The organism is Streptomyces sp. CA-251387 (genome assembly GCF_050936625.1).
Lineage (GTDB): Bacteria > Actinomycetota > Actinomycetes > Streptomycetales > Streptomycetaceae > Streptomyces.
The window spans coordinates 6,977,501-7,208,186 of record NZ_JBNJMJ010000001.1 but is presented as its reverse complement, the minus strand read 5'-3'; the positions used below and the strand labels follow the sequence as shown (position 1 = coordinate 7,208,186).

The 230,686-nt window shown below is 70.6% G+C and carries 185 protein-coding genes, 1 tRNA gene, 2 rRNA genes, 3 pseudogenes and 1 riboswitch (2 of these 192 cut by a window edge); of the genes and pseudogenes, 73 read left to right on the top strand and 118 right to left on the bottom strand.

Annotation, left to right across the window (positions count from 1 at the left end; all coding sequences use genetic code 11):
• The 3 genes from argG to ACQEV2_RS32255 all read left to right on the top strand — a co-directional run.
• Window positions 1–619: the 3' portion of an argininosuccinate synthase gene (gene argG, locus ACQEV2_RS32265; protein ID WP_433049347.1), read on the top strand. It extends 836 nt beyond the left edge of the window; only the last 619 of its 1,455 coding nucleotides appear in the window; its start codon lies off the left edge, out of view; it ends in the stop codon at window positions 617–619.
• 312 nt (window positions 620–931) lie between these two features.
• The gene (locus ACQEV2_RS32260; RefSeq protein ID WP_186281836.1) at window positions 932–1,129 is read left to right on the top strand and encodes a DUF4236 domain-containing protein; all 198 of its coding nucleotides are present in this window, start codon (window positions 932–934) and stop codon (window positions 1,127–1,129) included.
• 64 nt (window positions 1,130–1,193) lie between these two features.
• Window positions 1,194–2,723 carry a helix-turn-helix domain-containing protein gene (locus ACQEV2_RS32255; protein ID WP_433049343.1) on the top strand — a complete coding sequence of 510 codons (1,530 nt, stop codon included), beginning with the start codon at window positions 1,194–1,196 and terminating at the stop codon, window positions 2,721–2,723.
• Between the two features lie 60 nt (window positions 2,724–2,783).
• Here the strand turns inward: ACQEV2_RS32255 and ACQEV2_RS32250 are convergent, their stop codons facing one another.
• Window positions 2,784–3,476, bottom strand: a complete 693-nt coding sequence (locus ACQEV2_RS32250) for a M24 family metallopeptidase (protein ID WP_433049340.1) — start codon at window positions 3,474–3,476, stop codon at window positions 2,784–2,786.
• A gap of 213 nt (window positions 3,477–3,689) precedes the next feature.
• On the opposite strand from ACQEV2_RS32250, the gene modA reads away from it, so the two are divergent.
• The 3 genes from modA to ACQEV2_RS32235 are packed head-to-tail and all read left to right on the top strand — an operon-like array spanning window position 3,690 to window position 6,534.
• Window positions 3,690–4,532, top strand: coding sequence for a molybdate ABC transporter substrate-binding protein (gene modA, locus ACQEV2_RS32245; protein WP_433054928.1), 843 nt, complete (start codon window positions 3,690–3,692; stop codon window positions 4,530–4,532).
• Entirely contained in the window at window positions 4,529–5,398 is an 870-nt protein-coding gene (locus ACQEV2_RS32240; protein ID WP_433049337.1) for an ABC transporter permease, read from the top strand. Before modA ends, ACQEV2_RS32240 begins: the two co-directional genes overlap by 4 nt.
• Window positions 5,395–6,534: an ABC transporter ATP-binding protein gene (locus tag ACQEV2_RS32235; protein WP_433049334.1), complete on the top strand. Its 1,140-nt coding sequence runs from the start codon at window positions 5,395–5,397 to the stop codon at window positions 6,532–6,534. Before ACQEV2_RS32240 ends, ACQEV2_RS32235 begins: the two co-directional genes overlap by 4 nt.
• A 35-nt stretch (window positions 6,535–6,569) precedes the next feature.
• Here ACQEV2_RS32235 and ACQEV2_RS32230 read toward each other — a convergent pair whose 3' ends face one another.
• A complete protein-coding gene (locus tag ACQEV2_RS32230) occupies window positions 6,570–7,166 on the bottom strand; it encodes a TetR/AcrR family transcriptional regulator (protein ID WP_433049331.1) in 597 nt (198 codons plus the stop codon).
• Between the two features lie 191 nt (window positions 7,167–7,357).
• On the opposite strand from ACQEV2_RS32230, the gene ACQEV2_RS32225 reads away from it, so the two are divergent.
• Both ACQEV2_RS32225 and ACQEV2_RS32220 read left to right on the top strand, forming a co-directional pair.
• Window positions 7,358–8,311 (top strand): NAD(P)-dependent oxidoreductase, encoded by a 954-nt coding sequence (locus tag ACQEV2_RS32225; protein WP_433049328.1) that lies wholly within the window; start codon window positions 7,358–7,360, stop codon window positions 8,309–8,311.
• The gene (locus tag ACQEV2_RS32220; protein WP_433049325.1) at window positions 8,305–8,784 is read left to right on the top strand and encodes an enoyl-CoA hydratase/isomerase family protein; all 480 of its coding nucleotides are present in this window, start codon (window positions 8,305–8,307) and stop codon (window positions 8,782–8,784) included. Before ACQEV2_RS32225 ends, ACQEV2_RS32220 begins: the two co-directional genes overlap by 7 nt.
• A gap of 74 nt (window positions 8,785–8,858) precedes the next feature.
• Here ACQEV2_RS32220 and ACQEV2_RS32215 read toward each other — a convergent pair whose 3' ends face one another.
• Window positions 8,859–9,302, bottom strand: a complete 444-nt coding sequence (locus ACQEV2_RS32215; RefSeq protein ID WP_433049322.1) for a DUF6299 family protein — start codon at window positions 9,300–9,302, stop codon at window positions 8,859–8,861.
• A gap of 238 nt (window positions 9,303–9,540) precedes the next feature.
• Here ACQEV2_RS32215 and ACQEV2_RS32210 point away from each other — a divergent pair, with 238 nt between their 5' ends.
• Window positions 9,541–9,735, top strand: coding sequence for a DUF5999 family protein (locus ACQEV2_RS32210; RefSeq protein ID WP_433049319.1), 195 nt, complete (start codon window positions 9,541–9,543; stop codon window positions 9,733–9,735).
• Window positions 9,736–9,810: 75 nt separating this feature from the next.
• Here the strand turns inward: ACQEV2_RS32210 and ACQEV2_RS32205 are convergent, their stop codons facing one another.
• Complete coding sequence (locus tag ACQEV2_RS32205; RefSeq protein ID WP_433049316.1) at window positions 9,811–10,209, bottom strand: RidA family protein; 399 nt, start codon at window positions 10,207–10,209, stop codon at window positions 9,811–9,813.
• On the bottom strand, window positions 10,206–11,396 hold the full coding sequence (locus ACQEV2_RS32200) for an acyl-CoA dehydrogenase family protein (protein WP_433049313.1): 1,191 nt from the start codon (window positions 11,394–11,396) through the stop codon (window positions 10,206–10,208). The genes ACQEV2_RS32205 and ACQEV2_RS32200 overlap by 4 nt, the downstream gene beginning before the upstream one ends.
• 199 nt (window positions 11,397–11,595) lie before the next feature.
• Here ACQEV2_RS32200 and ACQEV2_RS32195 point away from each other — a divergent pair, with 199 nt between their 5' ends.
• Both ACQEV2_RS32195 and ACQEV2_RS32190 read left to right on the top strand, forming a co-directional pair.
• On the top strand, window positions 11,596–13,209 hold the full coding sequence (locus tag ACQEV2_RS32195) for an AMP-binding protein (RefSeq protein WP_433049310.1): 1,614 nt from the start codon (window positions 11,596–11,598) through the stop codon (window positions 13,207–13,209).
• Between the two features lie 15 nt (window positions 13,210–13,224).
• On the top strand, window positions 13,225–14,037 hold the full coding sequence (locus ACQEV2_RS32190) for a PaaX family transcriptional regulator (protein ID WP_433049307.1): 813 nt from the start codon (window positions 13,225–13,227) through the stop codon (window positions 14,035–14,037).
• Between the two features lie 86 nt (window positions 14,038–14,123).
• Here the strand turns inward: ACQEV2_RS32190 and ACQEV2_RS32185 are convergent, their stop codons facing one another.
• The gene (locus tag ACQEV2_RS32185; RefSeq protein WP_433049304.1) at window positions 14,124–16,490 is read right to left on the bottom strand and encodes a bifunctional salicylyl-CoA 5-hydroxylase/oxidoreductase; all 2,367 of its coding nucleotides are present in this window, start codon (window positions 16,488–16,490) and stop codon (window positions 14,124–14,126) included.
• A 2-nt stretch (window positions 16,491–16,492) separates the two neighbouring features.
• Window positions 16,493–17,320 (bottom strand): enoyl-CoA hydratase family protein, encoded by an 828-nt coding sequence (locus ACQEV2_RS32180; protein WP_433049301.1) that lies wholly within the window; start codon window positions 17,318–17,320, stop codon window positions 16,493–16,495.
• 315 nt (window positions 17,321–17,635) lie between these two features.
• On the opposite strand from ACQEV2_RS32180, the gene ACQEV2_RS32175 reads away from it, so the two are divergent.
• Window positions 17,636–18,088, top strand: a complete 453-nt coding sequence (locus tag ACQEV2_RS32175) for an ATP-binding protein (protein ID WP_433049298.1) — start codon at window positions 17,636–17,638, stop codon at window positions 18,086–18,088.
• Between the two features lie 113 nt (window positions 18,089–18,201).
• Here the strand turns inward: ACQEV2_RS32175 and argF are convergent, their stop codons facing one another.
• The 4 genes from argF to ACQEV2_RS32155 all read right to left on the bottom strand — a co-directional run bounded on the left by argF (window position 18,202) and on the right by ACQEV2_RS32155 (window position 24,704).
• On the bottom strand, window positions 18,202–19,209 hold the full coding sequence (argF, locus tag ACQEV2_RS32170) for an ornithine carbamoyltransferase (protein ID WP_433049295.1): 1,008 nt from the start codon (window positions 19,207–19,209) through the stop codon (window positions 18,202–18,204).
• 59 nt (window positions 19,210–19,268) lie between these two features.
• A complete protein-coding gene (locus ACQEV2_RS32165) occupies window positions 19,269–20,492 on the bottom strand; it encodes an arginine deiminase (RefSeq protein WP_433049292.1) in 1,224 nt (407 codons plus the stop codon).
• 160 nt (window positions 20,493–20,652) lie between these two features.
• The gene (locus ACQEV2_RS32160; protein WP_433049289.1) at window positions 20,653–23,220 is read right to left on the bottom strand and encodes a polynucleotide kinase-phosphatase; all 2,568 of its coding nucleotides are present in this window, start codon (window positions 23,218–23,220) and stop codon (window positions 20,653–20,655) included.
• Window positions 23,217–24,704: a 3' terminal RNA ribose 2'-O-methyltransferase Hen1 gene (locus ACQEV2_RS32155; protein ID WP_433049286.1), complete on the bottom strand. Its 1,488-nt coding sequence runs from the start codon at window positions 24,702–24,704 to the stop codon at window positions 23,217–23,219. Before ACQEV2_RS32155 ends, ACQEV2_RS32160 begins: the two co-directional genes overlap by 4 nt.
• A gap of 140 nt (window positions 24,705–24,844) precedes the next feature.
• On the opposite strand from ACQEV2_RS32155, the gene ACQEV2_RS32150 reads away from it, so the two are divergent.
• The gene (locus ACQEV2_RS32150) at window positions 24,845–27,019 is read left to right on the top strand and encodes a hypothetical protein (protein WP_433049283.1); all 2,175 of its coding nucleotides are present in this window, start codon (window positions 24,845–24,847) and stop codon (window positions 27,017–27,019) included.
• A gap of 91 nt (window positions 27,020–27,110) precedes the next feature.
• Window positions 27,111–28,109, top strand: a complete 999-nt coding sequence (locus tag ACQEV2_RS32145; RefSeq protein WP_433049280.1) for a nucleotidyl transferase AbiEii/AbiGii toxin family protein — start codon at window positions 27,111–27,113, stop codon at window positions 28,107–28,109.
• Between the two features lie 113 nt (window positions 28,110–28,222).
• On the opposite strand, the gene ACQEV2_RS32140 is transcribed toward ACQEV2_RS32145, so the two are convergent.
• The 5 genes from ACQEV2_RS32140 to ACQEV2_RS32120 all read right to left on the bottom strand — a co-directional run bounded on the left by ACQEV2_RS32140 (window position 28,223) and on the right by ACQEV2_RS32120 (window position 33,069).
• On the bottom strand, window positions 28,223–29,146 hold the full coding sequence (locus ACQEV2_RS32140) for an LLM class F420-dependent oxidoreductase (RefSeq protein WP_433049277.1): 924 nt from the start codon (window positions 29,144–29,146) through the stop codon (window positions 28,223–28,225).
• Window positions 29,147–30,237: 1,091 nt separating this feature from the next.
• On the bottom strand, window positions 30,238–30,708 hold the full coding sequence (locus ACQEV2_RS32135) for a DUF6099 family protein (protein WP_433054925.1): 471 nt from the start codon (window positions 30,706–30,708) through the stop codon (window positions 30,238–30,240).
• Between the two features lie 184 nt (window positions 30,709–30,892).
• Window positions 30,893–31,219, bottom strand: coding sequence for a nucleotide pyrophosphohydrolase (locus tag ACQEV2_RS32130; protein ID WP_399110248.1), 327 nt, complete (start codon window positions 31,217–31,219; stop codon window positions 30,893–30,895).
• The gene (locus tag ACQEV2_RS32125) at window positions 31,216–32,589 is read right to left on the bottom strand and encodes an AAA family ATPase (protein ID WP_433049274.1); all 1,374 of its coding nucleotides are present in this window, start codon (window positions 32,587–32,589) and stop codon (window positions 31,216–31,218) included. The genes ACQEV2_RS32130 and ACQEV2_RS32125 overlap by 4 nt, the downstream gene beginning before the upstream one ends.
• 90 nt (window positions 32,590–32,679) lie before the next feature.
• Window positions 32,680–33,069 carry a cell division protein SepF gene (locus ACQEV2_RS32120; protein WP_433049271.1) on the bottom strand — a complete coding sequence of 130 codons (390 nt, stop codon included), beginning with the start codon at window positions 33,067–33,069 and terminating at the stop codon, window positions 32,680–32,682.
• A gap of 378 nt (window positions 33,070–33,447) precedes the next feature.
• Between ACQEV2_RS32120 and ACQEV2_RS32115 the strand changes: the two genes are divergently transcribed.
• Together ACQEV2_RS32115 and ACQEV2_RS32110 are read left to right on the top strand one after the other, a co-directional pair.
• The gene (locus ACQEV2_RS32115; RefSeq protein ID WP_433054922.1) at window positions 33,448–37,377 is read left to right on the top strand and encodes a molybdopterin-dependent oxidoreductase; all 3,930 of its coding nucleotides are present in this window, start codon (window positions 33,448–33,450) and stop codon (window positions 37,375–37,377) included.
• Window positions 37,378–37,502: 125 nt separating this feature from the next.
• Window positions 37,503–39,206 (top strand): hypothetical protein, encoded by a 1,704-nt coding sequence (locus ACQEV2_RS32110; protein WP_433054919.1) that lies wholly within the window; start codon window positions 37,503–37,505, stop codon window positions 39,204–39,206.
• On the opposite strand, the gene ACQEV2_RS32105 is transcribed toward ACQEV2_RS32110, so the two are convergent.
• Complete coding sequence (locus ACQEV2_RS32105; RefSeq protein WP_433049268.1) at window positions 39,184–39,702, bottom strand: YceI family protein; 519 nt, start codon at window positions 39,700–39,702, stop codon at window positions 39,184–39,186. The two genes, ACQEV2_RS32110 and ACQEV2_RS32105, sit on opposite strands and share 23 nt — an antisense overlap.
• A 125-nt stretch (window positions 39,703–39,827) precedes the next feature.
• Between ACQEV2_RS32105 and ACQEV2_RS32100 the strand changes: the two genes are divergently transcribed.
• Together ACQEV2_RS32100 and ACQEV2_RS32095 are read left to right on the top strand one after the other, a co-directional pair.
• Window positions 39,828–40,310 (top strand): MarR family winged helix-turn-helix transcriptional regulator, encoded by a 483-nt coding sequence (locus ACQEV2_RS32100; protein ID WP_433049265.1) that lies wholly within the window; start codon window positions 39,828–39,830, stop codon window positions 40,308–40,310.
• 58 nt (window positions 40,311–40,368) lie between these two features.
• Window positions 40,369–43,506 (top strand): FAD-binding and (Fe-S)-binding domain-containing protein, encoded by a 3,138-nt coding sequence (locus ACQEV2_RS32095; RefSeq protein ID WP_433049262.1) that lies wholly within the window; start codon window positions 40,369–40,371, stop codon window positions 43,504–43,506.
• Window positions 43,507–43,585: 79 nt separating this feature from the next.
• On the opposite strand, the gene ACQEV2_RS32090 is transcribed toward ACQEV2_RS32095, so the two are convergent.
• Window positions 43,586–44,359: a carbonic anhydrase gene (locus ACQEV2_RS32090; RefSeq protein ID WP_433049259.1), complete on the bottom strand. Its 774-nt coding sequence runs from the start codon at window positions 44,357–44,359 to the stop codon at window positions 43,586–43,588.
• A 130-nt stretch (window positions 44,360–44,489) separates the two neighbouring features.
• Here ACQEV2_RS32090 and ACQEV2_RS32085 point away from each other — a divergent pair, with 130 nt between their 5' ends.
• The 3 genes from ACQEV2_RS32085 to ACQEV2_RS32075 all read left to right on the top strand — a co-directional run bounded on the left by ACQEV2_RS32085 (window position 44,490) and on the right by ACQEV2_RS32075 (window position 47,711).
• A complete protein-coding gene (locus ACQEV2_RS32085) occupies window positions 44,490–45,017 on the top strand; it encodes a DUF6174 domain-containing protein (protein ID WP_433049256.1) in 528 nt (175 codons plus the stop codon).
• Between the two features lie 170 nt (window positions 45,018–45,187).
• Window positions 45,188–46,438: an ATP-grasp domain-containing protein gene (locus ACQEV2_RS32080; RefSeq protein WP_433049253.1), complete on the top strand. Its 1,251-nt coding sequence runs from the start codon at window positions 45,188–45,190 to the stop codon at window positions 46,436–46,438.
• 4 nt (window positions 46,439–46,442) lie between these two features.
• Entirely contained in the window at window positions 46,443–47,711 is a 1,269-nt protein-coding gene (locus ACQEV2_RS32075) for an ATP-grasp domain-containing protein (RefSeq protein WP_433049250.1), read from the top strand.
• 101 nt (window positions 47,712–47,812) lie between these two features.
• Here ACQEV2_RS32075 and ACQEV2_RS32070 read toward each other — a convergent pair whose 3' ends face one another.
• Window positions 47,813–48,109 (bottom strand): hypothetical protein, encoded by a 297-nt coding sequence (locus ACQEV2_RS32070; protein ID WP_433049247.1) that lies wholly within the window; start codon window positions 48,107–48,109, stop codon window positions 47,813–47,815.
• Window positions 48,110–48,392: 283 nt separating this feature from the next.
• On the opposite strand from ACQEV2_RS32070, the gene ACQEV2_RS32065 reads away from it, so the two are divergent.
• Window positions 48,393–50,066 carry an allantoin permease gene (locus ACQEV2_RS32065; RefSeq protein ID WP_433049244.1) on the top strand — a complete coding sequence of 558 codons (1,674 nt, stop codon included), beginning with the start codon at window positions 48,393–48,395 and terminating at the stop codon, window positions 50,064–50,066.
• Window positions 50,067–50,203: 137 nt separating this feature from the next.
• Here ACQEV2_RS32065 and ACQEV2_RS32060 read toward each other — a convergent pair whose 3' ends face one another.
• Both ACQEV2_RS32060 and ACQEV2_RS32055 read right to left on the bottom strand, forming a co-directional pair.
• Window positions 50,204–50,845 (bottom strand): superoxide dismutase, encoded by a 642-nt coding sequence (locus ACQEV2_RS32060; RefSeq protein WP_003996563.1) that lies wholly within the window; start codon window positions 50,843–50,845, stop codon window positions 50,204–50,206.
• 84 nt (window positions 50,846–50,929) lie between these two features.
• Window positions 50,930–51,703, bottom strand: a complete 774-nt coding sequence (locus ACQEV2_RS32055; protein WP_433049240.1) for a sulfite exporter TauE/SafE family protein — start codon at window positions 51,701–51,703, stop codon at window positions 50,930–50,932.
• Window positions 51,704–51,844: 141 nt separating this feature from the next.
• Here ACQEV2_RS32055 and ACQEV2_RS32050 point away from each other — a divergent pair, with 141 nt between their 5' ends.
• Window positions 51,845–54,193, top strand: a complete 2,349-nt coding sequence (locus ACQEV2_RS32050) for a helix-turn-helix domain-containing protein (protein ID WP_433049237.1) — start codon at window positions 51,845–51,847, stop codon at window positions 54,191–54,193.
• Window positions 54,194–54,206: 13 nt separating this feature from the next.
• On the opposite strand, the gene ACQEV2_RS32045 is transcribed toward ACQEV2_RS32050, so the two are convergent.
• The 3 genes from ACQEV2_RS32045 to ACQEV2_RS32035 all read right to left on the bottom strand — a co-directional run bounded on the left by ACQEV2_RS32045 (window position 54,207) and on the right by ACQEV2_RS32035 (window position 57,099).
• On the bottom strand, window positions 54,207–55,178 hold the full coding sequence (locus ACQEV2_RS32045) for a helix-turn-helix domain-containing protein (RefSeq protein ID WP_433049234.1): 972 nt from the start codon (window positions 55,176–55,178) through the stop codon (window positions 54,207–54,209).
• Between the two features lie 203 nt (window positions 55,179–55,381).
• On the bottom strand, window positions 55,382–56,107 hold the full coding sequence (locus tag ACQEV2_RS32040; RefSeq protein WP_433049231.1) for an alpha/beta fold hydrolase: 726 nt from the start codon (window positions 56,105–56,107) through the stop codon (window positions 55,382–55,384).
• A 20-nt stretch (window positions 56,108–56,127) separates the two neighbouring features.
• Window positions 56,128–57,099 carry an alpha/beta hydrolase gene (locus ACQEV2_RS32035; RefSeq protein WP_433049228.1) on the bottom strand — a complete coding sequence of 324 codons (972 nt, stop codon included), beginning with the start codon at window positions 57,097–57,099 and terminating at the stop codon, window positions 56,128–56,130.
• Between the two features lie 1,062 nt (window positions 57,100–58,161).
• Here ACQEV2_RS32035 and ACQEV2_RS32030 point away from each other — a divergent pair.
• Entirely contained in the window at window positions 58,162–58,788 is a 627-nt protein-coding gene (locus ACQEV2_RS32030) for an NAD(P)-dependent oxidoreductase (protein WP_433049225.1), read from the top strand.
• Window positions 58,789–58,865: 77 nt separating this feature from the next.
• Here ACQEV2_RS32030 and ACQEV2_RS32025 read toward each other — a convergent pair whose 3' ends face one another.
• Together ACQEV2_RS32025 and ACQEV2_RS32020 are read right to left on the bottom strand one after the other, a co-directional pair.
• Complete coding sequence (locus tag ACQEV2_RS32025; protein ID WP_433049222.1) at window positions 58,866–60,194, bottom strand: class I SAM-dependent RNA methyltransferase; 1,329 nt, start codon at window positions 60,192–60,194, stop codon at window positions 58,866–58,868.
• Between the two features lie 117 nt (window positions 60,195–60,311).
• Entirely contained in the window at window positions 60,312–62,360 is a 2,049-nt protein-coding gene (locus ACQEV2_RS32020) for an APC family permease (protein WP_433049219.1), read from the bottom strand.
• Window positions 62,361–62,865: 505 nt separating this feature from the next.
• Here ACQEV2_RS32020 and ACQEV2_RS32015 point away from each other — a divergent pair.
• Together ACQEV2_RS32015 and ACQEV2_RS32010 are read left to right on the top strand one after the other, a co-directional pair.
• Window positions 62,866–63,537, top strand: a complete 672-nt coding sequence (locus ACQEV2_RS32015; RefSeq protein WP_433049216.1) for a potassium channel family protein — start codon at window positions 62,866–62,868, stop codon at window positions 63,535–63,537.
• Window positions 63,537–64,214, top strand: a complete 678-nt coding sequence (locus ACQEV2_RS32010; protein WP_433049213.1) for a potassium channel family protein — start codon at window positions 63,537–63,539, stop codon at window positions 64,212–64,214. The genes ACQEV2_RS32015 and ACQEV2_RS32010 overlap by 1 nt, the downstream gene beginning before the upstream one ends.
• A gap of 153 nt (window positions 64,215–64,367) precedes the next feature.
• On the opposite strand, the gene ACQEV2_RS32005 is transcribed toward ACQEV2_RS32010, so the two are convergent.
• From ACQEV2_RS32005 to ACQEV2_RS31970, 8 genes are all read right to left on the bottom strand, one after another.
• The gene (locus tag ACQEV2_RS32005; RefSeq protein ID WP_433049210.1) at window positions 64,368–65,099 is read right to left on the bottom strand and encodes a DUF3159 domain-containing protein; all 732 of its coding nucleotides are present in this window, start codon (window positions 65,097–65,099) and stop codon (window positions 64,368–64,370) included.
• A gap of 3 nt (window positions 65,100–65,102) precedes the next feature.
• Window positions 65,103–65,501, bottom strand: a complete 399-nt coding sequence (locus ACQEV2_RS32000) for an OB-fold nucleic acid binding domain-containing protein (protein ID WP_125525889.1) — start codon at window positions 65,499–65,501, stop codon at window positions 65,103–65,105.
• Between the two features lie 107 nt (window positions 65,502–65,608).
• Window positions 65,609–66,325: a response regulator gene (locus ACQEV2_RS31995; protein ID WP_433049206.1), complete on the bottom strand. Its 717-nt coding sequence runs from the start codon at window positions 66,323–66,325 to the stop codon at window positions 65,609–65,611.
• On the bottom strand, window positions 66,319–68,892 hold the full coding sequence (locus tag ACQEV2_RS31990; protein WP_433049203.1) for a DUF4118 domain-containing protein: 2,574 nt from the start codon (window positions 68,890–68,892) through the stop codon (window positions 66,319–66,321). The genes ACQEV2_RS31995 and ACQEV2_RS31990 overlap by 7 nt, the downstream gene beginning before the upstream one ends.
• Before the next feature lie 134 nt (window positions 68,893–69,026).
• Window positions 69,027–70,193 (bottom strand): alginate lyase family protein, encoded by a 1,167-nt coding sequence (locus tag ACQEV2_RS31985; RefSeq protein ID WP_433049200.1) that lies wholly within the window; start codon window positions 70,191–70,193, stop codon window positions 69,027–69,029.
• Window positions 70,194–70,374: 181 nt separating this feature from the next.
• On the bottom strand, window positions 70,375–71,133 hold the full coding sequence (locus ACQEV2_RS31980) for a DUF3710 domain-containing protein (RefSeq protein WP_398816584.1): 759 nt from the start codon (window positions 71,131–71,133) through the stop codon (window positions 70,375–70,377).
• Window position 71,134: 1 nt separating this feature from the next.
• Window positions 71,135–71,695 (bottom strand): dUTP diphosphatase, encoded by a 561-nt coding sequence (dut, locus tag ACQEV2_RS31975; protein WP_433049198.1) that lies wholly within the window; start codon window positions 71,693–71,695, stop codon window positions 71,135–71,137.
• Window positions 71,692–72,276, bottom strand: a complete 585-nt coding sequence (locus ACQEV2_RS31970; protein ID WP_433049195.1) for a PaaI family thioesterase — start codon at window positions 72,274–72,276, stop codon at window positions 71,692–71,694. The genes dut and ACQEV2_RS31970 overlap by 4 nt, the downstream gene beginning before the upstream one ends.
• A gap of 58 nt (window positions 72,277–72,334) precedes the next feature.
• On the opposite strand from ACQEV2_RS31970, the gene ACQEV2_RS31965 reads away from it, so the two are divergent.
• The gene (locus tag ACQEV2_RS31965) at window positions 72,335–72,796 is read left to right on the top strand and encodes a DUF3093 domain-containing protein (RefSeq protein ID WP_433049193.1); all 462 of its coding nucleotides are present in this window, start codon (window positions 72,335–72,337) and stop codon (window positions 72,794–72,796) included.
• 67 nt (window positions 72,797–72,863) lie between these two features.
• On the opposite strand, the gene ACQEV2_RS31960 is transcribed toward ACQEV2_RS31965, so the two are convergent.
• From ACQEV2_RS31960 to ACQEV2_RS31945, 4 genes are all read right to left on the bottom strand, one after another.
• Entirely contained in the window at window positions 72,864–73,790 is a 927-nt protein-coding gene (locus tag ACQEV2_RS31960) for a hypothetical protein (RefSeq protein ID WP_433049190.1), read from the bottom strand.
• A gap of 13 nt (window positions 73,791–73,803) precedes the next feature.
• On the bottom strand, window positions 73,804–74,100 hold the full coding sequence (locus ACQEV2_RS31955) for a DUF4193 domain-containing protein (protein ID WP_003997302.1): 297 nt from the start codon (window positions 74,098–74,100) through the stop codon (window positions 73,804–73,806).
• Between the two features lie 405 nt (window positions 74,101–74,505).
• Entirely contained in the window at window positions 74,506–75,738 is a 1,233-nt protein-coding gene (locus ACQEV2_RS31950; protein WP_433049187.1) for a sensor histidine kinase, read from the bottom strand.
• A 6-nt stretch (window positions 75,739–75,744) separates the two neighbouring features.
• Window positions 75,745–76,398, bottom strand: coding sequence for a response regulator transcription factor (locus tag ACQEV2_RS31945; protein ID WP_393456645.1), 654 nt, complete (start codon window positions 76,396–76,398; stop codon window positions 75,745–75,747).
• A 418-nt stretch (window positions 76,399–76,816) separates the two neighbouring features.
• Between ACQEV2_RS31945 and ACQEV2_RS31940 the strand changes: the two genes are divergently transcribed.
• A complete protein-coding gene (locus ACQEV2_RS31940; RefSeq protein ID WP_433049183.1) occupies window positions 76,817–76,990 on the top strand; it encodes a hypothetical protein in 174 nt (57 codons plus the stop codon).
• A gap of 203 nt (window positions 76,991–77,193) precedes the next feature.
• On the opposite strand, the gene ACQEV2_RS31935 is transcribed toward ACQEV2_RS31940, so the two are convergent.
• Together ACQEV2_RS31935 and ACQEV2_RS31930 are read right to left on the bottom strand one after the other, a co-directional pair.
• A complete protein-coding gene (locus tag ACQEV2_RS31935) occupies window positions 77,194–78,030 on the bottom strand; it encodes an inositol monophosphatase family protein (protein WP_433049180.1) in 837 nt (278 codons plus the stop codon).
• The gene (locus tag ACQEV2_RS31930) at window positions 78,027–79,154 is read right to left on the bottom strand and encodes a ferrochelatase (RefSeq protein ID WP_433049177.1); all 1,128 of its coding nucleotides are present in this window, start codon (window positions 79,152–79,154) and stop codon (window positions 78,027–78,029) included. The genes ACQEV2_RS31935 and ACQEV2_RS31930 overlap by 4 nt, the downstream gene beginning before the upstream one ends.
• A gap of 204 nt (window positions 79,155–79,358) precedes the next feature.
• Here ACQEV2_RS31930 and ACQEV2_RS31925 point away from each other — a divergent pair, with 204 nt between their 5' ends.
• From ACQEV2_RS31925 to sepH, 3 genes are all read left to right on the top strand, one after another.
• Entirely contained in the window at window positions 79,359–80,597 is a 1,239-nt protein-coding gene (locus tag ACQEV2_RS31925) for an MFS transporter (protein ID WP_433049175.1), read from the top strand.
• Complete coding sequence (locus tag ACQEV2_RS31920) at window positions 80,557–81,876, top strand: D-arabinono-1,4-lactone oxidase (RefSeq protein WP_433049172.1); 1,320 nt, start codon at window positions 80,557–80,559, stop codon at window positions 81,874–81,876. Before ACQEV2_RS31925 ends, ACQEV2_RS31920 begins: the two co-directional genes overlap by 41 nt.
• Before the next feature lie 474 nt (window positions 81,877–82,350).
• Window positions 82,351–83,400, top strand: coding sequence for a septation protein SepH (sepH, locus tag ACQEV2_RS31915; RefSeq protein WP_433049169.1), 1,050 nt, complete (start codon window positions 82,351–82,353; stop codon window positions 83,398–83,400).
• Window positions 83,401–83,691: 291 nt separating this feature from the next.
• On the opposite strand, the gene ACQEV2_RS31910 is transcribed toward sepH, so the two are convergent.
• A complete protein-coding gene (locus ACQEV2_RS31910; RefSeq protein WP_433049166.1) occupies window positions 83,692–84,543 on the bottom strand; it encodes a sulfurtransferase in 852 nt (283 codons plus the stop codon).
• A gap of 296 nt (window positions 84,544–84,839) precedes the next feature.
• On the opposite strand from ACQEV2_RS31910, the gene ACQEV2_RS31905 reads away from it, so the two are divergent.
• Entirely contained in the window at window positions 84,840–85,643 is an 804-nt protein-coding gene (locus ACQEV2_RS31905) for a VOC family protein (RefSeq protein ID WP_433049163.1), read from the top strand.
• A gap of 39 nt (window positions 85,644–85,682) precedes the next feature.
• On the opposite strand, the gene ACQEV2_RS31900 is transcribed toward ACQEV2_RS31905, so the two are convergent.
• The 4 genes from ACQEV2_RS31900 to ACQEV2_RS31885 form a co-directional block, all read right to left on the bottom strand.
• Window positions 85,683–86,330 carry a thymidine kinase gene (locus ACQEV2_RS31900; RefSeq protein WP_433049160.1) on the bottom strand — a complete coding sequence of 216 codons (648 nt, stop codon included), beginning with the start codon at window positions 86,328–86,330 and terminating at the stop codon, window positions 85,683–85,685.
• A gap of 68 nt (window positions 86,331–86,398) precedes the next feature.
• Entirely contained in the window at window positions 86,399–87,592 is a 1,194-nt protein-coding gene (locus ACQEV2_RS31895) for an alkaline phosphatase family protein (protein WP_433049157.1), read from the bottom strand.
• Window positions 87,592–88,179, bottom strand: a complete 588-nt coding sequence (locus ACQEV2_RS31890; RefSeq protein ID WP_433049154.1) for a DUF5998 family protein — start codon at window positions 88,177–88,179, stop codon at window positions 87,592–87,594. The genes ACQEV2_RS31895 and ACQEV2_RS31890 overlap by 1 nt, the downstream gene beginning before the upstream one ends.
• Before the next feature lie 52 nt (window positions 88,180–88,231).
• Window positions 88,232–91,078 carry a GNAT family N-acetyltransferase gene (locus ACQEV2_RS31885; RefSeq protein ID WP_433049151.1) on the bottom strand — a complete coding sequence of 949 codons (2,847 nt, stop codon included), beginning with the start codon at window positions 91,076–91,078 and terminating at the stop codon, window positions 88,232–88,234.
• Window positions 91,079–91,256: 178 nt separating this feature from the next.
• Between ACQEV2_RS31885 and ACQEV2_RS31880 the strand changes: the two genes are divergently transcribed.
• Window positions 91,257–91,538 carry an HPr family phosphocarrier protein gene (locus ACQEV2_RS31880; protein ID WP_016432192.1) on the top strand — a complete coding sequence of 94 codons (282 nt, stop codon included), beginning with the start codon at window positions 91,257–91,259 and terminating at the stop codon, window positions 91,536–91,538.
• A gap of 170 nt (window positions 91,539–91,708) precedes the next feature.
• On the opposite strand, the gene ACQEV2_RS31875 is transcribed toward ACQEV2_RS31880, so the two are convergent.
• The 4 genes from ACQEV2_RS31875 to ACQEV2_RS31860 all read right to left on the bottom strand — a co-directional run bounded on the left by ACQEV2_RS31875 (window position 91,709) and on the right by ACQEV2_RS31860 (window position 96,601).
• On the bottom strand, window positions 91,709–92,404 hold the full coding sequence (locus ACQEV2_RS31875; protein WP_433049147.1) for a GntR family transcriptional regulator: 696 nt from the start codon (window positions 92,402–92,404) through the stop codon (window positions 91,709–91,711).
• Between the two features lie 246 nt (window positions 92,405–92,650).
• On the bottom strand, window positions 92,651–93,448 hold the full coding sequence (locus tag ACQEV2_RS31870) for a M23 family metallopeptidase (RefSeq protein WP_433049145.1): 798 nt from the start codon (window positions 93,446–93,448) through the stop codon (window positions 92,651–92,653).
• A gap of 12 nt (window positions 93,449–93,460) precedes the next feature.
• A riboswitch (cyclic di-AMP (ydaO/yuaA leader) is annotated at window positions 93,461–93,624 on the bottom strand.
• Between the two features lie 212 nt (window positions 93,625–93,836).
• Window positions 93,837–95,225 (bottom strand): M16 family metallopeptidase, encoded by a 1,389-nt coding sequence (locus tag ACQEV2_RS31865; protein ID WP_433049142.1) that lies wholly within the window; start codon window positions 95,223–95,225, stop codon window positions 93,837–93,839.
• Window positions 95,222–96,601 (bottom strand): M16 family metallopeptidase, encoded by a 1,380-nt coding sequence (locus ACQEV2_RS31860; protein ID WP_433049139.1) that lies wholly within the window; start codon window positions 96,599–96,601, stop codon window positions 95,222–95,224. The genes ACQEV2_RS31865 and ACQEV2_RS31860 overlap by 4 nt, the downstream gene beginning before the upstream one ends.
• Window positions 96,602–97,092: 491 nt before the next feature.
• On the opposite strand from ACQEV2_RS31860, the gene ACQEV2_RS31855 reads away from it, so the two are divergent.
• Window positions 97,093–99,549: a DNA gyrase/topoisomerase IV subunit A gene (locus ACQEV2_RS31855; RefSeq protein WP_433049136.1), complete on the top strand. Its 2,457-nt coding sequence runs from the start codon at window positions 97,093–97,095 to the stop codon at window positions 99,547–99,549.
• On the opposite strand, the gene ACQEV2_RS31850 is transcribed toward ACQEV2_RS31855, so the two are convergent.
• Window positions 99,546–100,655: a CobW family GTP-binding protein gene (locus ACQEV2_RS31850; RefSeq protein WP_433049133.1), complete on the bottom strand. Its 1,110-nt coding sequence runs from the start codon at window positions 100,653–100,655 to the stop codon at window positions 99,546–99,548. The genes ACQEV2_RS31855 and ACQEV2_RS31850 overlap by 4 nt on opposite strands.
• Before the next feature lie 374 nt (window positions 100,656–101,029).
• Here ACQEV2_RS31850 and ACQEV2_RS31845 point away from each other — a divergent pair, with 374 nt between their 5' ends.
• Window positions 101,030–101,527 carry a DUF6082 family protein gene (locus ACQEV2_RS31845; protein ID WP_433049130.1) on the top strand — a complete coding sequence of 166 codons (498 nt, stop codon included), beginning with the start codon at window positions 101,030–101,032 and terminating at the stop codon, window positions 101,525–101,527.
• Between the two features lie 222 nt (window positions 101,528–101,749).
• Here the strand turns inward: ACQEV2_RS31845 and ACQEV2_RS31840 are convergent, their stop codons facing one another.
• Window positions 101,750–101,986, bottom strand: coding sequence for a hypothetical protein (locus ACQEV2_RS31840; protein WP_031486357.1), 237 nt, complete (start codon window positions 101,984–101,986; stop codon window positions 101,750–101,752).
• A 55-nt stretch (window positions 101,987–102,041) separates the two neighbouring features.
• Complete coding sequence (locus ACQEV2_RS31835; protein WP_433049127.1) at window positions 102,042–103,280, bottom strand: citrate synthase/methylcitrate synthase; 1,239 nt, start codon at window positions 103,278–103,280, stop codon at window positions 102,042–102,044.
• Window positions 103,281–103,389: 109 nt separating this feature from the next.
• On the opposite strand from ACQEV2_RS31835, the gene ACQEV2_RS31830 reads away from it, so the two are divergent.
• The 4 genes from ACQEV2_RS31830 (at window position 103,390) to ACQEV2_RS31815 (ending at window position 108,267) form a co-directional block, all read left to right on the top strand.
• Window positions 103,390–104,640: a citrate synthase gene (locus tag ACQEV2_RS31830; RefSeq protein ID WP_433049124.1), complete on the top strand. Its 1,251-nt coding sequence runs from the start codon at window positions 103,390–103,392 to the stop codon at window positions 104,638–104,640.
• Between the two features lie 177 nt (window positions 104,641–104,817).
• On the top strand, window positions 104,818–105,762 hold the full coding sequence (locus tag ACQEV2_RS31825) for a sucrase ferredoxin (protein WP_433049121.1): 945 nt from the start codon (window positions 104,818–104,820) through the stop codon (window positions 105,760–105,762).
• A 151-nt stretch (window positions 105,763–105,913) separates the two neighbouring features.
• Window positions 105,914–107,590: an ATP-binding protein gene (locus ACQEV2_RS31820; protein WP_433049118.1), complete on the top strand. Its 1,677-nt coding sequence runs from the start codon at window positions 105,914–105,916 to the stop codon at window positions 107,588–107,590.
• Entirely contained in the window at window positions 107,587–108,267 is a 681-nt protein-coding gene (locus tag ACQEV2_RS31815; protein ID WP_433049115.1) for a response regulator, read from the top strand. The genes ACQEV2_RS31820 and ACQEV2_RS31815 overlap by 4 nt, the downstream gene beginning before the upstream one ends.
• A gap of 113 nt (window positions 108,268–108,380) precedes the next feature.
• On the opposite strand, the gene ACQEV2_RS31810 is transcribed toward ACQEV2_RS31815, so the two are convergent.
• From ACQEV2_RS31810 to ACQEV2_RS31800, 3 genes are all read right to left on the bottom strand, one after another.
• Window positions 108,381–109,973, bottom strand: a complete 1,593-nt coding sequence (locus tag ACQEV2_RS31810; protein ID WP_433049112.1) for a solute symporter family protein — start codon at window positions 109,971–109,973, stop codon at window positions 108,381–108,383.
• A complete protein-coding gene (locus ACQEV2_RS31805; protein ID WP_433049109.1) occupies window positions 109,970–110,392 on the bottom strand; it encodes a DUF485 domain-containing protein in 423 nt (140 codons plus the stop codon). Before ACQEV2_RS31805 ends, ACQEV2_RS31810 begins: the two co-directional genes overlap by 4 nt.
• Before the next feature lie 280 nt (window positions 110,393–110,672).
• On the bottom strand, window positions 110,673–112,796 hold the full coding sequence (locus ACQEV2_RS31800; protein ID WP_433049106.1) for a DNA gyrase/topoisomerase IV subunit B: 2,124 nt from the start codon (window positions 112,794–112,796) through the stop codon (window positions 110,673–110,675).
• A 445-nt stretch (window positions 112,797–113,241) separates the two neighbouring features.
• On the opposite strand from ACQEV2_RS31800, the gene ACQEV2_RS31795 reads away from it, so the two are divergent.
• A complete protein-coding gene (locus tag ACQEV2_RS31795; protein WP_030945102.1) occupies window positions 113,242–113,472 on the top strand; it encodes a DUF7455 domain-containing protein in 231 nt (76 codons plus the stop codon).
• Window positions 113,473–113,569: 97 nt separating this feature from the next.
• Here the strand turns inward: ACQEV2_RS31795 and ACQEV2_RS31790 are convergent, their stop codons facing one another.
• The 10 genes and pseudogenes from ACQEV2_RS31790 to ACQEV2_RS31745 form a co-directional block, all read right to left on the bottom strand.
• Window positions 113,570–114,424, bottom strand: coding sequence for a serine protease (locus ACQEV2_RS31790; RefSeq protein WP_433049102.1), 855 nt, complete (start codon window positions 114,422–114,424; stop codon window positions 113,570–113,572).
• 133 nt (window positions 114,425–114,557) lie between these two features.
• Window positions 114,558–116,087 (bottom strand): RNA polymerase sigma factor, encoded by a 1,530-nt coding sequence (locus ACQEV2_RS31785; RefSeq protein ID WP_433049099.1) that lies wholly within the window; start codon window positions 116,085–116,087, stop codon window positions 114,558–114,560.
• 425 nt (window positions 116,088–116,512) lie between these two features.
• On the bottom strand, window positions 116,513–117,400 hold the full coding sequence (locus tag ACQEV2_RS31780) for a FadR/GntR family transcriptional regulator (protein ID WP_433049096.1): 888 nt from the start codon (window positions 117,398–117,400) through the stop codon (window positions 116,513–116,515).
• Window positions 117,401–117,563: 163 nt separating this feature from the next.
• Window positions 117,564–119,624: an ATP-binding cassette domain-containing protein gene (locus ACQEV2_RS31775; protein ID WP_433049093.1), complete on the bottom strand. Its 2,061-nt coding sequence runs from the start codon at window positions 119,622–119,624 to the stop codon at window positions 117,564–117,566.
• A gap of 176 nt (window positions 119,625–119,800) precedes the next feature.
• A pseudogene (locus tag ACQEV2_RS31770) lies at window positions 119,801–120,558 on the bottom strand (NUDIX hydrolase).
• 131 nt (window positions 120,559–120,689) lie between these two features.
• Window positions 120,690–122,609 carry a glycogen debranching N-terminal domain-containing protein gene (locus ACQEV2_RS31765; protein WP_433049090.1) on the bottom strand — a complete coding sequence of 640 codons (1,920 nt, stop codon included), beginning with the start codon at window positions 122,607–122,609 and terminating at the stop codon, window positions 120,690–120,692.
• Window positions 122,610–123,257: 648 nt separating this feature from the next.
• Window positions 123,258–124,889 carry a DUF4192 domain-containing protein gene (locus ACQEV2_RS31760; protein ID WP_433049087.1) on the bottom strand — a complete coding sequence of 544 codons (1,632 nt, stop codon included), beginning with the start codon at window positions 124,887–124,889 and terminating at the stop codon, window positions 123,258–123,260.
• 137 nt (window positions 124,890–125,026) lie between these two features.
• Complete coding sequence (locus tag ACQEV2_RS31755; RefSeq protein ID WP_433049084.1) at window positions 125,027–125,236, bottom strand: NDP-hexose 2,3-dehydratase family protein; 210 nt, start codon at window positions 125,234–125,236, stop codon at window positions 125,027–125,029.
• Between the two features lie 382 nt (window positions 125,237–125,618).
• Entirely contained in the window at window positions 125,619–126,506 is an 888-nt protein-coding gene (gene mca, locus ACQEV2_RS31750; RefSeq protein WP_433049081.1) for a mycothiol conjugate amidase Mca, read from the bottom strand.
• 135 nt (window positions 126,507–126,641) lie between these two features.
• Complete coding sequence (locus ACQEV2_RS31745) at window positions 126,642–127,994, bottom strand: MDR family MFS transporter (RefSeq protein WP_433049079.1); 1,353 nt, start codon at window positions 127,992–127,994, stop codon at window positions 126,642–126,644.
• Between the two features lie 187 nt (window positions 127,995–128,181).
• On the opposite strand from ACQEV2_RS31745, the gene ACQEV2_RS31740 reads away from it, so the two are divergent.
• On the top strand, window positions 128,182–128,835 hold the full coding sequence (locus tag ACQEV2_RS31740) for a TetR/AcrR family transcriptional regulator (RefSeq protein WP_433049077.1): 654 nt from the start codon (window positions 128,182–128,184) through the stop codon (window positions 128,833–128,835).
• Window positions 128,836–129,003: 168 nt separating this feature from the next.
• Window positions 129,004–129,066, top strand: a pseudogene (locus tag ACQEV2_RS31735) (adenosylhomocysteinase); the annotation flags it as partial.
• A gap of 131 nt (window positions 129,067–129,197) precedes the next feature.
• Here ACQEV2_RS31735 and ACQEV2_RS31730 read toward each other — a convergent pair.
• Entirely contained in the window at window positions 129,198–131,357 is a 2,160-nt protein-coding gene (locus tag ACQEV2_RS31730; protein WP_433049074.1) for a RecQ family ATP-dependent DNA helicase, read from the bottom strand.
• Window positions 131,358–131,807: 450 nt separating this feature from the next.
• Between ACQEV2_RS31730 and ACQEV2_RS31725 the strand changes: the two genes are divergently transcribed.
• Window positions 131,808–132,443 (top strand): hypothetical protein, encoded by a 636-nt coding sequence (locus ACQEV2_RS31725; protein ID WP_433049071.1) that lies wholly within the window; start codon window positions 131,808–131,810, stop codon window positions 132,441–132,443.
• 294 nt (window positions 132,444–132,737) lie between these two features.
• On the opposite strand, the gene ACQEV2_RS31720 is transcribed toward ACQEV2_RS31725, so the two are convergent.
• The 3 genes from ACQEV2_RS31720 to ACQEV2_RS31710 form a co-directional block, all read right to left on the bottom strand.
• Entirely contained in the window at window positions 132,738–133,193 is a 456-nt protein-coding gene (locus ACQEV2_RS31720; RefSeq protein WP_433049068.1) for a hypothetical protein, read from the bottom strand.
• Between the two features lie 253 nt (window positions 133,194–133,446).
• Entirely contained in the window at window positions 133,447–134,148 is a 702-nt protein-coding gene (locus ACQEV2_RS31715) for a ribonuclease HII (RefSeq protein ID WP_433049065.1), read from the bottom strand.
• Window positions 134,149–134,230: 82 nt separating this feature from the next.
• Complete coding sequence (locus ACQEV2_RS31710) at window positions 134,231–134,854, bottom strand: TetR/AcrR family transcriptional regulator (RefSeq protein WP_433049062.1); 624 nt, start codon at window positions 134,852–134,854, stop codon at window positions 134,231–134,233.
• 185 nt (window positions 134,855–135,039) lie between these two features.
• Between ACQEV2_RS31710 and ACQEV2_RS31705 the strand changes: the two genes are divergently transcribed.
• Window positions 135,040–136,587 carry an MFS transporter gene (locus tag ACQEV2_RS31705; RefSeq protein ID WP_433054916.1) on the top strand — a complete coding sequence of 516 codons (1,548 nt, stop codon included), beginning with the start codon at window positions 135,040–135,042 and terminating at the stop codon, window positions 136,585–136,587.
• 373 nt (window positions 136,588–136,960) lie between these two features.
• Here the strand turns inward: ACQEV2_RS31705 and ACQEV2_RS31700 are convergent, their stop codons facing one another.
• The 3 genes from ACQEV2_RS31700 to ACQEV2_RS31690 all read right to left on the bottom strand — a co-directional run bounded on the left by ACQEV2_RS31700 (window position 136,961) and on the right by ACQEV2_RS31690 (window position 139,263).
• Window positions 136,961–137,866 carry an ADP-ribosylglycohydrolase family protein gene (locus ACQEV2_RS31700; RefSeq protein ID WP_433049059.1) on the bottom strand — a complete coding sequence of 302 codons (906 nt, stop codon included), beginning with the start codon at window positions 137,864–137,866 and terminating at the stop codon, window positions 136,961–136,963.
• Between the two features lie 12 nt (window positions 137,867–137,878).
• Window positions 137,879–138,538, bottom strand: coding sequence for a histidine phosphatase family protein (locus ACQEV2_RS31695; RefSeq protein WP_433049057.1), 660 nt, complete (start codon window positions 138,536–138,538; stop codon window positions 137,879–137,881).
• A gap of 119 nt (window positions 138,539–138,657) precedes the next feature.
• Window positions 138,658–139,263 carry a YdbC family protein gene (locus tag ACQEV2_RS31690; RefSeq protein WP_433049054.1) on the bottom strand — a complete coding sequence of 202 codons (606 nt, stop codon included), beginning with the start codon at window positions 139,261–139,263 and terminating at the stop codon, window positions 138,658–138,660.
• A gap of 156 nt (window positions 139,264–139,419) precedes the next feature.
• On the opposite strand from ACQEV2_RS31690, the gene ACQEV2_RS31685 reads away from it, so the two are divergent.
• Entirely contained in the window at window positions 139,420–139,953 is a 534-nt protein-coding gene (locus ACQEV2_RS31685) for a TerD family protein (RefSeq protein ID WP_433049051.1), read from the top strand.
• A 159-nt stretch (window positions 139,954–140,112) separates the two neighbouring features.
• Here the strand turns inward: ACQEV2_RS31685 and ACQEV2_RS31680 are convergent, their stop codons facing one another.
• Both ACQEV2_RS31680 and nrdR read right to left on the bottom strand, forming a co-directional pair.
• A complete protein-coding gene (locus ACQEV2_RS31680; RefSeq protein WP_433049048.1) occupies window positions 140,113–143,007 on the bottom strand; it encodes a vitamin B12-dependent ribonucleotide reductase in 2,895 nt (964 codons plus the stop codon).
• A 164-nt stretch (window positions 143,008–143,171) separates the two neighbouring features.
• On the bottom strand, window positions 143,172–143,741 hold the full coding sequence (gene nrdR / locus ACQEV2_RS31675; RefSeq protein ID WP_433049045.1) for a transcriptional regulator NrdR: 570 nt from the start codon (window positions 143,739–143,741) through the stop codon (window positions 143,172–143,174).
• A gap of 562 nt (window positions 143,742–144,303) precedes the next feature.
• On the opposite strand from nrdR, the gene lexA reads away from it, so the two are divergent.
• Window positions 144,304–145,083 (top strand): transcriptional repressor LexA, encoded by a 780-nt coding sequence (gene lexA, locus ACQEV2_RS31670; protein ID WP_093911680.1) that lies wholly within the window; start codon window positions 144,304–144,306, stop codon window positions 145,081–145,083.
• 195 nt (window positions 145,084–145,278) lie between these two features.
• On the opposite strand, the gene ACQEV2_RS31665 is transcribed toward lexA, so the two are convergent.
• The 6 genes from ACQEV2_RS31665 to ACQEV2_RS31640 all read right to left on the bottom strand — a co-directional run bounded on the left by ACQEV2_RS31665 (window position 145,279) and on the right by ACQEV2_RS31640 (window position 154,365).
• Window positions 145,279–147,261 carry an ATP-dependent DNA helicase gene (locus ACQEV2_RS31665; protein WP_433049042.1) on the bottom strand — a complete coding sequence of 661 codons (1,983 nt, stop codon included), beginning with the start codon at window positions 147,259–147,261 and terminating at the stop codon, window positions 145,279–145,281.
• A 450-nt stretch (window positions 147,262–147,711) separates the two neighbouring features.
• A complete protein-coding gene (locus ACQEV2_RS31660; protein WP_433049039.1) occupies window positions 147,712–148,548 on the bottom strand; it encodes a GNAT family N-acetyltransferase in 837 nt (278 codons plus the stop codon).
• Between the two features lie 84 nt (window positions 148,549–148,632).
• On the bottom strand, window positions 148,633–150,651 hold the full coding sequence (locus ACQEV2_RS31655; protein ID WP_433049036.1) for an IucA/IucC family protein: 2,019 nt from the start codon (window positions 150,649–150,651) through the stop codon (window positions 148,633–148,635).
• Window positions 150,652–151,026: 375 nt separating this feature from the next.
• Window positions 151,027–152,736: a diaminobutyrate--2-oxoglutarate transaminase family protein gene (locus ACQEV2_RS31650; protein ID WP_433049033.1), complete on the bottom strand. Its 1,710-nt coding sequence runs from the start codon at window positions 152,734–152,736 to the stop codon at window positions 151,027–151,029.
• Between the two features lie 308 nt (window positions 152,737–153,044).
• Window positions 153,045–153,347, bottom strand: coding sequence for a putative quinol monooxygenase (locus ACQEV2_RS31645; RefSeq protein WP_433049030.1), 303 nt, complete (start codon window positions 153,345–153,347; stop codon window positions 153,045–153,047).
• 55 nt (window positions 153,348–153,402) lie between these two features.
• On the bottom strand, window positions 153,403–154,365 hold the full coding sequence (locus ACQEV2_RS31640; RefSeq protein ID WP_433049027.1) for a carbohydrate kinase family protein: 963 nt from the start codon (window positions 154,363–154,365) through the stop codon (window positions 153,403–153,405).
• Window positions 154,366–154,614: 249 nt separating this feature from the next.
• Between ACQEV2_RS31640 and ACQEV2_RS31635 the strand changes: the two genes are divergently transcribed.
• From ACQEV2_RS31635 to ACQEV2_RS31610, 6 genes are all read left to right on the top strand, one after another.
• Complete coding sequence (locus tag ACQEV2_RS31635) at window positions 154,615–155,631, top strand: sugar ABC transporter substrate-binding protein (protein ID WP_433049024.1); 1,017 nt, start codon at window positions 154,615–154,617, stop codon at window positions 155,629–155,631.
• Window positions 155,632–155,812: 181 nt separating this feature from the next.
• On the top strand, window positions 155,813–156,808 hold the full coding sequence (locus tag ACQEV2_RS31630) for an ABC transporter permease (protein ID WP_433049021.1): 996 nt from the start codon (window positions 155,813–155,815) through the stop codon (window positions 156,806–156,808).
• Complete coding sequence (locus tag ACQEV2_RS31625) at window positions 156,805–157,641, top strand: ATP-binding cassette domain-containing protein (RefSeq protein ID WP_433049018.1); 837 nt, start codon at window positions 156,805–156,807, stop codon at window positions 157,639–157,641. The genes ACQEV2_RS31630 and ACQEV2_RS31625 overlap by 4 nt, the downstream gene beginning before the upstream one ends.
• A gap of 63 nt (window positions 157,642–157,704) precedes the next feature.
• A complete protein-coding gene (locus ACQEV2_RS31620) occupies window positions 157,705–158,727 on the top strand; it encodes a LacI family DNA-binding transcriptional regulator (protein WP_433049015.1) in 1,023 nt (340 codons plus the stop codon).
• 252 nt (window positions 158,728–158,979) lie between these two features.
• A complete protein-coding gene (locus ACQEV2_RS31615; protein ID WP_433049012.1) occupies window positions 158,980–160,200 on the top strand; it encodes a trypsin-like serine peptidase in 1,221 nt (406 codons plus the stop codon).
• Window positions 160,201–160,373: 173 nt separating this feature from the next.
• A complete protein-coding gene (locus ACQEV2_RS31610) occupies window positions 160,374–161,582 on the top strand; it encodes a trypsin-like serine peptidase (RefSeq protein WP_433049009.1) in 1,209 nt (402 codons plus the stop codon).
• Window positions 161,583–161,684: 102 nt separating this feature from the next.
• On the opposite strand, the gene hflX is transcribed toward ACQEV2_RS31610, so the two are convergent.
• The 6 genes from hflX to miaA form a co-directional block, all read right to left on the bottom strand.
• Window positions 161,685–163,178 carry a GTPase HflX gene (gene hflX / locus ACQEV2_RS31605; RefSeq protein WP_433049006.1) on the bottom strand — a complete coding sequence of 498 codons (1,494 nt, stop codon included), beginning with the start codon at window positions 163,176–163,178 and terminating at the stop codon, window positions 161,685–161,687.
• 148 nt (window positions 163,179–163,326) lie between these two features.
• On the bottom strand, window positions 163,327–164,913 hold the full coding sequence (locus ACQEV2_RS31600) for a M1 family metallopeptidase (RefSeq protein WP_433049003.1): 1,587 nt from the start codon (window positions 164,911–164,913) through the stop codon (window positions 163,327–163,329).
• Window positions 164,914–165,107: 194 nt separating this feature from the next.
• Window positions 165,108–167,327, bottom strand: a complete 2,220-nt coding sequence (locus ACQEV2_RS31595; protein ID WP_433049000.1) for a RelA/SpoT family protein — start codon at window positions 167,325–167,327, stop codon at window positions 165,108–165,110.
• 299 nt (window positions 167,328–167,626) lie between these two features.
• Entirely contained in the window at window positions 167,627–168,496 is an 870-nt protein-coding gene (gene dapF, locus ACQEV2_RS31590) for a diaminopimelate epimerase (protein ID WP_433048997.1), read from the bottom strand.
• A 74-nt stretch (window positions 168,497–168,570) separates the two neighbouring features.
• Window positions 168,571–169,074 carry a hypothetical protein gene (locus tag ACQEV2_RS31585; protein WP_433054913.1) on the bottom strand — a complete coding sequence of 168 codons (504 nt, stop codon included), beginning with the start codon at window positions 169,072–169,074 and terminating at the stop codon, window positions 168,571–168,573.
• A gap of 108 nt (window positions 169,075–169,182) precedes the next feature.
• Window positions 169,183–170,121, bottom strand: a complete 939-nt coding sequence (miaA, locus tag ACQEV2_RS31580; protein WP_433048994.1) for a tRNA (adenosine(37)-N6)-dimethylallyltransferase MiaA — start codon at window positions 170,119–170,121, stop codon at window positions 169,183–169,185.
• A gap of 182 nt (window positions 170,122–170,303) precedes the next feature.
• Between miaA and ACQEV2_RS31575 the strand changes: the two genes are divergently transcribed.
• Entirely contained in the window at window positions 170,304–170,585 is a 282-nt protein-coding gene (locus ACQEV2_RS31575; RefSeq protein ID WP_433048991.1) for a hypothetical protein, read from the top strand.
• Between the two features lie 24 nt (window positions 170,586–170,609).
• Window positions 170,610–170,879, top strand: a complete 270-nt coding sequence (locus ACQEV2_RS31570) for an antitoxin (protein ID WP_433048989.1) — start codon at window positions 170,610–170,612, stop codon at window positions 170,877–170,879.
• Between the two features lie 81 nt (window positions 170,880–170,960).
• On the opposite strand, the gene ACQEV2_RS31565 is transcribed toward ACQEV2_RS31570, so the two are convergent.
• The 6 genes from ACQEV2_RS31565 to ACQEV2_RS31540 all read right to left on the bottom strand — a co-directional run bounded on the left by ACQEV2_RS31565 (window position 170,961) and on the right by ACQEV2_RS31540 (window position 177,367).
• Window positions 170,961–171,689 carry a class III extradiol dioxygenase subunit B-like domain-containing protein gene (locus tag ACQEV2_RS31565; protein WP_433048986.1) on the bottom strand — a complete coding sequence of 243 codons (729 nt, stop codon included), beginning with the start codon at window positions 171,687–171,689 and terminating at the stop codon, window positions 170,961–170,963.
• A 105-nt stretch (window positions 171,690–171,794) separates the two neighbouring features.
• Window positions 171,795–173,321, bottom strand: a complete 1,527-nt coding sequence (gene miaB, locus ACQEV2_RS31560) for a tRNA (N6-isopentenyl adenosine(37)-C2)-methylthiotransferase MiaB (protein ID WP_433048983.1) — start codon at window positions 173,319–173,321, stop codon at window positions 171,795–171,797.
• Between the two features lie 65 nt (window positions 173,322–173,386).
• Entirely contained in the window at window positions 173,387–174,295 is a 909-nt protein-coding gene (locus ACQEV2_RS31555) for an SDR family oxidoreductase (RefSeq protein ID WP_433048980.1), read from the bottom strand.
• A gap of 534 nt (window positions 174,296–174,829) precedes the next feature.
• Window positions 174,830–175,309 carry a MarR family winged helix-turn-helix transcriptional regulator gene (locus ACQEV2_RS31550; RefSeq protein ID WP_433048977.1) on the bottom strand — a complete coding sequence of 160 codons (480 nt, stop codon included), beginning with the start codon at window positions 175,307–175,309 and terminating at the stop codon, window positions 174,830–174,832.
• 11 nt (window positions 175,310–175,320) lie between these two features.
• Complete coding sequence (locus tag ACQEV2_RS31545; protein ID WP_433048974.1) at window positions 175,321–176,382, bottom strand: alkene reductase; 1,062 nt, start codon at window positions 176,380–176,382, stop codon at window positions 175,321–175,323.
• Between the two features lie 79 nt (window positions 176,383–176,461).
• Window positions 176,462–177,367 (bottom strand): NADP-dependent oxidoreductase, encoded by a 906-nt coding sequence (locus ACQEV2_RS31540; RefSeq protein ID WP_433048971.1) that lies wholly within the window; start codon window positions 177,365–177,367, stop codon window positions 176,462–176,464.
• Between the two features lie 732 nt (window positions 177,368–178,099).
• On the opposite strand from ACQEV2_RS31540, the gene ACQEV2_RS31535 reads away from it, so the two are divergent.
• Window positions 178,100–179,134 carry an alpha/beta fold hydrolase gene (locus ACQEV2_RS31535; RefSeq protein WP_433048968.1) on the top strand — a complete coding sequence of 345 codons (1,035 nt, stop codon included), beginning with the start codon at window positions 178,100–178,102 and terminating at the stop codon, window positions 179,132–179,134.
• A gap of 226 nt (window positions 179,135–179,360) precedes the next feature.
• Here the strand turns inward: ACQEV2_RS31535 and ACQEV2_RS31530 are convergent, their stop codons facing one another.
• The gene (locus ACQEV2_RS31530) at window positions 179,361–180,413 is read right to left on the bottom strand and encodes a hypothetical protein (protein WP_433048965.1); all 1,053 of its coding nucleotides are present in this window, start codon (window positions 180,411–180,413) and stop codon (window positions 179,361–179,363) included.
• Window positions 180,414–180,618: 205 nt separating this feature from the next.
• Window positions 180,619–181,038 carry a hypothetical protein gene (locus ACQEV2_RS31525; RefSeq protein WP_433048962.1) on the bottom strand — a complete coding sequence of 140 codons (420 nt, stop codon included), beginning with the start codon at window positions 181,036–181,038 and terminating at the stop codon, window positions 180,619–180,621.
• 113 nt (window positions 181,039–181,151) lie between these two features.
• On the opposite strand from ACQEV2_RS31525, the gene ACQEV2_RS31520 reads away from it, so the two are divergent.
• Entirely contained in the window at window positions 181,152–181,292 is a 141-nt protein-coding gene (locus ACQEV2_RS31520) for a hypothetical protein (protein WP_433048959.1), read from the top strand.
• Between the two features lie 68 nt (window positions 181,293–181,360).
• Here the strand turns inward: ACQEV2_RS31520 and ACQEV2_RS31515 are convergent, their stop codons facing one another.
• A complete protein-coding gene (locus tag ACQEV2_RS31515; protein WP_433048956.1) occupies window positions 181,361–181,789 on the bottom strand; it encodes an Hsp20/alpha crystallin family protein in 429 nt (142 codons plus the stop codon).
• Between the two features lie 198 nt (window positions 181,790–181,987).
• Between ACQEV2_RS31515 and ACQEV2_RS31510 the strand changes: the two genes are divergently transcribed.
• From ACQEV2_RS31510 to grpE, 3 genes are all read left to right on the top strand, one after another.
• Window positions 181,988–182,383 (top strand): J domain-containing protein, encoded by a 396-nt coding sequence (locus tag ACQEV2_RS31510; RefSeq protein WP_433048953.1) that lies wholly within the window; start codon window positions 181,988–181,990, stop codon window positions 182,381–182,383.
• Between the two features lie 133 nt (window positions 182,384–182,516).
• On the top strand, window positions 182,517–184,370 hold the full coding sequence (dnaK, locus tag ACQEV2_RS31505) for a molecular chaperone DnaK (protein WP_433048950.1): 1,854 nt from the start codon (window positions 182,517–182,519) through the stop codon (window positions 184,368–184,370).
• A gap of 14 nt (window positions 184,371–184,384) precedes the next feature.
• A complete protein-coding gene (gene grpE, locus ACQEV2_RS31500; protein ID WP_433048947.1) occupies window positions 184,385–184,960 on the top strand; it encodes a nucleotide exchange factor GrpE in 576 nt (191 codons plus the stop codon).
• On the opposite strand, the gene ACQEV2_RS31495 is transcribed toward grpE, so the two are convergent.
• Window positions 184,884–185,288: a MazG nucleotide pyrophosphohydrolase domain-containing protein gene (locus ACQEV2_RS31495; protein WP_433048944.1), complete on the bottom strand. Its 405-nt coding sequence runs from the start codon at window positions 185,286–185,288 to the stop codon at window positions 184,884–184,886. The two genes, grpE and ACQEV2_RS31495, sit on opposite strands and share 77 nt — an antisense overlap.
• 266 nt (window positions 185,289–185,554) lie before the next feature.
• On the opposite strand from ACQEV2_RS31495, the gene ACQEV2_RS31490 reads away from it, so the two are divergent.
• Window positions 185,555–186,550 (top strand): TAXI family TRAP transporter solute-binding subunit, encoded by a 996-nt coding sequence (locus tag ACQEV2_RS31490; RefSeq protein ID WP_433048942.1) that lies wholly within the window; start codon window positions 185,555–185,557, stop codon window positions 186,548–186,550.
• Between the two features lie 173 nt (window positions 186,551–186,723).
• Here ACQEV2_RS31490 and ACQEV2_RS31485 read toward each other — a convergent pair whose 3' ends face one another.
• Window positions 186,724–188,115 carry an ATP-binding protein gene (locus ACQEV2_RS31485; RefSeq protein ID WP_433048940.1) on the bottom strand — a complete coding sequence of 464 codons (1,392 nt, stop codon included), beginning with the start codon at window positions 188,113–188,115 and terminating at the stop codon, window positions 186,724–186,726.
• Window positions 188,116–188,124: 9 nt separating this feature from the next.
• Window positions 188,125–188,811 carry a response regulator transcription factor gene (locus tag ACQEV2_RS31480; protein ID WP_433048937.1) on the bottom strand — a complete coding sequence of 229 codons (687 nt, stop codon included), beginning with the start codon at window positions 188,809–188,811 and terminating at the stop codon, window positions 188,125–188,127.
• A 288-nt stretch (window positions 188,812–189,099) separates the two neighbouring features.
• Here ACQEV2_RS31480 and ACQEV2_RS31475 point away from each other — a divergent pair, with 288 nt between their 5' ends.
• From ACQEV2_RS31475 to ACQEV2_RS31440, 8 genes are all read left to right on the top strand, one after another.
• Entirely contained in the window at window positions 189,100–189,876 is a 777-nt protein-coding gene (locus ACQEV2_RS31475) for an amino acid ABC transporter ATP-binding protein (RefSeq protein WP_433048934.1), read from the top strand.
• Window positions 189,877–189,973: 97 nt separating this feature from the next.
• Entirely contained in the window at window positions 189,974–190,819 is an 846-nt protein-coding gene (locus tag ACQEV2_RS31470) for a glutamate ABC transporter substrate-binding protein (RefSeq protein WP_433048931.1), read from the top strand.
• A gap of 96 nt (window positions 190,820–190,915) precedes the next feature.
• The gene (locus ACQEV2_RS31465) at window positions 190,916–191,590 is read left to right on the top strand and encodes an amino acid ABC transporter permease (RefSeq protein WP_433048928.1); all 675 of its coding nucleotides are present in this window, start codon (window positions 190,916–190,918) and stop codon (window positions 191,588–191,590) included.
• The gene (locus tag ACQEV2_RS31460) at window positions 191,587–192,519 is read left to right on the top strand and encodes an amino acid ABC transporter permease (RefSeq protein ID WP_433048925.1); all 933 of its coding nucleotides are present in this window, start codon (window positions 191,587–191,589) and stop codon (window positions 192,517–192,519) included. The genes ACQEV2_RS31465 and ACQEV2_RS31460 overlap by 4 nt, the downstream gene beginning before the upstream one ends.
• 177 nt (window positions 192,520–192,696) lie before the next feature.
• Entirely contained in the window at window positions 192,697–194,340 is a 1,644-nt protein-coding gene (locus ACQEV2_RS31455; RefSeq protein ID WP_433048922.1) for an FAD-dependent monooxygenase, read from the top strand.
• 232 nt (window positions 194,341–194,572) lie between these two features.
• Window positions 194,573–194,659, top strand: a complete 87-nt coding sequence (locus ACQEV2_RS31450; RefSeq protein ID WP_313960178.1) for a putative leader peptide — start codon at window positions 194,573–194,575, stop codon at window positions 194,657–194,659.
• Window positions 194,660–194,745: 86 nt separating this feature from the next.
• A complete protein-coding gene (locus tag ACQEV2_RS31445; RefSeq protein ID WP_433048919.1) occupies window positions 194,746–195,294 on the top strand; it encodes a cysteine dioxygenase in 549 nt (182 codons plus the stop codon).
• A 185-nt stretch (window positions 195,295–195,479) separates the two neighbouring features.
• Window positions 195,480–195,911 (top strand): rhodanese-like domain-containing protein, encoded by a 432-nt coding sequence (locus tag ACQEV2_RS31440; protein ID WP_433054910.1) that lies wholly within the window; start codon window positions 195,480–195,482, stop codon window positions 195,909–195,911.
• Window positions 195,912–196,241: 330 nt separating this feature from the next.
• On the opposite strand, the gene recX is transcribed toward ACQEV2_RS31440, so the two are convergent.
• The 4 genes from recX to ACQEV2_RS31420 form a co-directional block, all read right to left on the bottom strand.
• Entirely contained in the window at window positions 196,242–197,276 is a 1,035-nt protein-coding gene (recX, locus tag ACQEV2_RS31435) for a recombination regulator RecX (protein ID WP_433048916.1), read from the bottom strand.
• A gap of 4 nt (window positions 197,277–197,280) precedes the next feature.
• Entirely contained in the window at window positions 197,281–198,408 is a 1,128-nt protein-coding gene (gene recA / locus ACQEV2_RS31430) for a recombinase RecA (RefSeq protein ID WP_433048913.1), read from the bottom strand.
• Between the two features lie 290 nt (window positions 198,409–198,698).
• The gene (locus ACQEV2_RS31425; RefSeq protein WP_433048910.1) at window positions 198,699–199,970 is read right to left on the bottom strand and encodes an AI-2E family transporter; all 1,272 of its coding nucleotides are present in this window, start codon (window positions 199,968–199,970) and stop codon (window positions 198,699–198,701) included.
• Window positions 199,971–200,030: 60 nt separating this feature from the next.
• Window positions 200,031–200,225 carry a DUF3046 domain-containing protein gene (locus tag ACQEV2_RS31420; RefSeq protein WP_433048907.1) on the bottom strand — a complete coding sequence of 65 codons (195 nt, stop codon included), beginning with the start codon at window positions 200,223–200,225 and terminating at the stop codon, window positions 200,031–200,033.
• An 80-nt stretch (window positions 200,226–200,305) separates the two neighbouring features.
• Between ACQEV2_RS31420 and ACQEV2_RS31415 the strand changes: the two genes are divergently transcribed.
• On the top strand, window positions 200,306–201,250 hold the full coding sequence (locus tag ACQEV2_RS31415; protein WP_433048904.1) for a hypothetical protein: 945 nt from the start codon (window positions 200,306–200,308) through the stop codon (window positions 201,248–201,250).
• 6 nt (window positions 201,251–201,256) lie between these two features.
• Here ACQEV2_RS31415 and ACQEV2_RS31410 read toward each other — a convergent pair whose 3' ends face one another.
• The 3 genes and pseudogenes from ACQEV2_RS31410 to ACQEV2_RS31400 form a co-directional block, all read right to left on the bottom strand.
• Complete coding sequence (locus tag ACQEV2_RS31410) at window positions 201,257–201,565, bottom strand: AzlD domain-containing protein (protein ID WP_433048901.1); 309 nt, start codon at window positions 201,563–201,565, stop codon at window positions 201,257–201,259.
• Window positions 201,562–202,293, bottom strand: a complete 732-nt coding sequence (locus ACQEV2_RS31405; protein ID WP_433048898.1) for an AzlC family ABC transporter permease — start codon at window positions 202,291–202,293, stop codon at window positions 201,562–201,564. The genes ACQEV2_RS31410 and ACQEV2_RS31405 overlap by 4 nt, the downstream gene beginning before the upstream one ends.
• Window positions 202,200–203,155: pseudogene (locus ACQEV2_RS31400) on the bottom strand (AraC family transcriptional regulator); the annotation flags it as partial. The pseudogene ACQEV2_RS31400 and the gene ACQEV2_RS31405, both read right to left, overlap by 94 nt.
• A 332-nt stretch (window positions 203,156–203,487) precedes the next feature.
• Here ACQEV2_RS31400 and ACQEV2_RS31395 point away from each other — a divergent pair.
• The 3 genes from ACQEV2_RS31395 (at window position 203,488) to ACQEV2_RS31385 (ending at window position 210,480) form a co-directional block, all read left to right on the top strand.
• Window positions 203,488–208,506, top strand: a complete 5,019-nt coding sequence (locus ACQEV2_RS31395; protein WP_433048895.1) for an ATP-dependent helicase — start codon at window positions 203,488–203,490, stop codon at window positions 208,504–208,506.
• Window positions 208,507–208,780: 274 nt separating this feature from the next.
• Window positions 208,781–209,686 (top strand): DNA-formamidopyrimidine glycosylase family protein, encoded by a 906-nt coding sequence (locus ACQEV2_RS31390; protein ID WP_433048892.1) that lies wholly within the window; start codon window positions 208,781–208,783, stop codon window positions 209,684–209,686.
• Window positions 209,687–209,718: 32 nt separating this feature from the next.
• A complete protein-coding gene (locus ACQEV2_RS31385) occupies window positions 209,719–210,480 on the top strand; it encodes an SDR family NAD(P)-dependent oxidoreductase (RefSeq protein WP_433048889.1) in 762 nt (253 codons plus the stop codon).
• On the opposite strand, the gene ACQEV2_RS31380 is transcribed toward ACQEV2_RS31385, so the two are convergent.
• The 9 genes from ACQEV2_RS31380 to ACQEV2_RS31340 all read right to left on the bottom strand — a co-directional run bounded on the left by ACQEV2_RS31380 (window position 210,428) and on the right by ACQEV2_RS31340 (window position 224,805).
• Entirely contained in the window at window positions 210,428–210,706 is a 279-nt protein-coding gene (locus ACQEV2_RS31380; protein WP_433048886.1) for a hypothetical protein, read from the bottom strand. The two genes, ACQEV2_RS31385 and ACQEV2_RS31380, sit on opposite strands and share 53 nt — an antisense overlap.
• Window positions 210,707–210,983: 277 nt before the next feature.
• Window positions 210,984–211,364, bottom strand: a complete 381-nt coding sequence (locus ACQEV2_RS31375) for a helix-turn-helix domain-containing protein (protein WP_019756312.1) — start codon at window positions 211,362–211,364, stop codon at window positions 210,984–210,986.
• Between the two features lie 109 nt (window positions 211,365–211,473).
• Entirely contained in the window at window positions 211,474–212,019 is a 546-nt protein-coding gene (locus ACQEV2_RS31370; RefSeq protein WP_433048882.1) for a CinA family protein, read from the bottom strand.
• Complete coding sequence (gene pgsA, locus ACQEV2_RS31365; RefSeq protein WP_433048879.1) at window positions 212,016–212,795, bottom strand: CDP-diacylglycerol--glycerol-3-phosphate 3-phosphatidyltransferase; 780 nt, start codon at window positions 212,793–212,795, stop codon at window positions 212,016–212,018. The genes ACQEV2_RS31370 and pgsA overlap by 4 nt, the downstream gene beginning before the upstream one ends.
• Window positions 212,792–214,273 carry a 30S ribosomal protein S12 methylthiotransferase RimO gene (rimO, locus tag ACQEV2_RS31360; RefSeq protein WP_433048876.1) on the bottom strand — a complete coding sequence of 494 codons (1,482 nt, stop codon included), beginning with the start codon at window positions 214,271–214,273 and terminating at the stop codon, window positions 212,792–212,794. Before rimO ends, pgsA begins: the two co-directional genes overlap by 4 nt.
• Window positions 214,274–214,367: 94 nt before the next feature.
• Window positions 214,368–215,198, bottom strand: coding sequence for a helix-turn-helix domain-containing protein (locus tag ACQEV2_RS31355; RefSeq protein ID WP_433048873.1), 831 nt, complete (start codon window positions 215,196–215,198; stop codon window positions 214,368–214,370).
• 278 nt (window positions 215,199–215,476) lie between these two features.
• Window positions 215,477–218,218 carry a DNA translocase FtsK gene (locus ACQEV2_RS31350; RefSeq protein WP_433048870.1) on the bottom strand — a complete coding sequence of 914 codons (2,742 nt, stop codon included), beginning with the start codon at window positions 218,216–218,218 and terminating at the stop codon, window positions 215,477–215,479.
• A 187-nt stretch (window positions 218,219–218,405) separates the two neighbouring features.
• Window positions 218,406–219,086: a response regulator gene (locus ACQEV2_RS31345; protein WP_433048867.1), complete on the bottom strand. Its 681-nt coding sequence runs from the start codon at window positions 219,084–219,086 to the stop codon at window positions 218,406–218,408.
• A gap of 244 nt (window positions 219,087–219,330) precedes the next feature.
• Window positions 219,331–224,805 (bottom strand): HAMP domain-containing protein, encoded by a 5,475-nt coding sequence (locus tag ACQEV2_RS31340; RefSeq protein ID WP_433048864.1) that lies wholly within the window; start codon window positions 224,803–224,805, stop codon window positions 219,331–219,333.
• Between the two features lie 378 nt (window positions 224,806–225,183).
• Between ACQEV2_RS31340 and ACQEV2_RS31335 the strand changes: the two genes are divergently transcribed.
• The gene (locus ACQEV2_RS31335) at window positions 225,184–227,934 is read left to right on the top strand and encodes a SpoIIE family protein phosphatase (RefSeq protein ID WP_433048861.1); all 2,751 of its coding nucleotides are present in this window, start codon (window positions 225,184–225,186) and stop codon (window positions 227,932–227,934) included.
• Window positions 227,935–227,994: 60 nt separating this feature from the next.
• Here the strand turns inward: ACQEV2_RS31335 and ACQEV2_RS31330 are convergent.
• From ACQEV2_RS31330 to ACQEV2_RS31315, 4 genes are all read right to left on the bottom strand, one after another.
• Window positions 227,995–228,070 (bottom strand) — tRNA-Thr (locus ACQEV2_RS31330).
• A gap of 77 nt (window positions 228,071–228,147) precedes the next feature.
• Window positions 228,148–228,810: a DegT/DnrJ/EryC1/StrS family aminotransferase gene (locus tag ACQEV2_RS31325; RefSeq protein WP_433054907.1), complete on the bottom strand. Its 663-nt coding sequence runs from the start codon at window positions 228,808–228,810 to the stop codon at window positions 228,148–228,150.
• A 113-nt stretch (window positions 228,811–228,923) separates the two neighbouring features.
• Window positions 228,924–229,040, bottom strand: a 5S ribosomal RNA gene (rrf, locus tag ACQEV2_RS31320).
• A gap of 69 nt (window positions 229,041–229,109) precedes the next feature.
• Window positions 229,110–230,686: ribosomal RNA gene (locus tag ACQEV2_RS31315) — 23S ribosomal RNA — on the bottom strand (it continues 1,544 nt past the right edge of the window).

The following is a 230,686-nucleotide window of genomic DNA, read 5'->3' as shown; positions in this document are numbered from 1 at the left end:
CGAGAACCGGATCATCGAGGCCAAGAGCCGCGGCATCTACGAAGCCCCGGGCATGGCCCTGCTGCACACGGCCTATGAGCGCCTCGTGAACGCCATCCACAACGAGGACACCCTCGCCCAGTACCACAACGAGGGCCGGCGCCTCGGCCGGCTCATGTACGAGGGCCGCTGGCTGGACCCGCAGGCGCTGATGATCCGTGAGTCGCTGCAGCGCTGGGTCGGCGCGGCGATCACCGGCGAGGTCACCCTCCGCCTGCGGCGCGGCGAGGACTACTCGATCCTCGACACGACGGGCCCGGCGTTCTCGTACCACCCGGACAAGCTGTCCATGGAGCGCACCGAGGACTCGGCCTTCGGCCCGGTGGACCGGATCGGCCAGCTCACCATGCGCAACCTCGACATCGCCGACTCCCGCGCCAAGCTGGAGCAGTACGCGGGCCTCGGCCTGATCGGCACCGGCAGCCCCACCATCGGCGCCTCCCAGGCCGCCGCCACCGGCCTGATCGGCACCATGCCGGAACTCCCCGAGGGCGGCGCCGAGGCCATCGCCTCCCGCGGCGAGGTCTCCGAGGAGGACGCCCTCCTGGACCGCGCCGCCATGGAGTCCGGCACGGACTGATCGACCGGGAGGGGACGGACCACCGGAAAGGGCCGGCTCGACGCGTCATGGACGCCGAGCCGGCCCTTTCATGTCCTGGCCCGCCTGCCCGTCGGCTCACACGACGATCTTCGACACGGCGCAACTGCCGGTCTGTGCCGGCGGCGTGCCGGTCGCCCCGCAGACGGTCCTCGCACCCGCGGTCACCCAGTGCTTGCCAATGGCGGCTCGTCGCCGACGCCGTCTCCGCGGCCTTCGCGTGACGAGGTGCCATCAATCGGTCAAGTCGGGGTAACCGAAGGGGACGTACCGCAACCTCGGAGGGAGGCGTTCATGCCCCTCACGTTTCGTAAGAGTTTTCGGATCCTGCCGGGAGTTCGGCTGAACATCAACCGGCGCTCCTGGTCCCTCACCACCGGCGGCCGGCATGGGCCCCGACGCACCCACAGCAGTACCGGACGTCGTACGACATCGGTGGATTTGCCCGGACCTTTCGGGTGGCGTCGTACCCGTACCGCCAGGCGACGTTGACGGGACGTCACCCGAATGGACCCCCAGGGGTGTGTCATCTCATATCTGAGATAACCTCAACCTCATGGCAGACGACTACCTCGTACGCATCGGCAAGCTCATCCGTGATGCCCGGCAACACCGCGGCTGGACGCAGACGCAGCTCGCCGAGGCGCTCGGTACCTCTCAGAGCGCCGTGAATCGCATCGAGCGCGGCAACCAGAACATCAGCCTTGAGATGATCGCCCGAATCGGTGAGGCCCTGGACAGCGAAATCGTGTCCCTGGGATACGCCGGTCCGATGCATCTGAGGGTCGTCGGCGGACGTCGGCTGTCCGGGTCCATCGACGTCAAGACCAGCAAGAACGCCTGCGTGGCCCTGCTGTGCGCCTCGCTGCTCAACAAGGGGCGCACGGTGCTGCGCCGGGTCGCCCGCATCGAGGAGGTCTACCGCCTTCTCGAGGTGCTCAACTCCATCGGCGTACGCACACGTTGGATCAACGACGGCACCGACCTGGAGATCGTGCCGCCGGCCGAGCTGAACATGGCGGCGATCGACGCCGAGGCGGCCGTACGCACGCGGTCCATCATCATGTTCCTCGGCCCGCTGCTGCACCGTATGGACCGCTTCAAGCTGCCGTACGCCGGCGGCTGCGACCTCGGTACGCGGACCATCGAGCCGCACATGATCGCGCTGCGCCGGTTCGGTCTTGACGTCGCGGCGACCGAGGGCCAGTACCACGCCACGGTCGACCGGTCCGTCCGCGTCGACCGTCCGATCGTGCTGACCGAGCGCGGCGACACGGTGACCGAGAACGCGCTGCTGGCCGCCGCTCGGCACGACGGCGTCACGGTCATCCGCAACGCCTCCTCCAACTACATGGTCCAGGACCTGTGTTTCTTCCTGGAGGCGCTCGGCGTCCGGGTCGAGGGCATCGGCACCACCACCCTCACCGTGCACGGCGTGCCGACCATCGACGTCGACGTCGACTACTCGCCGTCCGAGGACCCGGTGGAGGCGATGAGCCTGCTGGCCGCAGCCGTCGTCACCGAGTCGGAGCTGACGGTGTGTCGGGTACCGATCGAGTTCCTGGAGATCGAGCTGGCGGTCCTGGAGGAGATGGGCCTCGACCACGACCGTACGCCCGAGTACTTCGCGGACAACGGCCGTACGCGACTCGTCGACCTCACCGTCCGGCCCTCCAAGCTGGAGGCGCCGATCGACAAGATCCACCCGATGCCGTTCCCGGGCCTGAACATCGACAACGTCCCGTTCTTCGCGGCCATCGCGGCCGTCGCGTCCGGCAAGACACTGATCCACGACTGGGTCTACGACAACCGCGCGATCTATCTGACGGACCTCAACCGCCTCGGCGGAAGGCTCCAGTTGCTGGACCCCCACCGGGTGCTGGTCGAGGGCCCGACCCGCTGGCGCGCCGCCGAGATGATGTGCCCGCCCGCGCTGCGGCCCGCCGTGGTCGTCCTGCTGGCGATGATGGCGGCGGAGGGCACGTCCGTACTGCGGAACGTGTACGTCATCAACCGCGGTTACGAGGACCTCGCCGAGCGCCTGAACTCCGTCGGGGCGCAGATCGAGATCTTCCGGGACATCTGACTCCCCGCACCGCACGACGACAGCCACACCGGTCCGGCTCTCACGACGCCGGGTGACGGTTCAGCCGAGAGTGAGCAGTTCCTCGTAGAAGCCGCCGAACTGCCGCTCCCGGTCGACGAGATGGATCTCCAGGATCCAGTGGCAGCGGCGCCCGGCCTTGTCGGTGCGCCGCAGCGGGGTGTCGTTGGCGGGCGCGATGTACGACTCGACGTCGGCGCCGTCGATCCACTCGTGCGGGAACTCACCCACCAGGTGCCCGGCGTGCCAGCCGCCGAGCTCCCACCCGGCGTCGGCGGCCAGCCGCTCGGCCTCGGCATAGAGCCGCTTGCCGGTGATGTCGGGGTCGCTCTCGAAGAACCGCCTGCCGGCGTCGAAGATCTTCGGCAGGTCGTCCCGCAGCCGGTGCTTGACCGGGTCGCCGCCGAGGACGAAGGTCCGGCCGAAGTCGGCCTCGTACTCCTCGAAGATCGGCCCGAAGTCGGCGAACACGATGTCGTCCGCGCCGATCACCCGGTCCGGCGGGTTCTCCCGGTACGGCATCAGCGTGTTCGGCCCCGAGCGCACGATCCGCTTGTGCCAGTGCCGGGTGGTGCCGAACAGCTCGTTCGCCAGGTCCCGGACCCGGTCGCTGACCGCCCGCTCCCCCTCCCCCGGCGCGACGAGCCCGCGCTCCTCGATCTCCGCGAAGAGCCGCTCGGCCTTCGCCTGGGCATCCAACAGCCGTGCCGCGCGCGTGGGTTCGTCGTCCGCCATGGGCCCGAAGGTAGGTCGCTAGATCGTTTCACGGCAACCGAAATATGGACGGGGCCTTCTGTAGGAACGCATATACCAGCCTTCACAGCTCATAGGCGGGCTCATGCGAAGCGACAAGGGACTCTGACCTTGCATATGCGGCAGTATGCTCGGCGTATGCGTCCATGAGCGTGTGCGTCCATGAGAGGGAGTAGATCCGTGACGATCCGTTCCATGCGCTGGACCAGCCGGACCCGCCGCATCCGCCGCCCCCGCCGCATGCTCCAGGTGACCGGCGCGAGCGCCGCCGCGCTGCTGGCCCTGAGCGCCTGCTCCTCCTCCGACGACTCCTCGCCCGCCGCATCCGGCTCCTCCGCATCGGCGTCCGCGTCCCCGAAGCTGTCCGGCACGGTCACCGTCTTCGCCGCCGCCTCGCTGAAGGAGAGCTTCGAGAAGCTGGGCAAGCAGTTCGAGCAGGAGCATCCGGGCACGAAGGTGACCTTCAGCTTCGGCGGCAGCGACTCGCTGGCCGCGAGCATCACCGGCGGGGCCCCGGCGGACGTGTTCGCCTCCGCCAGCCCCAAGACGATGAAGATCGTCACCGACGCCGGGGACGCCTCCGGCACGCCCGCCACCTTCGTCCGCAACCGGCTGGAGATCGCCACCCTGCCGGGCAACCCGGACAAGATCTCCTCCCTGAAGGACCTCACCGAGTCCGGCCTGAAGGTCGTCCTGTGCGACAAGGAGGTGCCGTGCGGCGCCGCCGCCCAGAAGGCCCTCGATGCCGGCAAGCTGAAGCTCACGCCGGTCTCGTACGAGCAGGACGTCAAGGCCGCCCTGACCAAGGTCGAGCTGAAGGAGGCGGACGCCGCGGTCGTCTACCAGACCGATGTGCGGGCCGCGGGTGACAAGGTGGAGGGCGTGGAGTTCCCCGAGTCCGCCGACGCCGTCAACGACTACCCGATCACCCTGCTCAAGGACGCGGCCAACGCGGAGGCCGCCCAGGCGTTCATCGCGCTGGTGCGGTCCGCCGAGGGCCAGCAGGTCCTGACCGAGGCCGGGTTCCTCAAGCCGTGACCCCGCTCGACAAGTCCGGTGCCGTGGCCGACACCCTGACGGGCGGGCCGCGGCGCCGGCGCGGCCGGGCGGCCCTGTCGCGTCGGCGCAGCCCCGTTCCCGTGCCGCTGCTCCTGCCCGCACTCGTGGGCCTGGCGTTCCTGATCGTGCCGCTGATCGCCCTGCTCGTCCGCACCCCCTGGCACAGCCTGCCGGACCAGCTGACCAGCCCCGAGGTGTGGCAGGCCCTGCGGCTGTCCCTGTTGTGCGCGACGGCGGCCACCGCGGTGAGCCTGGTGATCGGCGTGCCCCTGGCCTGGCTGCTGGCCCGCGTCGAGTTCCCCGGACGCGGGCTCGTCCGGGCCCTGGTCACGCTGCCGCTCGTGCTGCCTCCGGTGGTCGGGGGCGTGGCGCTGCTGATGGCGCTCGGCCGCAACGGGGTCGTCGGGAAGTGGCTGGACGCGTGGTTCGGGGTCACCCTGCCGTTCACCACCGCAGGGGTCGTGGTCGCGGAGGCGTTCGTCGCCATGCCGTTCCTCGTCATCAGCGTCGAGGGCACCCTGCGGGCCGCCGACCCGCGGTACGAGGAGGCCGCGACGACGCTGGGCGCCTCCCGCTTCACCGCGTTCCGCCGGGTCACGCTGCCGCTGATCGCGCCGGGCGTCGCGGCGGGCGCGGTCCTCGCCTGGGCACGGGCGCTCGGCGAGTTCGGCGCGACGATCACCTTCGCGGGCAACTTCCCCGGCCGTACACAGACCATGCCCCTCTCCGTCTACCTCGCCCTGCAGAGCGACCCGGAGGCGGCCATCGCCCTCAGCCTCGTCCTGCTGGCCGTCTCGATCGCGGTCCTCGCCGGGCTGCGCGACCGCTGGATGACCGCGTCATGACCGATATGGGCAAGATCGACAAGAGCCTGCACGACGCCGAGGCCGATACCGACGCCGACGCCGGCGCCTGGGCCGACGCCGCCTCCCGCTCCGCCGGCGAGGGGTTGGATGCCCGTCTCGTGGTCGACCGGGGACGTTTCCGCCTCGACGTGGAGCTGAAGGCCGCCCCCGGTGACGTCGTCGCGCTGCTCGGCCCCAACGGTGCCGGCAAGACCACGGCCCTGCGCGCGCTGGCCGGGCTCGTCCCGCTGACGGACGGCCATCTGCGGCTGGACGGCGCCGAGTTGGACCGTACGCCACCGGAGTCGCGCCCGGTCGGCGTGGTCTTCCAGGACTATCTGCTCTTCCCCCACCTCACCGCCCTCGACAACGTCGCCTTCGGCCCCCGCTGCCACGGGGCCGGCAAGGCGCAGGCGCGGGCGCAGGCAGCCGAGTGGCTGCGGCGGATGGACATCGCCGAACACGCCGACGCCAAGCCCCGCCGCCTCTCCGGCGGCCAGGCCCAGCGCGTCGCCCTCGCCCGCGCCCTGGCCACCCAACCGCGGCTGCTGCTCCTCGACGAGCCCCTGGCCGCGCTGGACGCGCGCACCCGCCTCGACGTCCGTGCCCAACTCCGGCGTCATCTCGCCGACTTCGAGGCGGTGGCGGTGCTCGTCACGCACGACCCGCTGGACGCCATGGTGCTGGCCGACCGCCTGGTCGTCATCGAGGACGGCCATGTGGTGCAGGAGGGCACACCGGCCCACATCGCCCGCCACCCGCGGACGGACTACATCGCCCATCTCGTCGGCCTGAACCTCTACAAGGGCGAGGCCGAAGGGCACACCGTACGACTCGACACGGGCCCCGCGATCACCACCACCGAGGACCTCACCGGACCGGTCTTCGTCACCTTCCCCCCGTCCGCGGTGACCCTGTACCGCGACCGCCCGACGGGCGCCAGCGCCCGCAACCTCTGGCGCTGCGAGGTGGCCGGCCTGGAATCCCACGGCGACCAGATCCGCGCGGCCCTCACCGGCGAGTTCCCGCTCACCGCCGACCTCACCACCGTCGCCGCCGCCGAGCTCGGACTCCATCCCGGCGCTGTCGTCTGGGCGGCGGTGAAGGCGGCACAGACGCACGCGTATCCGGCCTGACGCGGGGCGGGACCGAACCTGCGGGGCGTAGCAGGTCAGCCGTCCTTGTTCACCGCCGCGTCGAGGAGCGGCCCCAGCTCCCGGCCCACGGTCGTCAGGGCACGGACGTCACGCTCGGCGCGGGCGATCAGTATGGCTCCTTCCAAGGTGCTGATCATGAGCGTGGCCAGGGCGCCGGCCCGTTCCTCGGGCACGCCCATGCCGGTCAGGGCGTCCGCCACCGGGCCGGCCCAGGTGGCGAACGCGGCCGCCGCGGCCTCCCGCGTGGAGGCGGTGGACTCCGCCCAGTCCACGGTGGCGGCGGCCACCGGGCAGCCGCCCGCGAACCCGGCGGCCTCGTACTCGTCGGTCCACTGGCGCACCATCTGGGCGAACAGCCCACTGGGCGTCGGCTCGGGCAACGCGGCGAGGAAGCGGGCGACACGGTTGCCCGCGTACCGCCCCGCCCAGCCCACCGCCTCGTTGACCAGCTGCTCCTTGCCGCCGGGGAAGTAGTGCTGGAGCGAACCGCGCGGCGCGCCGGCGTGGGCGGCGACCTCGCGCATCCCGGTGGAGGCGACTCCGTCGCGCCGGATGAGCTGGGCCGCGCTGAAGACCATGCGCTCGCGCGGCCCGCGTTCGGACACCGCCATCCCCGATCTCTCCCTTGTCGTGGGTCTTCCCGTTGTGGGGGTCTTCCGGAATCCACCCTATGACCGCTGTCATAGCGAGGACTACTATGACCGCTGTCATAGTCGGGACAGCGGCTCGGAAGCGGTGGTGGTGCCTCATGTCCGAGGGTTCAGCGGTGCCTCATGCATGCGGGTTCGTAGGCCTCGGAGTCATGGGGCAGCCCATGGCGCTCAACCTCGCCCGCGCCGGGACGCCGCTCGTCGTGTGGAACCGCACCCCCGGCCGGTGCGCGCCTCTGCGTGCCGCCGGAGCCGAGGTCGCGGCGAGCGCCGCCGAGGTCTTCGAACGGGCCGGCACCGTGATCCTCATGCTGGCCGACGAGGCCGCCATCGATGCGGTGCTGCGGCGCGGCACCCCGGACTTCGCCGCGCGCGTCGCCGGTCACACCGTCGTCCACATGGGCACGACCTCGGCCGAGTACTCGGGCAGCCTGCAGGAGGACATCCGGGCGGCGGGCGGGAGTTACGTCGAGGCCCCGGTCTCCGGCTCGCGCGTCCCGGCCGAGCAGGGCCAACTGGTGGGGATGCTGGCGGGTGACGACGACGCCGTGGCGGCCGTACGGCCCCTGCTCGCGCCCATGTGCCGGGAGACGTTCGGCTGCGGTCCGGTGCCGGGCGCGCTGCTGATGAAGTTCTCGGTGAACCTGTTCCTGATCACCCTGGTCACCGGACTGGCCGAGGCCTTCCACTTCGCCGACCGGCACGGACTCGACCAGCGGCTGCTCAGCGATGTCCTGGACGCGGGCCCGATGGCGAGCGCCGTCTCCCGCATGAAGGGACCCAAACTGCTGGCCCGCGACTTCGGCGTCCAGGCGGCCGCCACCGACGTACTGAAGAACAACCGGCTGATCGCCGAGGCCGCCCGCACGGCCGGTCTGGCCTCCCCGCTCCTCGACGTCTGCCACAGTCTCTTCCAGGAGACCGTGGAGCAGGGTCACGGCGGCGAGGACATGGTGGCCGTACTGCGGGCGCTGGAAGCCCGGACCGACGGCGATCCCGTACCTGTACGACCGTCTGCGCCCGTACTACCGTCCGCGCCAACCCGGTCAACGCACAGAACCGCGCCTTCTTCGCCGACCTGCATGCCGACTCCCCCGGCGTGCTGACCGGCACCGGTGCCCGTTTCTCCGCCGGCCTCGACCTCGGCGAGGCCTTCCCGCTCTTAGCGGGCGATCCGGCGGCCGTCGCGTCCTGGTTCCAGGAGTACCGGGCCACGAACATGCGGCTGTTCACCTACCCGCGCCCGACCGAGGTGCCCATCGGCGTTCCCATGCCCGCCGTGTACGCCCGTATGCTCGCCCACTCCTGGGGTGAGCCGGTCGCCTCCCGCGCCTGCCTGCGCAGGGAGATCTTCACCCCGGACCAGGCACACGCGCTGGGCATGGTGCACGAGCTGGCGGCGGCCGAGGACCTGCTGGACCAGGCCGTCGCCGTCGCCGGGCAGACCCCGGAGGACTGCATGGAGCAGTACGCCTTCACCAAGCGTGCCTGCCGGGCGGCCGCGCTGCGCGACATCGCCGAACTCGCCGAGCCGCCGGACGAGGAGCAGCAGCTCAAGGGGCGCCCCGCGCCGTGGTGAGCCGGACAATCGGCCGTGCTCCCTCCCGATCGGAAGGGAGCACGGTTTCCGCGTCGCGCGGTGGCGGGTTGCCGTCACGCCTTGGACAGGGTGATGTCCTCCTTCAGCAGCGCGTGGAAGCGGGGCAGGGGCAGGATGCCGACGGGGTGGAGCTCCACGATGGTGGCCTCCACGTCCGCCTTGCCGTGCTTGAGGGTGGTCGGGGAGGGCCTGCTCGTGTTCTCCCAGCGGTGCAGCTTGCCGTCGCACACGGCAGGGGTGCCGCCGATGGAGTACCGGTAGTTCTCGGACCGCTGGCCGATGGAGGAGCTCACGAACACCGGTCCCACGCTGTCGACGCAGCGGTAGGTGCCGGACAGGGTGACGGTGCCGTCCGCGGCCATACGGCCCACGGAGTCGATGGTCACGGTCTCCTTGGGGTCGGCGGGCGCCGAGGAGTCGGCGGGGGCCGAGGGCGCGGCGACCAGCAGGAGCAGGGCGGCGAAGGCCGCGGTGGCGAGAGCGGGGCGTAGGGGCATGGGATGACCTCCCGAGTGAGCGGAGTGGGGCCTTCCACTCGTACCCGGCGGGTGTGCCGACGGACGTGACCGTCACCCACTCGGTGGCGAGTCCGCTCCGACCTTCGTGGATCGGTCAGCGTGTTGTCCGCGTGTTGTCACGGTTCACAGCTTGCTGTTCCGATGAGTTCGCCGCCGGAGCATGGTCTACCCATATGGACGAACCACACGGCTCGTCCGCCCGATGTGGAGGTGCGCCATGTGTTCCCACCAGCCTTCGTGCCCTTCCTCCGACAGCCACGCCCCCCATGTGGTGTCCGCACACCCCGAGCAGGGCTGGAGCCTGCTCTGCAACGGCGCCATCGTCTTCGACGACAGCGGTGAGCTGCTGCCCGACGGCCGCGTCGTCGCACCGCACCGGGTGCCGGTGGCGCGGCTCGCGATGGCGGCGTGAGCGTGACCTGCGTATGAGCAATCCCTGCGCATGAGCCGGCCCTGCGCATGAGCCGGCCCTGCGCATGAGCGGGCTCTACGGCAGTACGGCGAACCCGTCGAGCTCCACCATCGCCTGTTCGTCCCAGAGGCGTACGACTTCGACGACCGCCATCGCCGGGTAGTCACGCCCCGCCAACTGCCGCCACAGACGGCCGAGTTCGGCCGCCTGGGCGCGGTACGCGGCGACGTCGGTGGCGTAGACGGTGAGCCGGGCGAGGTGGGCGGGGGTGCCCCCGGCGGCGGCGAGTGCGGCCAGCAGGTTGGCCAGGGCCCGCTCGAACTGCTCGGGCAGGGTGTCACCGGTGACCTTGCCGTCCGCGTCCAGGGCGGTCTGCCCGGCCAGGAAGACGATCCTCGAGCCGGTGGCGACGACCGCGTGGGAGAAGCCGGTGGGCGGGGACAGGTCGGGCGGGTTGACGCGCTCGGTGCTCACTGACCGGCCTCCATGGTCGCGTACAACTCCTTGGCGATGATGCCGCGTTGGACCTCGCTGGCGCCCTCGTAGACGCGCGGGGCGCGGACCTCGCGGTAGAGGTGTTCGAGCAGGTGGCCGCGGCGCAGGGCACGGGCACCGTGCAACTGGACCGCCGTGTCGACCACGTACTGCGCGGTCTCGGTGGCGAGCAGTTTCGCCATCGCGGCGCGCTTCGGGACGTCCGGGGCGCCTTCGTCGTACGCCGTCGCCGCCGCGTACACCATGAGACGGGCCGCCTCCATCCGCAGGGCCATCTCGGCGACCTGGTGCGCGACCGTCTGGAGGTCCTTCAACTTGCCGCCGAAAGCGTCCCGTTCGCCCGTGTGGGCGAGGGTGGCGTCCAGGGCCGCCTGTGCCATGCCGACGGCGAAGGCGCCGACGCTGGGCCGGAAGAGGTTCAGCGTGCCCATCGCGACCCGGAAGCCGCGGTCGGGCTCGCCGAGCAGGTCGTCGGCGGTGACGGGGACGGCGTCGAAGGCGAGGGTGCCGATGGGGTGCGGGGACAGCATGTCGAGGCCCGCTCCGGTGAGGCCGGGGCGGTCGGCCGGGACCAGGAAGGCGGTGACGCCGCGGGCGCCGGCGCCGGGGGTGGTGCGGGCGAAGACGGTGTAGAAGTCGGCCTCGGGAGCGTTGGAGATCCAGCACTTCTCCCCGGTGAGCCGCCAGCGGGCGGGGCCGTCGCTCTCGGCGGCGAGTGAGGCGGCCGGCGCCTCCGCCGGCCCTCCCGGCCGCGAGGCCTCCCGTTCCGCCCGCAACTCCAGCGCCGCCGCGTCCGACCCGGCCCCCGGCTCGCTCAGCGCGAAGGCAGCCACCGCACTGCCCTCGGCCACCCTGGGCAGCCAGCGCTCGCGCTGGGCCGGGGTGCCGTACGCATGGACGGGATGCGCGCCCAGGCCCTGGAGGGCCAGCGCGGTCTCCGCCTCCGTGCAGGCGTACGCGAGGGACTCCCGCATCAGACACAGGTCGACCGCTCCCGAGGTGAACAGCCGCTCCAGCAGGCCCAGTTGACCGAGTTCGGCCAGCAGCGCGCGGTTGACGTGCCCGGGTTCGCCCTTCTCCGCGAGCGGGCGCAGGCGTTCGGCGGCCAGGGTGCGCAGCTCTGCACACCAGGCGGTTTGCGGCGGATCAAGTGAGAATGCGGGCATTGCCGACCTCCCAGCGGAGCCGTCAACGACGGCCCCTTCGACGAGCCCTGTGACGGACCCCTTCAACGAGCCCTGTCCGACGATATCGCGCACCATTGACTGTCGTCACCAACACGATACGCTCCCTGTGCGAGCCCACCACCACGCCCAGAAGCACGACGCCCACAAGGCAGCCCACACGGCAAGGGGGCGAACCGCCATGGCCGGTCTGCACCGCTCCGCCCACGTCGACACCTTCGCCCGCGAGCATCTGCCGCCGCCCGACCAGTGGCCCGAGCTCCGCTTCGACCTGCCGGGGCTGCGCTACCCCGAACGGCTCAACGCCGCTGCCGAGCTGCTCGACGGCCCTGACGACGAGCGGCCCGCGTTCCACACCCCGTCCGGCGCCACATGGACGTACGGCACACTGCGCGCCCGCGTCGACCGGCTCGCACATGTGCTCACCGACCACCTCGGCGTCGTCCCGGGCAACCGGGTGCTGCTGCGCGGCCCGACCACGCCGTGGCTGGCCGCCTCCTGGCTGGCGGTGCTGAAGGCGGGCGCGGTCGCCGTCACCGTGCTGGCCCAGCAGCGCCCGCACGAGCTGCGGACCATGTGCGAGATCGCCCAGGTGCGGCACGCGCTGTGCGACATCCGGACCGTCGACGACCTCGCCAAGGCCGAGATACCCGGGCTGCGCATCACCACGTACGGCGGCGACGCCCCCGACGACCTGCTGCGCCGCCCGGCGCCCGACACGCCGTACACCGCCGCCGACACGTCCGCTGACGACGTCGCCCTCATCGCCTTCACCTCCGGCACCACCGGACGGCCCAAGGGCTGTATGCACTTCCACCGGGATGTGCTCGCGATAGCAGACACCTTCTCGGAACATGTGCTGCGACCACATGTGGGCGATGTCTTCGCCGGCAGTCCCCCGCTCGGCTTCACCTTCGGACTCGGCGGGCTCGTCATCTTCCCGATGCGGGCCGGCGCCAGCGCCCTGCTCCTCGAACAGGCCGGACCCAAGCAGTTGCTGCCCGCGATCGCCGCACACCGGGTGTCCGTGCTGTTCACCGCGCCGACGGCCTACCGCACGATGCTCGACGAACTCGACTCGCACGACATCAGCTCCCTGCGCCGCTGCGTCTCCGCGGGTGAGAACCTGCCCGCCGCCACCTGGCAGGCCTGGCACGAGCGGACCGGGCTGCGCATCATCAACGGCATCGGCGCCACCGAGCTGCTGCACATCTTCATCTCCGCGGCCGACGAGCACATCCGGCCCGGGACGACCGGGGTGCCGGTACCGGGGTGGCACGCGCGCGTGGTCGACGACGACGGCCGGGAGAAGCCCGACGGGGAACCGGGGCTGCTGGCCGTGCGCGGGCCGGTCGGCTGCCGCTATCTCGCCGATCCCCGGCAGCGCGAGTACGTGCGCGACGGCTGGAACATCACCGGCGACACCTACGTCCGGGAGAGTGACGGCTACTTCCGCTATGTCGCTCGCGCGGACGACATGATCATCTCGGCCGGTTACAACATCGCGGGCCCGGAGGTCGAGGAGGCGCTGCTGCGCCATCCGGACGTGCTGGAGACGGCCGTGGTGGGGCGGCCCGACGAGGCGCGCGGACAGGTCGTGGTGGCATACGCGGTGCTCAGGGAGGGTGCGCGACGGGACGCGGAGGCGCTGCGCGCCTTCGTCAAGGCGGAGCTGGCGCCGTACAAGTGCCCGCGCGAGATCGTCTTCCTGGACGCGCTGCCGCGCACCGCGACCGGCAAGCTCCAGCGGTTCCGACTGCGCGCCGGCGGGCACCCGCTGGGTGACCAGCAGTGATCCGTACGACCTAAGATGATCAACGTGTCCGACCAGCATGCACCACGGTCTCTCATCGTCACGCTCTACGGCGCCTACGGCCGCCACATGCCCGGCCCGGTGCCGGTCGCCGAGCTGATCAGACTGCTGGCCGCGGTCGGCGTGGACGCCCCCTCCGTACGGTCGTCGGTGTCCAGGCTGAAGCGGCGCGGGCTGCTGCTTCCGGCCCGTACGGCACAGGGCGCGGCCGGATACGAACTGTCGCCGGACGCCCGGCAGTTGCTCGACGACGGCGACCGGCGCATCTACACCACCGCGCCGCCCGAGGACGAGGGCTGGGTGCTCGCGGTGTTCTCGGTGCCGGAGCCGGAACGGCAGAAGCGGCATGTGCTGCGCTCCCGGCTGGCCGGACTCGGCTTCGGCACGGCGGCCCCCGGCGTGTGGATCGCGCCGGCGCGGTTCTACGAGGAGGCCCGGCACACGCTGCAACGGCTGCGGCTGGACGAGTACGTCGACTTCTTCCGCGGCGAGCACCTCGGCTTCGCACCGACCGCCGAGGCCGTCACCCGCTGGTGGGACCTGGCCGCGATCGCCAAGGAGCACGAGGCGTTCCTCGACCGGCACGCGCGCGTGCTGCACGACTGGGAGCGACGGGAGGACACCCCGCCCGAGGAGGCGTACCGCGACTACCTCCTCGCCCTGGACTCCTGGCGCCACCTCCCGTACACCGACCCCGGCCTGCCCCCCCGGCTGCTGCCCGAGGACTGGCCGGGGGCACGCTCGGCGGCCGTCTTCCGGGGACTGCACGCACGCCTGCGGGACGCGGGGGCCGTGTTCGTGGGCCTGTGAGCCAGGCACACCCAGGACCCCCAACGCGGTGCAGGTGGAGCGGGGACTGCTGTGAGCGTGGTGACCGCGGCGACGACGGCCACGCCTCACCCGCCGAGCGTCAAGCGGGGCTTGGGTGCGTCCGTGCGGCCGGTCTGCGGGCGGCGGCTGCCCGCCCGGTACGGGGCCGGCCAGACGACGCCCGGCCCCTCGTAGCCCTGCTCGGCCGCCGCGTGCAGCGTCCAGTGGGGATCGTAGAGGTGGGGACGGGCGAGGGCACACAGGTCCGTACGGCCCGCCAGGATCAGGGAGTTGACGTCGTCCCAGGAGGAGATCGCGCCGACGGCGATCACCGGCAGGCCGGTGGTGTGACGGATCCGGTCCGCGTACGGCGTCTGGTACGACCGCCCGAACACCGGCTGCTCGTCGGCCACCACCTGCCCGGTCGACACGTCGATCGCGTCGGCGCCGTGCGCGGCGAAGGCGCGGGCGATCTCGACGGCGTCCTCGGCCGTCGTGCCACCCTCGGCCCAGTCGGTGGCGGAGATACGGACGGTCATGGGCCGTTCCTCGGGCCATACGCCGCGTACGGCGTCGAAGACCTCCAGCGGGAAGCGGAGCCGTTTGCCGAGGGAGCCGCCGTAGGCGTCCGTGCGGAGGTTGGTGAGCGGCGAGAGGAAGCTGGAGAGCAGGTAGCCGTGCGCGCAGTGCAGTTCGAGGAGGTCGAAGCCGGCGCGGGCGGCGCGCCAGGCGGCTGCCGTGTACTGCTCGCGGATGTCGGTGAGTTGGGCGCGGGTCAGCTCGCGCGGAGTCTGGCTGTACGGCTTGTAGGGGATCGGGGACGGGGCCACGAGCGGCCAGTTGCCCTCGTCCAGGGGCTCGTCGATGCCCTCCCACATCAGCTTGGTCGAGCCCTTGCGCCCGCTGTGGCCGAGCTGCACGCCGATCGCGGTGCCGGGTGCCTGGGTGTGCACGAACTGGACGATCCGCTTCCAGGCCTCGGCCTGCCTGCCGGTGTAGAGGCCGGCACAACCGGGGGTGATCCGCCCCTCCGGGCTGACGCAGACCATCTCGGTCATCACGAGGCCGGCGCCGCCGAGCGCGCGGGCGCCGAGGTGGACGAGGTGGAAGTCGCCGGGGACGCCGTCCGTGGCCGAGTACATGTCCATCGGGGACACGACGACGCGGTTGCGCAACGTCAGACCGCGCAGCCGGAACGGGGTGAACATCGGCGGCGTTCCGGGCGGGCAGCCGAAGGCGCGCTCCACGGTCTCGGTGAAGTGGGCGTCGCGCAGGCGCAGGTTGTCGTGGGTGACGCGACGGCTGCGGGTGAGCAGGTTGAAGGCGAACTGGCGGGGCGGCTGGTCGAGGTAGAGACCGAGGTTCTCGAACCACTCCAGGCTCGCGCGGGCGGCGCGCTGCGTGGAGGCGACGACCGGCTTGCGCTCCTCCTCGTACGCCCGCAAGGCGCTTGCGAGGTCCGGCTGTTCCTCCAGGCAGGCGGCGAGCGTGAGGGCGTCCTCGACGGCGAGCTTGGTGCCGGAGCCGATGGAGAAGTGGGCGGTGTGGGCGGCGTCGCCGAGCAGGACGATGTTGTCGTGCGACCAGCGTTCGTTGACGACGGTGCGGAAGGTGGTCCAGGCCGACTTGTTGGACTTGAGGGGCCGTCCGCGGAGCGCTTCCGCGAAGATCTTGGCACAGCGCTCGACCGACTCCTGCGGGGTGACTTCGTCGAACCCGGCCGCGTGCCACACCTCCTCGCGCATTTCGATGATGACGGTGGAGGCGTCGGCCGCATAGGGGTAGCCGTGCAGTTGCATCACGCCGTGCTCGGTCTCGGCGATCTCGAAACGGAAGGCGTCGAAGGCGAAGTCGGCGGCGAGCCAGATGTAGCGGCAGTGGTGGGTGGCCACATGGGGGCGGAACACATGGGCGTAGGCCTCACGGGTAGTGCTGTTCACACCGTCCGCGGCGATGACGAGGTCGTATGTTTCCGCCAGCCAGGCGGGGTAGGGGGCTTCGGATCGGAAGCGGAGTTCTACGCCGAGGTCGCGGCACCGGTCGTGGAGGATTTCCAGGAGCCGTTTCCTGCCTAGTGCGGCAAAGCCGTGTCCTGAGGAGGTTTGGCGGGTGCTTCGGTGGACGATGTCGATGTCGTCCCAGCGGGTGAAGTGCTGTTGCAGGGCCTCGTAGACGACTGGGTCGGCGTGTTCGATGCCGCCGAGGGTTTCGTCGGAGAGGACTACTCCGAAGCCGAAGGTGTCGTCGGGGGCGTTGCGTTCCCAGACGGTGACTTCGCGGGAGGGGTCGAGGCGTTTGAGCAGGGCGGCGGCGTAGAGGCCGCCGGGGCCGCCGCCGATGATTGCGACTCGTAGGGGGTGGTCGGTGTCGTTGGGCGGCTGCGGCTGCGTTGTGGCTGGTCGCGCAGTTCCCCGCGCCCCTTTGGTTGGCACAGCCCCGTCAGCCGGAAACATCCCTACCTCCCCTGCCACTTCGGTGGACGCTTCTCTGTGAAGGCCGCGTGGAACTCTGCGTAGTCCTCGCCGTTCATCAAGAGGGCCTGCGTGGCCGCGTCCATCTCCACCGCAGCCGCCAGCGGCATGTCCAGCTCGGCCGTCAGCAATGCCTTCGTCTGGGCGTACGCCAGGGCCGGGCCGTCGGCCAGGCGGCGGGCGAGGGCTTGGGCTGCCGCATCCGCCTGGCCCTCTTCCGTCAGTTCACTGATCAGGCCAACACGCTCGGCCTCCGGGGCGCGGACCTGTTCGCCCAGCATCAGCAGCCGGGTCGCGTGACCGAGACCCACCACCCTCGGCAGGAGATACGCCGCGCCCATGTCGCCGCCCGACAGGCCGACCCGCGTGAAGAGGAAGGCGAAGCGGGCGGTGGGGTCGGCGATCCGGAAGTCGGCCGCGAGGGCCAGTACCGCCCCCGCCCCCGCCGCCACCCCGTGCACGGCCGCGATCACCGGGAACGGGCACTCCCGTACGGCCCGCACGACCTGCCCGGTCATCCGGTTGAAGTCGAGGAGCTGGGCGGTGTCCATGGACATGGTCGCGCCGATGATCTCGTCGACGTCGCCGCCGGAGCAGAAGCCGCGCCCCTCACCGGCCAGCACCAGGGCCCGTACCGCCTTCTCCCGGGACAGCTCGGCGAGCAGATCGCGCAGGTCGGCGTAGGCGCCGAAGGTGAGCGCGTTGAGTTTCTCGGGGCGGGCGAGGGTGACGGTGGCGACCCCGTCGGCGTGCTCGACCCGCAGATGCTTCCAGTCGGAAGTGCGGGCGGCGGAGCCGGTGAAGGGACTCATGACGTGCGGCCTCCTCGGGCGGACGGCGGGCACTGGCTCACTGAGCTCTACCCTTCGAGCTCTACCCCTCGAAGTTATCACCCAACTTTGACTGTCGTCACGGCTACGCAATAAGCCATCCGGGTGACCCGGCCCCGTCACATCCGTCACGGCTCGTCGACACCCCCGTAACGGCGGGATCAGCCGTGCGAGGCCGACCGTTCACCCGGGTAAGCCGCCCAGCAGTCGGGGCCGAAGGTCCCGAACGGCGCCCGCCGGACGTCTCTGCAGGGTGGCGCCGTACCATTCATAGGTTGAAAGCAGGACAGCCTGCGCATGAACGGACCCGCCTTGCACGATCGCTCCGCCGCCTCCGCCTCCTGGCGCATCGCGCTGCCGCACACCGCCGCGGCCGTGCCCGTCGCACGCGCTCTGGTCCGTACGGCGCTGGCCGAGCTGGAGCACGCCGCCGACAGCGACACCGCGGAGCTGCTGACGGCGGAACTGGTCGCGAACGCCGTGGAGCACACCGCGGGGGACGGCCCGATAGAGCTGGTGGTGGAGCTACTGCCGTCCGGCTGCCAGGTCGAGGTCCACGACCCGGACCCGGCGCCGCCGGGCAATCTCACCCGGCCGGCCGAGGGTGAGCCCGACCCTTGGCAAGAGCACGGGCGCGGCCTGCTCCTGATCCGCACCCTGAGCTCGTCCTGCGGCCACCGTCCGACCGGGTCGGGCAAGGCGGTGTGGTTCAAACTGCCGACCGTACCGGCTCAACGCCGCCCGTCGTGACGCGCCCCTGAGGGGCGCGCGGCTGTGTTGAATCTGCGGCTTCCGCCGCGTGGGAGCGACCAGCCACATCGGACCGGCAGTCGGCAGGCGGCCCGCACCCTACGGCGCAGCCCCTAGCCCAGCGTCGCCACCAGCACGGCCTTGATCGTGTGCATCCGATTCTCCGCCTCGTCGAAGACCACCGAGTGCACCGACTCAAACACCTCGTCGGTCACCTCGAGCGACTCCAGACCGTGGCTCTCATAGATCTCACGCCCGACCTTCGTGCCGAGATCATGAAAGGCCGGCAGGCAGTGCAGGAACTTGACGTCCGGGTTCCCGGTGGCGCGCAGCACGTCCATGGTCACGGCATAAGAGCCGAGCGCGGCGATCCGCTCGTCCCAGACCTCCTTCGGCTCCCCCATGGAGACCCACACGTCGGTGGCGACGAAGTCGGCGCCCGCGACGCCCTCCTCGACGGCCTCCGTGAGGGTGATGCGCGCCCCGCTGGTCTCGGCGAGTTCGCGGGCCCGGTCGACGATCTCCTGGGCGGGCCAGTAGGTCTTCGGGGCGACGATCCGTACATCCATGCCGAGCAGGGCGCCGGTGACCAGGTAGGAGTTGCCCATGTTGAAGCGGGCGTCGCCCAGGTAGGCGAAGGCGATCTCCTTGAGCGGCTTGGCGCTGTGCTCGGTCATCGTCAGCACGTCGGCCAGCATCTGGGTGGGGTGCCAGTCGTCGGTCAGGCCGTTGTAGACGGGCACGCCCGCGTACTCCGCCAGCTCCTCCACCTTCTGCTGGCTGTCCCCGCGGTACTCGATCCCGTCGTACATCCGCCCGAGCACGCGCGCGGTGTCCTTCACGGACTCCTTGTGTCCGATCTGCGAGCCCGAGGGGTCCAGGTACGTCGTCGAGGCGCCCTGGTCGGCGGCCGCGACCTCGAACGCGCAGCGCGTACGCGTCGAGGTCTTCTCGAAGATCAGCGCGATGTTCTTCCCCCGCAGGTACTGCGTCTCGGTCCCGGCCTTCTTGGCGGCCTTCAGCTCCGCGGCCAGCTCGACCAGCCCGCGGAACTCCTGCTCGGTGAAGTCGAGCTCCTTGAGGAAGTGGCGGCCGGCGAGGGCGGTCGGGACAGTCGCCATGGGGGCGCTCCAGAGGTACGAGAACAGGACGCTGGAAGTCTATACGACCTTCGGCATTTCTATACGGCCACCCGTTCGACCGGACAGCTCATGCACCGCGGACCGCCCCTCCCCCGCCCCAGCTCGCTGCCCGGAATCTCGATCACCTCGATGCCCTGCTTGCGCAGATGCGTGTTGGTGGTGGAGTTCCGCTCGTAGGCGACGACGACACCCGGCTCGACGGCCAGCACATTGCAGCCGTCGTCCCACTGCTCACGCTCGGCCGAGTGGACATCCTGGGTCGCGGTCAGGACGCGGATCTCGCTGAGGCCGAGGGCGGCGGCGATCGCGCGGTGCATGTGCTCCGGCGGATGGTCGGTGACCTTCAGCTCCTTGTCGCCGGCGCCCGGTTCGATGGTGTATGAGCGGAGCATGCCGAGCCCGGCGTACTGGGTGAAGACATCGCCGTCGACCATCGTCATCACGGTGTCCAGGTGCATCAGGGCACGCCGTTTGGGCATGTCGAGGGCCACGATCGTCTCCGCGGACCCCGCGGCGAACAGCTTGTGGGCGAGCATCTCGACGGCCTGGGGGGTCGTCCGCTCGCTCATGCCGATCAGAACCGCCCCGTTGCCGATCACCAGGACATCGCCGCCCTCGATGGTGGAGGGATAGTCCGCCTGCCCCTCGGACCAGAAGTGGAACGTTTCCTCGCGGAACAGCGGATGGTGCCGGTAGATCGCCTCGAAGTGCACGGTCTCACGCTGCCTGGCCGGCCAGCGCATCGCGTTGACCGAGACGCCGTCGTAGATCCAGGCGGAGGTGTCACGGGTGAAGAGGTGGTTGGGCAGGGGCGCGAGGAGGAAGTCGTCGAGCTCCATGACATGGAAGCGCACGGAGGTCGGCTCGGGATGCGCCTCCAGGAACTCCCGCTTGGTCATGCCGCCGACGAGCGCCTCGGCCAGCTCGCGCGCGGGCAGGCCTTCGAAGGCGGCACGGAGGTGGTCGGTGGCGAGCACCCCGTACTCCTTCTCGTCGAAGACCCGGTCCAGGACGAGCTTCCTGGCCGCCGGGATCTCCAGGGCCTCGGTGAGCAGGTCGCCGAAGAGGTGGACGGCGACACCACGGTCGCGCAGCACATCGGCGAACCCGTCGTGCTCGGCGCGCGCCCGGCGCACCCACAGCACGTCGTCGAAGAGCAGCGCGTCCTTGTTGCTGGGGGTGAGCCTTTTGAGCTCGAGATCCGGCCGGTGCAGGATGACGCGGCGCAGCCGCCCGGCCTCGGAGTCGACATGGAATCCCATGCCTCCATCCTGACCATCGAGGGCCGTATTCACCCCCCACTTGCCCCTTTCTTGTTTTCGTCCCCTTGACGACAAGCGGGCCGAGCGATTATCGTCTGAGTGACGAGAAACGTGGAGGGGATTCGCGTACGGCACGCGCGACGCGTTCTCGCGGAGGGGATCACATGGCCGACATCACCCGGCGCCTGGGTTGGCGCCATCTGCGGGGCGCGCCCACGGCACACATCCGCCACCACCGCGGCGGAAAGCTGCTGCACGACGGCCCCGGGCTCAGCTTCTGGTTCCGGGCGCTGACCGCCGCGCTCTCCGAAGTGCCGGTCGACGACCGGGAGTTGGCGATGACCTTCCATGCCCGTACGTCCGACTTCCAGGACGTGGCCGTCCAGGCGACGGTCATGATCCGCAGGTACTCCCGGCCCCGGCACTTGATGCCCGGCTGGACCAGACGGCCTTCCCCACTTCGCACCACCGCCCCGAGCGGCTTGACGACCATGCCCTCACCGCCGCGGCCCGTCATCTCCAGCCACCAGTCGACGCCGGCCTGCACCGACTCCGGGTCGCCGGTGTCGACGTACAGGCGCCGGGTGGTCTGGAGCAGACCGGTGCTGTCGTGCTCCACCAGCCGGTCGAGGAGCGCGAGCTGCTCGTCGTGCGGCAGGGCGGCGAGGCTGCGGCCCTGGACCGCCAGGATCTGGAAGGGGGCCAGGCGTACGCCGTCCAGGCCGTCCGTCGTCCAGCAGTAGCGGCGGTACGCCTCCGTGAACGCGGCCGCGTCCGAGGCCCGTTCGCGCTGGCGCGCCAACAGGTCGGTCACGTCGATGCCGCGTGATGCCGCGCCCTCCAGCGCGGCCAGCGCGCCCGGGAACGCCGCTCCGGAAGCGGCGCCGACCGCCGCGTACTGCGAGCGCAGCAGTCCCGACGCCTTCAGCGACCACGGCATGAGCTCGGCGTCGAGCAGCAGCCAGTCGGTCTGGAGGTCGTCCCAGAGGCCGGCCTCACCGACCGCCGTACGGACCCGCTCCAGGATCGTCTCCGTCACCGACTCGTCGTCGAAGAACGGGCGGCCGGTGCGGGTGTACAGCGACCCGGTGGGACCGTCCACGCCGAAGCGCTTGCGTGCGGCCTCCGCGTCCCGGCACACCAGCGCCACCGCCCGCGACCCCATGTGCTTCTCCTCGCACACGACCCGCTCGACGCCGTCCTCCTTGTACTGCGCGAAGGCCTCCGCCGGGTGCTCCAGATAGCCGTCGATGTGCGAGGTCGCCGTGGGCGCCATGGTCGGCGGGAGGTACGGCAGCAGGCGCGGGTCGATCGCGAAGCGGCTCATGACCTCAAGGGCCGCCGCCGCGTTCTCCTCACGGATCGAGACGCGGCCCTGGTGCCGGGTCTCCACTACCCTGCGCCCGTGCACGTCCGCCAGGTCGAGCGGCCGCCCGTCGTGCCCGCCGGGTGCCTCGGTCCGCAGCGGCTTGGCCGGCTCGTACCAGACCTGCTCGGCCGGTACGTCGACCAGCTCCCGTTCCGGCCAGCGCAGCGCGGTGAGCTTGCCGCCGAAGACGGCGCCGGTGTCCAGGCAGATGGTGTTGTTCAGCCATGTGGCCTCCGGCACGGGAGTGTGGCCGTACACCACGGCCGCCCGGCCTCGGTAGTCCTCGGCCCACGGGTAGCGCACCGGCAGCCCGAACTCGTCGGTCTCCCCGGTGGTGTCGCCGTACAGCGCGTGCGAGCGGACCCGCCCCGACGTACGGCCGTGGTACTTCTCCGGCAGACCGGCGTGGCAGACGACCAGTCGGCCGCCGTCGAGGACGTAGTGGCTGACCAGCCCGTCGATGAACTCCCGTACCTCCGCCCGGAACTCCTCGCTCTCGGTCTCCATCTGCTCGATGGTCTCGGCGAGTCCGTGCGTGTGCTGGACCTTGCGGCCCTTGAGGTAGCGCCCGTACTTGTTCTCGTGGTTGCCGGGCACGCACAGCGCGTTGCCCGACTTGACCATCGCCATCACACGGCGCAGCACGCCCGGGCTGTCCGGGCCGCGGTCGACGAGGTCGCCGACGAAGACGGCGGTACGGCCCTCGGGGTGGACGCCGTCGACGTAACCCAGCTTGCCCAGCAGTGTCTCCAGTTCAGTGGAGCAGCCGTGGATGTCGCCGATGATGTCGAAGGGACCGGTGAGGTGGGTCAGGTCGTTGAAGCGCTTCTCGGTGACGACGGTGGCGTTCTCGATGTCCGCCACGCCCCGCAGGACGTGCACCTTGCGGAAGCCCTCGCGTTCCAGGTGGCGCAGGGACCGTCGCAGTTCACGCGTGTGCCGTTGGATGACGCGGCGCGGCATGTCGGCGCGGTCGGTGCGGGCCGCGTTGCGCTCGGCGCAGACGTCCTCCGGCACGTCGAGCACGATGGCTATCGGCAGCACGTCGTACCGCTTGGCCAGGTCGATCAGCTGCCGCCGGGCGTCCTGCTGCACGCTGGTGGCGTCGACGACGGTACGGCGGCCGGCGGCCAGGCGCTTGCCCGCGATGTAGTGCAGGACGTCGAAGGCGTCCTTCGTCGCGCTCTGGTCGTTCTCGTCGTCGGAGACCAGGCCGCGGCAGAAGTCGGAGGAGATGACCTCGGTGGGCTTGAAGTGCCTTCGCGCGAAGGTGGACTTGCCGGAGCCGGAGGCGCCGATGAGCACGACGAGGGAGAGGTCGGTGACGGGCAGGACACGCCCGTTCGCTGCCTGAGTCATGCGGCCTTCGCCTCCTTCTTCTCGTCGTTGACGTTCGTCGTGGCTGTGTTCATCTCGAACACGGCCATCTGTGTGGGTGGCCCCACCTCGGGGTCGTCGGGCCCGACGGGCACGAACTCCACGGCGTACCCATGCCGTTCGGCCACGGCGTGTGCCCACGTGCGGAACTCCTCGCGCGTCCACTCGAACCGGTGGTCGCCGTGCCGGACGTGGCCGGCCGGGAGGCTCTCCCAGCGGACGTTGTACTCGACGTTCGGGGTCGTCACGAGGACGGTCCTCGGGCGGGCGGAGCCGAACACCGCGTACTCCAGGGCGGGCAGCCGGGGCAGGTCGAGGTGCTCGATGACCTCGCTGAGCACGGCGGCGTCGTAGCCCTTGAGCCGGCTGTCGGTGTAGGCGAGGGAGCCCTGGAAGAGCTTCACGCGCGAGGCCTGCCGCTCCCCCATCCGGTCCAGCTTGAGCCGTCGACCGGCAATCGTCAGCGCCCGCATCGACACGTCCACACCGACGATCTCGGTGAACGCCGGGTCCTTGAGCAGCGCCTGCACCAACTGGCCCTGCCCGCACCCGAGATCGAGCACGCGGGCGGCACCGGACGCCTTGAGCGCGGCGGTGATCGCGTCCCGGCGCTGCACGGCGAGCGGCGTCGGCTTCTCCTCGGCCTCGCTCTCGGCCTCGACGGCGTTGTCGATGTCCTCGACCTCGCTGTCGTCGGCCTCCGCGAGCCGCACCAGCTCCAGCCGCTCCATGGCCTCGCGGGTCAGCGACCAGCGGCGCGACAGATACCGGCTGGTGATCAGCTTCTGCTCCGGGTGGTCCGGCAGCCAGCCCTCACCGGCACGCAGCAGCTTGTCGACCTCGTCGGAGGAGACCCAGTAGTGCTTGGCGTCGTCGAGGACGGGGAGGAGGACGTAGAGGTGGCGCAGGGCCTCGGCGAGGGTCAGCGCCTCCGACTCCAGGACGAGACGGACGTAGCGCGAGTCGCCCCACTCGGGGAACTGCACGTCCAGCGGCACGGGTTCGGCGGTCACCGCCCAGCCGAGCGGCTCGAACAGCCGTCGTACAAGCTCCGGACCGCCCCGGGCGGGCAGCGCGGGCACCTCGATGCGCAGGGGCAGCGGCTGGGCGGCGCGCTCCGGGCGGGCGTTGCACACGCCCCGCATCGCACTGGAGAAGACGCCGCTGAGGGCTACCGCGAGCAGCGACGAGGCCGCGTACGGGCGGTCGTTGACGTACTGCGCGAGCGCCGCGTCGGGCGCGCCGCCCCGGCCCTTGCCCTTGCCACGCCGGACCAGTGCCACCGCGTCGACCTCCAGCAGCAGCGCCGCCGTGCAGCGCTCGGCGTCCGCCTCGGGGTAGAGGACGTGCGCCGTGCCGTAGGAGGTGGAGAACGCCTGCGCCTTCCCGGGGTGCTTGTGCAGCAGGAAGCCGAGATCGGTGGCGGGGCGGTCCGGGGTGCCGGTGGTAGTGATCGTCAGGAACACGGTGGGTTGGCCTTTGGATAGGGTCTGAGCTGCGCATGTGCGCCGCCTGTACAACGTACAGAGCGTGCGTGGGAACCACCCGGGGTTTTTCGCCCCGGCCCGCGAACCGCGTTGTCAGTGCCCTCTGTCAAGATCCGGCCATGGATCTCGCGGATGCCCTCACCGGGCTCGACGACCGGCCCTGGGCCGCCCTGCAGCACGCGTACGGCAGTGCGGAGGACGTGCCTGCCGTGCTGCGTGCGCTGACCGACGACGACGCCGAGGCGGCCGGGGCGGCTCTGCATGAGCTCTACGGCAACATCTGGCACCAGGGGACGGTGTATGCGGCCACGGTGGAGGCGGTGCCGTTCCTGGCGCGGCTGGCGGCGGCCGGGTGCCGGAGCGCCGATGTGCTGGCCCTGCTCGGCTCCATAGCCGAGAGCGACGACGAGCACGAGGTGGCCCGCGGCGCGTGCCGCGGCGCCGTCGCCGCCCAGCTTCCCCTCCTGCTCCCGCTGATGGACGCCGAGGACGCGCAGGTGCGGCAGGCGGCGGCGTGGATGTCCGGGCACACCGCCGCGCGGGACCGGGCGTGGCCGGCGCTGGAGCGACGGTGGGCCGTGGAGCGGGAGCCGGTCGTCCGGGCGGAGTTGCTGACCGCCATGACGCGGCTGGGCCCCGAGGCGAGTGCGGATACGGCCGTGGCGGCACTGGATCCGGCGGGTCCGCCGGAGCTGCGCATCGCCGGCGTGCTGGCCTGTCTGGATGCGGGTCTGCCCTGGGACGCGGCCCTCCTCGACGCGACCCTCTCGGTGCTCCCCGCCGACGACCTGGTCTCGGAGCGGTTGGACGAGGATCGGCGTGAGCCGCTGCGGGCGGTGGTCGACGCCCTGCTGCGCCGGGGCACGGAGGAGGACCGGGAGGGCGCGTTCGTGCTGCTGGAGGCCGCTTTGGCGATTCCGGGGCCCGAGGTGCGCGCGGAGGCGGTGTGGGCCGCCGACCGCGCCTGCATGATCTCGCGGGCCGCCCCGGCGCGGCTGCTCCCCCGCCTGGTGTCCCTTCTCGACGACCCGTCGTCCGCGCCGGACGTTCTGAGGCTGCTGCACAAGGTCGCGGACCTGGCGACGGGTTCGGGGGCGGACGCTCTCGCCGAAGCCCTGGCCCGCCTCGCCACCGGTCCCGAGGCCGACGACCTGGCGGACAGCGCACTGGCGGCCCTCGTGACCGCCGCTCCCGCACGCGCCGCGCGGCTGCTCGCCGCCGACCTGCCCCGGCGCCCTCGCGCGCTCGCCGTGGCGTCCGGGTCCCGCGGCATCGGTACGGCGGACGAGGCGACGATGCCCTTCGAGCCCCTGCTCCTCGACGCGGTCCGCCGCCGCCTCGCCGACCCGGAGGTGCGCGGCAACGAGCCGATCCACCTCGCCCTGCTGCTGGCCTCCTGGGGCGCGCAGGCCTCCGCCGCGGTGCCCGAACTGCTGGACGCGCTGCCCCGCGTTCCGCTCGCCGGGCCGAAGGCGCTGGTGGCCGTGTGCCCCGCCGAGGGCCCGGTGCGGGTGCGCGTCGAGGACCGGCTGCGCGAGGCTGCGGACAAGGGGCCCGAGGAGGGCCGCCTCGCCGCGGCGCACGCCCTGTACGAAATGACCGGCGACACGTCCGCGCTCCGTACGGCCATACGCTCCCGGCTCGCCGGCCATTCCTACGATGTCCGCAACGCCGCCGGGCACGCCGCCGAACTGGGGGCGGCCGCCCCGGAGTTGGTGCCCGACCTGCGCGCCGCGCTCAGCGACCCCGGAGAGCGGCGGGGCACCCCGCAGTTGGACGCCGACGTGCGGCTCGCCGAGGCACTGTGGCGGATCACCGGCGATGCCTCAGAGGCCGTAGGGATCCTCGGCACGGTGCTCGCGGAGTCCGACGGGCCCTGGTTCACCTGGACGGGAGTCCGGGCCGCACGGCTGGCGGCACGGCTCGGTCCCGCCGCGCGCCCCCTGCGCCCGGCACTGGAGCGCATACTCACCACGCCCCTGCACGCACCCGCCGGCGCACTGGCCCTGCTCGCGATCGGCGTCGAGGAGGAACTGCGCCGGACGCTGGCCGATCCGGTGCTGGTCGCGGCGGAGCACAACGCCGACCCGGACACGGCATTCGAGGCGCTCCTGTCGCTGGGCAGGCGTCACCTCACGGACGACCACCTGAACCGGCTGGGCGCCCTGGCCGACGGTGATCGACGGGTGGTGAACTCCGGACTGGAGGACCAGATCATCCACGCCGACGAACGGCTGCGTACCCGGGCCCGTGACACGCTCTCGGCGCTGGACGGCCGGGCGGAGCCGAAGTGAAGGAGTGCGCGGGGGAGTTCGTCGTCCACGACGACGGCCCGGACCTGGACCGAGGCTGGATCGACGAGAGCACGGGCAGGGGCTGAGCACCGTGACGGACCGGCCGACCGACATGGCCGCCGGCACCTCCGCCCGCCTGCGGTGGCGCCGGGCCCGCCGCGCGGCACTCGACCACCTGCTCCGACTGGTCGCGGAGTCCTCGCTGGCCGACCGGTTGGTGCTGCGGGGCAGCATGGTGATGCCGGCTTGGGTGGGGGCCGGGGCGCGGGAGCCGGGGGACCTCGACTGGATCGTCCCGCCCCCGCTGATCGTGCCGATCGACCCCTTGGACCCGTATCCCTACGTGGACGACCTGGCGGTGGTCCAGCAGTGGCCGGAGGCCGCCGACGGTGCCGGCGCGTACGAGATGTGGAAGCAGGAGGAGCACGACACCCGGGGACTGCGAGCCGTGCAGCCCCCGGAGGGCCTGTACTGGATCCACCGACCCGAGCCCGAATCCGAAACCGTGCCGCCGCACAGGGAGTTGCTCGACCTCGTACGGCAACGGCCGATCGCCGCTCCGGGCGTCGTCCTCGACCCGGACGCGGCCCGCGACGACGGCACCTGGACCTACTCCGAGTACGACACCCCGGGTGTCCGCGTGACGGTGCCCTGGCGCGCCGACGGCCTGCCGCCCGGCGAGGCCCGCATGGACTTCGCCCGCGACGAACGGCTTCCGCAGGCGCCCGTGTGCACGGCGGTGCCCCGCGCAGACGGCGGCGCGCCCGCCGTGGTGCGGACCGCGAGCCGAGAGCTGTCCCTGGCCTGGAAGCTGCTGTGGCTGCACACGGACGCCGCGACCGAGGGAGGGGCGCAGGGCAAGGACCTGTACGACGCCGTCCTGCTCGCCGAGTCACGGGGCATGCGGCTGCCCGCGCGGCTGCTGCGCACGGTGTTTCCGCCGGGGATGGCGCCGCCCACCGGGGACCTGGTGCGGTCGTGGTCCGTGGAGTGGGAGTCCTTTCGCGCGGAGCACCCAGCGGTGCAAGGGTCCGCCGAGGAGTGGCTGGACCGGCTGTGCCGTGCGCTGACCTCGGTGACCGCGCCGTAGCGAACGGCGGCACGGCCCAACGGCCACGCGACCGGCCACGGCGGGGCGTACGCGCCACGGCCCCCGGGCCACGTGGTCCCGAGGGCCGCGAACGGAGGCATCCGTAAGGGGAATTACGACAGCTGCGACTGAACCTGCGAGGAGATGAGCTCCAGGTGGTCCAGATCGTCGAGGTCGAGGACCTGGAGGTAGATCCGCCGCGAGCCGATCTCCTGATACCGGCCGATCTTGTCGACGACCTCGTCCGGGGATCCGGCGAGCCCGTTGAGCTTCAGCTCGTCGACCTCACGCCCGATCGCGGCGGCGCGCCGGGCGACCTCCTGGTCGTCCTTGCCCACGCACACGACGAGGGCATTGGAGTAGACGAGGTCGTCCCCCTTGCGGCCGACCTCCTCGGCGGCGGCCCGCACTCGCCCGAACTGCCGCTCGCTGTCCTCGATCGAGGCGAACGGCATGTTGAACTCGTCGGCGTACTTTCCGGCCAGCCGCGGGGTACGGCTGGCGCCATGACCGCCGATCAGGACGGGGATCCTGTCCTGGGCCGGCTTGGGCAGGGCGGGCGAGCCGGTGAGGTCGTAATAGGCCCCGTGGAAGTCGAAGGTCTCACCGACCTTGGTCGCCCACAGTCCCGTGACGATGGCGAGCTGCTCCTCCAGCCGCCCGAACTTCTCCTTCGGGAACGGGATGCCGTACGCCTTGTGCTCCTCCTCGAACCACCCTGCGCCCAGGCCGAGTTCGACGCGGCCGCCGGACATCTGGTCGACCTGGGCGACCTGGATGGCGAGGACGCCGGGCAGGCGGAACGTGCCGGCGGTCATCAGGGTGCCGAGGCGGATCCGCTTGGTCTCCCGTGCGAGGCCCGCGAGGGTGATCCAGGCGTCGGTAGGGCCGGGAAGCCCGTCCACTGAGCCCATCTTCAAGTAGTGGTCCGACCGGAAGAACGCGTCGAAGCCAAGGTCTTCGGTGGCCTTCGCCACGGTGAGGAGGGTGTCGTAGGTGGCCCCCTGCTGGGGCTCGGTGAAGATGCGAAGATCCATACCTCCATCCTGCACGCCGCGGCACCGGTCGGCCTCACGGGTCCCCCCGGCCCTCGCCTCCCCGGTCGGGTGAATTCCGTCAACGCCCTTGCCGGCCGCCGGCCCGGGCCAGTGACCGGCCCCGACGGTGATCGTTGGCTCGGTCGGAGCCGGACCGCCCGGCGCCCGCGCCGGCCGGTGACCGCCGGAGCGTCAACGTGTCGGCCCACGCTCTGTCCGGGCCGGAGGCCGAGGAGGCCGTCATGTCCGAGGAATCCACACCGCAGCAGGCCGGTGGCGCCGGTCAGCCGAAGGGGCTGCTGCAGCAGATGGAGGAGCTGATGGCAGCGCTGAACGCGGACCTGTCGGCCCTGGATGCGGATCTGCAGTCGACCGGGGGCTTGGGCGCGGGAAGCAGCAGGACGGGGAGGCCTGCTGAGGTTCCGTGGCCGGGGCTGGGGTCGGGGGCCGGGGCCGGGGGCTGGGGCCGGGGCCGGGGGCTGGGGCTAGGGCTGGGGGCTGGGGCTAGGGCTGGGGGCTGGGCGGCGTCGGTGCTTGGGGTGCCGCCGTGCCGCCCGCGACTTCCTCGCCCCCGCCGCCCCTACCCGTCCCATCCTCCAGGGGCGCCGCCCCTTCGACCCCGGTCCCTGGGGGCCTGCGGCCCCCAGACCCCCGCTTCGGCCCTGAAGGGGCCTCGTCCTCAAACGCCGGACGGGCTGAGAGATACGGGCCGGCGAGGAGAAGTGGCGGCCCCCTGCGGGTAGGTGGGGGCCAGGAACGGTTGCGGTCTCGTCCTCGAACGCCGGGCGGGCTGAGAGATACGGACGGCGAGGAGAAGTGGCGGCCCCCTGGGGGTGGGAGGGGGCCAGTGACGGTGCGACCTCGTCCTCGACGCCAGGCGGACACCTCCCGACACGACCCCGAACCACCCACCGACCCGTAGGCGTTGCGCGCACCCCCACCTCACCCGCGCAGGCCGCCGCAGGCACCCCCCGCCCAACCGCCGGAGACCCGCCGCAGGCACCCCCGCCCAACCGCCGGAGACCGCCGCAGGCACCCCCGCCCAACCGCCGGAGACCGCCGCAGGCACCCCCGTCCAACCGCCGGACCCCCTATCCCGCCTCCCTCTCCGCCAGCACCTGATCCCGATCCGCCAGTCTGCGGAGCATCTCCCGCACCCGATCCCGCGACTCGTCCGCCGCGTCGATCGCCTCCATGCACTGCCAGTACGTCGCCTCGTCATCCGCCCCGCTGGCCACACCGACCAGGGCGATCCCCACCTCCCCCAGCAGGCTCCCCAAATGCATCAGCGCCTGCCGCGCATCCCCCAGCTCCGTGAGCTGCGCGGCGCGTAAGTCCCCCTCCGTCAGATCCGGCGCGTCCAGGACCCCGCAGCCACGCCCTGCCAGTTCCGTCAACCCGAATGCCTCACCCCGCAGTTCGGGTGGACCGAAGACCGCAAGCCGACTCCCTATCGCCTGAGCCAGGGCCTGCGCCTGCCACACCTCGGTCATGATCTCCGGCGCGCCCCGACTACCGGCCAACGCACGTCTGCTCGTCACGATGAGCCGCACCGCGTCCATCCGCTGTCCCCGTCCGTCCCGACGCGCTGCCCACGCGTCCACCCGAACTCCCGAACTCCCTTGTCCACTACCCAGAGTGAAGGCCCTTGAGACGAAAAGCCAGAGGAAGACGGAAATCTGCGGACAACTTTTCAGTTACGCACCACGAAACGAACACGGAGAGTGAAAGCGGACTCCACTCCTCCTACGGCGCCGGAAACCTCCGCTCGTTCCGGTCGATCTTCGCGTCCAGCGCCGCCAGCGGATCGATCCCGAGCACCTCACACAGCTGCAACAGATACGCCAGCACATCCGCGACCTCGTCCGTCACGCGCTCCGCGGTCTCCGCGTCGTCCATGACCCGCGCCGACTCCTCCGGGGTCAACCACTGGAAGATCTCCACCAGTTCGGACGCCTCCACGCTCAGCGCCGCGACGAGGTTCTTGGGCGTGTGGTACGGCTGCCAGTTGCGCGCGGCGGCAAACTCGGCCAGCCTGCGCTGCAGCTTGGCGACATCAAGAGGTTCGGTCACGGCTCAAGGTGTACCACCGTCACCCCACCGACTCCCGCCGTCCCACCGGCCCCCGTCACCCCACCGTCTCCCGCCGTCCCACCGACTCCCGGCACCCCCGACACGTCACTCACCGCCCCGACCACCCGGATATGCCCCCGCTCACACATCCGCGCCGCCAACCCGACCAACTCCCCCCGCTGCACCGGATCCAGCCCCCGATCGAGCCCGTCCGCCAGCACGGTCAGCGCCTGCATGGCCTCCGGCACCTCACCCACCGGATCCACCTCCAGCACCCCTGGCCCGGTCAGCAGCACCAGTACCAGCGCGAGATACCGCAGCTCACCATCGCCCAGCCGGCCGAGCTCCGTCCGCACCCCGTCCCCCCGGTCGAGCACCGCCCGCACCGTCCCGTCCCCGAGCACCTCCGCGACCACATCGGCCACCGCCCCGGCACACCCCGCCCGCACCGCACCCACGAGCTGCGCATACCGCCGCCCGCACTCGGCCCGGGTCCGCCACAGCACATCGGCGAGGTTGTCGCAGCCGCCGAGCAGACGCCCGGTCCCGACCGGCACGGGCCTCCGCATCCCTTCGGGCCGAGGATCGCAGGCGAAGACCGACCGCAGGGCCACCACCATCTGCTCCGCGGCGGCGAGCACCCGCCGCTGCCCGTCCGTCCTGCCCGCCACGCGCAGCGGCAGCAGCGCGGTACCGAGCCGGTCGTCGGGCAACGGCGCCCGCGTCACCGGCGACTGACCGGCCGTGTACCAGGCGGCCTGCACACAGGGCCGGCTCGGATCCCGCAGGGCCGTCTCCAGCAGAACCACACCGCCCGCGCTCAACCGCTCCCCCACGATGCGCAGTTCGGGCTCGGCCTGTACGGCGACGTCGAGCCGGACCGGCCCCTCGGGACCGTCGACCGTGCAGCCGATACGGAAGCCGCGCCGCCGCTGCGCATCAGGGCGGGCCCGCTCCGGCACACAGGCCACCGGGTCGGGGAACACCTCACCGACAGCGGCACCACCACCGAGCCGCGCCAGCGCCTCGTACGCCCGTAACGCACTCGACTTCCCACACCCGCTCGGCCCGGCGAAGAGCGTGAACGCCCCGAGCGGAAACACGGCCCGCCGATGCCGGGCGAACGCGGACAGCCGCAGCTCGGTGAGGCGAGGCCGGTCGGGGTGTGTCACCCCACCCGCGGGGCGCGCCAGAGACAGCTCATCCCCATGGCGGACCGACGACGACTGGGAAACGACACCGCGCACACCGGGCACACCGGGCACGCCCGGCCCGCCAGCCGCGCCGGATACAGCAGATACAGCAGACCCACCGGACACGCCGGATACAGCGGATGCACCGGACACCCCGAACACAGACGAACCACCCATGTCCGGACCGTAGGACCCCGGCCTTCAGGCGAACCGTTCCACCCCGGGGCCCTTCCTACGATCGAGCGACCGCCCCGCCCAGCGGCCGCCTCACGTGCCCGGAACCCCGGCCCCCTCCATCAACCCGCTCACCTCGGTCCCCGGCGGTGTCAGCAGAAACACATTCCGGTCCACCCGGTGCATCCCGCTCGCCAACCCGAAGACGACACCCGTGCTGAAGTCGAGGACCCGCTTGGCGACCTCGGTCTCCGCCCCGGTCAGATCCAGCAGCACCGGAATCCCCGCCATCAGTGTTTCGGCGACGTCGCGGGCGTCCGCGAACACATTGACCCGCAGCACGACGAACCGGCGTCGCGGCTCCGTCTCCGCTTCAGGGTGCACTCGGTGGTCCACCGCGGACGGCCAGGCGTCTCGGCCGCGCAACGGCACGACCTGGGCGAGCCCTTCCCACTGTTCATCGGTGACGTCGTGGCTGTTCACCGGCTCCCCCCGCCTTGACTCGCCTTCATTGCCTGCACCAGCCAATTCTTACGCCAAGTCACCCGTTCGGCCCAACAGCGACACGGACCGCGACCGCCCCACACTCCTCACATCGCGCCACGGCCCGCGATCGTCACCCCTCACATTGGGCCTCAAGCGGCTGTGTGGCCGACGTAACTCCTCATGATCAAGGGATGTGACATCGACGTAACGGGCAATTCGTACGCTCTCTGTACGACCCGACACCCCTCGACCCCCCACACACCACCCCCGACCGCCGGAGAAGGGCAGCGCGTGATCTCGACCACCTCCACGACTCAGGTCCGGACGGTCTGCACGTACTGCGGGGTCGGCTGCGGAATCCTGCTGGACGTCGGGATGGGGGCCGATGGGCGGCGTGCGGTCCTGAAGGCGTCCGGCGACAAGGCGCATCCCGCGAACGCGGGCCGGCTGTGCACCAAGGGCGCGACGACGGCCGAGATGCTCGCGGCGCCCGGGCGGCTGACCACCGCGCTGGTCAGGGACGACCGGGGCGAGGAGCCGGTGCCCTCCCCCATGGCCGACGCGATCGCCGAGACGGCCCGGCGGCTGCGTGCGATCATCGACACGCACGGGCCGGACGCGGTCGCTCTCTATGTCTCCGGGCAGATGAGCCTGGAGGCCCAGTACCTGGCGAACAAGCTGGCCAAGGGGTTCATCCGCACCAACCAGATCGAGTCGAACTCGCGGCTCTGCATGGCCAGCGCCGGCATGGGTTACAAGCTGTCGCTCGGCGCCGACGGGCCGCCGGGGTCGTACGAGGACTTCGACGACGCCGACGTCTTCCTCGTCATCGGCTCGAACATGGCCGACTGCCACCCCATCCTCTTCCTGCGGATGATGGAGCGGGTCAAAGCGGGCGCGAAGCTGATAGTCGTCGATCCACGACGCACCGCCACCGCCGCCAAGGCTGATCTGTTCCTGCAGGTCAAACCGGGCACGGACCTCGCTCTCCTCAACGGCCTCCTGCACCTGCTCGTCGAGAACGGCCACACCGACCCCGACTTCATCGCCGCCCACACCGAGGGCTGGGAGGCGATGTCCGAGTTCCTCGCCGACTACACGCCGGCCGCCGTCGCGGAGATCACGGGCATCGACGAGGACGACCTCCGCACCGCCGCCCGGCTGATCGGCGAGGCGGGCGAGTGGATGAGCTGCTGGACCATGGGGCTCAACCAGTCCACGCACGGCACCTGGAACACGAACGCCCTGGTCAACCTGCATCTGGCGACCGGCGCCATCTGCCGCCCGGGCTCCGGCCCCTTCTCCCTCACCGGTCAGCCGAACGCCATGGGCGGGCGGGAGATGGGGTACATGGGGCCGGGGCTGCCGGGGCAGCGGTCCGTCGCCGTGGACGCCGAGCGGGCCTTCGTCGAGGAGCTGTGGGAGCTGGCGCCGGGCACCCTGCGTGCCGACGGGCTCGGCAAGGGCACCGTCGAGATGTTCCAGAAGATGGCCGCCGGGGAGATCAAGGCCTGCTGGATCATCTGCACCAATCCGGTCGCCTCGGTCGCCAATCGCCGTACGGTCATCGAGGGGCTGGAGGCCGCCGAGTTCGTCGTCACGCAGGACGTGTTCGGCGAGACAGAGACCAACGCGTACGCCGACGTCGTATTGCCCGGCGCGCTGTGGACCGAGGGCGAGGGCGTCTTCGTCAACAGTGAGCGCAATCTCACGCTGACCAGCCCCGTGGCCGACCCGCCGGGCGAGGCGATGGCGGACTGGCGGATCATCGCGGCCGTCGCGTGTGCGATGGGGTACGAGAAGGGGTTCTCGTACGACAGTGCCGAGGACGTCTTCGAGGAGATACGGCGGGCCTGGAACCCGGTGACCGGCTGGGATCTGCGCGGGGTGACCTACGAGCGGCTGCGGGACACGCCCGTGCAGTGGCCTGCCGCCGATGTGGACGGGCCCGAGCGCAATCCGATCCGGTACGTCGACGCCGACGGCGGGCTGCGGTTCCCGACCGCGAGCGGGCGGGGTGTCTTCCATGCGCGGCCGCACATGCCGCCCGCCGAGATGCCGGACGACGACTACCCCTTCGTACTGAACACCGGGCGGGTGCAGCACCAGTGGCACACGCTGACCAAGACCGGGAAGGTCGCCAAGCTCAACAAGCTGAACCCTGGGCCGTTCGTGGAAGTGCATCCGCAGGACGCGCGTGCGCTGGGGATCGCCGACGGGGACCGGGTGGAGGTCGCCTCGCGGCGGGGGCGGGCCGTGCTGCCGGCGGTGGTGACGGATCGGGTGCGGCCCGGGGGGTGTTTTGCTCCGTTCCACTGGAACGATCTGTTCGGGGAGTATCTGAGCGTCAACGCGGTGACGAGCGACGCGGTGGATCCGATCTCCTTCCAGCCCGAGTTCAAGGTGTGCGCCGTGTCCCTGACGAAGGTGGCGGCTCCCGTGCCGGACCGGCCGGCCGAGGCGCTGACACCGACGTCCGTCACCCCCGGCACGGCTGATCCCTTCGGGCTCGAACCCGCGCCGCCGCCCGTCCTGTCCGCACAGGAACGCCTCTACCTCACCGGATTCCTCGCGGGGATCGGCTCCGGTGCGCCGGGCGTCCCCGTGCTCCCGCCGGACGCGCCCTTCAGCCCCGAGCACGCGCTGTGGGTGAACGGCGTCCTGGCCGGCATGTACTCGCGCACCGCCGCGCAGCCGCGTACGCAGCACGGCCGTGAGGTCGTCGTGCTGTGGGCATCGCAGACCGGCAACGCCGAGGAGTTCGCCACCGCCACCGCCGAGCGGCTGAGCGCGGCCGGGCACCGGGCCACCCTGGTGGGCATGGACGACGCCGACGTCCGCGCCCTCGCCCGCACGGCCGACCTGCTCTTCATCACCAGCACGTTCGGCGACGGCGACGCGCCCGACAACGGCTCCGGCTTCTGGGACACGCTCTCCGAGGAGGGGGCTCCACGGCTGGACGGAGTGCGGTACGCCGTGCTCGCCTTCGGTGACTCGTCGTACGACGACTTCTGCGGGCACGGGCGTCGACTCGACGCACGGCTGGACGAACTGGGTGCGGTTCGCCTGGCTCCCCGTACGGACTGCGAACCGGACTACGAGCCGTCCGCCGGGGCGTGGCTCGACCAGGTCCTCACGGTGCTGGGCGGCGCGGACGCCCCCGCCGTCGAGAAGCCGAAGGCCAAGCCCAAGCCCGCCCCGACCACCGCCCGCCTCGTCGGCAACCGGCTGCTCAGCCTGCCCGGCGCGGGCAAGGAGGTGCGGCGCTTCACGTTCGACACGAGCGGGACCTCGCTGACGTACGAGGCGGGCGACGCGCTCGGCGTACGGCCGGTCAACTCGCCCGCGCTGGTGGAGGAATGGCTCGCGGTGACCGGCGTGGACGGGGCGGCCGCCGTCGAGGTGGACGGCGTGGGCGCGGTGCCCTTCGCCGAGGCCCTGCACCGGCATCTCGACATCACGAGGATCACCCCGGACCTGCTGCGCTTCGTCGCCGAACGCGTCCGCGACGACCGGGAGTTGCGCCGGTTGCTGCGGCCCGACAACAAGGACGGTCTGGCGCAGTGGAGTTGGGGGCGGCAGGCCGTGGACGTCATCGCCGAGCACCCCGTGCGGGCGGGCGCCGAGGAGTGGGCCGGGGTGCTGAAGAAGCTCCAGCCGCGGCTGTACTCCATATCGTCCAGCCCGCTCGTCGACCCGCACAGCGTCTCGCTGACGGTCTCCGTCGTCCGGTACGAGAACCTGCACGGCCGGGCGCGCGGCGGGGTCTGCTCGCCGTTCCTCGCCGACGCCGAGCCGGACACGGAGGTGCCGGTCTTCGTGCAGCGCTCCCCGCACTTCCGGCCGCCCGCGGACGCCTCGACGCCGATGGTGATGGTCGGCCCCGGCACGGGAGTCGCGCCCTTCGTCGGCTTCCTCCAGGAGCGGCGCGCCCTCGGGCACAAGGCGCCCAACTGGCTGTTCTTCGGCGAACAGCACCGGGCCAGCGACTTCTACTACGAGGACGAGCTGACCGCGCTGCTCGACGAGGGCACCCTCGCCCGGCTCGACACCGCCTTCTCCCGCGACCAGCGCAACAAGGTGTACGTCCAGGACCGGATGCGCGAGCACGGCCCTGAGCTGTGGCGCTGGTTGCAGGACGGCGCCCACTTCTACGTCTGCGGCGACGCCTCGCGCATGGCCAAGGACGTGGATCAGGCCCTCAGGGACATCGCGGTCGCGCACGGCGGGCTGGAGGAGGCCGAGGCGTCGGCGTACGTGAAGCAGCTGGCGGCGGCGAAGCGTTACGTCCGGGACGTCTACTGACCGATCACGGGGATCGCACAGAGTTCTTCTCACCTGCCTCACACCGGACTCTTCACCTCCCTCGGCACCCCGCTCACCAGCCCTGATTACGGTCCGGTGGCGTGCAGTCGGCAGAACAGCAGCTGGTGACGACACCCGGCCGGCGGACGCGGTCACCGGTGCCCGCCGTCCCGGAACCGGAACCCCCCGCCCAGTGGCACCGCGTCCTGACGCTCCTCGCGGACATCAGCCTCTTCATCGGCACGCGCGCGATCTGGACGCAGGCGGCGAGCCACCGGCTCGCCGTGGCCGCCGCCATCTCGGTGTGCTACGCCTCGATCCTGGTCTGCGGCGTGCTGGCGCTGGTCGTGCGGCGGGTGAGGGCGCTGGCGCGGCTGGATCTGTGCGTCCTGGTGACCGCGGTGACGCTGACGCTCTGCGCGTGGGCGATGAACCACGCGGGCAGCGACGAGGCGATCCTCACCACCCAGGCCGCCCGCGAGCTGGTCGCCGGGCACCCCGTCTACGGGCAGCCGTGGCCCTGGCTCTTCGGCCACGGCGTCGCGCTCACCCCGACCGTGACGGGCGGCTACGACTTCACGTACGGCTATCCGCCGCTGGCACCGCTGCTGACCGCGCCGCTGCTGTGGCTGGGGCACGGGGGCACGCCGGCGACGGCGGTGAGCACGGCCGCGCTCCTCGCCGGCACGGTCGCGCTGTGGCGGATGCTGCCCGCGCCGTGGCGGTCGGCGGCGACCATGGCGTGCCTCGGCTTCGGGTTCCTGCCGTCCTACGGCCGCCTCGGCTATCCGGCGATCGTGGCGCTGGCCCTGCTGGTGCCGGTGGTGGTGCGGTGGCCGCGGATCGGGCGGGGCGGGCGGCTCGGGGCCGGCGGGCTGGCGCGGGCGGCGTGTCTGGGGGCGGCGTGCGCGGCGCAGCAACTGCCGTGGTTCGTGGCGCCGTTCCTGCTGGCCGGGATCTATGCCGTGCGGCGCGGGGAACTGGGAGCGCGGGCGGCGGCGCTGGTGGTGGCGCGGATCGCCGGAGCCTCCGGGGTCGTATGGCTGCTGGTCAACACGTACTTCATCGTCAGTGAGCCGGGCACCTGGAGCCGGGGCATCGCGCTGCCGCTGACACAGGGCGCGGTGATCCACGGGCAGGGCGTGGTCGGCGTCTCGCTGTACTTCACCGACGGCAGCGACCGGCTCGACTGGTACTCGCACGCGAGCATGCTGCTGGCGGCGGGGCTGCTCGCGCTGTTCGTGCTGTTCGTGCGGCGGCTGGGGCCCGCGGCGACCGTGCTGCCGTGGTGCGCGTTCTTTCTGGCGACCCGGTCGCAGGACGGCTACTACCTGATGATGACGCCGCTGTGGCTGGCGGCGGCGGTCACCGCGCCGACGTCGGAGTTCGCCACCGCCTGGCAGCCGCGCCCGGGCGTCCTGGTCCGGCGCCCGGCGCGGATCGCGGCGGCGGCGCTGCTGCTCACCCCGGCCCTGGCGAGCGCGGCATGGGCGGCGGCCGGGACGCCTCCGCTGGGCATGCGGGTGACGGCGGTGCGGTGGGCGACGCCGACCGCCGTGTCCGGTCTCGATGTCGAGGTCGCCAACACGGACGCCGCCGCCCTCACGCCCCACTTCACGCTCACCACGGGCCAGGGCATGGATCCGTACTGGACGGTCGTACGGGGCCCGGCCGCCCTGCCCGCCCACACGACGGCGCGCTATGAACTCCGGCCGCCCGCAGGGCGGTTCCCTCTCCCCCGTCCCGGCACCCGGATCCGGCTGCGGGCCTTCACGGCCGTACCGCAGACGCTGTCGAGCGCCGACGTCAGGCTGCCGCGGTCCGGGTGAAGCGGAGCGTGGCGGCGACCGTGGTCAGGCCGCGGATCATGCCGAGCTGGTTCCAGCCCATGCCGAACTGGTCGCGGTCCACGCTGAACTCGGCGTCCAGGGTGAGCGCGTCGGCGTCCGCGCCGACGAGGCGGGCGACGAAGGACTTGGGGCGGCTGACGCCACGGGCGGTGAGCTGACCGACGATGTGGACGGTGTCGTCGGCGCGGAGTTCGGCGCTGCGCACGGCGAAGGTGAGCTCGGGGTGGTTGGCGACGTCGAAGAAGTCGGCTGAGCGCAGGTGGTCGTCGCGCTTGGCGCTCTTGGTGTCGAGGGAGGCGGCGTCCAGGGTGATGGTGCCGACGGCGGAGCCGTCGGGCCGGACCTCGCCGTTGCCGGTGACGGCGGCGAAGGTGCCCTTGACGGTGACCAGGCCCCACATCGTCCTGTGCCGGATGGTGACGGTGGAGGCGGCGGGGTCGAGCTGCCAGGTTCCGGTTTCGACGGCGACGGTCATGATCTTTCACTCCTGGTCATCGGGGATCGTCGGAGATCCTCGGGGGCTGTAGTCCAAATTTGGATGATGCGCGTGCGCCACGCTAGCCGATACTCCAAATTTGAACAACAGCTACACTCGAATTCATGGCCGATCTCTCCGACTGCCCCTCCGCCTCCGGCGACGGACTCCTGCCCGTCGAGCTCCACGCCTGGATGCTGATGCTGGCCGCGACGGGAGCCGTGGAGCAGGAGCTGCGCACCGTCGTCAAGGACCGGCTGGACGTCTCGCACGACGAGTTCCTGGTCCTGTGCCTGCTCGCCGCGGATCCCGGCGAGGCCCTGCGCATGACGCGGATCGCCGAGCTGCTGGGCCGCCCCAAGACCCGCCTCACCTACCAGATCGCCTGCCTCCAGCACGCCGGCCTGGTCACCCGCAAGTCGGTCTGCGGCGACAAGCGCGGCGTCGAGGTCGCCCTCACCGAGAAGGCCCGGGGTCTGATCGAGGAGGCCTCCGGGGTCCTCGCGGAGACGGTCAAGGAGGCGCTGGCGCGGTTCATGGGTCCCACCCAGCGCGAGGCGATGTGCGCGCTGATGCCCGACTTCGCCGGGGAGGCGACGCCCGAGTAGTCCCCGGTGCGGTTGCGGGTACCCGGGCGGTGCCCGCACCGACACCGAGGAGGGGTTCATGGGCACCTTGGACCTGCCCGCTCCCGTCGTCCGCCGCGAGGCGGCGCCCCCGCCCGACCCGGCCGCCCTGGAGGCCGCGCTGCGTGAACGCGTCGACGGCGAGGTCCGCTTCGACGCGGGGAGCCGGGCCGCGTACTCCACCGACGCCTCGAACTTCCGCCAGACGCCGATCGGCGTGGTCGTGCCGCACACCCTCGAGGCGGCCGCGGAGGCGGTGGCGGTGGCCCGGGAGCACGACGCGCCCGTGCTGTCGCGGGGCGGCGGGACGTCGCTGGCCGGGCAGTGCACCAACACGGCCGTCGTCATCGACTGGTCGAAGTACTGCACGGGCCTGGAGTCGGTCGACGTGGACGCCCGTACGTGTGTCGTCCAGCCGGGGATCGTCCTCGACGAGCTCAACCGCCAACTCGCCCCGACCGGGCTGCGCTTCGGCCCCGAGCCCGCCACCCACGCCAACTGCACGATCGGCGGCATGATCGGCAACAACTCCTGCGGCGCCACCGCGCAGGCGACCGGCAAGGTCGTCGACAACATCGCCCGCCTGGAGGTGCTCCTCTACGACGGCACCCGCTTCTGGTGCGGGGAGACGAGCGACGAGGAGTACGCCGAGATCGAGCGGCACGGTGATCTGCGGGCCGCCGTGTACCGGCGGTTGCGCGCCCTGCGCGACTCCTACGCCGACGAGATCCGCCGCCGCTTCCCGCGCATCCCCCGCCGGGTCTCCGGCTACAACCTGGACTCGCTCCTGCCCGAGCACGGCTTCGACGTCGCCGGGCTGCTCGTCGGCAGCGAGTCGACGCTGGTCACTGTGTTGCGGGCAGAGCTGGAGCTGGTGCCGGTGGTGAAGGAACGCTCGCTGGTGGTGCTGGGGTTCCCGGACATCATGCGCGCCGCGGACGCCGTACCGGCGATCCTGCCGTACGAGCCGATCGCGCTGGAGGGCGTCGACCGCCATCTGGTGTACGACGAGCGGCTCAAGCACCTCAACGAGCAGGCGATCTCCCAACTGCCCGAAGGCAACGCCTTCTTGATGGTGCAGTTCGGCGGCGAGACCCTCCAGGAGGCCGACGAGCGGGCGCACCGGATGCTGGACGGGCTGCACGAGTCGGAGCACGACGCCGAGGTCGCCTTCCTGGACGACCCCTCCCACGAGGAGCAGCTCTGGCAGGTCCGCGAGGCCGGTCTCGGCGCCACCGCGCACATCCCCGGCCACCCCGACACGTGGGAGGGCTGGGAGGACTCGGCGGTGCCGCCGGAGCGGCTCGGCGACTATCTGCGCCGGCTGCGCGGCCTGTTCGAGGAGTTCGGGTACCAGAGCGACACCGGGCCCAGCCTCTACGGCCACTTCGGGCAGGGGTGCGTGCACACGCGGATCCCCTTCGATCTGTACAGCGCCGAGGGGGTGGCCGACTACCGGCGGTTCATGGAGCGGGCGGCCGATCTGGTGATCGAGTTCGGCGGCTCCTTCTCCGGCGAACACGGGGACGGGCAGAGCCGGGGCGAGCTGCTGCCGCGGATGTTCGGAGAGGAGCTGGTGGAGGCGTTCGGCCGGCTCAAGGGCATCTTCGACCCGGCCGACCGGATGAACCCGGGGAAGGTCGTGGCGCCGTACCGGCTCGACGAGAACCTGCGCATCGGCGGCGACTGGGCCCCGTACGACCCCCGCGACCTGCACTTCCGTTTCCCCCACGACGGCGGGTCGTTCGCCGAGGCCGCCAACCGGTGCGTGGGCGTGGGCAAGTGCCGCAGGCTGGAGACCGAGGGCGACGCGGTGATGTGCCCGTCCTACCAGGTCACGCTGGAGGAGGAGCACTCCACGCGGGGCCGGGCCCGGCTGCTGTTCGAGATGCTCGACGGGCACGGCGACAGCGCGATCCGCGACGGCTGGCGTTCGCAGGCGGTGAAGGACGCCCTCGATCTGTGCCTCGCCTGCAAGGGCTGCAAGAGCGACTGCCCGGCCGACGTCGACATGGCCACGTACAAGGCGGAGTTCCTCTCGCACCACTACGCGGGCCGGCCCTGGCGCAGGCCCCGCTCGGACCTGTCGATGGGCTGGCTGCCGGTGGTCGCACAGGCCGTGGGGCGGGGTGGGCTCGGCCCGTTGGTCAACGCGTTCACCCACACTCCGCCGCTGTCCCGGGCGGCGGTCGCGGTGGCCGGGGTCGAGGACCGGGAAGTGCCGCTGTTCGCACGGCAGTCGCTGCAGCGGTGGTTCGCCCGCCGTGCGCCGGACGGCCGCTACGGCGACGGGGCGCGGGGATCGGTGCTGCTGTGGCCGGACACCTTCAGCAACTTCTTCCATCCGCATGTCGGACAGGCGGCGGTGGAGCTGCTGGCGCACGCGGGCTGGCGTGTGACCATGCCCACCGAGCCGCTGTGCTGCGGGCTGACGTGGATCTCCACCGGCCAGCTCGGCGTCGCCGAACGCGTCCTGACCCGGACCGTCCGCCACCTGGCCGGTCATCTCCGGGAGGGCGGGCTGGTGGTCGGGCTGGAGCCGAGCTGCACGGCCGTGTTCCGGTCGGACGCGGGCGAGCTGTTCCCCGGCGACCGGGATGTGCGCAGGCTGGAGGAACAGACGGTGACGCTGGCCGAGTTGCTCACCGAGCACAGCCCGGGATACGAGCCGCCGCAGGTGCCCGACCGTAGCGCCCGCGCGCTCGCCCAGGTGCACTGCCACCAGCACGCCGTACTGGGCTGGGACGCCGACGTCGAGCTGCTGCGCCGCGCCGGGGTCGACGCCGAGCGGCTGGAGTCCGGGTGCTGCGGTCTGGCCGGCAACTTCGGCTTCGAGCAAGGCCACTTGGAGGTCAGCCGGGCCTGCGCGGAGCGCGTCCTGCTGCCGCGGCTGCGCGAGGAGGACGCCGGGACTGTGGTCCTCGCCGACGGCTTCAGCTGCCGTACGCAGATCCACGAGTTCGACAGCGGCGGTCACGAGGCCGTCCACCTGGCGGAACTGCTGGCCTCGGCACTGCCGGTGTCCGAGGTGGCGCCGAGTGCGTACGGGGTTGCTCCGGGGGCGCGGCCGGCCCCTCCGGGGCGCCGGGCACGGGCTCTTGCGCTCGCTTCGGCGGGCTTGGCCGTGGGTGGGGTGGCCGCGGGGATGGCTCGTGTGGTTCGGGAGTTGCGGGGGTGAGCGGGAGTCCGGCCGTGGGCGCGCGGACCGGGACGGATGACGACCGGCCGCCCCCCAACGGCGGCCGGTCATCCCCCCGTCAGGCGGCGGGCCGCCCGGAGAGGACCTCTACCCGGCCGGTGTCGAGCGAGTAGTAGGCGCTGACAACTGCGAGCTCGCCCTTCTTCACGAGCGGCGCGAGACTGGCGTTACGCCGCAGGTCGGCGGCGGTCTGCTGGGCGTGGACGCGGATCATGGCGTCGACGGGGTCGGCGTGCTTCTCCTTGGATATCGCCTCGTACGCCGGGCGGAGGGCCTCGACGATCGACTGCAGGGTGCCGCCCAGTGGCTTGCCCTCCTGCAGCGCCTTGTACGACGCCTTGACCGCACCGCAGCGCTGGTGCCCGAGGACGACGATCAGCGGGCTTCCCGCGGTCAGCGGCCCGTACTCGACGGAGCCGGTGACCACCGGGGCGACCACCTGGCCACCTGTGCGTATCACGAACAGGTCGCCGATGCCGGTGTCGAAGGTCAGCTCCGGGTCCACCCGGGAGTCGATGCAGGAGACGACGACGCCGTACGGGTCCTGCTCCTCGGCGACGGCCTTGAGCCGGGCGAGGTCCTGGTGGGGGCGCTGGAGCGCTCCGGCAACCCACCGCTCGTTGCCCTCCATCAGCCGGTCGAACGCCGCCCGAGGCGTGGCGGGGGGTGCGCTCGCGGACGACGAGGGAGCCGCCGCGGCTGCCGCGGGCGACGCCTTCGGAGCCGCTGTGCGGGCGTCCGCCGTCGACGAACACCCGGTGATCGCGGCCGCGGTGGCCACGAGCCCTCCGGTGAGAACGGCTCTGCGCTGCGGAAGCGAGACACTGCCCATGGCACTCATCCCTTCTGGTGTTTTCCCTGGTGGGGCGGGTGATGCCACTGTTGCGAAAGGGCAGTTAAGGCCCGTACAGGGCTGATCAAGCGCAGGAGAAGGGCGCGTCCAAATCACGGAGGGTGGCCGGGTGAACGTTCCCCGGGCGACCGGCGTCATAGCGGTAGTCGTCGTCGAAGGGACTGCCGCCATGACCGCCGCCGTATCTCTCACCCGCCGTGCCGTGGGCCGGGCCGCGCTGATCGGAGGGCTGCTCTGCGCGGTCGCCGCCTGCGGCAACGGGACGGAAAAGGCGGGGACTCAGAGCCGGACCCCGTGGCAGGAGCCCGCCTCGTACAGCTACACGCTCCGATCGAGCGAAGGGGAGCGGGCGTTGCTCGGCTCCTTCCGGATCACGGTCCGCGACGGCGACGTGATCAAGGCGCAGGGCCTCGACGACAGCGGCCGACGGCTGGTCGAGGACGCGCCCGACTCGGTGCCCACCCTGCGGGAACTCCTCGCCGAGCTCGAACAGGCACGGCGGGACGACGCGGACACGGCCGAGGCACAGTACGCAGCCGACGGGCATCCCGTGAGCATCTCCCTCGACTGGGAGAAGAACGCGATCGACGACGAGGCCCGCTACGACATCAGCGCCTACGAGCCGGGCGACCGCTAGGTGAGTCCGCGGGGGGCCCTGTCACCCCGCTCCCGCGTGGTGCACCAACTCCCCTGCGCCTACAGGGTGTAATCGTTGTGGCTTCGACCAACTCGGACTTCTCATCAGGGAGTTGCTTTCAGAGAACAGCCCGATGGACGGTGCACCGCCGCGACCGATCCACTGGGCGCGTGGACAGCAGCGACGAGCCGGACGTGACCGGCGTGATGGTGATCGAGCCCCTGGGCAACGCGGCACCCTTCCTTGTGCGGGCCGCCGCCCGGTTGGGCATACGGCTGTACGCGGCCACCGACGAGCGGGTTCACGCCGGTTACGAGCCGTGGCTGACCCGCAGCCTCGCCGGGGTGTGCCTGACCGAACTCGCCGACACCGCACGCGCATTGGACGACATGGAGGCGTTCTGCCGCACGCGTCGCATCGCGGGTGTCGCCGTCTGCTGGGAGTTGCTGACCCCTCTCGCGGCCCTGCTCGCCGCGCGCCTCGGGCTGCCGGGCAACGACCCGCTGCGCGCCAAGGCCGCTCGCAACAAGATCGCCATGGCGGAGGCATTCCGTGCGGCGGGTGTGGCGGCCCCTGCGGACGCGGTGGTCGCCACCGCCGAGCAGGCCCATCAGGTCGCCGCTTCCGGCCGGCTGGGGTGGCCGCTCGTCGTCAAGCCCGCCGAGCAGGGCGGCTCCTGGGGTGTGAGCGTCGTGGCCGGGCCGGACGGACTCGATGCCGCCGTGGCCGCCGCCGGGCGGTTCACTCGCGCCGAACCGCACGGTCTGCCGCTGGACTCGCGCGTGCTGCTGCAGAGCTATGTGCCCGGCGAGGAGTTCTCCGCCGACACGGTCGTGCACGACGGGGTGCCGTACCCGCTGCCCGTGGTCCGCAAGGACACCACGGCGGGCAGGTACCGGGTGGAGACCGGGCACTCCTGCCCCGCCGGGCTCGACGCGCGCACGGTGCGGGCGATCCAGGACGCCGCGGCGCGTGCCGCGCTCGCCGTCGGGGTCCGCAACGGCATAGCCCACACCGAGGTGAAGATCCTTCCCGGCGGCGAGCCGGTCGTCATCGAGACCGGGGCCCGGCTGCCCGGGGACAACATCTGCGAGATCGTCGAGGCCGCGACCGGCGTCAGCGAGGCCGCCGCCTATCTGCAGGCCGTGACCGGGCAGGTGCCCCACACCGCGCCGACCCGTGACGCGGCGGCCGCGGTGCGCTTTCTGCTGCCCGAGCGGGCGGGGGTGCTGGAGGACGTCGTCATCCCCGACGTGCCCGGCACCCACAGCCGGATCCATATCCGTCCCGGGCAACGGGTGCCCGAACCGGCCGACAGTTCCGGCCGGGTCGGGCACGTCGTGGCGCGCGCCGCGTCCGTCGACGAGGCCCGTCGCCTCGCCGCCCGGGTGATCACCGACACCCGAGTGAAAGTGAGCTGATCCCGTGCGCAAGCCCGTGCAGAAGACGCAGAGGATCGCCTTTCTACGGTCCGTGGAGATCCGACGCGCCGACCCGTACATCCAGCGCTGCGTCCGCGACCTCGCCCGGCTCGGCATCGAGAGCTGCCTGTTCCACACCCACGGCACGGCGGACGACGGGGACTTCCCCGGCACGCGCCGCCGCCTCGACCCCGCCGTCACCCCCGCCGAACTCGCCCGGGAGGTGGCGGACTGGGGCGCGGACGCCGCCGTGTCCATCTCACTGCCGTGCGAGAACGCCCTGCGGGACGCCACCGTCAAGGAGCTCCTCGACGCCCGGGGCATCCCCACCGTCATGACCCCGCTGGCGTCGGCCCTGGCCCTGTGCGACAAGTGGGAGACCAAGCAACTCCTCCTCCGCGCGGGCCTGGACAACCCGCGCGGCGTCAAGGCCGACTCCGATCTGCTCGCCGGGCGCGGGGTACGGGTTCCCGCCTACGCGGACGCCCTGCGCGAGGCCGCCGCCGGCATCGGGTATCCGCTGCTGTCCAAGCCGTTGTGGGACTCCACCAGCATGGGGATCAGGGCCCTGCCCGACGCCGCGGCCCTGGACGCCTACCTGGCCGATCCGCCCGAGGCGTCGGCGGTGATCGAGGAATGCGTCACCGGCGCACTGTGCTCGGTGGACATCGTGGGCGAGCCCGGCGCGTACCGCGTCCTGCCGCTGTGCTGGACCGGCACGGCGGGCCCCGAGCCCGTGTTCACCTTCGCCGACCTGCGCTGGTGCGGCCCCCGACCGCAGGCCGACGCCGACTTCGAACCCGTCGCGGCGAAGCTGGTCGCCCTGTGCGAGGACCTCAAGGTCCAGGGTTCCGTCAATGTGGACATGATCTACACGGGTTCACGGTACGTCGTCCTGGAGATCAACCCGCGGATCGGCGGCGCCACCACCCTGTCCTGTGCCGCCTCCGGCACCAACACCTTCACCGCCTTGGCCGACATGGCCCGCGGCGCGTACACGCCGGCCGCTGTGCGCCGTACGGGGTGGGCCATCGAGTTCCTCTCCCCCGAGCGGCTGCCGGAGTCGGTCCGCGCGGAACTGAGGGATGGTCTGGCGCTCGTCAGCGCCCACGAGTTGGTCATCGACGACACCAGCCATGGCGACATCGTGGTGTTCACCCTCGCCGAGGGGGACGAGCAACAGACCGTCAAGCAACTGGAGGAGCTGCACCGGACGACGGGCTGGCCCCGCCAGGAGATCCTGGACAAGACGCGGGCCCTGCTCACCCCATGAGGTGCTCCTGCCGGGCATGACCGGTCAGGGCCTGCTCCATGTACGCGGACCAGGCCCTGACCGGCTTTCCGAGGTTCCGTACTCCACCGAAGGGTCTCGGCCTAGAAAGCGCCGTTGTTGCAGCCCATGCCGGAGCCCAGGTGCGTGTCGTCCTGCCCACCCGAGTTGCCCTCGCCGCCGAGCGCGTTGCCCAGCGCTCCGTTGAGCACGCCGACCTGGCCGAGGACGTCGACATTGAGGTCGTGCGACTTGCAGCTGGAGCTCTGCAGGACGCTGACCTTGTCCCCGCCCTTGCCGCCGCCACCGTCGAGGCCCTGCGCGGTGGCCGTGCCGGCGCTCAGGAGTCCGACGCTGCCAAGGGCGGCGACCAGGACGGCAGCCTTGCGAAGCTTGTGCATGTCATCTCCGATGGAGTGAGGTGGGTTGCGATCCGTGAGGGATCGACTTCGTACAGTGAGAAGAGATTAAAAGGAAAAATCCCAATATATTCCCACGGCACGCCGAGGCTGGCGATCTCGGAACCGCCAACCGTGCCTCTGCCGATGCCCGCTGAGTCATCGTCAGACAGCCGTTCGGAAACACTTCCTTCATCCAGGAAGTATTTAGGTGTAACGACTCCTGCCTAGCGTCCCTCCCCATGGCCACGACTGCAGTCCCCCACCCGCAGCAAGGAGGCGAGGCGTGAGCACCGAGCCACGACTGGCAGAAGTCACCGAGCCGGGACCCGCGCAGCAGGCGGCGCGCGGTACCGATCAGGCGGTCAAGGAGACCCTGGAGGACTACACCCTCCGCTTCGCGCCCCGCAGTTACCGCCGCTGGACCCCGATGGTCGTGGCCACCACGGCACTCGGCGGCATCGCCTACATGGCCGACTTCTCCATCGGCGCCGGCATCGGCCTGGCCCACGGCACCGGCAACGCGCTCGTGGCGATCGCGGCCGCCGCCGTCGTCATCTTCGTCACCGGCTTCCCGCTCGCCTACTACGGCGCCCGCTACAACATCGACCTCGACCTGATCACCCGCGGCTCCGGCTTCGGCTATTACGGCTCCGTACTCACCAGCGTCATCTTCGCCAGCTTCACCTTCATCTTCTTCGCCCTCGAAGGCTCGATCATGGCCCAGGGCCTGAAGCTCGGCCTCGGAATGCCGCTGTGGCTGGGCTACTTGGTGTCCACGCTGATGGTGATCCCGCTGGTCGTCTACGGTATGAAGGCGCTGAGCAAGCTCCAGGTGTGGACCACCCCGGTCTGGCTGCTGCTGATGGTCGCCCCGCTGGTCTACCTGATCTCCACCGACCCCGGCACCGTCGACCGCTTCCTCTCCTACGCCGGCACCGACGGCGACGGCGGCGTCAACACCGCCTCCGTGCTGCTGGGCGCGGGCGTGTGCCTCTCCCTCATCGCGCAGATCGGCGAGCAGATCGACTACCTGCGCTTTATGCCGCCCAAGACCGAGGCGAACAAGCGCACTTGGTGGACCGCGGTGGTCATGGCCGGCCCCGGTTGGGTGGTGCTCGGCGCGCTGAAGCAGGCCATCGGTGTCTTCCTCGCCGTCTACATCCTCGCCAAGGTCGGCCCGGCCGCCGCCCCCGAGCCGATCCAGCAGTTCCGCGGCGCCTTCGACGCGATGATGCCGTCCTGGATGGTCGTCCCGCTGGCCGTGGCCCTCGTCGTGATCAGCCAGATCAAGATCAACGTGACGAACGCGTACTCGGGCTCGCTCGCCTGGACCAACTCCTTCACCCGCGTCACCAGGCGCTACCCCGGCCGCATGGTCTTCGTCCTGGTCAACCTGGGCTTCGCGCTGGCCCTGATGGAGGCCGACATGTTCAGCTTCCTCAACAGCATCCTGGGCTTCTACTCGAACTGCGCCATCGCCTGGGTCGTCACCGTCGCCACCGACATCGGCATCAACAAGTACGTGCTGAAGCTGTCCCCGCTCCAGCCGGAGTTCCGCCGGGGCATGCTGTACGCGGCCAACCCGGTCGGCGTGGTGGCCTTCGTCGCCTCCTCCGGTCTGTCGATCGCGATGTACTTCCACGTGCTGGGCGACACCTTGCAGCCGTACTCCCCGGTCGCCGCGGCCGTGATCGCGTTCGTCCTCACCCCGCTCATGGCCGTCGTCACCAAGGGCAAGTACTACCTGCGCCGCACCGGCGACGGTATCGACGAGCCGCTGCTGGACGTGGAAGGCAACCCGAGTGCGACGACGTACGACTGCCATGTCTGCCTCCAGCCATACGAGCGCCCGGACCTGACGGCCTGCCAGACGCACGGCGCCGTCGTCTGCTCGCTGTGCCTGAGCACGGACAGGGTCGGCGACCACGTACTGCCGGCCGCGCCCGCCCACCCCTGACGCCCGATCCACTCCCTCCAGCACCCGAAGGGCTCCCGCACATCACGTCCGTGCGGGAGCCCTTCGTCGTGCCGCCTGCTGGTGAAGGCCGAGAAGACGATCACGAGCAGGACGTCTGTACGGGTGCGGTCACCGCGTCACGGCGCGAGCAGCAGGCTGTCACCGCGCTCCTTGGCGGCGGCGTAGCGCTTGGCCACGTCCTGCCAGTTGACGACCTGCCACATGGCCTCGATGAAGTCGACCTTCTGGTTGCGGTACTGCAGATAGAAGGCGTGCTCCCAGGCGTCGAAGACCAGGATCGGGGTCGAGCCCTGGCCGACGTTGCCCTGGTGGTCGTAGACCTGCTCGACGATGAGGCGACCGCTCAGCGGCTCGTACGCCAGCACGCCCCAGCCCGAACCCTGGGTCGTGGCCGACGCCTTGGACAGCTGTGCCTTGAAGTGGGCGAAGGACCCGAAGGACTCGGCGATCGCGTCCGCCAGCTCTCCCACGCCGTCCTTCTCCAGTGGCTCGCCGCCGCCGTCGCCGGTCATGTTGTGCCAGTAGATCGAGTGCAGGATGTGGCCGGAAAGATGGAAGGCCAGGTTCTTCTCCAGGCCGTTGATCGAGCCCCACGACTCCTTGTCCCGCGCCTCGGCGAGCTGCTCCAGCGTGTCGTTCGCGCCCTTCACGTATGCCGCGTGGTGCTTGTCGTGATGCAGCTCGATGATCTCCGGGCTGATGACCGGGGCGAGCGCCGAGTAGTCGTACGGAAGTTCCGGGAGCGTGTAAACCGCCATGTCCAACGTCCTCCGACGTTATTGCGAATGATGTGCAGCTGCACGCTAACAGCAAGAGCGGTGCTTTTCGATCAGGCCGTGGACCTAGGACCCCACGTAGAGGGCGCCGACCGCGGCGGCGAGGGTGCCCAGCAGGAGGCGGAGAAACCTTTCCGGCAGGCGGGGTTGAAGGCGAGCACCCAGGTAGCCGCCCGTCAGACCGCCCAGTCCGCAGGCCAGTCCGAGGAGCCAGTCGGGGGCGATGTGGTCGCCCCCGGTGAGGGACAGCAGTCCATAGGTGCCGGCGCCGACCAGTGAGGTCAGGAAGGTGGAGGCGAGCGCGGCGGGGGCGACCTGGGCGACGGGCATGCCTCGGCCGACCAGGACGGGCCCGAGGATGGAGCCACCGCCGATGCCGTAGATTCCGCCGACGGTGCCGACCGCCACCGCCAGCAAGGTGACCGTGCGCGGCGACGGCTCCGCCGGTGCGCGGGTGGTGGCCGGGCGCAGGGTGCGGGCGACGAGCCACAGGCCGAGGGGCAGCAGCAGGGCGGCGACCAGGAGCCGGAAGACGGCCGGCCCGGGAAGGGCGAAGACGCGGATGAGCGCGCCGAGAACGACTCCGGGAAGGGTGCCGGCGATCAGGCGGCGGGCCAGCGGGCCGCGCAGGAGACCGGCGCGGCGGTAGCGCAGCAGGGCGCCGGGGCCGGCGACGACGTTGTAGAGCAGGTTCGTCGGGGTGACGGAGGGACTGGGCACGCCGAGCAGGCTCAGCTGGACCGGCAGCAGGAACACGGCGCCGGAGACTCCGACCGGTGCGGTGACGAGCGCGATCAGCACGCCCGCGCCGAATCCGAGAGTCCCCGTCGACCAGTCCACCAGCCCCACTGCTCCCCCACCCGAGCCTCCCGTCCGTTCAGTATCCGCCCGGGTCCGGCGCTGCGTGGCCCCGGGCTGGAGCGGCGTCACTGCCGTCTCTCGTCCGGGCCGCCGGATTGTTGAGCCGCGTATCATCGCGCGGTGAGCAGTGAGGGTGGGGGCGCGTCACCGTTCGGCCGGCGGTTGCGCGCGTTACGGCAGGAACGCCGTCTGACGATCGAGGAGTTGGCCGAGGCGTCCGGTGTGTCGGGGCGCGCCATAGGTGACATGGAGCGCGGCCGGAGTCTGCGTCCGCATCGGGGAACCATCACCGCGCTCGCCCAGGGGCTGGCACTGGACGAGGCTGCGCATGCGGATCTGCTGGCCGCCGCCCGCGCCGCCCGCCCGGGCGCGCAGGCCCGCGACCTCGGCAAGGCCTCGGCCCACCCGCTGCCGAGGGGGGTACGTGACTTCGTCGGCCGGTACAAGGAACTGACCGCACTGCGCGCCCTCGCACAGGAGGTCGCCGAGGAAGGGCGTGCCGAGGGCCCGGAGATGCGTTCCGTGACGCCCCCGGCGGCAGTGGTGTCCGGCCCTCCGGGCAGCGGCAAGACCACGCTGGCGGTGCGGCTCGCCGAGGAACTCGCTCCGTCCTGCCCCGACGGAACGTTCTTCCTGGACATGCGGGGCCTCGACGCGCAGCCGCTCTCGACGGAGGAGGCCGTGCTGCGCCTGCTGAGCTCATGGGGCGTCGAGGACGGCGAGTTGGCCCAGCACGGTGCGGAGGGCCGTCTCACCCGCTACCACGCCGTCGCAGCCGGTTTCCGCGCGGTTCTGGTGCTGGACAACGCCGCCGACGAGGCCCAGGTCAGGCCCCTGCTGCCGCGCGAGGGGCGACTTCTCGTGCTGGTGACGAGTCGCCGTACCCTGGCCGGCCTGGAGGGAGTCCGGCGCGTCGAGCTCGGTGCGCTGACCCGGCAGGAGTCCGCTTCCTTGCTGCGTGCCGTCCTCGGCGCCGGGCGCGTGGACGCAGAGCCGGCGGCCGCGAACGCCGTGACCGCGTTGTGCGGTCATCTCCCGCTGGCCCTGCGCGTCGCCGCGAACTGGGCCGCCACCCGCACCAACTGGAGTCTGCGACGGCTCGCCGACCGGCTGGCCGACGAGGACCGCAGGCTGGACGCGCTGAGCGCGGGCGATCTGCGGGTCAGCGCCGCCTTCGCGCTGTCGTACTCCCGTCTCGCTCCGGAGACCGCCCGGATGTTCCGGCTCCTGTCGCTCGTACCGGGCCAGGACTTCGGCCTGGCGCCGGCCGCCGTACTCGCGGACGCGCCCTTGCCCGACGCCGAGGACCTCCTGGAGGAACTGCTGGAGGCGGGGCTGCTGATGACCTCCCGCGAGGACCGCTACCGCGTCCACGACCTGCTGCGCCTGTACGCCGGCTCCCGCCACCGCGCCGAGGACGGTGCGCAGGTGTCGTCGGCCGCGCGTTCCCGGCTGCGGTCGTGGCTGCTGGACACCGCAGTCCTCGCCGGCCGCTGGCACGAGCCCGGCTACGGCGCGCCGCCGCCGGATCCCGGCCGGCTGGTCGCTCTGGACGACCGTGAGCAGGCGATGCGCTGGATCAAGGCGGAGAGCGACAACTGGCTCGCGGCGTTCCGTGAAGCCGCGGAGAACGGCGAGCACACGAGGGTCGTCGACGTCGCGGAGGCCATGCACTGGTTCTCCGACCACTGGGTGTCCTCGGGTCACTGGGTCGAGGTCTACGAGCGCGCCGCCGCGGCCGGAGCGGCGCTGGGCGACGCCGCGCTGGAGGCGACCCACCGCAACTACCTCGCCTGGGCCTACCAAGCCTGCGAAGGCCGCTATGCGGAGGCGGTCGCGTCGGCCACGTGCGCACTCGGCCTCGCCGAGACGGCCGGGAACATCGTCCAGCAGGCATGGGCGCACAACTACCTCAGCTGGCTGTACGAGCCGAACGGCGACTTCGCCTCCGCCGCCGACCACAACCACCGCGCCATGGAGCTGTTCACCGAGGCGCACGACATCAACGGATACCTGCAGGTGGCCTGCGGGACGATCAGGGTGCTGCGTGGGGCCGGCCGCCCGCACGAGGCCGTCGAGGCCTACGAGGAGGTCAGGGAAGCGCTCGCCGATCCCCGCAACCGCGACCGGATCCCGCCCAACGTCCGGGAATTCACTGTCCTGTCCGCCGTCTACGCGGTGTCGTTCGTCCATCTCGAGCTCGGCCGCTGGCAGAACGCGGTCGACGTGCTGGCCACCATACGCGGGCAGTTCGAGGTCCGCGGCTGGCACCGGCAGGCGGGCAAGGTCCACCTCCACCTGGCCCACGCGCTCGCCCGGCTCGGCCGGCACACCGAGGCCGGTGCCGAGTACCGCGCCGTCCTCGCGCTGGAGGGCCGTATCCCGTCGGAGATGCCGGCTCAGGCCCGAGCGGGCCTTGACGCCCTGTCCGTCGGCCGGGCGGTGCCACCCCTCCTGTTCGTACGGTGACCGGCGCACCGTCTCAGCGCTGCGCCGCTTCCCCGGCCGGACCGTGCATCTGCCACTCCCGAGGCGTGACCCCGTAAGCCGCGCGGAAGGCACGGCTGAAGTGACTGGGACTCACAAACCCCCAGCTCCGGGCGACGGCCGCCACCCCGAGGCCCAGGGCCGGGGAGCGCAGAAGATCGCGGCGGCACCGTTCCAGTCGCTGCGTCCGGATCCACCCCCCGACCGTGGTCCCCTCCAGCTGGAACATCCTGTGCAGATAGCGAACCGACATGTGGTGTGCCGCAGCGATGGCGGGCGGGGACAGGTCGGGGTCGCAGAGGTTCCGCAGGATGTGGTCCTTGACCCGTACGAGGGTGGCCGCGGCGGTCTCCGGAGCCTGGGGAGCGAAGCGGCCGCACCGCTCGTTGATCAGCAGCGCCAGCAGGTCGATGGCGGTCGCGGCCATCTGCCGGCCTACCGAGTCGTCGAGGCTCGCGGCCTCGCGCGCCATGCTCGCGAAACAGCTCGCCACCACGGCGGAAGTGCCCTCGCGACCGGAGAACGCGGTCGCGGTCATCGCCCGCAGGTCCCCGTCCCGCACCCGAAGATCCCGGCGCGGGAACTGGAAGGAGACGAAACGGAATTCGCCCTCCACCTTCTTTCTCAGCAGCCGGGACGAGTCGGAGATGGAGAACTCGCCCGGTCTGATCAGGGACTCCCGCCCGTCCTGCTCCTTGATGGCGGTGCCGCTGCGCTGAAGCGTGAGGATGAGGAACTCCTTCCCGTCCTGCGCGATCAGACGCTTGCTGCGCCGCACCACTTGCGGCCCCGCCTGGACGTGCGCCACCCGCATCGCACCCAGCCGATCGCTGACGATCCTTCCCGGTGACGGATCTTCCTCGAGGAGATCGACATCGAGCGGTACGAAGGCGCGCGACACCGCCTCGCGCCAGCGCTCCACCCGGTCCGCCGCGGACAGCGACGCGGTGGAAACAACGACGGACACCTGGCCCCCCTGGCATCGTGATCGGCCGACGGTTCGGATCCCGTGGCCGACCTGACGATGTCACTCCCGGCCGGGGACGGACCAGGAAGAACCGGAGGAAGAAATCGGGGGAAGAAATCGGTGGAAGAGATCAGGGGAAGAGATCGGTGGAAGCACAGCTGCGCGGACGAAACGAGTTCGTCCGCGCAGTGGGTTGCCCCTTGTCAGCCGGTCGCCCGCACCGCGTCGCGGATCAGCTCGGCCACCTCTGTCGGCCGGGCGACGGCGACCGCGTGCGACGCCCCCGCGATCTCGACGACGGTCGCCCCGGCGCGCTTGGCCCCGAACCGCTGGACCTCGGGATTGATCGCCTCGTCCGCTCCGGCCACCAGGGCCCAGGACGGCTTGGTCTGCCACGCGGCCGCGGCGGCCCTCTCCTCGAAGGCCGAGGCGGCCAGCGGCCGTTGGGCCACGGCCAGGACCTTGGTGACGTCGGTCGGCACATCTGCGGCGAAGACCGATGGGAAGGCGTCCTCGGCGATGGTGACCTCGACGGCCGGGTCGCCGCCGGGGACGGGGTACGTCCACTGCTTGAGGTTGCTCACCAGCGGCGAGGCGGGGAAGCGTCCCTGCAGCTCGCCGAGGCTCTCGCCCTCCTCGGGGACGTACGCCGCCACGTAGACGAGCCCGACGACGTTCTCCGTGGTGCCGGCCACGGTGATGAGCGCACCGCCGTAGGAGTGACCGACCAGGATGACGGGGCCGTCGGTCTGGGCGGCCACGGAGGCGATGTAGGCGGCGTCGGCGGCAAGTCCCCGCAGCGGGTTGGGCGGGGCGATCACCGGGATGCCGTGACGCTGCAGTTCGGCGATGACCTCGGACCAGCTTGCCGCGTCGGCGAACGCGCCGTGGACGAGGACGACGGTGGGTGTGGCGGTGGAGGTGGTCATGGAGGGGTGTCTCCTCGCTCTCAGGCGTGGTGCAGGGCGGTGCGCAGGGTGCCGGCGGCCAGCGTGATGGCGGCCTCGGCGGCGTGGGTCTCTCGCAGGGCGTTGAGCATCACGAAGTCGTGGATGATGCCCTGGAAGCGCACCGCGGTGACCGGGACGCCCGCCTCGCGGAGCTTGTTGGCGTAGGCCTCGCCCTCGTCGCGCAGCACGTCGGCCTCGCCGGTGATGACCAGGGCCGGGGGCAGGCCGGTGAGCTGCTCGGTGGTGGCGCGCAGCGGGGAGGCGGTGATCTGGGCGCGGTCGGCCTCGTCGGTCGTGTACTGGTCCCAGAACCACTGCATGCCGTCGCGGCGCAGGAAGTAGCCGGTGGCGAACTGGTGGTAGGAGCCGGTGTCGAAGTTCGCGTCGGTGACCGGGTAGAACAGCACCTGCTGCACCAGCGGGATGCCGCCGCGCTCCTTGGCCATCAGCGTCAGCGCGGCGGTCATGTTGCCGCCGACCGAGTCACCGGCGACCGCGATGCGAGTGGCGTCCAGCCCCTTCGTCGCGCCCTGCTGGACGACCCACTGGGCGACCGCGAAGTTCTGCTCGATGGCGACCGGGTACCGGGCCTCGGGCGAGAGGTCGTACTCGGGGAAGACCACGGCGGCGCCCGCACCGACGGCGAGTTCCCGCACCAGACGGTCATGGGTGTGGGCGTTGCCGAAGACCCAGCCCGCCCCATGGATGTAGATGATCACCGGGAGGGTGCCCTCGGCCCCGGCGGGCTTGACGATCCGCACGCGGACGCTGCCCGTCGGGCCGCCCGAGACGGTGGTCCACTCCTCGTCGACCGCGGGCTTGTCGATCTCGCCGGACTGCACCTCGTCGACGGCCTTGCGCCCTTCCGCGGGGGGCAGTTCGAACAGGTAGGGCGGATTGGCGGTGGCCTCCGCGAAGGCGGCGGCCGCGGGTTCCAGGACCGGCTGAACCGGCTCGACGGCATCGGACATGGGAATCTCCCGAGGGTGTACGTGAGATGCCGGCCCTTCCGGCATTACGGCCCGGATACCGCGCGGGGCGTCCGGGGCCACTCCCTGCCACGCTAAAACCGCCGATCGCGCGGCAATTGCCCACGGGCGCACTACTACTGTCCTCACGGTGCACGGGTATCCGCGGGGGTTGGGGTCTGGCATGGCGATTCAGCGCGGGGTGTGGCAGTGCAGGGTGTGACGGTGCGGGGTGAGGCAAGTTCCTGTACGCCGGCTCATCCCGTGCCGTGTCGATCAGCTGCGGGTCAGGCCCAGCTCCCCCCACGTACTCCGGCTTGGAAACGCGATGCCGCGTTCAGGCCGGCGAGCAGTTCCGCGACCCGGCGGCGGTAGGTGCGCAGCGACATGCCCAGTTCCCGTGCGGCTGCCTCGTCGGTGGCGCCGGAGCACAGGGCATGCAGGACCTTGGCGGTCTGCTCATCGATGCGGGGCCGTCTCGGATCGAGGAACGTCGCCAGGTCGGCTGCGCTGTCCCAAGCGGCTTCGAACAGCGCATACGCTCGCCGATCAGGGCCGGCGAGGCACTCATGGTGTAGGTGCGCGGGCCCCGAGCAGCCGGGGCGGAGGGCGCCGGATCGGTGAGGATCATGGTGCGCCGGTCGATGATGACGGTTCCCTGCGGCAGCGGCGCAGTGGCGATCCGCACCTGGAAGCCATGGGCAGCCATCTCCCGCAGAGCCTCCCGGTCGCGCTCGTCGGCGAGAACCGCGGGGCTGTACAGCTTGCGTGCCCGGGGCGCCCTGCCGCGGCGCGCGTGGCGGCGGGCAGCCTCACGGGCTCCGGGCCAGGTGTCGAGATCGTGGGCGATATGGACCCATTCCACCTCGTCCGACTCCGTCAAGGGCTTGATCCGGGCCCAGAACTCGACATCACCGCGGAGCTCCATGACCTGTGGCATACGTCCAATGTGCCGATGGCAGCGAGCTGTCACAGGTGTGCCGTTGGCAACAAGCTGCCACAGGCTCGCCCCAGCGCGTACGTGCGTCGGCTCATCCCCTTTTCCAAACGAAGGATGCAAACCCCATGAAACTCTTGATCCTCGGTGCGACCGGCCCCACCGGTCGCCACGTCGTCGACCTGGCCCTCGATGGCGGCGACACGGTCACCGTCCTGGCCCGCAGGCCGGAGGCGCTGGCCGATCTGGCGGACCAGGTCGACGTGGCCACCGGAGACGCCACCTCACACCACGATGTCGCAAAGGCCATGGCCGGACAGGACGTCGTCATCTCGGCTCTCGGCAGGAGCACATCCGTGCGCGCCGACGACCTGTTCACCCGCGCCGCGGCGGCCGTGATCGGCGCGGCCGAGGAACAGGGCGTGTCCCGCCTGGTATGGCTGTCCTCGTTCGGCGTGGGCGACACCTACCGGTCGGCGAGTGCCATGCAGAAGGTCATGTACAGCACGTTCCTGCGGAACCTCTACGCGAACAAGGAGACCTCCGAGAAGGCGATCCGCTCCAGCGGCCTGGACTGGACGCTGGTCTACCCGACCATGCTGACCAAGGGCCCCGCCAAGGGCAGTTACCTCGTCGGCGAGCGTCTCCCGATGAAGGGCAACCCGACGATCAGCCGCGCGGACGTGGCCGACTTCATGTACAAGGCGGCCCACAGCCCCGAGTGGATTCACCGCGACGCCGTCATCACGGACTGACGAGTCCGGATCCCCCACCTCGCACGACTTCCTGCGCGGCGGCGCCCCACCGATCAGCGCACCCGCAAAGCCGCATCTCAGGATCCCTTGGCCACCGGCTCAAGGATGGCGACGCACTCCACATGATGCGTCATCGGAAACAGATCAAACGCCCGCAACATCCGCACCCGATACCCCCCATCCCGGAAGTACCCCAAGTCCCGCGCCAGCGCAGCCGGATCGCACGCGACGTACGCGATCCGCCGTGCCCCCAGCGACGCCAGATGCGCGACCGTCTTCCGGCCCGCCCCTGCCCGCGGCGGGTCCAGGACGATCAGGTCCACCTCGGTGATCCCGGTACGCGGCAGCACCGTCTCGACCCTGCCCTGCTCGATCCGCACCCGGTCGAAGCCGGCCAGGTTGTGCCGGGCGTCCTCCACCGCGCGCTTGCCGGACTCGATGCCGAGGACGGCGCCCTTCTCGCCGAGCCGGTCGGCCAGGGCCCCCGCGAACAGCCCGACACCGCAGTACAGGTCGAGCGCCATGTCGCCCTTGCGCGGCAGCAGGCCCTGCATGACCGCCGTCACCAGGGTGTCCGCGGCCTTCGGGTGGACCTGCCAGAAGCCGCCGCTGCCGACGCGGTACGTACGGCCGTCCGCGCGCTCGCGGACGAAGGGGCGGCCGTGGACGCGGTGGATCCCGCCGTCCTTCTCGCCGACCCGCATCACCGACACCGGCTTGTCCAACTCCACCAGCGGCAGCCGCGCCCCCGGCTTCGGCGTCAGGATCACCTGGCGGTCCTGCGATCCCGTCGCCGCGATCGCCTCCACCCCGGCCATGCCCGTCCAGTCGCGCTTCTCGATACCCAGCTCGCTGACGCCCTCGGCGGCGATCATGCAGTGGTCGATCGGCTCGACCTCGTGCGAGCGGTGCCGGCGCAGTCCGGCATGGCCGTCGGCGTCGACCGCGTACTGCACGCGCGTCCGCCACTGCGGCACCTGTCCGGCCGGCAGCTTGTCGCCCTCCGCCGGCATGACCGTGCCGTCCCAGCCGACGTCCTCCGGCGTCAGTCCCGCGAGCCGCTCCAGCTGCTCGGCGATGACCTCGCCCTTCATCCGGCGCTGCGCCCCCGGCTTGGCGTGCTGCCAGTCGCAGCCGCCGCAGCGGCCGGGGCCGGCGAAGGGGCAGGGCGCCTCGATGCGGTCCTTGGAGGCGGACAGCACCTCGACCGCGTCGGCGCGCAGGAAGCGGTCGCCCTCCTCGCCCTCGGTCACCCGGGCCACGACCCGCTCGCCGGGCAGCGTGTGCCGGACGAACAGCACCTGGCCGGCGTCGGTGCGGGCGATGCAGTGCCCGCCGTGGGCGACGGGGCCGATCTCGACCTCGTACTCCTCCCCCACCAGCGACTTCTTCGGTTCTGCCTGCATGGTGGGGTGACTCCAGATCGAGAAAGGGATACGGCCCTCGACAGTGGTCTCCGGAGGGCCCGACAACAGCCCACCAGTCTACGTGCTCCCCGCCGCGCCGCTGCGCCCCTGCCCGCGTCAGCGCTGGGCGTCCGGCTCCTTCGCCCGCTCCTGGGCCGGCCCCCGCCGCACCGAACCCGGCGCGTTCCACTCTTGCCGCTTGCGGGCCCTGGCCTTCGCCAGCTCGGAGGACTGGAGCTGGTACGGCACCGAGGTCACCATGATGCCCGGCGTGAACAGCAGCCGGCCCTTCAGCCGGAGCGCGCTCTGGTTGTGCAGCAGATGCTCGTACCAGTGGCCGACGACGTACTCGGGGATGATGACCGACACGGCGTCGCGCGGGGACTCCTTGCGCAGGCTCTTCACGTAGTCGATGACCGGGCGCGTGATCTCGCGGTACGGCGAGTCGAGCACCTTCAGCGGTACGTCGATGCCGCGCCGCTCCCACTCCGCGCGCAGCGCCTTGGTCTCCGCCGGGTCCACGTTGACGCTGAGCGCCTCCAGGGTGTCCGAGCGCAGCAGCTTGGCGTAGGCCAGGGCGCGCAGGGCCGGGCGGTGGATCTTGGAGACCAGGACGACGGAGTGCACGCGGGACGGCCGTACGCTGTCGTCGCTCGGGCCCTCGGGGGCGGCGAGTTCCTCGGAGACGTGGTCGTAGTGGCGGCGGATGGCCGTCATCGTCACGTAGAAGATCACCATGCCGAGCAGGGCGACCCAGGCGCCGTGCGTGAACTTGGTGACGAGGACGACGACCAGGACCAGTCCGGTGAAGAAGGCGCCGAAGGTGTTGATCGCGCGGGAGCGGACCATGTGGCGGCGCTTGGCCGGGTCCTTCTCCGTGGCCAGGAGGCGGTTCCAGTGGCGGACCATGCCGGTCTGGCTGAGCGTGAAGGACACGAACACACCGACGATGTACAGCTGGATCAGGCGCGTGGAGTCGGCGCCGTAGACCCATACCAGCAGCGCGGCCGCGCCCGCCAGGAGCACGATGCCGTTGGAGAAGGCGAGCCGGTCGCCGCGGGTGTGCAGCTGGCGCGGCAGGTAGCGGTCCTGGGCGAGGATCGAGCCGAGCACCGGGAAGCCGTTGTAGGCGGTGTTGGCCGCGAGGAACAGCACCAGGGCGGTGGCCGCGGCGAGCACGATGAACAGGAAGCTGCCCTTGCCGAAGACGGCCTCCGCGACCTGGGTGATCACCGGGTTCTGGACGTAGCCGGTGCCGACCGCGACACCGTCCTTCAGCAGGTCGACGGCCGGGTTCTCGGCCATCCGGACCTTGGTCACCATGGCGAGCCCGATGATGCCGCAGAACATGGTGACGGCCAGCAGGCCCATCATCGCGAGCGTGGTCGCCGCGTTCTTCGACTTGGGCTTGCGGAACGCCGGGACACCGTTGGAGATGGCCTCGACACCGGTGAGCGCGGCACAGCCGGAGGAGAAGGCGCGCAGCAGCAGGAAGACGAGCGCGAAGCCCGCCAGGCCCTCGTGCTCCGGCTTGATCTCGTACGACGCCGTGGGCGCCCGCATGGTGTCGTCCAGGACGAGCCCGCGGAACGCGCCCCACGCGATCATGATGAAGACGCCCGCGACGAAGACGTACGTCGGGATCGCGAAGAGGCTGCCGGACTCCCTGACACCGCGCAGGTTCATCAGCGTCAGCAACAGGATGACGGCGGCCGCGCATTCGACCTTGTGCTCGACGACGAACGGGACGGCGGAGCCCAGGTTCTCGATGCCGGAGGAGATGGAGACGGCGACGGTCAGGACGTAGTCGACGAGCAGGGCGCTCGCGACCGTCAGCCCGGCCCTGGGGCCGAGGTTGGTGGTCGCCACCTCGTAGTCGCCGCCGCCGCTGGGGTAGGCGTGCACGTTCTGCCGGTAGGAGGCGACCACCGTGAACATCAGCACGACGACCGCGACCGCGATCCAGGGGCTGAAGTGGTAGGCCGACACGCCCGCGATGGAGAGGACCAGCAGCACTTCTCCGGGCGCGTACGCCACGGACGACAGCGGGTCGGAGGCGAATACGGGCAGGGCGATGCGCTTCGGCAGGAGCGTTTCCGCCAGCCGATCGCTGCGCAGCGCGCGCCCGATCAGAATCCGTTTGGGCACGTCGGTCAGTTTGGACACAACAGAGAATCGTAGGCCCCCTGCCTGGGACGGAGCACATCCGGGTGAAATCACGCGCGGCGCGGGGGTGAATTCGGTCCTCCGCTCGCGCCGGGCCCCGGCCCGGAAGACGTCCGCGTGCCTCCATGACCTGCGTCGGTACGCTCATCACATCCGGGAGACCTCATGTCGCAGGCGACTGCTCAGCTCGTCGGTGCCCTCGTCGCGCTCGCCGGACTCGCGGCCCTGGCCCTGGCCAGCCTCCGCAGCTTCAACCGCCGTTGAGGGGGCCGGTCGTCGCGTGAGATGGTGCCTGGTCGGTGTGTCCGACCCTGACGTTACGGTGGACTGGGGCACAGGCAGGCCCACCATCCGTACCGCGAGGGATCATCGCCGGTAATCCCCGGCATGATGTTGCCCAGCGGTCCGCGACCGGCCCGCGCCTGTTGCCCGGCGAACCGAGAGAAGGTTATGAGCACCACGTTCACGCAAGTCAGACGCCTAACGAGGAGTGCGGGGTAAGACCGTGCACATCGTCATCATGGGTTGCGGAAGGGTGGGCTCCGCTCTTGCCCAGACCCTGGAGCAACAAGGGCACACGGTCGCCGTGATCGACCAGGACCCCACCGCGTTCCGCCGGCTCGGCCCCGGCTTCGGTGGCCGCCGGGTCACCGGCATCGGCTTCGACCAGGACACTCTGCGCGAGGCGGGCATCGAGGAGGCGGGCGCGTTCGCCGCCGTCTCCAGCGGTGACAACTCCAACATCATCTCCGCGCGCGTGGCCCGCGAGATGTTCGGCGTGGAGAACGTCGCGGCCCGGATCTACGACCCCCGTCGCGCCGAGGTCTACCAGCGCCTGGGCATCCCCACCGTCGCCACGGTCCGCTGGACGGCCGACCAGATGCTGCGCCGTCTGCTGCCCTCGGGCGCCGAGCCGCTGTGGCGGGACCCCACCGGTGGCGTCCAGCTCGCCGAGGTGCACGCGTCCGCCGCCTGGGTGGGCCACAAGATCAGCACGCTGCAGGAGGAGACCGGCGTCCGCGTCGCGTTCCTCACCCGCCTCGGTGAGGCGATCCTGCCCACCTCGCAGACGGTGCTGCAGGAGGGCGACCTGGTGCACGTGATGATGCGCACCGACGAGGTCGACAAGGTCGAGGCGTCCTTCGCCAAGGGTCCCGAAGAGGAGGGCGGTCACTGATGAGGGTCGCCATTGCCGGTGCCGGCGCGGTGGGCCGCTCGATCGCGGGCGAGCTGCTGGAGAACGGCCACGAGGTCCTGCTCGTCGACAAGGCGCCGACCGCCATCTCGGTCGAGCGCGTGCCGCAGGCGGAGTGGCTGCTGGCCGACGCCTGCGAGATCACGTCGCTGGACGAGGCGGCGCTGCAGCGCTGCAACGTGGTGATCGCCGCGACGGGCGACGACAAGGTCAACCTGGTCGTCTCCCTCCTGGCGAAGACGGAGTACGGCGTCCCGCGCGTCGTGGCCCGCGTGAACAACCCCAAGAACGAGTGGCTGTTCAACGAGGCCTGGGGCGTGGACGTAGCGGTCTCCACCCCGCGTCTGATGTCGGCCCTGGTCGAGGAAGCGGTGTCGGTCGGCGACCTGGTCCGCCTCCTCCGCTTCAGCCACGGCGACGCCAACCTCGTCGAACTGACCCTCCCGGAGGAGTCGGCCCTGGCCGGCACCCAGGTCGGCGACGTGGAGTGGCCGGAGGACACGTCCCTGGTCACGATCATCCGCGGCACCCGCGTCCTCACCCCGTCCCGCGAGGACTCCCTGGAGGCAGGCGACGAACTCCTCTTCGTGGCCGCGCAGGCACGGGAGGAGCAGCTGGAGGATCTGCTGTCGGTACGACGCGAGGACACGGCGGACTAGCCGCTTCGCGCGATACGACAGGAAGGGCGCCCCGAAAATTCGGGGCGCCCTTCCCTACCAGCCCGTCCGGCGTTTGAGGACGAGGCCGTTCAGGCCGAAGCGGGGGTCTGAGGGCGGCAGTCCCCAGTGACGGCCACGCTCAACGCCCGGTACCTATTCGGCCGAGCCGGCGGCAGCCTTCCGCTCCCGCTCGGCCTTCTCCTCCGCCTCCATCTCAGCGAAGACGTCGATCGGCGCCGGCGCCTTCGCCAGGAACACCCACGTCAGCCACACGGCCAGCAGGAACGGCGGGATCTTCAGCGCGACCAGCACCCACCCCAGCTGCGTCGTGTCCGCCCACCAGTACAGCGGGAAGAGAATCGCGCACTTGGCGAGCAGGATCAGCCCCCACGCCCAACTGGCCTTCGCATACGCCTTCTTGCGCCCAGGGTTCCGCTTGCGCCAGGAGAGGTTCTCCTTGAACACCGGCCCGAGGATCAGCCCGATCAGCGGCACCCCGCACAGCGTGGTGATGATGTACGCGAGCCCCAGCCCCAGCGTGTACAGCATGCCGGGCAGATAGAAGTCCTTCGCGTTGCCGGTCATCATCGCGAACACGACACCGAAGGCGACGCCGAAGACACCGCTGAAGGCGTGCTTGACGGTGTCCCGCATCACCAGGCGCACCACCACGAGCAGCAAAGACACCCCGAGCGCGGCGATGGCCGACAGGTGCAGGTCCTTGTTGATCGTGTAGATGGTGACGAAGAGCAGACCGGGCAGCACCGTCTCGATCATGCCGCGCATGCCGCCGAAGGCCTCGAACAGCGCGGCCTCGGTCACCGCCCGGGCGTCCTGCTCGGCGTCTGCGGTGGTGTCTTCAGTCGGCTTGTCGAGCGACGTCACCGGCTACTCCCGTCCGAGGGGTCTCAGTTCGTATTTCGGGTTGAACAGCACCCGGCGGCCTCGGCTCATGGAGATCCGGCCCGATGCGATCAGCCGGCGCCCAGGCTCTATGCCGACTATGGAGCGCCTGCCGAGCCACACCACGTCCAGGGCGGCGGAGCCGTCGAACAGCTCGGCCTCCAGGGCCGGGACTCCCGCACGCGGCCGCAGGGTGACCGTGCGCAAGGTACCAGTAACCGTCACGATCTGGCGGTCACGGCAGTCACCGATCCTGGTGCATCCGGCCGTCTCGGCGTCCTCACGCAGCTCCTCGGACTCCAGGTCCTCCTGCGACGAGGAGAGCCGGTCGAGCATGCGCCGGAACCGGCCAACCGACTTTTCGGAACGAGGAACAGCACTCATGAATTGAAGCCTACCGGGGTGCACCGACACCTTCGTACCCGTGGGGCCCTCCCTCGAACCGACCCTCTTTGACCGGCTCTTTTCTCGAACCGACCGGTCTCGACCGGTCACTTCTCGAACCGGTACCCCATCCCCGGCTCCGTGATGAAGTGCTTGGGGTGCGACGGGTCCGCCTCCAGCTTCCGCCGCAGCTGTGCCATGTACACCCGCAGATAGTTCGTCTCCGTCCCGTACGACGGCCCCCACACCTCCTGCAACAGCTGCTTCTGGCCGACGAGGCGCCCCGTGTTGCGTACCAGCACCTCCAGCAGATGCCACTCCGTCGGGGTCAGCCGTACGTCCTTCCCGCCCCGGTTGACCTTCTTCGCGGCCAGATCGACGGTGAACTCCTCGGTCTCCACGATCACGTCGTCCTCGCCGCCCCCGGTGGGTTCGGCCCGGCGGACGGCGGCCCGCAGCCGGGCCAGCAGCTCGTCCATGCCGAAGGGCTTGGTGACGTAGTCGTCGGCGCCCGCGTCCAGCGCCTCGACCTTCTCGTCGGAGGAGTGCCGGGCGGACAGCACCAGGATCGGCACCCGGGTCCAGCCGCGCAGGCCGCGGATCACCTCGACGCCGTCCATGTCGGGCAGACCGAGGTCGAGGACGACCACGTCGGGGTGGCGGGTGGCGGCGAGTTCGAGGGCGGTGGTCCCGTCGTGGGCCGCGTCGACCTCGTACTTCCGGGCCTTGAGGTTGATCACGAGGGCGCGCACGATCTGCGGCTCGTCGTCGATCACCAGAACCCTCGTGCGGGCCTGGGGCGTCCCCCCAGCCGGGCTCAGCATGTGGTCTGCCTTTCCGGTCGTACGGAGTGAAGGGGCTCGTCGGAGCCAGCCGGTCCCCCGCCGCGCGCTCCCGCCGCCCGCAGGGTGAGCACCATGGTGAGGCCGCCGCCGGGCGTGTCCTCGGCGTCGAGCGTGCCGCCCATGGCTTCGGCGAAGCCGCGGGCGACCGCGAGGCCGAGACCCACGCCGGCTCCGCGCGGGGCGTCGCCGTAGCGCTGGAAGGGCGCGAAGATGCGCTCCTTGGCCTCGTCGGGGACGCCCGGCCCCCGGTCGACCACCCGTACCTCGACCCGGTCCGCAAGGGCGCTCGCGGAGACGAGGACCGTGCCGGCGTCCGGGCTGTACTTGACGGCGTTCTCGACCAGGTTGGCCACCGACCGCTCCAGCAGCCCCGGGTCCACGGCGACCATGGGCAGCGTCTCCGGGATGTCCAGCTCCACGCGGTTCTCCGGCACCCCGCCCAGCGCCATCGGCACCACCTCGTCGAGGTCGATGTCGCGGATGAGGGGGGTGACCGTGCCGGTCTGCAGCCGGGACATGTCGAGGAGGTTCCCCACGAGGTGGTCGAGCCGGTCGGCGCCCTCCTCGATGCCCTGCAGCAGCTCGGCCTCGTCCTCCTCGGACCACGCCACGTCGTCGGACCGCAGCGAGGAGACCGCCGCCTTGATGCCGGCGAGAGGGGTACGGAGGTCATGGCTGACGGCGGCCAGCAGCGCCGTACGGATGCGGTTGCCCTCGGCCAGCTCCTTGGCCTGGTCGGCCTCGCTCTGGAGGCGCCGGCGGTCGAGGACGACGGCGGACTGCGCGGCGAAGGCGGCGAGCACCCGGCGGTCCTCGGCAGGCAGCACCCGCCCGGTCAGCGCGAGCGCCATGTGGTCGCCCACGGGAACGTCGACATCCGCGTCCTCGGGTCGCGCCGGCGCCCGCCCCAGGCCCACCCGGCCCGCACAGGTCCAGGGGTCGACGTCGCTCTGCCGCTCCAGCAGGGCCGCCGACTCCATGCCGAAGGTCTCGCGAACCCGCTCCAGCAGCTCCTCCAGGCCGGTCTCACCGCGCAGCACGTTCCCGGCGAGGAAGGACAGGATCTCCGACTCGGCGCGCAGCCGGGCCGCCTGGTGGGTGCGGCGGGCGGCGAGATCGACCACGGAGGCCACCGACACCCCCACGAACACGAAGATCAGGAGCGCGAGCAGGTTCTTCGGATCGGCGATGGTGAGGTGGTGCACCGGCTCCGTGAAGAACCAGTTCAGCAGCAGGGAGCCGACCGCCGCCGAGGCCAGTGCGGGGAGGAGCCCGCCGAGCAGGGCCGCCGCCACCGTCAGGGTCAGGAACAGCAGCATGTCGTTGGCGAGACCGAGATCGGCGTCCACGTGGGTCAGCAGCAGGGTGAGCAGCGCGGGGCCGCCGATGCCGACGAGCCAGCCCCACAGGATCCGGGAACGGCCGAGGCGTGCCCGCCGGGCCGCGGGCAGTGCGCGCCCCTTGGCGACCTCGTCGTGCGTGACGATGTGCACGTCGAGGTCGGGGCCCGAGTCCCGGGCGACCGTGGCGCCCACGCCCGGCCCGAAGACGTACTGCCAGCTCTTGCGCCGTGAGGAGCCGAGCACTATCTGGGTGGCGTTCGCCCCCCGTGCGAAGGCCAGCAGCGCCGCGGGGATGTCGTCGCCCACGACGTGGTGGAAGGTGCCGCCGAGGTCCTCGACGAGGGTGCGCTGGACGGCGAGTTCCTTGGGTGAGGCGGAGGTGAGGCCGTCGCTGCGGGCGATGTGGGCGGCCAGCACCTCGCCGCCGGCGCCTTTCTCCGCGAGGCGGGCGGCCCGCCGGATCAGGGTCCGCCCTTCCGGGCCTCCGGTCAGTCCGACGACGATCCGCTCGCGCGAACCCCAGATCTTCGACACCTGGTGATCGCTGCGGTACTGCTTCAGGTACTCGTCGACCCGGTCCGCCACCCACAGCAGGGCCAGTTCGCGCAGTGCGGTGAGATTGCCGGGGCGGAAGTAGTTCGACAGCGCCGCGTCGACCTTGTCCGGCTGGTAGATGTTGCCGTGCGCCATCCGCCGCCGCAGCGCCTCCGGCGACATGTCGACCAGCTCGATCTGGTCGGCCCGGCGCACCACCTCGTCCGGCACGGTCTCCTGCTGCCGGATGCCGGTGATCGACTCGACGACGTCGCCCAGGGACTCCAGGTGCTGGATGTTGACGGTCGATATGACGTCGATGCCCGCGGCGAGCAGCTCCTCGACGTCCTGCCAGCGCTTGGCGTTGCGCGAACCGGGGACGTTGGTGTGGGCGAGCTCGTCGACGAGCGCCACCTGCGGGCGCCGCGCCAGCACGCCGTCGACGTCCATCTCGGTGAAGGCGCTCCCGCGGTACTCCAGTTCCCTGCGCCTCACCTGCTCCAGCCCGTGGAGCATCACCTCGGTGCGCGGGCGGTCGTAGTGCTCGACGAAGGCGACCACACAGTCGGTGCCGCGCTCGGCACGGCGGTGGGCCTCGGACAGCATCGCGTACGTCTTGCCGACGCCCGGTGCCGCACCGAGGTAGATCCGAAGCTTGCCGCGTCCCATGGTCCTCATTGTGTTCCGGCCGTTACTGCCCACGCAGCGTCGACCTTACGGCCAATAATCGCGACAAAGAGGACCGGGTGCGGTGGCGGGAGCGTCTTTGACGCAACTCTGACGCTCCCGCCACCCCAGGCGTCTCAGCTGGGATTGTCGCTGTGAGTGAGGGTCTCCCAGGCGACGAAGAGGTTGTTGCTGCCCGCCGGGCGGCCCCGCTCGGTGAGCGTCTCGGTGTTGGTCATGGCGTGGCCGAGACGATTGGCCAGGGCGTTGTGCCCGACCTCGGTGACCGGGCCGAGCCCGAGCTTCAGCGAGCCGCGGCACAGCCAGCTGGGCACGGCCGCACCGAGCTCGTACTTGGCCTGGAACCCGAGCGCGTGCCGCAGCCGCTCGCCGACGTCGGTGCCGTACAGGTCCTGGCCCTGGATCCGGCTGGTCTCCGCGACGTGCGAGATCGCGGAGATGCCGTACCCGGTGTGCGTGAAGTCGCGACAGGTCTCCTGGGTGAGGCCGGTGACGAAGGTGGACTGCCCCTGCCAGTAGTTGACGATCTTCTCCCGGGTGTCGAGGTTCTGGCTCGGCACCGTCTTCGGCAGGTCGCCGTCGGAGGACAGGTAGACATAGGCGGCGGTGCGGGTGCGGAACTTCGCCATGGCCTTGTCGTACGACGCCTTGTCCTCGAGGAAGACCGAGATGCCGACGGCGGCCTCCATCATCGACAGCTCCCAGTTGCCGTTGGAGTTCGAGCCGTTGATGATCTCGGGCAGATAGACGCTGCGGAGCATGGTGGCGAACCGGCCGGAGTTCGGCCAGCTCCCGGCGTACGTGTACTTGATGATCTCGGCGGCCCTGGGCCAGGAGGAACCGGCCCAGCCCGTCTGCAGGGGCGCGTTGCTGTTGGTGTGGTCCTTGATCACCGCGGACCAGGCGTCCATCAGCTCGATGGCCTTCTTGGCGTACCGCTCGTCGCGGGTGACGTACCAGGCGAGGGCCTGGGTGTAGGCGGCTATCGCGTCCTCGCGCTCGTCGGTGCAGCCGTGGTTGGGGTTCGAGTACGAACCGCACTCGACGACCGCGCGGGGCTTGGGGGTGCGGTTCAGATCGGCGTACTTGCTCGCCATCATCCGGTCGAAGGCGCCCTTCCAGGGCTGGGCGCCGGCGTTCACCTGGGAGCGGGCGAAGTCCAACTGGCCCTTGGAGACGGTGACTCCGGGGTGGACGAAGGTGGTGGGCGCGGCGTCGGCGGGCCAGGCGAGGACACCGGCGACGAGGGCGGCGGCGGCCGCGAGGAGAGCGGTTCTGCGCATACGTGGGGGGCCTTCCGTTCTCGTATATGAACGCGAAGCGCCTTTATGAACGGGCGCGTTGGCCGGAGACGGTAGGTACAGACCAATAGGCCGTCAAGGGTTCACGCACGAGAAAGGGCCGCACCCCCGTGAGGGGATGCGGCCCTGGTGTCTTTTACGCCGGCCGCTGTCTCTACGGCGCTCAGCGCACCTCGGTGATCTCGGGTCCGCGCTGCAGCTGGCCCATGCCGCCGGAGAAGCGCGAACCGGCCTCCTCCTGCTGGACGCCCTCGGGAACCATCTGGGCGTCGTTCGGCAGCTTCAGGACGATCGGGTCGCGGGGCGCCATCGGGCCCTCGCCGCGGACCACGACCGTGTCCCGGAAGATCTGCTCGAGCAGCCCGGCCGCCTGCGGCTGCACCGCACCCTGACCGGAGATCACACCGCGCAGGAACCAGCGGGGACCGTCCACGCCGACGAACCGCACGACCTGGAAACCACCCGTGCCGTCCGGCAGCTGCACCGGCACCTGGGCCCGCAGCTCCCAGCCCAGCGGGCCCTCGACCTCGTCGATGATGCCACCCTGCTGGGTGATGCCGGAGCCGATCTCCTCGCGCACCTCGCCCCAGATGCCCTCGCGCTTGGGCGCGGCGAAGGCCTGCAGCTGGATGGCGCTGTCACGCAGCACGACGGTCGCCGCGACGATCGCGTCACCGGCGACCTCGACGCGCAGCTCCATGCCGTCCACACCCGGCACGAACAGGCCGCCCAGGTCCACCCGGCCCTCGCCGGGGTCACGGACCTCGGAGCTGTCCCAGGGCCCGTCGGGCCGCGGTTCCGGTTCGAGCCGTACGCGCTCGCGCGTGCCGTCGTCGTCCGCCTCAGTGTCGATGTCGACGACCTGCTCGGGCTCGCCGGCCGCGTCCTCGGCGGCACCCTTCTTCTTGCGACGTCCGAACACGTCACTGTCCTTCCCGGTCGGATACGACCGAAGCGTATCGATTCCCACCCGTAGCGCCGCCATCGGCGGCCTCAACGCTTGTCTCGCTTGTGCCGCTTGCGCCGTCCACCGCGGCATGGCCGCCGGTGGACCCGAAGCCCCCCTCGGCCCGCGCCGAATCGGGAAGCTCCGCGACCTCCTGGAAGCGAACCCTCTCGACCTGCTGGACGACCAATTGGGCAATCCGGTCGAAGCGCTCGAACCGCACGGGCTCATGCGGGTCGAGATTCACCACGATCACCTTGATCTCCCCACGGTACCCGGCATCAACCGTCCCCGGGGCATTCACGAGGGCGACACCGAGGCGGGCGGCCAGGCCGGAACGGGGGTGCACGAAGGCCGCGTACCCCTCCGGCAGGGCCACAGACACCCCGGTGGGCAGCACCGCCCGCTCCCCCGGCTTCAGCTCACAGGCCTCGGTGGTGCGCAGATCGGCTCCCGCGTCACCGGGGTGTGCGTACGTCGGAAGCGGTACGTCGGGGTCGACGCGCCGGATCAGCACGTTCAGGGGGTCACGGCTCACGGGTTCACCTCGAAGGCACGGGCACGCCGGACCTGGTCCGGGTCGTTCATGGCGGCCCGGATCTCCTGCGGGCGGCCGTTGTCGATGAAGTGGTCGACCTTCACCTCGATGAAGAGCGCGTCGGCACGGACGGCGACGGGCCCCTCGGGGCCGCCGATCCGTCCGGTGGCGGTGGAGTAAATCTTGCGGCCCGCCACCGCCGTCACCTCGGCCTCCAGATACAGCACCGTGCCCACCGGAACCGGCCGCACGAAGTCGGTCTCCAGCCGACCGGTGACGGCGATCGTGCGCAGCAGCCAGTTGAGGGAGCCGAGGGTCTCGTCCAGAGCGGTCGCGAGCACACCGCCGTGCGCGAGCCCCGGCGCGCCCTGATGGGCGGGCTGCACGGTGAACTCCGCGGTGATGCTGACGCCGTCCCCGGCCCGCGCCTCCAGATGCAGCCCGTGGGCCTGCTCACCGCCACACCCGAAACACTGGCTGTAGTGCGCACCGAGGAGCTCACCGGGCGCGGGAGCATCAGGGTGACGGGCCGGTTTCACGGCGTCGGCCGGGGGCTTGAGAGCCGCTGAAATACCACTCACAGCCGCAGACCTTACCCGCGCGTCGGCAAGTTCCGGACACCGTGCCAAGCTTGGCTCCATGCAGCTCTCCGCCACCCCGTACGAAGAACGTCTCACCGCCCCCCGCTCCTGGTGGCTGATCTCGTTCCTGGCCGGGGTCTCCCTGGCTCTGATCGTCCTGCCCTTCGGCACGCTGCCCATGCTCGCCGCCCTGGTCGGCGGCACCGCCGCGGCGGCCGTCGTGGCCAGTTCGTACGGCTCGGTCCGCATCCGTGTGGTGGGCGACTCGCTGATCGCGGGCGAGGCGAAGGTCCCGGTGCGGGCCCTGGGCGAGGCGCACGTCATGGATGCGGAGGAGGCCCGCGCCTGGCGCACCCACAAGGCCGACACCCGGGCCTTCCTGCTGCTGCGCGCCTACATCCCCACGGCCCTGCGCGTGGAGGTCACGGACCCCGAGGACCCGACCCCGTACCTGTATCTGTCGACCCGCGAGCCGGAGCGTCTGGCAGAGGCGATCAAGGCGGCCAAGGCCTCGGAGTAGCACACCCGAGCGGGCCGTCACCGGCCTGGTCAAGACTTGTTCAGCCGGGCGCAAAGGCTTCCCGGCTTCAGCCGCCTCCGAGCTCCTTGCGCCCACGCGGCCGTGCGATGTCCCCCATCTCCAGCGGTTGCGCCGGACGCTCCAGCGGGGGCAGCTCCGGCAACTCGTCCCAGGGCACCTGCATCTTCCTCAGGTCCGCCCGGATCCGCGCCGCGAGTTTCTTGGTGTCCCGGCGGTTCATGACCGCACCCACGGCGGCACCCACCAGGAAGGGCATCAGGTTCGGCAGATTCCGGACCATCCGCTTCATGATCTGCTGACGCAGCTCCCGCTTCATCTGCCCACCGAGCGCGGCGTTGACGGTCGCCGGCTTCATCGGGTCGATGCCGCGTTCCTCGGACCACGAGGACAGATACGCGGTGCTGCGGTCCTTGAGACCGCCGGGCGGGCGTACGCCGTACACCTCGTACAGCTCGGCGATCAGCTTCAGCTCGATCGCGGCCACACCGGTGATCTCGGCGGCCAGCTCCGTCGGCATCGCGGGCGGTACCGGCAGCATCGCCGCCGCGCCGACTCCCGCACCGACCGTCGAGCTCGCGTTCGCGGCGCCCGCCACGAGCTTGTCCGCGAGTTGCTCGGGTCCGAGGCCCGGGAACTGCCGCCGAAGCGTCGCGAGGTCCCGTACGGGGATCCGCGGGGCGTTCTCGATGATCCGGTCGGCGAGGTACCCGATGCCCGCCCTGGCGCGGCTGCCGCCCTTACGGACGCCTTCCCGGGCCCTTTCCCGGATGACCGCGCCCCTCCGCCGGGTGACGGGCGCGGGAACCTCCGCCGGGGCCGGGAGGTCGGCCCGGCCGGACGTGGGTTCGAGCGAGGCTCCCGCATCGGGTGAGCCCCGCTCGTCGTCACGCGCGCCATGCGGGCCGTCGGGCGGCCCTTGGTCCGCTCCCCGTCGAGAGAAGCGGCGCTTCCGAGGAGGGGTCGAGCCAGTCACGGCCGACCCAGCCTCAGTCGCAGTCGCGGCAGATCGGCTGACCGTTCTTCTCCCGGGCCAGCTGGCTGCGGTGGTGCACCAGGAAGCAGCTCATGCACGTGAACTCGTCCTGCTGCTTCGGCAGCACCCGGACGGCCAGCTCCTCATTGGAGAGGTCGGCGCCGGGCAGCTCAAGCCCCTCCGCGGCCTCGAACTCGTCGACGTCCACAGAGGAAGTCGACTTGTCGTTCCGCCGGGCCTTGAGCTCTTCAAGGCTGTCCGAGTCGACGTCGTCGTCGGTCTTGCGTGGGGTGTCGTAATCCGTTGCCATGTCGCTCTCCCCCTCTGGGTGTCTGCGGTGTCTCCAGCGCACGTAACGCGTGAGAGGCCGGACTTGTGCCCGACCCGAGGCGGAGATTTTGCCTCACATCAAGGTCTGTTACTCAATCGACACCCAACCGGACTCCTCAAGAGTGATCGGCTTGGATGGCGAACGGGACCGTACACGGTCCTAATGCCGCAGTTCAAAGGCGTCTCACCGTGTACTTCCCGTGATCAGGACCCCCGAAAACCCGGATTTTCCCGGCTTTCCGGCAGGTCGCATGATCACGGAGAGTAGATGGCCGGAAAACCGCCCTTGTGATCGATCACACACGGGCCTGCTCGCCGAGTGCCCAGAAAATTCCGCGCAAAGCGAACATCCCCGCGTACCGGCCCTGCGTCGGCGCACATGATCTCAGATCGGCAGGGCGACTCGCATGACGAGTCCTCCGCCCTCGCGCGGCTGCGCCGAGATGTGCCCGCCGTGCGCCCGGGCCACGGACCGCACGATGGACAGCCCCAGGCCGACGCCCTTGTCGCTGCCCGTGCGTTCCGTGCGCAGCCGTCTGAACGGCTCGAAGAGATTGTCGATCTCGTACGCCGGCACCACCGGCCCGGTGTTCGCGACGACCAGGACCGCCTGCCCGTGCTGAACCTCGGTGGTGACCTCGACCCAGCCGCCCTCCGGGATGTTGTAGCGGACCGCGTTCTGCACCAGGTTGAGCGCGATCCGCTCCAGCAGCACGCCGTTGCCCTGCACGACCGCGGGCTTCTGTTCGCTGCGGATCACCACGCCCTTGGCCTCCGCCTCCGCGTGCACCTGGTCGACGGCCTGCTCGGCCACCTCCGCGAGGTCGACCGGCTTGCGCTCGACGATCTGGTTGTCGCTGCGGGCGAGCAGCAGGAGGCCCTCGACGAGCTGCTCGCTGCGTTCGTTGGTGGCCAGCAGCGTCTTGCCGAGCTGCTGCAGCTCCACCGGCGCGTTCGGGTCGGACAGGTGCACCTCGAGAAGCGTGCGGTTGATCGCGAGCGGGGTGCGCAGCTCGTGCGAGGCATTGCCGACGAAGCGCTGCTGGGCGGTGAAGGCCCGCTGCAGCCGCTCCAGCATGTCGTCGAAGGTGTCGGCCAGCTCCTTGAGCTCGTCGTCCGGTCCGTCCAGCTCGATACGGCGGGACAGGTCCGAGCCCGCCACGGAGCGCGCGGTGCGCAGAATCCGGCCGAGCGGGGCCAGGACGCGGCCCGCCATGGCGTAGCCGAAGGCGAAGGCGATCACGGCGAGACCGAGCAGGGCCAGCAGGGAGCGGCTGAGCAGGTCGTCCAGGGCGTGCTCGCGCTGCTGGTTGGCGCACTCGGCCATCGCGCGGTTGAGTTCGGTCGCCGTCGGCTCGCTCGGGAAGTTGCAGCTCTCGCTGGCCACCTGCCCCGAGAGGATCTTGAAGGGCAGTTCACTGCCCACGTTCAGCGCGTTGGCGGCGAACAGATAGATGATCGACAGCAGCAGGATGCCGGCGATCAGGAACATGCCGCCGTACAGCAGGGTGAGCCGTATCCGGATGGTGGGGCGCAGCCACGGGAAGGTGGGCTCCGGCCTGCGGGGGTCCCACGTGGGCTTCGGGGGCGCCTGGGGAGGCGCGGGTGTCGCGGCCATGGGGAATCAGATCCGGTAGCCGGAACCGGGCACCGTGACGATGACCGGCGGCTCGCCCAGCTTGCGCCGCAGCGTCATGACGGTCACCCGCACCACGTTCGTGAACGGGTCGGTGTTCTCGTCCCAGGCCTTCTCCAGCAACTGCTCGGCCGAGACGACCGCGCCCTCGCTGCGCATCAGCACCTCCAGGACGGCGAACTCCTTCGGCGCGAGCTGCACCTCCTTGCCGTCGCGGAAGACCTCGCGGCGGTTGGGGTCCAGCTTGATGCCGGCTCGCTCCAGCACGGGCGGCAGCGGGATGCTCGTACGGCGGCCGAGGGCACGCACGCGTGCCGTCAGCTCGCTGAAGGCGAAGGGCTTGGGGAGATAGTCGTCGGCGCCGATCTCGAGCCCCTCGACACGGTCGCTGACGTCGCCCGAGGCCGTGAGCATCAGCACGCGCGTGGGCATGCCGAGTTCGACGATCTTGCGGCAGACGTCGTCGCCGTGCACCAGCGGGAGGTCGCGGTCGAGGACGACCACGTCGTAGTCGTTGACGCCGATGCGCTCCAGGGCGGCCGCACCGTCGTACACGACGTCGACGGCCATGGCCTCCCGGCGCAGTCCGGTGGCCACCGCATCGGCGAGCAGTTGCTCGTCCTCGACGACGAGTACGCGCACGTCGCTTGTCCTTCCTGTGTCCACCCGCGTAGCGCTTGTCCGGCGCACGGGCAGGGTCTTGTTGATGGGGTGTCTTGGCCTCCATCCTGCCCTTTTCCGCCATAAGTCGGCGGTAAGACGGGTGAGCGGGCCGAAGGACGGGTGTGAAGCCCGGGAATGCGAGATTTTCTCTTCCGGTTGAGGTTTCCGCGGAAGGGAGCGGGGGGAGGACGGCTTGTACACCCCGCGATCACGCTCTGCTTGTGCCGCACCACCATGCGGTACGAGGCGATCCGCTTTCCGCAGAGCGGGTGTGGGTGTCCGGCACCGTCGCCGCCCAGCATGGGCAGCGCTGGGCATCTACCGGAGACGTGATCGCCCCTTCCGAACGGCACACCCCCGTGCCACCGACCCACGACCCAGGACGAGGGGGCGCAGCATGGACGCATTCACCGCAGGACTTCTGCAGCGCATAAAGGCGACCGAGTCCGACCTGACGCGGGCTCGTGACGAGGGCGACGACTTCCTCGTCGAGGTGGAGCAGGGCGAGCTCGACGACCTGCGCCGCCTCGCTGCCGAGCATGGTGTGGAAGTCAGCGCGTCTAGCGTCTGATCAGCTCGTGAGCACGACAACAGGCCCCCGGCGAATCCAGCGCCGGGGGCCTGTTTCTTGCCCAAACTCACGGCAAGTGCCCACCAACCTCACTGGGCCGACGACACCGGCCGCGAGGGAGCCGTAGGGGCGCGCCGAAGGCGACCGAGCCAGACATTCGGCACACCAGCTGCAGGACTGACCCCTGCAACGCCGGACCCCCGTCAGTCGTGCCAGGCCCCAAAGTCCTCCAGCAGTCGCTGAAGCGGCTCGAACACCCCCGGCGTAGCGGCGACCGCCAGATCGCGTGACGGCCGCTCTCCGGGCCGCCCACCGGTCAACGCGCCCGCCTCCTGGGCGATCAGGTCCCCCGCGGCCAGGTCCCAGGCGTTCAGGCCGCGCTCGTAGTAGCCGTCCAGACGGCCTGCCGCCAGGTCGCACAGGTCGATCGCGGCCGAGCCTCCGCGTCGGATGTCGCGGAGCAGAGGGATCAGTTTCTGGGCGACGTCGGCCTGATGAGTGCGGACCTCGGTGACGTAGTTGAACCCCGTCGAGACCAACGCCTGGTCCAGCGGCGCCGCGGGCCGGCAGCCGAGCCTCCGCTCGCCGTCCCACGCTCCCGTGGCCCACGCACCGCGCCCACGCACCGCGTGGTACGTCTCCCCCCGCATCGGGGCCGCCACGACGCCGACGACCGCCTCGCCGTCCTGCTCGGCGGCGATGGAGACGGCCCAGGTCGGCAGGCCGTACAGGTAGTTGACGGTGCCGTCGAGCGGGTCGATCACCCAGCGGACGCCGCTCGTGCCCTCGGTGGAGGCGCCCTCCTCGCCGAGGAAGCCGTCGTCGGGGCGGTGCTCGGAGATCAGGTTCGTGATCAGCTTCTCGGCCGCGATGTCCATCTCGGTGACGACGTCGATCGGGCTCGACTTGGTCGCGGCGACCGCGAGGTCGGCCGGGCGGCCGTCGCGCAGCAGCTCGCCTGCGCGACGGGCGGCCTCCTGGGCCAGGGAGAGAAGTTCCGTGTGCAGAGGGTCGAGGGGGTCGGTCACGAGGCTCCTCATGCGTAGGGGCTGTCGGCGCCCGCCGCGGCGGGCTTGGGCGCGCGGGACGGGCAGCAGCCCACCGGGCAGAGGTTGTGGCTCGCACCGAGCGCGCCGAGGGCGCAGGGGGTGACCTCTTCCGCACGCTCCACGGCGGCGCGTTCCAGGACGAGGTCGCGGATCGCGGCGGCGAAGCGCGGGTCGTCGCCGACGGTGGCGGAGCGGCGCATCGGCAGGCCCAGTTCCTCGGCCTTGGCCTTGGCCTCGGTGTCGAGGTCGTAGAGGACCTCCATGTGGTCGGAGACGAAGCCGATGGGGGCGATCACGACCGCGGGGACGCCGGCCGCGTGGCGCTCCTCCAGGTGGTCGCAGATGTCGGGCTCCAGCCACGGGATGTGCGGGGCGCCGGAGCGGGACTGGTAGACGAGCTGCCAGGGGTGGTCGACGCCGGTGCGCTCGCGGACGGCCTCGGCGATCAGCCGGGCGACGTCCAGGTGCTGGGCGACGTACGCGCCGCCGTCGCCGTGGTCCTCCACCGGGCCGGAGGTGTCGGCGGCCGCGGTCGGGATGGAGTGGGTCGAGAATGCGATGTGCGCGCCGTCGCGGACGTCCTCGGGGAGGTCGGCGAGGGACTCCATGACGCCGTCGATCATCGGCTCCAGGAAGCCGGGGTGGTTGAAGTAGTGCCGCAGCTTGTCGATCTTCGGCAGCTCCAGGCCCTCGGCCTCCAGGGCGGCGAGCGAGTCGGCGAGGTTCTCGCGGTACTGGCGGCAGCCCGAGTAGGAGGCGTAGGCGCTGGTGGCGAGGACGAGGACGCGGCGGCGGCCGTCGGCGACCATCTCGCGCAGGGTGTCCGTCAGGTACGGCGCCCAGTTGCGGTTGCCCCAGTAGATCGGCAGGTCCAGACCGTGCTCGGCGAAGTCCTTGCGGAGGGCGTCGAGCAGGGCGCGGTTCTGGTCGTTGATGGGGCTGACTCCGCCGAACTGGAAGTAGTGTTCGCCGACTTCCTTCAGGCGTTCCTTGGGGATGCCCCGCCCACGGGTCACGTTCTCCAGGAACGGGATCACGTCGTCCGGGCCCTCGGGGCCGCCGAAGGAGAGCAGCAGCAGGGCGTCGTAGGGGCTGGCATCGCGCGCGTCTGGCATGGGTCGATCCTGTCATCCGGTACTGACAGCCGGGAAACGGCGGGGTGACCACCCGGGTTCCCGGTTCGTCCGGCAGGGTGCGTTAGGGTCACCTAACTCGTAAGCTGTCTCGGTCATCCACGCGCCTTACTGAGTCGCCCTGAGCTTCCTGAGCCTTCCCGAGCCGCCGCAGTCCGCGCTGCTCCCGCCCGACCGGAGACCCCCGTGCCCAGCCCTTACCGCGCCCTGTTCACCGCCCCCGGCACCAAGGGCTTCACCGCCGCGGGCTTCCTCGGCCGGATGCCGCTGTCGATGATGGGCATCGGCGTGGTGACGATGGTGTCGCAGTTGACGGGGCGGTACGGCCTCGCCGGCGCTCTGTCGGCCACCATCGCGCTCGCCGCGGCGGTGGCGGGGCCGCAGGTCTCACGGCTGGTCGACCAGTACGGGCAGCGGAGGGTGCTGCGTCCGGCGACGCTGGTCTCGCTCGCGGCGGGGGCCTTGCTGCTGTTCGCCGCGCACTACGGGTGGCCGGACTGGGTGCTGTTCGCGGCCTGCGCCGGCATCGGGTGCGTGCCCAGTGTCGGGGCCATGACCCGGGCCCGCTGGGCCGCGCTGTACCGGGGGACGCCGCAGCTGCACACCGCGTACTCCTTCGAGTCCGTGGTGGACGAGGTGTGCTTCATCTTCGGGCCGATCATCTCCATCGGCCTGTCCACCGTGTGGTTCCCGGAGGCGGGGCCGCTGCTCGCCGGCTGTTTCCTGGCGGTCGGCGTGTTCTGGCTGACCGCGCAGCGGGCCACCGAGCCCGCGCCGCATCCGCGCGAGCGCCACGGCGGCGGCTCGGCGCTGCTCTCTCCCGGACTGCAGGTTCTGGTGGCCACGTTCGTGGCGACCGGAACGATCTTCGGGGCCGTCGACGTGGTCACCGTGGCCTTCGCCGACGAGCAGGGGCACAAGGGCGCCGCGAGCGTGGTCCTCGCGCTGTACGCCGTGGGCTCCTGCGGGGCGGGCGCCGTGTTCGGGCTGCTGCGCTTCAAGGGGGCGCCCGAACCTCGCTGGCTGCTGGGCATATGCGCGATGGCCGTGAGTATGATCCCCCTCCTACTGGTCGGAAACTTGCCGTTTCTGGCCGTGGCGCTGTTCGTTGCGGGCATGGCCGTCGCTCCCACGATGATCACCACCATGTCCCTGATCGAAGAGCACGTACCACGCGCGCAACTGACCGAGGGCATGACCTGGGTGAGCACCGGGCTCGCGGTCGGGGTCGCGCTCGGCTCCTCCGCGGCCGGCTGGGTGATCGACGCGGCCGGTGCGGACGCCGGGTACGGGGTTCCGGCGGTGGCCGGGGCCGTCGCGGTCGCGGTCGGTTTCCTGGGGTACCGCCGGCTCAGCAGGCCGGCTCCGCGTCGGGGAGGCACCGTTGAGCAGCACAGCGAGCGGCAGGAACGGCACGTGGCGTAACTGGGGCGGCAATGTCGCCGCCCGCCCCGCGCGGGAGGTCACTCCGGCCTCCGTGGAGGAGCTGTCCGCGGCGATACGCCGGGCCGCCGAGGACGGCCTGAAGGTGAAGGCGGTCGGCAGCGGACATTCCTTCACGTCCATAGCCGCCACCGACGGTGTGTTGATCCGCCCTCAACTGTTGACCGGCATCCGCAACATCGACCGTGACGCCATGACCGTCACGGTCGAGGCCGGCACCCCGCTCAAGAGACTCAACATGGCCCTGGCGCGCGAGGGCCTGTCGCTCACGAACATGGGCGACATCATGGAGCAGACGGTCTCCGGCGCCACCAGCACCGGCACGCACGGCACGGGCCGTGACTCCGGCTCGATCGCCGCCCAGATCAAGGGGCTGGAGCTGGTCACGGCCGACGGCTCGGTGCTCAGCTGTTCGGAGAAGGAGAACCCTGAGGTCTTCGCGGCCGCCCGCATCGGCCTGGGCGCGCTCGGCATCGTCACCGCGATCACGTTCGCCGTGGAGCCGATCTTCCTGCTCTCCGCGCGCGAGGAGCCGATGCCGTTCGACAAGGTCCTCGCGGACTTCGACGAACTGTGGGCGGAGAACGAGCACTTCGAGTTCTACTGGTTCCCGCACACCGGCAGCACCAACACCAAGCGCAACAACCGCAGCGCGGGCCCGGAGAAGCCGGTGGGGCAGGTCGCGGGCTGGTTCGAGGACGAGTTCCTCTCCAACGGCGTGTTCCAGGTGGCCCAGTGGGTCGGCCGCGCGGTGCCGTCCGCGATCCCGGCGATCGCCCAGATCTCCAGCAAGGCGCTGTCCGCGCGGACTTACACCGACATCCCCTACAAAGTCTTCACATCACCGCGCCGGGTGCGGTTCGTTGAGATGGAGTACGCCGTTCCGCGCGAGGCCGTCGTGGAGACGCTGCGCGAACTGAGGGCCATGGTCGAGCGCTCCGGCCTCAAGGTCAGCTTCCCCGTCGAGGTGCGTACCGCCCCGGCCGACGACATCACGCTGTCCACCGCCTCGGGCCGCGACAGCGCCTACATCGCCGTCCACATGGCCAAGGGCGCCCCGTACCAGCGGTACTTCACCGCTGCCGAGCGGATCTTCACCGCGCACGAGGGGCGGCCGCACTGGGGCAAGGTGCACACGCGGGATGCCGAGTACTTCGCCCGGGTCTATCCGCGTTTCGGCGAGTTCACGGCGCTGCGGGACCGGCTCGACCCCGACCGCCGGTTCCAGAACGACTACTTGCGGCGGGTGTTGGGGGCGTAGCGCTCGATCGGCCCGCCCACCGGATCGGTCAACTCGGTCGACCACCTGCGCGACAACGGGACGCATGGCCGAAAGCATTAGTTCCGTTTCTGACATTTGCGTGAAGTACGCCACGTTCAAGGTCGGAAACAGCCCAACCCACGGCCGAGTCACGCTTCTTGCCAGAACTTCGGCGGCGTGCCAATCCACGCACGTGGCCCAAATGGAGTACTGTTGCGAGCCCTGGGTCCGGTCTCCCGCCAGGGCGTCCGTGGCCTTCAAGGACCGCCGGGAGGGGGCTAGTTGCACAGGGTGACGGAGTTGGTCACTTAGCGTTGCGCATAGGTAACCGTGCCATAACGGCGATCCAGGGCCCGTGCCCGACACGCCGGGCAACTCGGCAAGGTTGTGGCAGGCTGCACCCGGGCAGGCCACACTCGACTAGCGGAAGCAGCGACGCACGTGACGTCGGCAGGCACCACCCGGGAGGTCCCCATGCCCGAACTGCGTGTCGTGGCCGTCTCGAATGACGGCACACGGCTGGTGCTGAAGGCTGCCGACTCTACGGAGTACACGCTTCCGATCGACGAGCGCCTGCGCGCCGCCGTGCGCGGCGACCGCCCCCGCCTCGGCCAGATCGAGATCGAGGTCGAGAGCCATCTCCGCCCCCGCGACATCCAGGCGCGTATACGCGCTGGTGCCACCGCGGAAGAGGTCGCCCAACTCGCCGGCATCCCCGTCGACCGCGTACGGCGCTTCGAGGGCCCCGTGCTCGCCGAGCGCGCCTTCATGGCCGAACGAGCCCGCAAGACTCCCGTCCGCCGTCCCGGCGAGAACGCCGCCGGGCCGCAGCTCGGCGAGGCCGTGCAGGAGCGGCTGCTGCTGCGCGGTGCCGAGAAGGACACCGTGCAGTGGGACTCCTGGCGCCGGGACGACGGCACCTGGGAGGTGCTGCTGGTCTACCGGGTGGCGGGCGAACCGCACTCGGCGAGCTGGACATACGACCCGCCCCGGCGGCTCGTCCAGGCCGTCGACGAGGAGGCGCGCTCGCTGATCGGTGAGTCCGACGACCTCGCCGCGCCGGAGCCCAGCTTCCCGTTCGTGCCGCGTATCGCCCGGCTCCCTCGGGACCGCGAGCGTTCGATGGACCGTGCCCTCGAAAGCGCGCGGCCGAGCCTGCCGGCCCAGGCGTCCGAACCTGCCGAGGAGACCACGGAGGAACGGGACTCGCTGACCAGCCTGCTGGAGGCGGTGCCCAGCTTCCGCGGCGACCTGGTGGTACCGGAGCGCCCGTCGGAGCCGGACACGGAGGAGCCTCCCGCCGAGCCGGCCGAGGAGGAACCTCCCGCCCCCGCGGCCTCGGCCGGTGCCGGTTCCGCCTACGCGGACGTCCTCATGCCCCGCTCCGTCGGCAGCCACCGTGACCGCCTCATCGGCGCCACGGACCGCCAGGCCGAAGCGGACGGCGTCCGCCCGGGCCGCCGGGCCGCCGTCCCGAGCTGGGACGAGATCGTGTTCGGAACGCGCAGGAAGAAGCAGGAGTAGTCGGTCGTACGGCTGCGGAGGCGGCCGTACGGAGATGAGGGCCGCGCTGCCTCGCAGCGCGGCCCTCGTGCTGTGCGGAGCGGGTGCGTGGAGGCGTCCCTCGGTGCCATGCGCGGCTGCCGGGCGCGTGGGTGCTTGGCGTCGGACGGGATTGGCCGGGCGCCTGGGACGTGCGTCGGGGGCCTCGGGCCGGGGTCGGATGTTCCGGCCTGGGCGGTCTTGGGTCCGGCGAGTGGGACGCCCGCCGGAGCGGGCGAGCGTCCCAAGCTCTTACAGCGGCCCCACGGTTCGCTACTGCGGCTCCGGCCCCACAGCCACCGGCCGCGACGGATCCGACGACCACTCCGACCACGAACCGACGTACAACGCCGCCGGAATGCCCGCTACCGCCAGTGCCAGCACCTCGTGTGCGCCGGAGACGCCCGAGCCGCAGTACACGCCGACTTCCGTGCCCTCGGAGGCGCCCAGCGTCTTGAAGCGCGCCTCGAGTTCCGCGGGGGACAGGAAGCGGCCGTCGTCGCCGACGTTCTTGTTCGTGGGCGCGGACACGGCGCCCGGGATGTGGCCGCCGCGCGGATCGATCGGCTCGACCTCGCCGCGGTACCGCTCCCCCGCACGGGCGTCCAGCAGCACCCCGGACCGGGCGAGCGCCGCGGCGCCGTCGGCGTCGAGCAGCCCCGTCGCCCCCGGCGCCGGCTCGAAGTCGCCCTCCGCCGGAGTCGGTACGGACGTCTCCAGCGGGCCCTCCCAGGTCGGCAGCCCGCCGTCGAGGACCCGCACGTCCGGGTGACCCGTCCAGCGCAGCAGCCACCATGCGCGGGCAGCTGCCCAGCCCTGCCCGCCGTCGTACACGACCACCGGCGTCCGGGACGACACGCCCGACCGGCGCATCGCCGCGCCGAATTCGGCCAAGTCCGGCAACGGGTGACGGCCGCGCGGACCGGGCGCGGAGGCCAGCTCCCGGTCCAGGTCGACGTAGACCGCGCCCGGGATGTGCCCGGCCTCGTACGCGGCGCGGCCGTCGAACGGCGGCTGACCGGCCGCTTTGGCCAGGCTGAGCTGCCAGCGGACGTCGAGCAGCACCGGCGGGTTCTCGCCCGCCAGTTCGCTCGCGAGTTCGGATGCGGAGATGATGGCGTTCATGGCCACCATCCTTGCGCACGGGGTGGCCGCATCGCCCCGCTCCGGTTACTCTGCCCGCCGGACAGGCCCGATCACGAGGCGTACGGGATCAGGCACATGCTGTACAGCCGATCGACATCCGTCGGCAATCGCACGGAAAACGGGCGGTAAATCGCACACCGGGCATCCTCCGGGCACCGGCCGTCGTGCGGCGGCGCGCCCGCAGCGCGCGCGGCCACGGGTGGTGCAGCATCGGCTCGGGGGTCCGGACAGCGGAAGCGACGCGGCCACCGCGAGGGGCCGAGGAGAGAGTGACGATGACCGAGGCACGGGGGTCGGCCGGCCCGAACGGCGAGACGCACGCTCGGCACGCGCCCGGCACGCCCTGCTGGGTGAGTCTGATGGTGCACGGGCTGGCCGCGACCCAGGAGTTCTACGGAGCGCTGTTCGGCTGGGAGTTCCAGCCGGGCCCCCAGCAACTCGGCCCCTATGTGCGGGCCCTGCTCGACGGCCGTGAGGTGGCCGGCATCGGCCAGCTGCCGCCCGACCGCCACCTCCCCATCGCCTGGACTCCCTACTTCGCCTCGAACGACGTGGACCTGACCGCCGACACGGTACGGCTGTGCGGCGGCACCGTCGGCGTGGGCCCGCTGGACGCCGCCGAGGCCGGCCGGCTGGCGATCTGCTCCGACCCCGCCGGCGCCGTCTTCGGCGTATGGCAGACGGCGGCCCTCCGCGGCACCGACGTCACCGGCGTGCCCGGTACCCCCGCCTGGAACGAGCTGCTGACCTTCGAGACCGTGAACGTCGCCAAGTTCTACGAGACCGTGTTCGCCTACGAGGAGGAGCCGGTGGTCTCCGCCGACCTGGACTACGTGACGCTGCACATCGACGGCCGCCCGGTCGCCGGCATCCACGGCGTCGGCCACGCCCTGCCCCGCGACCGGGGCCCGCACTGGATGACGTATTTCGAAGTCGCCGACACGGACGAGACGCTGGCCCGGGTCGTCGAGCTCGGCGGCCACGTCCTCGGACCGGCCCACGACAGCGCCCACGGCCGCGTGGCGACGGTGTCGGACCCGGAGGGGGCGCGGTTCTCGCTCATCGAGAATCCGCACTGACGGCGCCCGGGAGCCGGGCTGTTGAAACGGAACGGCCGATCAGACCGGCTGCACCGGCAGGACGTCGGGTGACAGTGCCGCGGCCCGTGCGCTTGCCGCCGTCATACGGCGGCGGTGGTGGCGGCGGCACAGCACCTCGTAGCCGACGGCGTCCGCCTGGTTGACGTCGCCGACGACCACCTGGGCGCCCTCGACGACCATCTCGCCGCCTATCGTGCGGGCGTTGTGCGTGGCGCGGGCGCCGCACCAGCACAGGGCCTCGACCTGGAGCACCTCGACCCGGTCGGCGAGTTCCACCAGGCGCTGGGAGCCGGGGAACAGCTTGCTGCGGAAGTCGGTCGTGATGCCGAAGGCGTAGACGTCGAGGCCCAGGTCGTCGACCACGCGCGCGAGTTGGTCGATCTGCTCCGGAGCGAGGAACTGGGCCTCGTCGGCGATGACGTAGTCCGCGCGGCCGCCCTGGGAGAGATGGTCGACGAGGTAGGCGTACAGGTCCATGCCGTCCTCGACCTCCACCGCGTCCGTGACCAGGCCGAGCCGGGAGGACAGCTTGCCCTCGCCCGCGCGGTCGTCACGGGTGAAGATCACGCCCTGCAGGCCACGCGCCGAACGGTTGTGCTCGATCTGGAGGGCCAGCGTCGACTTCCCGCAGTCCATCGTTCCGGAGAAGAACACCAGCTCGGGCATGTCGAGTTGAGCACCTTTCGGCGTATGGATCGGGTGAAGCGAACGGACTGGCGGTGACGGTCAGGGCGTCAGGAGCGTACTTCGAGCAGGGGGACCAGCTGCTCGGCGGGGGTCATCGAACCGTGGTTGCCGACCATCGCCGACTCCTTCGGCTCCCGCTCGGACGCGATGATCAGGACGTCGTCCCGCGCGGCGGCGATCACATCGCCGAGACGGTCGTACACCCGTTCGTCGATCCGTGGCCCGAACCAGCCCGCCGCGATCGCCTCGTCCCGGGAGGCCACCCAGAACTGCTCGCCGAGCACCTCGCGCCAGCAGGTCAGGACGTCCTGCTCGGCGCCCGGCACCGCGTACACGTGCCGCGCCCGGCCCTCGCCGCCGAGGAGGGCGACGCCGGCGCGCAGCTCCCAGTCCTCGTCGAAGTCGATGCGGTGCTGCTCGTCGAAGGGCACGTCGATCATGCCGTGGTCGGCGGTGACGTAGAGCGCGGTGCGCGGCGGCAGCTGCTCGGTGAGGCGCTGGACCAGGCGGTCGACGTACATGAGCTGGCCGCGCCAGGTGTCGGAGTCGACGCCGAAGCGGTGACCGGCGCCGTCCAGCTCGGCGTAGTACGTGTAGACCAAGGAGCGGTCGCCGGCGGCCAGTTGCTCGGCGGCGAGGTCCATGCGGTCCTCGCCGGTCAGGCATCCGACGAACGTTCCGCCGCTGAGCGCGACCTTGGTCAGCGGGGTGTTCTCGAAGGTGGGCGAGGACACCTGGGCCGCGTGCACGCCCGCGCGGTGCGCCAGCTCGAAGACGGTGGGGTACGGCTGCCAGACGCTCGGCGACGTCCACGGCTGCCAGCGCAGCTGGTTCATCAGCTCGCCGGTCTCCGGGTTGCGCACGGTGTACCCGGGCAGGCCGTGTGCGCCGGGCGGCAGGCCGGTGCCGATGGAGGCGAGGGAGGTCGCGGTGGTCGCCGGGTAGCCGGCGGTGATCGGGCGTCCGGTGCCGCCGCGCGAGCTGCCGAGCAGGGAGCTCATGAAGGGGGCGTCTTCCGGGTGCGCCTTCAGCTGCTCCCAGCCGAGGCCGTCGATCAGGAACACGCAGTTCCGGTCGGCGGGGTTCAGCTCGGGAATCGCGGCGGTCATGTCCGGTACGGCCATGCCGGCGGCCAGCGTGGGCAGCAGATCGGCGAGCGAGCCGCTGCCGTAGTCGGGGGGCGGCGCGGAGGTGACAGCGAGGGGTTCCGGATGGGGATCCCAGGCGGTGTGCTGGACCATCAGTGAGCGACGTCCGCGGTCGCCTCGGAGAGGGCCTGCGCGAAGGCGAGTGCCTGGCGCACCGTCTCCGGGCCGTCACCGGCCTCGCTGACACGGAGGCTGAGGTCGTCCGCCGTCGAGCTGCCCGTGTAGCCGTGATCGGCCTCGCAGTTGGGGTCGCCGCAGGCGGCGGGCTCCAGGTCGATACGGGAGACGGCGCCCCAGCCGATGGTCAGCACGACCTCGCGGGGCAGGGTGCCCGGCGTGTACTGCTCCGGGTTGGCGACGACGCGGCTGACGACGACCGACGAGATCCGGCCGAGCTTCACGGACTCCGTGGACGTCGTGGCGTACGGCGTCGGGGAGGTGTTGTCCGCGGCCTGCTCGTCGGTGTGGCTGACGATGAAGCGGTTGCCGGTGAGGACGAGCACGGTCACGTGCCGCCGCACCTCGTTCTGGTCGAACGTCGTCTCCTGATGGACCAGGTACGACCGGATGGGCTCGCCGCCCACAGCGGCCTCCACCGCCTCGGCCACGAGGGCCGGGTAGTAGCCGCTGCGCTCGATCGCCGCACGCAGCCCCTGGGTCGTCGTACTGGTCTTGGCCATGACGCCCATCCTACGGGGGACCACTGACTGCGAGGGACCGCTCACGGCGGTCTCAGTACGCCGGGAGGGTCCGCGGCCCGAGGTCGTCGCGGGCGGGGGGTGGCGCGAGGCGGACGGAGGCGCCGAGCACGCTCAGGCCGTGGGTGGCGACGACGACCGGCTCCAGGGTGACCGCGACGACCTCCGGGTGGTCGTCGACCAGCCTCGACACCCGCAGCAGCAGTTCCTCCAGGGCAGGGGTGTCGACGGGCGCGGAGCCGCGCCAGCCGAAGAGGAGCGGGGCCGTCCGGATCGACCGGACGATCGAGGTCGCCTCCCGGTCGGTGACCGGGATCAGCCGGTGCGCCATGTCCCCGAGCAGCTGGGAGGCGGCTCCGGCGAGGCCGAAGGACAGCACGGCGCCGGCCGCCGGGTCGATCACGGCCCGTACGACGGTGTCGACGCCGCGCGGTGCCATGCTCTGCACGACCGGCCGCAGCTCCTCGGGCTTGCCGAACAGCGCGGTCAACTCAGCGTACGCCCGCCGCAGTTGTTCCTCGTCCGCGAGATCGAGCCGTACGCCGCCGAGGTCGGCTCGGTGGCGCAGGTGGGGTGCGGTGGCCTTGAGGGCGACGGGGTAGCCGAGGGTGCGGGCGGCGTCGGCGGCGGCGTCCGGCGTGGGTGCGTGCAGGGCGCGGTGCACCTGGATGCCGTACTTCCCGAGCAGGTCACAGGTCTCGTCCGTGCCGAGCGTGAGCCCTTGCCCGCGCGCGAGCAGCCCGTCGATCAGCCGCGCTGCTCCCTTCTCGTCGATGTCCTCGTACTCGGGCACCTTGCCGGGGTCGGCGGCCTCGCGCCGCCACTGGGAGTACTTGACGGCTTCGGCGAGGGCACGGACGGCGCGTTCGGCGGCGGGATAGGCGGGGATCAGGCGCGGGGCGTTCTCATCGGTGTCCGGCTGTTCGGGCTGCGGGTCGGCCAGGAAGTCCAGTGGGCGGAAGGGGTGGGCACGGCTCGCCGTACCTGGCGCCTTCGTGCTCGCCTGTGGGGCGGTGCTCGCCGCGGCCGACAGTGCCTCCGCGAGGCCGCCGAGCTCCACGTGCACGACCAGCACCGGCTTGCCCGGCACACGCTCGGCCGCCGACCTCAGGGCCTGAGCCAGCTCCGCGTCACCGGTCGACGCGTCCCCGATCGCCGGGATGGCGGTGACGACGACCGCGTCGCACGTCTCGTCGGCCAACGCGCGCGACAACGCCGCGTGGAAGTCCGCCGCCGACGCCCCCGTCGTCAGATCCAGCGGCGGCAAGGGCCGCAGCCCTTCGGACAGGCACGCGTCGTACGTCAGCAGCCCCAGCGACTCGGAGTTCCCCAGGATCGCCACGCGCGGCCCGGCCGGCAGCGGCTGGCGCGCGAGGAGCAGCCCCGCGTCGACCAGCTCGGTGATCGTGTCCACGCGGATGACCCCGGCCTGCCGCAGCAGCGCGGACACCGTGGCGTGCGGCAACCGCGTCGCCCGTACCGCGTGCCCCTGCGGCGCCGCGCCTCCGTGCCGCGCCCCCTGCACCACGACCAACGGCTTCGCGGCCGCCGTACGCCGGGCGAGGCGGGTGAACTTGCGGGGGTTGCCGATGGACTCCAGGTACATGAGGACGACATCGGTGTCGGGGTCGTCGTACCAGTACTGCAGGACGTCGTTGCCGGACACGTCGGCCCGGTTGCCGGACGAGACGAAGGTCGACACACCGGTGACGCCGGTCACCCCGCCGCCGCGGCGGTGCAGCCGGGACAGCAGCGCGATCCCGATCGCACCGGACTGCGCGAACAGCCCGATCCGGCCCGGGCGGGGCATCTGGGGCGCCAGTGAGGCGTTCAGGCGGACGCTCGCCGAGGTGTTGATGACCCCGAAGGCGTTCGGCCCGATGATGCGCATGCCGTACGCGCGCGCGTGCCGGACGAGTGCACGCTGGCGCTCGCGGCCGTCGGGTCCGCTCTCGGCGTACCCGGCGGAGACCACGACCAGCCCCTGCACGCCGTGGTCGCCGCACTCGGCGACCACCTCGGGGACGTGCTCGGCGGGCACGGCGACCACCGCGAGGTCGACCGGCCCGTCGATGTCCCGCACGGAGCGGTGGGCCGGCACCCCGTCGAACTCCTTGAGGTCCTCCGGGAACGCCTTGTTCACGGCGTACAGCCGCCCCGTGAACCCGGCGTCCCTGATGTTGCCCAGGACGCTGCGACCCACCCCGCCCGGCGTGCGGCCGACGCCGATGACGGCGACGGAGCCGGGCACCAGCAGCCGCTGCACGGACCGCGCCTCGGCGCGCTGCTCGCGCGCGTACTGCACGGCGAGCGAGCGGTCCGTCGGCTCCAGGTCGAACTCCAGGCGTACGACGCCGTCCTCGAAGCTGCGCTTCTGGGTGTACCCGGCGTCCGTGAACACCTTGATCATCTTGTTGTTGGCGGGCAGCACCTCGGCGGCGAAGCGGCGGATGTCGCGCTCGCGGGCGACGGCGGCGATGTGCTCCAGGAGGGCGGAGGCGACGCCGCGGCCCTGGTGGGCGTCCTGGACGAGGAAGGCGACCTCGGCTTCGTCGGCGGGTGCCGACGCGGGCGTTCCGTCGGGGCCGATCCGGTCGTAGCGTACGGTTGCGATGAACTCGCCGCCCACCGTGGCCGCGAGTCCCACCCGGTCCACAAAGTCGTGGTGCGTGAAGCGGTGGACGTCCTTCGCGGACAGACGCGGGTAGGGCGCGAAGAAGCGGTAGTACTTCGACTCGTCCGACACCTGCTCGTAGAAGCTGACCAGACGGTCTGCGTCATCAACGGTGATGGGGCGGATGCGTGCGGTGCCGCCGTCGCGCAGCACCACGTCGGCTTCCCAGTGGGCGGGGTACTCGTGCCGGTCCGAGGCGCTCTGCATGGGGCCCAGAGTACGGCTCGCGTCCGACAACGGCGCGAGGCAGTCTGTGGAGGACGTATGACGGGTCGAGGCCGCGACCCGACGGTCACCTGAGGAGGGGCGTTTTGTCCCTCCCGGCATGCTTCACGCGTGTGGGAAACTGGTCTAGACAACCCTGAACACCGAAGGGCAGCATCACATGGCTGAGCGCCGCGTCAACGTCGGCTGGGCCGAGGGCCTTCACGCCCGCCCCGCTTCCATCTTCGTCCGGGCCGCCACGGCCGCAGGTATCCCGGTGACGATCGCCAAGGCCGACGGCAACCCCGTCAACGCGGCCTCCATGCTGGCTGTCCTGGGCCTGGGCGCCCAGGGCGGCGAGGAGATCGTCCTCGCCTCCGACGCCGAGGGTGCGGACGCCGCCCTCGACCGTCTGGCGAAGCTGGTCTCCGAGGGTCTCGAGGAGCTGCCCGAGACGGTCTGAATGACCTGAGCGGATCTCCGCGGCAAGCGGTGAAGCCGCGTCGGCCTTTCCGGTCGACGCGGCTTCGCTGTTTTCGAGCAGGCGGCCACGGGAAATTCACTGCGGACCCGAAAAAGGGCAGCGGAAATTCTCCGCCGCCGAATATCCCCTCTTTGTATACGGCGCCCGTGTTAATGCCGCAGGCTCGGCATGTTTACTGGATGTTGCGAATTCCTCACACGCTCCGCGCGATCACCGACGGAGCCGAACCGCAGCCGGTGCGCGGAGATCGCGCGCTCGGTGTGCTGCGCCGTGATCGCCCGGGCGCGCTCACTGTCTCCGCGCGCCACCGCGTCCACGATCGCGCCGTGCTCGGTCCAGGACTCCACGGGATTGGCCGGCGACTCCACGGCGTACATCCAGGCGATCTTGTGGCGCAGCTGGGTCAGCATCGAGGTCAGGGCGGGGCTGCCGGAGGCCTGGGCCAGCGTCTCGTGGAACCAGCCGCCCAGGGAGCGCAGGTCGTCGCTGTTTCCCCTCCTGGCCCGCTCCTGGCCGAGCCTGACGAGGCCGCGCAGCACCTTCAGATGGGCCTCGGTGCGCCGCTGGGCGGCCCGGGAGGCGCCGAGCGGCTCCAGGAGGCCGCGCATCTCCAGCAGGTCGGAGGCCTCCTGCTCGGTCGGTTCGGCGACGCACGCGCCCGCGTGCCGCCGGGTCACCACGAAGCCCTCCGCCTCCAGGGTGCGCAGGGCCTCCCGCACGGGGACGCGGGAGACGCCGTAGCGGCGCGCGAGGAGTTCCTCGGTGAGCCGGCTGCCACGCTCGTAGACACCGGCGACGATGTCGTCCCGGATCGCCGTGCATACCGAGTGCGCCGGAATACGCATGACCGACCTCCGCTTTAATCCCCGTGAAACGTCGACGAATGACGTGTGTTGAGTGACTCTATGGCAACCGGCCGGAATTTCCGACGGCGGGCCGGAATCCATGGATATTTTTTGGACAGCGGATCGTCTCAGAAACGCCGAAAGCCCCGGCTCGGGGAGGCGGGGCTTCGGGGTTGCGGTGCTTCGAGTTGGGGCTTCGTGAGCGGGCCTCGTGAGGCGGGCCTCGGTGAGACGCGGAGTGAGGCGTCAGACGTTCACGCCGTGCGAGCGGAGGTAGGCGACGGGGTCGATGTCGGAGCCGTACTCCGGCGTCGTGCGGGCCTCGAAGTGCAGATGCGGGCCGGTGACGTTGCCGGTGGCGCCGGACAGGCCTATCTGCTGGCCGGGGGTGACGGTCTGGCCCACCGAGACGCCGATGGACGACAGGTGGCCGTACTGGGTGTACGTGCCGTCGTTCATCTTGATCACGACCTGGTTGCCGTACGACCCGCCCCAGCCGGCCTCCACGACGGTGCCGGCGCCGACCGCGTGGACGGAGGTGCCGCTGGCGGCGTGGAAGTCGACGCCGGTGTGGCTGCCGGAGGACCAGACGGCGCCGCCGGCCTTGTAGCCGGTGGAGATGTACGAGCCGGCGATGGGGGCGGCGTAGGACAGCAGGCGCTTGCGCTCGGCCTCGCGGGCGGCGCGCTCCTTGGCCTCGCGCTCCTTCTTGGCCTTCTCGGCCGCCTTCTTGCGCGCGGCCTCCTGGGCGGCCTTCTTGAGGGCCGCGGCCTCCTTGGCGGCCTGCTCCTGTGCGGCGGCCTGGGCGTCGATCTGGTCGGCGATCGAGTTGTCGACGGTGATGACGGGGATGAGGCCCGTCTGCTCCGCGGCCGGTTCGGCGGCGAGCGCCGGGGCGGCCAGGGTGCCCATGACGCCGGTGGCGGTGAGCGCGGCGACGCCGGCCGCGCGGGCCGTGGTGCGCTCGAACCGGCTGGGCCGGCGGTGCTTCCCGGTGGGACGCTTCTTCTCGGTGAGCTTCCCGGTGGCGCAAGTGAACGCCATGAAGTGGCTGGTCCTTTCCTTCCCTCTCGCCTACCGGGTTAGCTGACGGGTTCGGAGCAGGAAGGTCTCCTACGGACCCCCTCGCCTGCGCGTGGGCGTCCGATTCACCCCAGGGACTACGGTGGGTCCCCGGCTCCCCTGGCTCGCGCCGTACGGGGACTCGGCGATGGCTGTCCGGTGCCGCGGGTGCGGCGCACTGCCTGACGGACAGCCCGGAAGACGCTAAACGGGGCAACTTTCAATCCCCAAACGGATCACGGCTTTTGTAGCGCATCCCACAGGCCAGACAGGCAACCTCTCCCTCAATTCGGGCATAAAGGGGCCCTGGTGACTCTTCCGTCACCAGGGCCCCTACACGCGTGCCGTCGCGCGGCGCTGCGCCTGTCCGCTACTCGGCTGCCACGACGGTGACTTCGCCGATGCCGAGCGCCTCGACGGGCTCCCGGATCTCGGCCGCGTCGCCGACGAGGATGGTCACCAGACGGTCCACCGGGAACGCGCTCACGGCCGCGGCGGTGGCCTCGACGGTGCCCGTCGCGGCGAGCTGCTGGTACAGCGTCGCCTGGTAGTCGTCGGGCAGGTGCTGCTCGACCTGGTCGGCCAGCGTGTTCGCCACGGAGGCGGCCGTCTCGTACTTCAGCGGTGCCACCCCGACGAGGTTCTGCACGGCGAAGTCCCGCTCGGCGTCGGTGAGCCCTTCGGCGGCGACGCCGCGCAGCACCGTCCACAGGTCCTGCAGCGCGGGACCTGTGTTCGGGGTGTCGACGGAGCCGCTGATGGCGAGCATGGCGGCGCCCGTGCCGTCCGGGGCGGAGCGCAGGACCTGCCCGAACGCGCGCACGCCGTAGGTGTAGCCCTTCTCCTCGCGCAGGACCTTGTCCAGCCGGGAGGTGAGGGTGCCGCCGAGGCAGTACGTGCCGAGCACCTGCGCGGGCCACACGCGGTCGTGCCGGTCGGGGCCGATGCGGCCGATCAGCAGCTGCGTCTGGACGGCGCCGGGACGGTCCACGATGACCACGCGGCCGGTGTCGTCGGCGGTCACCGGCGGGACGGGCCGCGGCTCGGCCGCGGAACCGGTCCAGGTGCCGAGACTGTCGCCGAGCAGGGCGTCGAGGTCGACGCCGGTGAGGTCGCCGACGACCACCACGGTGGAGGTGGCGGGGCGCACGTGCCGCTCGTAGAAGGCGCGTACGGCCGCGGAGTCGATGCCCGCGACCGTGTCCTCGGTGCCCTGGCGCGGGCGGGACATGCGCGAGGTCGCCGGGAACAGCTCCTTGGAGAGCTCCTTGGCGGCGCGGCGCGAGGGGTTGGCCAGCTCGTGCGGGATCTCGTCGAGCCGGTTGCGTACCAGGCGCTCGACCTCGGCGTCGTGGAAGGCGGGCGCCCTGAGGGCGTCGGCGAGCAGGTCGAGCGCCTTCGGCAGACGGGAGACGGGCACCTCGAGGCTGACGCGGACGCCGGGGTGGTCGGCGTAGGCGTCGAGGGTGGCGCCGCAGCGCTCCAGCTCGGCGGCGAACTCCTCGGCGGTGTGCTTGTCGGTGCCCTCGGACAGGGCGCGCGCCATGATCGTGGCGATGCCGTCGAGGCCCTTCGGCTCGGCGTCCAGGGGGGTGTCCAGGAGCACCTCGACGGCGATGACCTGCTGGCCGGGGCGGTGGCAGCGCAGGACCGTCAGGCCGTTGTCCAGCTTGCCGCGCTCGGGCGCCGGGAACGCCCAGGGCCGGGCCTCGCCGGCCTGGGGCTGCGGGTGGAACTCCATGCTGGCGAGCTCGGTCACTGCGCCGACTCCTCGTTCTCGTCGGTGGTCCCGGCGGGGGCGGCCCCGTCGGCGGCGGCTTGAAGGTCCTCGGCCTCGCCGGCGACCGGCTCGTACACGAGCACCGCGCGGTTGTCGGGGCGCAGGCGGGCCTTGGCGACGGCCTTCACCTCCTCGGCGGTGACCTCGAGGACGCGCTGTACGGCCGTGAACGCGAGCTGCGGGTCGCCGAACAGGACGGCGTACCGGCACAGTTCGTCGGCGCGGCCCGCGACCGTGCCGAGCCGGTCCAGCCACTCGCGCTCCAGCTGGGCCTGGGCGCGCTCCATCTCCTCGGCGGTCGGGCCCTCCGCGGCGAAGCGGGCGAGCTCCTCGTCGACGGCCGCCTCGATGACGGGCACCTCGACGTCGCCGGAGGTCTTCACGTCCAGCCAGCCCAGGGAGGGCGCACCGGCCAGGCGCAGCAGGCCGAACCCGGCCGCGACGGCCGTACGGTCGCGCCGTACGAGCCGGTTGTAGAGGCGGGAGGACTCGCCGCCGCCGAGGACGGTCAGCGCCAGGTCGGCCGCGTCGCACTCGCGCGTGCCGTCCTTGGGGAGCCGGTAGGCGGCCATCATCGCGCGCGCGGGGACGTTCTCCTCGACGACCTCGCGCAGCTGCTCGCCGATGATGTCGGGCAGCGAGCCGTCGCGCGGCTCGGGCTTGCCGTCGTGGGCCGGGATGGAGCCGAAGTACTTCTCGACCCAGGCGAGCGTCTGCTCCGGGTCGATGTCGCCGACGATCGACAGGACGGCGTTGTTGGGCGCGTAGTAGGTGCGGAAGAACGCGCGGGCGTCCTCCAGACTGGCCGCGTCCAGGTCGGCCATCGAGCCGATCGGCGTGTGGTGGTACGGGTGTCCGTCGGGGTACGACAGGGCGGTCAGCTTCTCGAACGCCGTGCCGTAGGGGACGTTGTCGTAGCGCTGGCGGCGCTCGTTCTTCACGACGTCGCGCTGGTTGTCCAGGTTCTCCTGGTCGAGCGCCACCAGGAGGCTGCCCATGCGGTCGGCCTCCAGCCACAGCGCGAGCTCCAGCTGGTGGGCGGGCATGGTCTCGAAGTAGTTGGTGCGCTCGAAGCTGGTGGTGCCGTTCGGCGAGCCGCCCGCGCCCTGGACGAGCTCGAAGTGACCCGTGCCCTTCACGCTTCCCGAGCCCTGGAACATCAGGTGCTCGAAGAGGTGGGCGAGTCCGGTACGGCCCTTGACCTCGTGGCGGGAGCCGACGTCGTACCAGAGGCAGACCGCCGCGACCGGCGTGAGGTGGTCCTCGGAGAGCACTACCCGCAGGCCGTTGGCCAGGCGGTGCTCCGTCGCGGTGAGGCCGCCGGATTGTGCCTCCGGTGTGGCCGTGTGACCCATGGGCAAGGTGTCCTTCCGGTCAAGTGCACTGCGTTGTGTCGAGCAGTTCGTGCTCAGCTCCTGCCACTGTATGCAGCGTCCGAAGGGTCGGCGAAGTTCCCGGTCACAACGCCGTGCCGGTACGCCCTCCTCGGCGGCCCCGGGCCCGGTACCCGGCGATCACTCCGGGGAGTGAACGGTCACGCGGCGCGGACTTGCCTCCGCCGGGTCCGAACGCACGGATGCGGTCGGCCCCCGAAGCCGAAGATCGGCACCGGTGCCCTTTACGCAAGCTGTCCTGCCGGTGCCAAGCGCCATGATGGTGGGGATGGTTGATGGCGAATCCTCCCGGTTCTGCGCGGGAGGACAGGGCCGTGAGCGACACTTCTCGCACGCCGGGCGGGACCCCAACATCGGATCCTGGTCGGTGGTTGTCAGTGCCGCGGTCCACAATGGTCCGCGTCAGACCCGTCAAACGCTCGAGCGACCAGAAACTTAAGGAGCCGGCAGCGATGGCCCGCCGCAGCACGAAGACCCCGCCGCCCGACGACTCGTACGAGGAGAGGATCCTCGACATCGACGTCGTCGACGAGATGCAGGGCTCCTTCCTCGAGTACGCGTACTCGGTCATCTACTCCCGCGCCCTGCCGGACGCCCGCGACGGTCTCAAGCCGGTGCACCGTCGCATCGTCTACCAGATGAACGAGATGGGCCTGCGCCCCGACCGCGGCTATGTGAAGTGCGCCCGCCTCGTCGGCGAGGTCATGGGTAAGTTGCACCCGCACGGCGACGCGTCGATCTACGACGCCCTGGTGCGCATGGCCCAGCCCTTCTCGATGCGCGTCCCGCTGGTCGACGGCCACGGCAACTTCGGCTCGCTGGGCAACGACGACCCGCCGGCCGCCATGCGGTACACCGAGTGCCGGCAGGCCGCGGCGACGAGTCTGATGACCGAGTCGATCGACGAGGACACCGTCGACTTCGTCCCCAACTACGACGGCCAGGAGCGGGAGCCGGTGGCCCTGCCCGCCGCCTTCCCGAACCTGCTGGTCAACGGCGCCTCCGGCATCGCGGTCGGCATGGCCACGAACATGCCGCCGCACAACCTCGCCGAGGTCATCGCGGCCGCCCGCCACCTGATCCGCCACCCGAACGCGGATCTGGACGCCCTGATGAAGTACGTCCCCGGCCCCGACCTGCCCACGGGCGGCCGGATCGTCGGCCTCTCCGGCATCCGGGACGCGTACGAGACGGGCCGCGGCACGTTCAAGATCCGCGCCACGGTGTCCGTGGAGAACGTGACGGCGCGCCGCAAGGGCCTCGTCGTCACCGAGCTGCCTTTCACGGTCGGCCCGGAGAAGGTGATCGCCAAGATCAAGGACCTGGTCGGCTCGAAGAAGCTGCAGGGCATCGCCGACGTCAAGGACCTCACCGACCGCGCGCACGGCCTGCGCCTGGTCATCGAGATCAAGAACGGCTTCGTGCCGGAGGCGGTCCTGGAGCAGCTGTACAAGCTGACGCCGATGGAGGAGTCCTTCGGTATCAACAACGTCGCGCTGGTCGACGGCCAGCCCCTCACCCTGGGCCTCAAGGAGCTCCTGGAGGTCTACCTCGACCACCGCTTCGAGGTCGTACGGCGCCGCAGCGAGTTCCGACGCAGCAAGCGGCGCGACCGCCTGCACCTGGTCGAGGGCCTGCTCACGGCGCTCGTCGACATCGACGAGGTCATCCGCCTGATCCGCTCCAGCGAGAACAGCGCGCAGGCGAAGGAACGCCTGATGGAGCGCTTCTCCCTGTCCGAGGTGCAGACCCAGTACATCCTCGACACGCCGCTGCGCCGTCTCACCAAGTACGACCGCATCGAGCTGGAGGCGGAGAAGGACCGGCTCAACCAGGAGATCGCCGAGCTGACCCGGATCCTGGAGTCGGACGCGGAGCTGCGCAAGCTGGTCTCCTCCGAACTGGCCGCGGTGGCCAAGAAGTTCGGCACCGAGCGGCGTACGGTCCTGCTGGAGTCGGCGGGCGCCCCGGCCGCGACCGTACCGCTGCAGGTGGCGGACGACCCGTGCCGGGTGCTGCTGTCCTCGACGGGTCTGCTGGCCCGTACGGCGAACGGTGACCCCTTCGCGGAGGCCGAGGACGCCAAGCGCACCAAGCACGACGTGATCGTCTCGGCGGTGCCGGCCACGGCCCGCGGTGAGGTGGGCGCGGTGACGTCCGCGGGCCGTCTGCTGCGGATCAACGTCGTCGATCTGCCGCAGCTGCCGGAGACCGCGTCGAGACCGAACCTCTCGGGCGGCGCGCCGCTGTCGGAGTTCGTCTCCCTGGAGGACGGCGAGACCGTGGTCTGCCTGACCACGCTCGACGAGTCCTCCCCGGGTCTGGCGCTCGGCACGGAACAGGGCGTCGTCAAGCGCGTGGTGCCCGACTACCCGTCCAACAAGGAGGAGTTGGAGGTCATCACCCTCAAGGAGGGCGACCGGATCGTCGGCGCGGTCGAGCTGCGCACCGGTGAGGAGGACCTGGTCTTCATCACGGACGACGCGCAGCTGCTGCGCTACCAGGCCTCGCAGGTCCGCCCGCAGGGCCGTCCCGCCGGTGGCATGGCGGGCATCAAGCTCGCCGAGGGTGCGAAGGTCATCTCCTTCACCGCGGTGGACCCGGCGGCGGACGCGGTGGTCTTCACCGTCGCGGGTTCGCGCGGCACGCTGGACGACTCCGTCCAGACGACCGCCAAGCTGACCCCGTTCGACCAGTACCCCCGCAAGGGCCGCGCCACCGGAGGCGTCCGCTGCCAGCGGTTCCTGAAGGGCGAGGACTGCCTGTCCGTGGCCTGGGCGGGCCCCGCCCCGGCACGGGCCGCGCAGAAGAACGGCTCCCCGGCCGACCTCCCCGACATCGACCCGCGCCGCGACGGCTCCGGCGTGTCGCTACCGAAGACGGTGGCGGTGGTGGCCGGACCGGTCTAGGCCTCCTGGAAGGCCCCTTCCTCCGGGTCCTGTACGTAGTCCTCCGCGTCCTGGCCCTCCGGGTCCTGTACGTAGCGCAGTACGCCCCACATGCCCTGCTCGTCGGCGTGTGGGGCGTCGCTCTTGCATGCCTGAAGTTCCTTGCCGAGAGCGGCCGCGTCGATGCCGGAGCCGATGAGCACGAGCTGGGTGAGGCGGGCGTCGGCGGGCGCCCACGGCTGCGGGTAGAAGCGGAGGAACCGGCCGACGGCGTGGACGGCGTAGCGGTTCTGTACGTCGCAGGGCCCGAAGTCGACGTACCCCTTGATCCGGTACAGCCCCTCGGGCCTGGTGTCGAGGAACGCGATCAACCGGCGTGGGTCGAGGGGGACTTCGGAGGTGAAGGACAGGCTGTCGTAGCCGGTGTGCAGATGGCCGGTGTGGTCCTCGTCGTGCTCGTGCCGATCGTTGCGCTCGTGCAGGTCGTCGAAGGACAGCTGCCCGATGCGCTCCTCGCTGGGCCGGCAGTCGAAGAGGAACGCGGGGTCGATACGGCCGTAGGTGGCGGGGACGACGGCGGCGCGGTCGGTGAGCTCACGGACCAGTCCGAGGACGCGCTCACCGTCCGGCGCCCGGTCGAGCTTGTTGACCACGACGAGGTCGGCGAGGGCGAGGTGCCGGTCGATCTCGGGGTGCTTCGCGCGGGTGTCGTCGAACTCGGCGGCGTCGACGACCTCGACGAGCCCGCCGTACACGATGCCCGGATGCTCACTGGCGAGCACCATGCGCACGAGTTCCTGGGGCTCGGCGAGTCCGCTGGCCTCGATGACGATGACATCGATGCCGGTGGCGGGGCGGGCGAGCCGCTCCAGGTACACGTCCAGCTCACCGGCATCCACCGCGCAGCACAGACAGCCGTTCCCGAGGGAGACGGTGGAGTCGCCGAGTGCGCCGGCGACGGCCATGGCGTCGATCTCGATGGCGCCGAAGTCATTGACGATGGCGCCGATACGGGTGCCTCCACTGCGATGGAGGAGGTGGTTGAGCAGAGTCGTCTTGCCGGAACCGAGGAATCCGGCGAGTACGACGACCGGAATCTGCTGCGGACCGGGGCTCGGCTGACTCAACGTGCGACCTTTCTCACGCCGACGGGTGCACCGGCTCGCGGCTCGGCGCGCATACGAAGGTTGAATGCCGCCCCAGGATACGAGCCGCAAGAAACGCCGCGAAGTGAACGATTGTTAGCAGCACTTGCCGGGCAGACGTTGGGCAAGGCGCCGGAGCGTGCGACCCTCGCTTCCCTCCGTGCGCCTCCTCTCCGCCTCCCCGCCGATCAGAGCCGCTCGGCACTCTGGGAGACGGCAAGCGCCGCCCACCGCTCGCCGGTCCCCTCCAGTCGACCCGCACCCCGACGACCGGCGGACGGCCGCCTGAATCGGGGATTGACATGGCCACACGGAAGCGATGTGCACGGAGGCTGGGTTCCGCCACGCTCACTCTCTTGGCTGCCACCAGCACTGTGGCACTGGCAGCGCATCATTGGCGGTCGGAGAAGGCACGTCTGCACGAGAGGCAGCTGGAGCTAGAGGAGCTGGCCATTCGGCGGACGGCCCTGGCCCATCAACAGCGCATGCACTGGGAGTTGCTGGTGAGGGCGATCGACGATCCCTCCCTCGCCGCGGTGATCGACACATACGACCAGAACATCCCGGCGGAGAGGCGTCGCCAGTTCTTCTATGCCAACGCTTGGTACGTCCACCTCTACCACCTCTACCAGGCAGAACTCCTGGATCGGGAGGAGCTGTACACGCGGCTGCGGGAGTTCTTCCAGAGTCCGGTCTTCCGCGAGTACTGGGAGGCGTCGCGGCATATGCGCGCCAGCCTGGACGAGTCGTCCGTGGAGGCCCAGCTGGGGCACATGGTGGATGGCCTCGTCCGGGATCTCGACGAATCCGACACCGACGAGTGGTGGGTCGTCGGCGATCCGCCGACAAACTGACCGGAAGGCCCGGACCAGTACGCCCGCGACGGTCTGAGAAACGCTTGTGACCTGCGAAACTCGTGTGGCCTGGTGCTTCTGGCGCCAGGCCTTATCGGTGGAGAGCGAGCAGTGACGGGGTGCCGGCTGCCCGCCGGGGGCGGCCCGGCTCGCTACGGTTGCGCGCGGCCGGGGCGGGCGGATGGTACGGGTCTGAGGTGGACCCGTGCTCGTGCGGTGGTCTCAGGCGTCGGGGATGTCTGCCTTGGCGCGGATGAGAGTCTCCCGGCTGACGATGACGATGCGCTCGTAGTCGGCGCGGGCGGCATCGGCGGGCAGTTCCGGCTCAAGCGCCTCGGTGGCCTCGGTGCCGATGACAGCGAAGTTGCCGTCGCTGAGTTCGAACACGTCCGGGCAGGTAGCTCCTGAACTACTGCCTCGGGCGCTTGGAGGCACACCGATGCGGCGCACGATCTTCAAAGGGGGTCCTTAGGAGGCTGGGCATACTAGTGGGGAGCAGGTTAATGACTGGTCCTCAGGAGTTCATTGTTTTTGGAGAAAAGTCACCCAGTCGCGCCCTCATCGCGTTGTCGTGGACCTCTCGGTGGCCTCCCGCCTCCGGCACCTTCACCGGCGCCCCCGGCCCCACATACCGCGCCACCGGCCTGATGATTTTCGAGTCCTGTGCCTGTTCCAGGATGTTGGCGCTCCAGCCCACGACCCGCGCCGCGGCGAACGTCGGGGTGAACATCTCGCGCGGCAGACCACACAGCTCCATGACGACGCCCGCGTAGAACTCGACGTTCGTATGGAGTTCGCGGCCGGGCTTCAGCTCGGCGAGGATCGCCTCCACGCGCCGTTCGACCTCCACGGCGAAGTCGACTCGCGGGCCGCCGAAGTTCTGGGCGATCTCGCGGAGCATCCGGGAACGGGGGTCCTCGGTGCGGTAGACGGGGTGGCCGAAGCCCATGATGCGGCCGCCGGCGAGAACCCGTTCGCGTATCCAGGTGTCGATACGGTCGGGAGTGCCGATCGCGTCCAGCGTGTCCAGCGCGCGACTGGGGGCGCCGCCGTGCAGCGGCCCCGACAGCGCGCCCACGGCTCCGGCCAGGCAGGCAGCGACGTCCGCGCCCGTGGAGGTGATGACGCGGGCCGTGAAGGTTGACGCATTGAATCCATGGTCGATGGTCGAGATCAAGTATTGCTCGACCGCCCGCGCCCGCCTCGGGTCGGGCTCCGATCCCGTCAACATGTACAGGTAGTTCGCCGCGTACGACAGATCCTCACGGGGCTCAACAGGATCAAGTCCGCTGCCCAGCCGGTGCAGTGCGGTGAGCAGCGTCGGTACGGCCGCGGCCGCGACGAGGGTGTCCCGGCGGCGCTCGTCGGCGTCGATGTCGTACACCGGCCGGAAGCCTTTCGCCGCGCCCAGCAGGGACAGCGCGGTGCGCAGGCCGGCCAGCGGGCCGGAGCGTCCGCTCGCCGCCACGATCGCGGGCAGGGCCGCCCGCACCTCGTCGGGGAGCCGCCTCAGCGCGGCGGTCTCGGCGGCGAAGGCGGCTGCGCGTTCGGCGTCCGGCAGCTCACCGTGGACGAGGAGGTGCCAGACGTCCTCGAAGGGGCGGGTCTGCGCGAGTTCGACGGCCGAGTACTGGCGGTAGTGGTAGAAGCCCTCGAGCCCCCGGACGTCGCCGACCTCGGTGTCGGTGACGACGACGCCCGCGAGTCCACGTGGCACGTCGACGAGCGCGGCTGCTGACCTGTTGACGGACATGATTTCCTCCCTGGACTTGATTCGACTGTCCATGCTTGACTGTTTCTCTGTCAATATTGATTAAATCAATATAAGGATCAATGTTCTGCGGCCTGGATACGGTGACCCCATGCGCGATCAAGAACCCGGCCCGGCGGGGCGGCGGCTGACCACCCAGGAGGCCGCCGAGCTGCTCGGCGTGAAGCCCGAGACCGTGTACGCGTACGTGAGCCGCGGTCACCTCAGCAGCCGCCGCGTGCCCGGCGGGCGGGGCAGCACCTTCGACGCGAAGGAGGTCGAGACGCTCGCCCGGCGCAACAAGCGGGAGAGCGCGGCCGGTTCGGGCTCCGGCGGCGAGCTGTCGGTGCGGACCGGCCTCACCTTCATCGACACCGACCGCTACTACTTCAGGGGCGTGGACGCCACCGAACTGGCCGCCCGGTACTCCTACGAAGAGGTCGCCGAGTGGCTCTGGACCGGCCGGTTGCGCCGCGGCGTGACCTTCGCCGCCCCCGAGGCCTCCGTCACCGCCGCCCGGCGCGCCGTCGAGGCCCTGCCCGAACACGCGGGCCCCACCGACCGGTTGCGGGTCGCGGCGATCGCCGCCGCGGCGGTGGACCCGCTGCGCTTCGACCTGTCCGAGGAGGCCGTGCTCGGCACCGCCCGCATCCTCATCCCCACCCTGGTCGCCGCCCTCACACGCCCGGGGTACCCCTATCGCGACGAGGGCTCTCTCACGCACCGTCTGTGGAGCCGACTGAGCGGGCAGACCGCCGACGAGGCCGGACTGCGCGTCCTGGACACGGCACTCGCCCTGCTCGTCGACCACGACCTGGCCGCCTCGACGCTCGCCGTGCGCGTCGCCGCGTCGGCCCGCGCGCACGCCTATGCGGCCGTCTCCGCCGGGCTCGGCGTGATCGAGGGCCCTCTGCACGGCGCGGCCAGCGGCCTCGCCCACAAGCTGATCATGGAGGTGCTCGACCAGGGCGACGCGGGGCCCGTGATCGCCGAGGAGCTGCGGGCCGGCCGGCGCATTCCGGGGCTCGGTCACCGGCTCTATCCCGGCAAGGACCCACGCGCGCGTGTCCTGTTCGAGCTCCTGGAGGAGATCCCCCGCGCCGAGCCCGCCCTCGCCGCGGCCCGCGACATCGTCGCCACGGCCGCCCGCCACGCCCCGCTGCACGCCAACGTCGACCTGGCCCTGGCCGTGTTCACGGCGTCCTCCGCGATGCCCTTCACGGCAGGCGAAACGATCTTCGCCGTGGCCCGCACGGCAGGCTGGGTCGCCCACGCCCTGGAGGAGTACGGGGAGCGCCCGCTGCGGATGCGGCCGAGCGGGCACTACACAGGCCCGAAGCCGCCTCAGCCCCTCCCGGAGTAGGACCCACCGCCGGTATAGGACCCACCGCCGAAGCAGGACACCACCGCCTGAGCAGGACACCACCTGCTGGAGTAGGACCCGCCGAACACTCCCCCAGTACCGCCGAACACTCCCGTCGGCACGACAAAAGCACCCTCGGGAAGCCGCCCGGACTCAAGTCAGGTTAGGCTCACCTCTGTGAGTACGTGCTCAACCGTCTCGCAGGACCTCGACGAGCCCATCGCGGGGACCGCGGCGACCGCGACGACCTGGCTGCTCGTGGAACAGCCCGGTCCGTGGGGTGCCAAGGCGCTCACCCAGAGCCACCTGGACCCCGCGCTCGGCCGCGCCCTGGAGGCGGCCACGAAGGGCACGGGCGTGCGCGTCGCGCTGATTCGCCGCCCCGGGCGGCATGCAGACTGCGGGACCCCGGCCAAGCGCCAGATCTACGCGGCCCACACCGTGCCCGGCAACGTATGGCTGCACGCGGCCACGACCCGCGACCCGCAGCAGCTGCTCGACCTGGACTTCGCCGCCCTCGGCAGGGGAGACCACCACGCCTTCGACTCGGTGCTCCAGGGGCGGCCCCACACCGGCGATCCGCTCGCCCTCGTCTGCACCAACGGCAAGCGGGACCGCTGCTGCGCACTTCTCGGCCGCCCTCTCGCGGCCGAGCTCACCGCCTCCGGCGTGGACGGCGTCTGGGAGGTCACCCATCTGGGTGGACACCGGTTCTCACCGACGCTGCTCGTGCTGCCGTACGGCTACGCGTACGGCCGGGCGCAGGCCCACGCCGTCAAGGAGGTTCTGCACAGCGTCCAGGAGGGCCGGATCGTCGTCGAGGGCTGCCGCGGGAACTCGGCCTGGGAGCGGCCGGGTCAGGCCGCCGAGCTGGCCGTTCGCACGGCCACGGGCGAGGCTGCCGCGGAGGCGCTGAGCGTCGTACGGACGGACGGCGCGGCCCCGCGCTGGGAGGTGACGGTTGCCCACGTGGACGGACGCCACTGGCGGGTCGTGGTGGCCCAGGGCGCCTCCGGGCCGCCCCGCCCCGAGAGCTGTGGGGCGTCGGTGCTGGGCTCGCCCGCGCGGATGGACGTGGTGGCGGTGCGCGAACTCACGATGACGGCGGCGCTCGCGAGCTGACGGGGCGTACCGGGTCGCCCGAAGGTGGACAGGCTGCCCGACATTGATCACGACGTAGATCGACCGCCCGACATTGATCAGCACATTGATCAAGAGATCCACACCACATCCCTCTACGGGACTTCCCGCACGCCCACGTACCGTCGTGGGTATGAGCCCCACTCCCCCCGCACGTCGCCTGCGCCTCGGTCTGCCCCGGCGGATGTTCGCACAGGTGCTGCTGATGCAGGTGGCGATCGCCGCGGGAGTCGCGGTGCTCGCGACCGGCCTGTTCCTCGCTCCGCTCAGCGACCAGCTGGACGACCAGGCGATGCGCCGCGCGCTGTCGATCGCGCAGACCACCGCGGTCCAGCCGCAGATTGCCGAGGACCTGGTGAGCACGCCCGCGACGGCCGGCGGCCCGGTCCAGCGGGAGGCGGAGCGGATCCGTAAGGCCACCAAGGCCGAGTACATCGTCGTGATGGACCGGCGCGGGGTGCGCTGGTCCCATCCCACCCCTAGCGAGATCGGCAGGACCGTCTCGACCGACCCGGGCCAGGCCCTCGCCGGCCACGAGGTCATGCAGATCGACGACGGCACCCTCGGCCGCACGGCCCGCGGCAAGGTCCCGCTGCGCGACAGCGACGGCCGGATCGTCGGGGCGGTCTCGGTCGGTATCGCCTATGACAGCGTGCGAGCCCGGCTGCTGCACGCGATCCCCGGGCTGTTCGCATACGCGGGCGGCGCCCTGGCGGTCGGCGCGCTGGCGGCCTGGCTCATCTCCCGCCGGGTCCAGCGGCAGACCCGGGACCTGGCCTTCTCCGACATCTCGGCACTGCTCGCGGAGCGCGAGGCGATGCTGCACGGCATCCGGGAGGGCGTCGTCGCCCTGGACCGCGGCGGCCGTATCCGGCTCCTCAACGATGAGGCGCAGCGCCTGCTGGGCATCGGGGACGAGGCCGTCGGCCGCTCCCTCGACGAGGCGCTCGGTGAAGGCCGTACGACCGATGTGCTGGCCGGCCGGGTGACAGGCACCGATCTGCTCACGGTCCGCGGTCAGCGCGTCCTGGTCGCCAACCGCATGCCCACCGACGACGGTGGCGCCGTCGCCACCCTGCGCGACCGCACCGAGCTGGAGCAGCTCGGCCGCGAACTCGACTCCACGCGCGGCCTGATCGACGCCCTGCGCGCCCAGGATCATGAACACGCGAACCGGATGCACACGCTCCTGGGGCTGCTCGAACTGGAGATGTACGACGACGCCGTGGAGTTCGTCGGCGAGGTGGTCGGCGACCACCGGGACACCGCGGAGCAGGTCGCCGAGAAGATCCAGGACCCGCTGCTCGCCGCCCTGCTGGTCGGCAAGGCGACGGTGGCGGCCGAGCGCGGCGTCGCGCTGCGCCTCTCGGACCGGACGGGGCTCCCGAACCGGCTGATCGACCCCCGAGGGCTGGTCACGATCGTCGGCAACCTGGTGGACAACGCACTCGACGCCGTCGCGGGCACAGCGCACGCGCGCGTGGAGGTCGAATTGCGTGCCGAGGGCCGTACCGCGACCCTCAGGGTGCGCGACACCGGGCCCGGCATCCCCGAGGAGCACCGTGAGGCGGTCTTCACCGAGGGGTGGTCCACCAAGAAGCGCCCGGCCCACCGCGAGCGTGGCATCGGGCTCTCCCTCGTGCGCAGGCTCGCCGAACGACAGGGCGGCAGCGCGACGGTGGGCGAGGCGGCCGGCGGAGGCGCGGAGTTCACCGTCGTACTGCCCGAGGCGCTGGCCGAGCCGGACCTGGAACCGGCCCTCACCGTGCCGTCGGATCCGCAGACCGTCGCCGAGGAGGAGTCGCGATGATCGAGGTCCTGGTCGTGGACGACGACACGCGCGTGGCGCGGGTCAACGCCGCCTACGTCGAGAAGGTGCCGGGCTTCCATGTGGCGGGCGAGGCGCACAGCGCGGCCGAGGCGCTGCGCCAGGTGGAGGAGCTGCCGCGGCTGGACCTGGTCCTCATGGATCACTACCTGCCCGACGAGACGGGGCTGTCGGTCGTCCAGGAGATGCGGCGGCGCGGCCACCAGACCGACGTGATCATGGTGACGGCGGCCCGGGACGTGTCGACGGTGCAGGCGGCGATGCGGCACGGCGCGCTCCAGTACCTGGTGAAGCCCTTCGCCTTCGCGGGCCTGCGCGCCAAGCTGGAGGCGTACGCGGAGCTGCGGCGCACCCTCGACGGCGGCGGCGAGGCGGAACAGGCCGAGGTGGACCGCATCTTCGGCGCCCTGTCCACGCCCTCGGAGCCCGACCTGCCCAAGGGCCACTCCCCCACCACCGCGGAGCTCGTACGCCGCTCCCTGATGAACGCCGAAGGCCCTCTGTCGGCCCAGGAGATCGCCGAGCGGACGGGGGTGAGCCGCCAGACCGCCCAGCGCTATCTCAAGCTCCTGGAGCGCACGGGACGGGCCCGCCTCACCCTCAAATACGGCGACGCGGGTCGCCCGGAACACCGTTACGTGTGGGCGACCCGCGCCTGAGGCACGGCCCGTGGGGGCGGGGGAAGGGACCGTGCCCACCCCTTGTACGGATTCCGGCCGCCCAAATATCAGCCGGCCGACGATGAAGGTGCCGCCCCGACCGGCCGCCACCCCTAGACGGCTCCCGCCCCGGTCAACGACCGCACCTCGGTCTCCGCGTGTTTGGCCTCGTCGGGGACCTCCGCCGAGGTGACCGTGCCGAGCCAGCCCGCGACGAAGCCCAGCGGGATCGAGACGAGGCCGGGGTTCTGCAGGGGGAAGTACTGGAAGTCGACGCCGGGGAACAGCGATTCGGGGCTGCCCGACACCACCGGCGACAGCACCACGAGCACCACGGCCGGGAACAGGCCGCCGTGCACGGCCCATACGGCACCTCGCGTGGTGAAGTCCCGCCAGAACAGCGAGTACAGCAGCACCGGCAGATTGGCGGACGCGGCGACGGCGAAGGCCAGGCCCACCAGGAAGGCGACGTTGAGATCGCGGGCCAGCAGTCCGAGGGCGATCGCGATCACGCCGATGCCGACCGCGGCTACGCGCGCCACGGCCACCTCGCTGCGGGGCTTCGCGTGCCTGCGCCGCAGCGAGGCGTACAGGTCGTGGGCAACGGAGGCCGAGGAGGACAGGGTGATTCCGGCGACCACCGCGAGGATCGTCGCGAAGGCGATGGCGGCGACGACGGCGAAGAGAACCGTTCCTCCGGTGGAATCCGCGCCGCCGCCCAGATCGAGGGCGAGCAGCGGAACCGCCGTGTTCCCGGCCGCGTTCGAGCCGCGCACGGCCTCGGGACCGACGATCGCGGCCGCCCCGAAGCCCAGGACGATGGTCATCAGATAGAAGCCGCCGATGAGTCCGATCGCCCACACCACGGAGCGCCGTGCCGCGCGGGCGGTGGGCACGGTGAAGAAGCGGGACAGGATGTGCGGCAGCCCGGCGGTGCCCAGCACCAGCGCGAGGCCCAGGCTGATGAAGTCGAGCCGCGCCGTCCAGTCCCCGCCGTACTTCAGACCGGGCGCCAGGAAGGCGGCACCGTGACCACTGCGCTCGGCCGCCGTGAGCAGCAGTCGGTCGAAGTCGCCGTCGAAGCGCAGCAGGACGAGCACGGTCAACGCGACAGTCCCGCCGAGCAGCAGGACGGACTTGACGATCTGGATCCAGGTGGTGGCCCGCATCCCTCCCAACGACACGTAGATCACCATGAGCGCGCCGACGCCGATGACGGTCCAGGCCTGCGCCGCCTCGCCCTTGCCGCCGAGCAGCAGCGCGACCAGGGTGCCCGCGCCCACCATCTGCGCCACCAGATACAGAACGGACACGGTGACCGAGGAAGTTCCCGTGGCGATCCGCACGGGGCGCTCCCTCATCCGCGCGGCGACCACGTCGGCGAGTGTGAACCGGCCGCAGTTGCGCACCAGTTCGGCGACCAGGAACAGCACGACCAGCCAGGCCACGAGGAAGCCCACCGAGTACAGCAGCCCGTCGTAGCCGAAGAGGGCGATGAGACCGGAGATGCCGAGGAAGGAGGCGGCGGACATGTAGTCACCGGCGATGGCAAAACCATTCTCCATGGGCGAGAAGAGCCGACCGCCCGCATAGAACTCCTCCGCCGAACCACGCCGCTTGCGGCTCACCCACGTCGTGATCGCCAGGGTGATCGCGACGAACACGCTGAACAGCAGTAGTGCCAGGGTCTGGTGATCACCCGTCACGAGGCACCACCCCGTGTGACGCGCGTCAACTCCTGGGTGTCCCAGCGAAGTTCGAGTGCCGCGCGGTCCCGGCGCAGCCGCGCGTGGCGGGCGTAGGCCCAGGTGAGCAGGAAGGTGGTGAGGAACTGTCCGAGCCCCGCCACCATCGCGACGTTCACGGCACCCGCCACGGGCCGGGCCATCAGCCCCGGCGCGGCCGTGGCGGTCACGACGTACGCCGCGTACCAGGAGAGGAACAGGACGACCGCCGGCACCACGAACCTGCGATACCGCCTGCGCACCTCCTGGAAGGCCGCACTGCGCTGCACCTCGAGGTACACGTCGGCCGCGACCGGCGCAGCGGCGTCAGGAGCGCCCGTGACGTCCGACTCACCCCATCCGGAGGCGAGGGCGTCGTACCAGGGATCGTCGTACCGCATACTTCTGGCGTCGCGGGGACGACCGTCGCTTGAGTACATGCCCAAGCATGGACAGAACGGAAAGATCCCCGACTCTGCTTCTCCGCGCGCTTCACCCCATCAGGTGATACACGTGCCTGAAGCCGCATATTGCGGACGAGCCGCAAGCCGCCGACGGCGCTCAGCCCCACAGGGGCCACCCGCACCCGACGACGAAAGCGTCACGGACGGTGCGGGTGGGAACCCAAAGCAGGCCGAAGGCGAAGCCGAGGCAGAAAACCGGCCCAAGCCCAGCGCAGCGCTACGCGTCGATACGCGACCGGTCCAACGTCGCCGCCGAGCTGGAGATGAACTCCTTGCGGGGCGCCACGTCGTTGCCCATCAGCAGATCGAAGACCCGCTCGGCCGCCTCCAGATCGGTGAGGCTGATCCGGCGCAGCGTGCGGTGGCGCGGGTCCATCGTCGTCTCGGCCAACTGGTCGGCGTCCATCTCGCCGAGACCCTTGTACCGCTGGATGGAGTCCTTGTACCGGATGCCCTTGCTCTCGAACTCCATGAGCTTGTCGCGCAGCTCCCGGTCCGAGTACGTGTACACGTACTTGTCCTGCCCCTTCTTGGGCTGGACGAGCTCGATCCGGTGCAGCGGAGGCACCGCGGCGAACACCCGGCCCGCCTCGATCATCGGCCGCATGTAGCGCTGGAACAGCGTCAGCAGCAGGGTGCGGATGTGGGAGCCGTCCACATCGGCGTCGGTCATCATGATGATCTTGCCGTAGCGGGCCGCGTCGATGTCGAAGGTCCGGCCGGACCCCGCCCCTATGACCTGGATGATCGCGCCGCACTCGGCGTTCTTGAGCATGTCGGTCACGGACGACTTCTGGACGTTGAGAATCTTGCCGCGGATCGGCAGCAGCGCCTGGAACTCGGAGTTCCGGGCGAGCTTGGCGGTGCCGAGCGCGGAGTCTCCCTCGACGATGAACAGCTCGCTGCGGTCCACGTCGTCGCTGCGGCAGTCGGCGAGCTTGGCGGGCAGCGACGAGGACTCCAGGGCCGTCTTCCGGCGCTGCGCGTCCTTGTGCTGGCGGGCCGCGATACGCGTACGGGCGGCTGCGACGGCCTTCTCGAGGACCACGCGTGCCTGCGCGGCGGCGTCCCGCTTGGTGGACGTCAGGAACGCCTTGAGTTCCTTGGAGATCACGGTGTTCACGATGCGACGGGCCGCCGAGGTGCCGAGGACCTCCTTGGTTTGACCCTCGAACTGCGGCTCGGCGAGGCGCACGGTGACGACCGCGGTGAGGCCCTCCAGGGCGTCGTCCTTGACGATGTCGTCCTCGGCGACGCGCAGCAGCTTCTTGGCTCGCAGCACCTCGTTGATCGTGCTGGTCACGGCCGTCTCGAAGCCGGCGACGTGGGTGCCGCCCTTGGGGGTGGCGATGATGTTCACGAACGACTTCAGGGTCGTGTCGTATCCCGTGCCCCAGCGCATCGCGACGTCGACGTCGAGCTCTCGGGTGACCTGGGTGGGGGTCATCTGACCGTGCTCGTCCAGCACCGGGACGGTCTCCTTGAAGGTGCCCTGCCCGGAGAAGCGGAGGACATCGCAGACCGGCTTGTCGGTGGCCAGGTACTCGCAGAACTCGCTGATACCGCCGTCGAAGCGGAAGGACTCCTCGCCCTTGCTGCCGCCCTCGCCGAGGCCGAACTCGTCGCGCACGACGATGGTCAGGCCGGGCACCAGGAACGCGGTCTGGCGGGCGCGCTGGTGCAGGTTCTCCAGGGAGAGCTTGGCGTCCTTGAGGAAGATCTGGCGGTCCGCCCAGTAGCGCACGCGCGTGCCGGTGCGGGTCTTGGGGATCTTCTTGGCCTTGCGCAGGCCGCTCTTGGCGTCGAACTTGGCGTTCGGACCGTCGGCGGCGAAGGCGCCGGGAACGCCGCGCCGGAAGCTGATGGCGTGCGTGTGGCCGGCACGGTCGACCTCGACGTCCAGCCGCGCGGACAGGGCGTTCACCACGGAGGCGCCCACGCCGTGCAGACCGCCGGAGGCGGCGTACGAGCCGCCGCCGAACTTGCCGCCGGCGTGCAGCTTGGTCATGACGACCTCGACCCCGGACAGGCCGGTCTTGGGCTCCACGTCGACCGGGATGCCCCGGCCGTTGTCCCGGACCTCCACGGAACCGTCGTCGTGGAGGATCACCTCGATGTGGTCGCAGTAACCACCGAGGGCTTCGTCGACGGAGTTGTCGATGATCTCCCACAGGCAGTGCATCAGACCGCGACTGTCGGTCGATCCGATGTACATGCCCGGGCGCTTGCGCACGGCCTCGAGGCCCTCGAGGACGAGGAGGTGCCGCGCGGTGTAGTTGGAACCGTCCCGGTCTGCTCCTGCCAGCAGCGCTGTGGACGGCACGGACGTCTCGGCGGTCACGCGGTTCGCTCCTCGCTGAATTTCAGGTGGCGCCCTGATGGGTAAGGGCGCGGCTTCGGTCGCCGTCAAGAGGGTACCGAGGCCTGGTAGAGCCGTTGTAACGCCACCCTCGTGCGAAACACAGACTAGTCCAGGCTCGTATGCCTGTTCGATCCCTCGATGGGGTGAAGTACATATCACGTTCCCTTCCAGGCATGAACCATTTAGGCTCCGGGCACGTCCTCATGAACAAACCGGCAACCCGGCCGGGAGGATCTGACCTTGACCGACAGCGCGAAACCGTAAGCAAGACAGAGACGCGATACGGCACATTCGCCGCCAAGCCGGCAGCAGCCAGCCCCCTCGGAAAAATTTCACTGAGGGAGAAGCCACGAGCGGGAACGTTTTGGGGCTGGTTGGATGTTGACCCTGGTACGACAGCTCGTCGAGCTAGAGAAGAGGCGACGTGACTACTGTTCTGACCCCCGCGAGCCCGCTGACGGCCGCTGACCGCTGCGACCGCTGCGGCGCACAGGCGTACGTGCGCGTCGTCCTGCTCAGCGGCGGAGAGCTGCTCTTCTGCGCCCACCACGGTCGCAAGTTCGAGCCGGAACTCAAGAAGATCGCCGCTGAGATACAGGACGAGACGGAGCGGCTGACGTCCGTTCCCGCATCGGCGTCCGAAGAAGAGCGCTGACACCTCGCATCACGACGAGCCAGCTCCGGCACAGGCCGGTTGACGGGCGGCCGCCCCTGAGAGCAGGGGCGGCCGCCCGCGCTCATACCGCGCGAGCTCAGGCCCTGTCAGCCACTCGCGTCCGCGCGCTCCACCGCAGAGCCCGTACGACCTCGGACACCCGCGTGTAGACGCCGGGACTGCCCGCGCGACCGCAGCCGGTGCCCCAGGACACAAGCCCGATCAGCTTCCCCTGAGCGACCAGCGGCCCTCCGCTGTCCCCCTGACAGGCGTCCCGGCCTCCCTGCACCTCCCCGGCGCAGACCATGCTGTCGGCCAGATACCTGCCGTCACTGCCGCCCGGATACGCCTTCCGGCACAGGGCGTCGGGCAGGACATGCACGCGCGCTGCCCGCAGACCGCGCGCGTAGTCGCCCGCGCCCGTGATGTCCCCCCACCCGTAGACCAGGGCCGACGTCCCCGGTACATACGCGGGATCGCCGGCGCCTGCCATCCCGATCACCGAGCTCGCCGGAAGGGGCTGAGCGAGGGTGATGACGGCGAAGTCCCCCGCGTTGGTGGCACTGTCGTAGGCCGGGTTCACCCAGGTGTGGCGGACGCGGATCTCCTGGCCCCGGTTCGACAGCAGGTCCGTACGGCCGGTGATGACACTGAAATCGCGCAGCTGATCCGGTGCGACCCCCAGGACCTCCTCGCTCACGCAGTGGGCCGCGGTGAGCACGGTGGACCGGCCGACCGCCACACCGACGCAGAACTGACCGGCCCGCGTACCTCCGAACCGGTCACGGCTGGACAGCGCCACCGTCCACGGACTCTCGGACACATCGACCGGGAACCCACCGACGACGACACTGTCGGCGGCCGCGGGAGCAGGGGACGCCAACGGTATGGCGGCCGCCGCGGCGGCAAGGGCCAGCGGCCCGGTCAGCGCCCGGGTCAAGAGACGACGCATGCACGCTCCTCACTCACTGGTGGTCGTGGAACACCCAGAGTGATTCAGCACACGGCACCCCGCACCCGCGGGCCAGCCGGAAGGCCCGGTCCCCCCTCGGGAGACCGGGCCTTCGGCGTCGTACGACTGACGACTAGTCGAGGTAGTCGCGCAGCACCTGCGACCGCGACGGGTGGCGCAGCTTCGACATCGTCTTGGACTCGATCTGGCGGATGCGCTCACGCGTCACGCCGTACACCTTGCCGATCTCGTCGAGGGTCTTCGGCTGACCGTCGGTGAGACCGAAGCGCATCGAGACCACGCCCGCCTCGCGCTCGGACAGGGTGTCGAGGACGGAGTGCAGCTGCTCCTGCAGGAGCGTGAAGCTGACGGCGTCGGCCGGGACGACGGCCTCGGAGTCCTCGATGAGGTCACCGAACTCGCTGTCGCCGTCCTCGCCGAGCGGGGTGTGCAGCGAGATGGGCTCGCGGCCGTACTTCTGGACCTCGATGACCTTCTCCGGGGTCATGTCGAGTTCCTTGGCCAGCTCCTCCGGGGTGGGCTCGCGGCCCAGGTCCTGGAGCATCTGGCGCTGCACGCGTGCGAGCTTGTTGATGACCTCGACCATGTGCACCGGGATACGGATGGTGCGGGCCTGGTCGGCCATGGCGCGGGTGATCGCCTGGCGGATCCACCAGGTGGCGTACGTGGAGAACTTGTAGCCCTTGGTGTAGTCGAACTTCTCGACCGCGCGGATCAGACCGAGGTTGCCCTCCTGGATGAGGTCCAGGAAGAGCATGCCGCGGCCGGTGTAGCGCTTGGCCAGGGAGACCACCAGACGGAGGTTGGCCTCCAGGAGATGGTTCTTCGCGCGGCGGCCGTCCTCGGCGATGATCTCCAGCTCGCGCTTGAGCTTGGGGGCGAGCTTGTCGGCGTTGGCCAGCTTGTCCTCGGCGAACAGGCCCGCCTCGATGCGCTTGGCGAGCTCGACCTCCTGCTCGGCGTTGAGCAGGGGGACCTTGCCGATCTGCTTGAGGTAGTCCTTGACCGGGTCGGCGGTGGCGCCGGCCGCGGCGACCTGCTGCGCGGGCGCGTCGTCCTCGTCCTCGTCCGAGAGTACGAAGCCGGCGCTCTCGGTGCCTTCGGGCTCCTCGCCGGGCTTGGCGTCCTCGAGGACCTCGTCCTCGATCAGCTCGACGTCGTCCTTCTTGGCGGTGGTCTTCTTGGCCGCCGTCTTCTTGGCGACGGTCTTCTTCGCGGCCGCCTTCTTGGCGGTCGTCTTCTTGGCAGCGGCCTTCTTTGCGGGGGCCTCGTCCTCGACGGCCGGGTCGGCGGCGGGCGCCGCCGGGGTGGCGGTGGCGGTGGCCTTCTTGGTGGTCACCGTCTTCGCCGCGACCGTCTTGGTGGCGGTGCGCTTGGCCGGACTCTTCGCTGCGACGCTCTTTCGGGTGCGCTTGGGCTCCGCGGCACTGACCATCAGCGTCACACCCTCTTCCTCGAGGATCTGGTTGAGGCTGCGCAGTACGTTCTTCCACTGAGTGGCCGGAATCTGGTCAGCTTCGAAGGCCCGACGCACATCGTCGCCGGCGATCTGCCCCTCAGCCTTTCCCCGCTCAATCAGAGCCATGACAGAGACGGACTCGGCGATCTCCGGCGGGAGCGTACGGGATGTGCTGGCCGACACGAACAACCTCTCGGAACGTTGGAAAACGGCTTCCGGCCCCGTCCACGGCGGACAGGAGCCGACCACCGGCCTGGGGATTGGGCCGACGGTGCGGGCGGGGGCCGGGAAGATGCACAGCGCCGTAAGCGGCGTCCGTATTCCCTCCTCGGCTGTCACCTCTTAGGTCATCGCGTTGTTCCCCCGAGCGTTACGCCCAATCTGCGTGGCCCGAGTCACATCCCGTAACCGATCAAAAACGGATAGACGCGGACAGAAGAGGTCGCCCACGGCCTGAACCATCGACTGTACGACGATTCCACCCCTCATCGCACCGTCGGACCCGCAGGATCCGTAGCGGATCCTGCGGGTCCGACGGGAGAGGGTGCGCAGACCGAGAGATGCCACAGGAGGGGGAGGCACTCCCGGCCGCGCCACCCAGAGGGTGGTCAGTGCTCGCGGGGTGCGGGCACCACGCGCTCGACCTCGGGATGGACGGTGAGCAGTTGACGCATGGCCGCCTCGGCGCCCGCGCCGTCGCCGGTGGCGAGGGCGTCGACGATCCTGCTGTGCTGTGCGAGCGACGTCTCGTTCGGCCGGTCGCAGCCGGTCACCGGGCCACCCGAGACCTGGAGGGCGGCCGAGACGATCCCGGAGAGGTGCTCCAGCATGCGGTTGCCCGCGACCTGGATGAGCAGGTTGTGGAACTCGCTGTCGGCGCGGGAGAAGGTGAGGACGTCACCCTGCCCCATGGCGTGGCCCATGATCTCGACCATGTCGGCGAGCCGCTGCTGGACGTCCTCGCGCCCGTGCCCGGCCGCGAGCCGGGCGGCGAGGGGCTCGATCGTCCAGCGCAGCTCGCTCAGCTCCCGGCGCTGATCGTCGCGCTGCGGCCCGAAGGCCCGCCACTCGATGATGTCCGGGTCGAGGAGGTTCCAGTCGCTGACGGGGCGCACGCGCGTGCCGACGTTCGGGCGGGCGCTGACCAGGCCCTTGGCCTCCAGGACGCGGAGCGACTCGCGGACGACGGTGCGGGAGACCTCGAATCGCTGGCCGATCTCCTCGGGCACGAGCGGACGGTCGGCCCCCAGGTCACCGGAGACGATCATCTGGCCGAGCTGCTGGACGAGTTGGCCGTGCAGCCCGCGGCCGCGGCTGCCCGCGGCGCGCCGGCCGACACGGCCCAGGTCCGGGTCCGCGCCCTCCCAGGCGGGGGATCCGACGCGGTCGGCGACGGGGGCCTCGGCGTAGGGGTAGCGGTCGAGATCGCCCGGGCCGGCGAGGCCGGAGTCTGCGGAACGGGCGGCGGTCATCATGGTGTGCGCAAGGGTACTCACGGATCCTTTGTCGGCGCCGTCCCCAACTCCCTTGAGGTCTTTGGTGAAAAGCACACGAAAGGGTGATCGCTCACCCCGTCGCAATTGACGCCTTATCGGAAAGAAATGGGCTTTCCCCGGGGAGTTGTGCGCACGACGGGGCCGGGAAGAGCACGGATGGTCGTCATCGGACCCTGCTGCGCACGGTCGTGAGGAGATAGGCGGCCAGCAGCGCGGCCAGCGACAACGTCAGTGCGCCGCCGACGGGTTGGGCGACCACGCGCGCGACAGCGGCCAGATAGCGCTCTCCCCCGAACGGCCACTGCGACAGGAGCACCTCCCGCAGCCGCAGGGGAAAACCGGCCGCAGTGCGCACCGAAGGCCCTTCCATGACCTTCCGCACGAGCGGTACGAGGAGGATGGGTACGGCGACGACCGCCGCGAGTCCGGCCGTGGTGGACCGGAAGAGCCCCGCGGCCAGTACGCCGGCCCAAGCACAGCCGACCACGAGCCCGATCCAACTCGCGCTCAGCCAAAGCCAGTCGGCGGGAACTTCCGCGAGCTCCCGTCCGTAGACGAGATAGAGCACTTCGATGTCGCAGCCGACGGTGAGGACGGCCAGCACCAGCGCGGTGGCGGAGGCGACGAGGAGCTTCGCGGCCAGCAGCCCCAGCCGGCGGGGGACGGTGCCGCGATCCGCGGCCAGGGCGGGGTGGCGGAACTCGTCGCCGAACGCGATCGCACCGAGCAGCCCGGCCCCGAGCGCCGCGGGCGGCAGCGGGAGCTCCCGCGGCCACGCGACCAGCAGGCGATGATGCGGAGTGTGCCCGATGCGGGCGAGCAGTACGGCGGTGAGGGCGGACACCATGAGCACCGCGGCGGAGGTGAGGAATCCGGTGCCGACTCCGGCGGCGCGACGGAGTTCGTAGCGGAGGGGGCGCAGGGGGCTGGGGGCGGGGCGGACGGAGATGGGGGGTGGGAGATCGGGAAGGGCGTCGACGGAGGAGGCAGGCGGGCGCGGCCCGGCGGATCGCGAGGAGGGCCCTTCACCCGCGGTGGACCCTTCACCCTCGGTAGGCCCTTCATCCTTGGTGGGCCCGTCACCCTCGGTGGGTGCGTCGGCCGGTCGGGGCTCACTCGTGCGTGCCTGTGGCGTGTACGGCTTGCCGCCCGGCGTCGGCGGCGCGTCCGGCAGCGCGGTGAGATCGCCGGCCGTGTCCACCGCTTTGCCCGGCGCGGGCACGAGCGCCGGCGACGCCGTGGTCTCACGCCCGCGATCACGAGTGGTGATCGCTTCACCGACCGGCGCCGACTGCGCCGCGCCGATCTGGGACTCCGTCACGAGGTGCGATACGTCGGTCGCGGCGCCGGGCCCCATGTCCCCGATCTCGTCGGCGAGTTGGTGCACGAGGATGCCGTGGCGGTACGCGGTCTCGCCGACAGCGGCGCATGTACTGCCGTACACGGAGAGGCGGTTGCCGCCCTCGCGCACGACCTCGACGGAGCGCTGTGCGGTGCGCGCCTCCTTGGTGAGCAGAGCGGCGAGGCGGGAGGCGTGGGGGCTGCGGACGGCGACGCGGGGGCGCAGCCGAGTGCGGGAGAAGTCGGCGGCCTCCTGGTCGGCGACGAGTCTGCCCCGCTCCAGGGTGACGACCCGGTCGGCGGTGCGTGCGGCCTCCTTGGGGTCGGCCGTGGTCAGCAGGACCGTGCCGCCCTGGGCGGCGTGCGCGCGCAGCATGCCGTACAGCCACCGGCTCTCGCGGGTCGAGAGCCCGTCCGCGGGTTCGTCGAGCACGAGGGTGTGCGGGTCGGCCAGCAGCGCGCAGGCCAGACCGAGGCGCCGGTCCATGCCGCGCGAGAGGGTGCCCAGGCGTTCGTCGCGCAGGCTGACGAGGCCGACCACTTCCAGGACTTCGTCGGCGCGCCGTGCCGGGACGCCCGCGGCGGCGCAGAGCATGCGCAGATGGCCGCGGACGGTGCGGGCCGGGTGCCCGGGGACCTCCCCCATAAGCACGCCGACTTCGCGCGACGGATGGGCGATGCGGTGCAGGGGGCGGCCTCTGAAGTAGGTGATGCCACGGCCGCGTTGGAGTTCGAGCATGAGTCTGAGCGCCGTCGTCTTGCCCGCTCCCGACGCCCCGAGCAGCGCGGTGACACGGCCCGCGCACGCCTCGAAGGAGACGTCGTCGACTGCGGGAGGAAGCTGCTTGCGAGGGTCGCTGGTCAGTCCGATGGCCTGGATCACCCTCAGCAAGATAGCGCGTTATGTCCGTTTTTCCGGGCAGCGCAAGGCCTTCTGCCTGTGCGGCAGTCGGCCGGATCGGATCCCTGTTCGCCTCTCCCGGCCCTGTTTTCCTGTCATCCCCGCGCCCGGATCGACCTCGTACGGGCCGAGCCAGGCGTCCCGCACCGGCTCTCGCGTCAGACCTCGGGGCGCAGCATCGGAGGGTTGAGCAGTGTGGCTCCGCCGGCCCGGAAGAGCTGGGCGGGGCGCCCGCCCTGGCGTGTGGTGGTGCCGCCGGTGGGGACGAGGAAGCCCGGCGTGCCCGTCACCTTGCGGTGGAAGTTGCGGGGGTCAAGCGCCACGCCCCACACCGCCTCGTAGACGCGGCGCAGCTCTCCGACGGTGAACTCGGTGGGGCAGAACGCCGTGGCCAGCGACGAGTACTCGATCTTGGAGCGGGCGCGCTCCACGCCGTCGGCCAGGATCTGCGCATGGTCGAAGGCGAGCGGCGCCACCGGCTCGCCGTCACGGCCGTACCCGCCCTGCTGCAGCAGTTCGTCGACCGGCGCCCAGCGGGCGTTGCTGGCGTCACCGCCCGCGCGGGGGCGGGCAGGTCGGGGGCCAGCGCGAGGTGGGCGACGCTGACGACGCGCATCCGGGGGTCCCGCTTGGGGTCGCCATATGTCGCGAGCTGCTCCAGGTGGGCGCCGTTGTCCTGCGCGGGGACGGACGGGTCGTGCGCGCGCAGCCCGGTCTCCTCGGCCAGCTCGCGCGCCGCGGCCTGCGCCAGGTCCTCGTCAGCCCGCACGAACCCGCCGGGCAGGGCCCAGCGCCCCTGGAACGGCGGCTCACCCCTGCGCACCGCCAGCGCGCACAGGGCATGGCGGCGCACGGTCAGCACGACCAGGTCCACGGTGACGGCAAAGGGCGGAAAGGCTGACGGGTCGTAGGGCATGCGGCGATCATAGTCGTCTGCTTGACGATAAACACTCCCTTCGCCGACCTCGTCGACGGCTGATCCAATTCGGACCGGAATCAGCCGCACCTTGCTCCCCCGCAGGTCGCGCCGTGTGACGTCGTACGAGGTCACGCTCGCAGTTGGAGCCCGTCGGCCGCCTCCTCGACCATGGCGAGGCCCAGCCTGTTGACCCGTATGGAGAAGGGGGCGCCGACGACGCGCAGGCCGGTCAGGACGATCTCGCCCAGCGGCGCGCTGCGCATGGGGCGCAACGTGATCGTTCGCCCGGGCGCGTCCGGGCGGATGCCCGCGAGCGTGGTCAGCAGGAGCACCCCGGCTGCCGCCGACGTGGCCGCGGGGCGGCAGGCGGCGGGGTGCGGGAGAGGAGCGCTGCCGTCGGTGCGCCGCTCCCCCGCGTACATCTCGGGCAGCCGGTGGCCGAACGCCTCCGCCGCGGCCAGTACGCCCCGCAGCAGCGCACTGGCCTCCTTCTCGTAGTCGGCCGCGGCCAGGCCCGCGACGGCAAGCGCGGTCGCGTGGACCCGCACGGCACCGCTGCGGTGACCGAACGGGTTGTGTCCCGCCTCCCTCGCGCCCAGTCCGCGAAGGCCCCAGCCGGAGTCCATGGCCGGAGCGCCGAGCAGCCGGGCGAGCTGTTCGGTCTGCACCTTGTCGAGCAGACCGGGGGCCGGTTCTCCGCCGCCGAGCAGGCCGGTGTCGAGGAGATGGACGGCGGCGGCGCCGAGATGCGGCACGAGGCGTCCGTCCGGGGTCCGGGCCGCGGCGGGTCGGCCGCCGCCCACGTCGTCGATCCAGAGGTCCGCGCGGAACGCCGTCCGCAGCGTCCCGGCCCACTGCCGCAGCTCTGTCCCGCCAGGTCTGCCGCAGGCGTCGAGGAGATCGGCGCCGAGCAGTGCCGCACGATGGGCGTGGGCCTGGGTCTCGCAGCGGACGGGGCCGCCGGGGTGCGGGTCGCGCAGGTATGTGCCGTCACCCGCGGCGGTCCGCAGCCAGGTCAGACACCGCTCGGCCGCCGGGAGGAGCTCCTCGGTCTCCGGCTCGGGCAGCCCCCAGCGTCGGGCCTCCGCGAGCAGCGCGGGGAAGAGCAGCGTGGCCTTCGTACCGGTGCAGCTCGGCGGCAGATATGTGCCCGCGTCCCGTATCGGCCCGGGAATCATGCCGAACTGCGCGTCCTGGCGCAGGAGTTGGGTGCGGGCGAGCGTGCGCAGCGTGCCCGCGGCGAGCCGGGTCCCCAGGGGCAGGGTCATCCGGGCCGCGGCAAGGGCGTCGGCCGGGGCCAGGCCGCAGCGCCAGGGCACACCGGCTGCCAGGTGTGTGTCGGACGGGTGGTCGGGGTCGCGCAGCAGGAGGGCCTGGAGGTCCTCGATGCTCGTCCGCAGCAGGGCCTCCACCCTTGGGTCGTCGCCGGCCGCCCGCGCCGGGGCGAGCGGGCTGGTCGCCGCGCGGCCCACGGCCCGCACGGGGCCCGCTCGGTCCGGACGCACCCGCAGCTCGATGCTCGCACTGCCGCCTGCGGGCAGCGCCAACTCCCAGCGCAGCAGCCCTGCGGAGGCCAGCGCGTCGGCGGGCGGCGGGTCGGCCGTCACTGCCGAGTTCCCCCTGGCGGACGACCAGCGCAAGCCGGAGGCGTGGACGCTGGCGGGCAGTTCCGGGCCCGCGTTGCCGCACGCGATCGCACCGAGATCGGCCAGGTCAGTGCCCAGGGCGACCTCGACCGGCACACGCAGGGGGCGGGCGGCCGCACTGTGCAGCGTGATGCGCTCGGTGCCGTCCGCGTGACGGGTCCGCTCGACGACGATGTCCGGGTCGGGGCCCGCCTGCGGGGAGGCGCGCAGCGTACTCACGAAGCGGGCACAGTCGGCCCCGGTCATCCGGGCCTGGACCACCAGCGGTTCGCGTCCGGCCACCCGGACCTGGCAACGCGAGAGCAAGCGCCGACCCGCGCGGTAGAAGCCCTCGAGTCCCTGGCCGTTCAGCTGCCCCTGGTCCGTGGAGATGGCGAGGCCCGGGAGGGCGACGCAGATCATGGCGTCATGGGTGGGAGGCAGGTCGGCCGACCGACGCGCGGTCGGTGGCTGAGCCGGAGAGGGGCTGCCTTGAGGCGGGGATGCGCGCCCCCCGCTGCCGTTCTCGCCTGGCAGCGGCCGCCGGACAAGAGGTGGGCTCTCGTCCGCCGGTCGGGCAGGGGGTGGCCCCGGGGCCGGCCCGGCCTGCTGCCTCTGGGACGGCACCGGTCCACCAGCCGTGGCGCGATGGTCCGTGGCCGCGGAGGTCGAAGTCGGCTGTGGCATGGGGCGGCTCCTCTGCGCTCTGTGCGCCTCGTGCGTGTGCGGCGCCGACTGGGGGTCAGGAGTGACAGGGGCGGTGCGGCGGCGCGGTGGTCCGGGCGTTCCGCCACTCAGGTGAACGGGGAGGGATCCCTCCAGGTCACGGCCGTTATGGGTGACCCCGCCAAAGGGCCACGACATGCCCCGAGTTCACCAGCCGGACAGCAGCGTCGTCTTCATCGCATCTGCCAGCCTGACCGCATCCGCCACCTCACCGCACCGGCGCCCTCCACCGCATCCACGCCCTCCACCCCATCCGTGCCCTCCACCGCACCAGCCCTACACACCGCACCCGTCACGGCCGCCGTCCCCTCCCCGCCACCGCTCAAAGCCCTGCCCCACAGCCGCTCACGCGTCCTCCACGGCGCCGCCCCCTCCAGGACGCGCGCCGTCCGGGCGGGGCCGACTCCTGTGTCCGGCTCCCTTCTTCGAGGCACGCGGAGCCGGACTCTTCGAGGTGCGTGCAGCCCTGCCGGCCGGCCGCGGTGCATCGGGATGCGCACCCGTCGGCGTACGCGGCCGTGAGGCGCCTGTCTTCCGCTCCCGCCCGGCGGTCCTCGCGGAGCGGGGGAGGCTCCCGCCTGAACCCGCCGTAGGCCGAGACCGGTGACGAACACCCGCCTCAGATGTCGACTGCGGCTCAACCGCCTCGCACTTCTCCACCTCGCGCTCGTCCCCCTCGCGTTCGTCCGCCTCGCGCTCCTCCCCCTCGCGCTCAACCACCTCACCCCGTACCGGCTCTCCCACGTCCCCCGGCTTGTCGTGCCGCACCGCGCCCGTCCGCTCACGGCCCATGCGTTCCGCACGCAGGCAGCGGCGGATCGACTCGGGGTCCAGCCCCTCGTTGCAGGCCTGGTGGAGCAGGCGGGCGAAGAGGTAGTCGGGGTCGGCGCCGAGTGCCATGGCGAGGGCTTCCCGGGCCTCCAGCTCATCGCCGGTGGACCAGGCGACCCAGCCGGCGAGGGTGAGGGGCGCCGCGGCGTGCTCGCCGTACGGTCCGACACAGCGGCGGGCCAGCGCTCGCCAGAGCCGGAGGGCGGGACCGGCCTCGTCGCCCTCCATCCACTCGGCCGCGCGGTCGCGCGTCGCGCGGTCCTGCAGGCCGAGAATGAGCCTCGCGGCTTCGTCGTGTCCGAGGAGTTCGTCGTCGCGGAGATCCCCGGTGAGCGTCCCGGACACGGGCGGGGCCGCGGCGAACCGGCTCATGAGCCGCTCGGCCAGGTGCAGCGTCTCCTCCGACACACCCGCTCGAGTCGCGGCGTCGAGGATCCTGGGGACCAGCGCCATGCCGACGGTGTCCAGGGCGATCTCCTGCTGCAGCGCGGCGGCGGTCTCCCAGGGCAGCAGCCTGGCCCGCAGCTCGCGCAGCGTGCCGCGCACCTGCACTCCGGCATACGTGGCCGCGGCCGCCAGCACCGACGTCCCGGGCAGTCCCATCGGCCGGCCCTCGGGCGGGCAGCACTCCTCCTTGTCGCAGCAGTAACTCCAGAAGCGGCCGTCCGAGATGCACAGGGCCTCGATCACCGGCACGTCCAGGCTGCCGCACGCGAGACGCGTCTTCTGGGCCAGTGGCCGCAGCCTTTCCATGACCTGCCGGCCCGTCTCGCCCTCTGCCGGTTCCTGGCAGAGGAAGGCGACCATCTGTTCCGGCCGGGCTCCCCTGCGCTCGCCGCCCCTCACCAGTCCGTGGGCCAGCTGCCCGGCCGCGGAGTCCCAGTCGTCCGCACTGGCGGGAATGCCGAGCCGCGCCCGCCCCCCGAACCGGCCGCGGCCGTCCCGGTCGTGCAGGGCGACGAGCACGATGCTGTCCTCGGGGCGGTATCCGAGGAGATATGGAAGGGCGTCGGCCAGTTCGGCCGGGGTGCGCAGGGTGACCTGGTTCTCAGGCAGGTGCCCGTCGTACGCGGTGCCGAGGTGCTGGTCGCTGTCCGAGGTGTCGTTGGCCTCGGGAGATCCCGTCGTTTCGCTGTGGTTCGTCATGCGCAGACGATCTCGCGGATGCCGAGGCTCCGCTTTGCCCTGTGGATAAGTCGGACCAGGGACACGACAAGACGGGGCTCCGTAAGACCGGAGCACCGTCAGCCCTCGCGGCGAGCTGCCCCGCTGCGTGGGCGCGCTCAGCGACGTATCTCGTCGAGCAGCGCGGCCTGACCCAGGCAGTGGCCGTCGGGCGGAGCCCCCTGCCGCACCGGGCGCTCCTCCTGGGCGAGATATGCGTAGTTGCCCGGCCTGTACTGCACGGTCGGCCCGAGTTCGCCCGTGTAGAGGAAGCCCGCCTCGACACGGGCGTGCGCCAGGACGTGAGGGACACTTCCGATCCGTCGCATGAGGCAGGCGGTGATGCCCCGTCCGTGCCGCTCGAACAGCGGTTGTGTCCGACACCGATCCAGAGGTGTACTCGGTGAGGATGTCGCTGTTGGACGGATCGGCGACCACCCTGTGCGGCTGGTCCAAGTAGGCAGGGTGCCGGGTGACGTTGCCGGCGAACAGCCGGCGCGTGCCGATCTTCCGGTCTTCGAGGAAGTCGACCAGTTCCGCCCCGCCGAAGGGTGCTTCGGGGTCGACCGTGAGGGCGAAGCCGAACCAGCTCGGATCGCTGCGCGGGGTCGCCTCCGGCAGCACGAGGTGCGGCTGCCCCTCCCGTGCGGCCAGACTCGCTGCGGAACGGCGCGGCCGACCGTCGAGTCCGCCTGGAGCCCGGGTGAACGGTCAGTGCGCGTCGGCGGACACCCCCGCGAAGAGGTCGTCCTCCGGCACTGAGGAAGAGACGTGGGAAGCGGCCAGGTGGTAGTCCTCCGTGGGCCAGGCCTCGGCCTCCAGGTCCAGCGGACAGGACAGTTCGGGGCCGTCCGGGTCGACCTGCGTCTCATGGGCGAGCAGTGCCGCACGACGGACGGGGAAGTACTCGGCGCACTCGATCCGGGTGGTCGCCTCCCAGGTCGGCCAGGCGTCGGGCCAGTTGTCCAGGACGGCGCGGGCCGGCGAGTCGAGTCCGGCCCCGCTCATGGCGGCGTCGATCGCCTCGAAGTACTCCTTGTTGAACGCACAGGTGTAGTACAGCTTCTGCGGCTGCCACGGCTCGCCCGTGCCTGGATAGCGGCCGGGGTCGCCGGCGGCTTCGAAAGCCTCCACCGCCACCTGGTTGGTCTTGATGTGGTCGGGGTGGGGGTAGCCGCCGTTCTCGTCGTAGGTGACGAGGACATGCGGCCTGAAGGCGCGCACGGCCTCCACCAGGGGGCGGGCGGCGGTCTCCAGGGGCTGCAGGGCGAAACACCCCTCGGGGAGATCCTCACCGTCCTTGGGCAGACCCGAGTCGGTGAACCCGAGGAACCGCTGGTCCACGCCGAGGATTTCGCGGGCGCGGGCCATCTCGCGGCGGCGTCGCTCGGGGAGTTCGGCCCACACCTCGGGCCGGTCGAGGCTGGGGTTGAGCACGTCGCCGCGCTCACCGCCGGTCACGGTGCACACCAGGACGCCGGCGCCGTCACGGGCGTACTTGACGAGTGTGGCGGCGCCCTTGCTCGACTCGTCGTCCGGGTGGGCGTGCACGGTCATCAGGCGCAGTCCCCTGCGGGTCGGTCGAACGGTGGTGGTCATTGCTTCTCCTGTCGTGCGAAGTGCCGTGCCGGGGGCGTCGGGTTCGGGACTCGGGGCTCGGGACTCGGGACTCGGGGGCTCGGGGGCTCGGGGGCTCGGGGGCTCGGGACTCGTGGGAGCGGTACGGCCCCTCCGTCAGCCCTTGCCCGGAGCGTGCCGGGGGTACAGCGCGGCCGGGACGAGCGTGAGGGTGCTGAGGGCGAGGGCCCACAAGAAGGTCTGGGCGTAGGCGTCGGGCACGCCCTGCGTTCCGTCGGCGGCGCCGGCCAGGGCAGTCTGCAGGATCACGGCGAGCACGGCGGTGCCGAGCGAGCCGCCGACGCGGTTCAGGACGGTGCGGGCGCTGGTGGCGGCCGGGATCTGACCGCGCGTCACGGAGGTGTACGTGACCGCGACGTTCGGTGGGGTGATCGCACCGAGCCCGACTCTCCTGACGAACAGCGCGACGGCGAGGACGGCGATGCCGGGTCCGGTCCCGGTGAGGACGAAGGGCACGGTGCCCGCGACGGTGAGCAGGGTGCCGGTGATCGCCACGGCGCGCGGCTCGTAGGTGTCGGTGACCCGGCCCGCGTACGGGGTGATCACGGCGGTGCCGAGCGCCTGCGGGGCCAGCATCAGCGCCGCCTCCAGCACGCTCATTCCGCGTACCTGCACGAAGTACAGCGGCAGGAGCAGCATCGAGCTGTAGAGGGCGGCGCCGAGCAGGAGCGTGTTGACGGCTGCGAGGGTGAAGCCGCGTCCGGCGAAGAGCCGGAGGTCGACCAGCGGGGTGTTGCGGGTGCGCAGCGCGTGGACGATGTAGCCGGCGAGCAGGGCGACGCCCGCGACGAGCAGTGCGCCGTCCAGCGGCCGGAGGCCGCCTCCGTCCACCTGCGCGAGGGCGTAGACGAACAGGGCGAGCCCCGGCGGGAGCAGGGACAGACCCACGCCGTCGGGCCGCAGGCCCCCGACACGTTCGTCGTCGTCACCGGGCACGATGCGGACGGCGAGGGCGAGCGTGACCAGCCCGACGGGCACGTTGACATAGAACAGCCAGCGCCATTCGACGCTGTGCACGATCAGGCCGCCGATGACCGGCCCGAGGATCGGCGCCAGGGCGACCGGTGCGGTGATGACGCCGATCAGCCTGCCTATGCGCTGCGGTCCGGCGATCCGGGCGATGACGGACTGCGCGATGGGCTGCATGAGCCCTCCGCCCAGCCCCTGCAGCACGCGGAAGGCGATCAGGGAGCCGGGCGACCAGGCCGCCCCGCACAGCGCGGAGGCCACGACGAACAGAGCCACCGACAGCAGCCAGGTCCGTTTGCCGCCGAATCGGTCCACGAGCCATCCGGACAGCGGCGCCACGAGGGCGACGGCGAGCAGGTAGCCGGTGCTGACCCACTGGATGGCGGTCAGCGACGCGTCCAGCCCATCGGCCATGGAGCCCACACCGACGTTGACGATCGTGGTGTCGAGCTGCGCGAGGACGGCGCCGAGAACCAGCACCGCACCGATCCGCAGCAGGGACGGGGTCGAGGCGGTCCTCGGTCTCGGACGGAGCGACGGGACGGGGAGCGATCGAGCGCTTCAAGAACCCTCCGGGGCGGGTGAGTCGAGGCTGGACACGGAGAACTTAGGTCGGACCATGACTTATGTCAAACCTAAAATTCGCCTGAACCAAAGGATGGCTACCATGGGCAGCATGCAGGGATCGGGAACGGGGCTGCGCGAGCGCAAGAAGCAGCAGACACGGGAGCGGCTGGCCCATGTGGCGACGCTGCTGTTCATCGAGAAGGGCTTCGACAACGTGACGATCAGCGACATCGCCGAGGCCGTCGGGGTGTCGAAGATGACCGTCACGAACTACTTCCCGCTCAAGGAGGACCTCGTCTTCGACGCCCATGACCTCGCCGTCGACAGCCTCGCGCGGACGGTGCGCGAGCGGGTGACGGGCGAGTCCGCCTGCCATGCGCTGCACCGGGCATACGTCGCCGGGCTGGGCGGCGCCGACCCGGTGCTGACCGGGCACGCGTCGCCCGGCTTCGCCCGGCTGGTGCACGACAGCGCCCGGCTGCGGGCCCGTGAGCGCGAGATCGACGAGCAGCGCGAGCAGGCGCTCGCCGAGGCCCTCGCCACCGCCACGGGCGCCGCCGGCCACGACCTCACGCCCTGTCTCGCCGCCGCCCAACTGGCCGCCGCCCACCGGGTCGTCTTCCGGCTGGTCCGCCGCCTGGTACGCAGCGAGACGCCCGCCGCGGAAGTGGACGGCGCCGCCGCCGTGGCCGCCCGCGAGGCCTTCGCCCTGCTGGAGCCGGTGCTCGGCCGCTACGCGGTGCGGGAGGCCTGAGCCTCCGTCAGCCGGCCCGGCGCCCGGTCGACGGCGGCCGGCGGCTGATAGCGGCGGAGGACGGCCCTTTCCCTGCGCGTCGAGGACGCCCGCGAGCCGCTCGTGGACGTCGGCCGCGCTCGCCCCAGGCACCACGGCATGCGCCGTCGCCCCCACGGTGCGGGCAGCCCCGAGCAGGCCGCGTACATCGGCGTCGAGGTCGAGGGCCCGTACAAGCCGGACCACTACCGCACTGAGCCTCCCGGAACCAGCGCCTCCCGATACTGGCGCCTCCCGGAAACGCCCCGCCCACGGCGCACCCCGGCCGAAAACCCCATCCCAGCCGGGAACCCCCCGGCCGGAATCTCACCCGGCCGGAAAGCTCAGCCTGCCGCAGCGAGGACCAGCGGAAGCACCTTCTCGGTGCCGGCCTGCCGCAGCAGGCGGGCGGCCACCGCGAGGGTCCAGCCGGTCTCGGTGTAGTCGTCCACGAGCAGGACGGGGCCTGCAGAGCCGGCCAGGGCGCCGGCGAGCTCCCCGGAGACGGTGAAGGCGCCGGACAGCGCCCGGAGGCGTTGAGCGGAGTTGCTGCGACGTGCTGCGTGCGCTCCGCTCGGACCGGTGTAAGTCAAAGTGCCCAGAAAGGGGAGGCGGCCGACGGCCGCGATTCCCTGAGCGAGCGAACCGACCAGCTGCGGACGCGTCACGGACGGTACGGCCACGACGCCCACCGGTCGTGCGGAGGCGTCCGGGACATCGGGCGCCCAGCCGCCCGGGGAGCGCGCCCAGTCGGCGAGGACCGCCACCGCGGCCCGCAGGACATCGTCGGGGACCGGACCGTCGGGCGCGTTCTCCGCCAGCAGCGGGCGCAGCCGGTTGCCCCAGCCGATGTCCGAGAGCCGCCCCAGGGCCCGGCCGGTGGAGCACTGCTCCTTGGCCGGGATGCGTCCCTTGAGGTCGACGCCCAGCGCGGGCATCCCGGTCGGCCACATGCGGCGTGGCTCGATCTCCACTCCCGGGCGGTCCAGTTCCTTCGCCGCCCCCGTCAACGCCTCCGTCGACACACCGGAATCGACCCAGGCGCCCGCGCAGTTGTCGCAACGGCCGCACGGGGCTGCCCCGTCGTCGTCCAGCTGCCGGCGCAGGAACTCCATCCGGCACTGGGACGTGCTCACATAGTCACGCATGGCCTGCTGCTCGGCGGCCCGCTGCCGAGCGACCCAGGCGTACCGCTCGGCGTCGTAGACCCACTGCTCTCCCGTGGAGATCCAGCCGCCCTTCACCCGCTTGACGGCTCCGTCCACGTCGAGCACCTTGAGCATGGTTTCCAGCCGGGTGCGCCGGAGGTCGACCACGGCCTCCAGGGCCGGCGCGGACAGCGGCCGTCCAGCATCGGCGAGTGCCGACAGCGTCTGGCGTACCTGCGCCTCGGGCGGGAAGGCCGTATCGGCGAAGTAGCGCCAGATGGCCTCGTCCTCCTTGCCCGGCAGCAACAGCACATCGGCGTGCTCCACGCCTCGCCCGGCGCGCCCGACCTGCTGGTAGTAGGCGATCGGCGAGGACGGCGAGCCGAGGTGGACCACGAAGCCCAGGTCCGGCTTGTCGAAGCCCATGCCCAGCGCCGAGGTCGCGACCAGCGCCTTGACACGGTTCTCCTGCAGATCGGACTCGGCCTGCAGCCGGTCGGCGTTCTCGGTGCGCCCCGTGTAGGAAGCCACCGGGAAGCCGCGCTGGCGCAGAAAGGCAGTGGCCTCCTCGGCCGCGGCCACCGTGAGCGTGTAGATGATCCCCGAACCCGTCAGTTCGTCCAGGTGCTCGGCGAGCCAGGCCAGGCGATGCGCGGCATCCGGCAGCTGGACGACGCCCAGCCGCAGGCTTTGCCTGTCCAACGGACCGCGCAGCACCAGGGCCTCGCCGCCACCGGTGCCCAGCTGCTCGGCCACGTCCGCGGTGACCCGCGCGTTGGCGGTCGCGGTGGTGGCCAGGACCGGCACACCGGCGGGCAGCTCGGCGAGCATCGCCCGCAGCCGCCGGTAGTCCGGGCGGAAGTCGTGGCCCCAGTCGGAGATGCAGTGCGCTTCGTCGACCACCAGAAGACCGGTCGTGGCCGCGAGCTTGGGCAGGACCTGCTCGCGGAAGTCCACGGAATTGAGACGTTCCGGACTGACGAGGAGAACATCGGTCTCGCCGCGCTCGACCTCCCCGTAAATGATCTCCCATTCCTCCGGGTTGGCCGAGTTGATCGTGCGGGCCCGGATACCCGCCCGCTCGGCCGCCTCGACCTGGTTGCGCATCAGCGCCAGCAGCGGCGAGACGATCACCGTAGGGCCGGAGCCACGTCGGCGCAGCAGTGCGGTGGCCACGAAGTACACCGCCGACTTTCCCCAGCCGGTGCGCTGCACCACCAGGGCACGCCGACGCTCCTCCACGAGAGCCGCCACCGCCTGCCACTGATCCTCTCGCAGGCGCGCCGATCCCCCGGGGGCACCGACCAGCTCGGCGAGGATGGCATCGGCTTCAGCGCGCAGCTCCAGAACGTCCATGCCCCCATGCAACCCGACGGCACTGACAATCGGCCACTTCACCCTGTGCACAGGGGGTGGCGCCGTCGATCCTGGATGTGCAAGGTTGATGGCGCCCAGGGCAGGCCTCGCTGCGCGCGCCGCACGAGACACTTGGTCGCAACGTCGGCGCCGCACGCGTACCAGCCCACCCGACGCGCCGCGGATCCTCACACGTCAACGGCGTACGACCTGGTTGTGCGGGGTTGCCCTGGCGTCGCACAGCGACCAACCGGGTAGGGATATAACCCACAGACCATCAGATATGGGGCGGTGCCCCCAATTGCTCGTTGCCGCATCCCGGTTCGCCAGGAAGAATTGAGGTCCGCTCCCCGCACGGCTCGTCCGTGGTCCGGTAGGGCTCTGCTGCGGTGCGCGCTCCCCCGATTCCGACCCCGCCCCCAGTGTGGGCGCGTAGCCGAAGGGAGGACCGTGACCTTCGGATTCGCTCCGTCCTCGGCGGCATCCATGTCGACGTCAGCCGACCTGTCCGCCGCATCCGCCAACCCCCTGGCCCGCATGCTCGAACCCGCGGAGTGGGCTGCCGCGGGAATCCCGCTGCTGCGCAACCCTCGGGAGGTCGTCAGCGGTCTGCACTCACGGCACCGCCCCGGGCCGGCCACCGCGATCGTGGCCGTACTCGACGCGGACGAGCGGCTGCGGGCGAGTGCTTCGTTCACCCGCCGCCCGGCCCCGGCCGACGGCTGGATGTTCCGCAACGCCCTGCTCGCCCAGCTGCGCCGCGTCATCCCGCACGACCTGCGCCGCCGCACCCCGGTACGTACGGCGGTGCTGCTCTACTGCCGTGAGGGCGACGCCCGTTGGACGGAGGAGGACGGCGCCTGGATGTGGGGCCTGCGGGACGCCTGCACCCTGCACGGCCTGCGCTGCGGCGCCTACATCACACTGACCCGGGACGGCTGGCAGGTCCTCGGCGAGGGCCGCGGCGGCCGCCGCCCCAACGCCGACTCGGCGCCGGAGCCCTTCGCCACGTCCGAGGCACCGCTCCCGGCGCCCCGCACCGGCGGCGCGGCCTCGGAAGTCCTGCGGCGGGCGGCGGCTCGCTGAGGACACCGACGAGGGCCTGTGCGGACGGCAGGATCACGCCGTGCTGGGCATGCGACGCGTCGACCTGCGACGGCCTGACGTGTGACGCCCGCGGCCGACGCACGCCCGAACACCCGCGCCGACCCATCCGTACGGCATGCAGTCACATCCTGGGCCGACGGGCCCGCGCACGGCGAGCTCCGCACACGTCCCCCACGTCCGAGCACGCCAAAGGCCTCGCCTTGCAGACGACGCCTCATTGCGCGCTGTCCCTCGGTTGCCCGCGGAGTGTCCCCCGGACGAGCCGGAACCGGCTCAGACGCCGGCGCCCAGCACCGAGTTGATCCGCTGCGGGTCACCGCAGACGATCAGCAGGGCACTCGCCCGGCCGAGGGCCAAGGGCAGCGCGGTGGCGGCAGCGGTGTCGGGACCGCCGTTGACGGCGACCACGACCACGGGACGGGACGCGGCACGGCCGGCGCCGGAAGCGTCGGCGTAGAAGACGTCGTCGCCCGCGTCGTGCTGCGCCCAGTAGGAGGCTTCCCCGAAGGACAGCTCGTGAGCGGCCCACGGGTGCTGTTCGCCCGTGGTGATCACCAGCACGTCGCCGGGGGCCCGACCCGACTCCAGGAGCAGGTCGACGGCCTCCTCGGCAGCGTCGAGCGCGCCCTCGGGCGAGGCCGGGATCAGCTGGATCTGCGGGGTGGCCGCGGCTTGGGCGGAGGCGGCAGGGGCAGCCGGGCCCGACGGTCCGGGCTTGGCCACGGCCACGTCACGCGGCGTACGTTGCACCGGCGGCGCGGGCCGCGGGGGCCCGGGTCGACCGGGACGCGAGGCCCCGCGGGGCGGGGGCCGGGTACGGGGCGGGGGGTCGGCGCGGTGCGGCCGCTGGCCGGAGTGGCGCGGGGACCCTGGGCACTCTCGTGAATCTGAGGCTCCTCGGGAATGAGAGGCATGAGCTGATGTTTATCAAACGCTGGTGCGGCTCGCGCGGGCGGGTGGCACACAAGTGCGAGCGGAATCGTCAGAAATCGAAGCCGAGCTGCCCCTCGATCGCCGGAACGCTTCCTTCCACCCAGCTGCGGACCTTCTTAAGGTGCCGCCACTGGGGCAGCGCATCAAGATACGCCCACGTCAACCGGTGGTGCGGGGTGGGCCCCCGCTCCGCCAGTGCGGCCTTGTGCACGGGCGACGGGTACCCGGCGTTGTCCGCAAAACCGAAGTCTGCATGGTCGATACCCAGTTCGGCCATCATTTTGTCGCGCTGAACCTTGGCGATCACCGAGGCCGCCGCGACCGCCACGCACGACTGATCGCCCTTGATCACCGTACGGACCCTCCAGGGAGCCCCGAGATAGTCGTGCTTCCCGTCGAGGATCACCGCGTCGGGGCGGACCGGCAGGGCATCCAGGGCGCGTACCGCGGCGAGCCGCAACGAGGCCGTCATCCCCAGGTCGTCGATCTCCTCCGGAGAGGCGTGCCCCAGGGCGTACGACGTCACCCACGTCCGCAGTTCCGCGGCGAGTTCGGTACGCCGCTTGACGGTGAGCAGCTTCGAGTCGGTGAGGCCTTGCGGGGGTCGGCGCAGTCCGGTGATGGCCGCGCAGACGGTGACGGGCCCTGCCCAGGCACCGCGCCCCACCTCGTCGACACCGGCAATGATCTTCGCTCCGGTCGTGGCTCGAAGGGAGCGCTCGACGGTGTGAGTAGGCGGTTCGTACGGCATGGCGCCCTTAGCGTACGCCGCCCGGAACCGGCTTCGACACCCTGGTTCGCCGAAGCAGCCCCCAGGCCGGCCAAGCGTTCGCTCAGAGCTCTGCCGGGCGGAGCAGAGGAACCATCAGCTGGTCGATCATCTCCTCGATGTCCCGATCGCTCCATTCGCTACCGCACATCTTCGACCGATACATCATCATCGCCGGCATGGCATCGAAGACATAGCCGTTCGCCGCGTCGGCCCGCACCTCCCCCCGCTCAATTCCGCGGGTGATGACCTCTCGGAGCAACCTGATCGTGGGCTCCACGACCCCGTCGAAGATCACACCATGAAAGCGTTCCGCCTGGAGACTGTCGCATTCGTGAATCACAGAGCGGAGCGCGAAACCGGGGCGCGAGAACATCGCCTCTCGCGCCTGCCGGCACAGTTCGAGCAGATCCTCGCGGACGCTCCCCAGGTCGGGAGCCGACTCGAAACGCGGCAGCCCGGCCCGCAGCGCATCGGCGACGAGGTCCTCCTTGGACGGCCAGCGCCGATAGACGGCGGCCTTGCCGGTCTGGGCGCCGGCGGCGACACCCTCCATGGTGAGGCCGTTCCAGCCGACCGTACTGAGCTGTTCCAGCGCGGCATCGAGGATCGCGCGTTCGAGCACGGCGCCGCGCCGGCGGAGGGAGGCCGTCTGAGCGGTGGCGGCCGTCCAGCGCGAGGTAACCATCTGAGCGTCTCCAACGAACAAGGGAAGCGGAATTACGGGGACATGGGCGCATCACGCGGGAACTACGGGGGAAACGCCGCGCGATGACGACTTCAGTGAACGCTTGCGTTCACTACCGAGGACTCACTACGGTTGACGCGACAGTGAACGCGAGCGTTCACTAAGGCATTTGTGGGGGACCCATGGTGACAACCTCTCAGTTGATCAAGGATCAGAAACCAGGTGCGGCCCGCCGGGAGGGGCATCCCGGCATCGCGCTCACCGTCATCGCGGCCTGCCAACTCATGGTGGTACTCGACGCGACGATTGTGAACATCGCACTCCCGCACATTCAAGACGCGCTCAAGTTCAGCACCACCGACCTCACGTGGGTCGTCAGCGCCTACACGCTCACCTTCGGTGGCCTGCTGCTTCTCGGCGGCCGCGCCGGTGACATCCTGGGCCGCCGCCGGGTCTTCATGACCGGCATCCTGCTGTTCACCCTTGCCTCTCTGCTCGGCGGACTCGCCCAGGAACCCTGGCAATTGCTGGCCGCACGCGTGCTCCAGGGCGTGGGTGGCGCGATCGCGTCGCCCACGTCGCTGGCGCTCATCACCACCACGTTTCCCGAAGGCCCCGAACGCAACCGGGCGTTCGGCGTCTTCGCCGCCGTCTCCGCAGGCGGTGGCGCCATCGGCCTGCTCGCGGGCGGCATGCTCACCGAGTGGCTCGACTGGCGGTGGGTGCTCTTCGTCAACGTGCCGATCGGCATTGTGATCGCCCTGCTCACGCCGCTGTACATCAGCGAGTCCGAACGGCACACCGGCCGCTTCGACATAGCGGGCGCACTGACCTCGACCGCGGGCATGGCGTCCCTGGTCTACGGTTTCATCCGCGCGGCGGACGAGGGCTGGCGGGACAGCCTGACCATCGGATCCTTCGGCGCCGCCGTGGTCCTGTTGCTGGCCTTCGCGTTCATCGAGTCGCGGGCCAAGGAGCCCATCACCCCGCTCAGGATGTTCGCCGACCGCAACCGCTCGGGCACGTATGTGATCATGCTCAGCCTGGCCGCGGCGATGTTCGGCATGTTCTTCTACATCGTGCTGTTCGTGCAGAACGTGCTGCTGTACAGCCCGATCGAGGCCGGTCTCGCCTTCCTGCCCGTGACGGTCGTGATCGTGCTGGGCGCGGGCCTGTCGCAGCGTTTCCTGCCGGTGCTCGGCCCCAAGCCGTTCATGCTCGTCGGCTCGGCACTCGTGGCGATCGGGCTTGCCTGGCAAACCCTCATCACCGCCGACAGCTCCTATGTCGGTGGAGTCCTCGGGCCGATGCTCCTGTTCGGCTTCGGCATGGGTCTGAACTTCGTGACCTTGACCATCACCGCGGTCTCCGGTGTCGCCCAGCACGAGGCTGGTGCCGCGTCCGGTCTTCTCAACGTGACGCAGCAGGTGGGCGGTTCGCTCGGCCTGTCCATCCTGACGACGGTGTTCGGCACGGCCAGCAAGGACGAGGCGGAGAAGCAGCTCCCGAAGTTCATGGCGGAGGGATCGGCCGAGCAGAAGGCGGAGTTCGCCAAGACGCACCAGCTTCCCGGCTCGTGGGGCCATGAAGTGCTCACGCAGGGCATCGCGACGGGCTTCGTGGCAGCCGCCGCGATGGCGGTACTCGCCCTGGCCACCGCATGGTTCGTGATCCGGGTCCGCAAGAGCGACCTGGAAGCCCTCGCCGGTACCGCGGGCCCGATGGCCGGCTGACCCGGCCGGGCCCGCGAAGGGCCGCGGATGGCCGGATCGCGTCCGGGGGACCGACGGCGATGACGACGAGCCGGCCATCCGCACCACCCGCACAGCGACAGATGTCGGACCGGCGCCGGCGGCACAGAAAAGCCGAAACCCGCCCGACGCGACAGCCGCCACGACGAACAGCACGGCCAGCACCGACATGAGCCCCATGGCTGCACCCCCTGCCCCTCGAGTGTCACTGCAGGTGCGGCCCCAGCGACCGCACACCAACTGCCCCCACAACGGGCCAGCGGTCACGCAGAGTTCCCGACGGGCACAGAAAGTTATCGACGATCCCGGCCCAGGCGAGGATCCGGCAGCTCGGACAGCAGGTCAGGGCGCTGCTCTACGCCGACGTCGGCACCCATTCAGGGAGTGCCTCGGTCCGCTCCACCCACTCGGTCGGCACCGACCCTGCCTTCCCGGAGCCGATCACCCCGCCCACGATGGCGCACGTGGTGTCCACGTCCCCCCCGACCTGCGCGGTCGTCCAGAAAGCCCGCTCGTAGTCCCCGAGAGCCCGCGCCGCCGACCACAGCGCGAAGGGCACGGTGTCATGAGCCGTCGTACGCCGCCCGCAGCCCAGGACCGCCGCGACGGTGGCCGCGTCGTCGTAGTCGAGCATGTCCCGGGCGCGTCGCAGACCCTGGCCGACCGCGCTCTTCGGAACGAGAGCGATGACATCGTCGAGGAGCGATTCCGGGCTGGGCGGGCCGCCGGGGGCGGCGGCCAGCGCTGCAGCCGCGGCGACGGCCATGGCGCCGACGACGGCCTCGCGGTGCTGATGCGTGGGATAGGCAGAGATCTCGGCCTGGTGGGTCGCCTGCTCCGGGTCGTCCGCATACCAGGCGCCGAGAGGCGCGATGCGCATCGCGGCGCCGTTGCCCCAGGACCCCTGTCCGTTGAAGAGCGCGGCCGAGAGCTCGCGCCAGTCCTCACCCTCCCGGACCAGGCGCAGCAGCCGGTTGACCGCAGGGCCGTAGCCCCGGTCGAAGTCGTGGTGCTCGGCGAAGGAGCGGGCCAGAGCGTCCTGGTCGATGCGGTGGTGGACGGCCAGGACGGCAACCACGGAGCAGGCCATCTCGGTGTCGTCCGTCCACTGCCAGGGACCGGGCGGCAGCCCCCGGCGCTTCAGCAGCGGATAGTTCACCGGCACGAAGAACTGTGAGCCCAGCGCGTCCCCCACCGCGAGTCCGCGCAGGCTGGCGAGGGCGCGGTCCAGGCGCCTTTCGGGAGAGGAGTCAGCGGTCATCGCCCTGCCACTCTATCCGGTGATCCCGTACGGTTCCGGATCCCGCCAGCGTTCGAAAGGCCGGTCAAGCGAGTACTTGCCGTCGTCCCCGAGAACGAGCATCCGCATCTCCGCGTTCCCCGGATTCGACAGCGACTCGAACTCCGCGACCGTCCAGTGGAACCAGCGCATGCAGAACAGCCGCATGGCCAGGCCGTGGGTCACGAGCAGCACGTTGGGCGGATGGTCGGGGGCCTCGAAACTGCGGTACAGGCTCTCCAGGAAGTTGCCGACCCGGTCGTACACGTCGGCGCCGGACTCGCCTTGGGCGAAGCGGTAGAAGAAGTGCCCGTAGGCGTCCCGGTAGGCCTTCTGGAGTCGTACGTCGTCGCGGTCCTGCCAGTTCCCCCAGTCCTGCTCGCGCAGCCGGGGCTCCTCGCGCACCCGTATGAGCTCGGGATCAAGGTGGAAGGCGCGCAGGGTCTCGTGCGTACGTCGGTAGGGCGAGACGTACACGCTGACCCGCTCATGGCCGAACAGCTCACGCAGCCGTTTGCCCGTCTCCTCGGCCTGCCGCCAGCCCCGCTCGGTCAGCGCCAGCGCATGATCGGGCTCACGCTCGTACACGGTGTCATCAACATTGCCCGTTGACTCGCCGTGCCGGACAAGGACGATGCGCCGTGGTCGTGCCATGCCAAAACCCTAGATCGAGTGACGGTCGATCGAGGACTCTTAGGGGCCCCATACGGCGTAGGTCACACACTTCCTGCACCACAGGTCACATCCGGCCGCACGTTTAACAGGTTCGGAATTCAAACGGTCCAGGTCGGTTCGAGCTCCACGATGTCACCCGTGAGGGCCGCGACGTCCGCCTCCGTCTGGGCTCTCAGCGCCAGTCGCTCCACGCGCTCCGTGCGGTACTTGCCATGCTCCGCCGCCGACCGCCACATCGACAGCACGAGGAACTCATGGCCCGGCGCCTCACCGAACAGCCCGCGGATCATGCCGGGCGACCCGGCCATCGCGGGGTTCCAGACCTTCTCCTGCATGAGCGTGAAGTGCTCGGCGCGGTCCTCATGGACACGGCAGTGGGCCACCCTGACGAGGTCCGCGTCGGTGAAGCGCGGCTCGAAGCCGGTCTTCACATCGAAGCGGTAGTCGAAGAGTTTGACCTGCATGTCCTTGTAGGTGCCCGACTGGGCCGCCGCCAGCCTGTCGTGGGAGCGGGCCATGAAGGAGTCGTAGAAGGAACGGCTCTCCCAGAACGAGAAGATGTGCACCACCCCCTGCCGCCCCCGACTCCACCCACCACCCTGCCCCCGAAATCCCGGCTCCCCCAGAAGCCCCGCCCATTTTCGCTGCCCCCGCTCGAACCCGCGGCGGTCCACCACGGTGCAGCGAATCCACTTGACCAGCACCGCGCCATGGTAAGGCCACGGAGCGTGGCGCCGGTCACGCTCGACCGGAGAGCTCTCCGGCGTACGATCCGGCGTGCGTGGCAGGATGGACAACCGGCCTTTTCTGCCGGGCAGTTCAGGCTGAGGGCATACGCGGAACGGGGAAGGGGAAGCCTGATGAGCGCCATCAACAAGGGGATCCGGAAGGCCGAGATCTCAGTCAAGTGGGACCCGAGTCCGGCCGGTCAGCCTCCCACCGACCTGGACATAGTCGCCGCGACCTACCTGGCGGGCGACCCGCACGGCGATCCCGCCTACGTGGTGCACTTCGACAGCCGCTCTCCCGACGGCACCATCTATCTCAACCGGGACAGCAAGGACGGCAAGGGGTTCGGCTGGGACGAGGTCCTGACCGTGGAGCTGGACCGGCTCGACAGCCGGTACGCGCGCGTGGTGGTCGGAGTCGTGATCCAGCAACGCCCCGCGCAGCGCACCTTCGTCAGCGTCATCAAGCCGGCCCTGCGGATACGCGAGGGCTACACCGTGCTGGCCGAGGACGACTTCGGAGGCGTCCTGGGCTCGACGGCGGCGACGGTCGCGGAGTTCGTACGCCAGGAGTCGGGCACGTGGGACTTCCGCCCCGGCGTCCGCGGATTCGACGACGATCCAGCGACGTTCACGGCGACCATGGGCAGGGCTCGCCGGCCCTGAGAGCCCCTGCCACGCGCGCGTGGGCCAACGCGGGCTCCACGCGCGCGTGGACATACGCGAAGAGGGGCGCCGACATGTGATCGGCGCCCCTCCCGAGGGACCTTCCGTCAGGACGCCTCAAGGGCTACCCGACGATCGGGGCCGTGCCCCTGCCCGGCGTCAGCTGCAGCCGCTGGTCGAACCGCAGCCCTCGCAGATGTAGCAGGAACCGGCGCGCTGCATCTTCGTACCGCAGGAGAAGCACAGCGGAGCGTCGGCCTGGATGCCCAGCTGCATCTCCACCAGCTCGGCGCTGGTGTGGGCCTGCTGCGGGGCAGGCTTGGCCGCTGAGGCCTCGGCCTTCGGGGTGGCGACGGCCTTCAGCTCCTGGGCGCGCGGCGCCGACTGAGCAAGGCCCTCGACGTCGACCTCGTCCTCGGCCGGCTCGTACGAACCGGTCTCCAGGTGACGCTGACGCTCCTCGGCGGAGTGGATGCCGAGCGCGGAGCGCGTCTCGAAGGGCAGGAAGTCCAGCGCCAGGCGGCGGAAGATGTAGTCGACGATCGACTGAGCCATCCGCACGTCCGGGTCGTCCGTCATGCCGGCCGGCTCGAAGCGCATGTTGGTGAACTTCGAGACGTACGTCTCCAGCGGCACGCCGTACTGCAGGCCGACCGAGACCGCGATGGAGAAGGCGTCCATCATGCCCGCGAGCGTCGAGCCCTGCTTGGACATCTTCAGGAAGACCTCGCCGAGACCGTCGTCCGGGTAGGAGTTGGCGGTCATGTAGCCCTCGGCGCCGCCGACCGTGAAGGACGTCGTGATGCCGGGACGGCCCTTGGGGAGGCGCTTGCGGACCGGGCGGTACTCGACGACCTTCTCGACCGTCTCACGGATGGTGGCCTCGGCCTTCTCCGTGATCTCGGCCTTCTCCTTCTCCTTGGTCTTCGCGGAGAGCGGCTGGCCGACCTTGCAGTTGTCGCGGTAGATGGCGAGCGCCTTGACGCCCATCTTCCAGGCCTCGAAGTAGACCTCTTCGACGTCCTCGACGGTCGCCGACTCCGGCAGGTTGACCGTCTTGGAGAGCGCGCCGGAGATCCACGGCTGGATCGCGGCCATCATGCGGACATGGCCCATCGCGGAGATGGAGCGCTCGCCCATGGCGCAGTCGAAGACCTCGTAGTGCTCGTGCTTCAGACCGGGGGCGTCGATCACATTGCCGTGCTCGGCGATGTGGGCGACGATCGCCTCGATCTGCTCCTCCTGGTAGCCCAGGCGGCGCAGGGCCTGCGGGACGGTGCCGTTGACGATCTGCATCGAGCCGCCGCCGACCAGCTTCTTGAACTTGACCAGCGCGAGGTCGGGCTCCAGGCCGGTGGTGTCGCAGGACATCGCCAGACCGATGGTGCCGGTCGGGGCGATGACGGACGCCTGGGAGTTACGGAAACCGTTCTTCTCACCGAGACGCAGCACGTCCTGCCAGGCCTCCGTGGCGGCGGCCCAGATCGGCGTGTCCAGGTCGTCCATGCGGACGGCCTCGGCGTTGGCGTCGGCGTGCTGCTTCATGACGCGCAGGTGCGGCTGCGCATTGCGGGCGTAGCCGTCGTACGGGCCGACGACCGCGGCGAGTTCGGCGGAGCGGCGGTACGAAGTGCCGGTCATCAGGGAGGTGATGGCGCCGGCGAGGGCGCGGCCGCCGTCCGAGTCGTACGCGTGGCCGGTCGCCATCAGCAGGGCGCCGAGGTTGGCGTAGCCGATGCCGAGCTGGCGGAACGCGCGCGTGTTCTCACCGATCTTCTGGGTCGGGAAGTCGGCGAAGCAGATGGAGATGTCCATCGCGGTGATGACGAGCTCGACGACCTTCGCGAAGCGCTCGACGTCGAAGGACTGGTTGCCCTTGCCGTCGTCCTTCAGGAACTTCATCAGGTTCAGCGAGGCGAGGTTGCAGGACGTGTTGTCCAGGTGCATGTACTCGCTGCAGGGGTTCGAGCCGTTGATACGGCCGGACTCCGGGCAGGTGTGCCAGTGGTTGATGGTGTCGTCGTACTGGATGCCCGGGTCGGCGCAGGCCCAGGCGGCCTCGGCCATCTTGCGGAACAGCGCCTTGGCGTCGACCTCTTCGATGACCTCGCCGGTCATCCGCGCGCGCAGACCGAACTTGCCGCCCTGCTCGACCGCCTTCATGAACTCGTCGTTCACACGGACCGAGTTGTTGGCGTTCTGGTACTGGACGGAGGTGATGTCCTCGCCGCCGAGGTCCATGTCGAAGCCCGCGTCACGCAGGGCGCGGATCTTCTCCTCTTCCTTCACCTTGGTCTCGATGAAGTCCTCGATGTCGGGGTGGTCGACGTCGAGGATGACCATCTTGGCGGCGCGGCGGGTGGCACCGCCCGACTTGATCGTTCCTGCGGAGGCGTCGGCACCGCGCATGAAGGAGACGGGGCCGGAGGCGTTGCCACCGGAGGACAGCAGCTCCTTGGAGGAGCGGATGCGGGAGAGGTTCAGGCCGGCGCCGGAGCCGCCCTTGAAGATCATGCCCTCTTCCTTGTACCAGTCGAGGATCGACTCCATGGAGTCGTCGACGGACAGGATGAAGCAGGCGGAGACCTGCTGGGGCTGCGGGGTACCGACGTTGAACCAGACGGGGCTGTTGAAGCTGAAGATCTGGTGCAGGAGGGCGTACGCCAGCTCGTGCTCGAAGATCTCGGCGTCGGCGGGCGAGGCGAAGTACTTGTAGTCCTCGCCGGCCTTCCGGTACGTCTTCACGATGCGGTCGATGAGCTGCTTCAGGCTCACCTCGCGCTGCGGGGTGCCGACGGCACCGCGGAAGTACTTGCTGGTGACGATGTTGACCGCGTTCACCGACCAGAAGTCGGGGAACTCGACGCCGCGCTGCTCGAAGTTGACCGAGCCGTCGCGCCAGTTGGTCATGACGACGTCACGGCGCTCCCAGGCCACCTCGTCGTACGGGTGCACGCCGGGGGTGGTGTGGATGCGCTCGATACGCAGTCCCTTGGCCGCCTTGGTGCCCTTGGCGCGGGAACTCCGTGCCGGACCGCTCGCCGTCTCTGTCATGCCGCCTCCCTGTACGGGCTAAAACGCCCTGAAGTGCCCCGATGTTCCCCGTGGCACGGTGTTCTGTCTGGTGCTGCGGGCACCCTCTGATCGCCACCCGCAGCAGGTCTTCTGTAGCCGCCTCAGGCCGGATCCGGAGTCCGAGGACCGGAACCGGCCTGCCCTCAGTCGGCGGCGTTGGCGGGCACGGGGACTTGTGCAGTCCCTCCGGACCCGCGATCGTCTTCCCGGCCCCCCGTGACTGCGCCTGCATCGTCTTCGCGGTCGTCGTCGTCCGCGGCGGGGCGTCCCGTCGCCTCCCTCAGTTCCGCGATCGCGGCCTCGAAGTCCTCGAGCGAGTCGAACGCCCGGTAGACGGAGGCGAATCGCAGATAGGCGACGAGGTCGAGCTCCTGCAACGGGCCGAGTATGGCCAGCCCCACGTCGTGGGTGGTCAGCTCGGCGCTTCCGGTGGCCCGCACAGCCTCTTCGACCCGCTGGCCGAGCTGGGCGAGCGCGTCCTCGGTGACAGGTCGTCCCTGGCATGCCTTGCGCACGCCGTTGATGACCTTGGTACGGCTGAACGGCTCGGTGACGCCGGACCGCTTGATCACCATCAGCGAGCACGTCTCCACGGTCGTGAAACGACGGGAGCAGTCAGGACACTGGCGGCGCCTGCGGATCGACGTGCCGTCGTCGGTCGTACGGCTGTCGACGACACGGCTGTCGGGGTGCCTGCAGAAGGGGCAGTGCATAACTCCAACCCTCCTCACAGCAGACTCAATAGCCTCGCTGGGCCACATGGGCCCCTCGAAGCAGCCCCAAGCATAGGCGATCTCCGACCGTCCGAAGACCGGGGGGACCACAACTTCTGGGCTGCTGCTGCAATCCAACCACTAGATGTGGGGATTGGCTCATACATGCACGCCATGCGCGCGTGTCGCGTCCGCACAGGCATGTGCCGTACGGCAGTGACGACTCGCCGCGCACAGGCATGCACAGCCGTATCGCTGCAGCACATACGGAGATACCGTGAGCGCCACACGGAGGGGACGTGCGACTCCCGCACAGATGGGGGTCAGTCCACGGTTGATCCGATGCCGGATGGCAGACTGGGGCAACAACCCACGAGGTCGTACGCCGACGGTGAAGAGTACAACAATGGGCCCTTTTGTCCGCCGGACAGCGCGTTAGCCATACACCCAGACACATGATCGCGTCAGGCAATCCGCGATTTTTCACTCGAACGTGTGTTTGGCGCAACCTTTCGAAAGCAACTACCGTTGTGCAGCAGGGAGACCATCGAGAGGGGCCGACGTGACCACCACCGCAGACAGTGCCACCATCACTGCCCAGGACCGCTCCCAGGGCCGACTCGAGCCGGTGCATGCGATGAACGAAGCCATGAATCCCGAGGGACACAAGCGCTCCCTCCCAGGCCGACCTCCTGGCATCCGGGCGGACAGCTCGGGGCTCACGGACCGGCAGCGCCGCGTGATCGAGGTCATCCGGGATTCCGTGCAGCGGCGTGGCTACCCGCCGTCGATGCGGGAGATCGGCCAGGCGGTCGGCCTGTCGAGCACGTCCTCGGTCGCACACCAGCTGATGGCACTGGAGCGCAAGGGCTTCCTCCGCCGTGACCCGCACCGCCCGCGCGCGTACGAGGTACGCGGCTCCGACCAGGCCGCCTCGGTGCAGCCGACGGACACCGCCGGCAAGCCCGCCGCGTCGTACGTGCCGCTGGTCGGCCGGATCGCCGCCGGTGGCCCGATCCTCGCGGAGGAGTCGGTCGAGGACGTCTTCCCTCTCCCCCGGCAGCTGGTCGGCGACGGCGAGCTGTTCGTGCTGAAGGTCGTCGGCGACTCGATGATCGAGGCCGCGATCTGCGACGGCGACTGGGTCACCGTCCGGCGCCAGCCGGTCGCGGAGAACGGCGACATCGTGGCCGCGATGCTCGACGGCGAGGCCACGGTCAAGCGCTTCAAGCGCGAGGACGGCCACGTCTGGCTCCTCCCGCACAACTCGGCGTACGAGCCGATCCCCGGCGACGACGCGACCATCCTGGGCAAGGTGGTGGCAGTGCTGCGCCGCGTGTGACGGCCGCAGCGGGCGAAGCCGACGGCGTCGCCCCCTGACCGGGCCCCGGGACCCCTGCGCCGGTTCCGGGGCCCTGTGCTGTTGCGGGCTCGCTGATGAGGCGGCTCGTGACCGCGCTCATGCTGTCCGACCACCGACGTCAGCACATCACGGACCGTCGGCCTGTCACGGCGCCGTGACAGGCCGACCCCAGCGCTAGGGCTGGTCCGCCTCCGCCTGCTTCGCCGCCGCATCGATCGCGGCCAGCGACTTTCGGACCTGATTACGGTCCGTGGTGTACCAGAAGTCGGGCAGTGACGCCTTCAGATAGCTTCCGTACCGGGCCGTGGCCAGCCGCTGGTCCAGTACGGCTACCACGCCACGGTCCCCCGACGCCCGTACGAGGCGGCCGGCGCCCTGGGCCATGAGCAGCGCGGCATGGGTGGCGGCAACCGCCATGAAGCCGTTGCCGCCGGCCTCCTCCACCGCCTTCTGGCGGGCGCTCATCAGCGGGTCGTCCGGGCGCGGGAACGGGATCTTGTCCATGACGACCAGCTGGCAGCTGGGGCCGGGGACGTCGACGCCCTGCCAGAGGGACAGCGTGCCGAAGAGGCAGGTCTTGGGATCGGCCGCGAAGTTCTTGATCAGCTCGCCGAGCGTCTCCTCGCCCTGAAGGAGGATCGGGAACTCGGGGATGCGGGAGCGAAGCTCCTCTGCGGCCAGCTGGGCGGCTCGCATTGAGGAGAACAGGCCGAGTGTGCGACCGCCGGCGGCCTGGATCAGTTCGGTCAGCTCATCGAGCATGTCCGCGCGATCGCCGTCCCGCGCGGGGCGGGACAGGTGCTTGGCGACGTACAGGATGCCCTGCTTGCGGTACTCGAAGGGCGAGCCGACGTCCACGCCCTTCCACTGCGGGAGGTCGTCGCCCTCCGTGCCCTCGGGGGCGAGGCCCAGGGACGCGCCGACTCCGTTGAAGTCGCCGCCCAGCTTCAAGGTCGCGGAGGTCAGCACAACGGAGCGGTCTGCGAACAGCTTCTCCCTCAGCAGTCCCGACACCGACATGGGAGCCACGCGCAAGGACGCTCCGAAGCGGTCGTGACGCTCGTACCAGACGACGTCCCACTCGGAGCCGTTGGTGATCCGCTCCGCCACGTCGTGCACGGTTTCGACCGAGGCCAGCGCCTGCTTGCGGACCGCGTCCTCGTCCTGCACGGACTTGTCGCGAGTGGCGCCGATCGCGGAGATGACGGTGCGGCAGGCATCGCGCAGCGCCATGAGCGCGTAGGCGAGGTCCTCGGGGATCTCCTCCAGGCGGCCCGGCAGGGCCAGCTCCATCAGCCGTTCGAAGCCCTCGGCGGCGGTCTGGAGCTGGTCGGCGGCCTTCTCGTTGACGAGCTTCGCGGCGCGGCGCACCGCGCGGTTGACCTGGCCGGGAGTGAGTTCGCCGGTGGCGACTCCGGTGACCCGGGAGACCAGTTCGTGCGCCTCGTCGACGATCAGGACCTCGTGCTGCGGGAGAACGGGGGCGCCCTCGATGGCGTCGATCGCGAGCAGCGCATGGTTGGTGACGACGACCTCGGCGAGCTTGGCACGCTCACGGGCCATCTCGGCGAAGCACTCGGCGCCGTAGGCGCACTTCGAAGCGCCGAGACACTCCCGCGACGACACCGACACCTGGCCCCAAGCCCGGTCGGACACGCCGGGCGTCAGGTTGTCGCGATCGCCCGTCTCCGTCTCGTCCGCCCAGTCACGCAGCCTCAGCAGGTCCTGCCCCAGCTTGCTGGTGGGTGCGGCCGCCTCGAACTGGTCGAAGAGGCCTTCTTCCTCGTCCTGGGGAATGCCCTCGTGCAGGCGGTGCAGACACAGGTAGTTCGACCGGCCCTTGAGCATCGCGAACTCGGGGCGACGGCGCAGCAGCGGGTGCAGTGCCTCGACGGTGCGCGGCAGGTCCCGCTCCACGAGCTGACGCTGCAGGGCCAGGGTGGCCGTCGCCACGACGACGCGCTCCCCGTGCGCGAGCGCGGGCACGAGGTAGCCCAGCGACTTTCCGGTGCCGGTGCCGGCCTGGACCAGCAGATGGGAACCGCCGTCGATCGCCTCCGCGACGGATTCGGCCATGGTCACCTGGCCGGGGCGCTCCGTACCGCCGACGGCAGTGACGGCAGCATGCAGGAGTTCGGGGAGTGAGGGCTCTGTCATAGCGCGACCACCCTACGGCCCGGCACTGACAAACGGGCGATCACGGTGGGGACGAGGGGCTGGATCAAGACCGGGGGTTCCTCGGGTGGGGATCGGGTCGGTTCGGGTGCGTGCGAGGTCGGTTCGATCGAGGTCAGGAGTGGTTCGAGTGTGATCGAAGTCGGTTCGGAGCTGTCCGTGGCGAATCCGGCCGGTCAGGGTCGGGGGCACGGTGTCCAGGCCGGGCGCTTCGTGAGGTTGATCGGCCTGGGTTGTGGTGGGTGGGTTGTGGTGGGACGGCAATTCCGACCCTGCTCGCCACGCGCCTCGGGGAATCGACCTGGCCCTGGAGGGATCGGTTCGGCCGGCAATCGGGGCGGCGGGTCGGCAGGTCCTCAAATCGGTTGGTCGGGAGTGGGAACCGGATCGGCGCGAGCGGTGTACCAAAAGTGACGACGCTGCGACATGGCGTCACAACAGTTGGCGCAGGCTCCGGTCTCTGACCATGAGGGCGGCCCGCTTGGCGGGCAGTTCGATCTCGGCGAAGAACCGGAAGCCGGCGCTCAGGAAAGCAGCGACAGAAGGGGTGTTGCGGATGTCGGGTTCGGCGACGACGCGAGCGCAGGCCGGCCGCTTGTCGAGGGCGAGGTCGGCGACGGCTCGGAGAAGGTTTCCACCAAGTCCTCGTCCGCGGTCGCCGACGGCACCGATGAGGAGATGGACTCCGGTGTCATGGGGCCGAGCGGGGTAGTGCCGGGCCAGCGGGTCGAGGTCGGCTCGGTAGACCTCCCAGTAGCTCATCGGCGTGCCGTCCAGCATGCCCAGGCAGGGAACGCTGCGCCCGTCACCGGAGAGCTGCGACCACAGATGCTCCTCAGCCGCGTTCTGAGGTCCGGCGAGCCCCCAGAATGCCGCGACGGCAGGGTCGTTCATCCACCGGCTGATGAGCGGAAGGTCTCGCTCGACGCGTACGGGGACGAGGTGCAGCACACCTGCTGGCGTGCTGATGGGCCCCCAGTCGGCGACGTGGTCGAGTAGATCATCGGCGATCGGATGTACGGAGGCGGGTGGTGCGGCCGTTCCGGCACCGCGCGAGTTCCGTGTGCCATCCACATCGGTGTCCTCCGCGAAGAGCGCCAGGAATTCGTCGGGCAGGCGCAGGTCCAGCGTGTCCTCGCCGTCTGCACTGTCTGCGCCCCCGCCGCCGGCCTTGTGGACCGGGCTCTCACGACTACCCGGGCTCATGGCGATGCCGATATCCGTGAAGGGGGCGGGACCGGCGTTGGCACTCGCGTCGGTGGGAGGCACGACGACGCTCCTCTCAGGAGGCGGGGTGGGTCATGTTCCCCAGGCGTGCAGGAAGTTGGTGACAGCCAGATGCATAGGTGCTGTTCAGGAATGCAGGGGGTTGGCAATGGTGACGTAGACGGACTGGGTGTCGACCGGGCCGACGAGTTCATCGAGGCCGTGCAGCCGGGTCAGCAGGTTGGCCTTGCAGCGCAGAACCGGTGAGTCGAGCAGGTGCGCAGGCAGTGGTGTGCGCAGCCTGGCGGGACCGGAGGCGACATCGCCCAGGAAGCGGCGGAAGGCAGCGAGCAGCAACTGTTCGTCGGCGAGACGCTGCGAGCCGAAGGCTCCGATGAGACCGAGGACGTTGTTGATCGCGAGGTAGTACGCGAAGCGCTCGTCGGTGACCTCGTCCGAGACGAAGGTGTCGCTGTGCTCGCCGATGCCGGGCAGTCGGGCGTCGAGATCCGCGTGCCGGGACTCACGGAAGTAGTAGCCCTGGTTGTCGCGGTAACGGCCGCCCGAAGGCCAGCCGTCGCCGTCCAAAAGGAGCAGCGTGTTCTGCTGGTGTGCCTCCAGGGCGATTCCGGCCTCGGAGTCCAGCCACAACACCGGTCGGACGACCTGTTCGAGATAGCGAAGGAACCACTCGGCAGCCACGGCCCCGCGGGGACGGCCCGTCTGGGCGGAGAGACGCATGATCACGTCGGCAAGACGGGACTGCAGGGGCTGCCTGTCGGGACCGGGTCGACTCATGGCGGTGTCTGTCCCTACCAGAGGGCAGGGCGACACGAGTCCGGCTACACAGGACACGTCGTCGGAAGGCGTGAACGGGTTGTGCCGGATCATCACGTCGAGGCCTGCCACGGGGCCACCGTCCGGCGCGTCGACAGCGAGCCAGGCCGGGTCACGCACGATGTCGAAGCCGGGGTGGACGGCCTGCCACTGCATCGAGAGGCCGCTGCGCAGAAGCCGATGGACCTCGACGCCGCGGTGCAGTTCCTTGCGGAGGTTCTCACGCCGGGAGTTGGTGATGCGCAGGCCCAGCGACAGCTTGAGCATGGCTGTGGCGTCGGATCGGTGGACGGTTCGGACGGAGGAGGTGGGATGCCACGGTGCGCCGTGGGCGCCGAGGTCCCGGAGCAGTCCTGCATCGAGCAGGGCCGCGATCTCGGGACGATGCCGGGCCTCGCGCACCTGCCAGGGATGCAGAGGCAGGGCCGCGTAACCGTCGGGCAACGGCACCCCAGAGCCGGCCAGGCGGGCCGTGAGCTGGGCCGCGGGCACAACACGGCCGCGCTCGGTCCATGCCGAGTCGGTGGCGAGAAGGGAGGGAGCTACCGCCAGCCAGTTCAAGGGGAAGGAACCGCGCAACTCGGGTGAGTACAGCCGTGCTTCGGACTCGGAGAGACCCTCGCGACTCTTCGGCGTCGGGTGGAGCGGGTGTCCGAGCATGAGTGCCTGCTCGGCCGTGAGGAAGAGGTCGGAGCCTTTGGCTGGCTTGTCCCGGCGTTCGCTGATGAATGTGACGGTTCGTCGGACGGAGTCGGCGACGCGTCCGACGAGGTCGGTGGTAGCGGAAGCGGTCTCTGCTCCACCGGGCGTCTCCCGCGTGAGCAGTGCGGCAAGGGTGACGGCGTCGGTCGGTGGGGAGTGGTCGGGTGCGTCGGCCAGGCGTGGGGCGCCGAAGCGGTGCCACCCCGTCGCGGACCAGTAGCGGACCGGGATCAGCAGGGCCGTACCGGTGGCGGGCAGGGGGATGCGGAGGATTCCGTTGTCGGGAGCCGGGATGTTGGTCTCGCGTACCCAGCAGCGGAGCAGGTTCTCCACGGCGGCGGCCTGGGCTGCGGTATGCGGGTCGGGATGCTCCAGGAGGTCGGCGTCGGCTCCGTGCAGCTGCTCGGTGTGCGGTGCGCCTGCGTGCACCGGCGCCCGCACCGGCACTGGCGTACCGGCACCTCGCTGCCCCGATGCGCGTTCCTGCGGCGCGCCGCCCTCCAGCGCGGGTGGGCCTCCTTGTGCGAGGGCGCCTACCCGAGCGGGCGTACACGACTGTGCGGGCGTACATGGCGGTGCGGGCGTATCCGCCTGTGCGTATGTACGTGCCGCTCCGGATGTAGCCATCGGTGCGGGAGCGCGCCCCTGCCCGCGAGGAGGCGGCGGGGTCGTCGATGCGGGCGGCTCCTGCTGGGAGAGGTGTGCGTCGGAGGAGCCTCGCGCTCGGGTGTCGGCATGGCCGTCGGATGCAGGGGTGGTGATCAAGGCTGGTCCTCTTGAGGTGGTTCTGGCCCGTACGGCGACGGCCGACGTTCTGCGATGAGGGTGGGCGTGGGCTTGAGGGGCCGCGTTCCCAAGGCGCGATTGAAGGGGGTTTGTCAGGTGGAGGCGAGGTTCGGAGGGGAGGCGATGGGGCGCTGGGGAGTGAGTCGTGGCCCCGGAGGGGGTGGGTCGCCGGACGCCGACGTGAGCGCACGGAGCGGAGTGCGCGTCGGCACGCCCTCAGCGGCTGCCGCGCCACCCCGCCCGATCGGCACGGTCGTCGTGCCGTCGGTGCCGTGGGTTCGGCTGGTGCGTACGGTCGTGACCGGTGTGGGCTCGGGACACCGCGTCCACCGCGTCGGCGAGCCGGTCCAGTACCGCGGTTGCCTGTTCGTCGCTGATGGTCAGGGGTGGAAGCAACCGTACGACGCTGGAGTGGCGGCCGCCGAGTTCGACGATCAGGCCGCGACGCAGACACTCCTGCTGGATGGCGGCCGCAAGTTCGGGGGCGGCGGGGCGAGGGTGGCGATCCCGGTCCTGCACTGCCGCTGCCCCGGCGCTCCGGCCGCTGGAAGCGAGGCCCCCCGAGGAGCCGGGGGCATGTCCGGCGGGGTCGAGCCCTACCGGACCGCCCCTGCCACCTCCAGCCCGACCGAGATCAGCCGCGGCGCCCCCTTCGGCCTGGAGGGGAACGCCTCCGTTCCCTTCGAGAGCAGCCAAGAGGTCCAGCCCGTGCCCGCCTCCCGCCCCTTCAATCCCCGCCAGGTTCGTGGGGCGACCCTCTCCCCGCCGGGAATCGTTCTCTGGCTCCACCACCTCGACCCCGATCATCAAGCCCCTCCCCCGCACATCACCGATGCACGCGAACTGCTCTGCAAGGGCTTGCAGTTGGTTCAGCATCCGCGTGCCCAGTTCAGCCGCCCGCTCGGCGAGCCGGTTCTCGCGGACGTAGGCGAGAGTGGCCGTACCGGCGGCCATGGCGAGCTGGTTGCCGCGGAACGTGCCGGCGTGGGCGCCCGGTTGCCAGGCGTCGAGGTCGTCGCGGTAGACGATGACGGCCAGCGGAAGGCTGCCCCCGATGGCCTTCGAGAGGACCATCACATCGGGGGTGACGCCGCTGTGCTCCACCGCCCAGAAGGAACCGGTGCGCCCGACCCCTGTCTGGACCTCGTCGGCGATCAGTGGAATGGCTCGGTCGGCCGTGATCTGCCGCATGCGCTGCATCCAGGCGTCCGGGGCGGGGATCACTCCGCCCTCTCCCTGGACGGGCTCGAGGATCATCCCGGCGGGACGCGGCACGCCCGACTTGGGGTCGTCCAGAACGGACTCGGTCCAGCGGGCGGCGAGTTCGGCGCCGTGTTCGCCGCCGACGCCGAAGGGGCAGCGGTAGTCCTGTGGGTAGGGCAGGCGTGCGACCCGTACGTCGTAGGCGCCGCCGGATGCTTCGAGCGCTCCGGCGGTCATCCCGTGGTAGGCGCCGCTGAAGGCGAGGATTCCGGTGCGGCCGGTCGCAGTCCGGACGAGTTTGAAGGCGGCCTCCACCGCGTCGGTGCCGGCCGGCCCGCAGAACTGCACACGCGCGTGGCCGGCGAGACCGGGCGGCAGGGTGTGGAACAGCTCGGTGATGAAGGCGTCCTTGACGGGGGTCGCCAGGTCGAGGACGTGCAGCGGCGCGCCCGAGTCGAGGACCTTGCGGATGGCCTCCAGGACGACCGGGTGATTGTGTCCGAGCGCCAACGTCCCGGCGCCCGAGAGGCAGTCCAGGTAGCGGCGGCCGTCTGCGCCCTCGATGGTCAGCCCCCGCGCTCGTACCGGCACGATCGGCAGGGCACGGGCGTAGGTGCGGGCCGCCGACTCGCGCGCCGACTGCCGCCGCAGGATCCCCTCGTGCACGGCGCGCGCCCCCGCCGACTCGGATGTCTCCCCGCGCAAAGATTCGGTCACGGCCATGGCTCCCTGTCCTCCCGCTGTCCAGGGGCGAGCAGGTCTCTCGCGTCCTCGCCCGACCCGACATACGAAGCCCCGCGAGCGTCCACTCGAAACTCCGGGGAACTGGGCACTGGGGACCACATCCACTTGGCAGCGGGCCCCAACCGCTACCAACCCCCGACCGTGCACCGGGTTACGGGTTGCTTCAAGATCCTTGCCATAGCGAAACCGTTGCTGGTCCAACAGAGGCCTAGGCGCGGCAGGACAGGGCTGTTCAGCGAAGCAGAGCGGGTGAGCCGGTCCGCCGCGACTGCTCGGTTCAGTGCTCGTTACGGATGCGTGGCCAGCGGATCGAGGAACGTCAGTACCGAGGCGGCCTCTTCGATCAGCGGTGTGAGGGCGGCGTTGAACGGTGCACCGTACGGGGCCTCCAGGTGTGCCTTGAAGGCGTCCTCGTCCCGGTAGACCTCGAAGACCCAGTAGGCGCGCGGGTCGGCCGCCTTGGTGTAGACGTCGAAGGCCAGGTTGCCTTCCTCCTCGCGCACCTTCAGGGCGTAGTCCCGGATCAGGCGGGCAACCTCGTCCTCCGCTCCCTCGCGGGCGGTGAATTCGGCGAGCAGGGTTTTCGTCATGGTGTCGTGTCCTTGTCGGTGGGTGGAGTGGAGGTGGCGGACGACGTACGGTCCGTCACGCGTCGCCGGCGGTCGCGAGCAGTGCCAGCTGGTCGCGCCATGGCGGGTTGGGGCCGGTGACAGAGCACGTCAGGGCGGCGACCCGGGTGGCGAACCGGCAGGCTTCCGCGACATCGTCGAGACCGAGATCGGCCAGCCGGCCGCCGAGGCTGCCGCGGGCCGCGAGGTGGTGCAGCAGCCCGGCGGTGAAGGAGTCCCCCGCCCCCACCGTGTCGGCCACCCGTGTCGTCACCGCGGGCACCCGCAGCCGTTCGCCGTCGAGTGAGGCCAAGGCGCCGTCGGCGCCGAGCGTGATCACGACGAGCCGTGCCCCCGCGGCGTGCCAGGTGTCGCATGCCTGCTCCGGCGGGGTGCCCGGCAGGAGCAGCTCCAGGTCGTCCTCGCTCAGCCGCAGGATGTCGGCGAGGCCGCACCAGTGCGCCAGCCTGGCTCGGTACACGTCGGGGTGCACCAGCAGCGGCCGGACGTTGGGATCGATGCTGATGGTGGTCCGGCGAGATGCCGTTGCCAGAAACTCCTCCACCACCACCGCACCGGGCTCACGGACCAGGGCCAGCGACCCGGTGTGCACACAGGCCGTTCCGGACAGGTCCACCTCCGCCAGCTCCCCCGAGGTCCACTGCCAGTCGGCCGTGTTCTGCGCATGGAAGGAGAACGCGGCCTGCCCCTGGGCGTCCAGCTCCGCCACGGCCAGCGTGCTGGGCTCGGCGGCCTCGACGGCGTACGAGAGGTCCACGCCGGATGCCTCCAGGTGGGCGCGGAAGAGGCGGCCGAACACGTCGTCGGACAGACGCGCGAGGAAGCGGGCCGGCGTGCCCAGCCTGGCCAGGGACACGGCCGTGTTCGCAGGTCCGCCGCCTGGCAGCACCCGCAGGGCGAGTTCGTTCCGGGTGCCTGTGGGTTCGGTGAACGCATCGGCGACGCACTCTCCCAGGACGGTGATCCGAGGCGGGGTCATGGGCTGCTCCTCTCTTGGCACGCGCGGTCCCGAAACGGGCACGTCGCGGGCAGTCGCCGAGCGGGCTTCGGGCGGGCGACGGCCACGGGCGTTGCCGATTTGTGACGGGTGCAAGGCATTGACGTTGCCTGGAGGCGGAGTCCATCATCCTCGCCAAGCAGTGTCAACGATGACATAAGTCAACGATGACACCTCCGGGACGGCATGCCCCATGCCGGCCGCTCGCCCGCAATCCCGCAGGAGTTCTTCATGTCCCGCATCTCTCGTCTGCCCTCCTCCTTGCTCAGAGCCGCTGCCTGCGCAGGTGTCGCGGCCCTCACCCTGACCGCCTGCGGATCCGGATCCGGATCGGGCACCGCGAACGCCGGATCGGGCAGCGTCAAGGTCGGTCTGATCACCAAGACCGACACCAACCCGTTCTTCGTGAAGATGAAGGAGGGCGCGGAGAAGGCCGCCAAGGAGAACGGCGTCGAACTGTCCACCGCGGCGGGCAAGTTCGACGGGGACAACGCCGGTCAGGTCACCGCCATCGAGAACATGGTCGCCGCCGGGGTGAAGGGCATCCTGATCACGCCGAGCGACTCCAAGGCGATCGTGCCGGCGATCGAGAAGGCCAAGGCGAAGGGAGTCCTGGTCATCGCCCTGGACACCCCGACCGACCCGGAAAGCGCGGTCGACGCCCTCTTCGCCACCGACAACCTCAAGGCCGGCGAGCTGATCGGCGAGTACGCCAAGGCCGCCATGAAGGGCAAGACGGCGAAGATAGCCACCCTCGACCTCGCGCCGGGTGTCTCCGTCGGTGTCCAGCGGCACAACGGCTTCCTGAAGGGCTTCGGCGCCACGGACAAGGACGTCGTCTGCGCCCAGGACACGGGTGGCGACCAGGCCAAGGGCCAGACCGCGATGGAGAACTGCCTGCAGAAGTCGCCCGACATCAACGTCGTCTACACCATCAACGAGCCGGCCGCGCTGGGCGCGTACACCGCGCTCAAGGCCAAGGGCCGGGAGAAGGACGTGCTGATCGTCTCCGTGGACGGCGGCTGCACCGGCACCCAGGCGGTCAAGGACGGCAAGATCGCCGCGACTTCGCAGCAGTACCCGCTGAAGATGGCCGCCGAGGGCGTCAAGGCCGTCGCGGCGTACGCCAAGGACGGCAAGAAGGCGTCCGGTTACACCGACACCGGCGTCACGCTGATCACCGACAAGGCGCAGGACGGTGTCACGTCCAAGGACACCGCCTACGGCCTGGAGAACTGCTGGGGCTGAGCCGCCGACCCCAGCTGCCGCCGTAGTCGGCGCCGTAGCTGCGCCGCTGTAGCTGCCGCCGTTCGAAACCCCTCAGCGGGGCGGCCGGCCCCTCCTCCCCGACCGGGGACAGCCGCCCCCTCGTCCTCTTGCCGTCCGACCAGGACCGACAAGGACTTCTGTCTTCCGACAAGGACCTCGCATGACTGCCACGTCCACGCCGTACGCCGAGCTCAAAGCACCGACAACGGTCCGCAGACTGCTCACGCAACCGACCACCGGCCCCCTGGTCGCCCTCCTCCTGGCGTGCGTCTTCTTCTCCGTCTCGACCGACCAGTTCCTCACCGGCGGGAACTTCTCGCTGATCGTGCAGCAGGTCATGGTCGTCGGCACACTGGCCATCGGCCAGACCCTGATCATCCTCACCGCGGGCATCGACCTGTCGTGCGGTGCCGTGATGGCGTTCGGCAGCATCGTGATCGCCAGGATGGCGGCCGAGGGCTCGCTGCCTCCGCTGGTCGCCATCGCTCTGGGCCTGGTCGTCTGCGGCGGCTTCGGCCTGCTCAACGGGGCACTGGTCCAGAAGATCCCGCTGCCGCCGTTCATCGTCACCCTCGGCATGCTCAACGTGGCGTTCGCGCTGACCCACATCTACTCCGAGGAGCAAACGGTCACCAACCTGCCCGGCCCGCTGACGGCCCTCGGGCAGACCTTCCCGCTCGGCAAGACCGACATCACCTACGGCTCCCTGGTCACCATCGCCCTGTTCCTGGCCTTCGCCTACGCGCTGAGCAGCACCAGCTGGGGCCGGCACGTCTACGCCCTGGGCAACAGCCCGGAAGCGGCCCGGCTGAACGGCATCCGCACCTCCCGGCTGACCATCGGCGTCTACACCGTGGCCGGCCTGCTGTACGGCATCGCCGCCCTGCTCCTCATCTCCCGCACCGGAGTCGGCGACCCCCAGGCGGGGCAGACCGACAACCTCGACAGCATCACCGCCGTGGTCCTCGGCGGGACCAGCCTCTTCGGCGGACGCGGCTCGGTCCTGGGCACGTTCATCGGCGTCCTCATCGTCGGCGTCTTCCGCAACGGCCTGCAGCTGATGGGCGTCGCCTCCATTTACCAGACCCTCATCACCGGCGTCCTGGTGATCCTCGCCGTGACCGTCGACCAGATCTCCCGGAAGAAGGCCCGATGACCATCACCGGCTCCCCCACTCCTGTCCTGCAAGCCCGCGGTCTGGTCAAGCGCTACGGCCACGTCACCGCCATCGACGGTGCCGACTTCGATCTGCTGCCCGGCGAGGTCCTCGCCGTCATCGGCGACAACGGCGCCGGGAAGACCAGCCTGATCAAGGCCCTCACCGGCGCGGTGGTCCCCGACGCGGGCGAGATACGCCTCAACGGCGAACCCATCACCTTCTCCGGCCCGGAGAGCGCCCGCGCCCACGGCATCGAAACCGTCTACCAGGACCTCGCCGTCGCGGCCTCCATGGACATCGCCTCCAACATGTTCCTCGGCCGCGAACTACGTCGCCCCGGCATCCTCGGCAGCGCCTTCCGCATGCTCGACAAGAAGCGCATGCGCCAGGAGGCCGCCGAGCACATGGCCGACCTGAAGATCGGCCTGCGCTCGCTGACCCAGTCGGTCGAGACCCTCTCCGGCGGACAGCGGCAGGCCGTGGCGGTCGCCCGCGCCGTCGCCTGGGCCCGCAGCGTCGTCGTCATGGACGAACCCACCGCCGCCCTCGGCGTCAAGGAGTCCGGACAGGTCCTCGACCTCATCCGCCGCGTCCGCGACAAGGGCATGCCGGTCGTCCTGATCAGCCACAACATGCCGCACGTCTTCGAGATCGCCGACCGGATCCACGTCCACCGGCTGGGCCGGCGCGCCGCCGTGATCAAGCCCTCGGACTACTCCATGGCCGAGGTCGTCGCCATCATGACCGGCGCACTCAGCGTCGACGAGGCCGGCGGTACTGTCGTAACGGATTCCGAGGCCGCGAAGGCCGCGGGAGTTCAGGCCAACTGAAGCACTCACAGGTTCCGGCCGAGGCCGCAGCCGGAACCGACGAGACAGGAGACCGTTTCCTCCATGGCAGCGAACCGCCGCCCGACCATGGCAGACGTCGCCCGAGAAGTGGGCGTCAGCGCCAAGACCGTCTCCCGGGTCCTCAACGAGGACGGATACGCCTCGGAACAGACCAGGAAACAGGTTCTCGCCGCCGTGGCCAAGCTCGGCTTCCAGCCGAACCTCATGGCACGCAACATCCGCGTCGGCGGTCCGGACACCACCGTCGGACTGGTCATTCCCGACCTCGGCAACCCCTTCTTCGGAGCCGTGGCCCGCGGCATCGAGGACACCGTCCGCGAACGCGGACTGACCCTGCTCATGGGCTCCTCCGCGGACGACCCCGACCGCGAACGCGCCCTGACGGACAAGTTCCTCGCCCGCCGCGTCAGCATCCTGATCGTCGTTCCGTCCGTCGGCGCCGACCACGCCCACCTCAAGTCCCACCGCACGGCGGGACTGCCCGTGATCTTCCTCGACCGCCCCGGAGTCGGCCTGTCCACGGACAGCATCGTCAGCTCCAACCGTGCCGGAGCCCACGACGGCGTCGCCCACCTGATCGCCCACGGCCACCGCCGCATCGGATTCGTCGGCGACCTGCCCGTCAAGCTGTACACCCGCCGCGAACGCCTCGCCGGATACCGCGCGGCCCTGCAGGAAGCCGACATCCCCTACGACCGCTCGCTGGTCGCCAGCGCACACGATCAGCAGGGGGCGGAGGCCGCGACCTCTCAACTCCTCGAACTGGCCGATCCCCCCACGGCCCTGTTCGCCGGAAACAACATCATGGCGCTCGGTATCGTCGCCGAACTCGCCCGCAGCAAGCGCAAGGACGTGGCCGTCGTCGCCTTCGACGACGTCTCGCTCGCCGAGGCACTGGAACCGGCCCTGACCGTCGTCGCGCAGGACCCCGAAGAAATCGGCCGCAGCGCCGCGGCCACCGCCCTGGCCCGGCTCGACGGCGACCGCTCCCGGGCCCGCACCATCACCGTTCCCACCCGGCTGATCGTCCGCGGATCGGGCGAGCAGCCCGCGCCCAAGCCGTAGGCGGCTCGCCCTGGAAGGGCCTCAAAGCCCAGCAGCGGCGGCAGGAGCCCGCGCAGCATCAGTCCCTGACGAATGGCCAGGTCAGCAAGCCCGTAGCGAAACCGTTGCCGTTCCGTCGGAACTCCCCCACGGCGACCGCATAGTGTGTGATGCCGTTCCAACGCGCCGTGACATCCACGCGAAACCGGCAGGTGATCAGCGGGAGTTCACGGCTGCGGCGCCTAGTTCCGTCATCTCACGGGGAGTCAGATCATGCGATCCATACGGCCGTCGTTCACCGCTCGCGGGGGAAGGCGCGCGCGCCGCAGAACTTCCCCGCTGCCCGTGGTCGCGCTCGCCGCGGCCCTGGCCTTCACCGTCACGGCCTGTGAGTCGGGCGATGCCGACGCGGGCGGCGAGGCCACCGCGTCCGCGGCGGCCGGAGGTGAGGGCGAGATCACGATCCCGGACGACATCAAGGACAGGCTCAAAGAGCACGGGATCGACATCGACAAGTGGAAGGACGGCGCCTGGAAGAAGTGGGACAAGGACGACTGGCTGCGCGAGGCCAAGGACTACATCAACCCCATCATCGAGGGACTGTGGGACCCGGACCGCATGCGGGAGGCCGAGGACCCGGACCGCGGTGTCGACGACAGCGACCTCTCCGGTGACCAGGGTGTGACCGACCCGGCCCCGGAGCCGGTGAACGCGCAGGCCGTGCCGCCCGCGTACCACGCCAACGCTCCCGAGGCGGGCAAGGTGTTCTTCGACTCCCCCGAAGGCACGATGGTCTGCTCGGCGACGGTCGTGGAGGACCCGGCCAACCCCGGCAAGTCGAACATGGTGTGGACCGCGGGCCACTGTGTGCATGCGGGCAAGAGCGGCGGCTGGTACCGCAACATCGCGTTCGTGCCCTCGTACAACAACGCCGGCATGACAACAGCGCAGTTGGAGGGCGCCACCCGGGAGGAGGTCGCTCCGTACGGCGTCTGGTGGGCCGACTGGGCGCAGACCTCGGACCAGTGGATCGCGCAGGGCGGACCGACGGGCGGGGACGGCGCCTCGTACGACTTCGCCGTGCTGCATGTGAAGCCGGAAGCGGGCAGCAACGGCAAGTCCCTTCAGGAAACGGTGGGTTCGGCCCTTCCGGTGGACTTCAACGCCCCGGCCGTGCCCGACGTGGACAGCATCAAGGCGATCGGTTACCCGGCCGCGGCGCCGTTCGACGGACAGAAGCTGTACCAGTGCCAGGACGAGCCGGGTCGGCTGTCGCTCAACGCGTCGGACCCGACGATGTACCGCATCGGCTGCACCATGACCGGCGGTTCGTCCGGCGGCGGCTGGGTCACGACGGGCTCGGACGGCAAGCCGGCGCTGGTGTCCAACACCTCGATCGGGCCGGTGCAATCGGGTTGGCTCGCCGGCCCGCGGCTGGGCAAGGAAGCGAAGACCATCTTCGACTCGGTGAGTGAGAAGTTCACCGGTCAGTGATGTTCGCGGGACGCCGGTCAGTGACGGCACCGTAGGCACCGGCGGCGGGGCGGTGGGGAGAAACCTTCACCGCCTCACCGCCGTTCGCCCTCAACTCCACCGGCATAGTGGGGTGTCGCGCACCGGACATCAGGCCCAACAGCAGAGCACGTTCCAACGGGGGTTATCGCACCATGCGTTCCACACGTACGCCCGCAGCGCCACGGCGCAGGCAGCACTCCCTCCTCACCGCCACCGGCCTCGTCGCCGCCCTGGCGCTCACCGCGACCGCCTGTGGCGGCTCGGCGCAGGACGCGGCGAGCGACAAGGCCGCGGCGGCCGCATCCCAGGCCGCCGACAGTGGCGACGGAAAGATCCAGATCCCGGCCGACCTCGCCGACAAGCTCAAGGAGCACGGCATCGATGTCGACAAGTGGACCGACGGCGGCTGGAAGAACTGGGACAAGGACAAGTGGCTCAGCGAGGCCAAGGACTTCGTCAACCCGGTGATCGAGGGCCTCTGGAAGCCCGAGCGGATGCAGTCCGCGAAGGAGGCCAACAAGACGATCACCACGCAGGACGCCTCGGCCGACCAGGGCGTCAGCGACCCTGAGCCGGCGCCCGTCGAGGCCACGGCCGAGAAGACGCCGTACCACGAGAACGCGGCCCCTGTCGGCAAGGTCTTCTTCGACTCCCCCGACGGCCCCGCCGTCTGCTCCGGCACGGTCGTCAAGGACGTCAACCATCCCGGCAAGTCCAACCTCGTCTGGACGGCCGGCCACTGCGTGCACGCCGGTGGCAAGGGCGGCTGGTACCGCAACATCGTCTTCGTGCCGGCGTACAACGACCTGGGCAAGCCCGAGGCGCAGTTGAACAACGCCGCCGCCTCGGAGATCGCTCCCTACGGCAACTGGTGGGCCGACTGGGTGTCGACGTCGAACGAGTGGATCCAGGGCGGCTCGGAGACGGGCGGCGCGGGTGCCGCGTACGACTACGCCGTCCTGCACGTCAAGCCGGAGCAGGGCAGCAAGTCGCTCGAGGAGACGGTCGGCGCCGCCCTCGACGTGGACTTCTCGGCGCCGTCGGCGGCCGACGTCGCCACGATGGGCGCCTGGGGCTACCCGGCGGCGCCGCCGTACAACGGGCTGCAGATGTTCAAGTGCCTCGACCTGCCGGGCCGCCTCTCGCTGAGCCCGACGCTGCCCACGATGTACCGCATCGGCTGCACCATGACCGGCGGTTCGTCCGGCGGCGGCTGGTTCCGCGTGGTGGGCGGCGAGACGAAGCTGGTGTCGAACACGTCGATCGGCCCGGAGGACAACACCTGGCTCGCGGGCCCGCAGTTGGGGACGAACGCCGAGGCGCTGTACCAGAACATGAGCAAGACGTACGGCGGTCGGTGACCCGCACGGACGAACACGCCCGGACGGACACGTGCTGAAGGCCCGCTCCCCTGCGTCAGGGGAGCGGGCCTTCGGCGATCTGCCTTCGGGCTCTACGGCAGCTCAGGCGGTCGGTGCCGGAACGTACGGCGCGAGATCCGCCGCCAGCTCCTCGTGCACCCGCACCTTGAGCAGTGTGCCGTCCGGGGTGTGCTCCTCGGAGATCACCTCGCCCTCGGTGTGGGCGCGGGCGACCAGCTTGCCGTGCGTGTACGGCACGAGCGCCTCGATCTCGACCGAGGGGCGCGGCAGCTCGTTGTCGATCAGCGCGAGCAGCTTGTCGATGCCCTGGCCGGTACGGGCCGAGACCGCGATGGAGCGCTTCTCGATCCGCAGCAGCCGCTGGAGCGTCAGCGGGTCGGCCGCGTCGGCCTTGTTGATCACGACGATCTCCGGTACGTCGGTGGCGCCGACGTCCCTGATCACCTCGCGCACGGCGGCCAGCTGCTCGTCCGGGTTCGGGTGCGAGCCGTCCACCACGTGCAGGATCAGGTCGGAGTCGCCGACCTCCTCCATCGTGGAGCGGAACGCCTCGACCAGGTGGTGCGGCAGGTGGCGTACGAAGCCGACGGTGTCCGCCAGCGTGTAATGCCGTCCACCCGGCGTCTCGGCCCGGCGCACGGTCGGGTCGAGGGTCGCGAACAGGGCGTTCTCGACCAGGACGCCCGCGCCCGTGAGGCGGTTGAGCAGGGAGGACTTGCCGGCGTTGGTGTAGCCCGCGATGGCGACCGACGGCACCTTGTTGCGCCGGCGCGTCTGGCGCTGGATGTCGCGGCCGGTCTTCATCTCCGCGATCTCCCGGCGCATCTTCGCCATCTTCTCGCGGATCCGTCGCCGGTCCGTCTCGATCTTGGTCTCACCGGGACCACGGGTGGCGAGGCCGCCGCCCTTGCCGCCGCCCATCTGCCGGGACAGCGACTGACCCCAGCCTCGCAGCCTCGGCAGCATGTACTGCATCTGCGCGAGCGCGACCTGCGCCTTGCCCTCTCGGGACTTGGCGTGCTGGGCGAAGATGTCGAGGATCAGGGCCGTACGGTCGATGACCTTGACCTTGACGACGTCTTCGAGGTGGATGAGCTGGCCCGGGCTGAGCTCACCGTCGCAGATGACGGTGTCGGCGCCGGTCTCCAGCACGATGTCCCGCAGCTCCTCGGCCTTGCCGGAGCCGATGTAGGTGGCCGCGTCGGGCTTGTCGCGGCGCTGGATCACGCCGTCGAGCACGAGCGCGCCCGCGGTCTCCGCGAGGGCGGCGAGCTCCGCGAGGAAGTTCTCCGCGTCCTGCACGGTCCCCGAGGTCCAGACTCCGACGAGCACGACCCGCTCCAGACGGAGCTGGCGGTACTCGACCTCGGTGACGTCCTCGAGCTCGGTGGAGAGGCCCGCCACACGGCGCAGAGCCGCGCGGTCGGAGCGGTCGAACTGGTCGCCGTCCCGCTCTCCGTCGATCTCGTGGCTCCAGGCGACGTCCTCTTCCATCAGGGCATCGGCCCGAAGACCTTCGGGATGGCTGTGCGCCAAGCGCTGAGTGTCCTGGGAAAAGGAAGAAGAGGAGGTCATTGGGTCCTTACGTCGATGGGGAATCCGTTTGGGGCGACGGAACTGATCCGTCACTGCTCACAACGCACGAGTACCCGGGGAGATTCCCGTGTGCCGTGCCGTGCCGACCCGAAGATGGTCGCACGGCACGGGACGTCTCGTCACCGCCTTATTTCGCGGTCCCCGCGGTCTTCCCGGTCTTCCCGGTCTTCCCGGTCTTCGCAGTCTTCCCGGTCTTCGCGGGCGTCTTCTCCGGGTCCGCGGCCTTCCACTCCGGCTGACCGGGCATCGGCGGGGTCTTCTCGCCGTACAGCCAGGCATGCATGAACCCGTCGAGGTGGCGTCCGGAGATCTCCTCCGCGAGCGCGACGAAGTCCGCGGTCGAGGCGGCTCCGTGCTGGTGGCGGCTCACCCAGGCGCGTTCCAGGAGCTCGAAGGCCGGGGCGCCGATCTCCTGCCGGAGGGCGTACAGGACCAGGGCCGCGCCGTCGTAGACGTTGGGCCGGAAGATGCCGTTCTTCTTGCCGGGCTCGGCCGCCTTGGGGGCCGCGGGTGGTCCGCCGGCCGCACGCCAGCGGTCGGAGGCGGCGTACGCGGCCTTCATCCGTGCCTCCAGCGGCCTGCCCGCCTTCTCCGCCGCGTACAGGGCCTCGTACCAGGTGGCGTGCCCCTCGCTGAGCCACAGGTCGGACCAGCTGCGCGGGCTGACGCTGTCGCCGAACCACTGGTGCGCCAGCTCGTGCACCATGATCGACTCGATGTACCACTTGGGGAAGGCGGACTCGGTGAAGAGCCCTCTCTCGAAGAGAGAGAGGGTCTGGGTCTCCAGCTCGAAGCCGGTGTCGGCCTCGGCCAGGAGGAGGCCGTACGTCTCGAAGGGGTAGCGGCCGACCTTGCTCTCCATCCAGGAGATCTGGCCGGGGGTCTTCTTCAGCCACGGTTCGAGCCGCTCACGCTGCCCGGTGGGTACGACGTCCCGCAGGGGCAGTCCGTGCGGGCCGGTGCGGCGCAGCACCGTGGAGCGGCCGATGGACACCTGGGCGAGCTCGGTGGCCATGGGATGCCGGGTGCGGTACGTCCATGTCGTCGCCTTGCCCGCGCGGTCCACGTCGGTCCGCAGACCGTTGGCGACGGCGGTGTAGCCGTTGGGCGCGGTGACCCGGATGGTGAACATCGCCTTGTCGGAGGGGTGGTCGTTGCACGGGAACACGAGGTGGGCGGCGTCGGCCTGGTTGGCCATGGCGAGGCCGTCAGCCGTCCGCACCCAGCCGCCCTCCCGGTCCGCTCCGTACTTGGGGTCGCTGGTGTGCCGCACGGTGACCTGCATCCAGCTGCCCTCGGGCAACGGCTCCTCGGGCGTGATCACGAGGTCCTCACCGGCACTGCTGAACGACGCCGGCTCCCCGTCGACCTCCACCGACTCGACCTTGCCGTGGGCGAAGTCCAGGTTGAGGCGTTCGAGCTCCGCGGTCGTCCAGGCATCGATCCTGGTGACGGCCTGGAGGGGCTTGCTGTTGGTGCCCGGATAGGTGAAGGAGAGGTCGTACGACGCCACGTCGTAGCCGGGGTTGCCCAGGTACGGGTAGAGGCGGTCGCCGACACCCAGGGGCGTGGCGGGGGCGCTCGCGGCGATGAGGCAGGTGGAGACCGCCAGGGCGAGCAGTGCGGGCTTCTTGAGCCGCCGGGCAGGTCGGGGACGAGGGCGAGGGGCGCCAGGGACTGGTCGCTGAGCCTCGGTGCGGGGGGTGAGCAGCATGCACCACCGCTATCAGCGCGCGCGTGCCGCGCGTGGACGACTCGCGACCGGCACACTCGAACGGGCGTGTCGGGTTGGTTCAGGGGTCGGGCAGCGCCCGCCGAACCTCAAGCACCGGTGCTCCCCCGCATGCACCCGGCTCCGCACCGACACCCCCAGCCCCGCACCAATCCGCCCGGCGCGAGCCCGCGCCCTCACGCCCCCTGCGCCTGCGGCTGTGCCCTCCGCACGTCGTACACGCCCGCCACGTTCCGCATGGCCCGCATCAGCCCCGGGAGCTGCGCCGCGTCCGGGAGTTGGACCGTGTAGGTGTGGCGGACGCGCTGCTGGGTCGGGGGCTCGACCGTCGCCGAGACGATTTCCGCGCCCTCCAGGGCCATCGCCTCCGTGAGGTCCGCCAGCAGATGCGGGCGAACGAACGATTCGGCGACCAGCGTGACCCGGCACTCGGTGGTGTCACCCCAGCGCACGCCGACCTCCGCGCGCCCCGCGTTCTTCATCCGCGCCACCGCGGCGCACTCGACGCGATGGACGGTCACCACTCCTCCGCGCACGGAGAATCCGGTGACCTCGTCGGGCGGTACGGGCGTACAGCAGCCGGCGAGGCGTACGGTCGCGCCGGGCCGGTCGACGACGACGCTGGCGGTCGTGGAGCGACCGGCCGGCGCGGCGGCCGGGCGGAATTCCGGCCCCTCGGCAGCCGGGCGGGCGGGCGGCTCCTCCCAGGCAGCCTCCTGGTTCGCTGATCCGTCCGCTGCGGGTGGGACAGCCACCGCCCCGGGCTCCTCGTCTCCGGAAGCGTCACCCCGCGGCGGATGGGCGGCCAGCCACCGCTGGATGGCGATCCGGGCGGCGGCTGTGTGGGCGTGCTCCAGCCACTCCCTGGACGGCTCCGAGGCCGGGTCCTGGCCCATGAGGAGCTGGACGGTGTCGCCGTCCCGCAGAACCGTGCTGAGCGTCGCCAGGCGACCGTTGACGCGGGCGCCGATGCACGCGTGCGCGTCCTCGCCGTACTGCGCGTACGCGGCGTCCACACAGGTCGCGCCCTCGGGCAGGCCCAGGGTGCCGCCGTCGGGCCGGAAGACGGTGATCTCTCGGTCCTGGGCGAGGTCCTCGCGCAGGGTCGACCAGAAGGTGTCCGGGTCGGGTGCGCCCTCCTGCCAGTCGAGGAGGCGGGACAGCCAGCCGGGGCGCGTGGGGTCCGCGCGCTCGCCGTCGCTCGAAGCGGCCTGCTCCTCCGAAGGAGGAGCGTAGGGATTGCCGAGCGCGACGACGCCGGCCTCGGCGACCTTGTGCATCTGGTGGGTGCGGATGAGGACTTCGGCGACCTGACCGTCCGCCCGGGCGACGGCGGTGTGCAGCGACTGGTACAGGTTGAACTTGGGGACGGCGATGAAGTCCTTGAACTCCGAGACGACGGGCGTCATACAGGTGTGCAGTTCACCCAGGACGCCGTAACAGTCCGCGTCCTCGTTCACGAGCACCAGCAGCCGTCCGAAGTCGGCGCCGCGCAGCCGCCCCCGTTTGCGGGCCACCCGGTGCACGGAGACGAAGTGGCGTGGCCGGATGAGGACTTCGGCCTGGATGCCGGCCTCGCGCAGGACCGTGCGCATCTCGTCGGCCATCTCGGCGAGCGGGTCGTCCGCGCGGGAGGCGTTGTCGACGATCAACTCGCGTGTGTACTCGTACTCGTCGGGGTGCAGGATCGCGAAGACCAGGTCTTCCAGTTCGGTCTTGAGTGCCTGGACGCCGAGCCGTTCGGCGAGCGGGATGAGGACGTCGCGGGTCACCTTGGCGATGCGGGCCTGCTTCTCGGGGCGCATCACGCCGAGGGTGCGCATGTTGTGCAGCCGGTCGGCGAGTTTGATCGACATCACGCGGACGTCGTTGCCGGTGGCGACGAGCATCTTGCGGAAGGTCTCGGGCTCGGCCGCGGCGCCGTAGTCGACCTTCTCCAGCTTCGTCACACCGTCGACCAGGAAGCGCACCTCCTCGCCGAACTGCTCGCGGACCTGATCGAGTGTCACGTCGGTGTCCTCGACGGTGTCGTGCAGCAGAGAGGCCGTCAAGGTCGTGGTCTCGGCGCCGAGTTCGGCGAGGATGAGCGTCACGGCGAGCGGGTGCGTGATGTACGGCTCGCCGCTCTTGCGCATCTGGCCGCGGTGCGAGGACTCGGCCAGCACATAGGCGCGGCGCAGCGGTTCGAGGTCGGCGTCGGGATGGTGGGCGCGGTGGGCGTCCACGACATGGCTGATCGCGTCGGGCAGCCGGTCGCGGGATGCGGGGCCGAGCAGCGCGGCCCGGCCGAGGCGGCGCAGATCGAGCCGGGCGCGGGCCTTCCTGCGGGGCACGGCAGGCGTCGCAGGGCCTGCTACCGGGCCTGGCGTCGCGGGGTTCGTGGCCTCCGCACTCATGGGCACCTCCGGCTGCGTGGACCGGCGGACGGGGTGCCCCATGGCGGACACGGCTCAGGGGATGGCGACTTCTCCCCCGTCCGGGCCGGTGCTTGATGCTACCGAGCCCATCACGTGCGGCTGACCGCCTCTCGCCGAGCGTGAAACGGATCACCCATTCGAGCGAGGGTTTACGGGTTTACGGTTTCGCGCCATACACCGAACCGGAGTTCGCGATTCCGAAGCATGTCCGTGGAGCCCACGGCCCGGCTCTCAGGCCGTGACCCGTCCACAGCTCTGATACCAAGTCACGGAACCGCTCAGCGACCGAGCGTTTCCAGCCACTCCGCGTCGATCTCACCCTCGGCCACGATCACCGCGGGGCCGGTCATCTCGATCTCGCCGTCGGGCCGCTCGGTGATCACCAGGGTGCCGCCGGGCACGTCGACGGTGTACGTCACGGGGGCGCCGGTGACCGCCGGGTCGGCCCCGTCCCGCCGCGCGGCGGCCACGGCGACGGCGCACGCGCCCGTGCCGCACGACCGGGTCTCGCCGGAACCGCGCTCGTGCACACGCAGCGCGACATGCCGGGGGCCCCGGTCGACCACGAACTCGACGTTGACCCCGTCCGGGTAGGCCGAGGCCGGGCTGAACGGCGGCGGGGAGTACAGGTCGCCGGCGTGCGCGAGGTCGCCCACGAAGGCGACGGCATGCGGGTTGCCCATGTTCACGTTGCGCGCGGGCCAGCTGCGCTCGCCGACGCTGACCGTGACGTCCCCCTCGGGGAGCCGCGCCCTGCCCATACCGACCGTGACGTCACCGTCCTTGGCGATGTGCACCGTCTTCACGCCCCCGCGCGTGGCGACGGCGAGGTCGCCCTCGGTGACGTGTCCGGCGCGCTGGAGGTAGCGCGCGAACACGCGCACGCCGTTGCCGCACATCTCCGCGACGGAGCCGTCGCCGTTGCGGTAGTCCATGAACCACTCGGCCTCGGTCGCCATGTCCTTGGCCTCGGAGTGCGCCGCGGACCTGACCACGTGCAGCAGTCCGTCACCGCCGATGCCCGCGCGGCGGTCGCACAGGGCGGCGACGGCGGCCGGGGGCAGGTCGATGGCGTTCTCCGGGTCCGGGACGATCACGAAGTCGTTCTCGGTGCCGTGACCCTTGAGGAAGGCGATCCGCGTGCTCATTCCTCGATCGTACGGCGTCGGTACGACAACCCCTCCGCGTGTAGGCGCTACGACGGCCCACGCGCGCGTGCAGGTCAGCGCAGCCGGGCCACGCGCCACACGGCGAGCACGACCACCGCGGCGACGACAAGGACGTATGCCAGCACCACGCGCCAGTCCGGCCGGCGCCCGGAGCCGCGCTGCGGCAGTCCGGGCCAGGTGTAGCCCACCCGGCGGGCGGCCATCATGCCCCAGCCGGCCGCGCAGGAGCAGATCAGCAGTCCCAGCATGGCGATCACGGCCCCGCTGTCGCCGAAGTCGAAGGCCAGCGGGAAGGCGAACATCAGGGAGCCGACCGCGGCCAGGGACACGATGGGTGCGAGCTGCCAGATGCGCAGTCGGCGCTGCGGGCGCAGCTCGACCTCGACCTCCGGGCCGCTCGCGTACATCTCCTCGGGCTCGGGGCCGTCGTCGGTGACGCCGCCCTCCGTCTCGTCGAGCCCGTCGGGGATCGGACGGCCGCCGTCCTGTTCCCGTTCGCCCCCGTCGGTGGTGACGTTCTCGGTGCCTTGTGCGGTGTCGCGAGGGCCGGCCTCCATCGCCACGCGCCCTCCCAACTCGGACTCCACTTGGTCGATCGAAGCTCGATGATGGCATGGCGCCGGAGGCCCGGATGGCGGCCGGAGCGTCCCGATGCCATCACGTGATCAGGCTGTAACCGGTCGTTCGACCAACGCCAATGCCAGCTGCGGAAGTTCTGTGAGATCCGCCGCAGCCCCACTGAGCCAGTGCACCCGTGGATCGCGCCTGAACCATGAATCCTGGCGGCGCGCGAAGCGCTTGGTGGCACGTACGGTCTCGGCCCGCGCCTCTTCGAGGGTGCACTCCCCCGCGAGCGCCGCGAGCACCTGCTGATAGCCGAGCGCGCGCGAGGCCGTACGCCCCTCGCGCAACCCCTGCGCCTCCAGCGCGCGCACCTCGTCCACGAGTCCGGCGTCCCACATCCGGTCGACCCGGCGCGCGATGCGCTCGTCGAGCTCCGGGCGTGCCACGTCGACGCCGATCTGGATCGTGTCGTACACCGAGTCGTGGCCGGGGAGGTTGGCGGTGAAAGGCTGCCCGGTGATCTCGATCACTTCGAGAGCCCGGACGATACGGCGCCCGTTGCTGGGCAGGATCGCCTGCGCGGCCTCGGGGTCGGCGGCGGCCAGGCGGGCGTGCAGCGCCCCGGAGCCGCGCAGCGCGAGCTCCTCCTCCAGCCGGGCCCTGACCTCGGGGTCGGTGCCGGGGAACTCGAGGTTGTCGACGGCGCCGCGGACGTACAGACCCGAGCCGCCGACGAGAATCGGCCAGCGCCCCTCGGCGAGCAGTGCGTCGATCCGCTCCCGCGCGAGTCGCTGGTACTCGGCGACCGACGCCGTGACCGTCACGTCCCAGATGTCCAGCAGGTGGTGCGGGATGCCGGCGCGTTCCTCGGGCGTCAGCTTGGCGGTGCCGATGTCCATCCCTCGGTAGAGCTGCATGGAGTCGGCGTTGACGACCTCGCCGCCGAGCTGCCGGGCCAGGAAAACGCCCAGATCGGACTTTCCGGCCGCGGTGGGTCCGACGACGGCGATGACGCGGGGGGCGGGGGGTGCACTGCTCACCGACCCAGTCTCGCAAACCTCATGGGGTGGACTCGAACGAGTTACGTGACGGCACGCGCGCGGGGTCGTTGCCAGTTGCGAGGTTCTCGCCGCCGGTTTCGCGGAGGCGGCGACCGGGCGGCGCAAACGGACGCACCGGACGACGCGGGATTTCGCCCGCACGAGTAACGTATGGAGTGGATATGGGCGTTTTTGCACGGCTTCTCCGGAGGTCGAAGGCTACGGAGGAGACGTCAACCGCCGCGGCGCCGGCCGACACACCAACGGCCGAACCCGCGGCGGACGAGGCTGCGGAGGCGAAGGAGACGGCCGAGGCGAAGGCCGAGGAGGCGGACGGGTCGGCGGCACAGCCGACGGCAGCGGAGTCCGTCGAGGCCGACACCGACGACGGCGTCGAGATCCCCAAGCAGCAGTCCGCCGACGAGGTGGCCGACAGTGAGGCCGGCGAGGGCGCCCGCACGTAACTGCCCCGCGCGGGAAGGTGAAGCATGGGTCTGATGGACAATTTGAAAGCCAAACTCGCCCCGGCCAAGGACAAGGTCTCCGACTTCGCGCAGCGGCACGAGGACAAGGTCCAGCACGGCATCGACAGGGCCGCGAGGGTCGTCGACGAGAAGACCAAGGGCAAGTACAGCAACAAGATCCAGTCGGGTACGGGCAAGGCCAAGGGGGCCATGGACCGACTCGCGCACAAGGGCGACGACACGGCGACCGGCACGAGCACGCGGCCGCCGGACGCGCCACCGCCGACCACCTGAACGGCATATCGACGGACGGCCGCGGAGCTTGACGGCTCCCGGCCGTCCGTCGTTTTCGGGTGGGCTGGACCGCCGCCCGCCCTACGACCAGGTCGCGACCAGGTACCCCACCCCGTACGGCGCCTCGTCGTACAGCAAGGTGCCCGAGAGGCCCGCCCCCTCGGCTGCGCCCGCAAGGACCTGCCAGGGGACTCTGCCCGAGGCCTTCAGCTCGCGGGCGAGCTCGATGTCCAGCCCCTTCAGCGCCGACACGTCCGCCTTGCCCAGCGCACGCGCGACGGACGCGTCGAAGGGCGCCGCCCGCTCGTCGAGGTAGCCGGGGGCCTTGAGCGTGCGGCAGGCACTGGCGTCGCCCATCACCAGCAGCGTCACCCGCTCGGCCCGGGCGGCGATGTCCCTTCCGATATCGGTACACCGCTCGGCCGTCAGAGGTTCCCCCACGCCGAGTCCCTCGATCGGGGCATCCGACCACCCGGTCCGCTCCAGCAGCCAAGCGGCCACGGCCAGCGAGGACGGAAGCCGGCGTTCCGTCAGCGCCGGGGCGTCCGCGTCGCCCTCGGCCCGGCCCAGCCGTACGTCGATGTCCACGCCGAAGCCGCGGAAGGTACTCCGCGTCCCTTGCGGATACGCCGCGTGCCCGCTCCCCTCGCCGGGTCCCACGACCACGAGCAGGTCCGGGCGGGCGGCCGCGAGTACGCCGAGCGCGTCCGTGCAGGCGGCACGCGCGGCGTCCAGCTCGGGTGCGGCGCCCGCGGCGAGCTCGGGCACGAGGAGCGGCGGGCAGGGGCAGACTGCGGCGGCGACAAGCATGATCGGCAGCCTACTGCGACGCTCCGAGGTCACCCGGGATGCGTCTCCCCCGCCCGACTTCGTCCCCCGCCCGACACGGCGGCCGTCGTGGTCCGGGCGGCCCGGTCAGTCGACGGCGCAGCCGCCGGTGACCACCGGCAGCGGCTCCGGCACCCCGATCTTCGGCAGGCCCAGCATCACGCCCGCCGGCTTGGCGGCCTCGGCGGCGTTGCGCTTCTCCCAGGCGTCGCCCGCGCGCGTGGGGCGCACGTCGAGGACGGGGCCCTCGGCGAGGAGGTGGTGCGGGGCGGCGTACGTGATCTCGACGGTTACCACGTCGCCGGGGCGGACCTCCTGCTCCGGCTTGGTGAAGTGGACCAGGCGGTTGTCGGGGGCGCGGCCGGACAGGCGGTGGGTGGTGCCGTCCTTGCGGCCCTCGCCCTCGGCGACCATCAGCTCCAGCTTGCGGCCGACCTGCTTCTTGTTCTCCTCCCAGGAGATCTCCTCCTGGAGGGCGACAAGACGCTCGTAGCGCGCCTGCACGACCTGCTTGGGGATCTGGTTCTCCATGGTGGCCGCCGGGGTGCCGGGGCGCTTGGAGTACTGGAAGGTGAACGCCTGGGCGAAGCGTGCCTCGCGCACGACGTGCAGCGTCTGCTCGAAGTCCTCCTCGGTCTCGCCGGGGAAGCCCACGATGATGTCGGTGGTGATCGCGGCGTGCGGGATGGCGGCGCGGACCTTCTCGATGATCCCGAGGTAGCGCTCCTGGCGGTAGGAGCGGCGCATCGCCTTCAGGACCGTGTCCGAGCCGGACTGCAGCGGCATGTGCAGCTGCGGCATCACGTTCGGCGTCTCGGCCATGGCGGCGATGACGTCGTCGGTGAAGTCGCGCGGGTGCGGGGAGGTGAAGCGGACGCGCTCCAGGCCGTCGATCTTGCCGCAGGCCCGCAGCAGCTTGCTGAACGCCTCACGGTCGCCGATGTCGGAGCCATACGCGTTGACGTTCTGACCCAGCAGCGTGATCTCGGAGACGCCCTCGGCGACCAGGGCCTCGACCTCGGCGAGGATGTCGCCGGGGCGGCGGTCCTTCTCCTTGCCGCGCAGCGCCGGGACGATGCAGAAGGTGCAGGTGTTGTTGCAGCCGACGGAGATCGACACCCAGGCCGCGTACGCGCTCTCGCGCCGAGTCGGCAGCGTCGACGGGAACGCCTCCAGCGACTCGGCGATCTCGACCTGCGCCTCCTCCTGCACGCGCGCGCGTTCCAGCAGCACCGGGAGCTTGCCGATGTTGTGCGTACCGAAGACGACGTCCACCCAGGGGGCCCGCTTCACGATGGTGTCGCGGTCCTTCTGGGCCAGACAGCCCCCGACCGCGATCTGCATGCCGGGCCGCTTGGCCTTCATCGGGGCGAGGTGGCCGAGGTTGCCGTACAGCTTGTTGTCGGCGTTCTCACGGACCGCGCAGGTGTTGAAGACGACGACGTCCGCGTCGCCGTCCGAGCCCGCGGGCGCGCGTACGTAACCCGCCTCTTCGAGCAGCCCCGACAATCGCTCGGAATCGTGGACGTTCATCTGGCACCCGTAGGTGCGAATTTCATAGGTCTTAGATGATCGAACGTCCACTGCCGGGCTCCGGTCGCTGCTGCTGGTCATGGCTCAAGGGTAGGCGGTCACGGGAACCCCCTTTATCCGGACGGCGGGACCGGCATGCGTGCCCGTCACCGGTGCTGCGCCGTGGCCAGCTCGTCGGTGTACCGGTCGAGGGCGTCCTCGGCCGCGGGGACTGGGCCGAAGAGTTGCTCCTGGCGGCGGGGGTCGGCGACGTAGCGGCCGCTGTCGAACCAGCCGAACATCGCGGTCATGTCCTTGACCAGGGGCATGAAGCGGCCGGCGACGGTTCCTGCGGCGCGGGCGACGGCGGAAGGGACGGCCCACACCTTGATCTTCTTTCCGGCCCGGTTGCCCATCAGGTCGGCCACCTCGCGCATGCTGACCGGACGGTCCCAGCCGATGTCGATGCGCTCACCGTCGTCGGCCTCGGCGTCTACGGCGGCCGCCAGGTACGCCGCGAGGTCGGAGGTGTGGACGAAGGTCAGCGGGACGGTGGTCTTGCCGATCCACATCAGGCGGCCCTTGTCGATCGGGTTGCCCGCCGCGCTCGCGATCTGGTCGAGGAAGGCCCCCGGCCGCAGTGCGACGAACGGGACGCCGAGTTGTTCGAGCTTGTCCTCGGCGATCTTCTTGTACCAGAAGTGCGGGACATGGGGCGTCTGGTCGCTGGTGAGGATGCTGGTCAGGACGAACCTCCGGATGCCGGTGCGATGGGCGGCCTCGGCGAGGTCGGCGTTGCCGACGGTGTCGATGTCGTGCGCGTTCTTGCCGCCGCGGGTGTAACCGGCAGCGGTAGTGATGACGACATCGGCGCCGTTCATGGCGGCGAGGAGCGAGTCGAGGTCGAGCATGTCGCCGCGGGCGATCTCGACACCCCGGCTTTCGAGCCTGCTCGCGTCGGTGGTCGGCCGGACCAGGGCGCGGACGTTCTTACCGCGCTCGAGGAGTTCGTCGACGACCTTGCCGCCGAGGGAGCCGGTCGCGCCGACGACCAGGACGGGGAGGGTGGTGGTCATGGGGGTCTCACTTCCATCAGGTCAGTGGGGGGATTGGGGGGCGGGGCGGTGGTGGCCGCGGATGTGGGGGCGCCGTCGGCCCGGGTCGCTCAGGGGGCCGGACTGTGATGGGCGGATCCGCGGCGCGGGTCACCGCCGGCCTGGGGGAGCTTGCGGGGGTCGAAGGTGACCCGGACGCGGGTGGTGCGGCAGTCCTCGATGTGCGGCCGGCCACGGGGAAGGGCTCGCCGGCCCCTCGGGGGTGTTTGCCCTGCCCTCGAGTGAGTTCCGTCCTGCTTGCACCGGGACAGCTCGCGCTTGCCCCGGACGCTGGGGCCGCGCTCACCCCGTTCTCCCTGAGGTCAGGGGGGCAGCGGGCGGGTTCCGCCACATCCGTCGGCTCGGCTCACCGGGCTTCTTCCGACAGTCGGGGCGCCTGACTCCGTTCAGCACGGGCCGTCGTGCAGCTGAGTGCGCTGCGGCGCAGGCCACTTCGCAGGAACGCCGGAAACGGTTCGCACTCCAGGCCGAAGCCGGGGTGCAAGCCGAGGGAAGTTACTCGGACTCTTCCCGCGGAAGAGCGCGGCTGTTGATCGCGTCGGCGATGGCGTAGGCGGTGCGGACGAAGGACTCTGCCTGCTGCGCCGACAGGTTCCTCGCGGAGGTCTCCTCCAGGGCCCGCCACATGGCCGCCAGGGGTTCGCGCATGGCACGGCCCTTGTCGGTGAGGTGGACGACCATGACACGCCGGTCGTGTTCGGCCGGCTCGCGGATGAGCAGGCCGGCGTCCTGCATGCGGCGCAGGGACTTGGAGACGGTGGAGTGGTCCAGGCCCACGCTTTCGAGCAGCTCGGACTGGGTCTGGCCGTCCCGGTCCAGGAGTTGCATCAGCAGCAGTTCCTGTCCGGGATGCAGGTCCATCTCGCGGAGCATGGCGGCGGCGCGGGCGCGGTGGGCGCGGGCGAGCTGGAAGATCGCGTAGCTCATCGGCCCCTCGCCGGCCGTGCTGGGGATGCGGGGTGTGGGGGCGGGCATGGTTCGGTTCCTCAGACGGTGTAGGTGGGGTAGTCGGTGTAGCCGGCCACTCCGCCGCCGTAGAAGGTCGCCGGGTCGGGGGTGTTCAGCGGCGCGTCAGAGCGTAGCCGCTCGACCAGGTCCGGGTTGGCGAGCGCGAGGGCGCCGACGGAGACGAGGTCGGCCGTGCCGCGGTCGATGTCCTTGGCGCGGGTGGGCAGGTCGGTGCCGGCCCGGTTGAGGATCAGCGTGGTCGGCCACAGCGCGCGCAGGGTGCCCAGCAGCTCCTCGTCGCCCGCGTGGAGGACGTGGAGGTAGGCGAGGCCGAGCGGGCTGAGGGCGCGTATGAGCGCCGGATACAGCTCGGCGGTGTCGGACTCTGCGATGTCGTTGTAGGGGTTGCCGGGGGAGATGCGCAGGCCGGTGCGGTCGGCGCCGATCTCGTCGGCCACGGCAGCGGCGACCTCGACGGCGAAGCGGATGCGGTTGCCGAGGGAACCGCCGTAGCGGTCGGTGCGCTGGTTGGTGTTGTCGGACAAGAACTGGTGCACCAGGTAGCCGTTGGCGCCGTGGATCTCCACGCCGTCGGCGCCTGCCGCGACGGCTGCCGCTGCGGCGCGGCGGAAGTCGTCGACGGTCGCCGCGACCTCCTGCGTCGACAGAGCACGGGGTGTCGGCATCTCCTGGGGCCCGGACGCGGTGAACATCGCGCCCTGCGGCCGGATCGCCGAAGGGGCGACCGGCCGGCGCCCGTGGGGGGTGTTGTCGGGGTGGGCGATGCGTCCGGTGTGCATCAGCTGGATGACGATCCGGCCGTCGGCCGCGTGCACGGCGTCGGTGACCTTGCGCCACCCGGCGATCTGCTCGTCATTGTGGATGCCGGGGGTGAGGAGGTAGCCCTGGCCGTCGGCGGAGGGCTGGGTTCCCTCGGTGATGATGAGCGCGTGCGAGGCCCGCTGGGCGTAGTACTCGGCGTTCAGCTCGGTCGGGACGCCTTCAGGGGTGGAGCGGTCACGGGTCATGGGGGCCATGACCAGGCGGTGCGGGAGGGAGATGTCACCGACGGTGGTCGGTGTCCACAGGGAGTTCAGCATGAGTGGTCCTTCGGTGCGGTGATGAACAGGTGGTCATGGGGAAGGCGGGAGGGCGTGGCGGATGGAGTGGCGGGCGTGATCAGTCGAGGGTGAGGACGAGCTTGCCCCGGACATGCCCGGCGTCGCTGACCTGCTGGGCCGTGGCGGCCTGGGCGAGCGGGTAGGCGGTGACGGTGGTGACGATCTTGCCGTTCGCGGCGTCCTGCGCCAGGGCGGCCAAGCGGGCGGCCGAGCGTTCCTGGGGGCCGTTGGCGAAGGTGATGCCGAGCTGGTGCGCGCGGAAGTCGGCGATGGTGACGATGCGCTCGGTGCCGCCCCGCAGCGTGATGGAGTCCTCGAGGGCTCCCTTCCCGGCCAGGTCGAACACCGCGTCCACGCCGTCGGGGGCGAGCGCCCGGACCCGCTCGACCAGGCCCTCGCCGTAGAGGGTCGCGGTGGCGCCGAGCGAGGCGAGGTAGTCCTGGTTGGCGGGGCCGGCGGTGGCGATGACACGCGCTCCGCGGGCCGTGGCGAGCTGGACCGCCAGGGTTCCGACCGCTCCTGCCGCGCCGTGCATCAGCACGGTCTCCCCGGCGGCGACGCCGAGAAGGTTCAGGACCCGCTCGGACGTCTCCCCCGCCACCGGCAGCGCGGCCGCGTACTGCCAGTCGAGGCCGGCGGGCTTGGGGGCCACGACGGTGGCCAGCGCGAACTCGGCGTACGAGCCGGTGTCCGACCAGCCCAGGACCTCGTCGCCCACCTGCACGTCCCGCACGCCCTCACCGAGGTCGTCCACCACGCCGGCGAGCTCGCCACCGGGGACGGAGGGGAACGGCGTGGGGAACAGCGCCTCCAGTGCCCCGGAGCGGATCTTGCCGTCCAGCGCGTTCAGCCCCGCCGCCTTGACGCGGACGCGGACCTGCCCGGGACCGGGCTGCGGGACCTCGATGTCCGCCTCGCGCAGCACTTCCGTGCCTCCGAAACGGTCGAACAGGATGGCTTTCATGACGACTCCTCTCGCGCCACCACCCATTTAGGTGGCTGGCCACATAATCACCGTAACAGCAAACGTGTGGCTAGCCAAGTAATTACTGCCGCTGGGCTTGCGCAAGATCGGTCGCGGCCGGGTCGGGGTGTCTCGGGACGGCGGTCGAGGCGGGAGGCGCCCGCCGTAGCGCGCCTTGCGCGGCCGAGTGCTACCGCGACTGGAAGCCGGGCGACCCAGGTGGCCAGGCCTTGGCGGTGCACGGCTCCCTTCTGGTTCAGGGCCGGTGCACGGCTCCCTTCTGATCCACGGCCCGGGTCAGCTCGCGGTTGGCCGCCCGGGCAGCCTCAAGCTCCGCGTCCCTCTCCTCCAGCCGCGCCGGCCTCAACACCGGCCTCCCAGGCCTGGTCCATTGCGCGGCTCCAACCAGATCACCCTCCGGCTGTACGTGTTCGCTGCCGCTGCGAGCCGGGCCCCGACGTTGGGTGGCGCTGCCTCGCCTCGCCCACCCTGGGGCGGTTCACCTGCGCGGCCCCGAACGCATCGCAGCTGGTCAGCTGTCCACAGGCCGAGTGTCGCCCCGTGGCATCCACCAAGGCCTCAACCTACGAGCGGGGCGGACGAGGGGGCGGACGAGGGTTTCTCCGATCGTCCGTCAGGAATGTGAAGGATCAGCGCTTTGTTCCCGTGATGAGAGTTACTTGAGCTTCGTCCTGTGACGGAGTGAGTCACGGGCGTGTGAGGTGGTCAGCGATGGCCTGGATGTCGGCGCTCGTTTCAGCGGCCGGCCGCGGCGGTGGTCGCGTCGGCCGGGTCGCAGCAGGTCTGTGGGGCCTCCTGCCCGGCGGACCGCCGCTGTTGCGGCCGTCGGCGGCGGGAGCCGACGGTGCGTGCGGACACGTGGTCGTCGGGCCGCGGGCGGCTTGGTTCGTGCAGGGGCAGGCCGCGGACCTGGGGCCCGTCACGGTGGCGTACGAGCGGCAGGGGGCCGGCGAACCCGTGGTCCTGCTGCACGGGCTCGGCTCTCACCGGCTGGTCTGGGATCCGGTCCTGCCGCTGCTGACCGAGGAGCGGGAGATCATCGCGATGGACCTGCCGGGGTTCGGCCAGTCTCCGGACCTGGATCCCGGTGTCCCACGCGACCTGGACACGGCCGTGCTGTGGCTGGGTTCGGTGTTCGCGGAGCTCGGCGTTCAGCGGCCGCATGTGGTGGGCCACTCGCTGGGCGGGCTGATCGCGCTGCGCCTGGGGCAGGCCGGGCTGGCGCGCAGCGTGACCGCGCTGGCTCCGGCCGGTTTCTGGACCGGCATGGAGCGGCGCTACACCTTCGCCATGGTGAGCGCGGCCCGGCAGGGGGTACGGCTGCTGCCGTACTCGGCGCTGGAGGCGCTCGTGCGCACCGCGCCCGCCCGCGCCGTTCTGACCGGCACCCTGTACGGCCGACCGGAGCTGTGCCCGCCGGCGGCCGTGGCTGCGGCGCTGCGGACGCTACGGGACTCGGCGGCGTTCGAGGCCACCCTGGAAGCCGGGCGCGCACCAGGTCTGTTCACCGGCGACATCCCCGACGTGCCGGTGACGATCGCCTGGGGTACCCGCGACCGGCTTCTGCCGCCTCGCCAGGCGGACCGGGCCCTGGCAGCGATCCCTAACGCCCGCCTGGTGCCGCTGCCCTACTGCGGCCACATTCCGATGCTGGACGCACCCGAGCTGGTCGCTCGCACGATCCTGCACGCCACCGGCTCCGAGAAGGAGCCACAGGAGGGGCTCGGACGCGCCGACGGGCGATGAGGACCGGACAGAGGCGCCCAGGCGATGTCAGGGGTGCGTCCGCCGTCGGGACCGCGCTCTGCTGCCCGGCGAGATCAACGCCGAAGGCGTCGACGCGACGCCGAGCGACGGGCTGCTGACCGTCAAGGTCCAGCGAGGCCGAGGCCAAGGTCCAGCGAGGCCATGCGGAGGCCAAGGTCCAGCACGGCCGAGGCCGCCCGGCCACGCCACATCCGGATGCGGTCGTTCAGGCGTGTGCCTCGGCGGTGGTCATGACCTCCTGGCGTTGCCGGTGGCGTCGTTCGTACTCCAGCACCTGGCGGGCCACGTCGGAGGGTGCGTCCTGCAGGCTTGCGGAGATCTCGTCCGTGGCCATGGCGTCGTAGCCGGTCCACGGCTCGGCCGCGCGCAACTGCTCGATGGCGTCCAGGACCCTCTTCCGGCGGTCGTGTGCGCGCTCATAGCCCTCGACCACCGTCAGATCCAGCTGGGACAGGGTGCGCAGCCGCCTCTCGATCTGATGCGCGCTGAGCAGGCTGTAGTCGGGAATCGGCAGATCCTCCTCCCTTCTGACCGCTCCCAGGATCTCCTCGGCCATGGGGCCGGGCTCGGGCATCTCCCACGGCCCGCCCCCGACCACACCCCGGGCCTTCCGGACGCCACGCTGGGCGACGTCGCGTGCGCGGTCGATGGCGGTCCACATCGCCTGGGCCGCGGTGTCGGCCAGACCGGGGTTCGCGCCTTCACGCGGGCTCTGGCCGTTGCCGGCCGTCGCCACGGCGCGGGCGTGTTCGGCGAGGCTGTACTCCAGTTCCTGCAGCAGTTCCTCGTCCTGGCGGCGCAGCGAGCCGAGCAGGTCGGCGGTGGACTGGTCGTCCACCTGCTCGGCGAGGACCTCCCCGGCCCGGCACGCCGCCAGCGCCCGCGCGGCCGCCGCGTACTCGTCCTCCGCGTTCCTCATCAGCTGTCGTGGATCGGCCGGGCCCGAGCCGGGCAGCATGCCCTTGACGGCCCGCGATCCGATCGTGAGCGGCAGCATCACCGTGCGCACCGCGCCCCACGAAACGGAACGCGTCACACCGACCGCGGTTCCCAGCACGCCACGGGGGCGCAGGGCCCGCTTCTGGCGCTGGATGCGCTGGAGGCCGATTTCGACCTCCGCGGCCTGGCGTTCGAGAAACTGCCGGTGCGGGCCGGGTGGCGTGACCGTCGCATCCGTGCGGAGCCGGTCGAGGACCGCGGTATGAGCCTGCTGGGCGTCCTCCAACGCCGGTACGAGTTCCTCCGTCATCACTGCCATGAGGGGCTCCTGGGTGAGGAAGGGGGCGGCGGTCCACCGCGCACAAGGCGGCAGCAGTCAGCCGCACACGGGAACGGCTGCCCTCGAGCGGCCCCCTGACCGGGCAACCGCCACCATCCTGGGGGACCCACGCGAAGATCGCCCGTCGAAGCGGAACGGGGAGTGTCCGAGCGGGGCGTAGCCGGTGCTGTCCCACGGGGGCTCTTCACGAGGCCTGCGCCTCCTCGGCGACAGGGAGGGGCTGCCGGAAAGGGGTGGAGGTGTCGAGGTGCGGTGCGATACGCCGCAGCCGTTCCGCCGTGGCCTCCGCGTCGTGCCGCACCGAGACGGCCAGGAGCCTGAAGGGAGCCGGGGGCCGCAGCTCGACGCAGACTACGGGACTGCCGGGCCGCACGGCCACGAAGTCCTGTCCGCCGGGGTGGCCCCGCGTGCCGAGGCACAGCACGCCGGGAACCCAGACACCGTGCAGGGCCACTCCCCGCAGAGCACGCCACCAGTCGGGTTCCACGGTCACCCGACGCACGGCCGCCAGCGGCACACGCACACTTCCGCGGCGTACGGCCGCATTCTCGCGCCACGAAAGGACCAGCACCAGGTCGTCGTCCTGCACGAGGATCCGCGCCATGTCACCCCGTCCGTCTCACTATGCGATCACCCTTTTGCCCCTATTCGGCCACCCCCGTTGAATGGGGGCTTTCCACTGAATGAGGCCTTCCACCGGTCGCAGGGAGATGAGTGATGGGCGAGCACGTTCACGTGCGCATCGGGGACGGTGTCCGGGTGAGCGACGACGGGGAACTGGTCGAGTTCTCCCGCTGCCGCTGCGGCGCCACCTGGACCAAGACCTATCGGGTGGCCGACGGCGCCCCCGAGGAGTGAGTACCGCCGCGTACGGTGGCGGCCGCGGCGCACCCCGATGATCGCGGTACGCCGCGGCCCCCGCTCGCTCAGGTCGTGATCTGCTTCGACCCGCTCTCCCCGCTGCTGATCTCGATACGACGCGGCTTGGCCTCCGCGGCCACCGGGATGCGCAGCGTCAGCACGCCGACGTCGTAGTCGGCGCTGATCTTCTCCAGGTCGAGCGACTCACCCAGGAAGAGCTGACGGCTGAAGACGCCGTGCGGCCGTTCGGCGACGAGGACGTCGTCGGCCTTGACGTGCGGGCCGGTGCGTTCGGCGCGCACGGTGAGGACATTGCGCTCCACGCTGAGATCCACACCGTCCGGGTCGACGCCGGGCAGGTCGAAGTGGACGACGAACTCGTCCCCGCTCTGATACGCGTCGAGCGGCATGGCGGACGGCCGGGCGAGGGTGCCGAACGCCTGCTCGGCGAGCCGGTCGAGTTCCCTGAAGGGGTCCGTACGGATGAGGACCATCGTTCAACTCCTTTCGCCTGGTGGGAGCCGCCTGGCGGCATCCGCGTCTCCGGGCTCCGGGAGTCCGGAGTTCCTTCGCACCATTTCGTATACCTCGCCACTCTCGGGCTTGACAATAGGGCACTCAAGTTTTATTCAGATCAGTAGGCAGGTTGGCACAAACCCGCAGCCCGGAGGGGGTGCGAGGAGGTGTGGACGATGCAGGCTCGGGCCGCCACCGGCTCCGCGCCGGACCTGTACGCCGTACTGCGGGCGGAGCCGTCGGCATCGGCTGCGGGGATCACCGCGGCCTTCCGCCGCCGGGTCCGTGAGCTGCGTCCCGACATCCGGGTGGACGCCGGGACGGCGCGGCGCTTCGCCGAGGTGATGGCCGCCTACGAGGTGCTCCGCGATCCCGTCGCGCGTGCGGCCTACGACCACCGGCGCACCCCCGCCGTCCCGGCGCCGGCCCCCGTCCTGGCCCCCGTCCCGGTTCCCGTCCGTCCCCGCCGCGTCACAGGGGTCACGGCCGCCGTGGTGCTGCGCATCGGCGGACCGGGGCGGCGTACCGCTGCGCTGCGGGTGGGGCCGGTCCGCTGGGAGCGGACCCGCTGACCCGCGAGAGCCCGCCCGGAACGGGCCGCACTCGGTGAGGAGCGGTGCTCCCGGCGACGGGATGCGGTGACGTCCTCGGGCCTGGATGCGGTGACGTCCTCGGGTCTGGATGCGATGAGGAGGGAGAACGCAGATGGCGCGCCCGGTCGGAATCGACCTCGGTACGACGAACTCGGTGGTCTCGGTCCTCGAAGGCGGCGAGCCCACCGTCATCACCAACACGGAAGGTGCCCGGACCACACCGTCGGTCGTGGCCTTCGCCAAGAACGGCGAAGTGCTGGTCGGCGAGGTCGCCAAGCGGCAGGCCGTGACGAACATCGAGCGCACCGCGCGCTCGGTCAAGCGGCACATGGGCGACCACGCCTGGCGCTTCCCGGCGACGGGCGACATCGACGGCAAGCGGTACACGGCGCAGGAGATCTCCGCGCGCGTGCTGCAGAAGCTGAAGCGGGACGCGGAGGCGTACCTCGGCGAGGACGTCACCGACGCCGTGATCACCGTGCCCGCCTACTTCGACGACAGCCAGCGGCAGGCCACCAAGGAGGCCGGTGAGATCGCGGGGCTGAACGTCCTGCGGATCATCAACGAGCCGACCGCCGCGGCGCTGGCGTACGGGCTGGACAAGGAGAACGACCAGACCGTCCTCGTCTTCGACCTCGGCGGCGGCACCTTCGACGTCTCGCTCCTGGAGATGGGCGAGGGCGTCATCGAGGTGAAGGCCACCAACGGCGACACGCATCTCGGCGGTGACGACTGGGACCAGCGGGTCGTGGACCACCTGGTCAAGCAGTTCAAGAACGGCTACGGCGTCGACCTGAGCAAGGACAAGATGGCCGTGCAGCGGCTGCGCGAGGCCGCCGAGAAGGCCAAGATCGAGCTGTCGTCCTCGACGGAGACGACGATCAACCTGCCGTACATCACCGCCTCGGCCGAAGGCGCGCTGCACCTCGACGAGAAGCTGACCCGCGCCCAGTTCCAGCAGCTGACCGCCGATCTGCTGGAGCGCTGCAAGGGGCCCTTCCACAACGCGATCAAGGACGCCGGAATCAAGGTGTCGGACATCGACCATGTGATCCTGGTGGGCGGTTCGACCCGGATGCCCGCGGTGACCGAGCTGGTGCGCGAGCTCACGGGCAAGGACCCGCACAAGGGCGTCAACCCCGACGAGGTCGTCGCCGTCGGCGCCTCGCTGCAGGCCGGTGTCCTCAAGGGCGAGGTCAAGGACGTCCTGCTGCTGGACGTCACCCCGCTGTCCCTCGGCATCGAGACCAAGGGCGGCATCATGACCAAGCTCATCGAGCGCAACACGACGATCCCGACCCGGCGTTCGGAGATCTTCACCACCGCCGAGGACAACCAGCCGTCGGTGACCGTGCAGGTCTACCAGGGCGAGCGCGAGATCGCCGCGTACAACAAGAAGCTCGGCATGTTCGAGCTGTCCGGCATCGCGCCCGCCCCGCGTGGCGTGCCGCAGATCGAGGTCGCCTTCGACATCGACGCCAACGGAATCATGCACGTCTCGGCGAAGGACCTCGGCACCGGCAAGGAACAGAAGATGACCGTGACCGGTGGCTCGGCGCTTCCCAAGGACGACATCGACCGCATGGTCCGCGAGGCCGAGCAGCACGCCGAGGAGGACCGCAGGCGCCGGGAGACGGCCGAGGCCCGTAACCAGGCCGAGCAACTCGTGTACCAGACCGAGAAGTTCCTCAAGGACAACGAGGACAAGGTGCCCGCGGACACCAGGTCCGAGGTCGAGTCGGCCGTCGCCGAGCTCAAGGACAAGCTCAAGGAGCAGGCCGACGCCGCGGCCCTGCGCACCGGTATCGACAAGCTCGCCTCGGTCAGCCAGAAGCTGGGCCAGGCCATGTACGCACAGGCCCAGCCCTCCGCCCCCGGCGGTGCGGCCGGCCAGGAGAGCACCTCCACCGATGAGGACGTGGTGGACGCCGAGATCGTGGACGACGACAAGCCGCGGACGGGCTGACCACGGAGGTGACGATGGGGAAGGGACGGCTGCAGGACACGGACGCCACCGAGCTACGGCGTCTGTTGGAGGAGCGCACGGGCGACCTGCAGCGGGTGAAGGCCGAGTACGACAACTACCGCAAGCGGGTGCGGCGGGACCGCATGGCCGTACGGGAGATCGCGGTGGCCAACGTCGTCCGCGCCCTCCTGCCCGTGCTGGACGCGGTCGACCGCGCCTGCGCGCACGAGCCGATGACACCGGGCCTGAAGGACATCACCGACACCCTGCGGGCCCAGCTCGGCTCGCTGGGGGTCACGTCGTTCGGCGAGGAGGGCGACCCGTTCGACCCCACGTGCCACGAGGCCTTGACGCATCACACCTCCCCCGACGCCGACCGCCTGACCTGCACGGAGATCCTGCGCCCCGGCTACCGGCTCGGCGACCTGCTGCTGCGCCCGGCCCAGGTCGAGGCCACCGGTCCGCCTCCACCCGCGCAGGGCCCGGGGACGGGCCGGCCTACCGGCAAGAGTCCTACGCCCCGCCGGTCACCCACCCCTGACGGCGCAGCACTGCCGACACGTCCGGTGCCCGGTAGTGCTCCCCCTTGAGCACCTTGCCGTCGGCTCGGCGGGCGACCTGGCCGTCGGGGCCCAGCTTGCTCATGTTGGAGCGGTGGATCTCGGCCAGTACGGCGTCGAGGTCGATCCCGTGGACCAGGGCCGTGCCGTACGCGACGTAGACGAGGTCCGCCAGCTCGTGCGCGAGCCGGTCGAGCGGGCCGTTGACGCAGACCTCGGCGACCTCCGCGGCCTCCTCGGCGAGCAGTTCCCCACGGTGCGCGGCCAGTTCGGGGGACACCTCGGTCGGTGTACTGCGGGCGTCGAGCCCGAAGGCGAGGTGGAATTCACGGACCAGGTCGGCGGGCGAGGAACTCATGCGCCGACTTTAGCGGCCGGGTACGACAGTCCTTGGGGCCGAGGTGTCCAGGGCCGGATCGTGGAGCCGTCCAGGCCCGGCTTGCTGGGGCGTTCAGGCCCGGATTGCCGGAACCCGCTCCAGGCCCGGATTGCCGGGGTGTCCAGGGCTGGACCGCGGAGCCGCTCCAGGGCTGGGCCGCGGGCGCGTCCAGCTCAGGCGGCCGCCCTCTCCTCTGTGACCCCTACCCTGGTCAGCACCGCGTACCGGCTGGCAGGATCTCGGCCATGTCCAAGGCACTCACCCGCATCAGCAGGCGCCGGGCCCTGCAGGGCGCGGCCGCCGGGCTCGTCGCCCTGGGGCTGCTGCTGTGGTGGCTGCTGCCCCTGGGTGAGGAGCCGCCGAGCGGGACGATCACCTTCAGTACGGGCACGCGCGCGGGCGTCTATCAGGAGTACGGTGCACTGCTGCGCAAGGAGCTCGCCAAGGACATGCCGCAGCTGAAGGTGCGGCTGCTGACGAGTGACGGCTCGCAGGAGAACGTCGAGCGCGTGGCGACCGGGCAGGCCGACTTCACCATCGCCGCCGCCGACGCGGTGGACACGTTCAAGATCGGCGGCAAGCCTGTCACCGACCGGCTGCGCGGCGTCGCCCGCCTGTACGACGACTACGTCCAGCTCGTCGTCCCGCCGGACTCCGACATTCGCTCCGTCGCGGACCTGAAGGGCAAGCGGGTGGCCATAGGGCTGCCGAACTCCGGTGTCCGGCTGATCGCCACCCGCGTGCTGGAAGCCGCCGGCATCGACCCGGAGAAGGACATCACGCCCCGGTCGGACGGCATCGACACCGGGCCCGCGCGACTGGGACACGAGCTCGACGCGTTCTTCTGGTCGAGCGGGGTGCCGACGGACGGGCTGGAGAAGATCGCCGAGACGTCCTCGTTCCGATTCGTTCCCATCAAAGCCGACCTCGTCGCCAAGGTGCACGCCCAGGGCGACGTGGCCCACTTCTACCGTGCGACCAACATGCCGGAGTCGGCCTACCCGACCATCCAGAACGGCGACACGGTGCCGACGATCGCCGTCTCCAACCTGCTGATCACCCGCAAGGACATGGACCCCCGGCTCACCGAATGGCTGACCCGCACGGTGATCAAGAGCCGCGACGGCATCGGCGCCCACGTCCACTCCGCGCAGCTGGTCGACGTGCGCACGGCGATCTACACCGACCCTCTGACCCTGCACGAAGGCGCCCGGCGCTACTACCGCTCGGTCAAACCGTAGAAGCCTGCCGACGTCGGCCCCGCTACCGCATCGGCCCCGCAACTGCGCCTGAGCCGGCCCGGCTGCCGCACCTGCCCCACCACCGCGCCTGAACCGGCCCAGCGCTGGCGCGTCTGCCCAGCCACCGCGCCTGAACCGCCCCCGCCACTGCGCCTGCGCCCGCGCCGACCCCGCTACTGCGTCGGCGCCGTCCTGGGCACCGTCACCGTCACCCGCAACCCGTGCGGTTCATTGCGGCCGTACGAGATCGAGCCCCCGCCCGGCGCGAGCAGCGCCCGCGAGATCGACAGGCCCAGGCCCGAGCCCTTGACGTTCTGGTGCCGACCGCTGCGCCAGAAGCGGTCGCCGATGCGGGCGAGTTCCTCGTCGGTGAGGCCGGGGCCGTGGTCGGCCACCACGATCGTCGACGTACCGCCGTTGGAGGTGACGGTCACCTCGACGCGCTCGTCCTTCGGAGTGAACTTGACCGCGTTGTCGATCACCGCGTCCAGGGCGCTGGACAACGCCACCGGGTCGGCCCAGGCCGTGGTGGCCGGGCAGTCCCCCACCAGCCGTACCCCCTTGGCCTCGGCGGTCGGCGCCCACGCCGCGACGCGCTCGGCGGTCAGCGCACCGACGTCGGTGAGCCGCAGCTCGGCTTCGGTGTGCTCGGCGAGGGCAAGATCGAGCAGGTCGTCCAGGACCTGCGCCAGGCGCTTGCCCTCGGCCTGAACCGAGGCGATCTCCTCATTGCCCTCCGGAAGTTCGAAAGCGAGCAGTTCGATGCGCAGCAGCAGCGCCGCGAGCGGGTTGCGCAGCTGGTGCGAGGCGTCGGCGACGAAGGCGCGCTGCTGCTCCAGCACGTCCTCGACGTTGTCCGCCATCTCGTTGAACGACCGGGCCAGCCGCCGGAGTTCCGGCGGACCGCTGGCCACCGCGACCCGTGTCTTCAGGCGCCCGCTCGCGATCGCGTGCGTGGTGCTGTCCAGCACCCGAACCGGCCTGAGTACCCACCCGGTCAGCCTGAGCGCGGCCCCGACGGCCACCAGCATCGCGGCGGTCAGACCCGCGCCGATGATCAGCCAGCCCTCCAGGATGCGCGAACGCATCTGCCCGGTGGGCGAGTCGGTGACGACGACCGCGACGACGTCACCGTCCCGGATGACCGGCGAAGCGATGACGAGGCGGTTGCGCTGCCAGGGCCACACCTGCTTCGGGTCGTGGCTGCGCCGGCTGAGCAGCGACTCCTCGAAGGCGTCGCGCACCTCGCCCGTCTCGGGCAGGAACCAGGTCGTCGGCCCGTTGGCCAGCGGCGTGTCATTCGGCAGGAAGACACCGGCCCGGATGCCGTAGACCTCGTAGTAGCTCTCGAGTTCCCGGCTGAGGATGCGCAGCTCGTCGCGGGATCCGGAGGTCGTGTCGGCGGCGGGCCGTGCGATGGCCGCGAAGTACGCCGTGTCGTCGATCCGGTCGACGACCACCTTCTGCTGCTGGGCCGAGGCCAGGCTGACGGCGAGCGGTACGCCGAGTGCGAGCAGGACGGCCGCCATCAGGACGATGAGCAGCGGGAGGAGACGAGTGCGCACCCTTACCCGCTACGCGGCCGGGGCGACGAGTCGGTAGCCGACGCCGCGTACGGTCTCGATCAGCGTCGGCATGCGCAGCTTGGCACGCAGGGACGCCACATGCACCTCAAGGGTGCGCCCCGTCCCCTCCCAACTCGTGCGCCACACCTCGCTGATGATCTGCTCCCGCCGGAAGACCACGCCGGGGCGCTGGGCGAGCAGGGCGAGCAGATCAAACTCCTTGCGGGTCAGCTGGACGACCGAACCGTCCACGCTGACCTGACGGGTGGGCAGTTCGATATGCACCGCGCCCAGGCGCAGCACACCGTCGCCGCCCGTCCCGGTGTCCTCCTGCACGGTGCGCCGGCTGACCGCGTGGATACGGGCGAGCAGCTCTCCGGTGTCGTACGGCTTCACGACGTAGTCGTCGGCCCCGAGGTTGAGGCCGTGGATGCGGGAGCGGACGTCGGAGCGCGCGGTGACCATGATCACCGGAGTGCTGGTGCGCTTGCGGATCTTGCCGCAGACCTCGTATCCGTCCTGGTCGGGCAGGCCGAGGTCGAGGAGGACGACGCCGAAGCCGTTGCCCTCGGGGACGAGCGCCTGAAGGGCCTCCTCGCCGCTGCGCGCGTGCGTGACGTCGAAACCGTGCCGCGCCAGGACCGCGGACAGCGCGGCTGCGACATGGTTGTCGTCCTCGACGAGGAGGAGTCTCATCCCGGCCCCCTTCGGTTCATCGGCCGTACGATTCAGGTGGGTACACAGTGCAGGCACGCGCGCGCGTGCACCATGGCAGTCACGCTGATGGACGACGACCACGTCAAGAGGGTTCCGGTTACGGCCGTGTTCCGATATCCGGCCGGCACGGCCGCAGGTCACAAGTGCTACGACGTGTGTCCGATTGCTATCGGATCGTGATGCTCAGATTCCCCTCAGAACTAATGACGCAGGTCGGATACGGTTACTACTGTCCTCCGAAACCGAGGAGGACGGAGCCTGAGAGCGATGACCGAAGTATCGGTGGCCAAGGAAGATGTGGCCGCGACCGGCGAGCTGGTCGTCCTGAAAGACGTGAACAAGCACTTCGGCGCGTTGCACGTACTCCAGGACATCGATCTCACGATCGCCCGCGGCGAGGTCGTCGTGGTCATCGGACCCTCCGGGTCCGGGAAGTCCACCCTGTGCCGCACCATCAACCGCCTCGAGACGATCGACTCCGGCACGATCGCCATCGACGGCAAGCCGCTGCCCCAGGAAGGCAAGGAGCTGGCCCGGCTGCGCGCAGACGTCGGGATGGTCTTCCAGTCCTTCAACCTTTTCGCGCACAAGACGGTGCTCGAGAACGTGATGCTGGGCCAGATCAAGGTCCGTAAGGCGGACAAGAAGAAGGCCGAGGAGAAGGCCCGCGCCCTGCTCGACCGGGTGGGTGTGGCCAGCCAGGCGGACAAGTACCCCGCCCAGCTCTCCGGCGGCCAGCAGCAGCGTGTGGCCATCGCCCGGGCGCTGGCCATGGACCCCAAGGTCATGCTCTTCGACGAGCCGACGTCGGCCCTCGACCCGGAGATGATCAACGAGGTCCTGGAGGTCATGCAGCAGCTCGCCCGCGACGGCATGACCATGATCGTCGTCACCCATGAGATGGGCTTCGCCCGTTCGGCCGCCAACCGGGTGGTGTTCATGGCGGACGGCAAGATCGTCGAAGAAGCTGTGCCGGACCAGTTCTTCAGCAACCCGCGCAGCGACCGCGCCAAGGACTTCCTGTCCAAGATCCTGCACCACTGACGGACTGCTTCACGCACCCGACGACCTGCGTCATCCAACCCCCTGAGGGACACCCTCAGACGGGACGCATCTCTTCATCACGCAAAGGATGTTCACCATGAAGCTCCGCAAGGTCTCCGCCGCGGCGGCCGCTGCGCTTGTCCTCTCGATCACTGCTACCGCGTGTGGCGGTGACAACGGCAACGACGAGGGTGGCTCGGGTTCCGGTGGCGGCGACAAGATCAAGATCGGTATCAAGTACGACCAGCCCGGTCTGGGCCTGAAGGAGCCGGGCGGCGACTTCTCCGGCTTCGACGTGGACGTGGCGACGTACGTCGCCAAGGAACTCGGTTACGACGCCGACCAGATCGAGTTCGTCGAGACCAAGAGCGCCGACCGCGAGAACGCGCTGTCCCGCGGCGACGTCAAGCTCATCGCGGCAACCTACTCGATCACCGACGAACGCAAGCAGAAGGTCGACTTCGCCGGCCCGTACCTGCTGGCCCACCAGGACCTGCTGGTCAAGACCGACTCGGACATCACCGAGGCCACCGACCTCAACGGCAAGAACCTGTGCTCGGTGGTCGGCTCCACCTCGGCGCAGAACGTCAAGAACGACTTCGCCCCGAAGGCCAACCTGAAGCAGGTCAGCGGCTACTCGGAGTGCCTCGCCGCTCTGCAGAACGGCACCGTGGACGCCCTGACCACGGATGACTCGATCCTCGCCGGCTACGCCGCGCAGGAGCAGTACAAGGGCAAGTTCAAGCTGGCCGGCCTCAAGCTGAGCAACGAGAACTACGGCATCGGTGTGAAGAAGGGTGACACCGAGACCCTGAACAAGGTCAACGCCGCACTGGAGAAGATGGTCAAGGACGGCGCCTGGGACAAGGCGGTCAAGGACAACTTCGGTCCGGCCAACTACAAGAACGAGCCCGCGCCGAAGATCGGCGTCATCGTCAAGTAGCGCCAGGGTTCACCGGCGTGCCGTCGCCGACCGCGATCGAGGCGGCGGCACGCTGCGCTGTCCACGTACATCACCCACCCGGAAGCGCGGGAGATCGTGTTCGACTTTCTTTCTGACTATGACGACCCCACCCTGTTGGGCGCCTTCTGGATGACGGTGAAGCTCACCATCCTCTCCGGCATCGGCTCCCTCGTCTGGGGCACCCTCCTGGCCGCGATGCGGGTCAGCCCGGTCCCGCTGATGCGCGGTTTCGGGACCCTGTACGTCAACATCGTCCGGAACATCCCGCTGACGGTCATCATCCTGTTCACCTCGCTCGGCCTGGCCGACATCTTCGGCGTGACGATGGGCTCGTCCGACTTCGAGGTCCAGGGCTTCCGGCTCGCGGTGCTCGGTTTCATCGGCTACACCGCGGCCTTCGTCTGTGAGGCGATCCGCTCCGGCATCAACACCGTGCCGCTCGGACAGGCGGAGGCGGCCCGGGCCATCGGGCTGAGCTTCAGCCAGACCCTCCGACTCATCGTGCTGCCGCAGGCGTTCCGTTCGGTCATCGGTCCGCTGGCCAACGTACTGATCGCCCTGACCAAGAACACCACCGTGGCGGCCGCGATCGGCGTAGCGGAGGCAGCCCTGCTGATGAAGGAAATGATCGAGAACGAGGCTGAGGTGCTGCTCATCGGCGGCATCTTCGCCTTCGGGTTCGTGGTACTGACCCTGCCCACCGGCCTCATCCTGGGCTGGCTCAGCAAGCGACTGGCGGTGAAGCGATGAGCTCGGTCCTCTACGACACTCCGGGCCCCCGCGCCAAGCGGCGCAACATCCTCTTCTCGGTGATCTTCTTCGCCCTGCTTGCTCTGCTCGCGTGGTGGATCTGGAAGGTCCTGGACGACGAGGGCCAGCTGGAGTGGGCCCTGTGGAAGCCGTTCACCCAGTCCGAAGCCTGGTCAACCTACCTGCTGCCAGGCCTCGCCAACACCCTCAAGGCCGCGGCGCTCTCCATGGTGATCGCCCTTCCGCTGGGCGCGGTTCTCGGCATCTCCCGCATGTCCGACCACCGGTGGGTGAGGATTCCAGCCGGTGTGGTGGTCGAGTTCTTCCGGGCGATCCCGGTCCTGCTGCTGATGCTGTTCGCCAACGAGTTCTACGTCCGCTACACAGGCGTCGCCAGCGACGAGAGGCCTCTGTACGCGGTGATCACCGGCCTGGTGCTCTACAACGCCTCGGTCCTCGCTGAGGTCGTGCGCGCCGGCATCCTTGCCCTCCCGAAGGGCCAGACGGAAGCGGCCCAGGCCATCGGCCTGCGCAAGAGTCAGACGATGACGAGCATCCTGCTTCCGCAGGCCGTCACCGCGATGCTGCCGGCCATCGTCAGCCAGCTCGTGGTCATCGTGAAGGACACGGCGCTCGGCGGCGTGATGATCGGCTTCACTGAGCTGCTCAACTCACGACAGACGCTGGCGGCGTTCTACGGCAACGTCATCCCCAGCTTCATCGTGGTGGCGGTCATCTACATCGTCCTGAACTTCATCCTCACCAGCTTCGCGAGCTGGCTGGAGGGCAGGCTGCGGCGCAGCAAGCGCAGCACGGGCGCCGTCCTCGGTGCCGAGGACATGGAGGAGCTCAATCCGGCGGCGGTGGGCGGCACCTTCGGGACCGGCGGCGAAGGTGGTGGCCTCCCAGGCACCAGGACCTATACCTGACGCGCAGTCAAACCGGTCCAACCGCACGGAGGGCAGTGGCATGATCGCCACTGCCCTCCGTCACTTGACGCAAGCACCGGCAATGGGTTGCATACGTTCTGTGATCGTGCACCCTGCTCCAACTTTCTGTTCACTTGCGTCTTTCGGGACACCACTGCGGGCAGGGGGCGCCGCGCCGTGGACCCGGTGATCATCGTCGGAGCGGGGCCCGTCGGGCTCACGCTCGCCCTGGCGCTGGCCCGCCAGGAGGTACCGTCCGTCGTTCTCGACGAGGGACCGGGCAAGGACGAGCCGCGCCTCGCGCGCACCGTCGTACTGCGCGAGGACACCGCCGCCCTGATGGAGCGTCTGACGGGTGTACCGCTCGCCGAGGCCGGAGCCCGTTGGGCCGGATGGCGGGCGATGCGGCGCAAGCAGGTGATGCGCGAGGTCAAATTCGACGACGCCGAAGCAGAGCGCGCGGGCGACACGAACCCCGCCCCCCTGCACATCGCCCAGCATGTGCTGACCGGCGCCCTGCGCGCGGCCCTCGCCGGCCAACCGCTCGTCAAGGTCGCCGTGGACAGCCGCCTGGACGCCATCGAGCAGGAGCCCTCGGGCGTCACCGCCCACACCCGCGGCCCCAACGGCACCTGGTGGCGTGGCAGTTACCTGGTCGGCTGCGATGGCCCGCGCTCCACGGTCCGCAAACTCCAGGACATCCGTTTCCCCGGCCGTACGGCGGTCGAGCGACACGCCGTGGCCGCGCTGCGGGCGGAACTTCCGTGGGACGGTCAGGCGTTGCTCCATCGGATGCCACCCTGGCGGACGTCCGGACCTTCGGGCGGGGAGGTCACCGCACGGCCGCTCCCGGACGGGGTGTGGCGCCTCGACTGGCTGCTGCCGCCGGGCAAGGACCTGGTCACCCCGGAGATGCTGGTGGCCCGCATCCGGGAGACGCTCGCCGGATGGACCGACGGGCCGACACCGCCGTACGAACTCCTCGACACCGGAGTTCACACGGTCCACCACCGGCTGGCCCGCCGCTGGCGTGTGGGCCGCGTCTTTCTCGCCGGGGACGCGGCGCACTGCCTCGGCACGCTCGGCACACACGGACTCGAGGAAGGCCTGCGGGACGCCGACAACCTCGCCTGGAAGCTGGCGCCGGCCTGGCACCACGGGCCGCGCGAGGCGCTGCTCGACAGCTACCAGGCCGAGCGGCGCGCCGCCGTCGCCGCCCGGCTGCGCGCCGCCGACCAGGCGTTGCCGCTGCTGCGCGGCGGTGGAGGGCTGCGCGCGGTCGTCCCCGGCTCCGCCCGGGGCCATGACGCGCTGCTGATGGACGGCCACCTGGGGCACGGAGCCATCGGCGCGCCGGGGACGTACGCCGACTCACCACTCTCCCCCGGGCCCCTGGAGGGCGAGGTCCCCGTGGGCACGCCGCCCGGTGCGCAGGTCAAGGACGTGCGGGTGACGGCGGAGGACGGCTCCTTCGTACGGCTGCGGGACCGGCTCGGACGCGGCGCGCTGCTGGTCGTGCTGATCGCGCCGGGCACGGAGGTGTGGGACCGCAAGCACTGGGTGTCCGCCGGAGTCATGCCCCGGCTGGCGGCGGCGGTGACGGCGCTGCCCTATCCGGCCGAGCTGCTGGTCGCGGGGAGCTATCCGGGGGCTGCCGCGCACAGCGTGCTGCTCATCCGGCCCGACGGTCACCTGGTGACCGCGTTGAGCGGGGTACGGCCGGCCGATCTGTACTCGGCGGCCGAGGCGGCGCTGGGCGGACCGGTCAAGGCGCAGGCCGGGGCGGCTGCGAAGGCTGGGGCTGCGGCTGGGTCGCGTTGAGCGCGGAGTATGGAGGCGAATGCCGTCGTCCGGGGCTGATGGTGTCGTCGTACGCAGGCGGATGCTGTCGTACGGAGGCTGATGCCGCCGTACGGACGCTGATCCGTTGCACGGAAGCTGATGCCGCCGTACGGAAGCGGTAGTCGCCTGAAAGCGGCACTCACCGTCACTGTGCGGTCCGCATCGTGACAGTGAGTTGACCGGTTCGCACCGCCATGGTGTACTCCCGACCATGACCGACACTTGTGTGCGCCTGTGGCGGAGGGTCCATATGGACCTGGTCCGCTATGCGGGCTGCGTGTGTCGCCCGTCCTGCTGAACTCGCATCCCCCTTTCTTCTCGCGCACGCCGCTCTCTTCGCCTGTGGCGTCGCGCGCTCTTCGCGAACTCTTCAGGACGGTGCACGTGTCTGTCTCTTCTGCCGCCGTTTCCCCGTCTCAGCCGGGTGTTGCGTCAGTTCCCCCACCCACGCAGGCGGACCTTCTCGACTTCGTACGGCGTACTGCCGCCGACGCCGACTTGATCGCCTCGCTTCCGCTCGATCCCGAGGGCCGTACCTGGGTACGGCTCGAGGGCCCCGGCGGCAGCGAGGCCTGGCTGATCGGCTGGCCGCCCGGGACGGGTACCGGCTGGCACGACCACGCCGACTCGGTCGGGGCCTTCCTGACGGCGGCCGGTGAGCTCAAGGAGAACTCGCTCGCCGTCCGGCTGCCCGCCGACGGCTGGAAGACGCTGGAACTGACGGACGACGTGGACCGCGAACGCCGGCTGCCGACCGGCAAGGGCCGCTCCTTCGGTCATCACCATGTGCACGAGGTCCTGAACGAGTCCGCCGACCAGCATGCGATCTCCGTCCACGCCTACTATCCGCCCCTGCCGCAGATCCGCCGCTTCAGCCGCAGCGGCCCGATTCTGCGACTGGAGCAGGTGGAGCGGCCGGAGGACTGGCAGTGAGTGGGGCGGTAGGGCCTGCTGAGAGGCGGGGAGGGACTGCGGTGAGTGAGCAGTCGATCGGCGGGGGTGCGCTGAACGTGGGAGTGAGCGGCGTCAGGGCGCAGACGGTCCGCGAGGGCGAGCGGAAAGCGGAAGAGCACGGCGTCGGCGAGCATGCGGTCCACGGGGGCGAACGAAAGGCAGGTGTGGACGGCGTGGAGGAACGGCCCATCGGCATCGACGAGTTGCTGGAGCGAGTGCGCGCCGGCTACACGCGGATCGAGCCGCGAGCGGCGTACGAGGCCGCGCAGCGCGGCGATGCTCTGCTGGTCGACATCCGGTACGCGGCCCTGCGCGATCGGGACGGGCTGATCCCCGGCGCCCTCGTCGTCGAGCGCAACGAACTCGAGTGGCGGCTCGATCCACAGGGCAGCCATCGCGCCCCCGAGGCCACAAGCCACGATCTGCGGGTCGTGGTGATCTGCAACGAGGGCTACGCGTCGAGTCTGGCCATCGAATCTCTACGGCGCCTGGGGCTGCACCGGGCCACCGACCTCGTCGGCGGGTTCCAGGCGTGGCGGGCAGAGGGGCTTCCGGTGACGGCGGCGGAGTCAGGCGTGGAGGCGAGGCAGGCGTAGAGGCGGAGGCAGGCATGGCGGCGCAGTCAGGCGTGGCGGCGGGGGCAGCCTAGAGGCTGCTCTGAGGGCTGGTGTCCGGAGGGCAGCCCCGCGCCCCCGGAGGGGCCTTCGGCCCAGGCGGGCCGTAAACCCGCCCATTGCCCGTCGCCCCTCCCCTGCGCCCCCTCGCTGCGAACCCGGCCCCGGACGCGATGGGCGCCCCCGCGCGTCCACCGTGCCCGGGGCCGGAACCCTCAGTTCGCGGGACCTCCGCCCAGTGCCAGGCCCTCTGCTCCCAGCCCCGGCCCTGTAATCCCAGCCGCCCCTCTACTCCCAAGCCCGCTTCCGGGATCAGACCCCCTCGCCCCCGAGGAACTCCGTGTCCTCGCCCTCTTCCTCCAGCGCCTGACGTACCACCCGCAGAGCCATCCCCTCGGGGTAGCCCTTGCGGGCGAGCATGCCCGCGAGGCGGCGCAGGCGTTTGTCGCGGTCGAGGCCACGCGTGGAGCGGAGCTTGCGGGCGACGAGTTCGCGCGCGGTCGCCTCTTCCTGCTCGGAATCGAGCTGTGCGACGGCCGCGTCGATCAGGGTGGAGTCGACGCCTTTGGTTCGCAGTTCCTGCGCGAGCGCACGTCGGGCCAGCCCTCGGCCGTGATGCCGGGACTCCACCCAGGCGTCCGCGAACGCACTGTCGTTGATGAGACCGACCTCCTCGAACCGCGACAGCACCTCCTCGGCGGCATCGTCCGGGATCTCCCGCTTGCGCAGAGCGTCCGCGAGCTGCTTCCGCGTACGCGGGGTCCCGGTGAGCAGGCGCAGACAGATCGCCCGCGCCTGCTCCACCGGGTCCGCGGGGGGCGCACCCCTCTCGGCCCTCGACGAGGAAGAGGCGCCTCCGTCCTCACCGGACGGCTCTGTTCGGCCGCGCCGACGGCGCCCACGGGCGCCGCCCGAGCCATCCGAGCCCCGAGTCCCACCACGGCCGCGGCGCGAGCCGCCGCCGGGCGCACCGGCGCCGCCGGGCACCGAGCCGTCCTCGGGCCACGCTTCGCCGTCCACCGCGTCAGGGGGCTGCTCGTCGCCGTACGCCAGGCATTGCCGGCCCTCATACGCCAAGCCCGGCTGGTCGCCATACGCCAAGCCCGACTCGTCGCCGTACCCCCCGCGCGACCAGCTCCTGCCGTACGGCGCCGTGCCGTCGTTCCCCCCGTCCGTGCCGTCGTTCCCCCCGTCCGTGCCGTCGTTCCCCCCGTCTGCGTCATGAGCCGAGTCCCCTCCGCAGGCGTGCCCGCCCATCCCGGAGAGACCCTCGTCGCCGCCTCTCCCCCGCTCACGCGGGACGTCCGGATAGGCGGCGTACTCGGCCCAGTCGGTTCGCCGTGTCATGGATTCAGCTCTTGGCGGTCGCAGCCTTGGTCTTGGCTGCCTTGGCCGCCGCCGGAGCGGGCACCGTCTTGGCGGCATCGGCCGGGGCGGCGGAGACCGCGGCGTCCGCGCCCGGCTCGGCGGCCGGCTCCTCCGGGCGCACGCCGACGCCCAGCTTCTCCTTGATCTTCTTCTCGATCTCGTTGGCCAGGTCGGGGTTGTCCTTCAGGAAGTTGCGCGCGTTCTCCTTGCCCTGGCCGAGCTGGTCGCCCTCGTACGTGTACCAGGCGCCGGCCTTGCGGACGAAGCCGTGCTCCACGCCCATGTCGATCAGACCACCCTCGCGGCTGATGCCCTGGCCGTAGAGGATGTCGAACTCGGCTTGCTTGAAGGGCGGCGCGACCTTGTTCTTGACGACCTTGCAGCGGGTGCGGTTGCCGACCGCCTCCGTGCCGTCCTTCAGCGTTTCGATGCGGCGGATGTCGATGCGCACCGAGGCGTAGAACTTCAGCGCCCGGCCACCGGTCGTGGTCTCCGGCGAACCGAACATCACGCCGATCTTCTCGCGGAGCTGGTTGATGAAGATCGCGGTGGTCTTGGACTGGTTGAGCGCGCTGGTGATCTTCCGCAGGGCCTGGCTCATCAGACGCGCCTGCAGACCGACGTGGCTGTCGCCCATCTCGCCCTCGATCTCCGCGCGCGGGACGAGCGCGGCGACGGAGTCGATGACGATGAGGTCGAGGGCGCCGGAGCGGACCAGCATGTCCACGATTTCCAGCGCCTGCTCGCCGTTGTCCGGCTGGGACAGGATCAGGTTGTCGATGTCGACGCCGAGCTTCTTCGCGTACTCGGGGTCGAGGGCGTGCTCCGCGTCCACGAACGCGACCTGGCCGCCGGCCTTCTGCGCGTTGGCCACGGCGTGCAGGGTCAGGGTCGTCTTACCGGAGGACTCCGGTCCGTAGATCTCCACGACACGGCCGCGCGGCAGGCCGCCGACGCCGAGGGCCACATCGAGGGCGGTCGACCCGGTCGGGATGACCTCGATGGGCTCCTTCGCCCGCTCGCCCATGCGCATGACCGCGCCCTTGCCGAATTGCCGTTCAATCTGTGCGAGTGCGGCATCCAGGGCCTTCTCGCGGTCGGTACCTGCCATGGGTTCCACCCGGTTTGCTTGAGTCGATCGCTTCACGTCAAAGACGCTAACGCCTGCCACTGACAATGCGCCCCGACGCCCGTCCGGCCTGTGGATAACTCGGGCACTTCCAGGTCGAAACCGTGGCGAAATGCCCGCCGAGCGCCTCGCCGGAGCCTCCATAAGAATGGATGTTCGATTTTCGTGTCAAGCGCACCACACGGCACTTCCGAGACTACGTTCGCGGTCTGACAACGCCCCGACCCGGGCCGATCACCCGCTGCCCTCGCGGGCCGGTGCGCACAGCCGGCTCAGGCGGAGCTCTCCCCGGAACTTCCCGGCCCTGCCGGGGGCTGCTCCGACGGCCGTCGCGTCCACAGCTGGCGCGCGCGCGTGACCAGGCTGTGCCCCGGTCCCCGTCCCCGGTGCCCGTGGACACGGGGGTCGTCCGTGACGTCGTACCGCTTCACGTAGGCGCCCAGGAACGCCTGCAGCGTGGCGATCGCCGGGATGGCGATCAGCGCGCCCACCGCGCCGAGGAGGGCGGTGCCCGCGATGACGGAACCGAAGGCGACCGCGGGGTGGATGTCGACCGTCTTGGAGGTCAGCTTGGGCTGCAGCACATAGTTCTCGAACTGCTGGTACACGACGACGAAGATCAGCACCCACAGCGCGTACCAGGGATCGACCGTGAAGGCGATCAGCATGGGCAAGGCGCCCGCGAGATAGGTGCCGATGGTGGGGATGAACTGCGACACCAGGCCGACCCAGACGGCGAGCACCGGCGCGTTCGGCACGTCCAGGAACTCCAGCAGGACGTAGTGGGCTATGCCGGAGATCAACGCCATCAGACCGCGCGAGTACAGATACCCGCCGGTCTTGTTCACAGCGATCTCCCACGCGCGCAGCACCTCGGCCTGCCGGGCGGGGGGCAGCACGGAACACAGCGCACGCCGCAACCGGGGGCCGTCCGCGGCGAAATAGAACGAGAACAGCGTGATCGTCAGCAGCTGGAAGAGGCCGCCCAGGACCTGGGCGGACACATCGAGGACGCCGGTGGCACTGTTCTGGACGTAGTCGCGCAACCAGTCGGAGCGGAGCAGACCCTCCTGGACGTCCACGCGGCGCAGCTCGGTGTTGAAGTGCGTGTTGATCCAGTTGATGACGGAGTCGAGGTACTTGGGGAATTCGTCGACGATCTTGATGATCTGGTTCGCGAGCATGGAGCCGAGCAGCGTCACGAAGCCGGCGGACACGACGATCACGGCGAGGAAGACGACGGCCGTAGCCAGTCCTCGGCGCATGCGATGCGAGGCCATCCAGCTCACCGCGGGCTCGATGGCCAGGGCCAGGAAGAACGCGATGAGGATGTTGATCAGTAGCCCGGTGAGCTGGTGAAAGGCCCAGCTGCCCAGTTGGAACGCGCCGACGAGCGCCAGCGCGAGCACCATGGCGCGCGGCAGCCAGCGCGGCATGCGGGCGTTCGGCCCGGCGGCGCCCTCGCCCGGAGGCGGGGTGGGCGGCGTCGTGCCGAACGGGGATCCGTGCCGGGCGAGCTGCCCGGTCTCGTCAGTTCGTGCCACGGAGCAAGTGTCACCCACGCAGCCGACAATCAGCTGCCGTCCTGCGATCTTTGCGCCCGGTCAGCGCTTCTCCCCCGGAACGTTCATGACGGCGCAGACCACACGCCACACGTCCTTGGCGTCCCAGCCGGCGTCCAGCGCCTGGTGCACCGTGCGCCCGCCGAGCTCCGACATGACGTGGTCGCGCGCGAAGGTGTCGGCGTACCCCGGACCGAAGTGGTCCGCCATCCGCTGCCAGAAGACCGTCAACCGCATGCGTCCAGTATCCCGCCCCTGAGGGTGGGCCTGCGCCGGGACCGCTTGCCGAGACCGCTTTCCGCCCTACGGTCTGACGCATGGCCGAATCAGGAGCTTCCCCACTCCCCCCGCCGCCTCCGGCGCACTCACCGCTCTTCCGCGCCGAGCAGTTCGTCTGGCTCACCGCGCGCGTGCTCGAACAGCGCCTCTTCGCGTACCACTTCCTGAACGGCGCCGCCGACCCGGTGGAGACCGCGCTGGACGCCTACCGCAACGAGGACGGCGGGTACGGCCACGCACTGGAGCCCGATCTGCGCGGCCCGGTCAGCCAGCCGCTGCACACCGGTCACGCACTCCGCGTCCTGGACGCCGTCGAACGCTGCGGCGGACAGCGCGTGGACCGCGTATGCCGCTATCTCACCTCGGTCTCCACCCCGGACGGCGCCCTCCCGGCGATCCACCCGAGCCAGCGGGGCTACCCCGCGGCCCCGTTCATCCCGGTCGTGGACGACCCGCCCAGCTCACTCCTGGCCACCGGGCCCGTGGTCGGTCTACTGCACCGCAACGAGGTGTGGCACGCCTGGCTGTTCCGGGCCACGGACTTCTGCTGGCAGGCGGTCGAGTCCCTGGAGAAGTCCCACCCCTACGAGATCGAGGCCGCCGTGGCCTTCCTGGACTCCGCTCCCGACCGCACGCGCGCGGAGGCGGCCGCCGATCGCCTCGGCCGCCTGGTGCGCGAACAGCGCTTGGCGGCTCTGGAGCCGGAGAGCCCGGACGCCTACCCGGTCTCCCCCGGCTACGCCCCCGGCGAGCACCACTTCCCGTACGACTACGCGAAGACACCACGCTCCCTCGCGCGCGCGTGGTTCACGGACGACGAGATGAGCCGCTCCCTCGACCACCTGGCCGGCGAGCAGCAGGAGGACGGCGGCTGGCCGATCCACTGGCGCCAGTGGGCACCGGGCACGGCCCTTGAGGCACGCCCCATGGTGACGATCGAGGCACTGCGCACGCTCAGGGCGTACGGCCGCCACATCGGCTGACCCACCTCACCCACCGATCGCCCGCACCCCGGCCGTCACCACCACGGCCGCCGCGACGACGAGCAGGAAGGGGGCCCGCAAGGCGAGCGCCACGGCGGCCGCAGCGATTCCGGCCACCCTCGCGTCCAGCACCAGCGCATGCCCGTCGCCGAACGTCTGCTGAGCCGTGAGGGCGGCAAGGAGTGCGACAGGCAACAGGGCGGCAAGACGCCGGACGAGAGGCCGCTCCAGAACCCCCGCGGGCACGAGCAGTCCGACAAGCTTGACGGCGTAACAACCGAGAGCGGTGATGCCGATCGCGATCCAGGTGCTCACAGCGCCCCCTCCCGCACGTCGCCCCTGCGACGCCCGTCGGCCCACAGCACGACCGGCGCCGCGAGGGCGGCCACCAGAACAGGCACACCGGCAGGCAGCACAGGCAGCAATCCGAGCCCCAGGACCACGGCCAGACCAGCGACCGCGCGCTCGGTCGCGGACTTCAGCATCGGCGCGAGCAACGCCAGAAACACGGCGGGCCCGGCCGCATCGAGCCCCCAGGCATCGGTGTCACCAAGGGCCTCGGCCCCCAGGGCACCGAGCAGCGTGGTGAGATTCCACAGCACATACAGACTCAACCCTGTCACCAGGAACCCGATCCGCGCACTGCGCCGCGTCGACTGCGCCAGCGCGACAGCGGCCGTCTCGTCGATCACCCACTGCGCGGCGAACGGCCGCACCGCGCGCGCGAGGCTGAGCAACTGCGACAGCCGCAGGCCGTAGAAGGCGTTGCGCACACCCAGGAAGAAGGCCCCCGCGGCCGCGGTCAACGGACTGCCGCCGGCCGCAAGCGCCCCCACGAGCGCGAACTGTGACGCCCCCGTGAACACCAGCAGACTGAGCGCACAGGTCTGCAGGACGGTGAGCCCGCTGCCGGCCGACGTCACCCCGAAGGCGAACCCGGACAGCCCGACGGCGACTCCGACGCCCAGGGCGTCCCGTACGACAACCCCGTCGGGTTTGTCTCCGACGTCACGGAGGTCTTCGAGAGCTCTCTGTTCTGCCACGCCTGTGACGCTAGGACAGCCCCTGCCACGCGTCTTGTACGTTCTTGCGCTCCCGCTGATAGGCCCCCGGCGGCACGCCGACGATCCGGGTGAAGTGCCGGTTCAGATGCGGCTGATCGGTGAACCCCACGGCAACGGCGGCCTCCGCCGGCGAGCCGCCCGCGTCCAACAGCCGCCGAGCCCGCCGTACCCGCGCATCGGTCAGCCACGCATGCGGCGGCATCCCGTACAGATCCCGGAACGCCCGCAACAAGGCAAACGGCCCGGTCCCCAGATCGGAGGCCAGCTTCTCCAGACTCGGCGGCTCGGCCATCCGCGTCTCCAGCACCTCACGCGCGCGTACTGCGATCCGATCCCCCGCCGTCCTCACCTTCCGCTGCGGCAGCGCCCCACCGTTCAATCGCAGCAACCGAGTCACGGCGACCCGGAGCAACGTATCCGCAGCCAGCGCGTTGCCCTCGTCCGCGGCACGCAGCACTTGATGCACCAGCCCCACGGTGTACGGATCATCCAGCACCGGCCTGACGAACCCCGGCGTCCCACGGATCACGGTGGTCTCGGCCGCGATCTCCGCCACCACCCCCGGCGACGGATAGAGGGCCCCGTACTGCCACCCCTCAGGAACCCCCGCCCGCCCGGTGTGCGGCGTATCCGGATTGACCAGCGCAAGCGCACCGGCCCCCGCGTACTGATCGGCGCCCCGATGGTGAAAGACTTCCACACCCTCCGCGATGGCAGCGATCACAAAGTGCTCATGGGTGTGCCGGACAAACGTCTTCCGCACGTACTGGGCGCGCAGCAGATCGACACCGGGCAACTCGGCGTACCGCCAGTGCCGCGCCCGCTCGCCCGAACCTGCCATGCCTCCATTCTCAGCGAAGAGGGCGGACTGCTGAGAGGCGCACCCCCACGGGCCCGCAGTCGCCCACGGCGGGGAGGGGACGTGTCAGGGGGTGTCCGCCCGCCGTGGCCGGCGTCAACACGGGGTACTTCTTGGTCCAAGGTCGGCCGCCGGTCCGAGGACTGACACCCCCCGGCGCGGCCCCGACCCACAACGCACCCCATAGGCGCTACGCGAACCCCCACCGAACCCGCACAGGCGCCGCAGGCATCAACGCGCACCCCACCACCCGCAAGCCGAAGACGATTCCCCAGGTCAGCCGCATTGTCAGTCCCCGGGTGCAGGATGGACGCATGGTCAGCAAAGGACACCGAGCCCTGGACGGCTTCTCCCCCGCAACCCGCGGCTGGTTCACGGGCGCCTTCTCCGCGCCCACGGCAGCCCAGGCAGGCGCGTGGCAAGCCATCAGCGAGGGCTCGGACGTGCTGGTCGTAGCTCCCACCGGCTCCGGCAAGACGCTGGCGGCCTTCCTCGCAGCCTTGGACCAGCTGGCCTCCACACCCCCACCGGCCGACCCCAAGAAGCGCTGCCGCGTCCTCTACGTCTCCCCCCTCAAGGCCCTGGCCGTCGACGTGGAACGCAACCTCCGCAGCCCCCTGACCGGCATCCGCCAGGAATCCGTACGTCTGGGCCTGCCAGAGCCCGAGGTCAAGGTCGGCATCCGCTCGGGCGACACCCCCGCCGCAGAGCGCCGAGCCCTGTCGACCCGCCCCCCGGACATCCTTATCACCACTCCCGAGTCCCTGTTCCTGATGCTGACGTCGGCCACACGCGACGCCTTGACCGGCATCGAGACGGTGATCCTCGACGAGGTCCACGCCGTGGCGGGCACCAAGCGCGGAGCTCATCTCGCCCTCTCCCTGGAGCGCCTGGACGAGCTCCTCCCGAAGCCGGCCCGCCGCATCGGCCTCTCCGCGACCGTCCGCCCGGTCGACGAGATCGCCCGCTATCTCTCCCCCCGCCGCAAGGTGGAGATCGTCCAGCCGAAGTCGGGCAAGGAGTTCGACCTCTCGGTCGTGGTTCCCGTCGAAGACCTCGGCGAACTCGGCGGCTCCCCGGTGGCTGACGGCTCCGAAGGCGCGGAGCGCCCCTCGATCTGGCCGCACGTGGAGGAGCGCATCACCGACCTGGTCCAGGCCCACCGCTCCACCATCGTCTTCGCCAACTCCCGCCGCCTCGCAGAACGCCTGTGCAACCGCCTCAACGAGATCGCCTACGAAAGGGCCACCGGCGAAACCCTGGACGAACACCACGCCCCGGCCGAACTCATGGGCGGCTCAGGCGCGGCCCAGGGCGCACCGCCCGTCATCGCCCGCGCCCACCACGGCTCGGTCTCCAAGGAACAGCGCACCCTGGTCGAGGAGGACCTCAAGGCGGGCCGCCTCCCCGCGGTGGTGGCCACCTCCAGCCTCGAACTGGGCATCGACATGGGCGCGGTCGACCTCGTGGTCCAGGTCGAATCGCCTCCCTCCGTGGCCTCCGGCCTGCAGCGCGTCGGCCGCGCGGGACACCAGGTCGGCGCGGTCTCCACGGGCGTGGTCTTCCCGAAGTACCGCGGCGACCTGGTCCAGGCAGCGGTGGTCACCGAACGGATGCGCACGGGGTCAATCGAGTCCCTCAAGGTCCCGGCCAACCCTCTGGACGTGCTGGCGCAGCAGCTCGTCGCGATGACGGCGATGGACACCTGGCAGTTCGACGACCTCCTCGCCACCGTCCGCCGGGCCGCCCCGTTCGCCTCGCTCCCCGAATCCGCCTTCACCGCGGTCCTCGACATGCTCGCCGGCCGCTACCCGTCCGACGCCTTCGCTGAGCTTCGCCCACGCGTGGTCTGGGACCGCGTCGCCGGCACGATCACCGGCCGCCCCGGCGCCCAGCGCCTCGCCGTCACCTCCGGGGGCACGATCCCCGACCGCGGCCTCTTCGGGGTGTTCCTCGCCGGAGCCGACCCCAAGAAGGGCGGCGGCAGGGTCGGCGAGCTCGACGAGGAGATGGTCTACGAGTCCCGCGTCGGGGACGTCTTCACGCTCGGCACCAGTTCCTGGCGCATCGAGGACATCACGCGCGACCGCGTCCTGGTCTCCCCCGCCCCGGGCGTACCGGGCCGCCTCCCCTTCTGGAAGGGCGACCAGCTGGGCCGCCCGCTCGAACTGGGCCGCGCGGTGGGCGCGTTCCTGCGCGAGGTCGGCTCGCTGCCCAAGGAGGACGCCCGTCTGCGCATGCTCGCGGCCGGTCTGGACGCGTGGGCGGCTGACAACGTCCTGTCCTACCTGGACGAGCAGCGCGAGGCCTGCGGCCACATCCCGGACGACCGCACGATCGTCGTCGAGCGCTTCCGCGACGAACTCGGCGACTGGCGCGTCGTCGTGCACTCCCCCTTCGGCGCCCAGGTCCACGCCCCCTGGGCCCTCGCCCTCGGCGCGAAGCTGTCCGAGCGGTACGGCATGGACGCGCAGGTCATGCACGCCGACGACGGCATCGTGCTGCGCCTGCCCGACGCCGACCTCATGGGCCTGGACCTCCTGGACCAGGAACCGATGAAGGCAGGCACGGAGTACGACACCGACCAGGCGCCCGTCGGCGCGGCGGACGTCGTGTTCGACAAGGGCGACGTCGACCAGATCGTCACCGACCAGGTCGGCGGCTCGGCCCTGTTCGCGTCCCGCTTCCGCGAGTGCGCCGCCCGCGCGCTGCTGCTGCCGCGCCGCAACCCGGGCAAGCGCACCCCGCTGTGGCAGCAGCGCCAGCGCGCCGCCCAACTGCTCCAGGTGGCCAGCGAGTTCGGCTCGTTCCCGATCGTCCTGGAGGCGGTCCGCGAATGCCTCCAGGACGTCTTCGACGTCCCGGGCCTGACAGAGCTCATGGGGGACCTGGAGTCCCGCAAGGTGCGCCTCGTGGAGGTCACCACCCCCGAGCCGTCCCCCTTCGCACGTTCCCTCCTCTTCGGGTACGTCGCCCAGTTCCTGTACGAGGGGGACTCCCCGCTCGCCGAGCGCCGTGCCGCCGCCCTGTCGCTGGACTCGCGCCTGCTGGCCGAGCTGCTGGGCCAGGCGGAGCTGCGGGAGCTGCTCGACGCCGAGGTGCTGACCGAGCTGGAGCGGGAACTCCAGTGGCTCACGGAGGACCGCCGCGTCAAGGACGTCGAAGGGGTCGCGGACGTCCTCCGCCTCCTCGGCCCGCTCACGGACGCCGAGTTGGCCGAGCGGGGCGCCGAACCGCACTGGGCCCAGGAGCTGGCCGCCGCCCGCCGCGCCATCAAGGTCCGCGTCGCGGGCCGCGACCACTGGGCGGCGATCGAGGACGCGGGACGCCTGCGCGACGCGCTCGGCACCGCCCTGCCGGTCGGCGTGCCCGAGGCCTTCACCGAGCCGGTCAAGGACCCGCTCGGCGACCTCCTCGCCCGGTACGCCCGCACCCACGGCCCGTTCACCTCGGCCACGGCAGCGGCCCGCTTCGGCCTGGGCGTGGCGGTGACAGAGGGCGCCCTTCAGCGGCTGGCGGCGAGCGGGCGTGTCGTACAAGGCGAGTTCCACCCGGCCGGCATCGGTCAGGAGTGGTGCGACGCCGCGGTCCTGCGCCGCCTGCGCCGCCGCTCCCTCGCCGCCCTGCGTCACGAGCTGGAGCCGGTACCGCCCGCCGCGCTCGCCCAGTTCCTGCCGCAGTGGCAGCACATCGGCAAGGGCCATGGGCTGCGCGGCATCGACGGACTGGTCCGCGCCATCGAGCAGTTGCAGGGCGCATCCGTGCCCGCGTCCGCCCTGGAGAAGCTCGTCCTCCCGTCCCGCGTGGCCAACTACACCCCCGCGATGCTCGACGAGCTCACCGCGGCCGGAGAGGTCGTCTGGGCCGGAGCGGGCTCGCTCCCCGGCAAGGACGGCTGGGTCTCCCTCTACATGGCGGACGCCGCCCCACTGCTCCTGCCGCAGCCCCACCCCCTGGAGCTGACGGCGCTGCACCAGTCGGTCCTGGACACTCTGTCCGGCGGCTACGGCCTGTTCTTCCGCCAGATCGCCGACCATGTCCGCGCCACCACCCACCCCGACGTCACCGACCCCCAACTCGCCGACGCCCTGTGGGAGCTGGCCTGGTCGGGCCGCCTGACGAACGACACACTCGCACCCATGCGCTCCCTGCTGGGCTCGGGCCGCACCGCCGGCTCCACGGCCCACCGGGCCAAGCGCACCGTCCCGCGCGGCCGCTACGGCTCCCTCACGGCCGCCGCCCGCCCCGCCTCCCGCACCGGCCCGCCGACCGTAGCCGGCCGCTGGTCCCTGCTCCCGGCACACGAGCCCGACCCCACCGTGCGCGCCCACGCCCTGGCCCGCACACTTCTCGACCGGCACGGCGTGGTGACCCGGGGGGCGGTCACCGCGGAAGGCGTCGAGGGCGGCTTCTCGGCGACGTACCGCATCCTGTCCGTCTTCGAGGAGAGCGGCCAGGCGCGGCGCGGCTACGTGGTCGAGGGACTGGGCGCCGCCCAGTTCGCGATGGACGGCGCGGTGGACCGCCTGCGCGCGGTGGCCAACGCCCGCGACCGCGGCGAAGGCCTGCCCGGCCCGAGCACCCCCGACAGCTACGGCGCTCCCGGCCCCGACGGTTCCGAGGGCATCGGCACCACGAGCGGCTTCGGCACCTTCGAGGGCTCCCCCACGTCCGACGCCCGCCAAGGCGACACTCCCGGGTACGACGACCCTGACAGCGCTGCCCCGTACGACGCCCCGGACATGGCCCCCGCCTACGACATCCCCGATCTCGACCACGACTTCCTGGACACCCACCTGGGACCCGGCGACTACGTCTCGCCCCGCGACCGGTCCCCCCAGGCCGGCCCGCGCCCCCCGCAAGCCCCCGCCTGGCACAACGGCGGCACACCGTACGGTTCCGGCCCCGCCTTCGCCTCCCGCCACAACCGCCCGGCCGCCGACACCCGAGCCGTCGTCCTCGCCGCCGCCGACCCGGCGAACGCGTACGGCGCCGCCCTGGCCTGGCCCGAGCCCCCCACCGGTGCCGGGCACAAGCCGGGCCGCAAGGCGGGCTCCCTCGTGGTGCTCGTCGACGGTGAGCTGACCCTCTACATGGAGCGCGGCGGCAAGACCCTGCTGGCCTGGCCCTCGGCCCCGGACACCGACCCCGCCGAGGACCCCCGACTGCACACGGCCGCGGAAGCCCTCGCCGCAGCCGCCCGTGCGGGCTCCCTGGGCACGGTCACAGTGGAACGCGTGAACGGCGCCTCGGCTCTGACGTCCCCCCTCGGAAACCTCCTGGAAGGAGCGGGCTTCATCGCCACACCCCGAGGCCTACGCCTACGCGCCTGACCCAAGCCGCACCCGCCCGGCCCCTGAGCCCCACCCGAGCCCCACCCGGATCGCACTCAGCCCACCGTGCGGTCACCGACCGCACCCTCAGCCCATCCGACCCGCCACCCGACCGCACCCCTCATCCCACCCAAGCCGCCATCCAGCCGCACCCGCCGCCCCACCCGAGCCGCAGCCGACCGGCCACCCCGGCCCCATCCCGGCCCAGCACCCGCACCCGCACCCGCACCCGCACCGCCGACGCCGCACCCCACCCCCATGCCACCCTTGACCCATGCCCGAAGGAGACACGGTCTGGCAAACCGCGAAACGGCTGCACACCGCCCTCGCGGGCAGGACGCTGACCCGCACCGACTTCCGGGTGCCGAAGTACGCCACGGTCGACCTCACGGGCCGCCACGTCCTGGACGTCACCCCACGCGGCAAACACCTCCTCACCCGTGTCGAGGGCGGCCTGACGCTGCACTCGCACCTGGGGATGGAAGGCTCCTGGAAGGTGTACACCGACCAGCAGCGGTGGACGGGCGGTCCCGCCCACCAGATCCGCGTGATCCTCGCTGCCACCGAGACCCGCACCAACCACACGACCGGCACCAACCACACCACCGGCACCACCCGCACCACCCACACAGCCGTCGGCTACCGCCTCCCCGTCCTGGAGCTCCTGCGCACCACCGAGGAACACCGCGCCGTCGGCCACCTCGGCCCCGACCTCCTGGGCCCGGACTGGGACCCCGACCGCGCCCTTGCCAACCTCCTCGCGGACCCCGCCCGCCCCCTCGGCGAAGCCCTGCTGGACCAGCGCAACCTCGCCGGCATCGGCAACGTGTACAAGAGCGAGCTCTGCTTCCTGCTCCGCGTCACCCCCTGGCTCCCGGTCGGCGCCCTCCCCGCCGAGCACACCGCCCAACTGCCCGTACTCGCCAAGAAGCTTCTGGAAGCCAACCGGGACCGCCCGATCCGCAGTACGACGGGCCGCCGCGGCCAGGACCTGTTCGTGTACGGCCGCACGAATCGCCCCTGCCTGCGCTGCACCACCCCGATCCGCGCGGCCGACCAGGGCGACGGCTCCCGCGAGCGCCCCACCTACTGGTGCCCCAACTGCCAGGCGGGCCCGGCCCCGAGCACGACACCCGGCACCACCTCACGCCGCGGAACTCGGCACCGTACGAGTAATTGACGGACCGTCAGAAACCCTCGTACCGTCCCTTCATGGCCGTCAAGGCGTACGACCTCACCGGACGCACCGCATTCGTCACCGGCGCGGCCAGCGGCATCGGCCGCGCCTCGGCCGTGCTGCTCGCCGAGGCCGGCGCCACCGTGCACTGCGCCGACCGTGATGCCCAGGGCCTGCACGACACGGCGACCCTGATCAAGGCGAGCGGCGGCACCGCCCACACCCACCACCTCGACGTCACCGACCGCGACAAGCTCCGCCAGGCCGTCGCCTCCTGCGAGCGCCTGGATGTGATGGCCGCGGTCGCCGGGATCATGCACAGCAGCCCGGTCCTGGAGACCCGTGACGAGGACCTCGACCGTGTGCTGAACGTCAACTTCAAGGGGGTGCTCTACGCCTGCCAGGAGGCCGCCCGCGCGATGCTCGCCCAGCACATCAAGGGCAGCATCATCACCATGGCCTCGGGCGCCGTCGACACCGGCGGCCCCGGCCTGCTCTGCTACGGCGCGGCCAAGGCATCCGTCGTGCAGCTCACGAAGACCCTGGCGAACGAGGTCGGCCGGTACGGCATCAGGGTCAACGCGGTCGCACCGGGCTGGATCCGCACGCCCATGACCGACCGCCACGGCGAAGCCCAGACGCAGACGGAGGCGTTCATGGCCCGGATGTCGCCGCTGGGCAAGGTCGGCGAACCGGAGGACGTCGCCCACGCCGTACTGCATCTGGCGTCGGACGCCTCATCCTTCACGACGGGGCAGATCCTTCGTCCGAACGGTGGTGTGGCGATGCCGTGGTAGCCCGCCCCGCCCGCCAGGCCTGCGCCCAGCGCCGCGGGTCGACGGCTCCCACGGCCCGCGCCTTCGGCACACAGTGCACCGGCAACAGGCTCAGACCCCACCCTCCGGCTGCCACGGCCCCTTCGAGCACCCCCGCTTCCGGCACCAGCGCAAGCCGCAGCACGGCCCACCACCACAGCGCACCCAACCCGAGAGCCGCCCCCCAGCGCGCTATCGGCCGTGCCATCCACTCACCTCCAGCCCGAGGCTAGGGCGCCCGTTCACCCGCCGGGAGGGCGCACCGACGGCACACGGATGCAGCGCGGGCCAACGCCATCACGGCGCGTCAGGCGCCGTCACACCCTCCACGATGACCGCCGGGCCACCCACCGGCAAACGGACCTGCACGCTCCGCACAGCACGAAACCCCGACCGCACTCCCCCAGGTCTCCCTGGGGAAGGCCCGGCCGGGGCCTCACACAACTCCTCAGCACATGGTCATTCCATGCGCACCGGCGGCACCGTTACGCGGCGACCACGTCCACCGCCTCGGAAGGCGCCTTGATGGTCACCCGTTCCGGTGGCACACCGGTCACCGACACGGAACCCAGCATCGGACGGACCGACGTGGGGACAGGTTCGCTGGGGGTGGCCGCAGCGGACTGGGCCAGCTCGGCGAGCGCGAGTTCGTCGCTCACTTCCCGCATGAGCTCGGACATCCGTACGTCCAGCGCGTCGCAGATCGCGGCGAGCAGCTCGGAGGAAGCCTCCTTCTGCCCCCGCTCCACCTCGGAGAGATAGCCGAGTGAAACTCGGGCGGACGAGGAGACTTCGCGCAGAGTACGGCCCTGGCGCTGGCGCTGCCGACGCAGCACGTCACCCAGCAGGCGACGGAGCAGAATCATCGGTGGCTCCCTCCTCGGACCGCGTAGCCGCATCCTTCACGCCCCACCGTACCGCCTTGCGCCGCGGCCGTGCGGGGAGCGATGTCGTGTTCACTCAGGGCTGCAAACATCAAAACCCCCCGTTCCGTTCCGTATCCTGTGCCCGCTCATTCCCAGTGTGTTCGCTCGCAAGCTCCTTCAGGAGCAGTGCGAGTACGCTCCGTACACTCTCCATACGAATTTCCGCGCGGTCGCCGTTCAACCGCAGCGCCTCCACTTTTCCGCCACCGGCGGAACCGGAACCAGGGCTCAAGGGCCCGTCCACGGCCACGAAAACCGTTCCCACGGGCTGTCCGTCCTGCCTCTCGGGTCCCGCGACGCCGGTCGTCGCGATGCCCCAGTCGGCCCCCAGAGCCTTCCGCACGCCGGCCGCCATCTGGGCCGCGACCTGCGGATTCACCGCTCCGTGCTGCGCCAGCAGAGTGGCGTCGACGCCGAGCAGCTGATGCTTCAACTCGGTGGCATAGGCGATCACCGACCCCCGGAAGGCCTTCGATGCCCCAGGGGCGGCTGTGATTTCCGCTGCAACCAGCCCGCCGGTCAGCGACTCGGCGACAGCAAGCGTCTCGCCCCTCACCGTAAGTAGTCGCACGACGTCGGCGGCCGTGGAATTCACGCTTCCGTCTCCTCCAACGCGGCCTTGCGCTCGGCGATTCCCTGCCTGCGCAGCACAATGGCTTGTCTCACATAGTCGAGCCCGGTCAGCACGGTCAGGACGACCGCCGCAGCCATCACCCAGAACCTCAGAGTGGCCAGCCACCCCGTCAGCGCCAGGATGTACATCCCGACGGCCACGCCCTGCGTGAGGGTCTTGAGCTTGCCGCCCCGGCTCGCCGGGATCACGCCGTACCGGATGACCAGGAAACGCAGAAGGGTGATCCCGAGTTCCCGGCCGAGGATGACTCCCGTCACCCACCACGGCAGATCGCCCAGCGCCGACAGACAGATCAGCGCCGCCCCCATGATCGCCTTGTCGGCGATGGGGTCGGCGATCTTCCCGAAGTCGGTGACGAGGTTGTACGTCCGGGCCAGATGACCGTCGAACAGGTCGGTGATCATGGCGATGGCGAAGGCCGCCCAGGCGAACGAGCGCCATGCGGGGTCGTATCCACCCTCGGCCAGCATGAGCACGACGAAGACGGGCACGAGGACCAGTCGGAGCATGGTCAGGAAGTTGGCGATGTTCCAGACACTGGCCTGGTTGACGGCCGCCGCCACGATCTTCCCACCGCGCGCGGGCTTCGCATCGTCCGGTGCACCGGCTTCGGCGCCACTTCGTTCCGCGCCGGTCGCCTTCGAGCCACCGGCTTTGGACGCACTCAACGCACTCGCCTTGCCTGCCGCACCCGCCGGGGAGGAGCCACCCGCGGCGGACGCCGGAACTCCGGTCATCTGCCCGCCTCCTCACTACACGCGAGCGTGCCCTGCAGCGGCTCGGCCACCAGGTCGACGCCCTCCGTACCGACCACCTTCGCCTCGACGATACGACCGATGGTCAGCTCCGCGCCGCTCGTGAGCAGCACCTGGCCGTCCGTCTCCGGCGCCTGGTGCGCCCCACGGCCGTACGCACCCTCCGCCGAGTCCTCGGCGTCCACCGCCTCCACGAGCACGTGCACGGTCTCCCCGACGCGCTCCTCGGCCCGCTGCGAGACGAGCTCCTCGGCCAGCCGGGAGACACGTGCCAGCCGCTCGGCGACGACGTCCTCGTCGAGCTTGTTGTCGTACGTCGCGGCCTCCGTGCCCTCCTCGTCGGAGTAGCCGAAGACACCGATGGCGTCCAGTCGCGCGCTGTTCAGGAACCGCTCCAGCTCGGCCAGGTCGGCCTCGGTCTCGCCGGGGAAGCCGACGATGAAGTTGGAGCGCACACCGGCCTGGGGCGCCTTGCCGCGGATGGTGTCGAGCAGCTCCAGGAAGCGGTCGGTGTCGCCGAAGCGGCGCATCGCGCGCAGCACGTCGGGGGCGGAGTGCTGGAAGGACAGGTCGAAGTACGGGGCGACCTTCGGGGTCGACGTCAGCACGTCGATCAGTCCGGGCCGCATCTCGGCCGGCTGCAGGTAGCTCACGCGTACCCGCTCGATGCCGTCGACCTCGGCGAGCTCGGGCAGGAGGGACTCCAGCAGGCGGATGTCGCCCAGGTCCTTGCCGTACGAGGTGTTGTTCTCGGAGACCAGCATGATCTCCTTGACGCCCTGCTCGGCGAGCCAGCGCGTCTCGTTCAGGACGTCACTCGGGCGCCTGGAGATGAAGGAGCCGCGGAAGGACGGGATGGCGCAGAAGGAGCAGCGCCGGTCGCAGCCGGAGGCCAGCTTCACCGAGGCGACCGGGGAGCCGTCGAGGCGGCGGCGCAGGGGCGCACGGGGGCCGGAGGCCGGAGCGAGCCCTTCCGGAAGGTCGGCGGGGGCATGCCCGGGAAGCGCGACGCCGGCCGCCGACTCCTGCCGCTCGGCGGGGCTGATCGGCAGCAGCTTGCGCCGGTCGCGCGGGGTGTGCGCGGCGTGGATGCCGCCGTTCAGGATGGTCTGCAGGCGGTCAGAGATGTTCGCGTAGTCGTCGAAGCCGAGCACGCCGTCGGCCTCGGGGAGGGCCTCGGCGAGGTCCTTGCCGTACCGCTCGGCCATGCAGCCCACCGCCACGACGGCCTGGGTTCTCCCATGCCCCTTGAGATCGTTGGCCTCCAGGAGCGCGTCGACGGAGTCCTTCTTGGCGGCGTCGACGAAGCCACACGTGTTGACCACGGCGACATCTGCGTCCGCGGCGTCCTCCACGAGGTCCCAGCCGTCCGCCTCCAAGCGGCCTGCGAGCTCCTCCGAGTCCACCTCGTTACGGGCGCAGCCAAGAGTGACGAGTGCGACGGTACGGCGTTCAGGCATGGGCTCAAGACTACTTTGTCTCACTGACACCCCACGTCGACGGGGTTGGCCGATCTTGGCCAACCCCGTCCGCAGCTCACCCCTTCAGCCGGACTTATCCGGCCTGCGGGTCGCCCTTGGTGTACGTGAGGCGCTCCACCGCGCCCGGCTGCCAGTCGTCCTCGATCTTCTTGCCGTTGACGTAGAGGTCGATCGCGCCCGCGTCGCCGAGGACGAGGTTGATCTTCTCGCTGTCCTGGAACGTCTTGGAGTCGCCCTGCTTGAGGAGTCCGTCGAAGAGCAGCTTGCCGTTGTGGTCCTTGGCGGAGATCCAGCTCCTGCCGTCCGCGGCGCTGACCTGGACGGTCACCTTGTCCTGGGGGACGGCCGCGATGGCGCTGTCCGACGGCTTCGGGTCCTTGGGCTTGTCGGTCTTCGGGGTGGGCGTGGTCTTGTCGGCCGTGGGCGTCGTGCCGCCTTCGGCCACCGCCGACTTGCCGCCCTCGTCCCCGCCCTTGAACGCGGTGAACCCGACGAAGCCGATCACCACGACGATCGCGGCGACCATGGCCGCCGTCCAGTTGGGCCCGCGCCGCTCGGGACGGATGCGCTCCGCCTCGAACAGCGGGGCAGCCGGGGTCGGCGCCGGTCGTCCGCCGTGGGAGGCGTCGTACTGGGCGAGAAGTGGAGCCGGATCGAGGTGGACGGCCTTGGCCAGGGTCCGGATGTGGCCTCGGGCGTACACGTCGCCCCCGCAGGGAGCGAAGTTGTCCGCCTCGATGGCATGCACGATGGCGATGCGGACCCGGGTGGCGCTGCTGACGTCGTCGACGGTGAGCCCGGCGTCGATGCGGGCCTGCCTCAGGGCACGGCCGATCGAGGGGCGGGCTTCCTCGGACACGTCTTCGAACGGACGCTCGTCTTCAGGGGAGTTGCCGATGGACACGGGGGCGCCTTTCGAGCGTTTAAGCCACCTGTGCTGGAGGTTCAGTCTAGGGGGGGTGCGAAAGGGTGAGGCAACCGGGCGGTGGGACTTTATACGCCATCAGAATGGCCGGACACGCTGATGGTGGGGTACGAGGTTGTCGCTTCGCTCAACTTGACGTACGTCGACGGGAAACGGTTGCTCAATGATCCCTTACGGATGAGTCACGATCGGGCATCGGCTCCTCGCCCACCCGCCCGTACGACGACCATCGCGTCCGTTTCCGCCCCGGACTCCCTTTAAGCCTCCCCGCGGATCACGGCGAGCACGCCATCCAGCTCATCAGGTTTCACAAGAACGTCACGAGCCTTGGAGCCCTCGCTGGGCCCGACGATGCCGCGCGACTCCATGAGGTCCATCAGCCGCCCGGCCTTGGCGAACCCGACCCGCAGCTTGCGCTGCAGCATGGACGTCGACCCGAACTGCGTGGAGACCACCAGCTCGGCCGCCTGGCACAGCAGGTCGAGGTCGTCGCCGATGTCCTCGTCGATCTCCTTCTTCTGCTTCGTCCCTACGACGACGTCGTCCCGGAAGACGGGCGCCATCTGGTCCTTGCAGTGCTGGACGACCGCCGCGACCTCCTCCTCGGTCACGAACGCGCCCTGCATACGCGTGGGCTTGTTCGCGCCCATCGGCAGGAACAGCCCGTCGCCCTTGCCGATCAGCTTCTCGGCGCCGGGCTGGTCGAGGATGACGCGCGAGTCCGCGAGCGACGACGTGGCGAAGGCGAGCCGTGACGGGACGTTCGCCTTGATGAGACCGGTGACGACGTCGACCGAGGGCCGCTGCGTGGCGAGCACCAGGTGGATGCCGGCCGCGCGCGCGAGCTGCGTGATACGCACGATCGCGTCCTCGACGTCGCGCGGCGCGACCATCATCAGGTCGGCGAGCTCGTCGACGATGACCAGCAGGTAGGGGTACGGCTGAAGCTCGCGCTCACTGCCCTCCGGCGCCTTCACCTTGCCGTTGCGAACGGCTTCGTTGAAGTCGTCGATGTGCCGGTAGCCGAACGCCGCCAGGTCGTCGTACCGAAGGTCCATCTCCCGTACGACCCACTGCAGTGCCTCGGCGGCCCGCTTCGGGTTGGTGATGATCGGCGTGATCAGGTGCGGGATGCCCTCGTAGGCGGTCAGCTCGACGCGCTTGGGGTCGACCAGGACCATGCGGACGTCCTCCGGGGTCGCGCGCATCATCACCGAAGTGATCAAGCAGTTAATGCACGACGACTTACCGGAACCGGTCGCACCGGCGACCAGCACATGCGGCATCTTCGCGATGTTGGCCATCACATAGCCGCCCTCGACGTCCTTGCCGAGCGCGACCAGCATCGGGTGGTCGTCCTCCGCGGCGGCCGCGAGGCGCAGTACGTCACCGAGGTTGACCATCTCGCGGTCGGTGTTCGGGATCTCGATGCCGACCGCGGACTTGCCGGGGATCGGGCTGATGATCCGCACGTCCGGGCTGGCGACGGCGTACGCGATGTTCTTGGTCAGCGCGGTGATCCGCTCGACCTTCACGGCGGGCCCGAGCTCGACCTCGTAGCGCGTGACCGTCGGCCCGCGCGTGAAGCCGGTGACGCGGGCGTCGACCTTGAACTCGGTGAAGACGGTGGTGAGCGACTCGACGATGGCGTCGTTGGCGGCGCTGCGCGACTTGCCGGGGCCGCCGCGCTCGAGCAGGTCGAGCGACGGGAGCGAGTACGTGATGTCACCGGACAGCTGGAGCTGTTCCGCGCGCGGAGGCAGGTCGCGGATCTCGTCGGGCGCGGACTTGGTGAGGTCGGGCACCTCGGCCTTGGTCAGGTCCGGGACCTCGGTCTTGGGCAGCTTCTCCTGCTTGGGGCGCGCGGCCGGGACGGGCGTCGGCACCGGGGTGGTCTCCGCGCGGTCGCCCACGCTGACGCCCTGGGTGAGGTCGGCGACGATCGGCGAGGGCGGCATCCCGTGCAGGACGGCGCCGTCGAGCGCGGCAGCGGCGGCCGCCGCGACGTCCACAGCGTCCATGGGACGGTCCATCTCGGGCTGCGGCACCGCGGAGCGCCTCGGGCGCCCACGACGCCGCGAGAGGGCCTCCTGCTCGGCTCTGTCGGGGTCGTACGCCTCGGGGGCCGGACCGCGCCTGCGGCCGCGCGACGCGGGCAGCGCCTCGCACCACTGGTCGTCGTAGCGCTGCTCGTCCTCGGCGAACTCCTCGTCCTCGTCGGGGTCGGGCAGGATGCCGAGCTTCACGCCCAGTTGCCGCAGTCGCTGCGGGATGGCGTTGACGGGGGTGGCAGTGACCACCAGCAGACCGAAGATCGTGAGCAGCACGAGCAGCGGTACGGCGAGGACCTCGCCCATGGTGTACGTCAGCGGGGTCGCCGCACCCCAGCCGATCAGCCCACCGGCGTCCCTTATGGCCTGCATGCCGTCGCTGCGGGCGGGCGAGCCGACGGCGATGTGGACCTGGCCGAGCACGCCGATGACGAGCGCGGACAGACCGATGACGATCCGGCCGTTGGCCTCGGGCTTCTCGGGGTGCCGGATGAACCGTACGGCGACGACCGCGAGCAGGATCGGCACGAGCAGGTCGAGCCGGCCGAAGGCGCCGGTCACGATGATCTCGACGAGGTCGCCGACGGGACCGCGCAGGTTGGACCAGGTGCCGGCGGCGACGATCAGCGCGAGGCCGAGGAGCAACAGCGCGATGCCGTCCTTGCGGTGGGCGGGGTCGAGGTTCTTCGCGCCCTGCCCTATGCCGCGGAACACCGCGCCGACGGCATGCGCGAGCCCGAGCCAGACGGCGCGCACGAGCCGGTAGATGCCCCCGGTGGGGTTCGGTGCGGGCTTCGGCGGCGGCGCGGCTTTCTTCGCCGCGGCCTTCTTGGCCGGCGCCTTTTTGGCGGGGGCTTTCTTGGCGGCGGCCTTCTTCGCCGGAGCCTTCGCTGAAGCGGCCGCCTTCTTCGCGGGCGGCTTCTTGGCTGCGGAGGAACGTGAGGCCATGGATGTGAGGTTACCGGTGGAGAAGACAGTGGACACGTGTGCCCACTGCTTCACCCGTTCGTGTCGCACTTGCGGATGCGGCGAACTGACGCCGGTTCACGGACCGGTCACGTACAGGACATTCCGGCGCTTCCGCGAGGGAGTTCCCCCGCCAACCGGCGCCGTCGCGCCGTCAGTTCTGCGGCCGTCAGTTCTGCGAAGGCACCGAGGACGCGCTCCCGGCGCCCGGCTCCAGTGCGTCCAGCGCCCGCCGCAATCCCGTGAGTTTGCGTTCGAGATGGGCCGCCGTGGCCACCGCCGCCGCGTCCGCCGACTCGTCGTCCAGCTGCTTGGACAGCGCCTCGGCCTGCTCCTCGACCGCGGCGAGCCGCGCCGACAGCTCGGCCAGCAGGCCCGCCGGCTCCTTCGTCTCGGCGCCCCCGGACTTGCCGCCGCCCTCCAACTGGAGCCGCAGCAGCGCCGCCTGCTCGCGCAGCTGGCAGTTCTTCATGTACAGCTCGACGAACACGGAGACCTTCGCCCGCAGCACCCACGGGTCGAACGGCTTGGAGATGTAGTCCACCGCGCCCGCCGCGTAGCCACGGAAGGTGTGGTGCGGGCCGTGGTTGATCGCGGTGAGGAAGATGATCGGGATGTCCCGGGTCCGTTCCCGCCGCTTGATGTGCGCGGCGGTTTCGAAACCGTCCATTCCCGGCATCTGGACGTCCAGCAGAATGACCGCGAAGTCGTCCGTCAGCAGTGCTTTGAGCGCTTCCTCCCCGGACGATGCCCGCACCAGGGTCTGATCGAGCGCAGAGAGGATCGCCTCCAGCGCCAGCAGATTCTCCGGCCGGTCATCGACCAGGAGGATCTTGGCCTTCTGCACCATGGCCCGCCCTCCTCGCCCCGGCAGTGCACCGGGCTCCGCCCCAGGGGACGACTCCCTTACGCCGCCCGCCCTCGTGCCGGTCATGGTAGCCGCACCCCGCCTGTCGCCACACCCTGTCACCGCGATGTCACTGTGCACGTAGCAGAAACGCAGCAGGAGACCAGAAGGTTCCCCGAATCCCGCACTTCTACACGGCTTCGAGCACACTGAGTCAGCAACTCCGTGTGAACACTGTTGGTTCCTGTCACTGCTCCCTCATCCACTGATCCATCACCGCCAGCAGATGATCGGGGTCGACCGGCTTCGTCACGTAATCGGAAGCGCCCGACTCGATCGCCTTCTCCCTGTCACCCTTCATCGCCTTGGCGGTCAGCGCGATGATCGGGAGCCCGGCGAACTGCGGCATCCTGCGGATCGCCGTGGTCGTCGCGTACCCGTCCATCTCCGGCATCATGATGTCCATCAGGACGACCGCCACGTCGTCGTGCTGCTCCAGCACCTCGATGCCCTCACGGCCGTTCTCGGCGTACAGGACGGACAAGCCGTGCTGCTCCAGGACGCTGGTCAGCGCGAAGACGTTACGGATGTCGTCGTCGACGATCAGCACCTTCTCACCGCCGAACCGAATACCCCGGAACGACTGCGGCACGGCCTCCTGCTCCGCCGCCGACCACTGCTCCTGCTGCACCGGCCGCTGCTCCAGCTCGGTCGCGGCCCTGCGGCGGCGCCTGAAGAGCGCGGCGGCGCCGTTCTGCGTCTCCCGGTACGACCGCACCTCGGCCGGTGTCTCGATCTCCACGTCGGACAGCTCCGCCAGATCGGCGGCCGAGGCCACCAGGTCGCCCGGGTCAAGGGCCGGCAGCTGCTGCTGGTAACCGTGCGGAGGCAGTTCGCTCGGGTGCAGCGGCAAATACAGCGTGAACGTCGAACCGCGCCCCGGCTCGCTCTGCGCGTGGATCTCCCCGCCGAGCAGCTGCGCGATCTCCCGCGAGATCGACAGCCCCAGCCCCGTACCGCCGTACTTGCGGCTGGTCGTGCCGTCCGCCTGCTTGAACGCCTCGAAGATCACCCGCATCTTGCTGGCCGCGATCCCGATGCCCGTGTCGGTCACGGAGAACGCGATCAGCGGCGCGTCCGCCTCGGTCAGCGATCCGGCCTCCAGCAGCTGCTCCCGGATCGACTGCGGCACGTCCATCCCGGCGGGCCGGATGACCAGCTCGACCGATCCGGAGTCGGTGAACTTCACCGCGTTGGACAACAGGTTCCGCAGCACCTGCAGCAGCCGCTGCTCGTCGGTGTGCAGCGTGGCGGGCAGCTCCGGCGAGACCCGTACGGACAGGTCCAGGCCCTTCTCCGCGGTCAGCGGGCGGAAGGTGGCCTCCACGTAGTCGACGAGCTGGACGAGCGCGATACGCGTCGGGGAGACGTCCATCTTGCCCGCCTCGACCTTCGACAGGTCGAGGATGTCGTTGATCAGCTGGAGCAGGTCGGAGCCGGCGCCGTGGATGGTCTCGGCGAACTCGACCTGCTTCGGCGAGAGGTTGCCCTCGGCGTTGTCGGCGAGCAGCTTGGCGAGGATCAGCAGCGAGTTGAGCGGCGTACGCAGCTCGTGCGACATGTTGGCGAGGAACTCGCTCTTGTAGCGCATGGAGACGGCGAGCTGCTCGGCGCGCTCCTCCAGGACCTGCCGCGCTTCCTCGATCTCGGTGTTCTTGACCTCGATGTCGCGGTTCTGCTGGGCCAGCAGCTCGGCCTTCTCCTCCAGTTCGGCGTTGGACGCCTGGAGGGCCTTCTGCCGGTTCTCCAACTCGGCCGACCGCTCACGGAGCTGCTCGGTGAGCTCCTGCGACTGCTTCAGCAGCACCTCGGTCTTGGTGTTGACGGAGATGGTGTTGACGCTGGTCGCGATCATCTCGGCGATCTGGTTGAGGAAGTCCTTCTGGATCTGCGTGAAGGGGGTGAAGGAGGCCAGCTCGATCACGCCGAGCACCTTGCCCTCGAACAGCACCGGAAGGACGATCACCTGCGCGGGCGGCGCCTCGCCGAGCCCGGAGGAGATCTTCAGATAGCCGCTGGGCGCGTTCTCGACCAGGATCGTGCGCTTCTCCAGGGCGGCCGTCCCGATCAGGCCCTCCCCGGGCCGGAACGAGGTCGGCATGGACCCCATCGAGTAGGCGTACGACCCCAGCATCCGCAGCTCGTACTGGTCCTCGCCCTCGGCGCTCATGTCCCTGCCGTCGACCAGCGGCATCGCCAGGAAGAACGCGCCGTGCTGCGCGGACACGACCGGCGTCAGTTCGCTCATGATCAGCGAGGCCACGTCCTCCAGGTCGCGGCGACCCTGCATCAGCGCGGAGATCCGGGCGAGGTTGCCCTTGAGCCAGTCCTGCTCCTTGTTGGCGATCGTGGTGTCGCGCAGGTTGGCGATCATCTTGTTGATGTAGTCCTGAAGCTCCTGGATCTCGCCGGACGCGTCCACGTCGATCTTCAGGTTCAGGTCGCCACGGGTCACCGCGGTCGCCACGCGCGCGATGGCACGCACCTGCCGGGTGAGGTTCCCGGCCATCTCGTTCACGGACTCGGTCAGGTCCCGCCAGGTGCCGTCGACGTCACGCACGCGTGCCTGGCCGCCGAGCTGTCCTTCCGTGCCCACCTCGCGGGCGACTCGGGTGACCTCCTCGGCGAAGGACGACAGCTGGTCGACCATCGTGTTGATCGTCGTCTTGAGTTCGAGGATCTCGCCACGGGCGTCAATGTCGATCTTCTTGGTGAGGTCACCCTTGGCGATGGCGGTGGTGACCATGGCGATGTTGCGCACCTGACCGGTCAGGTTGGACGCCATCTGGTTCACGGATTCGGTGAGGTCCTTCCACGTACCGGCCACACCCGGCACATGCGCCTGACCACCGAGGATGCCGTCCGTGCCCACCTCACGGGCCACCTTGGTGACCTGGTCGGCGAACGAACTCAGCGTCTTCACCATCGTGTTGAACGTGTCGGCGAGCTGCGCGACCTCACCGCGCGCCTCGATCGTCACCGTCCGCGTCAGGTCACCGTTGGCGACGGCCGCCGCGACCTGGGAGATGTTCCGCACCTGCATGGTCAGGTTCTTGGCCATCAGGTTGACGTTGCCGCTGAGGTCCTTCCAGATGCCCGTGACGCCCGGAACATGCGCCTGGCCGCCCAGAATGCCCTCGGTACCCACCTCGCGGGCCACCCGGGTCACCTGCTCGGCGAAGCTGGACAGCTGATCGACCATCGTGTTGACGGTCGTGACGAGCTCGAGGATCTCGCCCTTCGCGTCAACAGTGATCTTCTTCGACAGATCGCCCTTGGCGACCGCGGTCGTGACCTCGGCGATCTGACGCACCTGGATGGTCAGGTTGTTCGCCATGAAGTTCACGGACTGGGTGAGGTCCTTCCAGGTGCCGGAGACGCCCTGCACCTCGGCCTGACCGCCGAGCTGGCCCTCCGTACCCACCTCACGGGCGACCCTGGTGACCTCCTCCGCGAACGACGACAGCTGGTCGACCATCGTGTTCAGCGTGTTCTTCAGCTCCAGGATCTCGCCACGCGCATCCACGGTGATCTTCTGCGACAGGTCACCGCGGGCAACCGCCGTGGCCACCTGCGCGATGTTGCGCACCTGGGCCGTAAGGTTTCCTGCCATTCCATTCACGGAGTCGGTCAGGTCCCGCCAGACACCGGCGACGCCGGGCACCTGCGCCTGCCCGCCCAGCCGACCCTCGGTACCCACCTCGCGCGCGACCCGGGTCACCTGGTCGGCGAACCCGGAGAGCTGGTCGACCATCGTGTTGATGGTGTTCTTCAGCTCCAGGATCTCGCCACGCGCGTCGACGTCGATCTTCTGGGAGAGGTCACCCCGGGCAACCGCCGTGGTCACCTGGGCGATCTGCCGCACCTGCGAGGTGAGGTTGCCGGCCATGAAGTTGACGGAGTCGGTGAGCTCCTTCCACGTACCCGACACACCCGGTACGACCGCCTGACCGCCGAGGCGGCCCTCCGTGCCCACGTCCCGGGCCATCCGCGTGACCTGGTCGGCGAAGGACGACAGCTGGTCCACCATCGTGTTCACGGTGTTCTTCAGCTGGAGCATCTCGCCGGAGACGTCCACCGTGACCTTCTGCGACAGGTCACCGTTGGCCACGGCCGTGGTCACCTGGGCGATGTTCCTCACCTGTCCGGTGAGGTTCCGGAACGCCGTGTTGACGGAGTCCGTCAGGTCCTTCCACGTCCCCGCCGCACCCGGCACCTGCGCCTGCCCGCCGAGCTCACCCTCGACACCGACCTCACGGGCGACACGCGTCACCTCGGAGCCGAAGGACGACAGCTGATCCACCATGCCGTTGACGGTGTTCTTCAGCTCGAGCATCTCGCCGGCCACGTCGACCGTGACCTTCTGCGACAGATCACCGTTGGCCACCGCCGTCGTCACCGCGGCGATGTCCCGCACCTGAATGGTCAGATTCCGGAACACGGTGTTGACGGAGTCCGTGAGGTCCTTCCACGTCCCCGCCGCGCCCGGCACATTCGCCTGGCCGCCCAGCCGCCCCTCGGCACCGACCTCGTTGGCCACGCGCGTGACCTCGTCCGCGAAGATCCGCAGCGTCTCGGTCATCTGGTTGATCGTGTCCGCGAGCTGCGCGACCTCACCGCGCGCCGACACGGTCACCTTCTGCGACAGGTCACCGTTGGCGACCGCGGTCGTGACCTGCGAGATGCCTCGCACCTGCGCGGTCAGGTTGCCGGCCATGAGGTTCACCGAATCGGTGAGGTCCTTCCACACGCCGGCCACACCCGGGACCTGCGCCTGCCCGCCGAGCTCACCCTCGGTGCCCACCTCACGCGCGACTCGCGTCACCTCGGAGGAGAAGGACGACAGCTGGTCCACCATCGTGTTGACGGTGTTCTTCAGCTCCAGCATCTCGCCGGCCACATGAACCGTGACCTTCCGGGACAGATCGCCCTTGGCGACCGCCGTGGTCACCAGCGCGATGTCCCGCACCTGGGCCGTCAGCCGGTACGCCATCGTGTTGACCGAGTCCGTGAGGTCCTTCCACGAACCCGACATGCCACGCACGCGTGCCTGCCCGCCGAGCTTGCCCTCGGTGCCCACCTCACTGGCCACGCGTGTGACCTCGTCGGTGAACGTCGACAACTGATCGACAAGGTTGTTTACAGTCCGCCCGACCTTGAGGAACTCACCCCGCAGCGGATGCCCCGTCCCGTCCGGCGCCTGCGTCCGCAGCTCCATGCGCGGCGACAGATCACCCTCGGCCACCGCGGACAGCACCCTGCTGACCTCGGAGACGGGCCGTACGAGGTCGTCGACCAGGGCGTTGGAGTTGTCGATGGCGGCCGCCCAGGAGCCCTCACAGGCGCCCGTCTCCAGCCGTTCCGTGAGCTTGCCCTCACGTCCCACCATGCGCCGCACGCGCGCCAGCTCACCCGTCAGGTGGAGATTGCGGTCGGCCACCTCGTTGAAAACCGCGGCGATCTCCGACATCACGCCGTCCCCGGACACCGTGAGCCGCTTCCGGAAGTTCCCGTCGCGCATCGACACCAGGGCCGCCAGCAGCCGGTTCAGGGCAGCCGTGTCCACCGCAGTGGTCCCGCCTCGCGTCTTGCGCTCGTTCTTCAGGGACGGTCCGCCTTTCGCGCGCGTCTTAGTGCCCCGCGTCGCTGCGCCAGACTCCACTGTGTCCCTCCCGCAGGGGTCGACCGTTACTGCTGTGCTCGGGTTCTACCGCTCGGCGTACCCGTTACTGCTGGGCATTCCTGCCGGATATACCAGGCCACACCACGGGCTGCTGCCCGCGGTACGCGAATGTCACTCACCCTGCCTGGACCTTCACAAGAAGCTTGCCCAGTGTTTCACCCTGCCTGAACCCGGCCATAACAGTTCGGCAGCTTCGCACATCGTCCGCACACCCTCCGGACGGAAACACTGCAGACCGGCATCCGCACGGACGGCGAAGGTAAGTAACCTTGCATGCGGCTGTCCAGCCGCGCCGGTCCCGTCCGGCCTGGGCGGTGGCAGGAGGAGCACGAGCGGGCATCGGAGGGGCAGCCGGACATGACCACCGGACTGATCCCGGGGGGACCATCCCCGGACCGGCCGACGGGCGCGCAGATGCCGCACCAGCGGCGCGACCCGGGCGGCCACGGAGCCCTGCACGTCGACAACCGGACGAGGAGTTCTGTGATCACCGCGCGCGCGGCAGCCAGCTTCGATCCCGTCGGGCGATCGGTCGCGAGCGCCCGCTCCTTCGTCCGCGACACCCTCCAGGGCTGGGGATTCGCCGACATCGTCGATGACGCCGTAGTCCTCACCAGTGAACTGGTGACCAATGCGGTCGTGCACGCGGGCACCTCTGCGGACGTCCTGTGTCTGCGCAGTGAGGATGGCGTGCGGATCGAGGTGGCCGACCGGTATCCGGAGCGCGAGATCCCCCTCCAGGGCTCGCCCGTCAACATGGGCAGCCCCGACCGCGAGGGCGGCCGCGGCCTCCAGCTGTGCGCGGCTCTGGCCACCCGCTGGGGCGTCGAGTACACGCCCACGCACAAGCAGGTCTGGTTCCAACTGGACCTCCCCGAGCGCCCGGTCGGCACCCGCGCCGCCGGTCCGTCCCTGCCCTCCGACCTCCTCCCGCTCGCCGACGGCCGCGTCCGCGTCGCGGTGGTCCAGATCGACCGTACGGGCGCCATCTCGTCCTGGAACGAGGACGCGGAGGATCTCTTCGGCTACGCCGCGGAGCAGGTCATCGGCAAGCCCCTGACCGACCTCGCGGCCTGGCCGCACACCCCCGGCACCAGCACCGGCATCGTGGAGGCGCTCCAACTCTCGCGCTGGGAAGGCAGCTACGGCATAAGGGGCGCCAACGGCCGCGTCACCCCGGTGTATGCCTCCCACCTCCGCGTCCGCGACACGGACGGCGAACCGTCCACGGTGTGCCTCCTGGTCCGGGACCACGAGCGCGCCGTGCTGCAGACCCCGCTGCGCGTCCCGCCCTCCGACACCTCCACCACCTCCGAGTCCCAGAGCACCGACCCCTTCGAGGTGTTCATCGGCTCCCCGGCCCCGGACGACCTCGACGGCCTCCTCCAGCGCACGGTGGAACGCGCCCGCGACATGCTCGACGGCGACTCCGCGTTCCTGCTCCTGGCGACCGACGACGAAACGGAGCTGGAGGTCCGCGCCTCGACCGGCCTGCCCTCCGCCCGCCAGCGCTTCGCGCGCGTGCCCGTCGAAGCGGGCCCCGGCCGCTACGGCTCGGCCCGCATGCCGGCGGTCCACGAGGACCTCACCATGGTCCCCGGCGCCGTACCCCTGCTGCGCGGCACCGGCATGCGCTCGGTCGTCACGGTCCCGCTGAAGGTGGAGGGCCGCCTCACCGGCTCCCTCGGCGTCGCCGCCGAAGCGCCCGCCAGATACTCCAACGAAGAGGCGCTACGCCTCCAGTTCGCCGCCGACCGCATCGCCCTGGCGGTGGAGTCCGCCCGTCTCGGCGAACTCGAACGCCTGCGCCGAGGCTCCCTCAGCTTCCTCGTCGAGGCCTCCGACCTGCTGGCCGGCACACTGGACCGCGACCAGACCCTGGCCCTGATGGCCCAGATGACGGTCCCGACCCTGGCCACCTGGTGCGCGGTCTACACGATCGCCGACCAGGCCTCTGAGCCGTACCTCTCGTACGTCCTGCACGAGGACGAGGAACTCATCGACGGCATCAAGTCGTTGCTGTCCAAGATTCCCCCGCCGGAGCCGATCGCCACCCCCGGCGCCCGCGTCTGGTCGGCCCCCGCCGAATCCGCCCACCAGGCCGCCCTGCGCACCTCCATGCGCAGCCTGGGCCTGGGCGAGCCCGTCGGCCGCATCAGCACCGGCATCGGCCCCACCCTGGCCACGGCCTCCGCGGTCGGCGGCGAGACGGTGGTCCTCCCGCTGGTCGCCCGCAACCGGGTCATCGGCATGCTGACCCTCGGCAAGCCGACGGACGAACACTTCCGCCAGGAAATCCTGGAACTGGCCGAGGACTTGAGCCGCCGAGCCGCCCTCGCCCTGGACAACGCCCGCCTCTACTCCGAGCGCACGGCCATCAGCCAGTCCCTCCAGCGCAGCCTCCTGCCGCCCGAGCTCCCCGAGATCGACGGCGTCGAGGTCGAGGTCATCTACCGCGCGGCCGGCGAGGGCAACGAGGTCGGCGGCGACTTCTACGACCTCTTCCCCATCAGCGACGGCGCCTACGGCTTCGCCATCGGCGACGTCTGCGGTACGGGCCCGAACGCGGCGGCGGTCACCGGCCTGGCCCGGCATGCGCTCCGGCTCCTGGCCCGCGAGGGCCTGAGCGGCCCAGCCGTGCTGGAGCGCCTGAACTCCGCCATCCTCGACGAGGGCGCCCGCAGCCGCTTCCTGACCCTCCTCTACGGCGAGTTGAGACCGCAGGAGGACGGCAGTGCCGAGCTGAAGGTGGTCTGCGCCGGCCACCCGCTCCCGCTCCGCCTACGCCAGGACGGCACCGTCGAGCCGGCCGCCGAACCCCAGCCCCTCCTCGGCGTCATGGACGACCTGGAGCTCTACGAGCAGACGGTCACCCTCGACCCGGGCGACGTCCTCCTGTGCGTCACGGACGGCGTCACCGAGCGCCGTGAAGGCAGCCGCATGCTGGGCGACGACGGCCTCGCTGACGTCCTCACCACCTGCACGGGTCTGACGGCCGGCGCGGTCGCGGCCCGCATCATGCGCGCGGTCGAACGCTTCGCCTCGGACGCCCCGTCCGACGACATGGCGATCCTGGCGATGCGCGTGCCGGGCCTCCACAAGGACTGAGGAAGAGATCAGGAGAAGGGCATGAGAAAGGCCCCGCCCGAATGGGCGGGGCCTTCAGTCTGGAGCCCCCAAACGGAATCGAACCGTTGACCTTCTCCTTACCATGGAGACGCTCTGCCGACTGAGCTATAGGGGCCAGCTGCCTTTTGCGAAGTTTCCCTCGCGGCAACGGAATAGATCATACCCTGAACACGCCCTGCTCCCAAATTCGCTTCAGAAGGCGGGCTGGAGCAGTCCTCCGAGCGCGTTGCAGGCGGACACGATCCGCTGCATGTCCCGCTTGGTCAGTGAGGCGTCGACGGGCAGAGCCAAGGTCTCATCAGCGGCCCGCTCGGTCTCCGGAAGAGATACACAACGCCGGAACTCCGGCAGCCGATGCACGGGCGTCTTCACCGGCACCCGGCACTCAACACCCCTGGCCCGAACGGCTCGAGCGAAAGCGTCGCGATCCGGCCGCCCGTTACCCGGCACGCGCACGACGTACTGCTGGTAGGTGTGCCCGTCACCGCCGTCGGGCGTGTGTACGCCCTTCAACTTCGCGTCCAGGTAGGAGGCCAGCTGCCTGCGCTGAGCCATCTCGTCGTACGGAGCCTCGGACTCCCCCTGCTCCAACACCAACAGCCCATGCCGCTGCCCGATGTCGTGCAACCGAGCGATATCGGCCGACCGACCAAAGCGGTGCACGGCCACGACGGCCGCCGTCCGCGGGGTGACGACCGCCTCGACAGCGATGGCGTCCAGGCAGTAAGTCAGCGGGTCTATGTCGGCGAACACCGGCAGCGCCCCGGCCATGACCACGGCCTCGGCGACTTCGACGTTCCCGAAGGCCGGTACGACAACCTCGTCACCGACTCCGACGCCGGCGGCCCTCAGCATTGCAGCAGTACCCATACGGGGGATGTTGGTTGCGGTACGTGAACTTCAGGTGACGCACAACAAAAAAGGGTTGGACCCGGAACCGAAGTTCCGGGTCCAACCCGATAAAAGGAGTTCGGCGGTGTCCTACTCTCCCACAGGGTCCCCCCTGCAGTACCATCGGCGCTGTAAGGCTTAGCTTCCGGGTTCGGAATGTAACCGGGCGTTTCCCTCACGCTATGACCACCGAAACACTATGAAGTTAGACCGGAAAAAACACGGTCGTTGCCTCAGAACTAACACAGTGGACGCGAGCCTCTATGGACAAGCCCTCGGCCTATTAGTACCGGTCACCTCCACACGTTACCGTGCTTCCAGATCCGGCCTATCAACCCAGTCGTCTACTGGGAGCCTTACCCCATCAAGTGGGTGGGAGTCCTCATCTCGAAGCAGGCTTCCCGCTTAGATGCTTTCAGCGGTTATCCCTCCCGAACGTAGCCAACCAGCCATGCCCTTGGCAGAACAACTGGCACACCAGAGGTTCGTCCGTCCCGGTCCTCTCGTACTAGGGACAGCCCTTCTCAAGACTCCTACGCGCACAGCGGATAGGGACCGAACTGTCTCACGACGTTCTAAACCCAGCTCGCGTACCGCTTTAATGGGCGAACAGCCCAACCCTTGGGACCGACTCCAGCCCCAGGATGCGACGAGCCGACATCGAGGTGCCAAACCATCCCGTCGATATGGACTCTTGGGGAAGATCAGCCTGTTATCCCCGGGGTACCTTTTATCCGTTGAGCGACGGCGCTTCCACAAGCCACCGCCGGATCACTAGTCCCGACTTTCGTCCCTGCTCGACCCGTCGGTCTCACAGTCAAGCTCCCTTGTGCACTTACACTCAACACCTGATTGCCAACCAGGCTGAGGGAACCTTTGGGCGCCTCCGTTACCCTTTAGGAGGCAACCGCCCCAGTTAAACTACCCATCAGACACTGTCCCTGATCCGGATCACGGACCCAGGTTAGACATCCAGCACGACCAGACTGGTATTTCAACGACGACTCCACCTGAACTGGCGTCCAAGCTTCACAGTCTCCCAGCTATCCTACACAAGCCGAACCGAACACCAATATCAAACTGTAGTAAAGGTCCCGGGGTCTTTCCGTCCTGCTGCGCGAAACGAGCATCTTTACTCGTAGTGCAATTTCACCGGGCCTATGGTTGAGACAGTCGAGAAGTCGTTACGCCATTCGTGCAGGTCGGAACTTACCCGACAAGGAATTTCGCTACCTTAGGATGGTTATAGTTACCACCGCCGTTTACTGGCGCTTAAGTTCTCAGCTTCGCCCCACCGAAATGGAGCTAACCGGTCCCCTTAACGTTCCAGCACCGGGCAGGCGTCAGTCCGTATACATCGCCTTACGGCTTCGCACGGACCTGTGTTTTTAGTAAACAGTCGCTTCTCGCTGGTCTCTGCGGCCACCCCCAGCTCGAGGAGCAAGTCCTCTCACCAGAGCTGGCCCCCCTTCTCCCGAAGTTACGGGGGCATTTTGCCGAGTTCCTTAACCATAGTTCACCCGAACGCCTCGGTATTCTCTACCTGACCACCTGAGTCGGTTTAGGGTACGGGCCGCCATGAAACTCGCTAGAGGCTTTTCTCGACAGCATAGGATCATCCACTTCACCACAATCGGCTCGGCATCAGGTCTCAGCCACAAGTGCGACGGATTTACCTATCGCACGGCCTACACCCTTACCCCGGGACAACCACCGCCCGGGATGGACTACCTTCCTGCGTCACCCCATCACTCACCTACTACAGGTCTGGTTCGTCGGCTCCACCACTCCCCTTTGCCCGAAGGCTCCGGGGCGGCTTCACGGACTTAGCATCGCCTGG

Coding starts and splice junctions, on each gene's coding strand:
- ACQEV2_RS31835 (WP_433049127.1), bottom strand. CDS start 103,280: ATGTCCGTCAACAGGTCAGCAGCCGCGCTCGTCGACGTGCCACGTGGA.
- ACQEV2_RS31480 (WP_433048937.1), bottom strand. CDS start 188,811: ATGAGACTCCTCCTCGTCGAGGACGACAACCATGTCGCAGCCGCGCTG.
- ACQEV2_RS31790 (WP_433049102.1), bottom strand. CDS start 114,424: ATGCGTCGTCTCTTGACCCGGGCGCTGACCGGGCCGCTGGCCCTTGCC.
- ACQEV2_RS31395 (WP_433048895.1), top strand. CDS start 203,488: ATGGTCAGCAAAGGACACCGAGCCCTGGACGGCTTCTCCCCCGCAACC.
- sepH (WP_433049169.1), top strand. CDS start 82,351: ATGCCCGAACTGCGTGTCGTGGCCGTCTCGAATGACGGCACACGGCTG.
- ACQEV2_RS32010 (WP_433049213.1), top strand. CDS start 63,537: ATGAGGGTCGCCATTGCCGGTGCCGGCGCGGTGGGCCGCTCGATCGCG.
- ACQEV2_RS31350 (WP_433048870.1), bottom strand. CDS start 218,218: ATGGCCTCACGTTCCTCCGCAGCCAAGAAGCCGCCCGCGAAGAAGGCG.
- miaB (WP_433048983.1), bottom strand. CDS start 173,321: ATGACCAGCAGCAGCGACCGGAGCCCGGCAGTGGACGTTCGATCATCT.
- ACQEV2_RS32175 (WP_433049298.1), top strand. CDS start 17,636: ATGAACGGACCCGCCTTGCACGATCGCTCCGCCGCCTCCGCCTCCTGG.
- mca (WP_433049081.1), bottom strand. CDS start 126,506: ATGACCACCACCGTTCGACCGACCCGCAGGGGACTGCGCCTGATGACC.
- ACQEV2_RS32235 (WP_433049334.1), top strand. CDS start 5,395: ATGACCGATATGGGCAAGATCGACAAGAGCCTGCACGACGCCGAGGCC.
- recX (WP_433048916.1), bottom strand. CDS start 197,276: ATGACACGGCGAACCGACTGGGCCGAGTACGCCGCCTATCCGGACGTC.
- recA (WP_433048913.1), bottom strand. CDS start 198,408: ATGGCAGGTACCGACCGCGAGAAGGCCCTGGATGCCGCACTCGCACAG.
- ACQEV2_RS31855 (WP_433049136.1), top strand. CDS start 97,093: ATGGCCCGCCGCAGCACGAAGACCCCGCCGCCCGACGACTCGTACGAG.
- ACQEV2_RS31655 (WP_433049036.1), bottom strand. CDS start 150,651: ATGGCTACATCCGGAGCGGCACGTACATACGCACAGGCGGATACGCCC.
- ACQEV2_RS31700 (WP_433049059.1), bottom strand. CDS start 137,866: ATGACCGCTGACTCCTCTCCCGAAAGGCGCCTGGACCGCGCCCTCGCC.
- ACQEV2_RS31695 (WP_433049057.1), bottom strand. CDS start 138,538: ATGGCACGACCACGGCGCATCGTCCTTGTCCGGCACGGCGAGTCAACG.
- ACQEV2_RS31905 (WP_433049163.1), top strand. CDS start 84,840: ATGACCGAGGCACGGGGGTCGGCCGGCCCGAACGGCGAGACGCACGCT.
- ACQEV2_RS32260 (WP_186281836.1), top strand. CDS start 932: ATGCCCCTCACGTTTCGTAAGAGTTTTCGGATCCTGCCGGGAGTTCGG.
- ACQEV2_RS31740 (WP_433049077.1), top strand. CDS start 128,182: ATGGGCAGCATGCAGGGATCGGGAACGGGGCTGCGCGAGCGCAAGAAG.
- ACQEV2_RS31805 (WP_433049109.1), bottom strand. CDS start 110,392: ATGCGGTACGACGATCCCTGGTACGACGCCCTCGCCTCCGGATGGGGT.
- ACQEV2_RS31540 (WP_433048971.1), bottom strand. CDS start 177,367: ATGAAAGCCATCCTGTTCGACCGTTTCGGAGGCACGGAAGTGCTGCGC.
- ACQEV2_RS32000 (WP_125525889.1), bottom strand. CDS start 65,501: ATGAGTGCTGTTCCTCGTTCCGAAAAGTCGGTTGGCCGGTTCCGGCGC.
- ACQEV2_RS31555 (WP_433048980.1), bottom strand. CDS start 174,295: ATGACCACCACCCTCCCCGTCCTGGTCGTCGGCGCGACCGGCTCCCTC.
- ACQEV2_RS31755 (WP_433049084.1), bottom strand. CDS start 125,236: ATGCGACGGATCGGAAGTGTCCCTCACGTCCTGGCGCACGCCCGTGTC.
- ACQEV2_RS31680 (WP_433049048.1), bottom strand. CDS start 143,007: ATGACAGAGACGGCGAGCGGTCCGGCACGGAGTTCCCGCGCCAAGGGC.
- ACQEV2_RS31415 (WP_433048904.1), top strand. CDS start 200,306: ATGGCCGAATCAGGAGCTTCCCCACTCCCCCCGCCGCCTCCGGCGCAC.
- ACQEV2_RS32115 (WP_433054922.1), top strand. CDS start 33,448: ATGGGGGCCGATGGGCGGCGTGCGGTCCTGAAGGCGTCCGGCGACAAG.
- ACQEV2_RS31595 (WP_433049000.1), bottom strand. CDS start 167,327: ATGAGTGCGGAGGCCACGAACCCCGCGACGCCAGGCCCGGTAGCAGGC.
- ACQEV2_RS32035 (WP_433049228.1), bottom strand. CDS start 57,099: ATGTCCGATGCCGTCGAGCCGGTTCAGCCGGTCCTGGAACCCGCGGCC.
- ACQEV2_RS32230 (WP_433049331.1), bottom strand. CDS start 7,166: ATGGCGGTGTCCGAACGCGGGCCGCGCGAGCGCATGGTCTTCAGCGCG.
- ACQEV2_RS31995 (WP_433049206.1), bottom strand. CDS start 66,325: ATGCTGAGCCCGGCTGGGGGGACGCCCCAGGCCCGCACGAGGGTTCTG.
- ACQEV2_RS31510 (WP_433048953.1), top strand. CDS start 181,988: ATGCAGGCTCGGGCCGCCACCGGCTCCGCGCCGGACCTGTACGCCGTA.
- ACQEV2_RS31715 (WP_433049065.1), bottom strand. CDS start 134,148: ATGCCGTACGAACCGCCTACTCACACCGTCGAGCGCTCCCTTCGAGCC.
- ACQEV2_RS31950 (WP_433049187.1), bottom strand. CDS start 75,738: ATGGCCGCGACACCCGCGCCTCCCCAGGCGCCCCCGAAGCCCACGTGG.
- ACQEV2_RS32160 (WP_433049289.1), bottom strand. CDS start 23,220: ATGACTCAGGCAGCGAACGGGCGTGTCCTGCCCGTCACCGACCTCTCC.
- ACQEV2_RS31550 (WP_433048977.1), bottom strand. CDS start 175,309: ATGCCCGCCCCCACACCCCGCATCCCCAGCACGGCCGGCGAGGGGCCG.
- ACQEV2_RS31910 (WP_433049166.1), bottom strand. CDS start 84,543: ATGAACGCCATCATCTCCGCATCCGAACTCGCGAGCGAACTGGCGGGC.
- argF (WP_433049295.1), bottom strand. CDS start 19,209: ATGGCGACTGTCCCGACCGCCCTCGCCGGCCGCCACTTCCTCAAGGAG.
- ACQEV2_RS31335 (WP_433048861.1), top strand. CDS start 225,184: ATGACCACCGGACTGATCCCGGGGGGACCATCCCCGGACCGGCCGACG.
- ACQEV2_RS31525 (WP_433048962.1), bottom strand. CDS start 181,038: ATGGCGCGGATCCTCGTGCAGGACGACGACCTGGTGCTGGTCCTTTCG.
- ACQEV2_RS32100 (WP_433049265.1), top strand. CDS start 39,828: ATGGCCGATCTCTCCGACTGCCCCTCCGCCTCCGGCGACGGACTCCTG.
- ACQEV2_RS31990 (WP_433049203.1), bottom strand. CDS start 68,892: ATGGGACGCGGCAAGCTTCGGATCTACCTCGGTGCGGCACCGGGCGTC.
- ACQEV2_RS31635 (WP_433049024.1), top strand. CDS start 154,615: ATGTCCCGCATCTCTCGTCTGCCCTCCTCCTTGCTCAGAGCCGCTGCC.
- ACQEV2_RS32090 (WP_433049259.1), bottom strand. CDS start 44,359: ATGGGCAGTGTCTCGCTTCCGCAGCGCAGAGCCGTTCTCACCGGAGGG.
- ACQEV2_RS31470 (WP_433048931.1), top strand. CDS start 189,974: ATGAAGCTCCGCAAGGTCTCCGCCGCGGCGGCCGCTGCGCTTGTCCTC.
- ACQEV2_RS32185 (WP_433049304.1), bottom strand. CDS start 16,490: ATGTTTCCGGCTGACGGGGCTGTGCCAACCAAAGGGGCGCGGGGAACT.
- ACQEV2_RS31570 (WP_433048989.1), top strand. CDS start 170,610: ATGGGTCTGATGGACAATTTGAAAGCCAAACTCGCCCCGGCCAAGGAC.
- ACQEV2_RS31530 (WP_433048965.1), bottom strand. CDS start 180,413: ATGGCAGTGATGACGGAGGAACTCGTACCGGCGTTGGAGGACGCCCAG.
- ACQEV2_RS31375 (WP_019756312.1), bottom strand. CDS start 211,364: ATGATTCTGCTCCGTCGCCTGCTGGGTGACGTGCTGCGTCGGCAGCGC.
- ACQEV2_RS31475 (WP_433048934.1), top strand. CDS start 189,100: ATGACCGAAGTATCGGTGGCCAAGGAAGATGTGGCCGCGACCGGCGAG.
- ACQEV2_RS31460 (WP_433048925.1), top strand. CDS start 191,587: ATGAGCTCGGTCCTCTACGACACTCCGGGCCCCCGCGCCAAGCGGCGC.
- ACQEV2_RS31955 (WP_003997302.1), bottom strand. CDS start 74,100: ATGGCAACGGATTACGACACCCCACGCAAGACCGACGACGACGTCGAC.
- ACQEV2_RS32135 (WP_433054925.1), bottom strand. CDS start 30,708: ATGGACGCGGTGCGGCTCATCGTGACGAGCAGACGTGCGTTGGCCGGT.
- ACQEV2_RS31765 (WP_433049090.1), bottom strand. CDS start 122,609: ATGATCTGCGTCGCCCTCCCGGGCCTCGCCATCTCCACGGACCAGGGG.
- pgsA (WP_433048879.1), bottom strand. CDS start 212,795: ATGACCGGAGTTCCGGCGTCCGCCGCGGGTGGCTCCTCCCCGGCGGGT.
- ACQEV2_RS32255 (WP_433049343.1), top strand. CDS start 1,194: ATGGCAGACGACTACCTCGTACGCATCGGCAAGCTCATCCGTGATGCC.
- ACQEV2_RS32195 (WP_433049310.1), top strand. CDS start 11,596: ATGGCCGGTCTGCACCGCTCCGCCCACGTCGACACCTTCGCCCGCGAG.
- rimO (WP_433048876.1), bottom strand. CDS start 214,273: ATGCCTGAACGCCGTACCGTCGCACTCGTCACTCTTGGCTGCGCCCGT.
- ACQEV2_RS31535 (WP_433048968.1), top strand. CDS start 178,100: ATGGCCTGGATGTCGGCGCTCGTTTCAGCGGCCGGCCGCGGCGGTGGT.
- ACQEV2_RS31620 (WP_433049015.1), top strand. CDS start 157,705: ATGGCAGCGAACCGCCGCCCGACCATGGCAGACGTCGCCCGAGAAGTG.
- ACQEV2_RS32165 (WP_433049292.1), bottom strand. CDS start 20,492: ATGGGATTCCATGTCGACTCCGAGGCCGGGCGGCTGCGCCGCGTCATC.
- ACQEV2_RS32095 (WP_433049262.1), top strand. CDS start 40,369: ATGGGCACCTTGGACCTGCCCGCTCCCGTCGTCCGCCGCGAGGCGGCG.
- ACQEV2_RS31870 (WP_433049145.1), bottom strand. CDS start 93,448: ATGGCGTTCACTTGCGCCACCGGGAAGCTCACCGAGAAGAAGCGTCCC.
- ACQEV2_RS32225 (WP_433049328.1), top strand. CDS start 7,358: ATGGGGCAGCCCATGGCGCTCAACCTCGCCCGCGCCGGGACGCCGCTC.
- ACQEV2_RS31685 (WP_433049051.1), top strand. CDS start 139,420: ATGAGCGCCATCAACAAGGGGATCCGGAAGGCCGAGATCTCAGTCAAG.
- ACQEV2_RS31650 (WP_433049033.1), bottom strand. CDS start 152,736: ATGGCCGTGACCGAATCTTTGCGCGGGGAGACATCCGAGTCGGCGGGG.
- grpE (WP_433048947.1), top strand. CDS start 184,385: ATGGGGAAGGGACGGCTGCAGGACACGGACGCCACCGAGCTACGGCGT.
- ACQEV2_RS32210 (WP_433049319.1), top strand. CDS start 9,541: ATGTGTTCCCACCAGCCTTCGTGCCCTTCCTCCGACAGCCACGCCCCC.
- ACQEV2_RS31935 (WP_433049180.1), bottom strand. CDS start 78,030: ATGAGGAGCCTCGTGACCGACCCCCTCGACCCTCTGCACACGGAACTT.
- ACQEV2_RS31815 (WP_433049115.1), top strand. CDS start 107,587: ATGATCGAGGTCCTGGTCGTGGACGACGACACGCGCGTGGCGCGGGTC.
- ACQEV2_RS31515 (WP_433048956.1), bottom strand. CDS start 181,789: ATGGTCCTCATCCGTACGGACCCCTTCAGGGAACTCGACCGGCTCGCC.
- ACQEV2_RS31940 (WP_433049183.1), top strand. CDS start 76,817: ATGGACGCATTCACCGCAGGACTTCTGCAGCGCATAAAGGCGACCGAG.
- nrdR (WP_433049045.1), bottom strand. CDS start 143,741: ATGCACTGCCCCTTCTGCAGGCACCCCGACAGCCGTGTCGTCGACAGC.
- ACQEV2_RS32150 (WP_433049283.1), top strand. CDS start 24,845: ATGGATCTCGCGGATGCCCTCACCGGGCTCGACGACCGGCCCTGGGCC.
- ACQEV2_RS31965 (WP_433049193.1), top strand. CDS start 72,335: ATGCAGCTCTCCGCCACCCCGTACGAAGAACGTCTCACCGCCCCCCGC.
- ACQEV2_RS31820 (WP_433049118.1), top strand. CDS start 105,914: ATGAGCCCCACTCCCCCCGCACGTCGCCTGCGCCTCGGTCTGCCCCGG.
- ACQEV2_RS31710 (WP_433049062.1), bottom strand. CDS start 134,854: ATGGTTACCTCGCGCTGGACGGCCGCCACCGCTCAGACGGCCTCCCTC.
- ACQEV2_RS32180 (WP_433049301.1), bottom strand. CDS start 17,320: ATGAGTCCCTTCACCGGCTCCGCCGCCCGCACTTCCGACTGGAAGCAT.
- ACQEV2_RS31585 (WP_433054913.1), bottom strand. CDS start 169,074: ATGGAGGCCGGCCCTCGCGACACCGCACAAGGCACCGAGAACGTCACC.
- ACQEV2_RS32125 (WP_433049274.1), bottom strand. CDS start 32,589: ATGGGTGGTTCGTCTGTGTTCGGGGTGTCCGGTGCATCCGCTGTATCC.
- ACQEV2_RS31895 (WP_433049157.1), bottom strand. CDS start 87,592: ATGGTCCAGCACACCGCCTGGGATCCCCATCCGGAACCCCTCGCTGTC.
- ACQEV2_RS31380 (WP_433048886.1), bottom strand. CDS start 210,706: ATGGCACGGCCGATAGCGCGCTGGGGGGCGGCTCTCGGGTTGGGTGCG.
- ACQEV2_RS31630 (WP_433049021.1), top strand. CDS start 155,813: ATGACTGCCACGTCCACGCCGTACGCCGAGCTCAAAGCACCGACAACG.
- ACQEV2_RS31880 (WP_016432192.1), top strand. CDS start 91,257: ATGGCTGAGCGCCGCGTCAACGTCGGCTGGGCCGAGGGCCTTCACGCC.
- ACQEV2_RS31575 (WP_433048991.1), top strand. CDS start 170,304: ATGGGCGTTTTTGCACGGCTTCTCCGGAGGTCGAAGGCTACGGAGGAG.
- dapF (WP_433048997.1), bottom strand. CDS start 168,496: ATGAGCACGCGGATCGCCTTCCTCAAGGGTCACGGCACCGAGAACGAC.
- ACQEV2_RS31625 (WP_433049018.1), top strand. CDS start 156,805: ATGACCATCACCGGCTCCCCCACTCCTGTCCTGCAAGCCCGCGGTCTG.
- ACQEV2_RS31760 (WP_433049087.1), bottom strand. CDS start 124,889: ATGACGAACCACAGCGAAACGACGGGATCTCCCGAGGCCAACGACACC.
- ACQEV2_RS31900 (WP_433049160.1), bottom strand. CDS start 86,330: ATGCCCGAGCTGGTGTTCTTCTCCGGAACGATGGACTGCGGGAAGTCG.
- ACQEV2_RS31610 (WP_433049009.1), top strand. CDS start 160,374: ATGCGTTCCACACGTACGCCCGCAGCGCCACGGCGCAGGCAGCACTCC.
- ACQEV2_RS31545 (WP_433048974.1), bottom strand. CDS start 176,382: ATGCTGAACTCCCTGTGGACACCGACCACCGTCGGTGACATCTCCCTC.
- ACQEV2_RS31890 (WP_433049154.1), bottom strand. CDS start 88,179: ATGGCCAAGACCAGTACGACGACCCAGGGGCTGCGTGCGGCGATCGAG.
- ACQEV2_RS32060 (WP_003996563.1), bottom strand. CDS start 50,845: ATGGCGGTTTACACGCTCCCGGAACTTCCGTACGACTACTCGGCGCTC.
- ACQEV2_RS31985 (WP_433049200.1), bottom strand. CDS start 70,193: ATGCGCAGAACCGCTCTCCTCGCGGCCGCCGCCGCCCTCGTCGCCGGT.
- ACQEV2_RS31600 (WP_433049003.1), bottom strand. CDS start 164,913: ATGCTGCTCACCCCCCGCACCGAGGCTCAGCGACCAGTCCCTGGCGCC.
- ACQEV2_RS31390 (WP_433048892.1), top strand. CDS start 208,781: ATGCCCGAAGGAGACACGGTCTGGCAAACCGCGAAACGGCTGCACACC.
- ACQEV2_RS31645 (WP_433049030.1), bottom strand. CDS start 153,347: ATGACGAAAACCCTGCTCGCCGAATTCACCGCCCGCGAGGGAGCGGAG.
- ACQEV2_RS32040 (WP_433049231.1), bottom strand. CDS start 56,107: ATGACCACCTCCACCGCCACACCCACCGTCGTCCTCGTCCACGGCGCG.
- hflX (WP_433049006.1), bottom strand. CDS start 163,178: ATGACCTCCTCTTCTTCCTTTTCCCAGGACACTCAGCGCTTGGCGCAC.
- ACQEV2_RS31730 (WP_433049074.1), bottom strand. CDS start 131,357: ATGGACGTTCTGGAGCTGCGCGCTGAAGCCGATGCCATCCTCGCCGAG.
- ACQEV2_RS31640 (WP_433049027.1), bottom strand. CDS start 154,365: ATGACCCCGCCTCGGATCACCGTCCTGGGAGAGTGCGTCGCCGATGCG.
- ACQEV2_RS32215 (WP_433049322.1), bottom strand. CDS start 9,302: ATGCCCCTACGCCCCGCTCTCGCCACCGCGGCCTTCGCCGCCCTGCTC.
- modA (WP_433054928.1), top strand. CDS start 3,690: ATGCGCTGGACCAGCCGGACCCGCCGCATCCGCCGCCCCCGCCGCATG.
- ACQEV2_RS32105 (WP_433049268.1), bottom strand. CDS start 39,702: ATGACCGTCGCCGTCGAAACCGGAACCTGGCAGCTCGACCCCGCCGCC.
- ACQEV2_RS32200 (WP_433049313.1), bottom strand. CDS start 11,396: ATGCCCGCATTCTCACTTGATCCGCCGCAAACCGCCTGGTGTGCAGAG.
- ACQEV2_RS31875 (WP_433049147.1), bottom strand. CDS start 92,404: ATGCGTATTCCGGCGCACTCGGTATGCACGGCGATCCGGGACGACATC.
- ACQEV2_RS31930 (WP_433049177.1), bottom strand. CDS start 79,154: ATGCCAGACGCGCGCGATGCCAGCCCCTACGACGCCCTGCTGCTGCTC.
- ACQEV2_RS31495 (WP_433048944.1), bottom strand. CDS start 185,288: ATGAGTTCCTCGCCCGCCGACCTGGTCCGTGAATTCCACCTCGCCTTC.
- ACQEV2_RS32190 (WP_433049307.1), top strand. CDS start 13,225: ATGATCAACGTGTCCGACCAGCATGCACCACGGTCTCTCATCGTCACG.
- ACQEV2_RS31615 (WP_433049012.1), top strand. CDS start 158,980: ATGCGATCCATACGGCCGTCGTTCACCGCTCGCGGGGGAAGGCGCGCG.
- ACQEV2_RS32070 (WP_433049247.1), bottom strand. CDS start 48,109: ATGCACAAGCTTCGCAAGGCTGCCGTCCTGGTCGCCGCCCTTGGCAGC.
- ACQEV2_RS31885 (WP_433049151.1), bottom strand. CDS start 91,078: ATGCAGAGCGCCTCGGACCGGCACGAGTACCCCGCCCACTGGGAAGCC.
- ACQEV2_RS31420 (WP_433048907.1), bottom strand. CDS start 200,225: ATGCGGTTGACGGTCTTCTGGCAGCGGATGGCGGACCACTTCGGTCCG.
- ACQEV2_RS32140 (WP_433049277.1), bottom strand. CDS start 29,146: ATGGATCTTCGCATCTTCACCGAGCCCCAGCAGGGGGCCACCTACGAC.
- ACQEV2_RS31385 (WP_433048889.1), top strand. CDS start 209,719: ATGGCCGTCAAGGCGTACGACCTCACCGGACGCACCGCATTCGTCACC.
- ACQEV2_RS32025 (WP_433049222.1), bottom strand. CDS start 60,194: ATGCAGGCAGAACCGAAGAAGTCGCTGGTGGGGGAGGAGTACGAGGTC.
- ACQEV2_RS31345 (WP_433048867.1), bottom strand. CDS start 219,086: ATGGTGCAGAAGGCCAAGATCCTCCTGGTCGATGACCGGCCGGAGAAT.
- ACQEV2_RS31830 (WP_433049124.1), top strand. CDS start 103,390: ATGCGCGATCAAGAACCCGGCCCGGCGGGGCGGCGGCTGACCACCCAG.
- ACQEV2_RS31520 (WP_433048959.1), top strand. CDS start 181,152: ATGGGCGAGCACGTTCACGTGCGCATCGGGGACGGTGTCCGGGTGAGC.
- dnaK (WP_433048950.1), top strand. CDS start 182,517: ATGGCGCGCCCGGTCGGAATCGACCTCGGTACGACGAACTCGGTGGTC.
- ACQEV2_RS31490 (WP_433048942.1), top strand. CDS start 185,555: ATGTCCAAGGCACTCACCCGCATCAGCAGGCGCCGGGCCCTGCAGGGC.
- ACQEV2_RS32250 (WP_433049340.1), bottom strand. CDS start 3,476: ATGGCGGACGACGAACCCACGCGCGCGGCACGGCTGTTGGATGCCCAG.
- ACQEV2_RS31860 (WP_433049139.1), bottom strand. CDS start 96,601: ATGGGTCACACGGCCACACCGGAGGCACAATCCGGCGGCCTCACCGCG.
- ACQEV2_RS31665 (WP_433049042.1), bottom strand. CDS start 147,261: ATGACAGAGCCCTCACTCCCCGAACTCCTGCATGCTGCCGTCACTGCC.
- ACQEV2_RS31325 (WP_433054907.1), bottom strand. CDS start 228,810: ATGCTGAGGGCCGCCGGCGTCGGAGTCGGTGACGAGGTTGTCGTACCG.
- ACQEV2_RS32030 (WP_433049225.1), top strand. CDS start 58,162: ATGAAACTCTTGATCCTCGGTGCGACCGGCCCCACCGGTCGCCACGTC.
- ACQEV2_RS31565 (WP_433048986.1), bottom strand. CDS start 171,689: ATGCTTGTCGCCGCCGCAGTCTGCCCCTGCCCGCCGCTCCTCGTGCCC.
- ACQEV2_RS31450 (WP_313960178.1), top strand. CDS start 194,573: ATGACCGACACTTGTGTGCGCCTGTGGCGGAGGGTCCATATGGACCTG.